Raw genomic sequence first — 167,965 nt, forward strand, 5'->3', positions numbered from 1 at the left:
ACCCGGGGATCGACATAGAAGCTCGGGTTGAACATGTTCGCGATGGCCACGCTCAGCGCCTGGACATTCTCACCGGTCACCAGCGACGGCCACAGGAACGCACCCCATGCCGACAGGAAGAGCAGGATCGTCGCCGTGATCATCCCGTTCCGCACCAGCGGCACCACGATGAAGAAGAAGATGCGGAAGTGGCCCGCCCCGTCTACCTGCGCCGACTCGATGAAGGACCGTGGAAGATCCTCCATGAACTGCATCAGGATGAACACCGAGAGCGGTGAGACCATCAGCGGCAGCGCGACGCCCAGATACGAGTCCGCCAGTCCAAGTTCGAAGACGAACCGATAGAGGGGCACGACGTAGAGCACCAGGGGCAGCATCATCGAGCCCATCAGGACGCTGAACAGCAGACCCTTCCCTGGAAACTGGAAGAAGCTGAACTCGTAGGCCGCGAGCGTGCAGCAGAACAGCATCCCCACCACGGCAAGCAGGGTGAACCAGAAGGTGTCCAGCAGTGCACTGCCGATGTCGATCGTCGTGACCGCGTAGACCACCTTCGACCAGCCGTTCGCGAAATCGTTCGGGAGGAAGGCACTGGTCATGTCGGTCGAGTCCGACGAGAAGGTCGCGCTGAAGATCAACCAGACCGGCACCAGGCTCGCGACCAGCCAGATCAGGCCCAGCGTGACCATCACGACGAGCCCGACTCGGCTGGCCGGCTTCGATGTCTCGTGCTTCACTGTTCACACCCTCTTTCGGCGAAGTCGGAACAGAACGAAGGTGACCGTCATGATGATCACCATCAGGATCGTTCCCTCGGCAGCTGCTCGTGCCAGGCCCGCCTCGGAACCGGTCTTGACGTTCCTCACCATCTCCATGACCGGGAAGAGCATGACCTGATCTGGCCCACCCACCTCGTTGGGCTGAGAACCAGAGGTCAGGATCTGCGGAATGTCGTAGACCTGCAGAGCACTGATGAACGAGTACGTGATGACGAAGAAGATGATCGGTTCGATCATCGGGATCGTGATGCGCGTCATCTTCTGGAAGACGTTCGCGCCGTCGATGTCAGCCGCGTCGTACAGATCCTGCGAGATGTCCTGCATGCCGGTGCTGAAGATGATGAAGTTGAAGCCGACGGAGTGCCAGATGTCGATGATGACAACCATGGCTATCGCATAGCCGGCGGTGTACACCCAGTTGATACCGGTGCCGATGCCGAACTTCGCCAAGAACGCCGCTACCAGACCGGTGTCGGGGTTCATCAGCCACAGCCAAACCCCGACAGCCAGGAAGAGCGGCATCACGGTGGGCACGAAGTACCCGGCTCGCAACACGCGATACAGCCGCGCGGGCAGGTTGTTGAGGATCAGCGCGAGCGCCAGCGAGATCGCCAGCCCGACCACAACGGTGATGGGGACGTAGATCGCCAGGTTCACCAGCGACTTCAGGAAACGAGTGGACGTCCGGCCCTCTCCGCTGAGGATGTAGGCGTAGTTCTCCAGGCCGACGAACCGGATGCGGCCACGGCTGGAGATCGACCAGTCTGTGAAGCTCATGGCAATGCCGTAGACCATCGGAACAACGACGAAGACGATCAACAGACCGAAGAAGGGCAGCAGCCCGAGGTAGACGGGAAGGTAGGACTTCCAGCGACGGGCGGGCTTCGCTCGCGCCCCGCCCTGGTTCTTGCGTTGCGAGTGCATAGCGGACCTCCTTGGGGCTGCGGCCGCCGAAGCGGCCGCAGCCCGACCGTCTATTCGCCAGCCTCGGCGTAGAGATCGTTGATGGCGTCAACGAACTGCTGGGAAGCCTGCTCGGGGCTGGTCGCACCCTTGCCGAGACGCGAGGCGGGATCCACGATGGCACTGGGCCAGAAGACGCTGGAATGCATGAACTCCATCTGGCGCATGCCCATCGTGAGGCCCTTGGACGAGAGCTCGAGCATGCCGCCAGCGGCAAGCACGTCAGGATCGTTCATCACGTCCTGGCGCAGGGTCGAGCGCCCGACGTTGATGCTCCAGGCCTTTTCCGACTCGAAGGAGCCGAGCTTCTTCAGGTACGCCGCGATCAGTTCGTTGCGGGCAGAGTCATCGCTCTTGACCCCGTAGAAGAAGTCCCAACCCTGCAGACCACCGGTCCAGCCGTCCTTCTCGTACGGCGGGACGAGGACGAAGTCATAGTCCACCCCACTCTGCTGGATACCCGGCTCCTGCCACGGTCCAGCCAGCAGGTAGGCGAGCTTGTTGGTCTTGAAGGCCTCCATGGTCGCGTCGGCATCGTAGACCAGGGACGAGTTGGCCTGCGCCTCCAGAGCGGAGAGCGTGCTGAAGGTCCGCTGCAACTGCTCGGGCTTGATCGTCGTCTTGCCGTCGCTGACCCCCACCGTGATGTTCTGGGCGTCCGATCCCATCACGGCACCGGGGGCGAAGTACCCACCTTCGGTCCAGGAGTGGGTGGCATCGAACCCGGCCTTCTTGACCTGAGCCATCTGCTCAAGGAACCGATCGTAGGTCGGAATACCCTCGGCCGGGTCGATGCCGGCCTCCTTCAGCACCGTGAGGTTGCGGAAGATCACCGGGATGTAGCTGATGAACGGAATCGCCCATACCCCATCGTCGACGGTCACGGCGTCGAGCGCCTCCGGGTAGAAGCCTCCGGAGAACTCCTGGTCAGCGAACACCTCGGAGAGATCCAGGAGGTCGATCACCCGCTTGTAGTTCTTGGCATCGCGGGCGCTTGCGCTGAAGACGTCGGGCAGCCCAACTCCTGCCATCAGGCTGGAGAGCAGCTCGGCGTCGTTCTTGGGGACCAGCGTGATCGATTTCACTTCTGGATGCTCGGTCTTGAACTCGTCCACCCATTGGTCCATGAGCTTGCCCTGCTCGTTCTGGACCATGTCCGAGTACACCCACACCGTGAGGTCGTATCCGTCAGCCTTCGGCTCCTGGCTGGTGCCGGAACCACAGCCGGTCAGCAAGGTGCTAGCCAGCCCGAGTGCAGCGATCGCTGCTACGTATTTCTTCATCAGGAATCTCCTTCGCTCAACTGCCTTGTTGTCAGCGGACTGCGGGATTGCTTGACCGACGCGGCGGCGCTGGGAACGTCGCCACGTCCGACCTGTCGTGTTTGCGCTACGCCGAGGCCCGCCCGTCCGGGTCACTGAGTTCAGCCGCGGCGCCGCGGGTGAGGTACAGCCATGCATTCGAGAACCGCTGCATGAACGAGGCGGGCATCATCACCGAGACGGGTTCCTCGGTCACCCGGTGCACCAGATGAGCCTTGGCGGGGCTGGTCACCAACGCCAGCACAGTCGCCGGACGCAGCAGCGCCGGCATCGTCAAGGTGAGGCCGTACCGTGGGGTCTCCTCCGCCGAGGCGAACAACCCCGCCCGGGCAATCTGCACCCGGGTCTCATCAGCCAGCGGCACCACCTGGACGAGATCGGGCGTGGTGAAGTCCGCAGGCGGATCGTTGAAGGCCAGGTGGCCGGTGTCGCCAATGCCGACCAAGCACACCTGGGGGTCGTGCTGCTCGAGCAGTTGGCTGTACCTGGTCAGCTCGTCCTCCACCGGCAGACGATCGCCCTCAAGCGGGTAGAACGCCTTCGGGTGCACGTCGTCGAGCAGTTGCCGGCGGAGCCGCGAGGCGCCGCTGTGCGGTACGTCGGACGACACGCCCAGATAGGTGTCGACATGGAACACCGTGATACGGGACCAGTCGATGTCGGAGCGCTCCTTCAGTGCCGCGAAGAACGGCAGTTGAGAAGCGCCCAGTGCCAGGATGACCGCCATCTCCGGCTTCGTGCCGAGTTCGGCGTTCACCGCGGCAGCGAAGTGCTCCGCCGCGGCCGTGCCCAACTCCTGATCGTCTTCGACAATGATCGTGTTGAGCTTTCCGTAGGTTCTCTTCTCCATCATCTTCCTCTCATCGTTGATGTCGCGTGGTCGTACTGATCGGGTCACTGGCTGACCGGTTGTGCCCGGTTCAGGCGCGCTTGTTCGAGGGCGAGCATCAGCGCGCCGTTGAGGGGTGCCTTGTTGATGTGGAGCGCTGGTCGGAGTTCCACCGACCGGCGGTCGACCATCGGACCCACGAAGGCGTCATGCAACGCGTCCCAGAACACGGGGCCGGAGTTGGCCACTCCCCCACCGACGACGATGGCCTGGGGATCAAGCGCCGCGACCAGTTCGGCCAGCACGTATCCCACCGCGGCGCCGGCGGTTGTCATGACCTTCAGTGCCAGAGCGTCGCCCGCCCTGGCGTGTTCGGCAACGAGGCGTGCGGTGATCGGCTCTGTGGCGGCCGCCAGTGTGCTCGGCTCGCCGGCACGAAGGTGGCCGACGACGGACGCCGCGATGGCCGGCCCGGCCGCGATCGCTTCGATGCAGCCGGTGTACCCACATCGGCACGGGGTTGGATCGCCCGCCACCCGCATGTGACCGAACTCCCCGGCCTGCCCGCTGCCACCGCCGCACGGACGTCCGTCCATGACGATCCCGCCGCCGATGCCGGTGCTCACGGTCAGGTAGACGAAGTCGGTCAGCCCGGCGGCAGCACCGAAGCGGCCTTCGCCGAGCGCTCCCGCCAGCCCGTCGTTGACCACCTTGACCGGTGCGCCGAAGCGCTGGGAGAACTCCTGCGCCAAGGGCAGGTCGTCCCAGCCTGCCACCAGGGATGAGCGAAGCACCCGCCCCGAGTGGCTGTCGACATTGCCGCCGAAGCTGACGCCGATTCCGGCGATCTGAGCATCGGTCCGGGCTATCAGCCGATCGGTGAGCCGCTCCACCGACCGCAGGCTCTCCCGGGCGTTCTCCAGCGTCGGAACCTTGCCGGTCGCGAGCCAACCCGAGGAGTCAGCGTCAGCCACACCGACTGCGATCTTCGTGCCGCCGAAGTCAAAGGCGAGCACCGCCTGGTCTGCCACCACACCTCCAGGTGTCCGTCGTCATCATTAGTTAAATAATCTGCCTTACTAAGTCTGGTGTCAATGCCCCGACCTCGATCAGTTCGGGTCTTCACCAAGCAGCAACCGGGTGACTGCGCCGCCGGCTCCCACCAGCCGCCGCTGGCGGGTGGTTCCCAGGGCCTCGGATCAGAGCTGGACGACGCCTTGGTGGAGGTTGCGCTCGTAGCGTTGCCCCACGAGGCTGGCGATCGCGTGGTCGTGCGCGATCGCCGCCGCGCCCGTCACCGTCGCGGCCTCCCCCAGGGAACCGACCTGGACCGACAGCACGCCGAGGCCCTCGCGTTCCTCGGCCACTACGTCCTGGACGCTGTGCACGATGAGGGCACGCCGACCGATATCGCCATCGAGCACGATGAGGGCGGGATCGACCACAGCTGCGATCGCCAGTGCGGCGCGTGCGATGCCCTCAGCTTCGTTGACGAGGCCGGCAAGAGCGCCACGATGGCCGTCTTCGGCCCGGGAGAACAGCTCATCGATGGAGGCTGGCGGCGTCCCGTCCGCCATCGTCCACGTTCTGGTGACCCTGGCCAGGACCTCAACACTGCCCAGATACCGCTCCAGGTCGTGGTGTGGCGGTTTCTCCGCCGACAGCACGCTCACCGGCAGGAACGAGATCTCGCCGGCACCTCCGTTCGCCCCGCGCAACACCCTTCGTCCGGTGACGATGCCGGCGCCGATCTTGGCGCCGACATGCAGGTACACGAAGTCATCGACATCTGCCGCACCCAACTCCAACTCGGCAATGGCCGCACAGTTGGTCGCGTTCTCCACCAGAACCGGGATCTCCGGCGGCAGTCCGAGGGAGTCGATCAACTCGAAGCGATTGATGAACCCGGGACGGGTGGAACTGAGTTGGGTGAGAAAGCGCGGAATGACGCGCTCCAAGGCGACCCCGACCGCGCAAAGGTTGCCTGCGGTCGCGCCGATCCTGTTCTGGACCTCGCTGACTTCCGCCCGGATGGCGTGCTTGACGACTGCGGGATCCGACCCGTCGATCACCTGATGGGCCTGCAGCAGAAGGTCGCCCCGAAGGGACACTGCGGCCAGCCAGATGGCTTCCGCCTCAACGCTGACACCCAGAACCCAACCTGCCGTCGCCGAGATCGCGTAGACGGCTGCCGCGCGTCCGAGTGACCCCTGGTGAGAACGCACCACGCTCACCAGGTTCGCGTTCTCCAGTGCCGCTATCGAGGTACCTACTGTCGGCTTGGAGACACCGACCAGGCGGCCGATCTCGGCCCGGGTGCTCTCGCGCGCATGATTCACCGCCCAGAGCACTGCCCGATCGGTCTCGGTCAACTCAGTTCGGATCAGTTCTGTCGCCATCGCTCAAACAAACTCGTCGCACAGGCAGACCGGCTGGGAGCTCGCACAGGGGTCTGCCGGACACCGGTGGCCCGCGTGTCGGGGACAGCGTAGCGGCGGCATGCAGCGCATGCACGCCTGCAGCCCCGGACGATCGCGGCAGCTCTCGCCAGCCGCCAGGCGTTCCGGCCGTGGCCGGCGCGAGGCTGCCCATCGGATCCCGCGAACCCACCGGTTCAGGGTTCTCTCAGGGGATTCCTCGTTGTGCTGACGCGATCGGTGCCTAGGCTTGATGTATGGGTTTCATCGCATGGATCATCATGGGCCTGATCGCAGGTGCCATCGCGAAGTCGATCATGAAGCAGGACGGCAACTGGGTCTCGTCACTGGTCTTCGGCCTCCTCGGCGGTGTCGTGGGCGGCTGGATCGGTGATCTGCTGCCCTTCGGCAGCGGCGGCAGGCTGGAGTTCTTCAGCCTCGGATCCTGGATTCTCGCCATCGTGGGTGCCACCGTGGTGTTGTGGGTCTACCGCCTCATCACCGGCAAGAGCGCGAAGGCCTGACCACCTCACCTGTCTCCCCTCAAGCCAGCAGGCCCGGTCCCCCCGCCGGGCTTGCTGCCTGTCCGGGTTCGTTCCTGCCGTGACGAGACGACCCTCGGCCCCGGCCAGCGCGCCTGCCGGCAGGTCAGGGTTCGGCCTGCTCCAGCGCGGCCAGCACTGCCTCCACCCGCCCGTCGTCCCAGATCACCGAAGGATCGGGCTCCAGGAAGCCGACGGCGAGCATTGCGCAGTCGAGCGCAGCCAGTGACCAGGACGCATTGCCGGTCCCGAAGGGGTCGGCGTCCACCCGGTCTTCGGCAATCCCGGGGTTCGCCAGCGCCATCAGGATCAGCCCTCGCATCGTGCCCTGCAGCAGTGCCGCGAGGCTGGTGAAGCCGGGCAGCCCCGGTCGCAGCCGATAGCCCAGGACAGCCGCCAGCCCCTGCCAGGAGTTCGCGAGTCGGTCGATGAAGCCCTGCTGGGTCGCTGTCAGCGCCGCCTGCACCTCGCCGCGCAGTCCGTCGTCCTCCAGGCCGAGGAAGGTTGCCGTCAGGGCGAGGTAGGTACGCCACTGCGTCGAGGTGTACATCGTGGTGAAGTCATGGGTGGCCGCCCGCCGCACGACGTCCACCACGGTTGCCCAGCGCTGCGCCGGATCGGCCAGTTGCGGGAGTACCGGGCGGACCAGTTCGCGGATCAGGACGGTAGCGGAGGCCATCCCGACGGCTGCCGGTTCGGCCGCCCTGGCGAGTTCGCGGATCAGGTCGTGCAGGAACGACTCCTTGGTCGGCCAGCGGCGATAGGCGGCCGTTCGCGAGACCTTAGCCGAGGCGATGACCGCCTCGAAACTCAGGTGTTCGAGACTGACTGTCAGGCCGGTCGCGTTGACCACACCGATCGCCGCAGCGAGCACCCGGCGCTCGGTTTCCGCCTGGCTCAACCGCGGCCTCCGGATCTTCTCGGGGCCCATCCCACTCCCACCTTGGGACACAATGTCCCAACTCTTTGGTACTTTATGTTCCAAACCTAGTGCAGGATGCCGCGAGCGCAGAACCCGGTCGCGCAACGCCCTCGGGCCCAGCACCGGTGTCGGCCGCCGCCACGTGGCCCGGACCGGGCGAGGTCCGGCACTCCAACCCGAAGGGAAGTCCCATGTCCGTCCTGATCGTGGTCGAGTCCGAGTTCGGTAACACCCGCAGCGTCGCGCAGGCCATCGCGGACGGTGTCGCAGCCCAGCGCGGCGCAGATTCCGTGCACCTGCTGTCCGCCGGCGAGGCGCCGCTGCGCATCCCCGCCGAGGTGTCACTCGTCGTGGCAGGAGCACCGACCCACAATCTCGGCCTGCCCACCCAGGCCAGCCGCGCGAAGGCGGCCGCGGCGGGCGCCACCGGCGGCGACTCCACCGGCCTGGCCGAATGGATCGCCGGCTTCGCCGGTCATCCGGGCCTGACGGTGACAACCTTCGACACCAGGGTGGCCTCGGGCTTCGCAGGATCCGCGGCCAAAGCGGCCTACCGAGCGCTCCGCCGCCGGATCGGCCAGGCCGCCGAGCGCGGCCCCAGCTTCATCGTGAAGGGGACGGAAGGCCCGCTGGCCGACGGCGAACTCGAGCACGCGGCTGCCTGGGGTGCTGAACTCGCCCGGCGGCTTCCGCCCGCAGCCTGAGCCGATTCAGACCAGCTTGCGATCGGTCGCCCAACGGGTGAGCTGATGGCGGTTGGACAGCTGCAGCTTGCGCAGCACCGAGGAGACGTGGGTTTCGACGGTCTTGATTGAGATGAACAGCTCGCGAGCGATCTCCTTGTAGGCGTAGCCCCGGGCGATCAGCCGCAGCACTTCGCGTTCGCGCTGGGACAGCCGGTCCAGATCCTCATCGATGCTGGCCACGTCGATCGAGCCGGAGAAGGCGTCCAGGACAAAACCGGCCAGCCGCGGCGAGAACACCGCGTCGCCGGTGGCCACCCGTCCGATCGCCTCGATCAACTCGTCGGCGGAGATCGACTTGGTCACGTAACCGCGGGCGCCAGCCCGGATCACCCCGATCACGTCCTCGGCCGCGTCCGAGACCGACAGCGCCAGGAAGCGCACCTCGGGTTCGGTCGCCAACACCTGTTTGAGCACCTCGACTCCCCCGCCACCAGGCAGGTGCACGTCGAGCAGCACCACATCCGGCCGGGTGGCCAGGATCGCCGCGACCGCCGTCGGGACGTCCTCGCCCTCGCCGACGATCTGTACCCGGTTGCCGATGTCGTGCCGCACGCCGCTGCGGAACATCGCGTGGTCGTCGACCACCACCACTCGCCAGGCGGCCGGGGTGGGGTTCTCGGGGGTTTCGGTCATCGCGGCATCACTCGCTTCGCTCGTCGGAACCCTCAATCGGCTCGGGGAAGCGAGCTTGCTCGCTCCCTGCTCGCCTCACGCGGGTTTCCAGTCTCACTTCGGTTCCCTCGCCGGGACTTGATCGAATTATGGCCCGTCCCCCCGCCCGTCTGACCCGCTCGACGATCGATCCCCGCACGCCCATCCGGTCGGGATCGATCGCTGTCGGGTCGAAACCGGCGCCGCGGTCGCGCACGAACACGCTCACCAGGTCGTCGTCCGCCTCGGCGTAGACGTCCACCCGTTCGACGCCCGAGTGCCGGGCCGCATTGACCATCGCCTCCCGGGCGGCCTGGACGACGGAGGTGACCTCGGGGGTCAGGTCGCAGTCGCCAACGGTGACCAGGTCGACGTCCACGCCGTGGTCGGTCTCGACGTCCGCGGCGATCGCCTGCAGGGTCTGGCCGAGGGTGGATGCCGGCGCGGTCTCGCCGTAGAGCCACTGTCGCAACTCTCGTTCCTGCCGCCGGGCGAGCGCCACCACCGCGCGCGGATCCTTCGCTTGCCGCTGGATCAGCGCCAGGGTCTGCAGGACGGAGTCGTGCAGGTGGGCGGCCATGTCGGCCCGGGCATCGGCGACCAGTTTGTCGTCGCGGGCCTGCGCCAGGGTCGCCCGCATCCGCAGCACCCAGGGCAGCAGTGCCAGACCGAGCGCGCCGATCGAGAGCCCGAGCAGGGCGAACGTCCCGCCGACCTGGCCCAGCCTGCCCAGCGAGCCGACCAGCAGGAAGATCGCCACCCCGATCGCCACCAGTCCGAACAGAATGGTGACGATCGTGCTCCAGTGTGCGAGCAGCGGGGCCACCCAACGGCGCAGGCCGGGGCCGCTGCGGTCCCGGGTGGAGGCGTGGTCGGCCTGCCACCAGATCGCACCCAGGCCGACCGCGCCGAGCAGCCCGACGGCCAGCATCACCGGGTCCATCGCCCACGGGCTGAGCTGCACCAGCCAGACCAGCCCCAGACCGAGCAGGCCCAGCGCGCCCGCAACGCCGTAGTCCACCGGACGCAGGTCCAGGCCGGACACCTGGCGCATCCCGGTACGGGTGGCCGCCTCGATGCCGGGGGCGGCGTGCTGGACGCTGGAGCGGGGCATCACCAGCCACAACACCAGATAGAGCACCACCCCGGCCAGGCGGGTGGCGGTCAGGACAACGAAGAGCACCCGCACCACCAGCACCGACCAGCCCAGGTGATCGGCCAGACCGGCGCACACCCCACCCACCCAGGCGGCGTTCAGCGGCCGGGTCGAGCGGGGCGAGATCTCGGACATGGATACCAGTGTCGCCGTTCCTGGGCTCAACCGCGACCAGTCCTGGCTGGGGCGCGACGGGAGCGAGAGGCTACAGGTAGCGGCGGCCAGTGCTGGCGGGCCCTAAGCCGACCCGCGGACGATCAGCTCGCTGGTCAGCAGTACCGGGCTCTCGATGTCGGCTCCGGAGAACAGCCCGAGCAACATCCCGCCGGCAATCCGGGCCAGTTCGATGGCCGGGTTCGTCATCGTGGTGAGCAGCGGGTGGGTCTGCAGTGCGGCCGGCGAGTTGTCGAACCCGATCACCCTGACATCGTCGGGAACCCGGACTCGGGCCCGCCGCAGCGCCTGCATCGCTCCCAGCGCCATCAGATCGGAGGCGACGAACAGTCCGTCCATCCCGGTTCGCTGGTCCAACAGAGCAGCCATGGCCCGCTCGCCACCCCGTGCCGTGAAGTCTCCGGCCAGTTGGCCGACGGGCTCCAGGCCCGCCTCGGCCAGCGCGGCCGTGAACCCGCGCAACCGCTCGGTGGCGGCATTCATGTCCAGCGGTCCGGTGATGGTTGCGATCCTGGTCGCCCCCGCCTCCACCAGGTGCCGGGTCGCCGCCACCGCGGCGTTGAACTGGTCGAGTTCGACGTAGGGCAACCCGGCCACCCCTGGATCCCCGACGAAAACCGCCGGGCAGCCGCCGTCCAGCAGTGCCCTGGCCAGGTCGGGGCCGTGGTGGGAGACCACGATCGCGCCGTCCACGTGCCCACTCTCGAGGTAGCGCGCCATCCGCAGGCTGCTCTCGCCCGGCTGGGCCATCGCGAGCAGCACCTGGAAATCGACACCCGCGAAGGCGTTCAGCGCGCCGTGGTAGGCCTGGGTCAGGAAGGGGTCGGTGAACACCCGCTCGTCGGTCTCCGGGACGACCACCGCCACCGCACCGGCCCGCCGGGTGGCCAGGGCGCGCGCCACCCGGTTCGGGTGGTAGCCGAGTTCGCTGATCGCCCGTCCGACCGCCTCGGAGGTTGCCGAGGAGACCAGGTGGCCGCCGTTGACCACCCGTGACACGGTGGCCCGGGACACCCCCGCAACCCGCGCAACATCGTCAAGGGTGGGCGCCGCACGCCCGGTTCCGTTGTTCACCGTGCCGTTGTTCACCGCGCACCTCCCTGCGACATCGACGGCTCCTGGCAGCCGGCCTGCGAACCTGTCGCCACGGCTGCACTACAGGATAGTATGGAAGCGCTTCCATTCCCCGGCGGTCCGGGTATTCGCGAACGGAAAGGCAGTTGCCAACAATGCAGTTCGGCTTCTTTGACGACGCGGCTCGCGAGTACGTCATCACCACTCCCGACACCCCTATGCCGTGGCTCAACTACCTGGGCAATTCCGCGTTCTTCTCGCTGCTCTCCCACCGCGCCGGCGGTTACTGCTTCCACACCGACGCCAGGCTGCGCCGGCTCACCAGGTTCCGCTACAACGACATCCCGGCCGACTCCAATGGCAGGTACCTGTTCGTCAACGACGGCGGGGACGTCTGGAGCCCGTCCTTCGCGCCGGTCGGTGCCACCCTCGACTCCTACGAGTGCCGGCACGGGCTGGGCTACACCAGAATCACCGGCACCCGCGGCGGCGTGGAGGTCGCCACGCTGTTCCTCGTCCCGCTCGACGACCCGGCGGAACTCCACCAGGTCACCGTGACCAACCACAGCGACGCCGTCAAGGAGTTGACCCTCTTCTCCTACCTGGAGTTCTGCCTGTGGGACGCGCTCGACGACCAGACCAACTACCAGCGCAACCTCTCGCTGGCTGAGGTCGAGGTCGAGGGCTCGACGATCTACCACACCACCGAGTACCGGGAGCGTCGCAACCACCTCGCGTTCTACTCGGTGAACTGCCCGATCGCCGGCTTCGACACCGACCGGGACACCTTCGTGGGCCGCTGGCGGCCGCTGGCACAGGCCGAGGTGCCGCACTCCGGGGCGCCGCGAAATTCGCTCGTCTCGGGCTGGTACCCGATCGGCTCGCATGCGATCACCCTGCGGCTGGAACCCGGTGAGTCCCGTGACCTGGTGTTCATCCTCGGTTACGCCGAGAACCCGCCCGAGGCCAAGTTCGTGGCTCCCGGGGTGGTCCGCAAGGATCCGGCCCGGGCGCTGCTCGCCCGCTATCAGACCGTGGCGCAGGTGGACGCCGCCATGGCGGCCCTGCGCGGCTACTGGGACAGTCTGCTCGACGGCTTCCAGCTGCGGTCGGCGGACCCGCTGCTCGACCGCAGCGTCAACACCTGGAACCCCTACCAGTGCATGACCACGTTCAACCTGTCGCGCTCGGCCTCCGGTTTCGAGACCGGGATCGGCCGCGGCATGGGTTTCCGCGACTCCAACCAGGATCTGCTCGGGATCGTCTGGATGCTGCCCGAGCGTTCCCGGCAGCGGATCCTCGACCTGGCCGCCACCCAGTTCCCGGACGGCTCGGCCTACCACCAGTACCAACCGCTCACCAAGCGGGGGAACCACGCGCTCGGTTCCGGCTTCAATGACGATCCCCTGTGGCTGATCGTCGGGGTGTGCCACTACCTGAAGGAGACCGGTGACTGGTCGATCCTGGACGAGCAGGTGCCGTTCGACAACGATCCGGCCCTGGCCAAGCCCCTGCTCGATCACCTGATCGCCAGCTACCAGTACGTGGTGACCAATCTCGGCCCGCACGGACTGCCGCTGATCGGCCGGGCAGACTGGAACGACTGCCTCAACCTCAACTGTTTCTCCGACCTCCCCGGCGAGTCCTTCCAGACCACCGCCAACCGAGGGGACGGACGGGTGGCGGAGTCGGTCTTCATCGCCGGCCTGTTCTGCTATGCCCTGCCCGACCTGATCGCAGTGCTGCGCAACCGTCCGGCAGGCGCCGGGACGGACGAGCTCGCACTCGCCGCCGAACTGGAACAGGCGCTGGCGGCCATGACCGCCGCCGTTGACGTGGCCGGCTGGGACGGCGGCTGGTTCCGCCGCGCCTGGGACGCCTTCGGCGAGCCGGTCGGCTCGGCCGCCAACGCCGAGGGCCAGCTCTACATCGAGCCCCAGGGCATGTGTGTAATGGCTGGCCTGGGGGTGTCGGACGGACGCGCCCGCCGGGCACTCGACGCGGTCGAGGCCCGGCTGGCCAGCGAGCACGGCATCGCCCTGCTCGCCCCTGCCTACACCAGCTACCACCTCGAACTCGGGGAGATCTCCAGCTACCCGCCGGGGTACAAGGAGAACGGCGGGATCTTCTGCCACAACAACCCGTGGGTGATCATCGCCGAGACGATCGCGGGCAGCCCTGAACGTGCTTTCGACTACTACCGGCGGATCACCCCCGCCTACCGTGAGGCGATCAGCGAGGTGCACGGCCAGGAGCCCTATGTGTACTCCCAGATGATCGCCGGCCCCGAGGCTCCCCGGCACGGCCAGGCCAAGAACTCCTGGCTCACCGGGACCGCCGCCTGGGCCTACCACGCCGTCACCAGCTGGTTGCTCGGGGTTCGTCCGGGTCTGGACGGTCTGGTGATCTGCCCACGGATGCCCTCCTCGGCCGGCGACTACGAGGTCACTCGCCGCTACCGTGGCGCCACCTACCACATCCGGGTGATCGGCTCGGGCACCTCTGCCGCTGGCCGGCTCACCGTGGACGGCCAGCCGGTGGACGGCGAGGTAGTCCCGGTCGCCGCCCCGGGCGAGGTCATCGAGGTGGTCTGGTCCGCGCTGCGCTCGCCGAAGTCCTCGGTCTCGCAGGAGTAGCCAGACTTCCGCCTCGGTGGAGTCTGATCCACGCTGCACGCGTTGTGCCAGGCGACCTGAGCGCCGACTCGGCTCTGGTTCGCCGGGGCGGGAGCCACGGGAATCGGCTGTCGAACCCGTCCCGGAATCAGGCCGGCCACCAGTCCTCCCCGCCATGGCCCGGCTACCCGTCAGACGACTGCCCGGCGATCAGAGCCTGATACCAGCGGGCGGAATCCTTCGGGGTGCGGACGAGCGTGTCGTAGTCCACGTGGACGATGCCGAACCGCTTGGCGCACCCTTCGGCCCACTCGAAGTTGTCCAGCAGCGACCAGGCGAAATAGCCCGTGACCGGTGCCCCCGCCTCGATGGCGGCACGCACCGCCGCGATGTGGCTGTCGTAGTACGCCACCCGCGCCGCATCATGGAAGACACCGTCGGCGCCGGCAACATCGTCGAAGGCGGCACCGTTCTCGGTCACCATCAAGGGGATCGCGGGAGCCCGCCGCGCCGTTCCCAGCAGGAGATCGGTCAGCCCCTGCGGGTCGATGTTCCAGTCCATCGCCGTGCGCGGACCCGGATCGGTGACATGCCGGGCGTCCTCCGCACCGGGCCAGGGGTTCGGCGAACCGTCGGCGACACCGGCGCCCACCTTGTGGGTCGCGTAGTAGTTGATCCCGAGCATGCTGAGCGGCTGGTGGATCGTCGTGAGGTCGCCGTCTCGCACGAAGCTCCAGTCCGTCAACTCCGCGGTCGCCGAAACCGTCAGGTCGGTGTAGCGGCCTTCCAGCACGGGGGTCAGGAAGATGTCGTTGCCGACCGCGTTGACCCGTCCGAACGCATCCAGATCGGCCGGCTCATCGCTGAGCGGGTAGAGCTGGTGGAGGTTCAGCACCTCCCCCACCGGGGTCGCATCCCCCAGCACACCACGGATCGCCTGCGTGCCGAGTCCGTGGGCCAGGTTGAGATGGTGGGCGGCAGCCAGCGAGGCGGCCGGCTCGGTGCGGCCCGGTGCGTGGATGCCCGCGGCGTAGCCCAGGAAGGCTGCGCACCACGGTTCGTTGATCGTGGTCCACAATCGGATCCGGTCGCCCAACGCCGCGGCCATGATCTGCGCATACTCGGCGAAGCGGTAGGCGGTGTCGCGGTTGGGCCAGCCGCCGGCGTCCTCCAGCGCCTGCGGCAGATCCCAGTGATACAAGGTGACAACCGGGGCGATACCGGCGTCGAGCAGTTCATCGACCAGCCGGGAGTAGAAGTCCAGCCCGGCAGCCCGCGGGGCACCGGTGCCGTCCGGCTGAATCCGCGGCCAGGCGACGGAGAACCGGTAGCCGCTCAGCCCGAGGTCGCGCATCAGGGCGACGTCCTCGCGGTAGCGGTGGTAGTGGTCGGCGGCGATCCGTCCGTCCGAGCCGTCGATGATCGCTCCGGGACGTTCACAGAAGCTGTCCCAGACCGAGCGCCCGCGCCCGTCGGTGTCGACTGCGCCCTCGATCTGGTAGGCCGAGGTGGCAGCACCCCACAGAAAGCCCTGGGGAAATCCCGGAACGGTGGTCATCCCTTGACAGCTCCTTGCATGATGCCGGAGACCAGGTGTCGTCCGGCGACGGCAAACAGGATCAGCAGCGGGATCGTGGCCAGCGAGACTCCCGCCATGATCAGCGACATGTCCTTGAAGTAGGAGGCCTGCAGCAGTTGCAGGGCCACCGGCAGGGTGGGGTTGGTCGAGCCCAGCACGACGAACGGCCAGAAGAAGTTCGTCCAACTGGCCACGAAGGTGAACAGCGCCAGCATCGCCGCTGCCGGACGCGCGGCCGGCAGGGCGACGTGCCAGAAGGTGCGGATCATCGAGCAGCCATCCACCCGCGCGGCCTCGATCAACTCATAGGGCAGCGCCTCGGCGAGGTACTGGGTCATCCAGAACACGCCGAAGGCGGTCACCATGCCGGGGACGATCACCGCCTGCAGTTTGCCGATCCAGTCGAGGTTCCGCATCACGATGAACAGCGGGACGATGCCGAGTTGGGTGGGGACGGCCATCGTCCCGATCACGAAGGCCAGCAGGCCGTTGCGTCCCGGGTAGCGGAGCTTGGCGAAGGAGAAACCGGCCAGGGTGGAGAACAGGACCACCGAGAGCGCCGTGATCACCGAGACGATCAGCGAGTTGAGCACCGCCTGCCAGAACTTGATGTCCGAGGCGAGCACGCGACCCGCATTCTGGAGGAAGTGGCCCTGCGGGATCAGGGACGGGATCGGGTTCTGGGCGATGTCGGCTGCCGTGGAGGAGGCCAGCAGGAAGGCGTAGTAGAGCGGGTAGGCCGAGATCAGCAGGACCAGCGCCAACACGGTGTAGGTGACCCAGCCGGGGCGCCGCATGCCCTGGTCGTACCGGCCGCGGTGACGGCGGGCCGCTCTGGCGGCGCCCTTGCCGGCGACCTGCTCGATCATGCCGAGCGACATCTGGGGGGTACTCATCGGGCCACCGCCTTCCGGGAGCGAGCGGTTCGGTGCGCATCGCCCGAGGTCGAGATCCGGCTGGTGAGCCAGTAGTTCGCCAGCGCGAAGACGACGATCACGATGAACAACACCCAGGCGACCGCCGACGCGCGGCCGAAGTCGCGCTGGTTGCCCCAGCCCAGTTCGTAGAGGTACATGGTGACGGTCATCCACTGCCGGTCGGCGCCGCCCAGGCCGATCTGGTCGAACATCCGCGGCTCGTCGAAGATCTGCAACCCGCCGATGGTGGACGTGATCACCACGAAGATGATCGTCGGGCGGAGCATCGGCACAGTCACCGAGAAGAAGGCCCGCAACCGGCTGGCGCCGTCGACCACCGCGGCTTCCAGGATGTCCCGGGGGATGGCCTGCATCGCGGCCAGGAAGATCAGGGTGTTGTAGCCGGTCCACCGGAAGTTCACCATGACCGAGATGGCGATGTGGGCGAACAGCGGCTCCTTGTGCCAGCCGATCGGGTCGAGCCCGATCAGTTGCAGGGCGGCGTTCGCCAGCCCGGACTGGTCGGCGAAGACCTGGTTGAAGATCAGGCCCACCGCCACCGGCGCCACCACATAAGGCACCAGAACACCCATCCGCCAGAAGGTCTTCGCCCGCAGGTTGGCGTCCAGGACGGCGGCAATCGCGATCGCGGCGATCACCTGGGGCACAGAGGACAGCAGGAAGATGCTGAAGGTGTTGCCCAGCGCCTTCCAGAACCGCTCGGCGGTCAGGACATAGCCGTAGTTCTCCAGCCCCACGAAGCCGTTGTTGCCCAGCAGCAGGTCATAGTCGTGCAGCGAGACGAAAGCCGTGTAGATCAGCGGGAACAGCCCCACCAGCGCGAACAGCAGGAAGAAGGGCGCGATGTAGAGGTAGGGAGCGCTCTTGACGTCCCATCGGCTGAGCCTGGTTCGCCATGCCGGGGGTGGGGACGGCACCTGGGTCGCGGTCGCTGTCACGGGCTCGCTCCTTCACGTTCGGATGGGCGGCCGGTGGCCGGGAACTGTCGTGATCCCGGCCACCGGCTGCGACGGCGGGTCAGCCGAGAGCGGCGACCTCGGAAACCGCCTTGGCCCAGGAGGCCTCGCGGTCGTCGGTCTTGTCCACATCCACCCGGTTGATGGCGTCGGAGATAGCCTGCCGGATCGCGAAGTAGTGCGGGCCCTTGAACGGGTTCACCGTCACGGCGTTCGCACGGTCAGCGAGGATCTGGCCGGTGGGGGCGTCGTTGAAGAACGGGTTCGTCACGCTCAGCAGATCCGGGCTCTTCAGCGCCTCGACCTGGCTCGGGAAGGTGCCCTTGAGCTTGAAGGCCTCGATCTGCTGCTCGGGAGCGGTCAGCCAGGCAGCCAGTTCCTTGGCAGCCTCGACGTTCGGTCCCTGTGCGGGGACGACCAGGAACGATCCGCCCCAGTTGCCACCGCCGCCGGGGAACGCGTTGGCGATGTCCCAGCCCTCCAGGCCGGCAGCGTTGCCCTCGATGACGCCGAGCATCCAGCCCGGGCAGAGCATGGTCGCAAAGGTCGGCTTCTTGGCGGCGTCCGCGGCCTGCACCTGGAAGGCAGCCGTCCAGTCGGTGCTCCACTGAGCCAGGTGCGCGGACAGATCGTCATCCTGCGCCGCCTTGATGACCGTGTCGTACATCTGCCTCATGGCGGTGTTCTGGTCGAGCGGGATGATCGTCTCCTCCGGCGCGGTCGACGAGAAGGCGTTGTCGACCTGGTTCACCATGCCCTGGAAGATGGCGTCGGTGGAGTCGAACCAGGCGGCGTCCGACTTGGCCACGAACTTCTTGCCCAGTTCGAAGTAGTCGTCCCAGGTGCCCAGCAGTTTGGCCACCTCGTCACGATCGGTCGGCAGGCCGGCCGCGGCGAACAGATCGGAGCGGTAGCAGACTCCCTCCGGACCGATGTCGGTGCCGTAGCCGATCAGCTTGCCATCGGCGGTGGTGGCCTGCGCGGCCTTCCAGTCCAGCCAGCGTCCCTGGACGTCGGGCGAACTCAGGTCGGCCAGCTTGTCGGAGGCCTGCATGATCTCGGTCAGCCAGTCGACCTCGACGGCCTCAATGTCGGACAGCCCCGAGCCGGCACCGATCTTGGTCATGAAGTTCTCGCGGGCCTCGTTCGAGGTCGCCGCCTTCTTCTCCTTCACCGTCACATTCGGGTGGGTGTCGGTGTACTTGGCCAGCAGGTTGTCGTACCCGAACTCGTTGAAGGTGGCGACTGTCAGGGTGATCTGCTCGGCTGGAGCCTGCGAAGCCGAACCGTCGGCGGTGGGTTGACTCGCCGACGGCGAGGGGCTACCGGAGGAACAGCCGGCGGCGAGCATCGCTACGCAGGCGGCCGCCGCCGTCGCTCGTAGCAGGGTGTGAGAGTGCATCTGGACTCCTTCGTCTGGTGACTGCAACCGCTCCGGTGCCCGCTGTGGAGGGCACTCTGAGAGCGCTTCCATTCCACAATGGAAGCGCTCTCAGAGTCAAGCAGCTTGCACTGCCGGTTGATTGCAGTTCGATAACGGACACCGCGTCAGCGGACTGTGGCGGCCGGTAGGACGCGGCCTGCCCAGCTGTGCGGCACCGTGACGACGGCACGGGACTCAGTGATCCGGGCGGGGGTGTTCAGGGTTGTCCCCCATGGTGAGGGCGCAGCCGGCCATCAAGAATGGACGCATGGAGAATCTCCCGGTGCGCAGGGCAGGTGGCGACGCTGTGGTTGCCGGTGTCTGCGCCGGGTTGGCCCGACGCTGGAATGTCGACCCCAACCTGCTGCGGATCGCCGTGGTGGTGCTGTCTTTCGTCTCCGGACTGGGCGCCATCGCCTACGGCGCCTGCATCGCGCTGCTCCCCCGTGAGGGTGAGGCCGAGGCGCCCGTGCGGCGGCTGCTCCCCTTCACCCGTAGCTGGTCGACACCCGCCCTCGTGGTTGCCGTGATCGGTGCCGGAGTTGGAGCCTTCGCCCTGCTCGGCGGCTTCTCCGGCGGCGCAGTCTTCCCGATGCTGGTGGTTCTCGGCCTCTGGCTGCTGATCGCCCGCAAGCGCGGTCAGACCGCCCAGACCCGTACCGCCGAGCCCACCCCGTTCGAGCGGGCCGCCGAGGCCTGGCAGCACCGCCTGATCGAGCACCAGCAGCAGATCGGCGCACTGCCCGTCCCTGCCACCCCGGTGGCTCCCACGACCATGCACCTAGCCGCGGAAGGCCGGCCGGTCGCCGCCGGCGGCGAACTCGTCCCGGCGGCCCGGCGACGCGGGCCGGCACGGCTGTGGTGGCTGGCCCTCGGCCTGGCCGCCGTCGGCACCGGGTCGGTGGCCATGCTGGGGTTGAGCCCGGCCTTCCATTCGCCGGCGCTGCCCTATCTGGCTGCCGTCCTGCTCAGCCTCGGTATCACGCTGCTGGTCGCCACCTGGCGGGGCCGGCCCCGGCTGATGGGGACGGTGACCGTGGTGGTGATGCTGTCCACGCTGCTCACCATGGCCGGCCCGGCGCTCACCCGGTTCGGCCCGCCCGGGGACCGGGCGCTGACGATCAGCTCCGCCGCCGACCTGCCCGCGCAGGTCTCGAGCATCGCAGGCGACGTCACCCTCGACCTCACCGACCTCACCCTCACCGAGGACACCACCCTGCAGGTGAGCCTGGGCGCGGGCGATATCGACGTCAAGCTTCCGGTCGGCACGCGTTCCCAGGTTGACTGGACGGTCAACGCCGGCCAGGCCACCGTCGTCGGCACGGAGTACGACGGCCTGGCCCAGTCGGGCTCCCGGGAGATCGCGACCGGCAAGGCGGACGGCCCCACTCTCCGGCTCGAGATCAACGTGGGGGCAGGAAACCTGACGGTGCGCTCATGAAACCCGACATCACCGCCTTCGGGCTCGGCAGCCTGGCCTGCATCCTCGGGGCCATCGCCCTGTGGGCCTGTTTCGGCGGCATCAGCTGGGCCTGGATCGGCCGGGCCGCGCCGGTCACCCTCGTCGTGCTGGGGATCGTGATGCTGATCCTCTCACTCAAGAAGAACACCAGAACCTAAGAAAGGAAACAGACAATGAACACACCTCTGGTCCGTTCCGCATCGGACAAATTCATCGGCGGCGTCTGCGGCGGCCTGGCCCGCTCGCTGGGCGTCGACTCCGGAATCGTGCGCGTCGTCACTGTGCTGCTCGCGATCTTCACCCAGGTCGGCTGGGTCGCCTACCTCGTGCTGTGGGCGATACTCCCGCTCGAGCAGGGCGGCCCGACTGGGGTCGACGAGGCCAAGAAGCTGTTCAACAACGGCTCCGGCGGCTCATCCGGCGCCCCGCACAACGGCGACGACCTGCGCTGACCGCGCTGACCGCGCCGTCCCGGCGCTGACCAGCCGCACACGGTCTCCGCCCAGGGTCTCCGAGATGACCGTCCCTGCTCTGCAGAATCCGGGCAATCCGGCCGACTCGCGTGGATAATCCACTCAGGTCGCCAGGATCGCCCGGATTCTGCGTACCACCCGGGCGAGATCGTCGCTGGATAGACTCGCGGAGTGCCTGACACCGTCGATCGCATCGCGATCCTGATTGACGCCGACAACACCTCGCCGAAGCATGTCGCCGACATCCTCGACGAACTTGCCCAGTTCGGACGGGCAACCGTCAAGCGCGCCTACGGCGACTGGACGACCCCGCAGCTGGCCGGCTGGAAGCCGGAACTCAACCGGCACGCGATCGCTCCGGTGCAGCAGTTCGCGTACACGACCGGCAAGAATTCGACAGACTTCGCCCTGGTCATCGACGCCATGGACCTGCTCTACTCCGGCGAGGTGGACGCCTTCGCGCTGGTCTCCAGTGACTCCGACTTCACCCGTCTGGCCACCCGGCTGCGCGAATCCGGGAAGACCGTGTACGGCCTCGGCCTGCGCAAGACCCCGGAATCCCTGGTCGCCGCCGTCGACCGGTTCATCTACCTCGAACTGCTGGGCGCGAACCAGGCCGCCGAACCGGCCGAGCCGGAGCCCGCGGCGATCGAGGCCGGGCCGCCCCTCCCCAACCTGCAGAGCATCCTCACGAAGGCGGTCAACCGCGCTGCCGGTGACGACGGCTGGGCCCACCTCTCGACGGTCGGCAGCCAGTTGCGCGCGGCTGACGCCTCCTTCGACCCGCGGCTGTACGGCTTCGACCGGCTGGTCACGCTGGTCAACGCCCAGCCCTACCTCACCGTCGACACCAATGGTTCGGTGACCCGGGTGGGCGTCAAGGGAACCGTGCCGGTGCGGAAACCAGGTCAGAAGAAGGCCGCTGCCGCCGCCCAGCCGACCCCGGCAAAGAAGACCGCAGCCCCCAGACGGGCCGCGGCGAGCGAGCCGACAACTGCGGACTGAGGTACGCCAGGGCGGGATCGGGGACTCCGCACGGCGGGCGCAGGGCACGGGAGCGGCGACTCAGCGCGCCGGGTACCGGGCACGGGATCGGGGTTCCGGCCAGCGCCGGGATGGCAGGAAGGCAGACCGGTATGCCAGCCAGCAAGTCGGGACGAGAAGGGCCAGCCGCTTCCTCACGCGATCGTGGCGGGTGTGCCGGTGTCATTCCCACGCGATCGTGGCAGGTGTCTGATTTCGTGGTGGTGGCCCGCATCGACGGCTGTCGCTCCCACGCGATCGTGCTGGGCGTCGGGAACTCATCGGTGGCGGCGGTGGCTTTCTGATCACTCCCACGCGATCGTGGCGGGTGTGCTGGCGCTCACTCCCACTCGATGGTGGCTGGGGGCTTGCTCGTCACGTCCAGCACCACCCGGTTCACCTCGAGCACCTCGTTGGTGATCCGGGTACTCATCCGCTCCAGCACCTCGTACGGCAGGCGTCCCCAGTCGGCAGTCATCGCGTCCTCGCTGGTCACCGGCCGGAGCACCACCGGATGGCCGTAGCTGCGACCGTCGCCCTGCACCCCGACCGACCGGACGTCGGCCAGCAGCACCACCGGGAACTGCCAGATCGAGGAGTCCAGTCCGGCGGCGGTGGTCTCCTCGCGGACGATGGCGTCGGCCGCGCGCAGGATCCGCAACCGCTCGGCGTCCACCGCGCCGATGATCCGGATCGCCAGTCCCGGACCGGGGAAGGGATGTCGTCCGACGATCTTCTCCGGCAGGCCGAGTTGGCGGCCGACCTCGCGAACCTCGTCCTTGAACAGGGTGCGCAGCGGCTCGACCAGCTCGAACTGCAGGTCGTCCGGCAGGCCGCCGACGTTGTGGTGGCTCTTGATGTTGGCCGCCCCGTCGCCGCCACCGGACTCCACCACGTCGGGGTAGAGCGTGCCCTGCACCAGGAACCGGACCGGCGCGCCTTCAGGAGCCGCCGCGATCACCTCGCGCTCGGCGGCCTCGAAGACCCGGATGAACTCCCGTCCGATGATCTTCCGCTTGGTCTCCGGATCGGTGACGTCGGCCAGGAAACCGAGGAACTGGTCGGCGGCATCCACGGTGCGCAATGCGGCACCGGTGACCTCGACGAAGTCGTGCTCGACCTGCTCGCGTTCGCCGGCCCGCAACAGGCCGTGGTCGACGAAGACGCAGGTCAACTGTTCGCCCACCGCGCGCTGGACGAGAGCCGCCGCGACGGCGGAGTCCACCCCGCCGGAGAGCGCGCAGATCACCCGGTCACCGCCGACCTGGGCACGGATTCGTGCCACCTGCTCGTCGACGATGTTCGCGCTCGTCCAGGTCGGCCGGCAGCCAGCGATGTCGTAGAGGAAGTGCTCCAGCACCTGCTGGCCGTGCTCGGAGTGCAGCACCTCGGGATGCCACTGGACGCCGGCCAGCGGACGGTCGGTGCTCTCCATCGCCGCGACCGTGGCGCGGGGCGAGCGGGCGGTCACCCGGAAGCCCGCCGGGGCGCCGGTGACCTCGTCGCCGTGCGACATCCAGGAGGTGAGGGTGGCCGGCAGGCCGGCCAGCAGTCGTCCGGGTTCGAGCACCTCGACGGTGGTGCGGCCGTACTCCCGTTGCCCGGTGCGGGCGACCGTGCCGCCGAGCGCCTGGGCCATCGCCATGAAGCCGTAGCAGATCCCGAACACCGGCAGGTCGTGGGCGAGCAGGTCGCCGTCGAGCTGGGGAGCGCCGGGGTCGTAGACCGAACTGGGCCCGCCCGACAGGATGACCGCCCGGGGCCGCCTGGCAAGGATGTCGGCGACGCTCGTGGTGTGCGGCACGATCTCGGAGTAGACCTTGGCCTCGCGCACCCGGCGAGCGATGAGTTGGGCGTACTGGGCGCCGTAGTCGACGACCAGCACCAGGTCATGCTCAGGGGTCATGGGCGCAGTCTATTGGCCGGGTACCACCGGCCCGTCACCCGCCCAGCTGACCGGGACACCGTAACCGTCCCTCTGTCCCGGCACACCGGAACCGTCCCTTCCCGCCCGCCGGGACCGTGCCCACCCGAGCAATCCGAACGGCAACCAAGGACGTCCACTCCTCGATCCTCATTGACCACGCTTTGGACGGGTGGGTAGCATCGCAGGCATGTCGACCATGCGCACCACCTCCATGTGTTGTCGCTGCATGCCGTCGATGGTCTGCTGTCGCGTGCGCTGATTCCTGCCGCCCGGCCAACTCTCACCATCCGACGCCCGTCATCACAGGGCGCCCTTTTGCCTACCCATCCCCGCTTTCCTGCCGTACAAAACCAAGCAGTACAAGGAGATCCATCCATGTCGCTCAACCCCGACACCCTCGCCGTCCATGCCGGCCAGGAGGAGGCCGACCCGGCCACCAACTCCCGCGCCGTCCCGATCTACCAGACCACCTCCTATGTCTTCGACGACACCCAGCACGCCGCCGATCTGTTCGCGCTGCGGGTGCCGGGCAACATCTACACCCGGATCATGAACCCCACCCAGAACGTCTTCGAGACCCGGGTGAACGCTCTGGAGGGTGGCGTGGGCGCGCTGGCCACCGCGTCCGGCTCTGCCGCGATCAACTACGCTGTCCTCACCCTGGCCGGAGCCGGCGACAACATCGTCGCCCTCTCGACGCTCTACGGCGGCACCTACGCGCTGTTCGCCCACACCCTGCCCCAGTTCGGGATCGAGACCCGGTTCATCGATCCCGAGCACCCCGAGGACCTCGCCGCACACGTCGACGACCGCACCAGGCTGATCTTCGGCGAGACCGTCGGTAACCCGGCGATCAACGTCATCGACCTTGACGCCTGGGGTGAGGCCGCCCACGCCCTCGGCCTGCCCTTCATCGTCGACAACACCGTGCCGACCCCGATCCTGGCGAAGGTGTTCGACCACGGCGTAGACATTTCCGTCCATTCCGCGACCAAGTACATCGGCGGTCACGGCACCTCGATCGGCGGCATCATCGTCGATTCCGGCAAGTTCGACTGGGCCGCGCACGCCGACCGCTTCCCCAGCTTGACCGGGCCGGACGGTGCCTACCACGGCGTGATCTGGACAGAGGCCGCCGGCCCGGCCGCCTACATCATCCGGGCCCGCACCGTCCTGCTGCGCAACACCGGCGCCGCGATCTCTCCGTTCAATGCCTGGCAATTCCTGCAGGGACTGGAGACCCTGCACCTGAGGCTGGAGCGGCACTCGTCCAATGCCCTGGCTGTGGCTCGCTATCTGGAGCAGCACCCAGCTGTGGCCTGGGTGAACTACCCCGGCCTGGAGTCCTCGCCGTCCAAGGCGATCGCCGACCGGGTCTTCACCGGACGCGGCTATGGGGGCATTCTGTCCTTTGGGCTCAGGGCTGGGCGCGAGGGCGGTAGCCGGTTCGTCGAAGCCCTGCAGCTGTTCAGTCACCTGGCCAATATCGGCGACGCGAAGTCGCTGGCCATCCACAACGCAACCACCACCCACTCCCAGCTCACCGAGGACGAACTGGTCGCCGCGGGGGTCGCCCCCGAGATGGTGCGGCTCTCGCTGGGCATCGAGCACCCCGACGACCTGATCGCTGACCTCGAGCAGGCCCTCGCGAAGGCCGACCCGGCCTCCGCCACCACCCACTGAGTACCTCCGACAACCCACAAGGAAGAAGAAATGGCGTACTACGAAGACGCGACCCAGCTCATCGGTCGCACCCCACTGGTCAAGATCAACCGCCTCTACGGCGACGCCCCCGCCACTGTGCTGGCGAAGCTGGAGTACTACAACCCGGCCAACTCGGTGAAGGACCGGATCGGTGTCGCGATCATCGACGCCGCCGAGGCCGACGGCTCCCTGCAGCCCGGCGGAACCATCGTCGAGGCAACCTCCGGCAACACCGGCATCGCCCTGGCCTGGGTGGGCGCCGCCCGTGGCTACAGGGTGATCATCACGCTGCCTGAGACCTTCTCCAAGGAGCGGCGGGCAGTGCTGCGGGCGCTCGGCGCCGAGCTGGTCCTCACCCCCGGCCCCGACGGCATCGGCGGGGCGAAGGCCAAGGCCGAGGAGATCGCCGCCGCCACTCCCGGCGCGATCCTTGCCCGCCAGTTCGACAACCAGGCCAATGTGGAGATCCACCGCAAGACCACCGCGGAGGAGATCTGGGCCGACACCGACGGCGCGGTTGACATCGTCATCTCCGGTGTCGGGACGGGCGGCACTATCACCGGCATCGGCCAGGTGCTGAAGGAGCGCAAGCCGTCGGTGAAGCTCTACGCCGTCGAGTCCGCCGAGTCGGCGGTACTGTCGGGAGAGCCGAAGGGCCCGCACAAGATCCAGGGCATCTCCCCGGGATTCATCCCGTCCATCCTGGACTTCGGTGTCGTCGACGGCATCATCAAGGTCACCTCCGACGACGCCCTCGACTGGGCCCGCCGGGTCGCCAAGGAGGAGGGGCTGCTGCTGGGCATCTCCTCGGGTGCCGCGCTACGGGCTGCCAAGGAGCTTGCGGAAGACCCGGCCAACGCGGGCAAGACCATCGTGGTGATCGCTCCCGACTGGGGCGAACGCTACCTGAGCACCCCGCTGTACTCCGACCTGCTCGACTGACGCGGTTCCCGGCCAGGAAAGGCCGTCCATGACCTTCGGCCCGCCCCTTGGATCTCCGGGGCGGGCCGAAGCCATTCCCGCGGCTGGTGGCCACCGGCGTCCGCCACCAGCCGGACGTCTTCGTCCCGATGCGCGACAATGGGCCCACGATGATGGACGGAGCCGCATGCACCCACTGTTGAAGGCCGCCCGGAACCGGATCCGGGAGGATCTGGACGCCGCCATGCGCGAAGATCCTGCGGCAACCTCGAAGCTGCTGGTCGCGCTCAGCTACCCCGGGGTGCACGCCGTCTGGGTCTACCGGCTGGCACACCGACTGTGGCTGCGCGGGCCGGTGTTCAAGCCGCTGGCCCGGGTCCTCTCCCAGTTCGCCCGGTTCTTCACCGGCGTGGAGATCCACCCGGGGGCGACCATCGGACGCCGGTTCTTCATCGACCACGGGATGGGCGTGGTGATCGGTGAGACCGCCGAGGTGGGCGATGACGTCCTGATGTACCACCAGGTCACCCTCGGCGGCCGCTCCCGCGGACGGTTCAAGCGCCATCCCACGATCGGCAACAACGTCCTGCTGGGCGCCGGCGCGAAGATCATCGGCCCGATCACCGTCGGGGACGGGACGAAGGTGGGCGCCAACGCTCTGGTGGTGAAGGACGTCCCCGCGAACTCGGTGGTCACCGGTATCCCCGCCAACACCGCGCCCGGCGATATCGTCGCCTGACTCCCCCGTTGCCACGGTGCCGGCGACTCCCTCGTGCGGGAGCGACGGCACCCTGCGTCGGCGGCCTGGATCGTCCTGGTGCCGGGCCGGCGCATCCTGCGTGGGACGATTCCAGCGCTGGACTTGTCGCGCCCTGGCCGGGAGCGGGAAGGGCCTCGGCTAGGCTGGACGCGTGCAGAGCGACCCCGATCTCGAGCGGCTGCGTGGCTCGATAGACAATCTCGACACCGCGATCATCTGCCTGCTCGCGGAGCGCTTCAAGATCACCCAGCAAGTCGGCTACCTGAAGCGGGAACGGGGGCTCGCGGCTGCCGATCCGGAACGCGAGGTGCAGCAGATCGCACGGCTGCGGCAGTTGGCGCTGGAGAGCAATCTCGACCCCGAGTTCGCCGAGAAACTGCTGGGCTTCATCGTGGCCGAGGTGGTCCGCCATCACGAGGCCATCGCCGCTGACGCGCAGTGACGTCCGGCTGACCGGCGCGGGGCCGCTTCGCCGGCGGTGAGCCAGCCCCGGTGACAGCAGATGGGGCAGGACTCACCTGGGGACTGTTCCACCCTGGGTCATACCCCGATCGGTCAGGACAGCAGGGTGCGGTCGCTGACCGCCTTGATCTTCTCGAACTGGCGGAGCAGATCCTCCACCGTCGCCTGCTGCTTGGCAGCACCCGCGAGCTCGTGGATGATCCTGCCCTCGTGCATCATGATCAGCCGGTTGCCCATTGACAACGCCTGCTGCATGTTGTGGGTGACCATCAGGGTTGTCAGGCCGTGCCGCTCCACCAGTTCCCGGGTGAGCCGGATCACCAACGCGGCCCGGGCGGGGTCGAGGGCGGCGGTGTGCTCGTCCAGTAACAACAGGCGCGGCCCGGTGAACGCGGCCATCAGCAACGAGAGCGCCTGGCGCTGTCCGCCGGAGAGCAGCCCGGCGTCGGTGCGCATCCGGTCTTCCAGCCCGAGTTCGAGTCGGGCCAGTTCCGCGCGGAAGATCTCCCGCTTGGCCCGGGTGACCGCCCGCCGCAGGCCGCGCCGGCGGCCTCTGGCCCAGGCCATCGCCAGGTTCTGCTCGATGGTGCCGTGCGGCATGGTGCCGGCGGTCGGATCCTGAAACACCCGTCCGACATAGCGGGCCACCTTGTGTACCGGCAGCCGGGTGACGTTGCGGTCGTCGATCGACACCGTCCCCGACACCGGACGCTGCTCACCGGCGACCACGTTGAGCAGGGTCGACTTGCCCGCGCCGTTGGAGCCGATGACGGTGACGAAGTCGCCCTCGGTCAGGGTGAGGGAGAGCTTGTCGAGCGCCACCTTCTCGTTGGCGGTGTGCCGGAAGAAGATCTGGGTGACCTCATGGAGCTCAAGCACGGGCTTCCTCCTCCCGCGCGACCTTGGCGAGCAGGCGTTCGCGCCGCCGCGTCCGCCATCCCCGGAAGACGCCCAGCCGCGGCAGCAGCAGGGCGGCGATCACCAGGACGGCGGAGATCAACTTCATGTCGTTGGGGTCGAAGCCCCGCTCCAGCGCCAGCTGGATGATCAGCCGGTACACCACCGAACCGACCACCACGGCCAGAGTGGCGAAGACGAACCGGCGGCTGACCACCAGTGCCTGCCCGATGATCACCGACGCCAGCCCGGCAACGATCAGGCCGATACCCATGCCGATGTCGGCGAAGCCCTGGTACTGCGCGATCAGCGCTCCGGCCAGGCCGACCAGGGCGTTGGAGATGACCAGGCCGAGGATCTTGGTGAAGTCGGTCGAGACCCCCTGGGCGCGGATCATCCGCTCGTTGTCGCCGGTGGCCTGCAGCGCGATGCCGATCTCGGTGTTGAGGAACCAGTCCACCAGGATCAGGAAGGCCAGCGCCACGACCGCCAGGATCAGCACCGACACCCAGCTGCCCAGCAGTTGGGCATCCCGCAGCCCGGAGAACAGGGTGGTCTCCCGCAGCATCGGCAGGTTGGCCTTGCCCATGATCCGCAGGTTGATCGAGTACAGCGCGATCTGGGTGAGGATGCCGGCCAGCAGTGGGTTGATCCCGCCCTTGGTGTGCAGCAGGCCGGTCACCAGACCAGCCACCCCGCCCGCCGCCGCCCCGACCGCGGTGGCCAGCAGGGGTGCCTGGCCGGCAATGATGAGGGACGCCGCAACTGCCGCGCCCGTGGTGAAGCTGCCGTCGACCGTGAGGTCCGGGAAGTCCAGCACCCGGAAGGTGAGGTACACCCCGAGGGCCATCAGGCCGAAGATCAGCCCCAGGTCGAGCGCGCCCAGCATCGTCTCAGCCGACGACCTGGGCCTGGGCCAGCAGATCGGCGGGGAGCTCGACGCCCATCCGGGCTGCCGCGTCCTGGTTGACCACCAGGCTGACGTCCTTCAGGGTCTCCACCGGCATGGTGGCCGGGTCGGCGCCCTCGGTGAGGATGCGGATCGCCATCTGGCCGGTCTGGTAGCCCAGCTTGGTGTAGTCGATGCCGTAGGTGATCAACGCACCCTTGGCGACCGAGTCGCCCTCACCGGCGATCAGCGGGATCTTGCGGCTCTCGGCCACCTGGATCACTGCCTCCAGGCCCGCCACCACGTTGTTGTCGGTGGGGACGTAGATCGCATCGACGTCGAGAGAGGACGCCGCCTGCTGCACCTCACCGGTGGCGGTGATGGTCTTCTCGACCAGCTCCAGACCCTCGGCGGCCGCCGCCTCGCGGGCGAGCTTCACCTGCACCTCGGAGTTCACCTCGCCGGAGCTGTAGAGCACGCCGACCATCTTCGCGTTCGGCGCCACCTTCTTGACCAGCGCGATCTGCTCGGCGACCGGGTTCAGGTCCGAGGTGCCGGTGACGTTGCCGCCCGGGGCCTCGGCGCTGGCCACGAGCTGCGCCGCGACCGGATCGGTCACCGCGGTGAACAGCACCGGCGTCGTGGTGATCACCTGGGCACTCGCCTGGGCAGTGGGTGTGGCGATGGCCAGTACCAGGTCGAGCCCGGCGGAATTGAACTTGTTGGCGATGTTGGTGGCGGTCGCCTGGTCTCCCTGCGCGTTCTGCTCGTCGAAGGTCACCTCCAGGCCGGCATCGGCGAAGGCCTGTTTGAAGCCTTCGCGCGCTGCGTCCAAAGATGCGTGGGAGACGATCTGGGTGATCCCGATCTTGTACTCCTTCACCGGCGCCGATGAAGCCGGCGAGGACGATTCCGACGGCTGGCTGGAGGTCTGCCCGCTCGGCGCCGCGCCCGAGGCGCAGCCGGCGAACAGCAGGGACAGTGCGGTGACGGTGCCAGCGAGGACGACCGGGGAGCGCTTCATACCAGATCTTTCTCGGGTTCAAGGGGTAGGCATGCAGGATAGGGCGTTCGGAGTTCGAGACACCAATCTCACATGTGGAAATGCTAGCGGTCTCCGCAGCCGCTCAGTGCCGGAATGCGAACGATGGTCAGCAGCCCTCATCGCAGCAGCGGCCGGGGGTCTGGCTTGCGCACCGAGAGTGCGCGACGCAAGAACTTGCGTACACTTGCAGGCATGGCAGGTCGGCTTTCCATGGTGGCGGACAAGGTTGGCGTCAGCGAGGCGACGGTCTCCCGCGTGTTGAACGGACGTCCGGGGGTCTCCCAGGCCACCCGGGATGCGGTGCTGACCGCCCTGGATGTGCTGGGCTATGAGCGCCCGACCAAGCTGCGCGGCGACCGCAACCGTTTGGTCGGCCTGGCTCTGCCTGAGCTGGGCAACCCGATCTTCCCGGCCTTTGCCGAGGTGATCGGCGGAGCGCTGGCGCAGCAGCGGTTCACGCCGGTGCTCTGCACCCGTTCGGCAGGGGGTATCACCGAGGCCGAGTACGTCGACCTGCTGCTCGACCAGCACGTCTCGGGGGTGATCTTCGTCAGCGGGCTGTTCTCCGAGCGGGCGGCCGACCACAGCCACTATCGCCGACTGCACTCCCTCGGCCTGCCGGTGGTGCTGATCAACGCCGCGGTCGAGGCGATGCCCTTCGCCCGGGTCTCCTGCGATGACGGGCTGGCGATGGAGCAGGCCCTCGGGCACCTGCTCTCGCTCGGACACGAGCGGGTGGGGCTGCTGCTGGGCCCCGAGGACCACGTCCCCTCCGAGCTCAAGCTGGCCGGAGCCGAACGGCTCGCCCGCCGCCACGGCCGCAGCCTCGACCCCAGCCTGGTGGTGCACAGCCAGTACTCGCTGGAGGCCGGCCAGGCCTCCTGTGCCCAGTTGCTCGACGCCGGGGCCACCGGCATCGCGTGCGCTTCCGACATGCTCGCGCTGGGCGCGATCCGGGCGGTCCGGCGAGCCGGCCTGCAGGTGCCGCAGGACGTGTCGGTGGTCGGCTATGACGACTCCGCCCTGATGAACTCCACCGAGCCCGCGCTGACCACCGTCCGGCAGCCGATCGAACCGATGGGGCGGGCGGGGGTCGACCTGCTTGCCCGGATGATCGGCGGTGACCAGCCGCCCACCCAGGAGTTGCTGTTCGAGCCCGAACTGGTGGTCCGCGCCTCCACCGCCGCCCGGCGCTGACCGGGCCTGCCGGCAGAGCCGGTCAACACCCGTAGCCCCACGATCCGATCCCCGGAGCCCACCCGCACCTGGGGCCTTGCGGGCGGGTTGCAGAGTGCGCCCGTCCGCTGGCCTCGCGCAGCTGCTCTCCCCGCGAAGCGGAACAGCGCAACCATTCGTCGAGCCAGGCTCGGCTCCGATCAGATGGTCGCATTTTGATAACAAGTCAGTCGAGTTCTTGCGTTCTTTTAGTCGATCTCTTACGTTAGTGCCGTCACACACCAACCCGGTGTCGGTGTTTCGAGTCGGACGAGGGGGTCCCGTGGTCGCGTCGGCTGCGCAGGACTGGTGGCGGGATGCCGTCATCTACCAGATCTATCCCCGCAGTTTCGCGGACGGCAACGGCGACGGCACCGGTGACCTGGCGGGCGTCCGCTCCCGGCTCCCCTACCTCCGCGACCTCGGGGTGGACGCGGTCTGGTTCACCCCCTGGTACCTCTCCCCACTCGCCGACGGCGGCTACGACGTCGCCGACTACCGTCGGATCGACCCCGCCTTCGGCACCCTCGAGGAGGCCGAGGCGCTGATCCGCGAGGCCGCCGAGCTCGGCATCCGCACCATCATCGACATCGTCCCCAACCACATCTCCGACGTCCACCCGTGGTTCCAGGCAGCGCTCACCGCCGGGCCTGGTTCCCCCGAGCGCGCCCGATTCTGGTTCCACCCCGGCGCAGGCGAGGACGGCTCGCAGATCCCCACCCACTGGGTGTCCAGCTTCCAGGGCGCCACCTGGACCCGCACCACCAACCCCGACGGCACCCCCGGCGAGTGGTACCTGCACCTGTTCACCCCCGAACAGCCGGACGTGAACTGGACCCACCCCGAGGTGCGCGCCGAGCACGAGGCGGTACTGCGGTTCTGGTTCGATCGAGGGGTGGCCGGCATCCGGATCGATTCCGCCGCGGTGATCATCAAGGACCCGTCCTTCCCCGAGGCGCCGGCCGACGAGGCGTCCATCCCACCCGGCCAGCACCCGTTCATCGACCGTGATGAGATCCACGACGTCTACCGTTCCTGGCGTCGGATCGCCGACTCCTATCACCCGCCCCGGGTGCTGGTCGGCGAGATCTGGCTGCCTGACGTGCAGCGGTTCGCCGCCTACCTGCGTCCCGACGAGATGCACACCGCGTTCAACTTCGACTTCATGTCCCGGCCCTGGCAGGCCGCCGAACTGCGCGCCTCGATCGAGGCCACCCTGGCCGCCCACCGCGAGGTCGGAGCGCCGGCCACCTGGGTGCTCTCCAACCACGACGTCACCCGCCCGGTCACCCGCTACGGGCGGCAGGAAACCTCCTTCGCCTTCGCCGCCAAGCGATTCGGCACGCCCACCGACCTGGAACGGGGACGAGTCCGCGCCCGGGCAGCCTGCCTGCTCACCGCCGCGCTGCCGGGCTGCCTGTACCTCTACCAGGGTGACGAACTCGGCCTGCCCGAGGACGAGGAGCTCCCGCTGGACGTCATCCAGGATCCGATGCACTACCGCTCCGGCGGCACCGACCCGGGCCGGGACGGCTGTCGCGTCCCGTTGCCCTGGACCGCCGACCCAGCTGCCAATCACGGCTTCTCCACCCCCGTTCCCGGCCTACCCGCCGCCGCGGGGCGGGTGCTCGCCCCCACCCGGCCCTGGCTACCCCAGCCCACCTGGTGGGGCGAGTACGCCGTGGATGCCGAGGACGCCGACCCCGAGTCGATGCTGTGGCTCTACCGCCGCGCGCTGCGACTGCGCCGGCAAACCGCCGACCTGCGCACCGGCCGGTTCGCCTGGTGGGAACTCGGCCCCGATGTGCTCGCCTTCACCCGTGGCCGGTTCGGCTGCGTGGTGAACCTCGGCAGCGCCCCCGTCCGGCTGCCGGTCGACGCCGGGATACTCCTGGCCAGCCGGCCGCTGTCCGACCACCGCCTCGACACCGACAGCGCGGCCTGGCTGCGACTCCCCGATCCCGATCCCCAACCAGTTGACCACCGCGAGCCCACCAGGTAGCTACCGGGCGGGACCACGCCGAGAAAGGAAACCGACGAAGATGTCCGCAACAATCCGCAGGGCCATCGCAGGCCTTGGGGTGGTCGCCCTGGCGGCCTCCGCCGTCGCCTGCAGTGCCACCACACCGTCCCCGTCAGCGCCGGCACCGGGAACTTCTTCCGAACCGCCGGCCAACTCCGCCCCGGTCCACGTTGACCTCACCGTCGTCGGCCTGCTGCCCGGCGCCACCCCCGAGGCGCAGGAGAACCTCGCCAATCAGGTGAAGCTGTTCGAAGCAGCCAACCCGGACATCACGGTCACCACCAAGGAATATGAGTGGAAGGCGACCACCTTCGCCGCCGACCTCGCCGGTAGCACCCTGCCCGACGTCTTCGAGATCCCGTTCACCGACGCCAAGGCGCTGATCGCCAACGGCCAGATCTCCGACATGAACGACTACCTGACCGAATTCCCCTTCGGTGGCGCGTTCAATCCGAACGTGCTGCAGTACGGTCAGGGTGCGGACGGCCACGCCTACGCGATCCCGGCCAAGTCGGTCTACGGCATCGGCCTGCACTACAACCGCGAACTGTTCACCAAGGCCGGACTCGACCCGGACAAGCCCCCCACGACCTGGGACGAGGTGCGCAGCTACGCCAAGCAGATCGCCGACAAGACCGGTGCGGCGGGCTACTCCCAGATGGCCACCAACAACACCGGCGGCTGGCAACTGACCGTGGCCACCTACGCCCGCGGCGGCCGGATGGAGACGGTCGGGACGGACGGCAAGGCGACCGCCACCGTCGACAACGACGCCACCAAGGCAGCCCTGCAGTTCCTGAAGGACCTGCGCTGGGCCGACAACGCGATGGGCTCCAACTTCACCTACGACTGGGGCTCGATCAACCAGGCCTTCGCCGCCGGCCAGGTCGGCATGTACACCTCCGGGCAGGACGTCTACACCTCCCTGGTGCAGGCGAACGCGATCAACCCCGACATCTACGGGCTGACCATGATCCCGCTGGAAGGCACTGACGCCGGCATCCTCGGCGGCGGCACCATGGCAGCGGTCAAGGCCGGCGTCTCCGATGACGTGAAGCTGGCTGCCGCGAAGTGGATCTCGCACTGGTACCTCTCCCGCTACACCAGCGAAGAGGCCGCTCTGGCCTTCAACCAGCAGGCCTTCGACGACAAACAGCCGGTCGGCACCCCGGAGCTGCCGATCTTCTCCGACGAGAACCTCGCCCAGTACCGCGCCTGGATCAAGCCGCTGATCAACGTCCCACTCGACCAGATGACCGGTTTCACCGACAAGATCGGTTCGGCGACGATCCTCAACGAGCCCGCCGTGGCCACCCAGGACGTCTACGCCGCGCTCGACCCGGCGGTCCAGGCGGTGCTGACCGACAAGAACGCCGACATCAACGCCCTGCTGGCCGATGCCACCAAGACCGCGCAGCGCGCGATCAACAAGGCCCAGCGCTGAGGTGCCCGCAACGGTGGGCCGGATCAGCCAGAGTGGTCCGGCCCACCACGACTCCCACCAGGGTCACCACCGATCGAGGAGCAGGATGACAGTCGCACCGTCACCCACCCGTCGCCGGCCGAGCCTGACCGGCTGGGTTCGGCGTGGCGGCCTCACCACGCTCGGGTTCGCGCTGCCGATGATCCTCATCTTCGGGCTGTTCTCGCTGTGGCCGATCCTGCGGTCGATGGTGATGGCCTTCCAGGAGACCAACCTGACCGGTACCTCCACCTGGGTCGGCCTGGACAACTTCGTCTGGGTGCTGACCGACCCGGACCTGCCGATCGCGATCCGCAACACCGGCTACTTCGCTCTGCTGGCACTGCTGATCGGGTTCCCGCTGCCGCTGATCGGCGCCGTCCTGCTGAACGAGATGCGGCGGCTGAAGGGTTTCTACACCGCCCTGGCCTACCTGCCGGTCGTGGTGCCGCCGGTGGTCGCCGTGCTGCTGTGGCGATTCTTCTATGACGGCTCACCAACCGGAGTGTTCAACCAGCTGCTCGGGTGGGTGGGCCTGGGGCCGTTCCCCTGGCTGAACGACAGCGCCTGGGCGATGCCCTCGCTGGTTCTCGAAGCCACCTGGGCCGGAGCCGGTGGCACGTTGATCATCTATCTGGCCGCGCTGGTCGGCGTCCCGGGCGAACTGTACGAGGCCGCCGAACTGGACGGGGCCGGGGTCTGGCGCAAGATCTGGCACGTCACGCTGCCCCAGTTGCGCGGGGTGCTGTTCATCACGCTGATCCTGCAGCTGATCGCCACCGCGCAGGTCTTCCTGGAGCCCTACCTGTTCACCGGCGGCGGGCCGAACAAGGCCACCCTGACCGTCCTGCTGATGATCTACAACTACGCCTTCGGCGCCTCACTGGGCTCCGACTACGGTGCCGCCACCGCGCTCAGCATGATGCTGGCGGTCTTCCTGGCGATCTTCTCGCTGGTCTACTTCCGGCTCACCCGTTCCTGGAGTCAGTCATGAGTGCCGTCACCGATCCACAGCCGGCCGTGGCGGCGAGCGCCGCGTCATCGGGCGGGAGGCGCCGCCGGAGCCGGGCGGCGCTGGTCACCGGCGACCGCGGTGTGTTGTCGGAGTCCGACCGGCGCAGCCCCGCCGTAGCGGTGTCGCTGGGCGTGATCAACGTTGTGCTCTTCGTCCTGCTGGTGGTCGCCTGCCTGGGGCCCTTGCTGTTGCTGGTGAAGTTCGCGGTCACTCCCACCCAGGACATCCTGCGTACCCCGCTGGCGTTGTTCCCGAACGGCATCCGCTGGGAGAACCTCACCCGGGCGTGGAACGAGGTGCAGATCAACCGGTACTTCCTCAACACCGTGGTACTGGCGGCCGGGTCGTGGTTCTTCCAGCTGCTGGTGGCGACCACCGGCGGCTATGTCTTGTCGGTGCTGCGGCCGAAGTACGCCAAGCTGCTGAACGGCCTGGTGATCTCCACGCTGTTCGTCCCCGCAGTGGTGCTGCTGGTGCCGCTCTACCTCACGGTGCTGAACCCGCCGCTGATCGGGCACTCGCTGCTCAACACCTACTGGGCGGTCTGGCTGCCGTCCGCGGCCAGCGCCTTCAACGTGATGATCGTCGCCCGGTTCTTCGACTCACTGCCCCACGAGGTCTTCGAGGCCGCCCGGGTGGACGGCGCCGGGCCCTTCCGGCTGTTCACCGCGATCGTGCTGCCGATGTCGAAGCCGATCCTCGGCGTGGCCTCGGTGTTCGCGATCATCGCCAGCTGGAAGGACTTCCTGTGGCCGCTGCTGGTGCTCAAGCAGCCCGATCTGCAGCCGTTGTCGGTACGGCTGCCGAGCATCCAGGCGCAGACCGACCTGGGTGTCTTCCTGGCCGCGCTGGCGATCTCGACGGTGGTTCCGGTGATCATGTTCCTGGTCTTCCAGCGGGCATTCCTGCGCGGCGCCGGGATGAGCGGGGCGGTGAAGGGCTGAACCGCCCCGTCCCGGCTACGGAACCGCCCGCCGCAGCACCAAGAAGGCGGAGGACGCGAGCACCGCGGATAGCAGCAACATCCAGCCACCCAGCGAGAGCGGGGTCTGGACGACGAACCAACTGCCGAGGTGAGTCCACCAGTTCTGCCAGGCAACCAGTGCGAGCAGGCCGACCAGAACCAGCCCTAGGCCGACCAGCACCGTCGTCAGCACCGTGGCGCCCCAGCGCTTGTAGATCGTCGCCGCCCAGAGGCCGGCCTGGAAGAAGACCATCGTCAGGGCGAGGAAGAACACCCAGGCGTGATACCACGGGCCATCGGTGACCCAGACGACGTTGAACATGTCGGACTGGACTCCCCAGCCGTTGCTGGCCCGCTCGAGCGGCGCCAGGACGACGTAGAGCGTCGCCACGACCATCCCGGACGCGACCGCCACCAGCATCGTGCCCAGGAAGAAGGTCCGCCGGGTGACGCTCAGCGCCTGCGAGAAGGGAAAGGTGAGGGTGAGGCTCTGGACGCCGACGATGGCGAAGTACCACAGCGGCGCCTGGGCGGCACCGTTGAAACCGCTCGCGCCCGTCGGAAGCCGCAGGATCGCGAAGATCAGCCAGCTGATCACGAAGGCGCCGCCGATGATCATCAGCGGCACCCAGAGGAAGGTCTGCTTGTTGATCAGCTGCATCCGCGCAACCTTGAACACCCGGTTCACGCCGCCACCTCCTGCTTGGCGTTGCCATTGCTCCAGTCGTCACGCATGGTGAGCCGCACGACAAGTTGCTGCAGTGAGACCGGTGCGAGATCCAGCCCGGTCCCAGTGATCTGCTGACGTTCGGTCTCGGTCAGTTCGCCGAACACCGTGGCGCTGGTAACCCGACCCAGGCTCTCGCGATGGATCACCTCGCGACCGGCGACGAACCTCTCGACATCCTCAGCGTTGCCGACGATGGTCGCCGCGCGAGAGCGGATGGCGTCCGTCTCGTCGTCCAGCAGGATCCGGCCGCGTTCGACCACGATCACCCGTTCAAGCATGTCCGCGACCTCGTCGATCAGGTGTGAGGAGAGGATGATCGTCCGGGGGTGCTCGGAGTAGTCCTCCAGCAGTCGGTCGTAGAACAGTTGACGGGCGACCGCGTCCAGGCCCAGGTAGGGCTCGTCGAAGAAGGTGATCTCGGCCCGACATGCCAGTCCGATGATCACCCCCACTGCCGACTGCTGGCCGCGGGAGAGCTTCTTGATCGGCTTCTTCATGGGGAGCTGAAAGTCGTCAACCAGGCGCGCCGCCAACGCGGCATCCCAGTTCGCGAAGAACAGGCTGGCCATTTTCAGCGCGTGACGCGCAGTCGCGTCATCGGGGTACTTCTGGCTCTCTCGGACGAAACACATCCGGGGCAGCACCCGCTCGTTCTCGTACGGGTTCTCGCCGAACACCCGGGCGGTGCCCGAGGTGGCGAAGTTCTGCGCGGTCAGGATCGACATCGCGGTGGTCTTTCCAGCGCCATTGCGTCCCAGCAACCCGTAGATCGTGTTGGCTTCGATGGTGAAGCTGACGCCGTCCAGGGCGAGGGTGTCGCCGTACCGCTTGGTGAGGTGACTGGCCTGAATCACGGCAGTCATGAGAATGCTCCTTCGGTGGGGGTATCGGTTCGGATCAGGGCGGCGACCTCGTCGGGGCTCAGCCCGAGGCGGGCGGCCTCGGCGAGCAAGGGACGCAGGTAGCTCTCGGCAAAGGTGGCACGACGACGGGCGAGCAGCGCCTCCCGGGCGCCCGCTGCGACGAACATCCCCACCCCCCGACGTTTGGAGAGGACACCGGCTTCCACGAGCATGTTCACCCCCTTCGCCGCGGTGGCGGGGTTGATACGGTAGAAGGCGGCGAGCTCGTTGGTCGAGGGCGCCTGGGTCTCCTCCGGCAGACTGCCGTCCACGATCGAATCCTCGATCCGCTCGGCGATCTGCAGAAAGAGCGCCCGTCCTTCGTCCATCTCAAACCTCAGGTTCGATGGTTCATTACCCAACTAGGTAACCACCGAACCGGACGGACGTCAACCCTCGGCACTCACCGCCACCCCTACGCGCCGACCGCTCCCCTTCCAGAACCGAGCGCCTGCCTACGCGCCGACCGCCCCACCCTAAGGTCGAGCGCTCGGCGCGAACAGTGGCGCTCGATGAGGCGCCGGCCAGAGGGGCCCGGAGGAGGGAGCGGGCCTCAGCCGCTCCAGCCGTAGATCAGCAGGGAGTAGCCAGCAATGGTGAGTTCGGCGCTGGCGTCCAGCCCGTCATACTTCTCTCCCTCAGCGAGCAGATCGCCGCTGGGATGGTCGCCGAAGCTGTCGGAGTAGACCGCCGCGTCGCTGTTGAACAACAGCCGCCAGGTTCCAGCCGCGGGCAGGCCGATCCTGTAACCGGACCACGGCTCGCGGGACAGGTTTGCCACCACCACGACATCATCGCCCGGGCCGTGGTCGCGCCAGCGCTGAAAGGCCAGCACGTTGGCGTCGTCGTTGTTGTGGAAGATCGTCAGCCCCGACCCGGTCAGGCCGGCCGTCCGCCCGGCGGTGTTGCGCCGCAGCCGGATCAGGTCGCGATACAGCCGGACGATCCCGGAGAACTCCTGATCCTGGTCCCAGTCCAGCGGGACGTCGTCGCGGAACCAGCCGCCCTCCAGGAACTCCTGGCCCTGGAAGATCATCGGGATGCCGGGCGAGGTGAACACCAGCCCGGCGCCCAGGGTCGAGCGCTTGCGGGCGTACCAGCCGGTCGGATCGTCGGCGTCCACCTCCTGCGGCACCCGGGCCTGGCCGTTGGCCACCTCGTCATGGGACTCGGTGTAGATCACCCGGGCGAAGGCGTCGCCACCGTAGCGGTAGCCGATTGCCGTGGCCACCTCCGCGGTGGAGCGCCAGGCGTCGTCGGCGACGATGATCGCCTCCCGCACCGGATGGACGAACTGGGCGTCCCACTGGGCGTGGAAGCCGCCGCCGTCGTCATCGGTCGAGCTGACCGACGGATCGGAGTGCAGGTCCTCGGCGATCAGGATCTTGTCCGGGTACCGCTGCCGGATGTCGGTGTTGATCCAGCGGCACAGGCTCCAGCCCTCGGGGATGTCGGTGGTGGTGGCGTCCACGCTGCGCATGTAGGGGGTCATGTCGTAGCGCAGCCCGTCGGCGTGGAAGGCGGACAGCCACATCAGGGCGTTGTCGTGAATGAACTGCCGCACCTCGCCGCGTCCGTAGTCGGGACGGGTGTCGCCCCAGGGCGTGGCCGAGCGCCAGTCGTTGTAGAAGTAGATGCCACCCAAGCCGTCCTGGCTCCAGCCGTCGAACTGCCACAGGTTCAGGTCGGAGGGGCCGAAGTGGTTGTAGACCACGTCCTGGATCACCGCGATGCCGCGGCGGTGGGCCTGTTTCACCAGCGACTTCAGGGCTTCCGGGCCACCGTAGGCGCTCTCGACGGCGAAGATGTGGGCGGGGTTGTAGCCCCAGGAGTAGTCGCCGGCGAACTCGGCCACCGGCATGATCTGGATGGCGTTGGCGCCCAGCTTCACGATGTGGTCAAGCTTCTCGCCGACATCGTGCAGGTCGCCGACGCCGTCGGGGTTGTCGTCGGCGAAGGTGCCGACATGAAGCTCGTAGATCACCAGCTCGTTGTGGGGCGGGCAGCGGAAGTCGTCCCCCTCCCAGTCGAAGCTCGCGTGGTCGTAGATCACCCCGTTGCCCACCGAGTTGGTGACCTGCGCGGCGTAGGGGTCGATCTTGGAGAGCCGCTGCTCGCCGTTGACCAGCTCGAACCGGTACTCGTCGCCCACCTTCGCCCGGGCGTCGAAGCCGTACCAGTAGCCGTCGTCCTCGGCTTCCAGCGGCGTGGCGGCGGCGTCCCAGTCGTTGAAGGTGCCCACCGCCGCCACCGCTGTGGCGTGCGGCGCCCAGACCCGGAAGCCGATCCCGTCCGCGGCCACCAGTGCGCCCATCCCGGGCAGGCGATCAGTGCTCATGGCTCATGGTTGCGCACTCGATGGACGGATGAACAGACTCTCATCTCTGCTCATCGCTCTCCCACCCCCACCACCCCCGTTTGTGCGGAGTTCGGTCCAGAACTGGAGCACACTTTCCCGGCTGAACCCCGCACAAACGGGGGTGGGGCGAGGGGGCTGGATAGGCTGGTGGGGCCGGCCACCGAACCCCAAAGGAGCCATGGAACCGATCGCCAGTTCACTGCGGAATCCCTACGTCTGGCTCGGAGTGGCCGGCACCGGGCTGGTTGCCTGGGGCAGCGCGAACGGTGAGTACGCCTACGCTGCCACTGGTTGGCCCAACGCCGGGGTCGCCTTCTTCGGCGGCCTGGCACCGATGCCGCTGGACAAGATCTTCATCATCGTGGGGGTCGCGCTGCTCAGCTGGGCGTGGTGGCAGGTGCGTCCCCGCCGGGGCGTCCCGCCGATCCATGCCGGCACCGCGCTGGCGCTGTGGAGCCTCCCGCTGCTGTTCACCGCCCCGGTACTCAGCATGGATCCCGCGCTGTACGCCGACCTGGGCTGGATCCAGTTCCAGGGGCTCAACCCCTATGACGTCGGCCTCACCGGTGCCGGTGGACCGTTCGCCGGTCAGGTCGACTCGCTGTGGGCCGGACGGGGGGTCGCCTATCCCCCGCTCGCCCTGCTGGTGCACAAGGCGGTCGTCGCCCTGGCCGGCGCCCACCCCTGGTGGTCGATCATCGGCATGCGGCTGCCGGTGCTGCTGTCGGTCGCCGTGATGGGCTGGGCGATCCCCCGGATCGCCGACCTGCTCGGACGCGCCCGCCCGGAGCCCGCACCGGCCGGGAGCACGCAGCCGGTCGCGGCCCAGCCACCTCGCGTGGCCGTCCGTTCCTCGCGGCCGACCCCGCCCGTCAAGACCTCGCCCGTCGAAACCTCGCGCGTGAGCAGGACCCCCGCACCTCGCGTGGCCGTCTGGCTGGGCCTGCTGAACCCCCTACTGGTGATCCACTTCATCGGCGGCGCACACAACGATGCGCCGATGCTCGCCGTCACCCTGGTGGCACTCTGGCTCGTGCTGCGCTTCCCCCGCCCGGTGGTCAGCCTGGTCGCCGCACCGATCCTCGTCGGCGTCGCGATGGCGCTGAAGCAGCAGGGCGGGCTCGCGGTGGTGGCGGTGGCCGCGCTGCCGGTGGCCGCCCGCCTGGCTGCACTCCCGCTGCTTCCGCGGCTGAAATTGCTCGGCTGGCGGACGGCGATCGCCACCGCCGTCGCGCTGGTGACCTTCGCCGGGATCTGCGTCGTCTCCGGCCTCGGTTTCGGCTGGCTCGGCTGGCTCGACCTGATGGGAGCGGCACCAACCCCCGCCCCGCTGCCGACGGTGGTCAAGGGGATCGCCTGGGTGATCGAACTGGTCGGGCTCGACTCCACCGGCTTCCAGGTCGTCGCCGGGGCGGCCAGCACGCTGATCATGATCGCGGTGCTGGGCTGGGTGCTGGTGCGGTTCTCCGACCGTCCGCTCTCAGCCCTTGCCTGGGGCGCCCTGGTGGTCGTCGTCGGCGGCCAGGCCCTGCACCCCTGGTACCTGCCCTGGGCGCTGGCCCTGCTCGGCCTGGTACCGCTGACCCGCACCCAGCGCCGCTGGGTCTACGGGTTCGCCCTCGGCTTCGTGAACTGGAACGCGATCCAGACCGCCATCCTGCATCGCTGAGGCTCGACCGAACCTCGTCCGTCACGGCCGGCCACTTGCCGGGCATGGCAGGATCGGGGCATGCGGGTCGCTATCGCCGGGAGTTCGGGCATGCTCGGGACGGCGCTCGCCCGCGAGCTCACCGGTTCCGGCCACGAGGTGATCCGGCTGGTCCGGGGACGGCCGACCGCGGCCGCCCAGCGCCACTGGAACCCGGACGCCGGCCGGATCGATGCGCCGGGCCTGGCCGACGTGGACGCGGTGGTGAACCTCGCCGGCACCTCGATCGCCGGCGGTCGCTGGACGAAGGAGCGCAAGGCGGCGCTGCGGCGCTCCCGGATCGTCACCACGCTGACCATCGTCACCAGCCTGGAACCCGACGGCCGCTGTCAGCGGATGCTGAACGCCTCCGCTGTCGGCTACTACGGCAACACCGGGATCGAGATCGTCGACGAGCAGTTCCCGGGCGGCCGTGGCTTTCTGGCCGGGCTGTGCCACGACTGGGAGGCGGCCGCCGGACACTCGGCGGTGCCCACGGTGACGCTGCGCACCGGCCACGTCCTGGCCCCCGAGGGCGGCTTCCTGGCGATCCAGCGCCCGCTGTTCGCCCTCGGCCTGGGCGGCCGGATCGGCGACGGCCGGCAGTTCGTCAGCTGGATCAGCCTGCCCGACCACATCCGCGCGATGATCTTCCTGCTCGGCTCCGACCTCACCGGGCCGTTCAACCTGACCGCACCACATCCGGTCACCAACGCCGCCTTCACCCGCGCCTACGGACGCTTCCTCAACCGCCCGACCCTGGTACCCACCCCGCTGGTGGCGGTCAAAGCCCTGTTCGGCGGCGAGTTCGTCACCGACGCCCTGCTCTCCTCCACCCGGGCGATCCCCGCCAGACTGCTGGAGGCAGGGTTCAGTTTCCGGCACCCGCACATCTCACGTGCCTTCGCCGCGATGCCGGGCGGGAAGGCCACGGGCATAGAATGAGGGCCCGTCGCCGCCTATCGGATTGAGAGCGCTGTGCACGATCCCGCAGAACTGACCCCGTCCGGTGTTCCCGGCCCGTTCGCTGCCCTCGGTCTGACCTATGACGATGTGCTGCTGCTCCCCAACGAGTCGGACGTGATTCCGTCCGGCGTGAACACCACCACCCGGTTGAGCCGGCGGATCGAGGTGAAGCTGCCGCTGCTGAGCGCCGCGATGGACACCGTCACCGAGGCGCGGATGGCGATCGCGATGGCCCGCGAGGGCGGGATGGGCATCCTGCACCGCAACATGTCCGCCGACAAGCAGGCCCGCGAGGTCGACCGGGTGAAGCGCTCCGAGGCAGGCATGGTCGATGACCCGATCACCATCGGCCCGGACGCCACCATCGGCGAGGCCGACGACCTGTGCGCCCACTTCCGGATCTCCGGCATCCCGGTAGTCGATCCGGACGGCCACCTGCTCGGCATCGTGACCAACCGCGACATGCGGTTCGAGGACGACCCGACCCGGCTGGTCCGCGAGGTGATGACTCCGATGCCACTGGTCACCGGCGCCCCCGGGATCCCCGCCGACCAGGCGCTGAAGCTGCTCGCCCAGCACAAGATCGAGAAGTTGCCGCTGGTTGACGCCGACGGCCGGCTGACCGGCCTGATCACGCTGAAGGACTACGTGAAGTCCGACAAGTACCCGCTGGCCTCGAAGGATCCTCAGGGTCGGCTGCGGGTGGGCGCGGCGATCGGCTTCTTCGGTGACGCCTGGGAGCGGGCGATGGGCCTGATCGACGCCGGCGTGGACGCGATCGTGGTCGACACCGCCCACGGGCACTCCCGCGGGGTGATCGACATGATCGCCCGGCTGAAGGCCGAGCCGCGGGCCCGTGATATCGACATCATCGGCGGGAACATCGCCACCTACGCCGGAGCCAAGGCCCTGGTCGAGGCCGGTGTGGACGGCGTCAAGGTCGGCGTCGGGCCGGGGTCGATCTGCACCACCCGGGTGGTCGCCGGGGTCGGCGTGCCCCAGGTGACCGCGATCTACGACGCAGCCCGCGCCTGCCGCCCGGCGGGCGTCCCGGTGATCGGGGACGGCGGCCTGCAGTACTCCGGCGACATCGCCAAGGCCCTGGTCGCCGGTGCGGACGCGGTGATGCTGGGCTCGCTGCTGGCCGGCTGCGAGGAGAGCCCCGGCGAACTGGTGTTCATCAACGGCAAGCAGTACAAGTCGTACCGCGGGATGGGCTCGCTGGGCGCGATGGCCAAGCGCGGACGCAAGGCGTCCTACTCCCGCGACCGCTACTTCCAGGGCGACATCGACTCCGACGACAAGCTGATCCCCGAGGGCATCGAGGGCCAGGTGCCCTACCGCGGCCCGCTGGCGGCGGTCGCCTACCAGTTGGTCGGCGGGCTGCGGCAGTCGATGTTCTACACCGGCTCAGCCACCATCGACGAACTGCACGAGAAGGGCCGGTTCGTCCGGATCACCTCCGCCGGGCTGCGGGAATCGCACCCGCACGACATCCAGATGACCATCGAGGCACCCAACTACACCACCACCAGGCCCTGAGCAAGGAAGCTGAAGAGACCACCATGATCGATATCGGGCGTTCCAAGCGCGCCGTGCCCGTCTACGGGTTCGACGACATCGCCATCGTCCCCACTCGTCGCACTCGCGGGGTGGAGGAAGTCAACCTCTCCTGGCGGATCGACGCCCTGACCTTCGACTTCCCGATCGTCGCCGCCCCGATGGACTCGGTGATGTCGCCGGCGACCGCGATCGCCTTCGGCAGGCTGGGCGGGCTCGGGGTGCTCAACTTGGAGGGGCTGTGGACGCGCTACGCCGACCCGCAGCCGCTGCTGGACGAGCTGGCGGGCATCGAGGACAAGGTCGCCGCCACCAAGCGGATGCAGCAGCTCTACGCCGAGCCGATCAAGGCCGAGTTGATCACCGCCCGGATCGCGGAGATCCGCGAGGCCGGGGTGCCCTCGGCCGGTGCGCTGTCGCCGCAATCCTGCGTTGAATTCGCGCCGGTGGTGGAGAAGGCCGGAGTCGACTTCTTCGTGATCCGCGGCACCACGGTCTCCGCCGAGCACGTCGCCAAGGACGCCGAACCGCTGAACCTGAAGAAGTTCATCTACGAGCTGGACGTGCCGGTGATCGTGGGCGGCTGCGCGACCTACCAGTCGGCGCTGCACCTGATGCGTACCGGCGCGGCCGGCGTCCTGGTCGGTTTCGGCGGCGGTGCCACCAAGCGCACCCGCAATGTCCTGGGTGTCGAGGTGCCGATGGCCTCCGCGCTGGCGGACGTGGCCGAGGCCCGGCGCGACTACCTAGACGAGTCCGGCGGCCGCTACGTCCACGTGATCGCGGACGGCGCCCTGGGCAAGTCCGGCGACATCGCCAAAGCGATCGCCTGTGGTGCGGACGCCGTCATGGTCGGCTCGCCGCTGGCCCGTGCCACCGAGGCCCCCGGCAAGGGCTACCACTGGGGCCCGGAGGCCTGGCACCCCACCCTGCCGCGCGGCGAGCGGGTGAAGTTCGGCGCCATCGGAACACTGCAGGAGATCCTGAACGGCCCCTCGCACACCCCGGACGGCACGATGAACCTGGTGGGCGCGCTGCGCAAGGCGATGGCCACCACCGGCTACACCGAGGTCAAGGAGTTCCAGCGGGTGGAGATCGTCGTCCACTCCTGAGGTGGCAGAGGTTCGACGGTTCGGTCGCACCAGGATCGCCTTTCCACGCCGCGGTGGCCGCATGGCCGGCGCGCTGACACGGCGGGCGGTCGGCAGCCAGCGACCAACTATGCTGGCGCCGCTCCAGCAACCGGGTGAGAGGGACCGACATGATCGAATGGTGGCAGGCGATTCTTCTGGGGATCGTCGAGGGCGTCACCGAGTTCCTGCCGATCTCGAGCACGGGGCATCTCACCCTGGTGGAGAAATTGCTCGGCTTCAGCATCGCCGACCCGAGTGTGACCGCCTTCACCGCGATCATCCAGGTCGGTGCGATGGTGGCGTCGATCATCTACTTCTGGTCCGACATCGTCCGGTTCGCGACCGCCTGGTTCGCCGGGCTGTTCCACGCCGAGCGCCGCTCCGACCCGGACTACAAGATGGGCTGGGCGATCATCGCCGGCTTCGCGATCACCGCCGTGCTGGCCCTCGCGCTGAAGGACCTCGTCGAGGGGCCGTTGCGCAGCCTGTGGGCGGTGGTGTTCGGCCTGCTGGGCTGGAGCATCGTGATGTTCATCGCCGATCGGCTGGCCAAGAGCACCCGCGGCGAGGGATCGATCACGGTCAAGGACGGCGCGATCCTCGGTATCGTCCAGGCTGTCGCGCTGATCCCCGGTGTGTCCCGGTCGGGCGCAACCATCTCCGGCGGGCTGCTGCTGGGCATCGACCGGGTCAGCGCCACCCGGATGAGCTTCTTCCTCGGCATCCCCACGCTGATCGCCTCCGGCGTCTTCGAGGCCGCCAGCCAGTTCCACAACATCGCCGGTGGCGCCGGCTGGGTGGCGACCGGGCTCGGCACCCTGGTCTCCGGCGTGGTCGCCTACGTCTCCATCGCCTGGCTGCTGAAGTTCGTCGCCCACAACGACTTCACCGCGTTCATCGTCTACCGGGTGGTGCTGGCCGCGGTGATCGCCGTCCTGCTGCTCACCGGGACGATCGCCGCGGTGTAGCCGCGGCCCCTGCCACCCGCCGCCCCCGGACTACGACGCTCGTCCGGATCGGCCCACCGTCCTTGGGCCCCACATCGTGCATCAGGGGCGGACGGTAACCTCAGCTCGGCCACTCGGGGCTGGCCCGGTGCCCGGCCCCGCCCGGGGTGCGGCCCTACCCTGCCGGCACCCGCTAGGGTCGTTCCCATGCGGATCATCGTGACGCTGGCCGTCGACGTCGTGCTGACGATCGTCTTCGCGGCGATCGGGCGGATCTCCCACGGCGAGGACGCCTTCCTGCCCGGCCTGGTGCGGACGGCGTGGCCGTTCGTGGTGGCGGCCGTGGTCGGTTCGCTGCTCGCCTCCTGGCTCGGCGGCGGCTCGTGGTGGCTGTCGGGGCTGATCGTCTGGCTGGTCACCGCCGCCGGCGGGATCGGCCTGCGGCTGCTCGCCGGCGACACCGCGAAGGGCGCGTTCGCCCTGGTCACTGCGATCACGCTGGCGATCCTGCTGATCGGCTGGCGGGCACTGGCCCGGGGCTGGCTCGAGACCGGTCACTGAACCAGATGGAGTCCGTTCTGCTGGTTGTGCTGGCCGTCCTGGCGGTGGCCGGGCTGGCCGGCACCGTCGTCCTGGCGGTGGCGCTGCGCCGGTCCCGCAGCGAACTCCAGCAGTCGATCGCGGCCGAGGCGGCCATCGCCCAGGCCGAGCAGGAGCACCAGGTCGAGCAGGCCGTCAGCGCCGAACGCACCCGCATCCTGCGGGAGATGCACGACGTGATCGCGCACTCGCTGTCGATCATGATCGCCCAGGCCGACGGTGGCAGCTACGTCACCGCCGACCCGGACGCCACCGAACGGGCCTTGCTCACCATCGCCGACACCGGACGGGTGGCGCTGGCCGACACCCGCCGCATCCTCGGCATCCTGCGGGACGGCGGTGGCGGCCCCGAACTCTCCCCCGTCCCGGAGCAGTCCGAGGTGGCCGAACTCGTCGAGGACGCCCGCAACGCCGGCGTGGAGGCACGATTCGTCCGGCTGGGCGCGCCCCGCCGGCTGCCGTCGGCGGTCGGGCTGGCGCTCTACCGGATCTGCCAGGAGGCGCTCACCAATGTCATGAAACACGCGCCCGGCGCGCGGGTGATGGTCACCGAGAACTGGCTGGCGAACGAGGTGGTGCTGACCGTCACCGACTCCGGCGACCCCGGGCACCCCAGCACCTGTGACAACCGTGGGCTGGGGCTGATCGGGATGCGCGAGCGGGCCGAGGTGGTCGGCGGGTTCTGCGAAGCGGGACCGCAGGAGACCGGTGGCTTCCGGGTGCGGGCGGTGCTCCCGTCCCTGAACGACGACGCACTGGCACAGACAGAGGAAGAGCATGACTGAGCAGATCCGGGTGGGGCTGGTGGACGACCAGCAGCTGGTCCGGGCCGGGCTGGCGATGGTGATCGACGCCCAGGACGACATGCGGGTGGCCTGGCAGGCCGACACCGGCGCCGAGGCGGTCCGGCTGGCCCGCAGCCCCACCGATGTCATCCTGATGGACGTCCGGATGCCGGGGATGGACGGCATCGAGGCCACCAGCCAGATCCTGGCCGCACCGGTCGACGGCCCCCGCGTGGTGATGCTGACCACCTACGACCTGGACGAGTACCTGCTCAGCGCGATCCGGGCAGGGGCCTCCGGCTTCCTGCTGAAGAACGCCCCGCCGTCCGACCTGCTGGCGGCGATCCGCACCGTCCACACCGGGGACGCGGTGGTCGCCCCGTCCGCCACCCGCCGGCTGCTCTCCCACGTCGCCACCGGCACCACCGGCCTGCCGGCCGGGGAAGATCCGCGGATCGCCAGCCTGACCGAACGCGAGCGGGAGATCCTTGAGCTGATCGCCTGCGGACTGTCCAACGCCGAGCTCTCCGCCCGACTCTTCCTGTCCGAGACCACGATCAAGACCCACGTCCGGCACATCCTCACCAAGCTCGGCGTCCGCGACCGGGTGCAGGCGGTGGTGGTCGCCTACGAGACCGGGGTCGCCCAGGCCGGCGGTTAGGCCGGCCCGCGCGGCGACTGTCCGTCCACCTGGCCCGGGTCGCGGGCTCCGGCACAGGGCGGCTCGGTGCGAGCGTCGTGCGGAGCCTCGTCAGGCCACGCGCTGGCCCTTGGGAAGGGTGCCGTACGGGATCCGCAGCCGGTTCACCGCCACCCAGAAGAAGGCCGCCCCGATCAACAGGTTGACCCCCAGGCCCCACGGCCAGCTCGGTGCACCGGTCTCGACGGTGACCCGCTTCACCGGCGAGTTCACCGGGACGGGCGTGCCGTCCTCCGTGGTCACCCTCGGGCTGCCGTCGTCGTTCCAGTCGACGATGTAGCCGAGGCTGTAGTACATCTGGATGCAGTCGTCCCGCTCCCTTTCCGGCCCCAGCGCGAGGGTCCTGACCCCCAGCCGGATCGCTGCCAGCGGGTCACCGGTCTGCGCGACGTAGCTCGACAGGCCGGCGTGGGCGGCCTCCGGCAGCGGAGCGGCATCGGCGACCACCACGAACGGGTTGGGCACCATCATCCACCACACCCGCTCCGGGTGTGCCTGGTCGTAGCTCTGCTCGTTCCAGGTGCACTGGCTCAGCGGGGGCGCCGGGGGCGAGGCTCCGTCCCCGTCCGGATGGTCGTTCCAGTACCGCTCCAGGTCCGCGTTGTACTGGTCGTTGACCGCCTCCGGCAGCCCCCAGACCCGGACGGTGGTGTTCTCGACGGTGAACGGGATGGAGAGCGCCATCACCATCGGGCTGATGATCCCCAGGCCGACCACGCACAGGTAGGTCAGCACCGTGGATCCGGCGCTGCGCGAGATCAGCGCCGACCAGCCCAGCCCGATCGCACACACCACCGCCACCAGGGCGAAGACGACCGCGAAGCAGACCACCACCTGGAGGAAGGAGATCGAACCGAGCACCATCGACCAGATCACGAACGGCAGCGCCACCACCAGGAAGACCGCCGAGGTCAGCCAGGCAGCCACCAGCTTCCCGGCGGCGATCTCCAGGGCCGAGAGCCGGGTTGCCTGCAGGGTGGCCAGGACACCGGCGGCACGGTCGCCGTTGATCGAGGTGGCGGTGAAGGTCGGCGCGATCACCAGGCCCATGCCGAGCACGAACAGGGTGTTGATGCCGAAGGCGACCGGGCCCGGGTTGTAGCCGCTGTTGTCCCAGTGCAACTTGTCGAGCGACCAGATCACCAGCGTGGTGACCCCGCCGATCAGCAGGAACCAGGCGATCAGGGCGATCACCCAGCGGCGGGAGCGGATGCGCTGCCGCAGTTCCAACCCGGTGACAACCCGCAGGCCGTGCCAGGACAGCGTCCAGCCGTTCATACCCGCTCCTGGTCCAGCGAGAGATAGGCCTCCTCGAGCCGCCCCGACAACGGTGCGATGGTGTGCAGCGGGACGCCGGCCGCCACCGCGGCGCCGACCAGTTCGGCGGCCGAGTCGTAGCCGGTGAGCTGCACGATCACCTCACCACCGGCGCCAGCCTGCCAGGGGATGTCGGCGTCGTTGAGGAAGGTGCGCAGCGCAACCGGGTCGACGGCGTCGACCCGCCAGCCGCGCTTGGCCGCGGTGGGCTGGGCGGCCGCCGCCATGTCGACCGTGCGTCCCTGGGAGAGGAACACCGCGTGGTCGTAGACCTCCTCGAGCTCACTCAGCACGTGCGAGGAGACCAGCACCGTCCGGCCGTCGGCGGCCAATCCGCGCAGCACATCGCGTAGTTCAATCCGGGAGCGGGGGTCGAGCCCGGAAGCGGGCTCGTCCAGCAGCAGCACGGACGGGTCGTGGACCAGCGCGCGGGCGAGCCCCAGCCGCTGCTTCTGACCACGGCTGAGCACCCGGGCCGGACGGGGGGCGAACTCGGAGAGGTAGACCTTCTCCAGCAGTTCCATCGCCCGATGGTTGGCCTCGGGCTTGCTGAGGCCGTAGGCGCGGGCAAAGGTGGACAGGATCTCGGTGCAGGTGAGCGCGTCCCAGGTGCCGAAGACATCGGGCATCCAGCCGATCTGCGAGCGGGCCTGGAGGTTGTCGGTGACGACATCGTGGCCGCTGATGCTGGCACCGCCGGAATCCGGCCGCAGCAGCCCGGCGAGCAGCAGCAGCAGGGTGGTCTTCCCCGAACCGTTCGGGCCGATCAGGGCGGTCACCGCACCAGCGGGTGCGGTGAAGGTCACCCCGTCCACAGCCCGGACGTCCCCGAAGGCACGCTTGAGGCCGACCGCCTCGATACCGGGTGTGGCGGGCTGGGTGAGGTCCTCCGCATGGGGCGCGAAGTCGGGTGGCGAGACAGACGTGCTCATACCGGCAAACCTAGGTTCTGGCGCCCGCGGTCACGTCCTCCCAGGCGGCGGGACCGGTCCTCCGAAAGGATGATCCTGGCCGGGTGCCACGATGGGACGACCCCGGCAGCGTGCGCGGTCAAGCCTCCAGCGGGCCCAGCCAGTAGCTCGCCACCGTGTTGTGGGCGGACTCGTCGTCGGACGGGTGGAACAGCCCCGCCAGCACGTCCCGGTAGAGCCGGGACAGTTCGTTGGCGGTGTAGTAGGAGCTGCCGCCAGAGCACCGAATGGCCTCGTCCACGACATACTTTGCGGTCTCGGTGGCGCGCACCTTCGCCCCGGCCAGCAGCGAGAACCAGCGCGCGCCGTGGTCGGCGAGGGTGTCGACGTCCCTGGTCAGCTGGCTGAGCTGGGGCCAGATCGCATCCAGCGCGAGGGCGGCGCTGGCAATCCGCCAGCGGATATCCGGGTCCTGGGAGTAGGTCGTGCCCGACTTCTTCGACCGCCGCCGTCCGACGGTCTCGACCGCCAGCTCCAGAGCACGCTGGGCGATGCCGGCATAGACCGAGGCGAGCAGCAGTTCGAAGACCGAGAAGATGCCGAACACGATCGGATCCGGATTCGGGCCGGGGTCGACCCGCCGCAGCACCCGGTCGGCACCGACGTGCACTGAGTCCAGCACGGTGGTACGGCTCTGGGTGGCACGCATGCCGAGAGTGTCCCAGTCGTCCCTGGTCTGCACGGCGTCACCGGCGGCAGCCCGGTTGACCACCGCGTAGACCATCTTCGGGGCGTCCGCGCTGGTGGTGTCAAGCCCGTGCATGCCGAGTTCGGTCCAGGCCGGCGCCAGCGAGGTGAAGATCTTGGTACCGCTGAAGGTGTAGCCGCCCTCGCCGTCCGGGACGGCGGCGGTGTCCGAGCCGAACAGCACCAGGTCGTTGCCGGCCTCGCTGATCCCGAAGGCGTAGAGCTCGCCGGCAGCCGCTCCGTGCTGCACCTGAGCCAGGGCGTCCACGCCGCGGTCACGCATCACCTTCGCCACGCCCGTCCAGACCAGGTGCATGTTCACCGCCAGCGCCGTGGCAGGCGCAGCCGCCGCCAGCCGCGTCTGCAGTTGCGAGGCCTGCTCCAGGCCGAGCCCCAGGCCGCCGCGGTCGGTCGGCACCAGGATCTTCAGGTAGCCGGCCGATCGCAGATCGGCGAGATCCTCGTCGAAGAAGCGGTTCTCGGCGTCATAGGCCGCCGCGCGTTCCCGGAACCTGGCCAGTAGGTCGTCGGGCAGGATGGTTGCAGGATCGAATGCCGTGGTCACCCTTCGATTCTGGCAGCGTGTCGCGGCCAGGACCATCCCTGCGCCACTCGTTCGCTCAGCGCACAATCGACGCCGCGCGTAGCCCGGCTGGTGCGAGTCGGTTCCGACCTGGGGTCGTACCGGGACCCGCACCAGCCAGCCTGCTGCAGGCGGCTGGAAGACCTCAGGCCTGCTTGTCTGCCTCCCCAGCCGCCAGAGCGGCATCCCGGGCGGCGCCCGGCACCCAGTTGGTGTCCACCACCTTCTTCTGGAAGACCGATGCACCGATCACCAGGGCTGCTCCGAGCAGGACAGCGATGATCGTGCCCGCTACCGGACCACCGGCTGCGAAACCGCCGCCGAGAATGGTGCCGAACCAGCCGAAGTCGGCGTCGCCGAAGGTGCTGTTGGCGAACCCCAACTGACCGAAGACCAGCAGCAGCAAGGCCGGCAGGATCGTGATGAGCAGCCCGTTGACGAAGGCGCCCACGGCCGCGCCCAGCCGGCCGCCGGTGGCATTGCCGAACACCCCGGCACCGCCGCCGGTGAAGAAGTGCGGCACCATGCCGGGCAGGATCAGCGCCAGACCGAAGGCCGGGCCGAGCCAGACGGCCAGGATCACGAGCATGACCAGGCCACCGACGAAGGACGAGATGAAGCCGATCAGCACGGCATTCGGCGCGTAGGGGAACACCACCGGGACGTCCAGCGCCGGCTTGGCACCCGGGACGACCTTCTCCGCGATGCCCTGGAAGGCCGGGACGAGCTCACCCAGCACCGTACGGACACCGTAGAGGATGACGGCGACCCCGACGCCGAACTGCAGTGCCTGACCGAAGGCAGCCATGATGTAGGCGCCTTCGTCCGCCGAGCCGAAGAACGCCAGGGCGGTGTCCCGCGGCAGTGCGATCAGGCCCCAGACGGCGAACACGAGGTAGATCAGCACCATCGACAGACTGGTGGCGACCATCGAGTCGCGCAGGAACCGCAGCCCTTGGGGGAACTTGATCTCCTCGGCGGACCGACTGCGCTTGAAGGCTTCCCCCACAGCACCGCTGGCGATGTAGCCGGCGCTGCCGAAGTGTCCCATGGCCACCGAATCGTCGCCGGTGACCTTCTTCATCCAGGGGTGGGCGAAGGCCGGCATGACCACCATGATCACGCCGAGCAGCAGGGCGCCCAGGATGACGACCAGCCAGTCCATGCCAGCGCCAAGGCCGACCGAGAGCACCACGGTCAGCATGATCGACATGAACACCATGTGGTGACCGGTGAGGAAGATGTACCGCAGGGGCGTGAAGCGGGCCAGGACCAGCATCACCAGGAAACCGAGGACGAGGACGTACGCACTCACTGCCCCGTACTGTTCGGCAGCGATAGCGGTGATGACCTCGTTGGTGGGAATCACACCCTGCGCACCGGTCACCCCGAGGATCAACTCGCCGAGCGGAGCCAGCGAGTTGACCACCACCCCGGCACCCGCGCCGAGGATCAGGAAGCCGAGCGCAGCCTTCAGCCCGCCACCGATCACCTGGCCAACAGTCCTGCCCAGCGCCGCCAGACCGATGGCGGTGATGATACCGATCAGGTAGGCCGGAACATTGAGGATCTGCTGGCCGATGAAGTTGAGAATTGCGATGAACCAGTCCATCGCGGGTCCTTTCTACTGGGAGGTTCGAGCCCTCACTGCCCCAGGCCGAGCAGTTCGGTGAGCTTCTGGGTCACTTCGTCGACGCTGGTGAAGTTCTTGATCACCACCACCTTCGCCGGAACCTGGCCGATCTCCTCGACGAGGTCGGCCGAGGTAAAGACCACGTCGGCAGTACGGGCGGCGCCCCTGGCCGTACCGATATCGGCGGCTTCGACGTCGGCGTCGACGCCGAGCGTTCGCAGCGCCTTCTCTGTGTTCATCTTCAGCAGGACGGAGGTACCAATCCCCATCCCGCAGACGGTGACGATCTTCATGAGGGTCCTTTCAGTTGAGCTCGGACGGGTCACCCGACCGCAGCATGGATCGGAGCTGGTCGGGTGCGGTGGCGGTCAGTGCGGTTCTCATGAGCTCGGCGTCGGCGAGCACCTGGGCCAGTGCGGCCATCAGTTCGAGGTGTCCGTCGTGGTCGAGCGCCGCCAGCCCGAGCACCAGGAGGACCGGGTCGTTGGCCGCGTTCCCGAACTCCACGGGGTGGGCGAGCGAGACCCAGCTGATCCCTGCGCGCAGCACGTCAGACGAGGGGCGCGCGTGCGCAAGGGCGATACCCGGGGCGATCACGACATAGGGTCCGAGCCGGTCGATGGTGTCGATCATGTCCTCGGTATAGCCGGGAAGGGTGACTCCGGAGGCGACCAGCGCCTGCCCTGCGAACCGCACCGCGTCACGCCAGTCCTGTGCGCTCACGCGCAGGTTGATTGCGGTGTCGGGCAGTGCGGACGCCAAGTCCATCTGGTCACCTCAGTGTGGAACGGGGATCAATGCGGGTGAGCCTATAGCGACCGGTCCACTTTTGTCTGCAACTAGCCCAAAGTAGTTACGGATTGGTCACGAGCCTCTGCCCTTCACGAATCAGCCGATCCACCCGATCGACGTCAAACAGAGCGTCCTGGGCGACCAGCGAGGCCCCCCTGACCGCCGCCCGCTCCCCGAGCCGGTTCCGCTCAATCACCAGTCCCCGGCGAGCAAGGGGCAGGCCGTGGGAGAGGATCCCCGACCTGATCGCCCCCAGAAAGCGCTCCCCGGCCTCGACCAGACTGCCGCCGACGACGACCGCCTCCGGGTTGAGAATGCCCACCACCTCCGCCAGTGCGGCACCGATGGTCTCCCCGGCCTCGTCGAGAAGCTGGACGGTAGTGCGGTCCCCGGCCCTGGCAAGGTCGACGATCTCGGCCGACGTGGTCACCTGGACGCCTCCCCTGGCCAGCGCGGCCCGCACGACAGCCCCACTGGCCACCGTTTCCAGCTGCCGAAACGGCACCGCCAGCGGCATCCCGGGGGCACTGAGTTGGCCAGCTCCGCCACGACTGCCCCGGTAGACTCGCCCTTCCAGGACGAAGCCGACCCCGACCCCCATCCCGACCTTGACCACGACGAGGTTGTCGAACTCCGGCCAGCCCAGCCGCGACTCCCCCACGGCCAGCATGTTCACATCCCGGTCCACCGCCATCACGGCGTCGAACGTTGCGGAGCGCAGATAGGCCTGTGGATCGACGCCGGCCCAGCGATGATCGGACTGCACGGGCCCCAGCCGGCCGGTCCTGACATCGACCGGGCCGGGGACGCCGACCCCGATCGCGCGTACGTCTGCTGGTCTGCGGCCGATGCGGGCGAAGACGAAGTCGAGCACCTGCCTGGTCCAGGAGAACACCTCGTCGGGACCGCTGTACATCCCGATATCGGCCTCTTCGACCACGAGCACGTTCGAGACCAGGTCGGTCAGGCCCATCCGGGTGTGGGTACCGCCGATCTCCAGAGCGAGGATCAGGCCGGCATCCCGAGCAACCTCGAACTCCTCGCTGGGGCGGCCACCCCGACTCGGCCGCGCCCCCGCGACCACCACGAGACCGGCGTCGACCAACTCACCCAGGCGGCGCTCCAGCGTCACCCGTGACCAACCCAACCGGTTCAGCAGGTCACGCCGGGTCGTGGCGATCCCGAGCCGGATGAGGTCGAGCACCACACCCGGCCCCGTCGATGGGATTCGCATCGGCCACTACCCCCGCTCCGTTGACTTCCGTCTATCTTTGAGCGAAAGTCACTCCATGGTCAATGAAGGCCCCGTGCTCAATGAAGGCTCGTTGCTCAATGACGCCACAGGCGCCAAGGACAGCGCAGTGGTCAAGGACAGTGCAACGATCAGTGCCAGCACTGTAGTCCGTGCCGCAGACCCCCGGGACGCACGGGTCATCGCTTCCGCCATCGCCCTGCCGGCGGTACTCGTCCAGCGCAAGGGCCATGGGCATGCCGGCACCGCCATGGGGATGGCCGCGGTCGCCCACGCACTGTTCGGGAAGGTGATGCGCCACGACCCGGGCGACCCTCGGTGGCACGGCCGTGACCGGTTCGTGTTGTCCGCAGGACACGCCAGCCTGTTGCTCTACATCCAGCTGTACCTGACCGGCTACGGACTCCGCCTCACGGACCTGGCCGCCAGCAGAACCCTGGACGCCCGCACCCCCGGTCACCCTGAACTCGGCCACACCCCGGGTGTCGAGATGAGCACCGGTCCGCTCGGTCAGGGTGTCGCGAGCGCTGTCGGCCTGGCCCTCGCCTGCCGTCATGAGGAGGCACTGTTCGCCCACGGCACCGGCCTGTTCGATCCGACGATCTGGGTGCTCGCCGGGGACGGCTGCCTGGAGGAGGGCGTCTCGGGAGAGGCTTCCAGTCTCGCCGGGACCCTGGGGCTGGAGAACCTCGTGCTGGTCTGGGACGACAACCGCATCACCATCGATGGCCCCACCTCACAGGCATTCTCCGAGGATGTTCGCGCCCGCTATCGGGCCTACGGCTGGCGGGTTCTGGAGGTCACCAATCACCTCGACTACGACGAGATCGTGACGGTGCTACAGGCTGCACGGGAGCGGACTGGGCGTCCGACCCTGGTCGCCGTCCGCAGCGTGATCGGGGCACCCTCACCCGCGCACGCCGGGGACTCCTCCGCTCACGCCGGCGGATTCGGCCAGGCCGACGTTTCGGCGATCCTGGAACGGCTGGGGTTCGCTCCTGACGCCACCCTGGCCGACCTGGTTCCGGCAGAGGTGCTGGCCCACGCTCGCAGCGCCACCGTCCGGGGTGCGGAGGTACACCGGCGCTGGGACGACGCCTACCGGTCGTGGAGTTCGTCCCATCCCGAGTCGGCGGCGGCACGCGACCGACTCCGGCTGGGACGCGGGCTGTCCGGCCTGCTCGACCAGGTGGACACCACGGCAGCCCTGCCGACACGAGTCACGAACGGTGCCGTGCTCCGGGCGCTGCAGCCGTCCGGTGCGCTGTGGGGTGGATCGGCCGATCTGGCCGGCTCGACCAACGTCGCCCTTCCCGGACCGATCGTCACCGCAACCGACCCGGGCGGCGTCCAATTGCGATTCGGGATTCGCGAACACGCCATGGCGGCCATCCTGTCAGGCATCGCACTGCACGGCCTGTGGCGCCCCTACGGCTCCACCTACCTCGCCTTCAGCGACTACCAGCGACCCAGCATCCGGCTCGCCGCACTGATGTCTCTGCCCGCGCTCTATCTCTACACCCACGACTCGGTGGCAGTCGGCGAGGACGGCCCAACCCACCAACCCGTCGAGCAGCTCGCCTCCCTGCGGCTCGTCCCGGGGCTGGACGTGCTGCGCCCGGCGGACGCCGGTGAGACGGTCGCCGTCTGGAGGCGACTGCTGGAGTACCCGCAGCGTCCGGCAGCCCTGGTGTTGTCACGGCAGCAACTGCCTGTCCTCCCGACGGTTCCGGACGCCGAGGTCGCGCGCGGCGGTTACGTGCTGTGGCGTTCCTCGCCAGCGGCCGCCACCGACGACTTGCTGTTCGTCGCCACCGGAAGCGAGGTGCACCTGGCCTTGTCAGCCGCCCGGGAACTGGCTGCCGAGGGCCACGCCGTCCGGGTGGTCTCCATGCCCTGCGTCGAATGGTTCAACGCCGAACCAGAGTCGTACCGGGAGGCAGTCCTGCCGTCCGATCTCCGCCGCCGGGTGGTTGTTGAGGCTGGGCGAACGGACGCCTGGTGGCGCTACGCCGGCCTGGATGGTGCCGTGGTCGGCGTCGACCAGTTCGGCGAGTCGGGCAGCGGCAGCGCTGTCCTGGCCAGGCGTGGGGTCACCGTGGAACATGTACTCCAGGTCGCCCGAGGGATGCTGGCCCGTTGACCGGCGGGTGCGAGCGTCTCACACCGGCCAGGTCCTGGTGCATCGTGGAGCCGAAACGGGCGACGGGCTCCCGGCCGAAGCCGGAAGCCCGTCGTTCTGGAGTGCTCAGTGAGCGTGGTTGTGTGCCGGCTCTTCTTCCTCCTCCGGCTTGTCCACCACCGAGGTCTCGGTGGTGAGCAGCAGGGAGGCGATGGAAGCGGCGTTCGCCAACGCGGAGCGGGTGACCTTCACCGGGTCGATGACACCGGCAGCCACCAGATCGACGTACTCACCGGTGGCAGCGTTGTAGCCGTTGCCCGGCTCCAGCTCGGCCACCTTGGACACGATCAGGTAGCCCGGCTCGCCGCCGTTCTCCGCGATCCAGCGCAGCGGCTCGACGACGGCCTTGGCCACCGTCGCGACGCCGATCTTCTCGTCACCGGACTTGCCCAGGCCGTCGGCCAGCACCTTGGCGGCATGGACGAGGGCGGAGCCGCCACCGGCGACGATGCCCTCCTCGATGGCCGCGCGGGTCGCGGAGACCGCGTCCTCAATGCGGTGCTTGCGCTCCTTGAGCTCGACCTCGGTGGCAGCACCGACCTTGATCACGCACACACCGCCGGCGAGCTTGGCGACCCGCTCCTGCAGCTTCTCGCGATCCCAGTCGGAGTCGGTCCGCTCGATCTCGGCGCGCAGCGTGGCCACCCGTCCGGCAACCGCCTCGGCGGAACCGGCACCGTCCACGATCGTGGTGTTGTCCTTGGTGATCACGACACGGCGAGCGCGGCCCAGCACGTCCAGCCCGACCTGGTCGAGCTTGAGGCCGACCTCCGGGGCCACGACCTGGCCACCGGTGAGGGTCGCGATGTCCTCCAGCATGGCCTTGCGACGGTCACCGAAGGCCGGGGCCTTGACCGCCACGGACGTGAACACGCCACGGATCTTGTTGACGATGAGCGTCGAGAGCGCCTCGCCGTCCACATCCTCGGCGACGATGAACAGGGTGCCGCCAGCACCGATGACCTTCTCCAGCAACGGGAGCAGGTCGTTCATCGAGGAGATCTTGCCGGAGTTGATCAGGATGTACGGATCCTCCAGCACCGCCTCCATCCGCTCGGGATCGGTGACGAAGTACTGCGACAGGTAGCCCTTGTCGAACTGCATACCCTCGGTGAACTCAAGTTCGGTGCCGAAGGTCTGCGATTCGTCGACGGTGATGACACCATCCTTGCCGACCTTGTCGAAGGCATCGGCGATGAGCTTGCCGATCTCCTCGTCACGGGCGGAGATGGTGGCCACCGAGGCCATGTCCTCGCTGGTCTCGATGTCGCGGGCGAGCCTGCGCAGCTCCTCCTCGACGGCCTGGACCGCCGCGTCGATGCCACGCTTGAGCTCGATCGGGTTGGCCCCGGCCGCAACCGCGCGCAGCCCCTCGTGCACCAGCGCCTGGGCGAGCACGGTCGCCGTGGTGGTGCCGTCGCCGGCCACGTCGTTGGTCTTGGTGGCCACCTCCTTGGCGAGCTGGGCGCCGAGGTTCTCGAAGGGATCGGAGAGCTCGACCTCCTTGGCGACGGTCACGCCGTCGTTGGTGATGGTCGGGGCGCCCCACTTCTTGTCGAGAACGACATAGCGGCCCTTCGGGCCGAGGGTGACCTTCACGGTGTTGGCGAGGGTGTCGACACCGCGCTCGAGCGAGCGACGGGCCTCCTCGTCGAACTGAAGGATCTTTGGCATGGGTGTCGGGTCCTTACTTGGTGACGATGGCGAGGATGTCGCGGGCGTTCAGGAGCAGGTACTCCTCGCCGTTGTACTTGACCTCGGTACCGCCGTACTTGCTGAAGATGACGACATCGCCCTCGGCGACGTCCAGCGGGACGCGGTTGCCGTTGTCGTCGATCCGCCCGGGGCCGGTTGCCAGGACGCGACCCTCCTGCGGCTTCTCCTTGGCGGTGTCCGGGATGACCAGACCGGAGGCGGTGGTCTGCTCGGCCTCCAGCGGCTGGACGAGGATGCGATCCTCAAGCGGCTTGATCGTGACTGCCACGTCAAAACCCTTTCGTTCGTAGCGGGCCTGATGGCCCTGAAGTGGTCAAGGTCTTCGCGAGCCCCGGTGTCGTCGCGGTGCCACCGTGGCTTGGCACACTCATGGGGAGAGTGCTAAAGCGAATCTATACCGGCGCTAGCACTCGATCAAGCCGAGTGCCAATACGCTGCCCTCGGTCCGCCGTCGGCGAACTGCCTCCCGTCCCAGCTCCGGCCCGGCCGCCGCGGCTGGAGGGTATGGTGACGGAGCATGACGACCCCGGACCACTCCTCGTTGCGCTCGTCAGGCCCCGCCCCGGACGAGCCCGGCCAGGCCCGGCCCTCCGCCCGGGACTGGACCGCCACCACGATCTGGTGGCAGCTGTACCCGCTCGGATTCGTCGGCGCCGAACGGACCCCGGTGACCGAGGTGAACCATCGCCTGTCCCAGTTGCTGAACTGGCTGGACTACGTCATCGAGCTCGGCGCGAACGGACTGCTGCTGAACCCGATCTTCGCCTCGGCCTCCCACGGCTACGACACCCTGGACCACTTCCGGATCGACCCGCGGCTGGGAGACGACGCCGACTTCGACCGGCTGGTCGCCGAGGCTCGCCGGCGCGGCATCCGGATCTGCCTGGACGGCGTGTTCAACCATGTCGGACGCGACCACTACATCGTCCAACGGGCGATCGAGGCCGGCCCCGACACGCCGTTCGGCGACTGGATCCGCTGGTCGGACGACGGCCATCCGTGGTGTTTCGAGGGTCACGAGGCCCTGGTCGAACTCAACCTGGCCAACCCCGAGGTGGCCAACTACGTGGTGACAGTGATGGTGCACTGGCTCGACCGCGGCATCGACGCCTGGCGGCTGGACGCCGCCTACGCCCCCGGCGCAGAGGTCTGGCGCCCGATCGTCGACCGGGTGCACGAGGCCCATCCCGAGGCGTGGATCCTCGGCGAGGTCATCCACGGTCCCTACGACGAGTTCGTCACCGCCTCCGGCGTCGACTCGGTCACCCAGTACGAGTTGTGGCACCTGATGTTCACCGCCCTGAAGGACCGCAACCTGTGGGCGCTGAACTGGGCGCTGACCAGGCATCGCGAGCTGTGCCAGGTGTTCTTGCCGCTGACCTTCCTGAGCAACCACGATGTCACCCGGATCGCCTCCCAGTTCGACGACCCACGACATGCCGAACTGGCAGCCGTCCTGCTGATGCTGCTGCCCGGGGTGCCGTCCATCTATGCCGGCGACGAGCAGGGCTTCACCGGCGTCAAGGAGCAGCACGAGCATGGCGACGACCCGGTGCGGCCGCAGTTTCCCGACGACCCGTCCGGCCTGCTTGGCTTCGGTGCTGGTCTCCACGACCGCTACCGGGAGCTGATTGCGCTGCGCCGGCGCCATCCGTGGCTGGCCGACGCAGAGATCGAGACCTCGGACGTGGACAACCGGTGGATCACCATCACGCTCAGCCGGGATGAGCATCGCGTCGTGCTCGACCTGAACGTCGCCGACGACGAGGTGAACGGCGTGGCGCCCCACTCCTGGCGGCTGTCGGAGGGCTGAGCGCGAGCACGAGTCCGAGCGGGCAGGGCACATGGCCTGACAGGAGCTACACCGGGCGTGAAGACACGGGCTTCACACCCGGCGGGCTACCAGGGCGCGGGCACCGTGCGGGGTCGGGGTGAGGATCAGCGTGGCGGCGTTCCGGCCGGTCGGCTTGAGCCGCCGGCGTAGCGCGGCCGGGTCGATGTCGATGCCCCGGACCTTGATCTCGAGCGTCCCGACCCCGGCCTGGCGCACCCAGGCACGCAGGGCGCGTTCGTCATAGGGCAGTACCTGCGCGACCGCGAAAGCGGTGGCGAACGGCGTGACGACCAGGGCGTCCGAGGCGAGATAGGCCAGGTGCGGAGCGAGCCGCCAGCCCGAGACCAATGCCGCCACCTGGTCGACTCCCCCGGCCCGGATCACCGCCGGATCGGGTTCGTAGAGGTAGGCGCCGGGCGCGGCGACCGTCCTTCCGGGCGGGCCCGGCACATCCCCTCCGGTCGTGACCAATTCCTCTCCGGCCGGCAGCAGCACGGCCCGGCGCGAGCCCGCCGGCCAGTCGCCGACCCCGGACCACAGCGAGGCCTCGACCAGGTCACCGTGCTCGCTCACCCAGACCCTGGCCACCTGCGACGGCAGGTCGGCCGAGGAGATCCCCGGACCCGCCTTCAGGCAGCCCGGGCGGTCGCGCAACAGCCCGGTGGCGAACTCCCAGGGCGGGCTGACGTCCGCCACCCGCCAGGTGCGGCCCCGCGAGGTCCGCCGGGCAGGGTCGAGGAAGACCGCGTCGCCGGGCTGGAGGAGCCGTCGTGCCCACTCAACGGCGTCCCCGGTCACTACCTCACCACGACCGCGCAGGTTGGCAGCGGCGAAGACCGCCGTCACCGGGTCGGCCTCCACCGCCACCACCGCCAGGCCGGCGTCGGTCAGCGCCAGGGCGTCGGCGCCGAGCCCGCAGCCCAGGTCGACCACCCGGGTCGCGCCCAGCGCGATGAACCGGTCGGCTCGCCAGGTGGCGACCGGCGCCCGGGTGGCCTGCTCGAGGCCGTCGGCGGTGAAGAACAGGGAGCCCGCTCGCTCGCCGAACTTGGTCACAGCCCGCCTCCGCAGCACCTCCTGCCGGCTGGCGGCGGCTGCCTGCTCGGCGGTGAAGCTGCGGCGCAGCGCCTGCGCAGCAGCCAGCGAGCCGGGATCGGGCTGGGCGGCAGCAGCTGCGAGTGCCTCATGTCCCTCGGGACCGGTCAGCCAGCGCGCGAGTGCCTCGTCCACGAGTGCAGCCTAGTGACGCGATTTTGCGTCTCGATGATGCCGAGCCGCCGGATCAGCCCGGATGCGGGCATCGACCTGCAGAATCACGTCACCTCCGCCGAAGGGGGACGCCGCCACGGCCGAAGGCGGTGCGCGAGAACCGGGCGCCGGCAACGGATCGTGTCGGCGGCGCCGGCGGGTGGGGTTGCGTTTAGCATGTGCCCATGAAGATCGTGTCCAAGATCACGCTGTGGCTCGGCATCATCATCCTCGTCGTTGGCTTGGGGGTAGGAATCTGGGGCTCGGTCATCTCGCTCCAGCAGTACCTCGCGCTCGACGCCCTGAAGAGTGCCCCCACCGACAACCCGATCATCCAGCTGTCGCTGGCAGCGGTCGGGCTGGCTCTCGGCGGATTCCTGGCCGGGCTGGGGCTGGGCACCCGTCCCAAGGAAGCGGCCTCGAAGCCGACTGCCTGAGACTGGCTTCGGCGACCGGCCGGGTCGTGAAAGGCTCGACCTGGAACGACGGCCGGAGCCGGTGAAGTGCCCGGCGGAGTTTTTGCATGCCCGCGTCCCGAACACCGGCCGCGGTTCACAACGTGGTGTAGCTCCACGAGACAGGGTGACCGCCGGCGTAGGGCATCACGCCGTGGAAGACCGGTCCGTCGGAGAACACCAGCGGCAGGAAGTGACGGTCCCCCTCCCACATCGGCAGTTCGTCGAGGCGGCCGAGCTCGACCCACTCCAGCGGGCCGTCCTCGTTGCGCTCGGGCACCTCGCCGGTGAAGCCGTCGATCACGAAGATGAAGCCAAACCAGTCCAGCGAAGCCTGAGCGGTGAGCCGGGCTTGCTCGAGTTCGCCCGAAGGCAAGGCCGGACGTGACGAGGGAAGCGAGGAGTGACTTTCGCCACCGGCCCCGAAACCCGGCCAGGAGACGGTGCCGCGCAGCCGCAGCGCCGTGACCTCGATCCCCGCCTCCTCATGCAGTTCGCGCCTGATGCAGGTCACCACGTCCTCGTCGGCCTCCAGCTTGCCGCCCAGACCGTTGTACTTGCCCTGGTGGAGGTCGCCGTCCCGGCTGCGGCGCACCATCAGCACCCGGCTGCGGTCGGGCGAGAGCACATAGCCCAGCGTGGCAATGATCGGGGTGTACGGCATCAAATCCCTCCCCTCGCCAGGTTCTGGGACCGTGGTGCTGAGCCCAAGTGTTGAGAGGCCATCAGGCGACGACCCTGGCGACGTTCATCCCCGAATCCGCGCCAATCGTCAGCGCGGACGGGGCGATTCCAGCCTTCACCACCTCGGCTCCGAGCACGGCGATCATCGCACCATTGTCGGTGCACAACCCGGGACGAGGACGACGCAGCGTGATCCCGCGGGCGGCCGTCCGCTCCTCCAGCAGGGCGCGCAGCCGGGAGTTGGCCGCCACGCCGCCGCCGATCAGCAGGGTGTCGGCGCCCAGGTACTCACAGGCGTCGATCGCCTTGGCAGTCAGCACGTCGCAGACCGCCTCCTGGAAACTGGCCGCCACGTCAGCGACCGGCACCGGCTCGCCGTCCCGCTGCCGGGTCTCCACCCACCGCGACACGGCGGTCTTCAGCCCCGAGAAGGAGTAGTCGAAGCGGTGCCTGACCAGGTCTTTCGCTGCGGTCAGCCCACGCGGGAAGGAGATCGCGGCCGGATCGCCATTGGCGGCAACGCGGTCGATCACCGGCCCGCCGGGGTAGGCCAGCCCGAGCAGCCGGGCGACCTTGTCGTAGGCCTCGCCCGCCGCGTCGTCGATGGTGGCGCCGAGTTCGGTGATGTCGGACGTGATGTCGCCCACTTGCAGCAGCGACGTGTGGCCGCCGGAGACCAGCAGGGCCGCGCAGCGCTGGGGCAGCGGACCGTGGTCGAGCAGGTCGACGGCGACGTGCCCGACCAGATGGTTCAGCCCGTAGAGCGGCTTGTTCAGTGCCAGCGCCAGTGCCTTGGCTGCCGAGAGCCCGACCACCAGCGCACCCATCAGGCCGGGGCCTGCGGTGACGGCGATCGCGTCCACCTCGGCAAGGTCGACGTCCGCCTTCTCGCAGGCCCGCCGCAGGGTGGGGACCATCGCCTGCAGGTGCGCCCGGCTGGCGACCTCGGGCACCACCCCGCCGAACCGGACGTGCTCCTCGACCGAGCTGGCAACCTCGTTGGCCAGCAACTCGTGGCCACGGACGATGCCGACACCGGTCTCATCGCAGGAGGACTCGATCCCCAGGATCAGTGGTTCGCTCACAACATCACCGCCATCACCAGGGCGTCCGCCCCGGTGGGATAGTAGTTGCGCCGCGTACTGAGCGGCTTGAAGCCCAGCCGGGTGTAGACCTTGACCGCCGGGGCGTTGTCCGGACGGACCTCGAGCAGCATCCGCTCGGCCCCGACCGCCTTGGCCCACTCCATGCCGGCCCGTACCAGCGAACTGCCGTACCCGCGGGAGCGGACCGCGGGGTGGACGATCACCCGCAGCAGGTCGGAGGCGTCCGCGGCGAGGCTGAAACTGGCGACCGCAACGATCAGGCCGTGGGCGTCGTGGCGCACCAGCACCAGCCGCTCGGGGTGGTCGATCTCACTGGCCCAGGACTCCCGGCTCCACCGCTCGCCCGGTTCGAAGCCGGTGGCCTCCAGGGCGAGCACCTCGTCGAGGTCCTCGGCGCGGGCGGTCGAGATGATCATCGGGGCCTCCTCGCCAGCCGGGGTGGCAACAGGGTCGACTTGCGGGCGGTGGGCACCTCGGCGTCCGGGCGGCGCAGGTAGAGCGGCTCGAGCCCGGCATCCGGAAGGACGGCGGCGAGCGCCGCCAGCCGGCCGGCGTCCAGCTCGAGCGGGGTCGCGGTGACGGGGCCGACCTGCGGCAGGGCGGGAAGGCCGTCCGGGGCGGTGACGAAGGGTCCGGCGTCGCGACTGCCGTCGGCGTGGTAGGTGGCCCAGTACCACTCCTTGCGGCGGGCGTCGCTGGCGACCACGAAGTCGCCTGCCGATCCGGAGCCGCCCCGCTGAACCAGCCCGGCGGCGACCGCCTGGAGTGCCAGCACGTCCAGGCTGCAGACCCCTTTGATCGGCAGCTGCAGCACCTCGGCGAGGACGGTGGCCGCCACCACGCCGACCCGCAAGCCGGTGAACGGCCCGGGGCCGACGCCGACGGCGATCGATGCCAGATCCGGCAAGCCCGCGCCGGACTCGTCCAGCAGCCGCCGGATCAGCGGGGTGAGCTGTTCGGCGTGGGCGCGGGTGTCGGGCACCACCAGCGAGCCGACCACCTCACCGTCCGCTGCCAGCCCGGCGCACACCACAGACGACGTGTCGATCCCCAGGACCAGGCCACTCATCGCCGCACCTGCGCTGACTCGGTTGGGGGACGTGACGCAGACGGGGGACGGTTCCATCCTGAGTCACGGAGGGCTTCCAACTGCGGCCGGGCATCGGCCCAACGGTCGCCGATCGGGGTGAGGAACACCCAGCGGGTGTCGTCGGCCGGATCGAGCGACCGGCGGATGTCGATCTCCAGCCGGTCGTCGGACAAGCCCTCGGCAACGCCCTCGCCCCATTCCACCAGGGTGACGGAGTCGGCCAGCGACACGTCGAGATCGAGGTCCTCCACCTCGGCGAAGGAACCCAGCCGGTAGGCGTCCACGTGGACCAGGCCGGGACCGCCGTCGGGGTTGGGATGGATCCGAGCGAGCACGAAGGTGGGCGAGATGATCGCCCCGCTCACCCCCATGCCGGCGCCCAGTCCCTGGGTGAAGGTGGTCTTGCCCGCGCCCAGGTCGCCGGAGGCGAGGATCAGGTCGCCCGGTGCCACCACCGCGGCCAGGCCGCGGCCCAGCCGTTGCATGTCCTCGGCGGTCGGCACCTCGACGCACACCGGGAGGGCGCGGGCCAGGTGCAGCCGGGTGCCCTCGGCGTCCACCTGCTGGAAGCCGTGCCGGCGCCACCAGCGCACCACCGGAGGAAACTCCGCGCGGGCGATGAGGTCGGCGGTCGGCACGCCCAGCTCAGCCAACTGGTCCAGGGCCACCTCGACCATGGCGGAGGCGATCCCCTGTCGCTGGAAGGCCGGACGCACCGACACCCGGGTGATCCACGAGTGCTCGCCCTCCGGCACCACGATCAGCGCACCCGCGGGTTCGCCTTCGATCTCGGCCAGCACCCCCGAACCCGTGGCCAGCGCGGCCCGGACGGTCTCGACGGTCTCGCTGAGCGCGGGCGGTGGCGGGTCGATCGGCGGCCGGTGGCTGAAGGCGTCCTGGATCACGGTGAGCATGCGGGCGGCATCGGCGGGCGCGGGCTGCAGGAAGCACGCCAGCCGACCATCCTCAAGCCGCGCCTCGGCCAGTATCACGACGTCACGCTCCTGCCAGGGATGTGCCGCGAGTGCGGCGGAATCACGACCGCCGGACATTCTATCTCCCACCGCGACTGCCCCCTGCTGCCCGGACAGCTGTCGGCCCTGTCTGGGCGGTGAGCCGCGGACCTGTCCTGCACGGCGATCCGAACCGGTCTGTGGGACGGCCCCCGCATCGGCCCGGGCCGGGAGCTCAGCGGTTGACAGGGGCCAGCGCCCGCACCACCTCGGCAGCGGTCGTCGCCTGCTCCAGTCGTTCCACCGCGCGCTCGTCGAGGAACACCTCGGCGACCGCGCTGACCAGCCGGACATACTCGTCGCCGGCAGCGGCGATCGCGATCACGAACCGTACCGGATTGCCGCTCCAGCCCACCGCCTCTAGATAGCGGACGACGGCGACGGCCGGGCGGCGGATGAGCCCGGCAGCGTCGGAGCTGCCGTGCGGGATCGCGAGCTCACCGCCCATGAAAGTCGAACCCGCCCGCTCCCGGAGGTGCAGGGCGGCGAGGTACTCCTCGTCCACCGCACCGGTGGCCACCAACAGGCCGCCGGCTTCGTCGATGGCGGCGTCCCGGGTGATGGCCGTGCCGGCCAGCCGGACGGCCGAGGCCAGCAGGACGGGGCCGTCGGGCTCGTCTGGCACCAGCGGCCTCAGGTCCGCGCCCGGGAGCCTCACCAGGGCCGAGCCGGCCGGCGGTGCGCTGACGCCGGGCGTGGCCAGCTCGCTCCCCTGGAGCAGCTGCTCCGGCGCCGGGAGCGGGTCTGGTACCTCGGCGGGAGCAGGGGGCGCCGCCTGTTCGGTGCCCTGCGCCGGCCGATCGGGCCCGGCGGCAACGGCCGGACCTGTTCCCGCCGGGGAGTCCAGGGTCTCGACCGGCTCGACCAGCAGCCGCGGACGGGCATCCGTCCCGTCCCGGCGACCGGAGGTGATCAGCAGGGCGGTCGCGAAGCCGATCAGGGCGGCCACCACCGCACCCACAACCACCCCGAGGGTGACGACCACCGGCCGCTGGGGCAGGTCGATCGCCACGGTGAGGACGGTTCCGACGATCCCTCCGACGAGCACGGCGATCGCCAGTCCGGGAAGGAACACACGGGTCTTCGTCACGGGGGGCTCCTGACGCTGGCTGTCTCCGGCACTGTAGCCGAGCACCGCCGGCGATGACCTGCGGGCCTCAGCCCAGCGCGGCCTGGAGATCCAGTTCCTGCGGCGGCACACCGCCCTGGCGGGCTGCCGCCAGCGCCTGCGCACTCGCCGCCAGCACCGCCGCCAGCCGGACGGGCAGCCCGGCTGCCAGCAGGGCACCGCAGATCCCGGCGAGCAGGTCGCCCGAACCGGCCTGGGCAGTCCAGGCCGGGCCCGGGACGGCCAGCTCGACCGCTTCGTGTCCGGGGGTCGCGACCACCTGGCTGGCGCCCTTCAGCAACACGGTCGCGCCGGTCTGCGCCACCGCCTGACGGGCCGCGGCCACCGGGTCGGCCGTGATCTGCTCACGCGGGACGTCCAGCAGCCGCGCGAGTTCGCCGGCGTGTGGGGTGAGCAGGACATCGGCGTGCAGCACCTCAGGCAGCAGGGTCAGGGCGTCGGCGTCCAGCACCACGGGCAGCCCGCCGTCGATCGCGGCCGCGACGATCCGGGCACCGTCCGGCCGTCGTCCCCAGCCGCTGCCGAGCACCATGGACTGCACCCGGCCGGGGGCCGCGACCACGTTCGGCAGCCGCTCGACCACCGTGGCGGCGACCTCCGGGACGCCCACGAACCGCACCATGCCGGCACCGGCCCGCACCGCCCCGGTGGTGGCCAGGACGCCGGCACCGGGATAGCTGGCCGAACCGGCGTCGATACCGACCACCCCGCGGGAGTACTTGTCGTCGGACGGCCCCGGCACCGGCCAGTGCGCCAGCACGTCGGCCGATTCCCAGCAGACGACCTCGGGGGTCATCGTGCCCAGCCCGATGTCGACCAGGACGAGCCGGCCGCAGGCCGAGCGGGCCGGTTCGATGGCCTGGCAGAGCTTGCGGCCGCCGAAACTCACCGTGGTGGTTGCCGGAAAGTGAGCGGGAGCGGGCACGACGAACGGCGGATCAGCCGGAATCCCGGACGGCAGGTCGACCGCCACCACCGGCACCCGCCGCGTCGCGCAGGCGGCGGCGAACCCCGCCACCTCCGGACGCAGGCCGGCTCGGCCGCCGAGGCCTGTCACGGCGTCCACCACGACGGCGGCGCGGGACAATTCCGCCAGTGCCCCGGCGGCGTCGAGTTCGCGTCCGCCGGCGGCCAGGAAGGCCGCCCAGCCTGCGGCGTGCACAGCGGACCCGGTCCGCCAGGCGCTGACCCGCACTCCGCGCCGGGCCAGCGTGACCCCTGCCCACAGTCCGTCGCCGCCGTTGTTGCCGGAACCGACCACCAGCAGCACCCGGTTGCCGTACACCCGTCCGGCGCTGCGGCGCAGTTCTTCCAGCACCACCGTCGCCAGCCCACGGGCGGCCCGCCGCATCAGCACGTCCTCGCCCAGCCGGTCCAGCTCCAGTTGCTCGGCCCGGCGAACCTCCGCCACCGTGAACGCGGGATACATCAGCTCTCGCAGACCACGACCGCCGCGGCGATCCCGGCGTCGTGGGTGATCGACAGGTGGACGTGGGCGATGCCGCGCTCGGCGATCCGGGCGGCCACCGTCCCACGGAAGGCGAAGTAGGGCCGTCCGGCCTCGTCCTTGCCGACCTCGACGTCGTGCCAGGACAGTCCGTCCGACTCTCCCAGGGCTTTCACCAGGGCCTCCTTGGCGGCGAACCGGCCGGCCATCCGCTGCATCGAGGAGTCGATCTCAGCCTCGGTGAACAGCCGGGCCAGCAGTCCGCTGCGACCTGCCGCATCGGCGAACCGGGCGACCGGTGTCACGTCGATGCCCACTCCGACGATCATCGCTACTCGACCGTCACCGACTTGGCGAGGTTGCGCGGCTGGTCGACGTCGTAGCCCTTCAGGGTTGCCAGTTCGCAGGCGAAGTACTGCAGCGGGACGGTGGCCAGGAGCGGCTGCAGCAGGGTGGAGACCTTGGGCAGCGGGAAGAGGACGTCGGCGAACGGCTCCACCTCGAGGTCGCCCTCCTCGGCCAGCACGATGGTGAGCGCCCCGCGGGCCCGCACCTCCTGGATATTGGAGACCACCTTGTCGTGCAACTGGTCGCGGCCCTGCGGCGGCACCACGACGAACACCGGGACACCGGCCTCGACCAGGGCGATCGGCCCGTGCTTGAGCTCGCCGGCCGGGAAGCCCTCGGCGTGCAGGTAGGCGATCTCCTTCAGCTTCAGCGCACCCTCCAGGGCCACCGGGTAACCGACGTGCCGGCCCAGGAAGAGCACCGACTTGGTGTTGCCGAACTGCCTGGCCAGCCCCTTGATCGGGGTCATCCGTTCGAGTACCTCCTGGATCAGCGGCGGGACGGCGGCCAGCTCGTTCATGATCTGGGCGATCTCGTCGCCGAACATCGTCCCACGCACCTGTGCGAGGTAGAGGCCGAGCAGGTAGCAGGCCGCCACCTGGGTGAGGAAGCCCTTGGTGGAGGCCACGCCGAGCTCGGGGCCGGCGTGGGTGTAGAGCACGGCGTCCGACTCCCGCGGAATCGTGGAACCGTTGGTATTGCAGATCGCAATCACCTTGGCGTGCTGCTCGCGGGCGTGCCGGATCGCCATCAGGGTGTCGGCGGTCTCCCCCGACTGGCTGATCGTCACCACCAGCGTGGTGCGGGTGATGATCGGGTCGCGGTAGCGGAACTCGGAGGCGATCTCGACCTCGCAGGGCACCCGGATCCAGTGCTCGATCGCGTACTTGGCGACCAGCCCTGCGTAGTAGGCCGAACCGCAGGCCACGATGATGATCTTGTCGACGCTGCGCAACTCCTCCTCGGGGATGTGCAGTTCGTCCAGCTTGAGGGCGCCGTCGGTGGTGAACCGGCCCAGCAGGGTGTCGGCGACCGCCTGCGGCTGTTCGTGGATCTCCTTGCGCATGAACCAGTCGAACCCGGCCTTCTCCGCCGCCGACAGGTCCCAGGTCACCTCGAACGGACGAGACAAGGCCGGGTTTCCGTCGAAGTCGGTGACGGTGATGCCGTCCCGGGTGACGTCCACCACCTGGTCCTGGCCGAGTTCGACGGCGTTGCGGGTGAACTCGATGAACGCCGCGACATCGGAGGCGACGAAGTTCTCGCCCTGGCCGATGCCGACCACCAGCGGCGAGTTGCGCCGGGCAGCCACCAGCCGATCGGGCTGAGCACTGTCGATCGCCACCAGAGTGAACGCGCCGTCGAGCCGCCGGCAGACCGCCCGCAGCGCATCGGCCAGGTCGACGCCCTTCGCCACCTCGACGCCCAGCAGTTGGGCGGCCACCTCGGTGTCGGTCTGGGAGAGGAAACAGACCCCTTGGGTCTCCAGTTCCAGCCGCAGGGCGGCGAAGTTCTCGATGATGCCGTTGTGGATCAGTGCCACCCGGCCGTTGGTCGAGACGTGCGGGTGCGCGTTGGCGTCGGTGGGGCCACCGTGGGTGGCCCAGCGAGTGTGCCCGATTCCGATCTCGGTGTCGGGCAGTGGATCGGCGGCCAGAGCGCTGGTCAGGTTGCCGATCTTGCCGGCCTTCTTGCGCACCTGGAGACTGCCGTCGGCGATGACCGCGACGCCCGCGGAGTCGTAACCCCGGTACTCCATGCGCTGCAGCCCGGCGACCACCACTTCCCGAGCCACGCGCGGACCGACATAGCCGATGATCCCGCACATGGCCGTCACTGTACCGGGCGTTGCGGCAGACTATGGCCCGTGAGCAGCCCTGCCGCCGACGTCCCGGCCCCCGAAGACGATCCGTTCGGCCCCTACGTCACCCTCGACCGCGGTCACTGGTCCACCCTGGCTGAGGCCCGGCACGACTTCCTGGAGGCGGAGACCATCGCCCGGCTGCGCGGGGTCAACGAGCCGATGGACTTCGACGAGGTCAGCGAGGTCTACCTGCCGCTGACCGAGCTGATCCAGCTCTACATGGACCGCACCGGCGAGCTGTCTCGGGACTTCCACCGCTTCCTGGGGCTCAACAGTCATCGCACCCCGTTCCTGATCGGGGTGGCTGGTTCGGTGGCGGTCGGCAAGTCCACCACGTCCCGGTTGCTGAAGGAGCTGCTGAGCCGGGCGCCTGGCCATCCCCAGGTGGATCTGGTCACCACCGACGGCTTCCTGCTGCCCAATGCCACCCTGCAGAAGCTGGGGTTGCTCGACCGCAAGGGCTTCCCGGAGTCCTACGACCGGCGCCGCCTGCTGCGTTTCGTGATGGACGTGAAGTCGGGCAAGCCCGAGGTCACCGCGCCGGTGTACTCCCACCTGGCCTACGACATCGTGCCGGACGAGCAGATCGTCGTGCGCCAGCCCGACATCTTGATCATTGAGGGCCTGAACGTGTTGCAGCCCGCCCGGCGCCGCTCCAACGGCATGGCGGGCCTGGCGGTGAGCGACTTCTTCGACTTCTCGGTCTATGTCGACGCCGACGACGACGATGTCCGCACCTGGTACCTCAACCGGTTTCGGCTGCTGCGCCAGACCGCCTTCCGCGACCCGCGCTCCTACTTCGCGCAGTTCGCCGCGATGGACGAGGCCGACGCCATCGACCTGGCCGGGCAGATCTGGGACACGATCAACGGCCCGAACCTGCTGATGAACATCCTGCCGACCCGCGGCCGGGCCACGGCGATCCTGCGCAAGGCCGCTGACCACAAGGTCAGCTGGGTGCGGATCCGGCGGATCTGATGGCGCCGGAGCCACCGGACGCTGCCGGGGCGATCGTCGAGCTCACCGCTGCCGATGCCGACCAGGCGGTCGCGCTGTGGCAGCAGGCCGGCCTCACCCGGCCGTGGAACGATCCGACCAGCGACTTCGCCCGCGCGGTGGCGGGGCCGAGTTCGGCGGTGCTCGGCCTGAAGGATTCCGCCGGCGCGCTGATCGGCACCGCCCTGGTCGGCCACGACGGCCACCGCGGCTGGGTCTACTACCTGGCGGTGGCCGAAGCCTGGCGCGGCCACGGCCTGGGCCAGACGCTGATGGCCGCCTGCGAGCGGTGGCTGTCCGCCCGCGGGATCCCGAAGATCCAGTTCATGGTGCGCAGCGACAACGCCGGCGTAATCGCCTTCTATGACCACCTCGGCTACGTCCACCAGGACGTGGTGGTGCTGGGACGCCGACTGGACTGAGCTCGTCCCCACCGGGATGCACTGACGGCCGATTGGACGTTCCTGCTCGTTCTGGCCGGGGTCGCCTCGACTCTCAACGGAGTCTGGACATCCCTGCTGGTATTCGGCCCAGCCCGCCGGCCGATAACCAGCACCGATGTCCACGTTCTGCCGCATCGCCCGCACGCACACCGGCAAAACCGGCACAACCGTCCAACCGGACGACAACCAGTGCGGGCCAGAAGACTCGCGGTCAAGCTCTCACTTGAGGCTTGGACAAACCCCGAGGGATCGGGGAATCTGGACGGCGTGTACAAGCGCGAGGGCTTCGCAGGGCAGCGGATGCGGGTGGTGCCGGCGTCGGTCACCCAGACCGCGCTGACCAGCCCGGTCACCTCCTGGCTGACGGTGACCGACTGCGGCTACTTCCCGGCCGCCGGGTCGCACCGTCGCAAACGCAAGCAGGGCGCCACCCAGACCATCCTGATCGTCTGCACCGGCGGGCGGGGCTGGTGCCGGCTGCCAACCGGCAGGTTCACCGTCGAACCCGGCCAGGTGGTGGTCATCCCGGCCGGCACTCCGCACGAGTACGGCGCTGACGACGACGCCCCCTGGACGATCTGGTGGGCCCACGTCGCCGGGCGCGGTGTACCCGGGCTGCTCGCCGCCGCCGAGCTGACCCCCGAACGCCCGGTGGCCGAGGTGCGGAACCTGCTGCGGGTCACCGCCCTGATCGACGAGGCCCTGACCGCGCTCGAGCACGACGACTCACCGCTGACCCTCACCCTGGCTTGTGGCGCGCTCGGGCACGCCCTCGCCCTGGTGGCCGCGGACCGGCGCCGGATCGGTACCCACCGGCACGACCCGATCGCCGCCGCCGTCGAACACCTGCGCTCCCACGTCGGCACCCGGATCTCGGTGGCCGAACTGGCAGGCATCGTCGGACTGTCGCCCTCCCACCTGGCATCGCTGTTCCGCAAGGCGACCGGTATGGGGGTGCTGGAGTACCAGACCCGGCAGCGGATGGCCGTCGCCCGCGAACTGCTCGACAACACCGATCTGCCGGTCCAGGCCATCTGTACCGAGGTGGGCTATGCCGACGCCCTCTACTTCTCCCGGCACTTCCGCAAGCTGCACGGGATGAGCCCCTCCCGGTACCGGGAGCAGGCCAAGGGCTGATCGCCGAGTGCGGGCCCACGTCGCCAGGCGGCCTTCGGGCACCGCAACCCATCCCGCTGGGACCACGACGCGGAAGCCGTCATCATCGAACGGCGGGCTCAACAGCGGCCGGTCACCGAGTTCGCGGCAGCACGACCGACAACCTGGTCGACGAGGCCACCTCGTGAGGAATGGACGAACAGCGCCTTGCGCCCCACCTCAGCCACGAGAATCCGGTGGCGTTGGCGGATGATGTCACCTGCGTCACAACAGCTACCTTGCGCATCAACGATGCAAGACACTGGTCTCAGCCGCGGTGGGGATCGAGCGCCAGCCTCTCCCGGACGACATGGGCCAGCCGATCGGCGACCTGCTGGGCGCGTTGGAGGGTGTCCGCCTCCACCATCACCCGCACCAGCGGTTCGGTGCCCGAGGGCCGCAGCAGCACCCGGCCGTCATCGCCGAGTTCCTTGGCCGCCGCAGAGACGGCCGCGTTCACCTCGGGATCGAGGCCAGCCCTGACCTTGTTGACGCCTGGCACGTTGACCAGTACCTGCGGGAACCGGGTGACGATCGAGGCCAGGTCCGCCAACGGGCGCCCGGTGCCCACCATCCGGGCAGCCAGGTGCAGGGCCGTCAGCACGCCGTCCCCGGTGGTGGCGTACTCGCTCATGATCACGTGGCCGGACTGTTCCCCGCCGAGGGTGAAGCCGTTGGCGTTCATCGCCTCCAGGACGTACCGGTCGCCCACCTTGGTGGAATCGACGGTGATCCCGTGGGCCTTCATCGCCCGGAAGAACCCGAGGTTGCTCATCACGGTGGCGACCACCGTGTCGCTGTGCAGCGTGCGGGCCTCCTTCATCGCCAGCGCGAGCACCGCGATGATCTGGTCACCGTCCACCAGCCTGCCGGTGGTGTCGACCGCCAGGCAGCGGTCGGCGTCCCCGTCGAGGGCGATGCCGAGGTCGGCGCCGTGGGCAACCACCGCCTCCTGCAGCACCTCGGGATGGGTGGAGCCGGCGTGGTCGTTGATGTTCAGCCCGTCCGGCTCGGCGTGCACCAGCACCACCTCGGCGCCCTGGGCGGCGAAGGCGGCCGGGGCGGTCCGGAAGGCAGCGCCGTTGGCGGCGTCGATCACCACCTTCAACCCGGCCAGGCTGGCGTCCTGGCCGAGGCTGGCGACCAGGTGGGCGACGTAGGTCTCGTAGGCGCCGTGGTCGTCGGTGACCCGGCCGACCCCGGCGCCGGTGGGACGCTGCCAGCGCTCGCCCATCGATGCCTCGATGGCGTCCTCGAGGTCGTCGTCAAGCTTGACGCCGCCCCGGGCGAAGAACTTGATGCCGTTGTCCGGCGCCGGATTGTGGCTGGCCGACAGCATGACGCCGAGATCGGCGTCCAACTCCCCCACCAGGAAGGCGACACCGGGGGTGGGAACGATGTCCAGCCGCACCACGTCCACCCCGGACGAGGCCAGCCCGGCGACCACACAGGCCTCCAGGAACTCCCCCGAGGCGCGGGGATCACGGCCGACCAGGGCACGCGGACGGCGCCCGGAACCGAAAACCCCGGCCTCTGCGAGCACTCGAGCGGCGGCACTCGACACATTGAAGGCGATCTCGGGCGTGAGATCGGCGTTCGCCGTGCCGCGTACCCCGTCGGTACCGAAGAGCCGGGGCATCAGACGGTGGGGATCAGCGCTTGCTGTACTGCGGGGCCTTGCGGGCCTTCTTCAGACCGGCCTTCTTGCGCTCCTTGACCCGGGCGTCGCGGGTGAGCAGGCCGGCCTTCTTCAGCGCCGGGCGGCTGGCCTCGGCGTCCACGGCGTTCAGCGCCCGGGCGATGCCCAGCCGCAGCGCGCCGGCCTGGCCGGTCACGCCGCCGCCCTCGATGGTGGCGATGACGTCGTAGGAGCCAACCACGGCAGCGGTCACGAAGGGCTCGTTGACGGTCTGCTGGTGCAGCTTGTTCGGGAAGTAGTCCTCAAGGCTGCGACCGTTGATCTTCCACTGGCCGGAGCCGGGGAAGATCCGGACGCGGGCGATGGCCTCCTTGCGGCGGCCGGTCGCCGCGGCGGGAGCCACGACTGCCGGACGGCCCCCGGGCACCGCGGTGGACGGGACCGCCTCGGCGCGGTAGGCGATCTCGCGGTCGTCCTCGGTGAAGGGAACGATCTGTTCCTCGGCCACGGTCTCTTCGACGATGTCGGTCACTGTGCTTCCTTCGGGCTCACTGAGCGATCTGGACGATCTGGTAGGGCTGCGGCTTCTGCGCCTCGTGCGGATGCTCCGGGCCGGCGTACACCTTCAGCTTCTTGATCTGCTGGCGGCTCAGCTTGTTCTTCGGCAGCATGCCCCACACCGCCTTCTCCACGGCCTTGCGGGGATCAGCCTCGAGCAGGTCGCCGATGGCGACCGACTTCAGGCCGCCCGGCCGCCCGGAGTGGCGGTAGACCAGCTTGTCGGTGCGCTTGTTTCCGGTCAGGGCGATCTTGGACGCGTTGACCACGATGACGAAGTCGCCGGTGTCGACATGGGGCGCGTACTGGGCCTTGTGCTTGCCGCGCAGCAGGGTTGCCGCCGTGACCGCGAGCCGACCGAGGACGACGTCCTCGGCATCGATGACGTGCCAGTTCCGGGTGATCTCCCCGGGCTTGGGACTGTACGTAGACACGGGTCGTAGACCTGCTTCCATGAGTTAACTTCAACAACGGCTGGTGCGGGAGTGCCCAAGGCAGACCACAGCGCAACGACGTCCAAGATTACCGTGCCGGACAGGGACGGTCAAAACCATGGGACCACCGAGGATGGTTCCTGTTGGACCCACTATCGTCCTCCTGCGGATTAGTCGCTACCAGGGCGAATACAAGCGTGGGGGCCGGACGGTTGTCCGGCCCCCACGGCGTTGTTGGATGACTACGTGACCTTGACCGTATAGGTCTTGGACTTGCCACCAGCCTTCACCGTGATCTTCACCGTGCCCTTGGCCCTGGCCTGGATCCGACCCACCTTGTCCACTGTGGCAATCTTCGTCTTCGACGAGAAATAGGTCACCTTGACCCCGGTGGCCTTGACCGAGGAGTACTTCCCCGTCAGATAGGCGGTACTGCCCACCTTCATCGACCTCGGCACGCTCGCAGAAACCGTGGATACCTTGGCCTTCGGCTTGGACTTCACCACCGTGACCTTGATCTTCGCCGACACCTTCCTCCCGGCCGCATTGGCCTTGGTCGAAGTGACCGTGATCGTTACGGCACCCGGCTTCTTAGCCTTCACCTTGCCATCCCTGGTGACCGTCGCCACCTTGGTGTCGGACGACGTCCACGACGCCGCCCCCGCGTACGCCGCAGTCCCATCGGTGAAGTAGACACCCTCCTCCAGCGTCAGGGACTTACCCTTCACCAACCGTAACTGCGACTGATTCAGCTTGACCTTCGACACTGTCGGAGCCGCCGGCGCCAAGCCAGCCAACGCCGAACCGAGTTCCTCGGTTGCCTGGCTGATCTGAGCCTGCGTCGCGGACTTGTTGTCCAGCACTCTCTTCGCCACGACCAATCGGGACTGCAAGGCCGACCACGACTTCGCGGTGTATTTGCCGTCAGCGTTCGACAACGTCTTCGCAGAGTTGTACAGCTGCCGCAGCGCCGCCTTGTCCGGCGCGACCTCAAGCCCAGCCAGCGCGACACCGAGCTTCGTCATCGCTGCGTCGACCTCCGCTTGGGTCGCTGATCGGTCAGCGAGCACGGCCTCGGCGGCCGCCAGGCCCGCCTGCAGTGCCGACCACGAGGACGGGGTGTAGGTGTCGTTGTCGTTGGACAGGATCTCTGCCTGGCTATAAACCGCTTGCAGGACGGACGTGTCCACCGTCGGCGCCGCCATCACAAGCCCGCTCATGGCCGCCTGCACTGCCGAGGCGGCGGTGTCGAGCTGAGCTTGGGTCCGGTCGGCCCGATCTTGGTACACCTGCCGGGCCGACGCTACCGCTTCGGTCAGCGCCGCCACTGACTCGTCGGTGAAGCCGGCCAGCTTGCCCGACAGAGCATCCGCCGCCGCAATCAGTGCCTCCAACACTGCTGGGTCTCCTCGTCGCACCAGCTCGGAGATCGCCTCGGTCAGGGCGGTAGTTGCCTCATCGACCCTGGTCTGCGGCGCCTCGCCTTCGCCGAGCACCTCCTCGGCACCAGCCAGCGCCGAGGCCAGACCCGACCAGGAACTCGCGGTGTAGTCATCCTCGTCCAGCGTCTTTGCAGCACTCACTACCTGCAGCAGCGCGGAGCCGTCCACAGCCACGACCTCATAGGTCAGGGTTGCTGATGCGGTGTTGCCCGCGTTGTCGACCACCCGCTGGGTGATGGTGTGCTGTCCCAGCTCCGTCGAGTAGCCGGTCTGGTCGCAGGAGGCGATACCCGAGGTGGCATCGGACCCCTGGCACGCGGGCTCGAGCGGCACCTCATACTGGCGGATCGTTCCCGAAGGCCACTCCCCGAAGGCCGGTACCGGCTTGGTGGTATCGATCTTCACGGCCAGGCTCTGCTCGGCGGACCTGTTGCCCGCCGCGTCAGTGGCCCAGTACCTCAGCACATGCGTGCCGTCGGTGGTCATCGGAACGGGGTCCGTGTAGGCCGCTGGCGGCTCGTCGTCCAGCGCCACGGCCACGGTCGGGTCGGGGTCGACGGCGTCGACCGTCGTCACGACCACCGATGTCGGCTGGGTGATCCAGCCGTTCTCACCGTAGACCGTCGTATCCGCCGGTGCCGCGGACACCGTCGGCCCACCCTCGTCGGCCACCGTCACCGGAGCGGTCACCCAAATATCGGTAAGTGAGCCGTCGTAGTCCCCCCCGTCCGGGCCGGGGTAACGGAACTTGACTGTCACCTTGCCGTCCTGGTCGGCGTCGAGGGCGGCCGGGTCATCGACCAGCACCTGGTAGTTCATCAGCGTGTTGCCGACAACGCCCTCGTTGGGAATCAAGTACCTCATGTGGCGCACCTGCACCTCATCGACCAGGATCTGGTAGCCCTTGTACCGGGTCGCCATCGAAGCGATGTTCGCCGCGCTACTGGTGTCGGCGGTCTCGCGAAGCGTGAGCACGAACGGCTTGCCGGTGTCGATGCTGAGATCCACGCTGAACCAACGGCCGGTCCTGGACCACATGAAGCGCCTGGTAAGGCCGCCCTCGGTGTTCGTTCCGCCCACCGAGGTCGCCGGGTCGAGATCCCACTGTAGGTTGTGAGCGAGCTCGGTCGGACCAGGTTTCACGTTCGCCGCAGTGTTGCCTTTGGTGCCAGTGCCGCCGTCCCCGAAGTCAACCCAGTCGGTCGCGCCTGGGACGGCTCCCTGGCCGGTCGTGTTCCAGCCCTGTCCATGGGGGCCGTACCACTTGATGCGTTCGGCGCTCGTCCGGCTCGCCAGGACGTCCCCGCGATCGACGAAGTCCACCGTGACGGCCTGCATGATCGGCATCCCGTACTGGCCACCCCCGAAGACCGTCACCGGAACCTGCACCGAATCACCGGCCGGGATCGTCACCACTTCGGAGGGCGCACCGGCCTGCAGCACGCCGGCCACTGTTCGAGCGGTCAGCTGTCCCACCACCGGGGCGGCCCCGCTGTTGGTAACCGTGGCGGTCACCGTCCATTCGCCGGTCTGCGGATAGCTGCCTACCCGCGGGCCGATGGCAACGGTGTCGATCGCGATCGGCGAGGCGATGGCCAGGAAACCCGGGGTCGTTGTCGTGAAGGTTCTCTGCTCGTCCCCACTGGTCGCCAGGACACTCGCATCCGCGTTCCAGGTTTCGCCCGCCCGTGTGCCAGACGGCACCCGGAACGCGAATCCGAGCTCAGCTGCCCGACCCGCCTCCACCGGACCGCCGGTGATGGTGATCGGATCGGTGAGCCCCGAGATCGTCACGGCGGCCACCACGGAATCGACGGCGGAGTCGCCCTGGTTCTCAACCACCAGCACCCCGGTTACCTTCTCGCCCGGCGTTGCGGAGGCCTCGAGCCTGGGCAGGCTGACCGACACCGCCGGCGCGGCAGCCCGGAATGAGTAGTCCCCGGAGCCGACCGTTACCACGACCTCGCCCGCGTCACCGTCCACAGCCAGCGCCTTCACGCCAGCGGTGTCCTGCGACAGCGGCGCGCCGGACTCGGTCACGTCGGCCACCGCCACAGCGGGCAGATGTACTTCGGCGGTGGTGTTCACCGGAACCGTCACGTCCAACTCCAGGACCGTGCCGCGCTGTTTCCAACCAGATGACAGCACCCCGTAGGGAGTCGCAGTGGAGTCAGAGGCCGAGGTGATGCCACCGCCCGGACGTGGCGCGATCACCGACGACCGGTAGCCCGCGGTCGTCGGGGAGATACCACCGACCGTCTGGTGCACCCAGTCGGCCACGGCGCCGTAGGCGTAGTGGTTGAACGAGTTCATGCCATCAGGATTGAACTGGCCGGTCGGCAGGATCGAGTTCCAGCGCTCCCACATGGTCGTCGCTCCCATCGAGACCGAGTAGCCCCAGCTGGGGTAGTCCTCGTTCAACAGCAGCGTGTAGGCGAGGTCGAGCCGACCAGCCCTGGTGAGCGCCGGCAGGAGGTAGGGCAGGGTGAGGAAGCCAGTGGTGAGGTGATTGCCCTTTTCGGCCAGCCGGGAGGCGAACTTGCCGCCTGCCTTGGTGGCGAGGTCCGCGCTGGTGATCATGTCGGCACCGAGCGCCAGGGCGTAAGAGCCCTGCGAGTCGCCGGTCACCGTGCCATCGGCCGCGACATAGGCGGCGGTGAAGGCCTGCCGCATCGCCTGGTGGCGCTCGGCGTAGGCCTCCGCCTGGGCGTCCTCGCCGATCGCCTCGGCCATGATCGCCATCCGCTTGAAGGCTTCGGCGGTGTAAACCGTCGAGAGCAGGTCCTTCGGCGGCTTGGAGTCGCTGCCAGTTCCGTCCGCCTCGAGGTTCAGCCAGTCCATCGAGTAGCGGGCAGCACCGCGGGCCGGGTCCAGATTGCCGTTGGCGGCGACCCGCGCCGTCAGGTACTCCATGAAGCGGGTCATCGCCGTCCAGTTGTCCTTGACGACGTCGAGGTGACCGTAGGCCATGAACAGCGCCCACGGGATGCCGATCGCGGCGTCCTCCCAACCGACAGCATTCGGGTGCGTCCCACTGGGACGGGGCGCAATGCTCTGGAAGGCGCCGGCGGGGCAGTCGTCCCGGGCTGGAATGCCGTAGCCGCACTGCTCAGAGGTGAGGTCGGACATCCACTTCGCCAGGAAAGCGCGGGTGTCGAACCAGTAGGAGCCCGTCGCCGCGTAGACGTTGATGTCACCCAGCCAGCCCATCCGCTCATCCCGGGCGGGGGTGTCGGTGGGGATGGAGACGAAGTTGCCCCGGCCACCCCAGTAGGAGTTGGAGAGGATCTGGTTGACCAGTGCGTTCGAGGTGGTCAGTCGTCCCGAGCCGGGCAGGTCCGAGCTGCGCACGATCCCCTTCACCTGGTCGGCGCCCGGCGGGGTGGCTAGCCCGCTGATCTCCAGGTAGCGGAACCCGTGTTGGGTGAACCGCGGCGTCCAGGTCACGGTGCAGGGCGTGTCACAGGAAGCGGGGAAGGTGTAAGTGTCCACCGCCATCGAGTCGGGACCGCCGGATGCCTGGCCCCGGAGATTATCGACGTAGAGCTGGCCCTGCTGCGAGGGGTAGTAGCTGGTGTACACCTCTTCGGCGTGACGCAGCTTCGCCACCTCACCGGCGGTTCCGGTCAGGGTCACGCGGGCGACGCCCACCAAGTTCTGGCCGAGGTCGTAGACCGTCGTCGTGGGGCTGTCGCTGACCGGGTGGGTCACCGTCGCCACCTCGCGGATGTCGACATCGCGGACCGGCTCATCCGGCTGGGGGACGAGGGCGCCGAAGCCGTTGTTGGGGTACTCGTTGACGGTCGCCCATCCGGTGGCGGCGAAGCCCGGCTCGTCCCAGCCCTGCTGTTCGGCGTTGGCGTCCCAGCTCTCCCCCAGCTGCAGGTCAGCCTTGGTCAGCGGGCCGGCGTCCCACGTCCAGGAGGAGTCGGTGCGCACCCACTGGTCGGCTCCGGAGGCATAGACGATATGCAACTGGCCGATCAGTGCCAGATAGTCGACGCCGAAGCGGTTCTTGCCCCAGGCGTTCAGATAGCCGTTGAACCACCCGTCGCCCAGCATTCCGCCGATGGCATTGGCACCCGGCCGGAGCAGGTCGGTGACGTCGTAGGTCTGGGTCTGGAACCGCTGGACGTAGTTGGTGAAGCCGGGGGCGTAGAACTGGTCGCCGACCTTGGCTCCGTTGAGAGAGAGTTCGTAGAGGCCCTTGGCGGAGGCGTAGAGCCGCGCGGAGACCACCTCGCGCCCAGGGTCGACCTCGAACTCCGAGCGCAGGATCGGGAGCCCCGCTCGTCCTTCGGCGGGCAGCAGATCGATGAACTCAGCCGTGGCCGCCCCGGTGCCGGACGGGTAGGTCAGGATGCCACCGTCCACGCTCCCGCTGGAGAACGGATTGGAACTGAAGCTCGGGTTGCCCAGCACGGTCTCGTCCGAGCCGACCACCTGCAGCCGGCGAACCTGGAGCTGCTCCTGGTTCTGCATCCGCAGACCGACCCGGCCGGTGCCGGTATCGGCCACTGTCAGCGCGGTCGGACCGCCCAGGGCGACGCCGTCCAGCGCGATGCTTGCCGTGTTGCCGGCGACCGTCAGCGTCGCGGTGTGCCAGCCGTCGCTCTCGGGGCCACCCGCCAGCATGTACTCCCTGGTGAAGCGTGGGTCGAAGGAATCCAGCCAGGGTGTCGTCGCCAGCCTGGCCCACTTGGAGTTGTCCCGGGTGTGCGGCCGGAGCTGGGGCCGCTGCTGGCCGCCTGATGCAACCCAGCCGAGCTGCCACATGTAGCCCTTGGATTTGTCGTCGCTCATGCGGAAGAGCAGGCCGAGCGAGCGCTGATCGTCCGGCATCTTGAACTCGACGGTGACCGTGTAGTCCTCCCACGTCGCCCCGGCCGAGCTCTTGCCGATCCATGCGGCCTGGGACCATTCCGAGTCATCCAGCAGGCCGGTCTCGAACCAGCCGGGCTGCGACCAGCTGCTCCATACGTTGCCGGCGTCGCGCACCTTCACCCGCCAGAAGTAGCGGGTGGCGCTGGCCAGCGAGGGGCCGCCGTAGGCGACGTCCACCTGATCGCCCGAGACTGTCGCACCGGAATCCCAGACCAGGTCGCTGAAGCTGTCGCCGGACGCGACCTGAACCTGGTATGCGGTCTGGGTCACACCGCGATCCGTCGAGGTGGACTGCCATCCGAAGGCCGGCTGATCACCCGGGATCCCCAGGGGGTTCGTTCTGCCGTTCACCGTCAGCGCGGTCACCTGAGCGATCTCCGATGCGGCGTATGCAGGCTGGGCGGTCAACAGCTGGCCCGCCACCGCCACCGAGAAGCCGAGGATGGCGGCTGTGATCCTTGCCAGCCTCAATCGAAGGGAGCGGGACGACGCCCCGTGACCCGCCCCTGCGGCTCGTCCCCCATGCGTCAACCCAGTATTCATGAACACACCTCGTCGTCGTTCGCCAATCGGCCCCCACCATGGAGTTCGGGTGGGTCAGGATCCGGACTGTAACGTTTCAATCCCGCCGAAAGCCGAAAGGTTAGCCGAGCTGGTGCGGGAAAGTCCAGCACCTCCCGGGCTACCGGAGCTGCCGACCTCCCGGCGGCCTTCCGAAGCGCTTCGGGACGCTGCCATCGTCGGGCAACGACGCCGAGCAACGACCGTCCTACTGCAACCAGTCCGCCGCCGGGCCCAATGCCAAAGACCCGGACAGCCTGCCAACTGCGGACCGCCGCCGTAGGGTTCGGTCATGGCAGACCTTCTTCAGATCAGGCATCCGAGCAGCGGCACCGAGGCGGAACTGGCGATCACCGATGGCACCATCCGGGCCGTCGACCTGCGGGAGGTCGTGGTCGACGGTGAGCCGCTGGCCACCTACGACCCGGGCTATGTGAACACCGCCTCCTGTCGGTCGGCCATCACCTACATCGACGGCAATGCCGGGGTTCTGGAATACCGCGGCTACCCGATCGAGCAGCTGGCCGAGCAGTCGACGTTCCTGGAGGTCGCCTGGCTGTTGCTCAACGGCGAACTGCCGACGGCTGGCGAGCTGGCCGAGTGGGAGCGGCTGATCACCGAGCACCGGATGCTGCCCGACAAGCTGAAGACGGTGCTGGCGGGCTTCCCCTACGACGCCCATCCGATGACCATCCTGATGGCCTCGACGGCCGCCTTCTACTCGTTCTACCCGGACGCCCGCAACTTCGACGATCCCGAAGCCCGGTCGCTCAATATCGCCCGGCTGATCGCCAAGATGCCGACCCTGGCTGCCTTCGCCTACCGCAAGGGCAAGGCCAAGCCCTACATCAACCCCGACGACGCCTACGGCTACTGCCACAACTTCCTGGCGATGCTGTTCAAGCAGGCCGAACGGCGCTATGTCGCCGACGAACGGCTGATCCGGGCGGTCGAGGTGCTGTTCATCCTGCACGCCGACCACGAGCAGAACTGCTCCACCTCTGCCGTCCGCTCGGTGGCCAGCTCCGGCAACGACCTCTACACCTGCGTCTCGGCCGGTGTCGGCGCGCTGCACGGCCCGCTGCACGGCGGGGCGAACGAGGCTGTGCTGACGATGCTGCGCGAGATCGGGACGGTGGACCGCGTCCCGGAGTTCATCGAGGGGGTGAAGGCCGGACGGGTGCGCATGATGGGCTTCGGTCACCGGGTCTACAAGAACTACGATCCGCGGGCGAAGATCATCAAGCGGGCGGTCGAGGACGTCTTCGAGATCACCGGGGTGAACCCGTTGCTGCAGGTGGCCCAGGAACTGGAGAAGTACGGCCTGACCGACGAGTACTTCGTCAGCCGCCGGCTCTACCCCAACGTCGACTTCTACTCCGGGCTGATCTACGAGGCGCTCGGCTTCCCGCCGGAGATGTTCACCGTCCTGTTCGCCATCCCGCGCACGGCCGGCTGGGCCGCCCACTACCAGGAGTTCATCACCGACCCGGACAACAAGATCGCCCGGCCGAAGCAGATTTACACCGGCTATCCGACTCGCAGCTACGTCCCCATCGAGGACCGGGGCTGAGTCCCGGGCCGGTCGTCCGGCCGGGCTCCACGGGCTCGGCCAGTCGTCGGGCACCGGCAGGGCGAGGGACGGCGACGATTCGGGCGGCCAATCCGGCAAATCCGGTTGCAGGGTGCCTACCACCCGTGCAAGGTAGTCACCATGAGTTCAAAGCTGAGCGCTGCCTCCCTGCAGGTCACCAGTCCCGACCAAGTCCGCAACGTTGTCCTGATCGGAAACGCAGGCTCGGGAAAGACGTCCCTGTTCGAGCAGCTGCTCAAGGCGCGGGTCGCCGGCTATCGCGGCGAGAAGGAGGACGCCGAGCGCGCCGCCCAGCTCTACCTGGCCTCGGTGGAGAACCGTGGCACGATCACCAATCTGCTCGACGCCCCCGGCCACCCCGACTTCGTCGGCGAACTGCGGGCCGGGATCCGCGCGGCTGACGCCGCCATCTTCGTGATCTCCGCCGCCGACGGCATCGACGGCGCCACCGTCGCGCTGTGGGAGGAATGCACCGCCGCGAAGCTGCCGCGGATCATCGCCCTCACCAAGCTGGACGCCGGCCATGCCGACTTCGACGGCTCGGTGTCGGCCGCCCAGGCGGCCTTCGGCGAGGGCGTCCTGCCCACCCACGTCCCCACCCTGTCGGCGCCCGGCGTGATCTCGGGCAATATCGGCCTGCTCAGCCTGGAGGAGCACGACTACTCCGGTGCCGAGGTGGTCAACCGGCAGCTGAACGCCGACGACGACCAGGTCGAGGCCTACCGCGGCCCGCTGATCGAGGCGATCATCCAGGAGGCCGAGGACGACTCCCTGATGGACCGCTACCTCTCCGGCGAGGAGCTCGACACCGACTATCTGCTCGACGACCTGATGAAGGCAGTGGCCACCGCCAACCTCTTCCCGGTGCTCCCGGTCGCGTCCAACACCGGCGTCGGCGTGGAGGAGTTGCTGCGGCTGATCGCCCACGGCTTCCCCACCCCGTCCATGCACCCGAACCCGCCGATCACCACGCCGGAGGGCGCCGAGCTGCCGGACGTCGAGACCGACCCGGCCGCACCGCTGGTCGCCCAGGTGATCCGCACCACCACCGACCCCTTCGCCGGCCGGTTGTCGATGGTGCGGGTGTTCTCCGGCACGCTGAAGGCCGACGACGTCGTCCATGTCAGCGGACACGGTTCGCGCTCGGCCGACCACGACTCCGAGGAACGGATCGGCCAGATCCAGGCCGCGGTCGGCAGTGAGTTGCAGCCGCGCAGTTCGGCGATCGCCGGCGAGATCGTCATGGTGCCGAAGCTCACCACCGCCGAGACCGGCGACACGCTGTCGTCCAGGGAACGCCCGGCAGTCGTCGGGCGCTGGGCGCTGCCGGAGCCCCTGCTGCCACTGGCGGTGCGTGCCGCCACCCGCAACGACGAGGACAAGCTGGGTGCCGCGCTCGCCCGGCTGGCGGTCGAGGACAGCACCGTCAGGCTGGACCGCGGCGGCAGCGACCAGTTGGTGCTGTGGACCACCGGCCAGGCCCATGCCGACCTGCTGCTGGCCCGGTTGGTGGACCGCTACGGCGTCAAGGTCGAGCAGGAGGAGCTGAAGATCCCGCTGCGGGAGACCTTCACCGGCAAGGCAACCGCGCTGGGACGGCACGTCAAGCAGTCCGGTGGTCACGGCCAGTACGCGGTCTGCAATATCGAGGTGGAGCCGCTGGAACGCGGCGCCGGCTTCGAGTTCGTCGACAAGGTGGTGGGTGGCGCGGTGCCGCGGCAGTTCATCCCGTCGGTGGAGAAGGGCATCCGCACCCAGTTGGAGAAGGGCGTCTTCGCCGGCTACCCGATGACCGACCTGAGGGTGACCCTGTACGACGGCAAGGCACACTCGGTGGACTCCTCCGACATGGCCTTCCAGCTGGCCGGCTCGCTGGCGATCAAGGAGGCGGCCAAGCCGAACGTGGTGGCGCTGCTGGAGCCGATCGACCTGGTGACCGTCACCGTGGGCGAGGAGTACCTCGGCCCGGTGATGACCGACCTGTCCGGACGCCGCGGCCAACTGCTCGGCTCGGACTCCGAGGGCCACAAGGCGATCATCCGTGCCCTGGTGCCGCAGTCGGAGCTCTCCCGCTACGCCATCGACCTGCGCGGCCTCGGCCATGGCTCGGGCACCTTCACCCGCGAGTTCCACGGCTACGAGCTGCTCCCGTCCAATCTGGTGGACAAGTTCGCCAAGGCCAACGCCTGAACTCCGGAAGGACTTCGTCTCCGGCCTGAGCCGGGGGCGAAGTCCTCGGTAGGCTGCCGGGGTGAGCAACTCCGGGCCGGACCGTGAGCCGGCATGACCGAGGTCAGGCTGCTGCTGACGGCGGTGATGTTCTACACCCGGATCCCGGTTCCGGGCTGGGTGGGGTACTCCGAGGACGCGCTCAATCGTTCGACCCGCTACTTCCCCGCCATCGGCTGGATCGTGGGGACGGCGGTCGCCGTGGTGATCTGGCTGGCCGGGCTGGTGCTGCCGACGGCAGTCGCCGTGGTGCTCGGGTTGGCCGCGGGAGTGCTGCTCACCGGCGCCTTCCACGAGGACGGGTTCGCCGACGTCTGCGACGGCTTCGGTGGCGGGCACTCGGCGGAACGCACCCTGGCGATCATGAAGGACTCCCGGGTCGGGGCCTTCGCCGTGATCGGCCTGGTACTGCTCTTCGGGCTCAAGCTCACCCTGCTGACCGACCTGGTCGGCCGCGGTCTGTGGCAGGCACTGGTCGGGCTGGTGTTCGCCCACGTGCTGAGCCGCTGGTGCGTGGTGACGGTGATCCGCAGCGGCACCTACGCCCGGCTGGACGCCACCAGCAAGGTCCGGCCGATCGGCAAGGCGATCTCGGTCGGCGGCCTGGGGGTGGCGACGCTGTGGCTGCTGCCCTTCGTCGGCCTGCTCTGGCCGACCCCGTGGTGGGGGCTGGCAGTGATTCCGGCCTTCGCCACCCGGCTGCTCATGTACCGCTGGTTCCGTCGCCGGCTGGGCGGCTACACCGGCGACTGCCTGGGCGCCCTGCAGCAGGTGATCGAGGTGGTCACCCTGGCCACGATCCTCGCCCTCGCGCGGACGGTGGGGGGATGAGCATGGGGCGTCGAACCAGCCGCACTGCTACCTCGGGAGGGTCGCATGAACGTCACGACTGAGCGGGTGCTGGTGACCGGTGGCGTCCGGTCGGGCAAGTCACGGTACGCCGAGGGTCTCCTCGACCGCCACGGCCCGGCGTTGTACGTCACGCCCGGCTATCCGGCCGATCCGGCGACCGATCCGGAGTGGGCGGCCCGAGTCGCCGCCCACCAGGCCCGCCGCCCGTCCGGCTGGCGCACTGCCGAGACCCTGGACCTCGCTGACGCCCTGACGTCGGCCGATGCCCCCGTGCTGGTCGACTGCCTGGGAGTGTGGCTCACCCGCGTCCTCGACGGCTGGCAGGCCTGGGAGCAGCCTCGTCCGCAGTGGCAGGCCCGGTTCGACGCCGAGGTCGATCGACTGGTCGCGGCAGTTGCGTCCAGCCCGCAGCGGCTGGTCCTGGTCACCAACGAGGTCGGCTGGGGGGTGGTGCCCGCCTACCCGGCCGGACGGATCTTCGCCGACTGCCTGGGACACCTCAACCAACGGGTCGGGCGGGTGGTCGACCGGGTGGTGCTGCTGGTCGCCGGGCGGGCGCTGGAACTGCCCTGACCCATGCTCTGAGAGGTCCGGCCAGCGGCAACCGTCCACCGGATCACGGCCGGCTGAACCTGTCGATCACCGCCGGCCACATGCAGCCAGACCACCGACGATGCACCGCTGGTGAACCACGGCCTCCGATCCGGATCCGTCTACCCGCTCTGGGCGACGAACCCGAACACCCCGTCGGCGGCCATCTGGACGGCGATCGCCGCCAGCAGCAGGCCGGCGATTCGGGAGGCGAGCATCGTCCCGCCCTCACCGAGCAACTTCCGGATCCCGCCGGCGAACCACAGGAACAGCCACACCAGCAGCATCACCGTGACCAGCGCCAGCCCGACGGTGAGGTGTCCGGTCGGGAAGGGGGCGTCCTGCACGGCCAGCATGCTGGCCACGATCGCGCCCGGTCCTGCCAGCAGCGGCGTGCCGAGCGGGACGATCGCGATGTTGACTCCCTCGTGGGTGGTCGGGTCGTCACCCTTGCCCATCAGCAGTTCGAGCGCGATCAGCAACAGCAGCAGGCCGCCGGACACCTGCAGCGCCGGCACTGAGACGTGCAGGTAGTCGAGGATCTGCTGACCGAAGACGGCGAAGACCGCGATCACGCCGAGCGCCACCAGCGAGGCACGGGTGGCAGCGTTCTTCCGCTCCTGGCTGGGCATGGACTTCGTCAGGGCGAGGAACACCGGCAGCAGGCCGGGCGGGTCGACGATCACGAAGAGGGTGACGACAGTGGTGAGGAAGAGGTACCCATCCACGAACCCGGTCACCGCGTCAGCCTAGCGGCTCCACACGCCAACCCGTGCGGGTGGGGCAGTCTCTCGCCCGCGGCCCGGGATCAGCCGAGCAGGTCAGAGCGAGTGCAGCGGACGGGCGCCCGGCAGCAGCAGCCAACTGGGAAGTCCCTCGACCTCGCCCGGAGGCCGTCTGCCGCAGAAACCGGGCAATCCAGGCCACTCGCGTGGATTATCCACTCGGACCACCGGATTTGCCCGGTTTCTGCGGGACAGCCGGCCACGCTGCGGCCCCTACAATGCCGCCATGCCCAGCGCCGACCAACGGATCCACCGCGACGTGGTGTCGTACGTCCGGCGGAGCGCCCGGATGAACCCCTCGCAGACCCGCGCCTGGGAGACCCTGCACGATCGCTGGACGCTCACCCTGCCGGCCGGGCCACGGGTGACCTCGGTCGCCGGGCACGCCCGGATCGACCTGCCGCAGGTGTTCGGCCGCACGGCACCGCTCCTGGTCGAGATCGGCTCCGGCAACGGCGAGGCTGTGGTCACGCTGGCGCAGCGGTTCCCGGAAGCAAACCTGCTCGCCTTCGAGGTCTTCGAGCCGGCAGCGGCGAGCACCCTGAGCAGGATCGAACGGGCCGGGGTGACCAACGTCCGGCTGGTGGTGGCCGACGGCAGCCAGGCGGTCGCGACCGCCCTGGAGGACGCCTCGATCACCGAACTGTGGACCTTCTTCCCCGACCCCTGGCACAAGGCCCGGCACCACAAGCGCCGGTTGGTGAACCCCGACTTCGCCGCCGTGGTGGGCCGCAAACTCGTCCCCGGTGGCCGCTGGCGGATCGCCACCGACTGGGCCGACTACGCCGACCACGCCCAGCAGGTGCTGGATGCCGAACCGAGCCTGGCCAACTTCTGCGACGGCGCCGCGCCCCGCTGGGAGCCGCGTCCGGTCACCCGGTACGAGGCGCGAGGGATCGCCGCCGGACGTCCGATCATCGACCTGTGCTACGTCCGGGCATGACCGGCCACAACACCGGGCGCCCCCGCACCCACGCCCGGGTCCTGGAGGACAGGAGTCCGTGGTGAGGTACCGGCTCGACATCGCCTACGACGGTGCCGGCTTCCACGGCTGGGCCGCGCAGACCGGGCTGCGTACCGTCCAGGGCGAGCTCGAACTGTGGCTGCAGCGGGTGTTGCGGTTGCCCCAGCGGCCCGAGTTGGTGGTGGCCGGACGGACGGACGCCGGCGTCCATGCCCGCGGCCAGGTGGCCCACGTCGACCTGCCCGACGACCTCGCGGGCAGGCCGGCCGAAACGGCGGCAACCCCCCGGCGCGAACTCCAGGCAGCGGGGTCGGTTCCGCCTCCTGCCGAGGTGGCCGCAACTCTCCAGCGCCGACTCCGGCGGGCGCTACCGGAAGACCTCGTGGTGTCGCAGGTCCGGGTGGCCCCCGACGGCTTCGACGCCCGGTTCTCGGCGATCTGGCGGCGCTATGTGTACCGGCTCACCGACACCGTCGCCGATCCGCTGCACCGCGGCTGGGTGGTGAAGGTGCGCGGCAGCATCGACCTGCCGGCACTGAACCAGGCCGGCCACAGCCTGGTCGGGCTGCACGACTTCGCCGCCTTCTGCCGAGCCCGCGAGGGAGCCACCACGATCCGGCAATTGCAGAGTCTGCAGGCGGTGCGGGTCGGCGAGGTGGTCGAGCTCACCGTCCAGGCCGACGCCTTCTGCCACTCGATGGTTCGCTCGCTGGTCGGCGCGCTGGTCGAGGTCGGCACCGGACGGCGGGACGCCGGCTGGCTCGCCGGCCTGGTCGACACCCACCTCCGCTCCGGCGAGGTGCCGGTGATGCCGGCGGCCGGGCTCGTCCTCGAAGAGGTCGGCTACCCACCCGCCGACCAGCTGGCGGCCAGGGCGCAGCAGGCCCGCGCCCATCGATCCCTGCCGGGCCAGGAGTGCACATGAGCCACTACTTCACCACCCCGACCGGCGCGGAGAACCGCCGCACGATCCGGATGACCTTCTGGGAGACCGACTGGGAGTTCGCGACCGCGGACGGCGTGTTCTCCGGGGACCGGCTCGACCCCGGGACCGCCGTCCTGCTGCGCGAGTCCTCTCCACCCGAGGGGGCCACCCGGCTGCTCGACCTCGGCTGCGGCTACGGCGTCCTGGCGGTCGCTCTGGCACTGGGCTGCCCGGACACTGTGGTGGACGCCGTCGACGTCAACCAGCGGGCGCTGGCACTCACGGCGGCGAACGCCGCCCGGCACGGCGTCGCCCAGCGTGTCCGGCCGGTCACCCCCGAGGCCGCAGACCCCGGGGCGCGTTACGACGAGATCTGGTCCAACCCGCCGATCCGGGTCGGCAAACAGGCCCTGCACGACCTTCTGCTCACCTGGCTGCCCCGGCTCGCCCCCGGCGGCATGGCCCGGCTGGTGGTCGGACGGAACCTGGGCGCCGACTCGCTGCAGCGCTGGCTGCTCGACCAGGGCTGGGCCTGTGAGCGGACGGCCAGCGCCAAGGGGTTCCGGGTGTTCGCGGTGCGCCGGGCCGATTGAGGCGCCAGCCCGCCCTGTTGCGCGCGGGGCCGCCCACGTACGCTGGGGACACCAACCCGCCGGCAACCAAGGAGCACGATGAGCGGCCAGAACACCACCCCTGATGCGGGCAGTATCTTCGACAAGGTCAAGGGTTTCGCCGAGGACGCCTCTGCCAAGGTGAAGGACTTCGCCGAGGATGCCCTTGACAACGTGAAGGACTTCACCGAAGACGCAGTCGACAACATCAAGGACTTCGCCGAAGACGCAGCCGAGAACATCAAGGACTTCGCCGGTGACGCCTCCGAGAAGGTCTCCGAGTTCGCCGGCGACGCCTCGGCGAAGGCCAGGGACCTCGCCGAGGACGCCTCCGCCAAGGTGAAGGACTTCGCCGAGGACGCCCCGGCCAACGCCAAGAAGCTCGCTGACGATGCCTCCTCGGCAGTCAAGGGGTTCACCCAGGATGCCTCCGAGAAGGCCAAGGATCTGTTGGGCGACGACAAGCCCTGATCACCGGGAGGTTCGGGTGGGCTACTCTTGGGCCCACCTGAACCTCTGCAGGGGAAGCCGGTGCGAATCCGGCGCTGACCCGCAGCCGTGACGTCGGTCCTGCCGACCAAGCCGGAGTGCCTGCACCGAGTTCTGGCTCACACATCAGTCCGTCGTGGAGCGCGGGCGAGCCGGACCGACTGCCGGTCAGCCCGTGAGTTCCACGGAAAGGAACTCCCGGTGAACCACCACAGACTCCTCCTCGCCACGACCGCGGCGACCGCCACCCTGCTGATCTCCGCGCCGCTCGCGGTTGCCGCCCCGGACACCACCGGCGCGCAGGCCGCGGCGGGGTACCTCACCTCCCAGCTGGTCGACGGCAGCCACCTCACCTCCGAGTTCGGCGACCAGTCGATCACCGCCGATGCCGTCTTGGCCCTGGTTGCTGCCGGCCGGGCCGAGGACAAGCCCGCGATCGAGGCGATGACCGGCTATCTGGAGCAGACCGCCGCCACCTACACTGCCACCGGCCCCGAGGCCGCGGCGAAGCTGACCCTGGTGACACTCGCCACCGGCGCAGACCCCGCGGCCTTCGGCGGCCAGGATCTACCCGCCCAGATCAAGGACGGCGTAGCCGCCGACGGTTCCTTCGGCGCCTTCCCCGGGCCCTATGCCTCCGGGCTGGCCATGGTGGCCCTGACCAGAGCCGGTCAGGAGATTCCGCAACCGATGGTCGACTGGCTGCTCTCCGGGGCGGCCGAGGGCGGCGGCTGGGGATACGACCCCAGCCAGCCGGCCGACGCCGACAGCACCGGCATGGCCCTGCTCGGCCTCGCCGCCGTCCCCAGCCCCGGCGACCAGGTGACCGCGGCGATCGACGCCGGCACCGCCTGGGCGGTGGCCAACCGGTCTGCCGACGGCTCCTGGCCCGGCTTCGCTCCGGTGAACTCCACCGCAACCCTCGGCAGCGCGTTGGTCGCGCTGGGCACCGACCAGCCGGAGTCCGTCGCCTACCTGCTCAGCCAGCAGCAGCCGGACGGCGGGCTCGCCACCGGAGCCGACGGCGCCACCGGAGCCGACCTGCTCGCCACCGCCCAGGGCACCCTGCTGCTCGCCGGAGCGAGCTACCTCGACCTGGCTCCGGCTGCGACCGCCGCCCTCGCCCCCGGCATGGAAATTCCGCTGTGGTCGCTGGTCGGGCTGATCGGCCTGGCGATCGTCGCCGTGGTCGTGGTCGAGTACCGCCGCCTGTGAGACACGGACCGGCCATCCTGGCAGCCGCCCTGGTGCTTCTTGCCGCCGGGCCGGTCGCCCCTGCGTCCGCCGCTCCCGCCGAGACCTGTACCGGCGTCTGGGTGGTGGTGGACGCCAGCACCCTGGGTGGCCCGGTGTCGCTCAGTTGTGCCACCGACCACACCACCGGGACCGAAGCACTGGCCAGCGCCGGAGTGGAGATCGTCCGCTCCAGCAGCATGCTCTGCCAGCTGAACGGGCTGCCCGAGGAGTGCTCCATCTCGGCCACCGCCTACTGGTCGTACTGGCAGGCGGCCCCTTCCGGGGACTCCTACGGCGCCTGGACCTACGCCAGCCTGGGTCCGGACAGCTACCATCCCCGCGGCGGGGACGCCGAGGGCTGGGTGTTCGGGGACGGCAGAACACCGCCGTCCGCCCTGCCCACGACCCTCGCCCAGCCGGGCCCGGGAACCACCACCACCGCCACCGTGCCTGCGCAACCGGAGCCCACCCCGCAGCAGCTCCCGGCCCCGGGCAGCCCCCGGACGCTGATCATCGTGGTCGGGCTGGTCGTGCTGGTGGCCATCGCGCTCTGGATCGCCCGCCGCAGGAGACCCTGATGCATCCCTGGGCCTGGTGGGCGTGGGCGGTGGGGCTGGCGGTAGCGGCCAGCGGTACCACCAACCCACTGCTGCTGGTGCTGATCGCTGCCGCGGTGGTGGCTGTCGTCCTGCTTCGCCGCGGCAACGCGCCCTGGGCCAGGTCGCTGGCCGCCTATGCCGGCCTGGCGGTGTTCATCATCGCGATGCGGCTGACCTTCCAGGTGTTGCTCGGAGCGGGTCTCGGCTCGACAGTCCTGTTCACCCTGCCCGAGATCCCGCTGCCCGACTGGGCCGCGGGCATCCGGCTCGGCGGCGCGGTCACCGCCGAATCCCTGCTCTACGGCTTCTACGACGCCCTGCGGATCGCCGTGATGCTGCTCTGCGTCGGAGCAGCCAATGCCCTGGCGAATCCGCGTCAGGCGTTGCGGTCGGTGCCGGCCGCGCTCTACGAGGCCTCGGTGGCGGTGGTGATCGCGCTGTCGGTCGCGCCCCAGTTGATCGAGAGTGCCCAGCGGGTGCGCAAGGCCCGCCGGCTGCGCGGCCGCTCCACCCGGGGCCTGCGCGGACTGGCGACCATCGTCATCCCGGTGCTGGGCGACGCCATCGACCGGTCGATAGCACTGGCCGCCGGCATGGAGGCCCGTGGTTTCGCCCGTACCCGCCGTGACCAGAGCCGCGGCACCCTGCCGGTGATGCTGTTGTCGAGCAGCGTTGCCCTCGTCGGGGTGTTCCTCCTGCTGTCCACCAGCTGGGCGGTACCGGCCCTGCTCACGCTCGCCGCCGGGGTGGCCGGCACCGCCTGGGGCCTGCGCCGGGCCGGACGACGGCTGCAGATCACCCACTACCGCCCCCAGCCGTGGGGCCTACGAGATACCGGGGTGGCACTGTGCGGCGCCCTCGTGGCCGTGACCGCCTTCGCCCTGGTCGCCCTGTCCCCGGGCGCGCTCACCCCGTCCACCGATCCGCTGGCCTGGCCAGAACTCACCTGGGGCATGCTGGTGATGGCGGCGCTCGGTTTTGCTCCGATCGCCTGGACCGTCCCGCGCCGGGTGGTGCAGTCGGAGCCGGGGCGGCGTGACAGCCGCGTCCGCAGCCTCCGGCCGCGGGCCGAGCCCGAACTGGTGGACGCATGATCGACTTCACCGGCGTCACCATCACCTACCCCGGTGCCGAGCGCCCCACCCTGCAGGAGGTGAACCTGCGCATCCCGGACGGGGATCTCTGCCTGGTGGTCGGCCCCACCGGCTCGGGTAAGTCCACCCTGCTGGGGGCGATCAACGGCCTGGTGCCGCACTTCACCGGCGGCCAACTGCGTGGCCGGGTGAGCGTCGACGGACGCAGCACCGCCGACGCCCGTCCGCGTGATCTGGCCGACCTGGTGGGCTACGTCGGGCAGGATCCGTTGCGCGGCTTCGTCACCGACACCGTGTCCGACGAGATCGCCTACGGGATGGAGCAGCTCGGGATTCCTCCGATGGCGATGCGCAAGCGGGTCGAGGAGACTCTCGACCTGATGGGCATCGCCGATCTGCGCCGGCGTCCCCTGACCGAGCTGTCCGGCGGCCAGCAGCAGCGGGTGGCGATCGCCGCGGTGCTTGCCGCCCAGCCACGCGTGCTGGTGCTGGACGAGCCCACCTCGGCGCTCGACCCCACCGCCGCCCAGGACGTGCTGTCAGCGATCACCACCCTGGTGCACGACGTCGGTCTGACAGTCGTCCTGGCCGAGCACCGGCTGGAGCGGGTGATGCAGGCGGCCGACTCCGTGCTGTGGCTGCCCGGTGACGGCAGTGCGCACTACGGACCGGCGGCGCGGGTGCTCGCCGGGGCGAACGTCACACCGCCGCTGGTGGCGCTGGCCCGGACCGTCGGTTGGTCCGAGGTGCCACTGTCGGTACGCGAGGCGCGACGCCGGGTGCAGGCCGCCGGACTCGTCCCGGCCGCCCCGGCACAGTACCTTCCCGACACCGGCGAGGTGGTGCTGCGCGCGCAGCGGCTGGGGGTGCGCTACGGCGAGTTGATGGCGGTCGCCGATGTCGATCTCGAGCTGCGACGCGGCAGTGTCACCGCGTTGATGGGACGCAACGGCGCTGGCAAGTCGTCGCTGCTGTGGGCTTTGCAGGGTGCCCTGACCTCGTCCGGCGAGCTGATGGTGGACGGCACGGACCCGCGGACGCTGCCTGCCGAGCACGCCCGCCGGGTGGTCACCCTGGTGCCTCAGACCGCGGCCGACCTGCTCTACCTGCCGACCGTGGCCGACGAGTGCCGCCAGTCCGACACCGAGAGCGAGGCCGAGCCCGGCACCACTGCCCGACTGCTCGCCACCCTCGGGGTGGAGGTCGAGTCGGGCCGCGACCCACGAGATCTCTCCGAGGGCCAGCGGCTCGCCCTGGTGCTGGCTGTCCAGCTGGCCTCCCGGCCGGCAGTTGTCCTGCTGGACGAGCCCACCCGCGGGCTGGACTACGCCACCAAGGCGGAGCTCCACGGCATCATCGCCCGGCTCGCTCATGCCGGAACCGCCGTGCTGGTCAGCACCCACGACGTCGAATTCGCTGCCGCGGTGAGTACCCGGATGCTGCTGATGGCTGACGGCGAGGTGATCGCGGACGGTCCGACGGCCCAGATCTGTACCTCGTCGGTGGCCTACGCACCGCAACTGGCCAAGGTCTTCGCCCCGGTTCCGGTGCTCACCCCGGACGATGTCGCGCGGGGGCTGGCGTGACCTCCCGGGCGCTGGGCGGCCGGGCTACCGGCTCGCTGGTGGTGGCCCTGGTCGGCGGCCTGGCGGCCTTTCTCTGGCCGCTGTTCCTCTCCCCCGACGCCGCCGTCCTGCCTGCCCAGGCGCCGATCCTGTTCGCGCTGGTGCTGCCGCTGGTGCTCGCGATCGTACTCTCCGAGCTCGCCGGGGGCCGGCTGGACGTGAAGGCGCTGGCGATGCTCGGCGTGCTGGCCGCGGTCGGGATGATCCTGCGTCCGCTCAGCGCGGGCACGGCGGGACTGGAACTGATCTTCTTCCTGATGATTCTGGGCGGGCGGGTGTTCGGCCCGGGTTTCGGCTTCGCGCTCGGCGCGATCACGATGTTCGGTTCGGCCCTGATCACCGGCGGGGTGGGCCCGTGGCTGCCCCACCAGATGCTCGCCGCCGGCTTTGTCGGGCTGTTCGCGGGGTGGCTGCCCGCGGCCCGCGGCAGGGCGGAGATCGCTGTGCTGACCGGCTACGGGATGGTGGCGGCCTTCGGCTACGGCTGGTTGATGGACTTCGCCTTCTGGCCGTTCAGCCTGGGCGGCGGCACTGACATCTCGTTCCACCCGGGAGCCCCGGCACTGGAGAACCTGCACCGGTTCGTGCTCTACAACCTGGCCACCTCGATGGGCTGGAATCTCGGACGGGCGCTCACCAACGCCGTCCTGCTGACCGTGCTCGGGACGCCACTGCTGCGACTGCTGCGGCGCGCGGCGCGAACCGCGTCCTTCGACATCCCTGACGATGAGCAGCCCGGAATACTGGCCACCGGCGCCCAGTTGGGCTAGGAAGGAAGCAATCACAGCCACACACGAGGAGAAGTCCATGGCCTACACGCTGCCGGATCTCGATTACGACTACGGAGCCCTCGCCCCGCACATCGCGCCCGAAATCATGGAGCTCCACCACAGCAAGCACCACGCCGCCTATGTCGCCGGCGCGAACGCCGCCCTTGAGCAACTGGCGGAAGCACGCGCGTCCGGGAACTTCGGTGCCATCAACAAGCTGGAGAAGGATCTGGCCTTCCACCTGGGCGGCCACATCAACCACTCGGTGTTCTGGAAGAACATGTCCCCCGACGGCGGTGGTGAGCCCACCGGCGAGGTGGCCTCGGCGATCGATGAGTTCTTCGGTTCCTTCGACGGCTTCAAGAAGCAGTTCGCCGCGACGGCCAACGGCATCCAGGGCTCCGGCTGGGCACTGCTGGTCTGGGATACCCTCGGCCAGCGGCTGAACATCAACCAGCTCTACGACCAACAGGCCAACGTGCCGGTCGGGCAACTGCCGGTGCTGCAGCTGGACATGTGGGAGCACGCCTTCTACCTGCAGTACAAGAATGTCAAGGCCGACTACGTCACCGCCTGGTGGAACGTGGTCAACTGGGCCGACGTCACCGACCGGCTGGCCAAGGCCAGGGCTGCCGCCATCTTCTGATCGCGCCGTCCGCCAGACCTGTTTCGCCAGAGCTGTCCGGAGCCCCGTCCGAGCACCGTCCCGGCCGGGGCTCCGGCATGTCTGGGGAGGCCGAGCTCCGGTCCCACCGGGAGAGGACTTTCCTGAGAAAGTTTGCACTGTCTCTCAGAATGAGGCAGTCTGTTCTCAGAAAGCATGTCATCCAGCTGGGGGAATTCGGTCTTGCCCAAGAAGTCAACTGTTCTGGCAGTGGGAGCGCTCACCATGGCGCTGCTCGGCGGCGGCACCGCTGCGGCCAGCGCACTGCACAAGGACGTCACCCTGAAGGTGGATGGCAAGACCGTACCTGCCGGCGCCTTCGCACTGACCGTGTCCGATGTGCTCGCGTCCCAGGGCATCACCGTCGGCGACCGCGACCTGGTCTACCCCGCGCTCGATGACACCGTCTCGGACGGAGAGACCATCACCGTCGCGTACAGCCGTCCGGTGACACTCACCGTGGACGGCTCCCCTGTCACCATCCACACCACCGCCACCACCCTCGATGCGGCGCTGGGCGAGTTCCAGCTCCGCGAACTCGGCCAGTCGAAGCTGTCGATCTCACGGTCCGCGGCGTTGCCCCGCGAAGGCCTCAGTGTCGACGTCACCACACCGAAGCAGGTCACTCTCAAGGTCGGTGGCAAGAAGCAGGACCTGACCACCACCAGCGACACCGTCGCCGACCTGCTGGCCGAGCAGGGAGTCATCCTGGATGCCGACGACGTCCTGAAGCCGGTCGCCACCACCGACGTCACCGCGGAGCTGACCGTCACGGTGGATCGGGTCGAGGTCACCACCAAGACCAAGACCGAGAAGATCCCGTTCCAGACCACCACCAGGAAGAACTCCTCGCTCTGGCTCGGGGAGTCCAAGCTGCTGCAGTCCGGCAGGGACGGCGAGGCCAAGCGCACCTACGAGATCACGAAGGTGAACGGCAAGGTCAAGCAGACCAAACGGATCGCGGAGAAGATCGTCGCCGAGCCACAGGATGCTGTGAAGGCGGTCGGCACCAAGAAGGCCGGCAGCTCCGGAAAGGGGCTGAACCTGGCGCGTGCCGCCATGTGGGACCGGATCGCCAAGTGCGAGTCGGGCAAGCGCTGGCACATCAACACCGGCAACGGCTACTACGGCGGTCTGCAGTTCTCCAAGGCCTCCTGGAATGCCAACGGTGGCCGTGACTTCGCCGCCTATCCGCACCAGGCCAGCCGCGCCGAACAGATCACCGTCGCCAACCGTTACTACGCCAAGGCCGGCCTGAAGCCCTGGGGCTGTCGGCACGCCGCCTGACGCGACACCCGAGATCCGGCAATGACGATCGGAGCCTGTTGATCCCCCACCTGATCCACCCACTCCCACCAAACTGAGGCCCGGGCCGCCCCCTCCCCCACCACCACAGACCCGGCTACCTCACCAGTGGCGCCGCCCCTCCCCCCGGGCGGCGCCACTGGCTGTTCCGGCTATCCTGAGGTGGAAGTGGAACCACGTCCCCGCCGACAGTGGGCCAAGCCCCGATAGCTGAAACCGGCCTGGAAGGAGCCGACGTGCCGCGCGACCATCTCTACAATCTGGAACTGACGTGGACCGGCAACACCGGTTTCGGCACTACTGGCTACCGTGACTACAGCCGGGACCACGAGATCGTCGCCGATGGACCGGGCAGCCTGCCAGGCACCGCCGACCCGCCCTTTCGCGGAGTGCCCGACCGCTGGAACCCCGAACAGCTGTTCCTCGCCTCGATCGCCCAGTGTCACCTGCTCACCTACCTGTGGCTGTGCGTGGGCGCCGGCGTGGTGGTGACCGGCTATGCCGACTCCCCGTCCGGGGTGATGACCGAGGAGGCTGACGGCAGCGGACGGTTCACTTCGGTGACACTACGGCCCCGAGTCACCATCACCGCCGACAGCGATCCCGTCCTGGCCCGTGAACTGCACCACAAGGTCGGCGAGTACTGCTTCATCGCCCGCTCCGTGAGCGTCCCCATCCAGCACGACCCCACCGTTGAGTTCGAAGCCGCCGACTGACCATCACCAGACCACGACCACCGCTCCCCAGCCGGTTCCCCCTCGCGCTCACCCAAGACTGTCAACCAGCGCGACCATCTTGTCCAACTCCTTGCGATTGGCATCGACGAAGGCCTGCTCCAGCTCTCGCTGGACCTGCATGAACCGGCTCAGGTAGTCGGTTTTCTCCCGGCAGTCGAAGTCACGTAGCGCAATCTGGCGTTCGGGGTCGGAGCCGACCAGGCGGGTCTGGTCATCCGGCACCGAGGTGTCGCCCTCACCGGCCTCCGCGACGTCACCGGACGGACTGGTCATCTGGGCCCTGACGTAGGCCTGAATCGGACCGTCCCAGGGTCTGCCCTCGGGTAGGTCATCGATCGCGAAACCCGCTTTGGCCATGCACTGGCGCCATTCGCGGTTGAGGCTGATGATCTCTTGTTGCTCGAAGACGCGACCGTGGCGGGTCTGCATCGTTACGCGAGTGACGAGGTCCCCAAATCGCACAAGCACGTCTCGATCCGCATGCGCTCCAGCCGGATCGGGGTACGTGCGTTCAGCATCGCCGAGGCAACCGCCGAGCTCCTCCGGCTGGTTGTACGGATCATGGTCTTGTGCGGTCGTGTCAACTCCATACATCGCGATCAGGTAAGCGCTCAGCTCTGACTTGGTGAGCGAGTCGATATACGCCTGGTTCTCGTCGGTCTGCTCAGGCCGGTCTGCGGGCCGAGGTTCAACGCCGTAGCCGGATGCCTGAACCTCGGCGCGACTCGCCGGTAGCCGAGGAACGGCGAGGTAGTCCCGATCCTCGACATCCGGTGCACTGCTACCGGTTGTCCAGGGCCGTGGGTAATAGAGGAACCCTCGATCCTTCATACAGCCAGCAACAGCAGCCTCTCGCGACTCCCAGTTAATCCGGACGTCCTCTGACACCGTGTTGCTTACCCACTGTTTACCTCGGCGAATGGCGCCCCAGTACGGCACCAAAGGAAAGTCTTCTGGTACATCGGTGTGAATCGAGGCAGAGGCTTGCCCCGCGGTGGCCGGAGAACCCGGGTCTGGCGGAGCTGCGGTTTCAGGTGCGCTCAACACAACCGGTGGTGTGTCGCTCGCCGTTGCCGGGGGCGGCTCGCTCAGGTCGCGATCTTGCTGGCAGCCACCGATGGCCAGCGGCAGCACAGCAGCCGCTAGGACGATCGAACGGAATCGCATGGATCCTCCGATGTGGTGTTGTAGCGAAGGGAGGGCGCGTCGTTGCGCCACACCCCACACCTTGAGACTACGGGAGCGATCAGTCACCGGCCAGACTGAACTGGTCGCCATCGCCAACTCTTGGAACAGTTCGTTCGCTACGAGGACGGAGGCGACACAGGACCGGTTTCGAAGACCGGCCGATGGTCGGTGGACTCCAGCCATCGGTGGGAAAGCAGGACCACGTTGCCTGGTTCGTTGAAGTCGCGCGGGCGGTCGCCGCTACCGTCGAGCCAGACGGCGCCCCCTCGGGCGATCTGATCTGCCTCTCGGCGCGGAGGCGGAGTCTGCCGGAGCAGGTCGGCGTTGCGATCTGACTGCGAGCCTGCACTGGCGCCACGGGGGCCGTCGCAGCCAGTCCGGGCACGCCGAAAGCCGGTTCAGGACGCTGAACCGGTACAACGGATCGGGCCGAACCAGCCTCGACGTTCCCTGACTGGGCAGAGTGACACTGTGACCTTCATCGCGTCGGGTGCGGTCAGGGCGCAGCCCATCAGCGCCGGAGCGGGACCAGGCTGCGGCGTCGGGTCGCGAGTGAGGCTGAGCCCGGACGACGCACGGCGGTCCGCCTGCCCCGAACTCCGCTCCCGCGCCGGCGACCAGGCCTGGAAACTGACGGCGTTCTCCGGTCGCCATGGGGCAGATCCGGCAACAGCGGTGGCGCCCCGGGCGCGGCCGGCCCAGGACGTCCGCGGTTGCCGGCCCCCGTGCGTAGGTGAGCCCGTTGGCGGCCACGAGATAGTGCCGGCCGAGCGGACTGGTCCAGCAGAAGGTGCCGGCTCCGTCCTGACTGACCTGCCAGCCGGCGTGGGTCTTGGCACGATGCGCCTTGCGCGACAGCGGGCCGAGGTTACTCACGGAGGTCTGGCCGGGCGTACCGTCCCATCGGTAGGGACGGGTGTGGTCCAGGTCGAGCTTGGCGCTGGACCGGCCACCGTAGGGCCAGACCTCCCAGGGATGGCGGGCCAGGACGGCCCGGCGAATCGCGGCGGGGATCTCGTAGGAGTCGACTGCAGTGATGCCGTCGGTGTCGAGGACGGGCTGCACCGTGATCCGCTTGTTGTGCAGCAACACCTGCAACTGTTCCAGCGTGACCGCTCCGACCCCGGTGGCGCGGGCCAGGCCACGCCCGGCGTCCAGGGTGTGTTCGGACAGGTGCACGACCAGCGTGGCTTTGGGCAGCAGGCGGTCGGGATCGACGGTGATCGTGCCGCAGGTGTGACCGGCGCAATGCTGCGGCGACCGCGGCCCGAACTCGTCTGCGACGGTCTCGACATCGCGTGCGACCCTGGCCGAATCCTCCTCGATCGCCCCGACCAGTACGGGCTGAGTTGCTGCCTGCAACATGGCCAGTGCGCGGGCGGGGGTGGCCAGGATGCCCAGCGCGGTCGCTCGGCGGATCTCGACCGGAGCGGTGTCGCCGCAGGCCGCGAGGATGTCGGCGAAGCGTGCCAGGGCAGCGTCGAGGTAAATGCCGTCGGCAGCGTCGACCAGCCCGTACAGGGGCGACACCCCAGCACTCGACTCCCCGATGGTCACCCGGCGGGAACGGCGGGCGAGTTCGAACCGTTCGTTCGCCGCCTGCGGGTCGGCCTGGGCGACCAGCGCGTCAACAAACCGGGCCAGCCTGCCGAACGACAGCCGCCCGATGAACGGCGCCATGCTCACGTCGACCCACAGGGCGAGTTCGAGCGGCAACTCCCAGGCCTGGCGCGCGATCTTGCGAGCCTGCCACAACGGGAACTCCCCGGCCAGCGCCTGTGCCCACAGCCGCGGGTGACGGGCCTGGAGGGTGACCAGTTCAGCGACCTCGACCCTGACCCCGACCGGTTCCCGATGAAGGGCCGCAGCCAACTCCAGACAGGCGAAGTCATCCACCTGCGGCGTCCCGTCGGCACCGATCTCAACCTTGTCGGCCGGAACCTCGCCCCGGTAGGTGCGTACCACCCGGAGCATCGCCAGCGCGCGCTGGACGGCGACCAGCCTGCCAGCGCGCTCAGCAGCTTCGACCACATCGAGCGCCGCTGCCGCGTCCATCCGCGAGACATCCACCAGTTCGAACATGTGTACTATTATTGCAGCCCGGTCCGACAAGTTCTTCGTGTTATGTCTCAAGACTTCGGTGACAGTTCTGCATCACCACATGGGTGGCACTTCGGGGTTCTTGGCGGTAGCACCAGCTGTGAAGGAGCTGCGCTGCGTCCTCGCGTGCCGCAGGTACATCGCTCGGAGCGCGTTCCCCACCCACGGCGGGCGCAGCCGCGATCACTGACTCCTGCCGGTGGGGCTGACCAGATCACCAGCCGATCAGCGCGCACGACACGATGAAAGCGACAGCGCCGCCCACCCAACGGTGAACGGCGCTGTCGCGATTGCCGCAGGATCAGGCTTTGGCTTCCTCGGCCGGCTCGGCACTCTCGGCAGGAGCCTCGACGGCCTCGGCCTCCTCGGCCGCGGGAGCCTCCGCTGACTCCTCGACCGACTCTTCGGCAGCCTCCGGAGCCTGCTCGACGACCTCTTCGACCTTCTTGGCGGCGGCCTTCTTCGCCGGTGCCTTCTTGGCGGGCTCGGCCTTGGCGGCAGCCGCGCCCTTGCCCTTCGCCTTGGCCTTACGGGACTCCTCGACCGACTCGGTCACGATCTCGATGACCGCCATCGGGGCGTTGTCGCCCTTGCGGGGGCCGATCTTGGTGATCCGGGTGTAGCCGCCCTCACGCTCGGCGAGCTTCGGGGCGATCTCGGTGAACAGGGTGTGCACCACGCCCTTGTCGGTCACCGTGGCCAGCACCAAGCGCCGGTTGTGCAGGTCGCCGCGCTTGGCCTTGCTGATCAGACGGTCAGCCAGCGGCTGCAGGCGCTTGGCCTTGGCCTCGGTGGTGGTGATCTTCCCGTGCTCGAACAGCTGGGTGGCCAGGTTGGCCAGGATGATCCGCTGGTGTGCCGGGCTACCGCCGAAACGGGGACCCTTGGTGGGCTTTGGCATTGTCGTGTTTCTCCTGTGAGGCGGGGATCAGCTCAGTACTGATCGTCGTAGTCGTCGGCCGCGTCGTAGTGGCCCAGGGCCGCCAGCGGATCGAAGCCGGGGGCGCTGTCCTTCAGCGACAGGCCCATCTCGTGCAGCCGCAGCTTGACCTCCTCGATCGACTTGGAGCCGAAGTTGCGGATGTCCAGCAGGTCCTGCTCGGAGCGGGAGACCAACTCGCTGACGGTGTGGATGCCCTCGCGCTTGAGACAGTTGTAGCTGCGCATCGTGAGCTTGAGTTCTTCCACCGGCAGCGCCAGGTCGGCAGCCATCTGCTCGTCCACCGGGGACGGGCCGATCTCGATGCCCTCGGCGTCCACGTTCAACTCGCGGGCCAGCCCGAACAGTTCGACCAGCGTCTTGCCAGCCGAGGCGACGGCGTCGCGCGGCAGGATCGACGTCTTGGTCTCGACGTCGATGATCAGTTTGTCGAAGTCGGTGCGCTGCTCGACGCGGGTGGCCTCGACCTTGTAGGTGACCTTGAGCACCGGCGAATAGATCGAGTCGACCGGGATCCGGCCGATCTCGGCGTCGGGGTTCTTGTTCTGGACGGCTGACACGTAGCCACGTCCACGCTCGACGACCAACTCCATGTCGATCTTGCCGGAGTCGTTCAACGTGGCGATGTGCAGGTCGGGGTTGTGGATCTCCACCCCAGCCGGCGGGGCGATGTCGGCGGCGGTCACCGCACCGGCACCGGCCTTGCGCAGGTACATCACCACCGGTTCGTCCTCCTCCGAGGACAGCACCAGCTGCTTGAGGTTGAGCACGATCTCGGTGACATCCTCGACGACGCCCTCCAGAGTGGAGAACTCGTGCTGGTTGCCCTCGATCTTGATACTGGTCACCGCCGCGCCCGGGATGGACGACAGCAGAGTGCGACGCAGTGAGTTGCCCAGGGTGTAGCCGAAGCCGGGCTCCAGCGGCTCGATGACGAACCGGGAACGGAAGTCGTCCACTACCTCTTCGGTAAGGATCGGACGCTGTGCGATGAGCATCTGTGGTTTCCTCTCTTGGAAGCCTCGATCGGCTCGGGCAACAGGCCAACCTGCTTGCCGCTCGCCTCTGTCGGTTTCCCACCGCCCGCTATATGACGGTGACTTGTGCCGATCCCGGCAGTCCGGCGGACCCGGACCACCGGGTTGCCGGCACCACGACGCTGATCGGAGTGCCGGCGCTCCAGGGATTACTTGGAGTAGAGCTCGACGATCAACTGCTCGTTGACGTCGATGGTGATCTGGTCGCGGACCGGCAGCTGGTGCACCAGGATTCGGCCCTTGTTCGGACGGACGGTGAGCCAGGCAGGCACCACGCGCTCGTGGTGGGTCTCCTTGGCGACCACGATCGGGTAGGCGTTCTGCGAGGTCGGCTTGACGTCGATGACGTCGTAGGCGCTGACCCGGTAGCTCGGGACGTTGACCTTACGACCATTGACCAGGAAGTGGCCGTGGACGACCAACTGGCGGGCCTGGCGGCGGGTGGACGCGAAGCCCGCCCGGTAGATCACGTTGTCGAGCCGGGACTCGAGGATGATCAGCAGGTTGTCACCGGTCTTGCCCTGCAGCCGGTTGGCCTCTTCGTAGTAGCGGCGGAACTGCTTCTCCAGCACGCCATAGGCGAAGCGGGCCTTCTGCTTCTCGCGGAGCTGCAGCAGGTACTCGCTCTCCTTGGTGCGGCCCCGGCCGTGCATGCCCGGCGGGTAGGCGCGGCGCTCGAAAGCCTTGTCATTGCCCACCAGGTCGGTGCCGAGCCGGCGGGACTTCTTGGTGATGGGTCCGGTGTAACGGGCCATGGGTTGAACTCCTTCTCAGCTCGGGACTAGACGCGACGACGCTTCGGCGGACGGCAGCCGTTGTGCGGGACGGGGGTCACATCGGAGATCGGGCCGATCTCCAGACCCACCGCGCCGAGCGAACGGATGGCGGTCTCCCGGCCGGAGCCGGGGCCCTTGACGAAGACGTCCACGCGCTTCATCCCGTGCTCCATGGCACGCCGGCCGGCGGCCTCGGCGGCCATGCCGGCCGCGAACGGGGTGGACTTGCGGGAGCCCTTGAAGCCGACGGTGCCGGCGGAGGCCCATGCGACCACCGCGCCCGTCGGGTCGGTGATCGAGATGATCGTGTTGTTGAACGTGCTCTTGATGTGCGCCTGTCCGGCGACGACGTTCTTCTTCTCCTTGCGGCGGAGCTTGGTCTTGGCGGTTTTGGAACTCGCCGAGCGGCCTGCAGTAGCCATCTGTGTTCTCAGTCTCTTTCGTGTCTACAACTACGTTGGGTGCCTCGATTGGCTCGGAAGTCCGAACAAGTTCGTTCTTCGCTCGCCTCAGTCGGCAGACCGGCCGCTGTCAGCGAGCCTTCTTCTTCCCTGCGACGGCCTTCTTCTTGCCCTTGCGGGTGCGAGCGTTCGTCTTGGTGCGCTGACCACGGACGGGGAGGCCCATACGGTGACGACGGCCCTGGTAGGAGCCGATCTCGATCTTGCGACGAATATCCGCGGCGACGCTGCGGCGCAGGTCACCTTCGGTCTCGTAATTCGCTTCGATGTGGTCACGCAGGGCGACCAGCTGCTCGTCGGTGAGTTGGTGGACACGGATGTCACCACTGATCCCAGTGGCCTTGAGGGTTTCCGCGGCCCGGGTGCGACCGATGCCGTAGATGTAGGTGAGGGCGATCTCCAGGCGCTTCTCGCGCGGCAGATCGACCCCGATGAGGCGTGCCATCAGGCGGTTACCTTTCAGTCTTCGAGCCCTGCGGCTCGCGAAGGTGTCTGGCGTGATGCGTCCCCTCGCCGCCTGGCGTGGGCCCCGGCCTTCGTCCGGGGGTGGAAGCGGAGCCTTACGGCTCCACCGTTGCGATCACGTTCGGTGTTTGATTGCGGCTGACGCTGCGAGTCGCGCCAGAGGCGTTCCGTGCAGTATCAGTTGCGATCGAGCCCCTTCGGGCTCTGGTGGGCGGTACCCACCCTGTTCAGTTGTTCTTCGGTTGTGTGGACGGCGTCGGTCGTCCGGGTGCTCCGCGTCCCGCGGGAGCGGGGCAAGGACTGGTACTCAGCCCTGGCGCTGCTTGTGGCGCGGGTTGTCGCAGATCACCATCACGCGACCGTGCCGGCGGATCACCTTGCACTTGTCGCACATCTTCTTGACGCTCGGCTGGACCTTCATCGAGCAACTTTCTGACTCATCGCCGAGCGCAGGGGTAGCCCCGTGACCGGACTGGTGGTGGTTATCTGTGGCCTACCGGTGCCGGAAGACGATGCGTCCGCGGCTCAGGTCGTAGGGGGACAACTCGACGACGACCCGGTCGGCCGGAATGATGCGGATGTAGTGCTGCCGCATCTTGCCGCTGATCGTCGCCAGAACCTTGTGCCCGTTGGCCAGTTCCACCCGGAACATGGCATTGGGCAGGGCTTCGACGACGGTTCCCTCGAGTTCGAGGGCGCCTTCCTTCTTCGCCATTACTCCCTAACGTATGAGATGTGGACGCACGCGACTGCCAGCGCAGGTCATGCAAGGGTCGAGTCTACGCCACCCGCAGGGATCCCCTCAAATCACGGGGTGCCACCGTCGGTGCGGCTCAGCGCGGGACCAGCATGACGGTCGAGGTCTTCGTGACAGTACGGTAGCCCTTGCGCGACCCCGTTACCGTCACGCTGAGCTCGTGTCCGGCGTCTTTGGTGCTCACCCGGTAGCTGCTCCTGGTCGCGCCCTTGATCGCCTTGCCGTCCCGACGCCACTGGTACCGCATCGTCACCTTGCCCGGACCCCAGCTGCCGGCTTTCGCTGTGACCTTTTTACCGACAGCGACCGTCCCGGCGATCGCCGGGGTCTGGGAGCGGACCGGACCGGCAGTCACCTTGGCGGTCTTCTTGCTGAACATCTGCTCGGTCCGGATCCCCGGAGCCTTGTAGGTCACCCGCACCGAAACCCGCCTGCCCTTGTCCGCCGCCGTCAGGGTGTAGCTGGGCCTGGTTGCCTTGGCGATCTTCTTCGCGTCCCGGTACCACTGGTAGCTGACCGTGGTGGCTGCCGGCTCCCGCCGGGGAACCGTCACCGTCAGCTTCTGGCCGGTTTTCGCCGAACCGGTGATGGTCGGACGCGGCGCCGCCCGGAAACTGGCCGACCTGACCTTCTGGGTGTAGCCCGACCACGCCGTTGCGGGGTGGTAGCCGTCACGGGACGCCCGCGCCCGCACTCGCAACCGGTGCCCGACATCCTTGGTGGTCGCGACATAGTTCTGCCCGGTGGCGCCGGGGATCGAGTTCACATCGCGGTACCACTGGTAGCTCACCTTCGTCGGGGCAGGCTTCCATCCGGTGGTGTAGCGGGCGCCGATGGTGGCGCCGACCACCGGTGCGTTCTGGACCCGCAGCTTCGGCTTGTTGAACCACTGGTCGGGCCCGACCCGCTGCCGGATCTCACCGCTGAAGGCCGTCTCAGGGTTGCCGCGGGAGGCGAACGAGATGTGGTGCGGGCCGGCAATCGTGTAGCGCAGCTTTCCGCCGCTGTAACTGGCGCCCTCCGTGAAGGTTGTCGTCGCCGGGAGCTTGCCGTCGAGCCCGGCTATTCTGACCGGCCAGGGTGCGCCGAAGACGGCCTCCTCCAGTTCCGCCCGCTGCCGGGCTGCCCGGAGTTCCCCGGAATGCCCAGCCAACGGGCTCAGGTCGAGAATCCGGTTGAAGGACAATCCCAGGTAAGCGGACTTCGGCAGGGCCGCGAGCGGGCGTACATCGTCCACCCAGTTGGACTCCAGGTCGAGCGTCTCCAGCTTCGTCAGCCGCTTGAGACTGCTCACGTCCTGAATCCAATTGCGGCTGAGATCGAGCGTGGTGAGCGCGGTCAGGTTCTTCAGCGGACGGACGTCGGTGATGGCTCCGCCCGCGACGGCGAGTTGGGTGAGCTTGGTGAGCCCGGCCAGCGGCGACAGGTCGGTGATCCAGTTTCCTTCCAGCCAAAGGCTGGTCAGTTCATGCAGCCCGGCCAGCGGCGACAGGTCGACGATCTCATTCGCTTCCAGACGAAGCGATGTGAGCTTGGTGAGACCGGACAGGGGCGAGAGATCGGTAATTCCGTGTCCAACCGCCTCAAGCCTGGTGAGGCTCTTCAGCCCCGCCACCGGCCGCAGATCGGGCAGCGAATGGTTGGACGAGACCAGCGTCGTCAGTCCTGTCAGGCCAGACAGCCCGGAGAAGTCGGTCACGGCCGGAGTGGCCAACTCCAGTTCCTTCAAGGTGCTCCAGCCGGTCAGGCCATCGAGGTCCCGGAGCTTGTCGCCGTAGATATCCAGCTTCCGCGCCGCCGGAGCTTGACCGAGGTTGGGCAGACTCGTCGCCTCGTGGTCAATGAAGAAGACCTCGTCGACCGACACACCTGCCAGCCCTGTGAGGTCAGCGTCATCGTTGTACCCCAACGACAGGTACTCCAGGGAGGTCAGCGGAACGAGCCCGGCAAGGTCAGGGAAAGTAGCGCCGACCAGATCGATCCGCGCCACTGTGGTCAGGGAGCTCAGGAGGGAGAGGCTGGGCACATGCGACCCTCGAAGGCTGATGTAGGTCAGCCGGGGAAGGTGCAGTGGTGCGAACTCACCGGTCAGCTGTGAGCGGTAGAGCGAGAAACTGCTGATCGCAAGGCCGTCCAGCGGAGCGAGGTCCGCCAGGGCCTGGTGCTTCAGCGTCAGGAAGTCCAGCGACGTCAGTTGTCCGATGCCGGTCAGGCTGCCGACAGGTTCGGCCTCGGCGCCGTCGCAACTGAGGCTTGTGATGCCGGCGAGCTGCCGGGTGCTGAACTCCGCGGCGGGCTTCACCCCCAGCGCCCGGGCGATGCAGGCACGCAGGCCCGGATCGGGGATTCCGTCGGGTTCGGCCGCCACGGCGGGGGCCGGCAGCCCCAGCAGTCCGAACACCAGGGTGGCTGCCAGCAAGCGCGTCTTTACGCTCATATCGCACCGTATTCCCGAGATGGTGCCTCCAACGATAGGGGAAATACCCCGATCAGTGAATGGCATGCGGAGAACCCTGCAGGCCTCGGTCACACTGCCGGCACGCGGCCCTGGGTGGAGCATCCACTCGATCGGGAACCAGCCGATCGCCGGACACGGCCAGCGCCCGGCCGGGGCAGAGATAGGCACCTCGATACCCCGGTTTTCCGCTACACCGCCAGCGCCCGGCCGAGCGGGGGTACCCCAGCGGATGCGGCACTCCCCGGCCTACAGCGAGGCATGTCGTCATTGTGCTGGTCGATGCTGGAGATCCGCCGATGGCGGCTGTCCACAGGCATCGACGTCCGGAAAGGCGTCATCCACAGCTTGGAAAATTGTTTGGCACGGATGGGTACAACCTGCCGAAAGTGAACCAGCATGAGGCTGGAAGACCTGCTCGCCGCCACCGGCGGCGTCATCGTGCTCAGGGAGCACCCGTCAAGGGCCCGAACCGTGCAGCGTGCAGCCGCTGTCGGCAGGCTCGCAAGCCCGTTGCCCGGAGTGTTCGTCCCGAGCGCCGTCTCGGCCCGTCCGTGGACCCGGCTGCTCGCCGTGATGCGCTGGGCGGACGATGCGGTGGTGGTCGGGGCTACCGCCTGGGCACTGCACCAGGGGCGTGAGCCAACGCCGCCGTTCCTGGTGGCGGTCCGGCGGCGACCGAGGTCGTGTCCTTCCTGGCTGAAGGTAACCGCGCGGCAGGTCCCGGCCCACCACATCGTGCTCTACCGGGGAATCCGGGTGGCCGATGCAGCCTATGTCTGCGCCGAACTGGCTGCGACAGATCAGGGCGAGGCTGCCTTTGAAGCGCTCCGCCAACGCCTGGTGGCTGCCCCCAGTCTCATCGAGGCGACCAGCTGTTTTCGGGGCGGTCGCGGCCAGCGGGAGCGTCAGCGCGTCATCCGCGAGGCAGCCTCCAACCCCTGGTCGTTCGCCGAGGCGAGACTGCACGCCCTTCTCCGGGCTGCGGGAATCGATGGCTGGGTCGCCAATCGACCCGTGAAGTTCCGCGGCCAGACCTTCTACCCGGACCTCCGCTTCCTGCACAAGCCACTGATCATCGAGATCGACGGCGAGGCATACCATTCCGGCCACGTCGAGTTCGAGCGCGACCGGGAGCGTCAGAACCAGTTCATGCTCGCGGGCTACCGGGTGTTGCGCTTCACCTGGGAGGTGATCAACGAAAGACCGGCGGAGGTGATAGCGATGATCCGGGCGATGCTCGTCCTGCTCTGACGCGATCCTGCGGGTCGATGCTGAAGGGAGCGCTGATCGCGCCTCCGTGAGGCATCGAGACGCGATATCGCGTCACCACCATCCGCTGCTCCCGGGCAGGCAAGTCGGCGAGCCACGTCACCGCGCCCGCCGCCTGTCCCGGCGCGCGGGCAGCAACGTAGTCAGCGACGGGGCAAGTGCTTCGGACGCAGTGCCTGTCCCGGCGCACAGGGAGCAGCGGCGCGTGGACCAAGGCCAACGGGATGCCGAGTGTCCCCGGGGCGCGGGGAGCAGCGGTTGACTTGATGGCGCTCCTGCTCTCCACCGACGAGTGTCCCCTGGGCGCGGGGAGCAGGGGGCTGAGGCCGGTCGTCAGAGAGGCTGCGGGCTGTCGCGATACTGCGGGCCGATGGTCACGCCACCCCGCGAACGCGGGCCTGAACACCATCGAGACGCAGGATCACGTCAAACGGCTGATCGCGATGGCCCAGGGGACTGCCGGAAGGAGCGAGAAGGTCGAGAACAGCGCCGGAAGCGAAGTAAACTGGACGGTCGCTATCTCTCTCCGAAGGACGACCGTGGATTCTGACGAGGCACCCTCCTCGATCCTGGAACGCGAACTCGCCGCCGAGCAGGCGCATGTCGATCTCGTGTACCGCCATCTCGACCTCGCCACGAAATCGGCGCGTGAGGTCGCCCGCGAAGGCCAACGTCGCTACACCTCTGACCGCGAGACCTGGGTGCGCGAGGAGGATGGCACAGCCCTGTTCGAACGCGATGCCTTCGCCTTCCAGGCCGCGCGGCGGCTGGCCGTGCTGGACGCCGAGCACGAGGGGCTGGTCTTCGGACGGCTGGACAGCACCGCGGGCGAGACCAGCTACATCGGACGGATCGGTGTCCGCGACGACGACTACGAACCGCTGGTGATCGACTGGCGGGCACGCGCCGCCGAACCGTTCTACCGGGCGACCGCGACCGACCCGATGGACGTGGTCCGCCGCCGGGTGCTGCGCTGCCGCAACGACAAGGTGATCGGCATCGAGGACGACCTGCTCGACGCCACCGCCCAGCACCAGCTGGTGATTGTCGGCGAGGGCGCCCTGATGGCCTCGCTGAAGCGGGCCCGCGGCAACCGGATGCGGTCCATCGTCGACACCATCCAGGCCGAGCAGGACGAGGCGATCCGCGCCGACCACAACGGGGTCACGGTGATCGCCGGCGGACCGGGCACCGGCAAGACGGTGGTCGCCCTGCACCGGGCCGCCTACCTGCTGTACTCCAACCGCCGCCGCTACGAGCGCGGCGGCATCCTGGTCGTCGGTCCCAGCGCGCTGTTCATGAACTACATCGAACGGGTGCTGCCCTCGCTGGGCGAGGACTCGGTCACCCTGCGCGCCATCGGCCAGGTGGCCTCGGACACTCTCGGCTTCGGTTCCGACCTGCTGGACGACGCGACCGCCGCCACGATCAAGGGCTCGCTGCGGATGCTGCCGGTGTTGAAGCGGCTGGTGAACCTGCCGCTGCTGCAGGGCGGTGCGGGTGATCCGCTGCTGCGGGTCACCGTCAAGGGTGAGGTGCTCACGCTGACCACCGCCGAGTTGGCGGCAATCCGGCGCGAGGTGCTGGCCCGCTTCCGGGTCAATGCCGGCCGGGCGGCGGCCGAGGAGTCCGTCCTCGACGCACTCTACGCCAGGCTGCCCGGCGAACTCGGGATGGATCGCGACACCATGGCCGATCTGGTGACCTCCTCGGCCTCCTACCGGATGTTCCTGCAGGCCTGGTGGCCCGATCTCGACGCACTCGCCGTGCTGCGCCGGCTGGCCGATCCGCAGGTGGTGGCGCGGGTCGCCGGAGGCATCCTGAACGAGCCGGAGCAGGCAGCCCTGGCACACAGCTTCGACCGCGCCGGCTGGACGGTGGCCGACACCGCCCTGCTGGACGAGCTGGTCGCCCTGCTCGGACCGGTCGAGCCCGACGACACCGACGAGCCGCTGATCTTCCTGCCGGACGGGACCGAGGTCACCGAGGTGGTCACCACCGCCGACCGGCTGGCGACACCGCGGGAGCGGGATCCGCAGGACGATCCGTACACCACCTTCGCGCACCTGCTGGTGGACGAGGCCCAGGACATCACCCCCATGCAGTGGCGGATGCTGCGCCGCCGCGGCGCCCACGCCAGCTGGACGATCGTGGGCGACCCCGCGCAGTCGAGCTGGCCGGACCAGGCCGAGACCCGGCAGGTGATGGACGCCCTGATCGACGGCGCCCCGCACCGCTCGTTCCGGCTCTCCACCAACTACCGCAGCCCGGCAGAGGTGTTCGACCTCGCCGCCCAGGTGGTCAAGCGTGCCTACCCGGACGCCGACCTGCCCGACGCCATCCGCCGGACGGGCGTCGAACCGCTGCTGCTCACCACCACCGAGGACGGCCTGGCCGACCGGCTGGACGCGCTGATCGCCGACCTTGCCGAGCAGGTGCAGGGAACCATCGGGGTGATCGTGCCACCGTCCCGGCTGGCGGCGCTCGCCACTGCCAGCACCGGCAGGCCTGGCACGCTGGCTGCTTCCGAGCGACTGAGCTTCGTCAGCCCGCTGGGCGCCAAGGGCCTGGAGTACGACGCGGTCATCGTGGTCTCCCCCGATCAGATCGTCGCAGAGTCACCCGGTGGGGAACGCGTCCTCTACGTGGCGCTGACCCGGCCCACCCAGCGGCTGGTCACCCTCGATGTGGGGGGATCTCCCGCAGCCTGGCGAGAATCTCTGCTGTCGCCGTCGATCGGTTGAGGGTGAAGAACTGCAGGCCGGGAGCGCCGCCGGCCAGCAACCGGTCGCACAGCTCGGTGGCGATCTCGACGCCGAGCTCCCGGACCGCCGCCGGATCCTCGGCCACGGCATGGAGCGCGGCCACCATCGGCGCGGGCAGGTCTGCCCCCGACAGCGTGGCGAACCGTTCGAGTTGACGGACGTTGGTCACCGGCTGGATGCCGGCGATGATCGGCAACCCGCAGCCCAGCGCACGCACCCGGTCCACCAGCCGGAAGTAGCTGTCGGCGTCGAAGAAGAGCTGGGTGATCGCGAACTCCGCACCCGCCTGCTCCTTCTCGGCCAGGATGCGGGCGTCGAGATCGACGTCGTGGTGCTCGGGGTGACCGTCCGGGAAGGCCGCGACGCCGACGCAGAAGTCACCGGCTGCCTTCACCAGCCTCACCAACTGCGTGGCGTTGTCCAACCCGTCCGGATGCGTGACCCAGGGCTGACTCGGGCCACCCGGAGGATCCCCGCGGACGGCCAGGACGTGCCGGATCCCGCCCTCGGCATAGGCTGCGACGGCTGCCTCCAGTTCGGCCACCGACTGGCTGGTGCAGGTCAGGTGCCCCATGGTGCGCAAGGACGTCCGGGTGCTGAGGTACCGGGTCGCGGCGATCGTCCGTTCCCGAGTGGAGCCGGAGGCACCGTAGGTCACCGAGACGAAATCGGGCCGCAGCGGTTCCAGGTCGGTGATCGCCGAGGCCAGCTGGGCCTGGGCGGCGTCGTCCTTCGGCGGGAAGAACTCGAACGACATGGTGGGGTGATCGCCCGACGCCAGTACCGCTGCGATCGTCGGGGACGGCCGCACGGCCGTGTCCTGCTCCACCATGGCGGCAACCCTAAGGGGCTGCCCACAAAACCGCCGCTGCGTGTCGCTTCCTGGATCGGGCGGCTGATGGTGTTGTCGGCTGATCGCGGTGTGAGTTGACTGCGGTGTCGACGTCGGCTGGTCGCGAAGTGGACTGATTGCTGCCAGTGTCCGCTGATCGCGGTGCCGACTGACTACGGTGCCGGTGTCCGCTGATCGCGGTGTCGGCCGTGTCCAGGTGCCGCTGCCATCCGGCCGAACCTCCGCCTTGTCATCCGGCCCAACCGGAAACCGCTGCCTGCACTTCTCCGCCGCACCCTGGTCGTCGACCAGCTCCGCCACCACGGCCACGCCAGCGTCGGTTAGGCTCCCCCCGTGGCCAGCTTCAACCCTTCCGACCCCGTCTCCGACGCGTTCCGCACCGCCGTCTCCACCGAACTCGACGAGTTCCTGGCCGCCCGCCGCACGCAGGTGCTGGAGATCTCGCCCGGACTGGCCCCGGTGGCCGAACTGGCGGAGGGCTTCACCGCCGGCGGGAAGCGGCTGCGTCCCGCCTTCTGCGTCTGGGGTTACCTGGCGGTGACCGCCGTCCCGGCCGATCCGCGTCCGCTGCTGCGGGCTGCGGCCAGCCTCGACCTGCTGCACGTCAGCGCCCTGGTGCACGACGACGTCATGGACGCCTCCGACACCCGGCGCGGCCAGCCCGCCGCCCATCGGCAGTTCGCCGCCCTGCACACTGAGCAGGGACTGCAGGGCGACGCCGCCGACTTCGGACAGGCCGGCGCGATCCTGCTGGGCGACCTGCTGCTGGTCTGGTCCCAGCAGCTCTTCACCCGCTGCGGCCTGCCGGACGAGGTAGTCAGCCGCGGGGAACGCGTTCTCGAGCAGATGCGGACGGAGGTCACCGCCGGCCAGTTCCTGGACATCCTCGCCCAGGCCCGGCCCAGCCTGGACGCCCGTCTGCGGCCGGACGAGGTGATGGCGCAGGTGCGCCGGGTGGTGGAGTTCAAGACCGCCCGCTACACGGTGGTACGACCGCTCCAGGTCGGTGCCGCGCTGGCCGGTGCCGCGCCGTCCGTCCTGGAGCCGCTGGCGCGCTACGGGTCAGCGGTGGGCCGCGCCTTCCAGTTCCGCGACGACATCCTGGGCGTCTTCGGCGACGCGGCAGTCACCGGCAAGCCCGCCGGGGACGACCTGCGCGAGGGCAAGCTCACCGCGTTGCTCGCCCACGCGCTCCGCCTCGCCGGCGAGGCCGAGGCACGCGAACTGGCCGGCATGGTCAGCCGCAGCGACCTCGGCGAGGCGGAGGTCGACCGGGCACGCACGATCATCGTTGGCTCCGGGGCACTCCAGGCGGTCGAGGACGAGATCGCCGCTGCCACCGCCGAGGCGGTCAGCGGGCTCGCCGCCGCGCCGTTGCGTCCGGAGGCGAAGGTCGCGCTGGAGAACCTGGCGCGCGCCGCCGCCGAGCGCACCAGCTGAGGCCGGCCCCGCCTGGCCCGGCCGCAGCACATTCACCGATCAGGCCTGCGGCGCCCGGCCCTGGCCAAGACCCGGCGAATCGGGTGGCTGGCGCAGCGCAGTGCCGCCGTCCGGCCCGGCCTGGTCGATCAGTGGACGGCTGGACCGCGGCGCCACCGGGCGTGCCCCACCGGGGGACGCAGGCGCCGTCCCCGGGTTGGTGCCGAACGCGCTGAAGACGACCCGCTCCATGCCAGGGTCGTCCTTCCACGCCTGTGCCAGGCGCGCCGTGAGCGCCTGGGCGGACGCCCGGGGATCCTCGGCGGCGGTGATCGCGCTTGAGACGGCGATCCGCCGGGCGCCGGCGGCGAGCACCTCATCCAGGTTTTCGGTGGTGATGCCGCCGACCGCGAACCACGGCTTGCTGTCCGGCCCGGACGGAGGCGCTGCCGCCGCGGCGTGGCGGACCAGATCGAGGCCGCTCCCGGGCAACGGCAGCCCCCCGACGACCGGGCCCACCATCAGGTAGTCGACCTGCGAGTCGGCCAGGGCCGCGTCCACCTCACGGCGGGAGTGGCAGGATCTGCCCACCAGCGCGTACTCGTGGAGCCGGCGGCGCGCGCTGCTGGCGTCCATCCCACGCTCGGAGAGCTGCAGCAGATCGGACTTCACCGCTTCCGCCACCGGGAGGCTGTCGTAGACCCCGAGCAGCGCCCGGTGCCGCAACACCACCTGCCGGACGTTGGTGAAACCATCAGTCAGGGCGGATTGGTCAGCCGCCGGATCCCGCAACTGCAGGACGTCCACGCCGCCGGACAGGGCGGCCTCCACGAACCCCGGGAGGTCGGCCTGGGCTTCGCGCAGGTCGGTGATGAGCAACAGCCGGGCGAGCCGGATCCGGGTGGCGACCCCAAGCAGAACAGTCACGGCATCAGCCTAGGGCGTGCCTCCCAATCCCCGACGGCCGCGCAGTGGTCGGTGGAGGGCTTCGCAAGGCAAGGGACCCGAGGCGATAGCGGTGCAGCGCCGAGCGACTCCCATGTGGCGAGGCGCCCGCCGGGCAACGCACAACAGGCCCTTGCGGGAGGGGTGGTCGCGAGCGGCGTTCGACAAAGCACCACGCCCAGCGGAGGGACGGAACGTCACCCGGTGTCCAGCAGGTTCGCCCGCACTGTCACCGATCGTCGGCGGGTCTGGTCGTGGAAGTTACCCCCGTGCTCCTACAATCGAGCCTGCAGGTCTGGACGGCCTCCTTCCCCGACTGGTCCGGAGCCGAAGTGACGATCATGAGCAGTAGCGATGCCCTCGTCGGCCGCGTCCTGGACGGCCGCTACGAGATCCTCCGCAAGCTCGCGCGCGGTGGCATGGCCACCGTCTATCTGGCCTCCGACCGCCGCCTGACCCGAACTGTCGCCGTCAAGGTGATGCACGAGAGCCTCGGCGGGGACGCCGAGTTCGTCACCCGCTTCGACCGCGAGGCACGCGCCGCCGCCCGGCTCTCCCACCCCAACGTCGTCTCGGTCTTCGACCAGGGCATCGATGACGGCCGGCCCTACATCGTCATGGAGTACGTCGAGGGCCAGACCCTGCGGCACGTCATCACCCGCGAGGCGCCGATGCGTCCCGAGCGCGCGCTCGAGCTGCTGCTGCCGGTGATCACCGCCGTCGCCGCCGCCCACGAGGCCGGGATCATCCACCGCGACCTCAAGCCCGAGAACGTCCTGATCTCCGACCGCGGACAGACCAAGGTCGCCGACTTCGGGCTCGCTCGGGCGGTCACCGCTGCCACCGCCACCCAGACCGGGACGCTGATCGGGACGGTGTCCTACATCGCGCCCGAGTTGGTCACCACCGGCAAGGGCAACACCCGCTGCGACGTGTACGCCCTGGGGGTGGTGCTGTTCGAGATGCTCACCGGACGCAAGCCGCACACCGGCGAGACCCCGATCCAGGTCGCCTACAGCCACGTCCACAACGAGATCCCGAGCCCGTCCTCGCAGCTGTCGGGTGCGGCGCGAGCCGCCGTCCCCGCCTACCTGGACGCGCTGGTGACCAGCGCCGCGGCCCGCGAACAGCGCAACCGGCCGGCCGACGCCACCGTCCTGCTCGACCACGCCCGCGAGGCGCTGGGCGCGCTGACCCGCGGCATCACCGACGACCCCGCGCTGACCGCCCGGATGCGGGTGACCAGCCTCGACCCGGCCACCCAGGTCACCGAACCCGTGCCGGTGGTGCCCCTGACCGGCCCGGACGCCCCGGCGATGAACCGGACCGCCACCCTGCGGTTCACCCCGAGCACGCCGGTCAGCCCGGGGCAGCCGCCGGTCAGCGACGGTATGCCCTACTACGACGTCGCGGTGGCCGACTCGCCCTCGCCCACCGCACGGCAATTGCGCCAGCGGCAGGAACGACGGCGGCGGCGCGGTATCGTCCTGCTCAGTATCGTGCTGCTGCTCACCGCGGCACTGGGCACCGGGGCGTGGTGGATGTTCTCCGGCCGGTTCATCGAGACCCCGGACTTCGCCAGCCTGACCCAGCCGAAGGCCGAGCAACTGGCGAAGGACCAGGGCCTGCAGATCAGCTTCGAGAACGACTACGACGAGGCGGTCAAGGTCGGGCAGGTGATTCGCACCAACCCGGTCACCGGGACACCGATCGTCCGCGGGTCCACCGTCACCGCGTACCTGTCGAAGGGCCCGGAGCGCTACCCCGTCCCGAAGCTGATCGGACTGACCGAGTCGGGCGCCCGGCAGGCGCTGGAAGAAAACCACCTCGCCCTCGGCAAGGTCACCGCGGTCTACCACGACACCGCCGAGGAGGGGACGATCGTCAAGGCCTCGATCGACGAGGGCGAACAGGTCAAGCGCAACACCGTCGTGGACGTCAAGATCTCCAAGGGCCCTGCTCCGGTCGAGATCGTGAGCTTCGTCAACAAGCCGTTCGACCAGGCCAAGAAGTACTACGAGGACGCCGGGCTGAAGGTGCTGGTGGCCGACGAGGTGTTCAGTGACAAGGTTGACAAGGACGCGGTGATCTCGTCCGACCCGGCCAAGGGCACTCTGCTGCGCGGCCAGACGATCAGCTTCACGGTCTCCAAGGGGCCGGAGCTGGTGAAGGTGCCGTATGTCGGGTGGAAGAGCCTCGACGATGCCAAGGCGATCCTGAAGAAGGCAGGCTTCAAGGTGAAGGTCGAGTACCGCGAGCCGAACCTGTTCAACCTGGTCGCCTGGTCGAAGCCGAAGAACGGCGAGTCGGTGCCCAAGGGCTCCACCATCACGCTCACCGTCGGCTGAGCGCAGCTTTGTCGGGCTACGCCCCCGGCGCCCAAGGGGGCCGGCTACATCCGGTCAGCCACCAGCACGCTGGCCACGCCCCGTGCGCAGGGTCCGGCTACCTCAAGCCAGCCACCACCTACGCCCCCGGCGCCCAGGGGGTCCGGTCGCGCAGGTCGACCAGGGTCGCCGGCCCCATCTCACCCAGCCTGCCGAAGGCCAGCGCCCAGCCTCGCGGTCCGAGCAACTGCTCGTGAATCAGGAAGCCGTGCGGGGCGTTGACCTGGCGGACGAAGTCGATCGTCTCCTTCATCGCCGCCCACGGGCCGTAGGCGGGGATGGCCAGCACGTCCACCCCGAGCGGGATCGTCGCCAGGCTGTCGCCGGGATGGAAGAAGGTCGGCTCCCCCGGCGCGCTCATCACCAGGCCGACATTGCCGATCTGCGGGATGTCGCGATGGATCACCGCGTGCAGCCCGCCGACGGCGGCGACGTTCACCCCGCCGAGGTCCACCTCGGTGTCGGCCGCCAGCGGACGGGCGGTGGGCAGGTCGTACTGCCCCAGCACCTGCGGCTCGACGTAGACCGCCGCGGACGGGTTGGCAGCAATCAGCGCCGGGACGTGCTCGGGATCGATGTGGTCGGGATGTAGGTGGGTGACCAGGATGGCGTCGAGATCGGTCAACCCGTGCCAGGCCTCGGAGAAGTTGCCCGGGTCGATCAGCACCCGGCGATCGGCGACCTCGACCAGCACGGCGGAGTGCCCAAGGTGAGTGAGCTGCATGAGGCGAGCGTAGCCGCTGCAGGCGCCGGCGCCCCCACAACCCTCACCTCAGACCGCAATCTGCAGCACAGCAGCGCAAACCCGGGCGGTTCGCGCTCCCCGTCCGCTCTCCCTGACCTCCCCACCCCGGCCTCACTCCGCCCCGCTTTCTCGTACCTCGCCCCTCCCACTCGACTCTGCGCCTGCCACAGCGCCCGCAGAGTCGAGTTGCGACCGCAGAGTGGTCCTGGGAGGCAGGTGGGGAGAGGGTTAGGTGGGTGGGGTGAGCTGGGCGATCACGTGGTCCATGGCGAGCCGGTAGCCGTCGGTGCCGAAGCCGAACAGGACGCCGGCGGCGAGGTCGGAGAGGTAGGAGTGGTGCCGGAACTCCTCGCGGGCGTGGATGTTCGAGATGTGCACCTCGATGAACGGGATGCGCACCGCCGCCAGGGCGTCGCGCAGCGCCACCGAGGTGTGGGTGTAGGCACCGGCGTTGATGATGATGAACCGGGTGCCGTCGGTGCGGGCGGCGTGCAACCGGTCGATGAGCGCGCCCTCGTGGTTGCTCTGGAAGGTGTCGACGCTCAGTCCGGCCAGCGAACCCTGGGCGATCAGGTCCGCCTCGATCTCGGGCAGGGTGACGCTGCCGTACACCTCGGGTTCGCGGGTGCCGAGGGTGTTCAGGTTCGGGCCGTTGACCACCAGGACGTCCATGGCGCCTACTCTGGCGCCTCGGGTGGCTCCGGGTCCAGCGGGAGCGCCGCGGGATCGTCCAGCCATGTGGTGATCGACTCCACCAGGTCGACCTCCGACCGGCCCGCCACCGGCAGCCGGACGGAGGCGATCTCGCGGTACAGCCCGGCCCGGGCGGCGAAGATCTCCGCCAGGTCGGGGCGGTGCAGCATCGGACGGCCGGGGTCGCCGCCGATCCGGCGCAGCGTGTCGGCCAGGGAGATGTCGAGCAGCACCACCTGGTGCCCGGTCAGCGCGCGACGCACGGTCTCGGTGGTGATCGCGCCACCGCCGAGGGCCAGCACCGCGTCCGGGCCGGCCAGCCGATCGGTCACCACCCTGGCCTCGAGTTCCCGGAAGCCCGGCTCCCCATAGCCTTCGAAGATCTCGGCGATGGTCAGCCCGGCGGCCTGCTCGATGATCTGGTCGGTGTCGACGAAGGGCAGGCCGAGGCGGTCGGCGAGCGCCCGTCCGACGGTGGTCTTCCCCGCGCCCATGAAGCCGATCAGGACGATCATCGGTCACCTCTATCGGCCCCGGCTGCGGAGGACGGACGCAGCCGCGCCTCCCCGGCCGCTCGCATCGCCGCCAGCGGCGCAGCCACCCCGGTGAACAGCTCGAACTGCCGGGCGGCCTGGTGCAACAGCAGCTCGAAACCACCCACCACCGTCATTCCGGCGGCTTCGGCCGCCCGAGCCAGCGGGGTCGGCCAGCCGGCGTAGACCGCGTCGAAGAGCAGGCCCTCGCGATCATCCAGCAGGGCGAACCGGTCGGCCGCCCCGCCAGGCAGCGTGGACAGCACGACCGGCTCGCTGCCCAGCCGCCAGCGTTCGAGCGGTTCGGCGGACACGGCGAGCTCGGGGCTGGCCGCCGCAGCCCAGGCGGCCAGGCCGTCGGCCGCCGTCCGGTTGCGGGCGTAACAGGTGAGTTCCTCCGCCCCCAGCATGGCCGCTGCCAGCACCGCCGAGTGGGCGGTGGCACCGGAGCCGAGAATCGCCGCCCGGCCCCATTCCGGTCGCCAGTGGGGGGCGAGGGCGTCCACCAGGCCACCGATGTCGGTGTTGTCGGCCAGCCACTCGCCGTTGGACAGCCGCACCAGGGTGTTCCCGGCACCGGCAGCGGTCGCCACCGCGGTCGCCTCGCCGGCGACCCGGAGGCAGGCCTGTTTCAGCGGCATGGTGAGGCTGAGCCCACGCCAGTCGGCGTCCAGCCCGGCGACGAAGCCCGGCAGCTCGTCGGCCTCGACCCGGTGGCGTTCGTAGTGCCAGCCGACCAGCCCCGCCGCGGCGTAGCCGGCGTTGTGCAGGTCCGGCGACAGCGAGTGCTCAATCGGCGAGCCCAGGACGGCAGCTCTCACGATCGTCCCAGCAGTTCGCCGACCGCCCGCCCGGCGGCCAGGCACTGATCGCCGGTGACGTCGAGGTGGGTGACTGCCCGGACGGTGCGCGCCCCGACCGCGGACAGCAGGACGCCAGCCTGCCTGGCGCTGGCGACCAGCTCGGCAGCGGTCAGCCGGCCGGTGTCGAGCACGACGATGTTGGTCTGGACGCCGGACGGCGCGAGCGTCTCCGGGGCCACGGCTGCTACCTGCTCGGCGAAGACGCGAGCGGCGGCGTGGTCGTCCGCCAGCCGGTCCAGGTTGTGGTCGAGCGCCCAGTCGGCAGCGGCGGCCAGAATGCCCGCCTGCCGCATGCCGCCGCCGAGGCGCTTGCGCTGCACCCGGGCACGAGCGACCACCTCGGCGCTGGCGACCAGCATCGAGCCGACCGGAGCGCCCAGCCCCTTGGAGAAGCAGACGCTGACCGTGTCGAACAGCCGGCCGTACTCGGCCAGCGGCACCCCTGTAGCAATGTGGGCGTTCCACAGCCGGGCACCGTCCAGGTGCAGACCGACCCCTGCCGCACGACAGAGATCGGAGACCTCACGCAGGGTGTCGAGCGGCTGCACGGTGCCGCCGCCGAAGTTGTGAGTGTTCTCCAGCGCCACCGCCGCGGTCGACACCAGGTGCGGGCCGGCGTCCGGGGTGATCAGGCGTTCGACGGTGGCCGCGTCGGTGACGCCGTCGGCGGAATCCCAGGTGCGCATGGTGACACCGTGCAGGGCGGCGTGAGCGCCCATCTCGGCGCGGGCAATGTGGGCGCGGACGTCGCACACCACCTCATCGCCGGGCTTCACCAGTGCCCAGACGCCCAGCAGGTTGCCCATCGACCCCGACGGCGTGAACAACCCGGCCTCGTGGCCAAGCAGCGCCGCCACCCGGGCCTCCAGGGCGTTCAGGGTCGGGTCCTCGGCGTAGACGTCGTCGCCCACCTCGGCCGCCGCCATCGCGGCACGCATGCCAGAGCTCGGACGGGTGAGGGTGTCGGATCGCAGGTCGATCAGTTCAGCTGCCACGGAGCCATCCTTGCGCGCGCCGATACCGGCATGCACCGGGGGGCGGCAAAACGAGACGCGCCGGATGGTCCTCGGTAGCTGCGGTCTCGAGTCGTGCAGAAACCGGGCAGGAGAGACCACTCGCGTGGATAGTGTCCGCGACCGGCCTGGATCACCCGGTTTGTGCGGACGCCACCCGGCCGGCTCAGCGGAACAGTCCCCTGTGCGTCGGCCGGTTCGACCAGACGGTTCGGTCGGACCGGGCGCACACCAGTACCTAGAAGTCCTCGACGTGGAACTCCTGGACCGGGTTGTGCCGCAGCGCGCGGCCCCGGCTGAGCTGCTCGGCGATGGTGAACGCCAACTCCAGCGACTGGTTGCGGTTCAGCCGCGGGTCGCAGGCGGTCTCGTAGCGGTTCGCGAGGTCGGCCTCGGCCAGTTCGTCCACCCCGCCGACACACTCGGTGACATCGTCGCCGGTGAGCTCGATGTGCACCCCGCCCGGCCAGGTGCCCAGCTCGCGATGCACCTCGAAGAAGCCGTTGAGTTCGTCGACCACCTGGCTGAACGCGCGGGTCTTGTAGCCCAGCGAACTCTCGAAGGTGTTGCCGTGCATCGGGTCGCAGACCCAGGCGACCCGCCGTCCGGTGTCCTCCACCGCCGCCACGACGCCGGGCAGGACGGTGCGGATCCGTGCCGCACCCATCCGGGTGATGATCGTCAGCCGACCCGGCTCGTGGTCGGGATCGAGCGCGTCAGCCAGCGCCAGCACCTCGGCGGGTGTGGCGTCCGGTCCGATCTTCAGCCCGATCGGGTTACGGATGTGCTTCACGAACTCGACGTGTGCCCCGTCCTGCTGGCGGGTGCGCTCCCCCACCCACACCATGTGGGCGCTGGTGTCGTAGGGCGTGCCGGTGCGCGAGTCGATCCGGGTCAGGGCGTGCTCGTAGTCGAGCAGCAACGCCTCGTGGCTGGAGTAGAAGTCGACGGTGCGCAGCGACGCGTCGTCCACCCCGCAGGCGACCATGAAGGCCAGCGCCCGCTCGATCTCGTCCGCCATCGCCTCGTAGCGTCCCTCCACATTGGAGTTGCGGACGAAGTCGGAGTTCCAGGTGTGGACGGCGCGCAGGTCGGCGAAACCGCCCTTCACGAACGCGCGGATCAGGTTCAGCGTCGCCGCCGAGTGGTTGTATACCCCCAGCAGCCGGTTCGGGTCGGGCGTGCGGCTGGCGGCGTCGAAGGCCAACCCGTTGACCGCGTCCCCGCGGTAGGCAGGCAAGGTGACGCCACCCCGGGTCTCGGTGTCCTTGGAGCGCGGCTTGGCGTACTGCCCGGCGAGCCGGCCCACCTTCAGGACGGGGACCTGGGCGGCGTAAGTGAGGATGACCGCCATCGAGAGCAGCACCCTCAGCTTGCCGCGGATGTCGGCGGCCCGCACCGACTCGAAGGTCTCCGCGCAGTCGCCGCCCTGCAGCATGAAGGAACGACCCGCTGCCACCTCGGCGATCCGGGCCTTGAGGTCGTCGCACTCGCCGGCGAACACCAGCGGCGGCCGCTTCCGCAGCTCCGCCAACACCGGTTCGACGGCCTGTGGGTCGGGATACTGCGGCTGCTGTGCCATCGGGCGCGAACGGAGTTCCTCGAGCGACGGAATCAGGTCAACCACGCGCGCCAGCATACGTTGTGGCAGCCAGCACCGGCGCTGCTGTTCGCCACCGTGGGCAACCTGCCGGAACCCGGCTGGGCTCGTCCACCTCCAGCACCCCGGCGGTGGGGCACCGGGACGCTTCACCCCGGCCCCGTGACACGACCCGGCCGCTGTCAGCTGATGGCTGGCGGCACCTGGGGCGGCGTCGAGCCCTCGCCCGGACGGGGCAGCGCCTTCGCCGCGATGTCCGACTCCGACAGCGTGCCGTACTTCACCGCACTCGCGTACAGGTCGACATACTCCTGGCCGGATACCTGCTGAATGGCCGCCATCACCTCGTCGGTGACCCAGCGCACCACCGCATGGTCCTCGGCAAGCGGGACGTAGGCGGAGAAGTCCAGCGGCTCGCCGATCACGACCCGGGGCTTGTGGATCCACGGGATGCCGGCGAAGCCGCGCACCTCCAACGTGTCGAACATGGCCACCGGGACGACCGGAACGCCGGCGGCCAGCGCGATCCGCGCCACGCCGGTCTTGCCGCGGTAGAGCCGTCCGTCCGGCGAGCGGGTGCCCTCGGGGTAGATGCCGACGGTGCCGCCGGCCTTCAGTACCTCCAGGACGGGACCCAGCCCGGCCATCGACACCTTGCCGCCGGAGCGGTCCAGCGGCACCTGCCCGACCGCCTTGAGGAACCAGGCGACGATCCGGGAACCCAGCCCGCGATTTCCGCGGAAGAGTTCCGCCTTGGCCGGGAAGGTGACCTGCCGGTCGATCATCGAGGGCAGGATGAAGGTGTCTCCTGCGGAGAGGTGATTGCTGGCCAGAATCACCCCGCCGGTGGCAGGGATGTTCTCCACGCCCACCACGGTCGCACCGAACAGGTATTTCACCACCGGCCGGAACAGGATGGTCTTGAACACCGCGTAGAACATGGGAACCTTTCGAACTGGTCTGCCGCCACACCCTAATGCGACGGCACGCTCACTACCATGTGGGCATGCAGGTGCCCGACTACGCACAGCCCTTCCACGCCGGTGATGGACCGACCGCCGTCCTGTTCTGCCACGGCTTCACCGCCTCGCCCTGGACGATGCTGGAGTGGGCGAAGGCCACCGCCGCGGCCGGCCACCGCGTGGCGGTACCCCGGCTGCCCGGGCACGGCACCAGCTGGCAGGGGCTGAACGCCACCGACTGGCGGGACTGGTACGCCTGCGTCGAGCGCGAGTTCCGCGCCCTGGTGGCCGAGGCCGACCAGGTGTTCATCGCCGGCCTCTCGATGGGCGGCGCGCTGGCGCTGCGCCTGGCCGCGCACTACCGCGACCAGGTGGCCGGGATCGCGCTGGTGAACCCCGCGGTGCTGGCCTACCCGAAGGACCGGATGGCGGTGCCGCTCTCGGCTGTGATCAGGTCGGTCAAGGGGATCGGCTCCGACATCGCCAAGCCGGATGTCGACGAGCGGGCATATGACCGTACCCCGGTGCGTGCCGCTGCCTCGATGATGCGGATGTGGACCGATGTCCGGGCCACCCTCGACCTGGTGATCTGCCCGACCCTGATCTTCAGGTCCGCGGTCGACCATGTGGTGCCGGCCGCGTCCACCCAGTTCATCCTCAACCACATCTCCAGTGAGGAGATCACCGAGCAGGTGCTGACCCGCAGCTATCACGTGGCGACGATGGACTACGACGCCGAGCAGATTGTCACCGGGACGCTGAACTTCATCGCCGCGCACTCAGGCTAGTGGTGCCAGCAGACCACCACGTGCAGCGTCTACTTCCCGTCGCGCTCTGACCCGGCGAGCCGGGTCAGGTCGGCCCGGTACCAGCCCGTGACCCTGGCGACCTCATCCGCCGTGGCCGTACCGGCAATGGCCCGGCCAAAGAAGGCCATTGCCCAATCGGTGCCACCATGCTCGACCACGGCCGCCACCGCAGAGCGGGAGAGCGCATAGGCAGGCAGTAGCTGGCCGCCGGCAAAGGCTGCGTCCGGCGGCAGGGTCTGCGGTACCCCGTCCGCGGCGAGGGTCTGCTTCGCCCAGGCCAGGTCGGTCTGCTCGGCGGGGGGGCTGTGCTCGGTGGCCACCCATTCGGCCAGCCCCTCCTCCACCCACAGCGGTGCCCCGGCGGCGCAGGGTGAGGCCAGGGCGGCATGCACGGCCTCGTGCAGCAGCAACCCGTCCAGGTAGTCCGGCTGCAGGATCAGCACCTGCGGGTTCACCGCGATCCGCCCACGTCCGGCCAGGCAGCGGGTGACGGCGGCGGCGTCCGCGCTGTCCGGGCCGGCGAGCGCGGAGAACTCTGCCGCCGCAGCGGTCAGTTCCACGTCCAGACGGCCGTCCCAGTCGTCGGTCAGGCCGCCCAGGTCGGTCGCCTCCAGAGACTCGGCCGCCCAGTCCAGACGGGTCGACCACGCATCCCGGTCGGCGCTGCCGATCTGTGGCGTGACGAACAGGGTGCCGTGGCGGGTCTGGATGCCGAGCAGCGTGGGAGTGGCCGGGGACGGTGCCGAGGCCGGGGACGGCGGGAGTGCCGCGGCCGGCGCGCAGCCGGCCAGAACACATACCAGCCCGATCAGGAACCCCGCCGGCCGACCACGCATGTCGTCGAGGTTACCGAGCCGGTGCTGGCCGACGCTGTGGATAGCCGATCTGAGAGCACGTCCGGTGCCCGCAGATCACTGCCCGTAGCGGGGAGGAACAGGGGTGAGCCGTCCTCAGCCGAGGATCCGGCGGGCGCCGGACCAGGGCGCCGGGTAGGAGCTGAGCTTCTGGACGACCAGATCGGCGCGCGGGTTGCGGGCGTGCACGATCTTGCCGTTGCCGATGTACATGCCGACGTGATGCACCGGGCTGTACCAGAAGATCAGGTCGCCGGGCTTGAGCTCGGAGCGCTTGACCGGCTTGCCGATCCGCGACATCGCCCGCGAGGAATGCGGCAGCTTCACGCCGATCTGCCGGTAGGCGGCCAGCATCAGACCGGAGCAGTCGAAGTTCTTCGGGCCGGCGCCGCCGGTGACGTACTGGCCGCTCGGCACCTTGCTGACCGCATAGGCGATGACCTTCTTGATCCGGTCCTTGGTGTTTCCGGAGCGCGAGTCGGGGTCGTCGTCGATCTCGCCGAGGTCGAAGCTGTCGCCGGCCTCTTCCCTCGCGAGCCGCTGGCGCTCCTCCTCGGTGAGCCGGGACACCAGTGCCTGGGACTCCGCGATCTTGGCCTTCAGAGTCTTGTCGAGATCAGCCAGGCGGGCGCGTTCGGCGTCGAGGGCCTCAACCTCGGCCTCGGCTGCACGCTTCAGATCGAGCAGGTTGGCCTGCTGGGCCTGAAGCTCCTGGAGTGTGGAGTTCAGGTTGGCGTCAACGCTACTGGTGGTCGCGAGTCGGCCGAGGAAGGCCTCGGGGTCGCTCTCGGTGAACAGCTGGACGGTGGTGTCAATGCCGCGGCCCTGGAACTGGATCAGCGCCACTGCGCGGGCCTGAGAACCGAGCTGGTCGACCTTCTCCTGCTGCTTGGCGATGTCGGCCTGAAGACCCTTCAGCCGCTGCTCGCCCTCCCCAAGCTGGATCTTGGCCTCTTCGTAGTCCTCCTCGACCGCGCTGGCCTCCGTCTCCAGCTTCTGTACCTGGGCCTTGGCGTCAGCGATCGTGGTGGGCGTGGGGCTTGGCTTCGGGGTGGGCGCCGCGTCGGCGGTCGGGATACAGAGACCTGCGGTGAGCGCTCCGGCCGCCACTGCGACGAGGAACCCCCTGAGTTGAGAACGCACTCCCGTGAGCCCCTCCCGACGGGCCAGCACTGATTGCTGGCTGAACCAATACTGAGAAATCCTAAGGGAGTGCTCGGGATCTGGCAAACCCCCGCTCGACATCGCTTGTCATCGCCACCCCACGCACCAACCTCAGCGGCGGCACCAGCCCCGATTCGGCCATGGCACTCAGGGCTCCCAGCTCGTCGGCATCGAGTTCGACCTCGCTGGCCACCGGGCCGAGCAGCACCGAGATCACACAGTCGGAGCAGGCCGGCCCCCGGGCCCGGCAACTCCCGCAATCGACATGCAGTACGTCCATGGCTGCATCCTTGCGGCTGCCACTGACATTTCCGTCCGCCGCCGGCCCAGCCCACCAGCCGAGCCCCACGGCCGGCTCTCTCGCCGCTCTGGTCCAGCCCCGCCGACCCCGCTGGCCGAGACCCCACGCCGGGCCCTGGCGCGGCCGCCCTTCCCGCCCACCGAGCCGGCATTGTGCGTGATAGCTCACATTGCGACATCACATTGCGCCCGTCAGAACACGCGCAACGTGACCCAAGGCGCGCAACGTGGGGTTGGAGCGGAGACCGGCCCAAAGGGGCAGCGGGGATGGCGGTAGATCCACAGCGGGCAGCCTCCCGTCGGGGACGGCCGTCGGCACCTCGACACGTGCCAGGGCCGGACGAGGGGGGATCCGTCCGGCCCTGGGGAATGCCGCCCGCGCGGCGTGGCCTACAACACGACGTCGGTGATCTCGCCGGTCTCCGGATCGTTCAGGATCAGCTTCGAGCGTCCGTCCGGGAGCAACTCGCGCTTCACCACCGTCCTGCCCTGGTGGTATTCGGGCACCCGCTTGATGGACGCCGCCGTCCCGCCGCGCCACGCGACCTCGACCGGCTCCCACTGCCGGGTCTGCGCCGACTTCAGCGCGGCGTCCATGATCGTGTTCACCACGTAGCCGTCGTAGAGGGTCTCCCGCGGGGCCCGGCCGGCATCGATCGCGTCGAACATGTCGGAGAACATGTCCACGTAGCCGAGTTCACTCACCTCATCGCCCACCGGGAACAGCCAGCCGGCGTCGGTCTCGGCCTTCTCGGCGACGTAGCCGCCGGAGCCGCCGGTGGTGAACAGTTCCAGGCCGGTGCGCAGGAAGTGGTCGATCCGGATCGTGCCCTCGGTGCCGGACACCTCGTCGCGCAGGTCCATGCCGCCGCGGAAGGTCCACGAGACCTCGATCTGGCCGATCGCGCCGGACTCGAACCTCACCAGGAAGATCGCGTTGTCCTCCGCCGCGATCGGGTGCACCAGGGTGTCTGCCCAGGCCATCACCTCGATCGGACGGTTGTCCTTGCCGACGAAGTTGCGGGCGATCTCGATGCAGTGGCAGCCGAGGTCGATCACCGCGCCGCCGCCGGCACGCTTGGAATCCCAGAACCAGGCCGAGTGCGGTCCGGGGTGGGCCTCACGGGCCCGCACCCAGGTGACGTCCCCGATCGCGCCGGCCTTCACCGACGCCAGCGAGACAGTGGTCTTCGGGGTGTAGACCAGGTCCTCCAGGTAGCCGCCGAAGATCCCGGCCGACTCGACGATGTCGAGGATCTCCTTCGCCTCCGCCCCGGTCCGGCCCAGCGGTTTGGTCACCAGCAGGTTCTTGCCCGCGGCCGCCACCTTGCCGATGGTCTCCAGGTGCAGGTCGTTGGGCAGACCGACGACAACAGTGTCGACCTCGGGGTCGTTGATCGCGTCGTCGACGCAGGTGGTGTGGCGCGGGATCCCCCAGCGCTCGGAGAAGGCCCTGCCGCGCTCCTCGGAGCGGGAGTAGGCGACCACGACGCGGTCCCGGCCGCGTTGGGAGTGCAGGGTCATGGTGTAGAAGTCGCCGATCAGGCCCGTCCCGAGCATCGCGACCTTGTGAGACGTCAGCGTCGACATGCCAGCCTTCCTTGGATGTTGTCTAGAGAGCTTGCACCCTATACGTTATACAACTATCACCCAGTGCGCCGGTTTTTTCCACCGCCACCCGAGCGTGGTGGACACCGTGGGCGCGCCAACACACAGGAGGCTGAACGATGGTGGGGCACGACGTCGCCACCCTGGGAAGCGCCGACGTCCTGGTGGTCGGCTCCGGAGCGGCCGGATCCGCCGCCGCGATCGCCGCCGCCCGAACCGGCGCCAGCGTGATCCTGGTCGAGAAGCTCCCCTTCCTGGGCGGCAACTCGACAGCGGTGCTCGACACCTTCTACGGCTTCTTCACCCCCGGCGAGCATGCCCACAAGGTGGTCGGCGGGATCGGCGACGAGGTGGTGGCAGGGCTGGAGCGCCGCGGCAGGGTGGTCCGGCGTCCCAATACCTACGGCGCGGGCACCGGCATCACCTACAACCCGCAGCAGCTCAAGCTGGTCTGGGAGGAGCTGGTCACCGCCGCCGGTGTGCGGGTGCTGCTGCACTGCTTCGTTCAGGATGTCTTCGTCACCGACGGCCGGGTCACCGGGGTGCTGGTGGCCACCAAGTCCGGGCTGCGCCGAATCGAGGCCGCGGTCGTGGTGGACGCCTCCGGAGACGCCGATGTCTGCCACTACGCCGGCTTCGGCTACGAGCGGGCTGGCGAGCTGGAGCCGTCCCAGACCCTCACCACCACCTTCCAGATGGTCGGAGTGGACTGGACGCAACGGAAGACGATCGACAAACAGCGGTTGCACGAGCTGATGGGCCAGGCCTACGAGCGCGGCTATGCATTACCCCGGCGGGAGGGCTCCGACCACGTCACTCCGCTGGACGGCGTCTCCGCCACCGTGATGACCAGGCTGGATGCGGTGGTCGAACGGGACGGCCACCTGGTGGGGATCGAGGATCCCGACTTCCTCACCCGCGCCGAGATCGAGGGACGCCGGCAGGCCGCCGAATACGCCCGGTTCCTGCGCGACTTCGTCCCGGGCTACGCCGACGCGGAACTGTACGGCTTCTCGGCCCAGATCGGGATCCGGGAGACCCGGCGGGTCTACGGCGACTACCGGCTGACCCGCTCCGACGTGCTGTCGGCCCGGCAGTTCGACGACCAGGTCGGCCAGTGCGGGGCACCGATCGAGGACCACCATGCCGGTACCGGCACCCACTGGGCCTACCTGCCGGAGGGCGCGACGGTGGGTATCCCCGCCCGCACCCTGATCGTCCGGGACGCGGTGAACACCCTGGTCGCCGGGCGGTGCTTCTCCGCCAGCCACGACGCGCACGCCTCCGTCCGCTCGATGGGGCAGGTGATGGCGATGGGCCAGGCCGCCGGGACGCTGGCCGGCCAGGCGGTGGCCGATGGCGGCGACGTGCGCGCCGTCTCGTACTCCCGGCTCGAAAAGGCCCTGCGCGACGGTGGCGCCGTCCTCGACTCCCCCGCAGCCTGATGCCCACCCGGTCGTCCCGGCAAAGGGGACGAGTTGGAACGAAAGGAATGAGATGGCAGTGATCCGGACGGTGCTGGGCGACATCGAGGCCGATCAGGCCGGGCTGGTCTACGCCCACGAGCACCTGATCCTCGACTCGGTGCTGATCGCGAAGGCCTTCCCGCACATCCTGCTGGACTCGGTCGAGGTGGCGGCAGCGGAGGTCGTCCACTGCCGCGACGCCGGCGCCCGCACCATGGTGGACGCGATGCCGTGTGCCAGCGGACGCGGGGTGCTCGCACTGGCCGAGGTCTCTCGCAGGACCGGGGTCAACCTGCTCACCGTGACCGGCCTGCACCACGAGCGCTACTACGGCCACGACCACTGGACGGCGCGGATCCCGGTCGACACCCTCGCCGAGCTGTTCGCGCTCGATGTCGAACAGGGGGTGGACACCTACGACTACACCGGTCCGGTGATCGAGCGGACCCCGTACCGCGCCGGCCTGATCAAGGTGGCCTCCTCCGGCGGCCCGCTGGACGCCCGCGAACAGCGGCTCTTCGACGCCGCGGCGGCCGCCTCGCTGCGCACCGGGGCGCCGATCATCACCCACTGCGAGGACGGCCGCGGCGGCGATGTCCAGGTCGCCGAACTCGCCGCCCGCGGCGTGGACCCCGACCGGGTGCTGCTGTCACACACCGACAAACACCCGGACGCCGGCTACCACCGCGAACTGGCCGCCTCGGGCGCCTACCTGGTGTACGACCAGGCCCTGCGCACCACCGACGCCGATCCGGCGCCCACCACCGCGCTGGTCGCCACACAGGTCGCGGCCGGCCACGGCGACCACATCCTGCTCGGCACCGACGGTGCCCGCCGCAGCCTGTGGACCGAGCACGGCGGTACCCCGGGGCTGGCCTGGCTGGCCGCCGTCCTGCCCTCCCGGCTGCGCGCCGCCGGCCTCACCCAGCAGCAGGTGGATGCCCTCTACGTCGCCAATCCCGCCAAGGCGCTCGCCTTGCGCTGAGGAAGAGATGGACGCCCGGCAGGCAGGGTAGCGGGAGGACCCCGCAAGCCGGGTCACGACGACTCGCGGACCGTCTTGCGGGGATCCTCCACGCGAATCAGCACTTGTCGCTGTACACCAGCGCTTGGGTTTCGGCGGTATCGGCCTGGTCAGCAGAGATAGCGACCATTTCAATACTCTGTTTGACGGTCACGTCTTTGCCGTCGAGAGCGTTCACAAGATTGTCCAGTGCTGTGGCACCCATCTGCCGGACCTGCTGGGTGATCAGCGTCTGCACATCCCCGGATTTCAGGTGCTCGATCTGTGCAGCGTCGGAGTCAAAGGCCACGATCTTCACATCGCCGGGGTTCTTCCCGGCAACCTTCAGCGCCGGGATGGCGGCTTCGCTCTGCTGATTGCTGGTTGCGACGATTCCCGCGAGATCCGGATGCGCTGCAAGCGTCGCCTTGACCACCGACGCGGTCTTCGTGGCATCGTTGCCGGTGAACTGCACGGGCAGGACATTCAGATTTGGATGGTTAGGGGCCTCGTCGGTGAACCCCTTCGCGCGCTGGTTGGTCGAGGTCGATCCCGGACCGATGTCGAGCACGAGGATGGGACCGGAAGCATCACCGAGCAATTCGGACATACTGGCGGCGGCAAGCTTTCCGCCGCTGGCGTTGTCCGAGGTCACACTGGAGACCACAAATGAGGTGTCGTCGATGGTGGTGTCCACTTCAGCCACCTTGATCCCAGCGGCCGCCATCTGCTTCATAGGAGCGGCCAGCGCGGTGGCGTCGGTCGGTTCGATGACCACGCCGTCCGGCTTCTGTGCGGTGACCGCGTGCACGATCGGAATCTGCACCGTTGGGTCGAAGGCGGAAGGCCCGTTGACGGTCAGGTTGACCCCGAGTTTCTCGGCCTCGGTCTGCATGCCGCAGCCGAGGGTAATGGCGAACGCGTTCGCAGCATTGCCATTGATGAATGTGATGTTGTACCTGCTCGCCGCCGGGCTGCTGGTCGTTTCCGGCGACGATTGCGGCGGCTGGTTCGACGAACAGGCCGATACGGTCAACAGAGCAGTGGCAGCCACGGCAAGCAGTTGTCCGTGACGGCGAGTGAGAGTAGTGGACATTGATGTAACTCCTCTTGCGTTCAAGCGCTCCGGCGGGCCCGGCGACGCATCTGGTCGATGTAGACGGCGAGAATGAGGACGCATCCGACGAGGACCGTCTCCCAGAAGGGGGTTACCCCGGCAATGATCAGGCCATTGCGCAGGGAGGTGGGAATGAGGATTCCGATAAGCGAGCCGACGATCGTTCCGCGACCGCCGAACAAACTCGTGCCGCCCAGAATCACCCCAGAGATCACGGCGAGACTGAGTGAGCCGTAACCCCCGATAGTCGTGGTGGAGAACTGTGCGAGCGACATGACCGATGCCACTCCTGCCAAGAGCCCCTGGAGTGCGTAGATCATCACCTGGTGTCTGGTGACGTTGATACCGACCCTCTTGGCAGCGACCTCATTCGATCCGATGGCGTAGGCGTAGCGGCCGAACTGGGTCTGGTGCAGGACGAACGCGCCGATCACGGTCACAACAGCCGCTATCAGAACCATGGACGGAATGCCCAAGACCTTGCTGTAGCCGATGGCTTCGGCAAGCTTCGTGGGAACCGTCGGGATGTCAATTCCTGACGTGATGATCTGCGCGAGCCCGAGCGCGACGCCCGTAGTCCCGAGTGTGACGATCAGCGCTGGAATGTTGGTCACGGCCACCAACCAGCCGTTGACAACACCCCACAGCGTTCCGACCACGACCGCGACGACAATACCGACGACAATGGCACCCCAGCCGCCTGAAGTGCCGCCCATTGCGGTCATGACTTCGGCGGAGACCACGCTGGAGAACACCAAGACGGAGGCGATGGACAGATCGATACCGGCTGACACGATGACGAACGTCTGCCCGACCGCGAGCACCAACACGATGGCAGCGTCTGTGCCTATGGACTGGAAGTTGTAGGCGGTCAGGAAACTCTCGGGTCTCAAGACCGAGAAGACGGCCAGGATGACCAGCAACACTCCGATGAGCAGGAGCCGGTCAGACTGCACGACCGACTTAAGCCAAGAGGTGGCAGATCCCGCGCTCTCGGACGGAGTCTGGTGCGGTGTCTTCGTTGTCATTCCGCTACTTCCTCATCGTGAATCAGGCCACCGGTGAGCGCCGCGACGACCTCTTCGACAGTGGCGTCTTTCGTGGCGAATCTGGCGACGCGACGGCCCAACCGAAGCACTTCGATGCGGTCAGAGACCGCGAGCACGTCCTGGAGGTTGTGACTGATCAGCACGACTGCAGTTCCGTTGTCACGGACTCGGCGGATCAGGTTGAGCACGGCTTCGGTCTGCACATGACCAAGTGCCGCCGTCGGCTCATCGAGAAAGATCAACTTCGTCGCCCAGGCTGCCGCGCGGGCAACCGCGACGCTTTGTCGCTGCCCCCCGGACAGCGACTCCACGGGCGCAGACAGTGTTCCAGGCCGAATTCCCAGCCGGTCGAAGATGGCGGCGGTCTCGGCTGCCATCTTCGCCTTGTCCAGGGCACCGAGTCTCCCGAGAAGACCCTGCCTGCGAATCTCCCTGCCGAGGAACAGGTTGCTGGGGGTGTCCAGGTCCATCGCAAGGGCAAGGTCCTGGTAGACGGTCTCGATATTCAGCCCGCGGGCAACCATCGGGCTGGCGAGGTCAACGGGTTCACCTTCGAACAGGATGGACCCGCTTGTCGGCTGGTCACTTCCCGACAGGATCTTGACCAGGGTGCTCTTGCCCGCACCGTTGTCGCCGACCAAAGCAACAACTTCTCCCCTGTTGACGTCGAAGTTCGCGCCCCGTAACGCCTCGACGGATCCGAAGCGCTTGACGATACTGCGCGCCATGAGCAGTGGCGTGGTCATGACGCCCGCCTGGCAATGCGGGCCTGATGCAGGAGCACCGCTCCGTCCACCACGTGGATGCTGACGCGTCTGCCCGGCGGCGCGCACATTCGAGTGCTCAATGCCACTGCGTCGATGTAGATCGCGGCGATGTCGTGGTCCACGATGACCTCCAAGGTGTATTCCCGTCCTGTTGTCAGGCGTAACGGGCGGTCCAGTCCAGTTCCGGTGAACTCCTGCCAGCGCGGATTCGGCCGGCGACCGAAACCGAGCCGCCCTTCCACCGGTGAGAGCCTGAACTCGTACCCTCCACCGGCGTCGTCCTCCCCCACCCGGATGCCGATCTGCAGCGTCGGGTCGGTGATGGTGATGGTTGCGGTAAGCACAAAGGACTCAGATGGCGCAGTTCCCAGCTGCCGCTCGACGAGGTCGCCCGTGCTGCGCAGGACGATCGGTCCCGGAAGGTACTCGGTGACCATGCCGTATGCCCGCCGGATGGTGTCGGGGAGGGCTGTGCCCAGGCTGCCGTCGGCACGCTGGACAACTTCGTGAACGAGCAGCGTCCCACCCCACTGCCAGTTGCCCACGTCCGAATCGCCTTCGCGGGTCGGAACCCATCCGAACAGGTAGCGTCGTTCACCGTCGGACGCGGTACGCGCAGCGTAATAGGCACGCCCGTCGAAGCAGTCGTCTGCCGGCGTGCGCCACGGGCCGGTTGGCGAGTCTCCGATGCGGTAGATCGTGCGGATCCGGTCGGAGTACTCGTGCGCCAGCAGGTACCAGGTGTCGCCGATCGCGAAGAGATCCGGCATCTGGTGCATGGTGTACAGGCCCGGACCCCACAGATCTCCGCGAAAAGTCCAGGCTTGCAGGTCCGGCGAGGTGAAGTACACGGTGGCGCCAGTCAGCTGCCGGCTCTCTGCGCGGTGGCGAGCGCCGAGGATCATCATGTACTCGCCGCTGGCCGGGTCGCGAAGCACGAACGGGTCCCGCCAGTCGTCTGGGTCGTAGCCGGGCTCGGGCGGGGCGAGCCTTTCCCCGGTCTTGGTCCAGGTGACCAGGTCCGGGCTGGTGGCGGTCATCAGGACCTCCGTCGGGAGCCCGCGCGAGGCGTAGGAGCTGTTGTGCCCGGTGTAGTACGCGTAGAACGTCTCGTCCGCGCGGAAGACGCTGCCCGCGTAGATGAATCGATCCTGTTCGTCGTCGCCGCCTCGCGGGATGACATCGCCATGATCGGCGTACGAGACGAAATCCGAGGTCGTGACCAGCGACCAGCCGAACGGTTCTCCCAGCGGCCCGAGACGCCGGGTGTCGCGTTGGTGAAACAGGTAAAACGTACCGTCATGGTGCACCGGCATGCAGTCGCCGAACCATCGGCGGTGTGGTTGGTACAACACGTCGTACATCGGCGTCACTCCTGGTTCCGGGGTGCGACCTGAGACACGACGGCATCACGGATCTCCACGGCGCCGTCGACGACATCGACAGCCAGCGCGGCACCTCCGTCGGTGTACATGCGAGCGCTGAGTGCGACGTTGTCCACATAGAGCGTGGCGATGGTGCCGTCGCAGATCAACTGGAGGCGGTGGTCCGTGTCGGGTTCCAGATGCACGAAACGTTGCAGCCCTTTGTCGTTGTATCCGCTCCAGCGGAACGTGCCGTGCCGGTCGAAGCGCACCTGATGACAGGACGGATGCAGGGAGAACTGGTATCCCTCCCCGGTCTCCGGATTCTCCCGCAACCGCAAGCTGATCTTCCGAGTCCCGGCGCTGAAGCGGATTGTCGCAGTGACGCTCACCTCGGGTTCGAGTTGCGGGGACAGGACCGTCTCGGCCAAGCCGTCGGCGCGTGACAGCTGGATCGGACCTTCCTGAAGAGGCGTGGAGTTGATCAGTGCCGCCCTCACCGTCCCTGGGAGTGCCACACCCAGAGTGCCGTCGGCCCGCTGCACGAGCTCGTGCACGAGGAGCGTTCCACCCCACTGCCACGCGCCGGTGTCATCGTCGTTCTCCTTGGTCGGCACCCAACCGAAGAGGTAGCGGTGCTCGCCATCGGCAGCCGACCTCGCCGCGTAGTAGGCGCGGCCATCGAACGCGTCATCGGGTGGGGCGGCCCACGGTCCTTCCAGAGACCTACTCATCCGGTACACGGTCTTGCAGGCGTCGTTGTAGTCGGTGGTTAGCAGGTACCAGTAGTCGCCCAGTTGGAACAGGTCGGGCATTTCATGCATCGTGTACAGGTCAGGAGCCCAGAAATCTCCCCGGAACTCCCATTCCTGCAAGTCTGATGAGGTGAAATACACCGTTCGTCCGGTGAGCACCTTCTGACCCTGGATCTTTCGTGCACCCAGGATGAGAACGTAGCGCTGGCGCCCACGGTCGAAGAACAGGAACGGGTCTCGCCAGTGGTTCGGGTCGTAGCCGGGCTCGGGCAGGACTACAGCCCGGTCGGTCTTGGTCCAGTGGAGCAGGTCGGTGCTGGTTGCGATCATCAGAGCCTGAGCGGGTCTGCCCTGATCAGCGAAGGTTCGGTTGTAGCCGGTGTAGAACGCGTAGTAAGCGTCGGCCCCGCGAAACACGGTTCCTGCATAGATGAACTGGTCCTGCGCGTCGTCTCCACCACCGGGAATGACCTCGCCCAGGTCCTCGTAGTCAATGAAGTTGCTGGTTCGGGCCAGCGACCACCCGAAGGGTTCGCCGAACACGCCGGGATTGCGGGTGTCGCGCTGGTGGAACAGGTGGAACTGGCCGTTCTCATAGAACGGCATGCAGTCGCCGAACCACGTACCTGACGGTTGGTAGAAGAGCCTGAACACGTGCGGTCTTTCTCCTTGGTGACCCGCTGCGGGGATCGGTGGTGACGAAGGAGCCGGACTTTCCGGTCGCCGGCGGCTGTGAATCAGACCGGTGACAAGGGGGACGCCCACGTCGTTGGAAACGTTTCCATGGAATATAGACGATGCCTCGTTGCCTGTCTAGATCCAGATCAAAAATGCTGGTAATATCCTTGGTAGGTTGATCGAGCTCGGACGGATGTCATGGTTGAAACGTTTCCAGAGGAGCTGCCTCCCCAGCGTCGTGCCGCGACGATGCGGGATGTGGCGTCGCTGGCGGGCGTCGGCATCGCGACCGTCTCACGGGTGGTGAACGACAAGCCCGGAGTCGCCGCTGCAGTGGCGGAACGAGTGAAGTCGGCGGCCGCGCAGCTCGGCTACCACCACGACCTGACTGCCAGCAGCCTGAGACGTGCGGATCGGCGGACCGATTCCATCGGCGTCATTGTCGGCGATGTTGCCAATCCCTTCTCGGCAGCGATCCTCCGTGCGGTCGAAGATGTCGCCACCCGGCACGATTCGCTCGTCCTCATCGGCTCCGCCGAACAGGACGCCATTCGGGAGAAACGACTGATCCGCAGCCTGACCGCGCGCCGGGTCGACGGCCTGATCGTCGTGAGTGATCACATCAGCGAGGAACTCGTCGACGCCCGGCAGCGAGGGGTCGCCGTCGTGAGCGTCGACCGGCACATCGAAGGGCTCACCGGCGTCGACAGCGTGACCACCGACAACCGCCGGGGCATGCGCGAAGCTGTCCATCACTTGTACGACGGCGGGCATCGGCGGATCGCGTATCTCGGTGACCTGCCCGAGATCTGGACGGCACAGGAACGATTTGCAGGATTCGTCGAGGGTTTCGCTGCCATCGGCTGCCAACTCGACCCGCGCCTCGTCAGGCACAATCTGCACAGCGAGGAAGCCACCCACGCTGCCGTGCGGGAGCTGATGGCGGCCGACAGCCCTCCGACCGCGATCATCTCGGCCCAGAACCTGATCACGATCAGCATCCGCCGCGAGCTACGTGCGCTCGGCCGCGACAGCATCATCGCCCACATCGGCTTCGACGACTTCCCGCTCGCGGATCTGCTGGGAGTCTCGGTGATCGCGCCGAATCCCTCCGACATCGGCCGGACCGCCGCAGACCGGCTGTTCGCCCGGATCGACAACTCCACCGAACCCGAGCGCCATGTTGTTCTCCCGACGCGCTACATCCCCCGAGGATCCGGTGAGATCAGGCGGCGGCCGTGATGAGGAACACTCCGATCCAGGCAGGGCACGACGCCTACGAGTTACTGATCGTCCGCTACGCGACCAAGACCGTCGATTCAACGATGGCGAACTACTACTGTGCCGACATCTACGCCGCGGCAGACTCAGTCTCGCAGATGGACTACTACTTCTGGGTGGCCCGCAACTCCACCCGCACGGTGTTGATCGACTGCGGATTCGACGGCGATCGCGCCAGCCACCGGGGTGAGCATCACGACCACGATCCGCTCGACACCCTGACTCGCCTGGGAATCAAGCCCGACGATGTCGACGCGATCATCCTGTCGCACATGCACTACGACCATGCCGGCAACATCGACAAGTTTCCGCAGGCGACAGTGTTGGTCTCCCAACGCGAATTCGACTTCTGGACCGGCCCGCTCGCCGGGCGCCCGGTGTTTGCCTGGACGGTGGAGACGACGGAGATCGACGCCGTTCGGCAGGCCGGGCAGCAGGGCCGGCTCCGCCTGATCGGCGAGACTGAAGAGGTGTTCCCTGGTATCACCGTGTCCCCGATCGGCGGTCACACACCCGGAATGGCTCTCACGACCGTCGCGACAGCGGCGGGCTTGGTGGTCTTGGCCTCCGACGCGATCCACTTTTACGACGAGATGGATCTCGATCGCCCGTTCTTCCTGTTCTCGGATCTCCCCGAAATGTACGAGGGCTACGGCTTGCTGCGGAGTCTGGGAGAGCGCGAGGACACCGTGGTGATAGCCGGCCACGACCCAGCAGCGTTCTCCCGCTTCACGCCGCTCTGCGGAGAGTTGGGCGACTACGTCGGGCGCTTGGGGAGCAGCCTCGCCCAGCCTGCGTCCTCCGTCAGCCGATCAGCGGACGCAGGGTGTTGCGAGCCAGCACCAGACCGCGCTTGACCAACTCCTCGGTGCCCTCGAAGTCGCGGTCCTCGTGCTCCACGCAGACCACCGAGTCGTAGCCGGTGCGGTAGAGGGCGGAGATGAAGGTGCGCCAGTTGACCTCGCCCAGGCCGGGCAGCCGAGGGATCTGCCACCCCATCCCGGCCGACAGAATGCCGTTGCGGTACAGGCCCTCCCGGTCGATCTGCAGGTCCTTGGCGTGGACGTGATAGATCCGCGAGCCGAAGTCGCGCACCACCCGCTCGATGTCGATCATCTGCCAGACCAGATGGGACGGGTCGAGGTTCAGTCCAAGGGTGGGGTCGCCGTCCACCGCGTCGAACATCCGTTCCCAGGTCTGCGGCGCGTAGGCGAGGTTGTCGCCCGACGGCCACTCGTCGCCGGAGAAGAGCATCGGGCAGTTCTCGATGCCGATCCGGACGCCGTGATCCTTCGCGTAGCCGATCAGCTCGGGAAACACCCGGCGGTACTCCTCGAAGTTCTCGTCCAGGGTCTTGCTGTGATCGGCGCCGACGAAGGTGGTGATCAGCCCGACCCCCATCAGCGACGAGGCGTCGATCAACTTTCTCAGGTGGGCGTGCACCGCGGCGCGGTGCTCCGGGTCGGGGTGCAACGGGTTCGGGTAGTAGCCCAGCGAGGAGATCGTGATACCGGTCTCGGCCAGCTCGCCGACGATCTCGTCCGCCCTGGTCTTCTCCAGCCCGTCCACGTCGATGTGGCAGACACCGGCATAGCGCCGCTTCGCCCCGCCGGCGGACGGCCAACAGGCCACCTCCAGTTGCTCGAACCCCTCGGCGGCCGCCCACTTCGCGACCTCGATCAGCGGCTGGTCGCCCAACGCGACCGACAACAGCCCGAGTTTCATGCTCACTCCACTTTCGTCCAGGTTCCACGGCGCGCGGCAGACAGGATTGCTTCCTCCAGGACGAGCCCGCGCAGCCCGTCGGCGAAGGTCGCGTACCGGGGGCGCTCACTGGGAGTGCCCCCGGCCACGTCGATGTAGACCGCCCGGAACAGGGCGGTGAAGGCGTCCGGCAGCCCTTCGGGATGGCCGCCCGGCAGCCAGCCGGTGGCGCCCGGCGCCATCAGGGCCGGATCGCGTCCCAGCAGCTGGTTGGGCGCACCCCGATGGCCGATCCACAGCTCCTCGGGGTACTCCGACTCCCAGGCCACCGAACCTCCAGAGCCGGCGATCTCGTAGCGCAGCTGGTTCGCATGCCCCTGCGAGACCTGCGACACCGTGAACTGCCCGCGGGCGCCCGAAGCGAACCGAAGCAGCACCAGTGCCGCGTCCTCGGTGGCGATCGCCACCTCCCGGGTCTCCCCGCTGGCCGTGCTGAAGGTCTGCACCGGCCCGACCGGCTGCTGACGCACCGGGACGAAGGTGGAGAACTCGGCGAACACCTCGACGATCCGGTCGCCGGTGAGGTATTCCACCAGATCGAGCCAGTGCGAGCCGATGTCGCCGACCGCCCGGGTTTCACCGCCGAGCTCGGGCTCCAGGCGCCAGTTCCAGTCGGTTTCCAGCGCCAGCCAGTCCTGCAGGTAGTGGCCCAGCACCAGCCGGGGCGTGCCCAACTCGCCATCCGCGACCATCGACCGGGCCTGGGCCGACATCGGGTACCAGCGATTGTGGAAGCAGACCGCCGCCACCAGCCCGGACTCGGCGGCCACCGCGGTCATCTCGCGGGCCTGCTCGACGGTCATCGCCAACGGCTTCTCACAGACGACGTGCTTACCCGCCCGCAGCAGCGCCAGCGCCTGCTCGGCGTGGGCGTGGTTCGGGCTGGTGATGTGGACGACATCCACCTCGTCGTCGGCGACGAGTTCTGTCAGGTCGGCGTAGACCTGCGGGATGCCGGCGGCGGCCGCCGCCGCGGCCGTCCGCTCGGGTGACGAGCCCAGCGCCCCGACGATCTGGACTCCCAGCCGGTGCAGCGCATCCAGATGCACCCCGCCGATGAAACCCAGCCCGATCAGCGCAGCCTTCAACTCGCGCACCTGTGTCCCCATGCCGCCTCCGTCGCTGGATCGACCGTCCCGGCGGGCCGGTAGCCCTCTTGCCGCCTGTCACCGAGTGTAACTAAGTTGTATAGAGGTTTGCGACAATAGGATGGACAGCGCGACACTCACGAACGGCGGTGGAGAACATGGCTGGGGACAGGCCCGTCGGCGCCCGCTACCTGGAGATCGAGTGGTGGCTGCGGGAACGCACCCGCACTGGCACACCGGGCGCCCTGCTGCCCTCGGAGTCGGAACTGGCGGCCCAGTTCCACGTCTCCCGGATGACCGCCCGCCAGGCAGTGCAGAACCTCGCCCAGGAGGGGCTGGTCGAGCGCCGCCGGGGGTCGGGCACCTACATCGCCGAACGCCCCTTCCACCGCCACGAGGGGGTCTTCCTGTCGTTCACCGAGGACATGCGGCGGCGGGGCATGAAGGCCAGTTCGGAGTTGGTCGAGGCGGCGATGCGGCAGGCGAGCGCCGCCGACATCGAGGCCCTGCGGCTGGGAGACGACCCGCGGGTGGTGTCCATCCACCGGATCCGGATCGCGGACGGGACGCCGCTGTCGATCGAGCGGGCGGTGCTGCCGGCCAGTTGCGCTGCCGTGCTGTCCTGTGACCTCGAGTCCGGTTCGCTGCACGAGGCGCTGACCGCGATCGGACGGATCCCCACCCTCGCCCAGTCCTGGATCTCCGCCCGGATGCCCACCGCCGAGGAGCGCAAGCGGCTCAATGTCACCAGCCAGCGCGAGCCGCTGCTGGTCGACCGCCGGGTCGTGCTCGACCAGGACGGCGCCCCGATCGAGCACACCGAGAGCGCCTACCTGGCCTCCCGCTATGTGGTGGACGTCACCTTCCGCAGCCCCGACCCCGAGCACACGGCCCGGCAGCCGTAGGGCTGGCAAGGCCAGCTGACCTTGAGCGCCGTGCCGGCTCTCAGCTGCGCAGAAACCGGGCAGGAGAGGGCACCGACGTGGATAGTGTCGACAGCTGGCCGGATTCACCCGGTTTGTGCGCAGACTGGTGCTTCGACGCAGCCGTCGAACCTCCCTGGTATCAGCCCAACTCCCCTCAGTCGGCCGTGCTCCGGGCCTGTGACCACAGGGCCGCGCCGATCGCCCCCGCGGCTGGGCCGAGTTCGGCGAACCTGATCTCGATGGCCTCGGGCGCGTCCAGCGTCATCCGGCGGCGGACGGCGGCCAGCAGCGGCTGCCGCAGCGCCTCGCCGGCCAGGGCGATCCCGCCGCCGATCACGAAGGCGTCCGGGCACAGCAGCAGGTAGGCGTTGGCCATCCCGATGGCCAGGTACTCCACCTCTACCCGTAGTGCCTCCACCGCCCGGGCCTCGCCGGCGGCAGCCGCCTGGAAGACTGCCCGGACGTCCGGCTGCCCGGCCCGTCGGCACAGCGCCGCGGCCTGGGTCAGCGTCTCCAGGCAGCCCAGGTTGCCGCAGCCGCAGCGCAGCGCCCGGGGCGACAGATCGACGGTCTGGTGGCCGATCTCCCCGGCCATCCCGGTATGACCGCCGTGCAGCCGGCCGCCGACCACCACACCGCCACCGACGCCGGTGCCGAGGGTGAGGCAGACCACGGTCGTCAGGCCGCGGGCCGCGCCGACGGTGGCCTCGGCGAGGGCGAAGGCACGGGCGTCGTTGATCAGCCAGACCCCGAGACCGACGGCGTCGGCCACCGGGCCGGCCATGGCAAAACCGTCCCAGTCGCCGGCGATGTTCGGGATCACCCCGGTAGTGCCGGCGCCGGTGTTGACGGTGCCGGGCATGGTGAGCCCGACGCCGTCGAACGGCCCGGTCTCCTGGCGGTGGCGCCGGATCAGCCCGATCACCTGGTCGCGGACGCCGCCAGGTCCGGTGTCGGCCGCGGTCGGGACGGAGCCGAGATCGACGACCCGGGGCTCGGCGCCGTCCGGGGACGTCAGCGCCACGCACTTGGTGTTGGTGCCGCCGACGTCGATCCCGAGGTAGCGCCCAGGGGTCATTGCGCCCGGGCCCGGAAGTCGTCCAGGATCGCCGCGGTGGCGGTGGCGCCGCAGCGGCTGACGCCGGCGTCGATCACGTCGGCCAGGGCGTCCAGGGTCCGCACCCCACCGGCAGCCTTGACCTTCATCCGGTCAGAGACCGAGGCCTTCATCAGGCGCAGGTCCGCCAGCGTCGCCCCGGACGGCGCGAAGCCGGTGGAGGTCTTGACGTAGTCGGCGCCGGCGGCCTCGACGGCGTGGCAGGCGGCCACCTTCTGCTCGTCGGTCAGGTAGGCGTTCTCCAGGATCACCTTCACGATCGCGCCGTCGGCGGCCGCCACCACGGCGGCGATGTCTTCCTGCACCCGGTCGAGCAGCCCGCTGCGCAGCCAGCTGATGTTGAGCACCAGGTCGAGTTCGACGGCACCGTTGGCCCGGGCGTCGGTGGCCTCGAACACCTTGGTGGCGGTGGTGTGGCTGCCGTGCGGGAAGCCGATCACGGTACCCACCGCTACCGTGCTGCCGGCCAGCAGCTCAACGCACAGGGCGACATCGGCGGGACGGGCGCACACCGAGGCGACCTCGTACTCCGCGGCGATCCGGCAGCCCTCGCGGACCTCGTCCTGGGTCAACTCCGGACGCAACAGCGAGTGGTCGATCGTGCCGGCGTACCGCTGGTAGTCGTAGCCGCGGTAGGTGGTCATCAGTGTTCTCCTGACTGGTTGGGGATCTCGTGGGGGGACAGTTCCTGGCCCTCCGACACCGTCCAGCCGCCGTCGAGGGCGATCACCTGTCCGGTGAGTTGGGCGGCATCCAGGGCGAAGCAGCAGGCCGCAGCAACGTCCTCGGCGGCCAGCAGGTCGCCGGTGATCGGCTGCTTGCGGGCGGCGAAGGCGAGGATCTCGGCGTCCTCGGCGGCGCGCCGTGCCATCGGGGTGCGCACCAGGCCGGGGGCCACCGCGTTCACCCGGATGCCATCGGGGGCGTAGGCGGCAGCCAGCGTCCTGGTCATCCCGCACAGCGCGGCCTTGGTGGCGGCGTAGGCGTGGGTGGCGAAGTAGCGCGGCGACGGCGACCAGCCCAGCACCGAGGTGGTCAGCACGATCGAGCCGGGGACCCGGCCGGCGAGGAAGTGCCGCAGTGCCTCCCGGGTGGCCAGGAAGGCAGTGGTCAGGTTGAGCGCGAGGGTGGCGTCCCAGCCGGCCAGCGGGATTTCGTGCAGCGGACCGTCGCCGGCCCGGCGTCCCGAACCACCGGCCACCGCTACCAGGCCGTCCATCCCGCCCAGGGCTGTGTCGGCAGCGGCGAAGGCCTGCTCGGCCTCCGCCTCCACCCGCAGGTCGGCAGTGCAGGCCCCGGCGGCCGCCTCGCCCAGGTCGGCGGCCAGCGCCTGGGCGTTGCCGTCGGTAGCCGAGATCACGAACACCCGGCGTCCGCTGGCGGCCAGCTGCCGGGCGGTGGCCGCGGCGATCCCGGTGGCGCCGGTCACCACCACCCGTCCTGGAACGGCCATGGTCAGGCCCCGGCCGGCGGCGTCAGAACCCGTGCCAGCCGCCGGGAGTACTCGTCGTAGGCGGTGTTGAACAGCTCGTCGGAGCGTGCCGAGCCCACCACGGCGCCCGAGGTGAGGACGATCGGCGGCTGGCCGGCGGCAACCAGCAGCTCGGCCGTCCGGACCTTGATCTCGTTGACGATCTGGACGCCGGTGAGGGTGGAACCGGGCCCGACCGGGGTGTCCAGGCCGTCGAGTTTCACCATCGCGTCGCCGACGGTGGTGCCGAGGTCGATGACCAGGTCGGCGTGATCCAGCAGCTTCGTCCCCGACGAGTGCCCGGACGGGCTGGCGGTGGAGTGGGCGACGCCGGTCAGCGCGATCACCTTCAGGCCGCGGGCCTTCGCGCCGAGCGCCACCTCGATCGGGACGGCGGTGGTGCCGGAATTCGACACGATCATGAACGTGTCGGACGGGCCGAAGTTGAAGTTGCGCAGGATCACCTCGGCCAGACCCTCCTGGCGTTCGATGAACATCGCCTGACGCTGGCCGTTCGCCCCGACCACCTGGGTGTGGAAGGTCATCGACAGCTCGACGATCGGGTGAAAGCCGGGAAACGAGCCGTACCGCGGGAACATCTCCTCCACGGTCATCCGCGAGTGCCCGGTCCCGAACAGATGGACCAGCCCGCCGCTGGCGATCGAGTCCGCGCACCAGTTGGCAGCGGTTTCCAGGTGCTCCGCCTCACGCTCGAGCAGTGCTTCGAGCATCCTGAGGGCGCTGCTCGTCCAGCGGCCGATCGCCGTCATGTTAGTCCTCCATACAGCTTGACAAGTTGTCTAGATAACCATAGCCCCACGGTGGGACGGCGTCGAGAGCCGGACGGCGGGCGGACACCGCTCAGCGGCCGGCGGGGACCGCAGCCACGGCGATCCGGTGGGAGAGCGGGTGACCGGCCGGCACCGAGGGCAGCGCGCGGGCGCCCGCCAGCCCGTCGCCCTGAGCGGGGAAGGGGACGAACGCCGGCCAGCGCCGCCGCAGGGCCGCAACGCAGGCGGCCCGCACCCGGGCACCGGCCGACACCCCACCGATCAGGCAGATCAGGGGATTGGTCCGGTCCGCCTCGCCGATCCGGTCGACGGCGGTGGCTGCCGAGAAGGCCAACTCCTCCCCCGCCCGGTCACAGATCGAGCCGGCCACCGGGTCGGTGTCGGCCAGCCGGTCGGTGTCCCGGGCGAAACTGGCCACCACTCGCACGTAGTCGGGGTCGGCCTGGAGTTGGGTGGGGACCCGGTCGAGGTCGGGGAAGCGGTGCCGCACCACGTCGGTGAGCAGCGTCGCCGGACCACGTCCGTCGTGGGCGCGCAGCACTGCCTCGAGCGCCTCGCGCCCGATCCAGTGGCCGCCGCCGGTGTCACCGATCACATTCCCCCAGCCGTCCACCCGCGCCACCTCGCGCTCACCGACACCGAGGATGATCACCCCCGTCCCGGCAGCGACCGTCACACCCCGGCGGTCGCCGAGCGCTCCGAGGAAGGAGGTCACCGAGTCATGGGCCAGCAGCACCCGGGTGACACCGTACGGCTCACACAGCCGCAACAGCCGCTCCGGATCGTTGTCGGGGCGGGTGAGGCCACAGGTTCCGACGGCCACCTGGAGCGGGCCGGTGACCTGGGACGCGGCCTGCCCCACGGCGTCGGCCAACTGCGGCAGCAGACTGGCATTGGCCCGCAACCCGGGCAGCGCGAGCGGCGGACCGTCTCCGACGGAGATCTTGATCGCGGTCTGCCCGGAATCGATGGCCACCAGGAGCGGCTCGCCCGTCCCAACCACCAGGCGTCCCTCCTTCGTCGGGTCACTGCGTTGTGAGGCGGGAGGGTGGGTGCGCCGGTAGACGGGGCGCACCCACCGCTTGATCCCGCAGACTACTGCGGTCAGCCCTTCAGAGCCTCCTTGACCACCGGACCGAGGTTCGGGTCGTCAACGTAGACCTCGGCCACGTTGTCCTTGGTCACCAGGATCGGAGTGATCAGGTAACTGGGAACGACCTTGACGCCGTTGTTGTAGGTCTCAGTATCGTTCGGCTCCATCGGCTTGCCCTGCTGGGCGTCGCCGATCAACTCGATGGTCTTGGCGACCACCGCGCGAGTGTCCTTGTAGATCGTGGAGTACTGCTTGCCCTGCGCGACCCACTTCACACTCTCCACCTCGGAGTCCAGACCGGTCGCCACCGGCCAGTGGTCGCCGGTCTTGCCGGCCGACTGGGCCGCCGTCAGCGCCGCCCGGGCGAGGTTGTCGTTCGGCGACAGGATGCCGTCGAGATCCTCGTTCTGGTAGTTCGCGGCCAGGATGGCATCCATCCGGTTCTGGGCATTCTTGGCGGTCCAGCCCGGGGTCACCACCTGCTTGTACTCGGTCTGGCCGGAGAGCACCTTCAAGGTGCCGTCATCGATCTTCGGCTGCAGCACGCTCATCGCGCCGTCGAAGAAGAAGGCGGCGTTCGAGTCGTCCGGCGAGCCGGCGAGCAGCTCGACGTTGTACGGCGCGTCACCCTTGAGCTTCGCCAGGCCCTCGAGCAGCGCCTGGCCCTGCAGTTGACCGATCTTGTAGTTGTCGAAGGTGACGTAGAAGTCGACGTCGGGGCTGCCGGTGAGCAGTCGCTCGTAGGCGATCACGATGACGCCCTGGTCCTTGGCCTCCTTGAGCTGGGTGCTCAACTGGGAGCCGTCGATGGCGCCCACCGCGATCACCTTGGCGCCCTTGGTGATCATGGCCGAGATCTGGTTCTGCTGCTCGGTGACACCGCCGTTGGCGAACTGGACGATGCCGTTGTAGCCGGCCTGCTTGAGGCCGTCGGTGAACAGCCCCTCGGCAAGCACCCAGTTCTCCGAGGTCTTCTGCGGCAGCGAGACGCCGATCACGGCATCCTGGGGGAAACCGGCCGCGGGCGCCTCGGAGGCGGCGGCGGACGTACTGTCGCTTGGTGCCGGGGCGGCGTCGGTCGCCGACGGCTCGGTACGGCCGGAGCCGCAGGCGGTCAACGCCAGGGCACCGGTGACTGCGAGCACGATCGCAGCCTTGCTGAACTTCTGCATTGCTCCCTACTTTCTGTTGTGCATCCTCGCGATGCCCGAGGGACGGTGGTCATGCGTCGACCGCCTCCCATGAGTCGCCCGCGGCGAGTGTCACAGCCTGAGCCCGACCTGCCGTCCGGCTTCGTCCGATGACCTCCAAACCCGCCTCGCGCGCCCGGGCCAGTGCGCCTGTGCCGTGACCCGAACATCGCAGATGCTACAAGCGATCGGTCACACTTGTGCAAACTTCGTCGATATTGTGACCAAATCTGAATATTTCCCGGAGATGTTCTCGACCACCTGACCAAACTTGGTCCTACTTGCAGTAGTATGCAGGTACGTCATGAGGCATCAGGAGGAGCCATGCTGGCACGGGAGCGACAGGACTACATCCTGGCGAAGCTGCAGCTTCAGCCGGCGATCTCCGCGGTGCAACTGGCCGACGAGTTGGGGTGTTCCCGCTCGACCATCCAGCGCGACCTGCGCGAGCTCGATCTGCGGGGCGAGGTGCAGCGGCAGTTCGGCGGCGCGATGCGCCCGCACTCCGACACCATCATGAGCAGCCTGAACGAGAGCGCCCTGGACACCAAACTCGACCGGAACGCCACCGCCAAGCAGTTGATCGCCGTCCGTGCCCTGGAGGAGATCAACGACGGCGACCTGGTGTTCGTCGACTCGGGCAGCACTCCCCTCTACCTGTTGCCGGGGCTGACCGAGAAGCGCGTGATCGTGGTGACCAACAGCGTCGCGCTGATGACCAGGCTCACCGGCACGCCAGCCGAGGTCTACCTGCTCGGCGGCCGCTACGAGCCCCGTTACCAGATCACCTCCGGCGCGATCACCGTCCGCGAACTCCAGGACTTCCGGTTCGACATCGCCGTGATGGGCGCCAATGGCGTCGACCTCGAGTTGGGCGAGGCATTCGTCAGCGAGTACCAGGTGGGCGAGATCAAGCGGAACGCGCTGGCCCGGAGCAAGAAGGCCATTCTGCTGGTCGACGACAGCAAGTTCGAGTACACCGGCGTCTGCCGCTACGCCATGCTCGACGACTTCGACAAGGTCTTCGTCGACCGCATCCCCGAAGACCAACCCGTGCCCGACAACCTCGTCGTGTGCGCGTGACCCGGAAGGAACTCCCGTGAATGTGACCGACCCCCGCAAGCGGGCCGTCCTGGACTCGATGGCGGGTCTGATCGTCTCCTGCCAGGTGCAACCGGACGACCCGACCTACACCGACGACCTCGTGGTGAAGCTGGCTCAGGCGGCGCAGTGGGGCGGGGCCGCCGGTATCCGGGCCAACACGCCGGCCCAGATCCGGCAGATCAAAGCGGCGGTCGATCTGCCGCTGATCGGGCTGTACAAGATCTGGTCGCCCACCACCGATGTCTTCATCACCCCCACCCTCGAGGCCGCCAGACAGGTGTGGGAAGCCGGAGCGGAGGTCATCGCGCTCGACACCACCTCCCAGCTCAACGACGACGGGCGTCCGGCCTGGGAACTGTTGCCGCAGGTGAAGGCTGCCATCCCCGAGGCGATCCTGTTCGCCGACGTGTCGGACTACGACGAAGCCCGGCGCGCCGTGGAACTGGGCGCGGACATCGTCGGCCCGACACTGCGCGGCTACACGAAGGCCACCGCGCACATCGAGGAGCCCGACTACCGGGAGTTCGCCCGGATGTGCCGCGACTTCGGTTCGGACGCCTACCTGATGATGGAGGGGCACATCTACACCCCCGAGGATGCGATGAAGGCGCTCTACGTCGGCGCCCACGCGGTGGTCGTGGGAAGCGCGATCACCCGTCCACACCTGACCACCCGACGCTTCACCGACCTGATCGGGCGCTACCAGACGAACTGGCGGGACGCCGAACGGAGCAGCCACCCCAATGCCGACAGCAACCAGCCTGCATAAGCCCAGCGCCGCCGGCGCCCAGAATGTCGAGGTCAGCCGGAAGCTGCCCGCGGAGAAGACCGTCGCCGAGCAACTGGCGCTGATGGCCGAGTACACCCGGGTGCACCGGGAGTCGCTCGACCTGCCGAAGGAGCAGCGCGAGCTGAACTGCCTGCGCGTCCTCTACCCGGCCCTGTTCCGCAATCTGGAGCCCGGCGACTGGTTCGCCGGACGGCTCGACTTCCTGCCGATCGGCTTCGGCTCGGTGACCTCGGTCGGCGGGGTCGGCCACTACTGCGTCTTCGACAAGCTGGACGACTTCCGCGAGTCCCTCGATGCGGCCGGCGACCGCGCCCTGGTCGACGAGCTGTACGACTACTGGACCGCGCACGACACCAAGGCGCTGTACTGCGCGGACGTGCTGACCGAGACCACCATCGGACGATTCATCGACCCGGACTACCCATTGATGGCCACCGCCCGGCTCAGCGGGGTGATGCTCGACTACGCCACCATGCTCGACCTCGGCCCGGACGGCATGCGGCAGCGGATCACCACCCGGCTCGGCACCGACCCCGGCAACGACTTCCTCACCGCCAGCCTGGGGGCGCTCGACCTCTACGCCGCAGTCGTCGACGCCTACCTCGACAAGGTCGCGACCGCCCTGGCCGGGCCATTGCCCGACGACCGGCGCCACCGGTTGGAGACTGTTGCCGACTCGCTGCGCCACGTCCGCGACGGCCGGGCCGAGACCCTGCACCAGGCGATCCAGCAGGCCTGGCTGTTCGCGCTGCTGGCCGGCTGCATCAACTACGGCCGGCTCGACGACTACCTCGGCCCCTACCTGGTGCGCGACCTCGCCGCCGGGCGGATCACGGGTCAGGAGGCGCACGACTACCTGGTCTCGCTGTGGACCCTGATCGAGAACCGCCGGACCACGGTCAACGGCCGGATCATCGTCGGCGGCGAGGGCCGGCGCGACCCCGAGGCCGCCGACGCCTTCGCCCGGCTGGCCATCGAGGTGACCCGGGAGTGCCACTTCGTCGAACCCCAGTTCACCCTGCGGTTCACCAAACACACCCCCGCCGACATCATGGATGCCGCGCTCGACAGCATCGGCGCCGGCGCCACCTACCCCACTCTCTACAACGACGACGTCAACATCCCCGCGATGATGTACGGCATGCGGGTCGACCGCCGGGCGGCCGAGCAGTACGTCCCGTTCGGCTGCGGAGAGTTCGTCATCCAGGGCCAGAGCGTGGGCACCCCCAACGTCCTGATCAACCTGCTCAAGCTGCTCACCATCGAACTCGGCGAGGGTGTCGACCCGATGGACGGACGCTTCAAGGCCGGGCCGGTCACGCTGCGCCCGCTGGCCCGGCTGCGCACCTTCGAGGAGTTCTACGACCAGTACAAGGTGCTGCTCGACTACTACCTCGACCTCGGTGCCGACGCCCAGGCGTACAGCTATCAGGTGATGAACCGGGAAGTCTCCTTCCTGTTCGCCAGCCTGTGGATGGACGACTGCATCGCCCGCGGCCGGAGCATGCTGGACGGCGGCATCCGCTACCTCGGCGGCACCAACGAGACCTACGGCAACATCAACACCAGCGACGCGCTGTTCGCGATCAAGACCCTGGTCTACGACCAGCACCGCTACACCCTGCAGCAGGTGGCCGAGGCCGTCCGCGCCGATTTCGCCGGGTACGAAGACCTGCGCCGCGAGCTGCTGGCCTGCCCGAAGTACGGCAACGACCTCGACGAGGTCGACGAGCTGGCCAACGACCTGTACGAGTACGTCGCCCGGGGCAACCGGCAGCGCGGGCTGGCCCGGGGCATGGACTACTACCTGATCGTGATCAGCAACAACCAGACCAACACCGAGTGGGGACGCCGGACCGCCGCCTCACCCGACGGCCGGGTCGCCGGGCAGTTCATGAGCCCGGCCAACAACCCCCAGGGCGGCGCCGCCCGCAGTGGGCCGACCGCGGTGCTCAACTCGCTGACCCGGTTCGATGCCCGCTACCACGGCGGGTCGGTGCAGAACATCAAGTTCACCCCGACGATGTTCAACCGGCAGCGACCGAAGGTGAAGAGCCTGATCGAGACCTACTTCGACTCCGGCGGCTGCCAGCTGATGGTGACAGTGGTCGACCCCGGGGTGCTGGAGGACGCCAAGCTCCACCCCGAGAGGTATCCCGACCTGATCGTGCGGGTGAGCGGCTTCAGCGCGGTCTTCGTCGATCTCGACCCGGACGTCCAGGACGAGATCATCAGCCGGGAACTGCACGGCCGATGAGTCATTCCTGCAGCAGTGCCGACTGTCCCCACGAGTCCCGCGGGATGGTCTTCGACATCCAGCGGTTCAGCCTGCACGACGGGCCCGGGATCCGCACCTGCGTCTTCCTCAAGGGCTGCCCGCTGCGCTGCAGTTGGTGCTCCAACCCGGAGTCGCAAAGCCGTCAGCCGGAGCTGATGTGGAGCCGGCGCGAGCAGCGGACGATCACCGTCGGCGAGTGCCTGTCGGTGGCCGACGTGATGGCGGTCGTGCTGCGGGACCGGAAGTACTACCAGCGTTCCGGTGGCGGCCTGACCCTGACCGGCGGGGAGTTCATGCTGCAGCCGGAGTTCTCCGAGCAGCTGATCCGGGCCGCCCACGACGAGGGGCTCACGGTGGTCGGCGAGACCTCCGGCGCGGTGCAGCCGTCCACCTTCACCCGGCTGGTCGACCAGCTCGACCTGGTGATGATGGACCTCAAGCACCACGATCCGATACGCCACGTGGCCGCCACCCGGGCACAGTTGCGACTGGTGCTGGACAATGCCGCCTACCTGGCCAACAGCGCCGTCCCGCATATCTTCCGGATCCCGGTGGTGCCGGGGGTGAACGACAGCCCCGCCGACGCCGACGCGTTCGCCCGGTTGCTGGGTTCCTACGGCATCGACACCGTCGAACTGGTCGCTTTCCACCAGCTTGGCAAGGGAAAATACGCCGACCTCGACCGCGCCTACCGGTTCGCCGACGCTCGCTCGCTCACCACCGCCGACCTGGACGGGTTCCGCGCCCGCCTGGCCGAGCACGGCGTGGCGTCGACGGTGGAGGCCTGACGCGCCGGCCCGCCAGCGCCGGCGGGGCCTGTCGAAGCCTGCCGCAGCCGGGCGCGACCCGCCGTCCGTCCTCAGTCGTTGTGCCGCTCGTGGGTGGCCAGGACGCGGGCCTGCAGCGGGCCGCAGGCGGCCAGCGCGGCGATCGCCAGTCCGATCCCGGCCAGCAGGACGATGCCCATCACCGGCAGGCCGGTCCACAGTTCCAGGCCCTGACGGCTCGCGGCCTGGGCCAGCGGGAAGGACAGCACCAGTCCCAGCCCGGCGCCCAGCACGATCGCCAGTACCAGCGGTGCCAGGGTCTCCCACCAGGTCACCCGGGTCAGGAAGCGGGCGGACGCGCCCATATTCGCCAACGCCAGGGTCTGCTCGGAACGCTCCAGGATCGCCGATGCCTGCGCGATGAAGATCGACATCGCGGTCAGGGCGAAGCCGACGCCCAGGGTGATGATGGCGCCCTTGGTGAAGTCCCACTGGGCAGCGCTCGCGAAGCTCTGCTGGGTCGGGTCGTCACCGGCGTTGAGGCTGAGCGGCATCACGGCGATGTACGACCCGATCAGCGAGAGCAGCCCCAGCCCGGAAACCCGCCGCCAGGTGGTGCGGGCATCGGCCTGCACCCGCCGGGCAGCCCACATCCCGGTGGCGGACGGCAGGTGCGCCAGCGAACGTGCGATCAGCTGCAGCAGCCAGGCGGCGAACAGGTTGAACCCCTGGATCACCACGACCATGATCGCGGCGAAGACCAGCAACGGCACCACCCCGCTCCCGAAGTGAAGCACCTGGGACGCCACCGCGAACACGATCAACAGCGCGACGAAGGCGACCACCCGCCAGGCCCGCAACGCCGGCCCCACCGAACGCCGGGAGACGCCCAGTGGCGAGATCCGCACCTGGCGCAGACCCCACCAGGCCGCGACCATCCCGGTGGCGAAGGTGGCCGCGCCCACCGACAGCGCCAGCCACCACGGCAGCAGCATCTCGCCCGGCGCGACCGGCATGGCCTGCATGGTGAGGAAGCCCCAGGCCGGCAAGGTGACCAGGTAGACGACCAGCCCGACGGCGATCCCGACCACCGCCTGGATGGCGGTGTCGATCAGCGACATCCGGGTGACGTCGGCCGACGACAGCCCGACCAGTCGTAGCACCGCCAGCCGGCGGTCCCGGCCACGCGCGCCCAGGACGGCTGCCCCGGAAGCCAGCCCGACCATGCTGGAGACCAGCAGGGCACAGGCGATCATCGCGAGCATGAAGTACATCGACAACATGGTCTCGAAGCTGGGATCGGCGGCGAGCAGCTCGGCATGGAGACCGGTCGGGTTGCGCCAGCGGTTGTAGAACATCCAGGTGCCGCCCGCCACGGTGAGCGCCAGCGCGGAACTGAGCGCGAAAGCGGCCACCGAGGAGAGGTAGAGCACCCCCTCACCCTGCCGGGTGGCCAGCCGGGCGCGGGTGAGGCGCGATGCCAGCGATCCGAGCCCGGTGGCGCGGGTGGAGGTCGGCAGCGACGCGGTCACGGCGCTCACCGGACGGCCTCCGCCGCGCCAGCCAGCGGTTCCAGCCGGCGGTCGGCGTGCACCAGGCCGTCCCGGATCTCGATCAGCCGGCTGCACCAGCGCGCGACGTTCAGGTCGTGGGTGACCAGCACGAGGCTGGCGCCGGACATCGCAACCGTGGTGGTGAGCAGCTGCATCATCTCGTGGCCGGTGGCCTGGTCGAGGGCACCGCTGGGTTCGTCGGCGAACACCACGTCCGGTTCGGTGGCCAGGGCGCGAGCGATCGCGGTGCGCTGCGCCTGACCGCCGGACATGTCGCCCGGACGGCGGTTGCGCAGGTCGACCAGCCCGAGCCGCTCCAGGACGCCGTCCGCGGTGCCCAACGCCCGGCTACGGGAGGTGCCGGTGAGCATCAGTGGCAACGCCACGTTCTCCCGCGCGGACAGTTCGGGGATCAGCTGGCCGTCCTGGAAGACGAAGCCGAACCGGGTCAGCCGCAGGTGCGAGCGCTCCCGGTCCCGCAACGCCGACACCACCTGGCCGTCGAAGGTGACCGCCCCCTGATCGGGCACCAGCACGCCGGAGAGGCAGTGCAGCAGGGTGGATTTGCCCGAGCCGGACGGCCCCATGATGGCCAGGGTCTCGCCCCGGGCGATGCTCACCGAGACCCCGGCCAGTGCCTGGACCTGGCCGAAGCTCTTGGTGATGCCCTGGGTGTACAGCAGGGGCGTTGCGGCGTGTGGTTCGATCATGGCTCCATTCCAGCCTGAGGACAGCGACCCTTCCATGGTGCCCGGGCTGCTCTTGGGGTAGTGCCAGCACTACTTTCCGCTCTCGTCGGCCGGCGGCGCTCGGCGAATGCGGGCGCGCCTGTCGACCCGTGTCGTGATTCTGCGTCTCGAATGCGCAACCAGCGGCCCGCCGGGCGCCAGCGACCATCGACCTGCAGAATTGCGACACTGCCGTGCCGCGGTGGGCCTCGGCCCGGCCGGCGAGTCCGCTAGGTTCGACCAGTGAGATTTGGACGGTCCCGCAGCCCCGAGGCGGAAGCGGTGCGCGCGGTCGAGCAGCTGACCGCGTCCCGCCGGGTGATCGTGGATGCCTACGAGATCGAACGCCGGCGGATCGAACGGGACCTGCACGACGGCACCCAGCAGTACCTGGTGGCCGCGGCGATGCTGCTCGGGGAGGCACGGACCTCGCCCAGCGTGGCCGCGGACGCCGACCTGGGCGGCCTGCTCGAGCAGGCCCAGGAGGCGCTGGCCAAGGGACTGGACGCACTGCGGGCCACCGTCCGGGGGATTCATCCGCAGGTGCTGGTCGAGCAGGGGTTGGCAGCGGCCCTGACCGATGTCGCCCAGGCATCGGCGGCCCCGGTCCGGATCGTGTGCCCGCATCCGCTGCCCCGCCTGCCCGAAGGGGTGCTGGCCGCGAGCTACTTCTTCGCCTGCGAGGCGATCGCCAACGCCGCCAAACACGCTCCCGGCGCACCGGTGACAGTGCTGCTCACCACCGACTCGCACCTGCGCGTCTCGGTGATGGACACCGGACCAGGTGGTGCCCGGCTGCGGCCGGGGCACGGTCTGGCCGGCATGCGGGAAAGGTTGGCGGCCTTCGGCGGCGAGCTGAGCATCTCCAGCCCGCCGGGCGGGCCAACCCAAGTGGTCGCGGCCGTCCCGTTGCTGTTGCACCGCGGCGAACCGGGGGTGGCACTGTGAACGACCCGATCCGGCTGGTGCTGGCCGACGACGCCGCCCTGCTCCGCGAAGGCCTGGCCGGGCTGCTGCAGCGGCAGGGTTTCGCGGTGGTCGCCCAGGAAAGCCGGGCCGATGCGCTGCGGTTGACCGTCGATCGGTTGGCCGCAGCCGGTGAACTGCCGGACGTGGTGGTGACCGACGTCCGGATGCCGCCCACCATGACCACCGACGGTCTGCAGGCGGCTCTGGATCTCAAGGCCGCCCATCCCGCACTCGGGGTGCTGGTGCTGAGCCAGTACGTGGCGGCGGTGTACGCCCAGCAACTGTTCTCCCTGCCCGCGACCGGCGGAGGCACCGGCTACCTGCTGAAGGACCGGGTGGCTGAGGTGGCCGACTTCATCGGCTCGCTGCGGGTGGTGGCCGCCGGTGGCGTGGTGATCGACCCCGAGGTCGCCCGCGCGATGATGCGGACGAACCGCTCCGGGCTCGGCGACCTCACCCAGCGGGAGTTCGAGGTGCTGGAACTGATGGCCCGCGGCCTGTCGAACGCGCAGATCGCCGACGAACTGGTGCTCTCCGGGGCGGCGGTGGCCAAGCACGTGTCGAACATCTTCGCCAAGCTGCGGCTGGATCCCAGCGAGGAGAACCGCCGGGTGCGGGCAATTCTGGCCTTCCTGGCCGACACCGGCACGCCCGGGCTGGTGTAGACCCGCGACGCCTGCGCGAGCTCGGGCATGCGCGGGCATGAGGTTTTCGTCGTACCACCAAGCGGCGACGCCTGCGCGAGCTCGGGCATGCACTGCCCCGAGCCGGGCGCGGTGGCCCCGACCTGCCGGATTGACCGGAGAGAAGCCCGGGCATCGGGCAGACTGCCCTCATCATCCCGGCACGGCCCGGGACATGCGCACAGGAGGCGACCGTGAGGTTCGGGATCATTGGCACCGGGTTCATCAGCGACTGGTTCGTGGACGCCTGCCGGGTGGCCGGCGGCACCCCGGTGGCGATCTGCTCCCGGGACGCCGACCGCGGACGGGAGTTCGCCACCCGGCATGGCCTCGGCCAGGTGGTGACCACCCCGGAGGCACTCGCCGGGCTGGACGAGGTCGAGGCGATCTACCTCGCCAGCCCGATCGCTTCCCACCACGACCAGGCGGTGATCGCGCTGAGTGCCGGCAAGCACGTCCTGGGCGAGAAGACCCTCACCACCTCGCCGGACCGGGCCCGCGCACTGTTCGACCTCGCGGCACGGCAGCAGCGGGTGCTGCTGGAGGCCATCCGTCCCACCCACGACCCGGCCTACCGCCCGATCCGCGAGGCGGTCGGACGGCTCGGCACGCTGCGGCACGCCCACTTCGAGAAGTGCCAGTACTCCTCGCGCTACCCGGGCTTCCTGCGCGGTGAGCGTCCTAACGCCCTCGACCCGGCCAGCGGCAACTCGGCGCTGCGCGACCTCGGGGTCTACTGCCTGCATCCCGCGCTGGAGCTGTTCGGGTCGCCATCACGGTTCACCGGTACCACCTACCGGCTGGAGAACGGCTTCGAAGCGGGCGGGACCACCGTCCTTGACTACGGCACCTTCAGCGTGACCTGCGCCTACTCGAAGGTCGCCCGCTCGGTGGCGCCGAGCGTGATCGAGGGCGAGGCCGGCTCGCTCACCATCGACTCGCTGGCCGAACCGGCCGACGTCCGCCTGATCGGGCTGGACGGCAGCGTCGAGCCGGTGCTCTCCGGCCCGCCGAGGCAGCCCGCCGAGAGCCTCCGCTACGAGATCGAGGAGTTCCTCCGGCTGTGCGCCGCCGGAGAGGTCGACCACCCCTACCGCACCAACTCCCTGATCGCCGAGCAGATCATCACCGGCGTCAGCCTCTCCGCCACCCCGACCTGGCAGGCCCTCCGCTGACTCGGCCTGCGCAGAAACCGGGCAGTAGAGGCCACTCGCGTGGATAGTGCACGCGAGTGGCCTGATTCACCCGGTTTGTGCGGACGCCACCCGGCTGGCTCAGGTCGAAACCCAATCTGAGCCAGGACGAAGGGGCGGCGGCACCCAACCGGAACCGGTGCCGCGGGGTAGATTCAAGTGTGGAGCAGTCGGGGGATCGTGCCGGGGCGCCCTCCCGGGAAGCCCACCCGGCCGGCCAGTCTGAACCGGACCTGCGGTCACCGGAGGGGTTCACCGCCTGGCTGGCGCCGCACTGGACAGCGATGGCATCGTTGGCTGCCCGCTCCCCGAACGACGCCGACGACATCCTGCAGGACGCTCTGGCGGCGGCCTGGCGCAAGCGCGATCAGTTCGATCCTGCCCGGGGGACGGCCCGCAACTGGCTGCTTGCCATCACCGCCGACCAGCGCTGGAAGGCCGGACGAGCTGCCGCCCGGTTGTTCTCCCACCGGACGACGGCCCCACCGGACTGGGTCACCGCCGAACCGGTCGATCCCCGGGGCGTCCGGCTGGACGTCGAGCGGGCGATCCGCCGGCTCCCGTCCCGGCAGCGGCTGGCGGTCGACCTGTACTACTTCCTGGGGCTGGGCGTGGCCGACGTGGCGGACGTGATGCGCTGCTCGCCGGGCACCGTGAAGTCGACCCTGGCCGATGCCCGCACCCGTCTGCGCGGCTTGCTCGGAGAGGACTACCAGTGAACGATATCGACGAGTTGCTGCAACAGACCGGCGACACCTGGCGCACCCGCGGCGTCCCGGCGCTCGACCTGGACGCCGCGTTGGCCCGGGGACGCCGCCGGCTCCGTGCGACCACCACCGTATTTGCCGCCGTGGCGGTGCTGGTGGGTGCCGGCGTCGTCTGGCAGGTGTGGCCGAGCGGCGGCCTGCCCGCCGTCCCCTCCCCCACCACAGCGACGCTGGCCCCGTTGCAGAGCCCCACCCCGGCACCAACCCGGACGCCGTCTGCTTCGGACGAACTCGTCCAGCTCACCCGGATCGCCCGGGACAACGCCACGTCACTGGGGCGCGGCCAGCAACCGGTGACCGCCGAAGCCGTGCTGACCACGCGCGGCCGGGCCGAGGCTGCGCTGGACAGTCAGAGTCAGCCGTCCGAAGCTGGTCAGGCGGTCTGGTTGCTGCAGTTGCGGGGGTTGTTCGTCTGCGACAGCTGCTCCCGTCCGGCGGGTGCTGAGGCGCCGGTCGGGTCGGCCGTCCAGCTGGTGCTGGACGCCACCAGCTTCGAGGGCAGTACGTTCGGGCTGACCCGCGAGGCGGTGGACCTGGTGTCCCTGGGCACAGTGGTGGCCCTCGACCTGGGCGACCTGCTCCTGGAGCCGCTGCCCACTCCCGATCCGGAGACCACCGCGCTCGCCGACACCGTCCGGCAGCTGCTGCAGCAGGTGACACACGACGACGACGCGCTGCTGTCCGGGAGCGCCGTGCCGACCACGCTCGGGGCCGCCCAGCGCGCCCTGTTCGGGCACACGCCGTATCCGGCTTCGGACACCGCCGTCTGGTTCGTCGAGTTGCAGGGGACGTTCTCCTGCCGCGACTGCACCCTGCGCGAGGATGTCAGCAAGGCCACCGGGAACGTGCTGACCCTGGTGATCGACCAGGTGACCGGCGAGCCACTGCTGCGGACGATCTCCAACCAGAGGGTCGATCTCCTCGACCTCGACGGCGCCGAAGCCCGGCAGCTCACCCCGCAGGACCTGAGCACCGGCCCGGACTGGCAACCCGCCTTCGCCCGCTACCCACGCAGCACTCCGCTGGGCGAGGGTGACGCCGCCGCGCTGGACGGGAGGCTGCTGCGCCTGGGCCGCTGCCTGGTGGTCGAGGCTGACGACGGTTCGGTGGTGGTGCCTGTCATGCCCCACCCGGACGCCAGCTGGTCATCGCTGGACCACACCCTCACCATCGGCACGACCGTGCTGCGTCCGGGCGACCGGGTGAGCTGGGGTGGCGCCGTCCTCGACACCCTACCGGCGGACGCCACCGTCCCCGACCAGTGCCATGGGCTGGGAGGTGAGTACTTCCTGGTGCACATGGTCTGAAGCACCCTGCCGCAAGGGCCGGTCGACCTCCCACACCGGCCGGACGCAGCACGGCGTGGGCAGCCTCCCCCAGGGAACTGCCGGCCAGCCAGTTCGCCGCAGCCGTTGACTGGGCCGGGACCAGCGAGGACGCTGGCTGCACTGCATCCCGGGAGGTCACCATGCCCCAAGCCCCTGCCGATCCGACCCCACCGACGCTGGCGGAATGCTCGCTGGTGATGAAGGGCGGGATCACCTCCGGAGTGGTCTACCCACAGGCCGTCACCGAACTGGCCGTCCGCTACCGGTTCCGGCGGATCGGCGGCTCCTCGGCCGGTGCCATCGCCGCCGTCCTCGCCGCGGCGGCCGAGTACCATCGCGGCCAGACCGGGACGATGCCCGACCCGAGCCTCCCAGGCACAGACCCAGCCACGGGCCAACCGTCGGCGAAGCTCACCGCACCAGCCCCTGCACCGCCGGTGGCATCCCCCGCCGCACCGCCGCCAGCGGCCTCGTCACCGTCAGCCCCGCGCAGGCAGGGGCCCCCATTGCCGGCAGACGCCTGGGATCCGGACGCGGTCGGCTTCGAACGGCTGCGCCGGTTGCCCTCCCTGCTGCAGACCCAGCTGCCGCTGCTGTTCGCCCCACCGCCATCGACGACCGGCGTCTTCGACTTCCTCACCACCTGGATCGAGCCGGACTGGTCTCCGGCCAGGCGAATCCTGGTCTCCCTGGGACGCCTGGTGCGCTGGGGCTGGCTGCCGTTCACCGTGGTCACTCTCGGGCTGCTCGTCCCAGCGTTCCTGTCCGCCACCGCGCTCGTCCAGGGACTGCGCCCGCAGACCTGGTGGCCGGTCGCCGGCGCTACCGCGCTGTGGCTGCCGCTGGCGGTGGCCGGCGGGCTGCTGGCCGCCGCCCTGGTGCTGGGACGGGGCGCCTGGCGCGCGATCAACCACAACGGGCTGGGCATGGTCAACGGCCACCTGGACGACAACTCGGACGCACTCACCGACTGGCTGGCCCGGGAGATCAACCTGACCGCCGGCCGGAAACCGTCCGATCCACCGCTCACCTTCGGCGACCTGTGGGGGCCGAGGGCCACTGCCGAGTTCCGCCAGACGTTCACCCGCGGCACTGGCGGTCAGGCGCGGTTCGAGCACCGGGTCCCGTCCATCGCGTGGACCGGGCTCGACCCCGACCTCGACCTGCGCGTGATGACCACCTGCCTGACCCACCGGCTGCCCTACAGCTTCCCGTTCTCCGCCGACACCTACCTGTTCTGCCCGCGCTGCCTGGCCGGCTACTTCCCGTCCGGGGTCAGCCGGGCGCTGGTCGAGCACTCCCGGGATGCGGTTGACGCCGGGGACGACTGGACGCCGCCGCGCTGTCCCAGCCACGACGCCGAACTGCGCCGGTTGCCGTTCGCGCCCGACATTCCGGTCGTGGTGGCAGCGCGGCTCAGCCTGAGTTTCCCGGTGCTGATCAGCGCCGTACCGCTGTACTACCTCGACTTCTTCCAGCGTCGCGAGGACGAACGGACGGTGCCGGTGGTGACTGCCTGGTTCTCCGACGGCGGGATCACCAGCAACTTCCCGATGCAGTTCTTCGACGCCTGGCTGCCGAACCGCCCCACCTTCGGGATCAACCTGGACAGCTTCGAGGCCGGCTACGACGACCAGGCCGTCACCCTGCCTGCCGCCACCAAGCGGGCCCGGCTCACCGAGACCCCGATCCACAGCGCCTGGGGTCTGCTGCGCTCAATGGTCACCACCATGCAGGACTGGCCCGATCGGGTGCAGATGGACTCCCCCGGCTTCAAGGACCGGATCGCTACCGTCCGCACCGCCGCCGATGAGGGCGGGCTCCACCTGGCCATGACACCGGAGGTGATCGCGCGGCTGAGCGCCAAGGGCGCCCTGGCCGGTGCGAAACTCCGTGACGACTTCGACTTCGAGCTGCACCGCTGGCTGCGCTTCCGGATCGCCATGAACGGGCTCAGCGTGGCGCTCGCCCGGTTCTCCGACAACCTGCCCGACTTCGAGGCGAACCTGCCCGAACCGTGGGTCCGTCCGACCTATCAGTTCCGGGCCAGCCGGGAGGCCCGGGTGCGCCAGGACGCGCGCGACCTGGCAGCCCTGGCCGACGCCTGGGAGGCGGACGGCTGGCCTGCCAACCGCGACCAACCGCCCCGTCCCGAGCCGATGCTGAAGTTCGGCCCCGCCGACCGCTGACCCCCACCCCGGGCCAGGGGACGGTTCTGTGGCCCACAGCTACCTCACGGCAGACCATCAGCCTCCCGACGGCGCACAGCAGGGTTGGGCACAGCCTGCACGCCGAGGGTGGAGCCATCGCTCAGCAAGGAGTTTCCGATGGCCTTCCCATTCGCCCGTACCGCGGCCGCGCTGCTGGCCGCACCCGTGCTCGCCCTCTCCTTCGCCCTCCCGGCCAGTGCCAGCGCCATCGCGGTGCGCTCCCGTCCGCCGGTCGGCGACTGGCACCTCTCCCCCTCGACCGGCCAGACCACCGACCAGGCCGCGACGCTGGCCTCAACCGCCCAGTCCACCGGGGTCGTCCTGATCGACACCACTATCGACTACGGCATCGGCGCTGCCGCTGGCACCGGCCTGGTGCTCAGTTCGGACGGCATCGTGGTCACCAACCACCACGTCGTCGAGGGCAGCACCCAGGTCGAGGTGACCGACCCGGCCACCGACACCAACTACACCGCCGACGTGGTGGGCTACGACCCCCTGACCGACGTCGCCGTCCTGAAACTCGAGGACGCCAGCAACCTGGCGACCGTCACCACTGACACCTCCGCCATCGCCGAGGGCGACGACGTCACCGCCGTCGGCAACTCCAACGGCGGCGGCGTGCTGACCGCCTCCGCCGGTGAGGTCACCGACACCAGCAGTGACATCACTGTCTCGGCCGACGACGGCAGCACCGAGCACCTGACCGACCTGATCGAGGTCGACGCCACCGTCGTCCCCGGCGACTCCGGCGGCGCCCTGCTGGACTCCGACGGCGAGGTGGTCGGCATGAACGTGGCAGCCGATTCCAGCGGAACCACCGGCTACGCCATCGGTATCCAGACCGTCCTGACCCTGGCCGACCAGATCCTGGACGGCGACGCCTCCGGGACGGTCACCCTGGGCTACGGTCCCGCGCTGGGGCTGCAGTTGAGCGCCCACGGATCGGAGCTGCTGGTGGTCGGCGTGGTGGACGGCAGCGCCGCCGACCAGGCCGGGGTCACCCCCGGTTCGGTGCTGACCCAGTTCAACGGCAAGCAGCTGTCGAGCTACTCGGCCCTGACCACGGCGATGTCGAAGCTCTCCCCCGGCGACACCGCAACGATCGGCTGGACCGACCAGACCGGCGCCACCCAGACCGCCACCGTGACCCTCGGTCGCGCCCCCCTGGCCTGAGGTGGCCGCCCTGACGACACCGCCGGGAGCCCCGACCGGCATCGGACGAGCCCCACTCTCTTCTCGCCCGGCAGACCTCTCCCGACTACGAGGATCCACCCGGCCCGGCTTGGGGTGCCTCAGAACTCGGGCCAGTGCCGCTCCAGCCCGGTGAGGATGAACTCGACCTTGGTGTCCATCACCGTCCGGCCCGTCCAGGACTCCTCCGGGCGGTAGAACGCAGTGGGGTCCCCGACCGCGTCGCGGAGGGTGTCGAATCCGCTCCGGCCGGTCTCGTCCACCGCGCGCATGGACTCCACCCCGAG

The 167,965-nt window shown here is 68.9% G+C and carries 152 protein-coding genes and 1 riboswitch; of the genes, 67 read left to right on the plus strand and 85 right to left on the minus strand.

Annotated elements, in window-relative coordinates; genetic code table 11:
* From VB080_RS02000 to VB080_RS02025, 6 genes are all read right to left on the minus strand, one after another.
* A partial coding sequence (locus VB080_RS02000; protein ID WP_323416746.1) for a carbohydrate ABC transporter permease occupies positions 1–737 on the minus strand: 737 nt, incomplete at its 3' end.
* A 3-nt stretch (positions 738–740) separates the two neighbouring features.
* Complete coding sequence (locus tag VB080_RS02005; RefSeq protein ID WP_323416747.1) at positions 741–1,703, minus strand: sugar ABC transporter permease; 963 nt, start codon at positions 1,701–1,703, stop codon at positions 741–743.
* Positions 1,704–1,753: 50 nt separating this feature from the next.
* Positions 1,754–3,025, minus strand: coding sequence for an ABC transporter substrate-binding protein (locus VB080_RS02010; RefSeq protein WP_323416748.1), 1,272 nt, complete (start codon positions 3,023–3,025; stop codon positions 1,754–1,756).
* 106 nt (positions 3,026–3,131) lie between these two features.
* Positions 3,132–3,914 carry a 6-phosphogluconolactonase gene (locus VB080_RS02015; protein ID WP_323416749.1) on the minus strand — a complete coding sequence of 261 codons (783 nt, stop codon included), beginning with the start codon at positions 3,912–3,914 and terminating at the stop codon, positions 3,132–3,134.
* A 44-nt stretch (positions 3,915–3,958) separates the two neighbouring features.
* A complete protein-coding gene (locus VB080_RS02020; protein WP_323416750.1) occupies positions 3,959–4,924 on the minus strand; it encodes an ROK family protein in 966 nt (321 codons plus the stop codon).
* Positions 4,925–5,092: 168 nt separating this feature from the next.
* On the minus strand, positions 5,093–6,127 hold the full coding sequence (locus VB080_RS02025; protein WP_323416751.1) for an ROK family protein: 1,035 nt from the start codon (positions 6,125–6,127) through the stop codon (positions 5,093–5,095).
* A 440-nt stretch (positions 6,128–6,567) separates the two neighbouring features.
* Here VB080_RS02025 and VB080_RS02030 point away from each other — a divergent pair, with 440 nt between their 5' ends.
* Entirely contained in the window at positions 6,568–6,834 is a 267-nt protein-coding gene (locus tag VB080_RS02030) for a GlsB/YeaQ/YmgE family stress response membrane protein (protein WP_323416752.1), read from the plus strand.
* A 124-nt stretch (positions 6,835–6,958) separates the two neighbouring features.
* On the opposite strand, the gene VB080_RS02035 is transcribed toward VB080_RS02030, so the two are convergent.
* Positions 6,959–7,783: a hypothetical protein gene (locus VB080_RS02035; protein WP_323416753.1), complete on the minus strand. Its 825-nt coding sequence runs from the start codon at positions 7,781–7,783 to the stop codon at positions 6,959–6,961.
* A 182-nt stretch (positions 7,784–7,965) separates the two neighbouring features.
* Between VB080_RS02035 and VB080_RS02040 the strand changes: the two genes are divergently transcribed.
* Complete coding sequence (locus VB080_RS02040; protein ID WP_323416754.1) at positions 7,966–8,478, plus strand: flavodoxin/nitric oxide synthase; 513 nt, start codon at positions 7,966–7,968, stop codon at positions 8,476–8,478.
* A gap of 6 nt (positions 8,479–8,484) precedes the next feature.
* Here VB080_RS02040 and VB080_RS02045 read toward each other — a convergent pair whose 3' ends face one another.
* The 3 genes from VB080_RS02045 to VB080_RS02055 form a co-directional block, all read right to left on the minus strand.
* The gene (locus tag VB080_RS02045) at positions 8,485–9,153 is read right to left on the minus strand and encodes a response regulator transcription factor (RefSeq protein WP_323416755.1); all 669 of its coding nucleotides are present in this window, start codon (positions 9,151–9,153) and stop codon (positions 8,485–8,487) included.
* Between the two features lie 7 nt (positions 9,154–9,160).
* Positions 9,161–10,462, minus strand: a complete 1,302-nt coding sequence (locus tag VB080_RS02050; RefSeq protein ID WP_323416756.1) for a PspC domain-containing protein — start codon at positions 10,460–10,462, stop codon at positions 9,161–9,163.
* Between the two features lie 102 nt (positions 10,463–10,564).
* Positions 10,565–11,590: a LacI family DNA-binding transcriptional regulator gene (locus VB080_RS02055; protein ID WP_323416757.1), complete on the minus strand. Its 1,026-nt coding sequence runs from the start codon at positions 11,588–11,590 to the stop codon at positions 10,565–10,567.
* Between the two features lie 140 nt (positions 11,591–11,730).
* Between VB080_RS02055 and VB080_RS02060 the strand changes: the two genes are divergently transcribed.
* Entirely contained in the window at positions 11,731–14,211 is a 2,481-nt protein-coding gene (locus VB080_RS02060; protein WP_323416890.1) for a GH36-type glycosyl hydrolase domain-containing protein, read from the plus strand.
* Between the two features lie 163 nt (positions 14,212–14,374).
* On the opposite strand, the gene VB080_RS02065 is transcribed toward VB080_RS02060, so the two are convergent.
* The 4 genes from VB080_RS02065 to VB080_RS02080 form a co-directional block, all read right to left on the minus strand.
* Positions 14,375–15,748, minus strand: coding sequence for a GH1 family beta-glucosidase (locus tag VB080_RS02065; protein WP_323416758.1), 1,374 nt, complete (start codon positions 15,746–15,748; stop codon positions 14,375–14,377).
* Positions 15,745–16,665, minus strand: a complete 921-nt coding sequence (locus VB080_RS02070) for a carbohydrate ABC transporter permease (protein WP_323416759.1) — start codon at positions 16,663–16,665, stop codon at positions 15,745–15,747. Before VB080_RS02070 ends, VB080_RS02065 begins: the two co-directional genes overlap by 4 nt.
* Positions 16,662–17,645 carry a sugar ABC transporter permease gene (locus tag VB080_RS02075; RefSeq protein WP_323416760.1) on the minus strand — a complete coding sequence of 328 codons (984 nt, stop codon included), beginning with the start codon at positions 17,643–17,645 and terminating at the stop codon, positions 16,662–16,664. The genes VB080_RS02070 and VB080_RS02075 overlap by 4 nt, the downstream gene beginning before the upstream one ends.
* Positions 17,646–17,724: 79 nt before the next feature.
* A complete protein-coding gene (locus VB080_RS02080; RefSeq protein WP_323416761.1) occupies positions 17,725–19,065 on the minus strand; it encodes an ABC transporter substrate-binding protein in 1,341 nt (446 codons plus the stop codon).
* Positions 19,066–19,354: 289 nt separating this feature from the next.
* Between VB080_RS02080 and VB080_RS02085 the strand changes: the two genes are divergently transcribed.
* From VB080_RS02085 to VB080_RS02100, 4 genes are all read left to right on the plus strand, one after another.
* Positions 19,355–20,527: a PspC domain-containing protein gene (locus VB080_RS02085; protein ID WP_323416762.1), complete on the plus strand. Its 1,173-nt coding sequence runs from the start codon at positions 19,355–19,357 to the stop codon at positions 20,525–20,527.
* Complete coding sequence (locus VB080_RS02090; protein ID WP_323416763.1) at positions 20,524–20,706, plus strand: hypothetical protein; 183 nt, start codon at positions 20,524–20,526, stop codon at positions 20,704–20,706. Before VB080_RS02085 ends, VB080_RS02090 begins: the two co-directional genes overlap by 4 nt.
* Before the next feature lie 15 nt (positions 20,707–20,721).
* On the plus strand, positions 20,722–21,000 hold the full coding sequence (locus tag VB080_RS02095) for a PspC domain-containing protein (RefSeq protein WP_323416764.1): 279 nt from the start codon (positions 20,722–20,724) through the stop codon (positions 20,998–21,000).
* A gap of 192 nt (positions 21,001–21,192) precedes the next feature.
* Positions 21,193–22,026 carry an NYN domain-containing protein gene (locus VB080_RS02100; RefSeq protein ID WP_323416765.1) on the plus strand — a complete coding sequence of 278 codons (834 nt, stop codon included), beginning with the start codon at positions 21,193–21,195 and terminating at the stop codon, positions 22,024–22,026.
* Between the two features lie 358 nt (positions 22,027–22,384).
* On the opposite strand, the gene guaA is transcribed toward VB080_RS02100, so the two are convergent.
* On the minus strand, positions 22,385–23,950 hold the full coding sequence (gene guaA, locus VB080_RS02105) for a glutamine-hydrolyzing GMP synthase (RefSeq protein ID WP_323416766.1): 1,566 nt from the start codon (positions 23,948–23,950) through the stop codon (positions 22,385–22,387).
* Between the two features lie 396 nt (positions 23,951–24,346).
* On the opposite strand from guaA, the gene VB080_RS02110 reads away from it, so the two are divergent.
* The 4 genes from VB080_RS02110 to VB080_RS02125 all read left to right on the plus strand — a co-directional run bounded on the left by VB080_RS02110 (position 24,347) and on the right by VB080_RS02125 (position 27,798).
* The gene (locus VB080_RS02110) at positions 24,347–25,654 is read left to right on the plus strand and encodes an O-acetylhomoserine aminocarboxypropyltransferase/cysteine synthase family protein (RefSeq protein WP_323416767.1); all 1,308 of its coding nucleotides are present in this window, start codon (positions 24,347–24,349) and stop codon (positions 25,652–25,654) included.
* A 30-nt stretch (positions 25,655–25,684) separates the two neighbouring features.
* Complete coding sequence (gene cysK, locus VB080_RS02115) at positions 25,685–26,617, plus strand: cysteine synthase A (protein ID WP_323416768.1); 933 nt, start codon at positions 25,685–25,687, stop codon at positions 26,615–26,617.
* A 166-nt stretch (positions 26,618–26,783) separates the two neighbouring features.
* Positions 26,784–27,335 (plus strand): serine O-acetyltransferase, encoded by a 552-nt coding sequence (gene cysE, locus VB080_RS02120; protein WP_323416769.1) that lies wholly within the window; start codon positions 26,784–26,786, stop codon positions 27,333–27,335.
* A 172-nt stretch (positions 27,336–27,507) separates the two neighbouring features.
* Positions 27,508–27,798: a chorismate mutase gene (locus VB080_RS02125; protein ID WP_323416770.1), complete on the plus strand. Its 291-nt coding sequence runs from the start codon at positions 27,508–27,510 to the stop codon at positions 27,796–27,798.
* A gap of 113 nt (positions 27,799–27,911) precedes the next feature.
* Here VB080_RS02125 and VB080_RS02130 read toward each other — a convergent pair whose 3' ends face one another.
* Genes VB080_RS02130 through VB080_RS02140 form a run of 3 tightly spaced genes read right to left on the minus strand, consistent with a single transcriptional unit; the run spans position 27,912 to position 30,628 of the window.
* Entirely contained in the window at positions 27,912–28,697 is a 786-nt protein-coding gene (locus VB080_RS02130; protein ID WP_323416771.1) for an ABC transporter ATP-binding protein, read from the minus strand.
* A complete protein-coding gene (locus tag VB080_RS02135) occupies positions 28,690–29,604 on the minus strand; it encodes an ABC transporter permease (protein WP_323416772.1) in 915 nt (304 codons plus the stop codon). Before VB080_RS02135 ends, VB080_RS02130 begins: the two co-directional genes overlap by 8 nt.
* A gap of 4 nt (positions 29,605–29,608) precedes the next feature.
* Positions 29,609–30,628, minus strand: a complete 1,020-nt coding sequence (locus VB080_RS02140; RefSeq protein WP_323416773.1) for an ABC transporter substrate-binding protein — start codon at positions 30,626–30,628, stop codon at positions 29,609–29,611.
* A 213-nt stretch (positions 30,629–30,841) separates the two neighbouring features.
* Between VB080_RS02140 and VB080_RS02145 the strand changes: the two genes are divergently transcribed.
* The 5 genes from VB080_RS02145 to VB080_RS02165 all read left to right on the plus strand — a co-directional run bounded on the left by VB080_RS02145 (position 30,842) and on the right by VB080_RS02165 (position 37,308).
* Positions 30,842–31,846: a LacI family DNA-binding transcriptional regulator gene (locus VB080_RS02145; protein WP_323416774.1), complete on the plus strand. Its 1,005-nt coding sequence runs from the start codon at positions 30,842–30,844 to the stop codon at positions 31,844–31,846.
* Between the two features lie 301 nt (positions 31,847–32,147).
* Positions 32,148–33,866, plus strand: a complete 1,719-nt coding sequence (locus tag VB080_RS02150) for a glycoside hydrolase family 13 protein (protein WP_323416775.1) — start codon at positions 32,148–32,150, stop codon at positions 33,864–33,866.
* Between the two features lie 40 nt (positions 33,867–33,906).
* The gene (locus VB080_RS02155; RefSeq protein WP_323416776.1) at positions 33,907–35,331 is read left to right on the plus strand and encodes an ABC transporter substrate-binding protein; all 1,425 of its coding nucleotides are present in this window, start codon (positions 33,907–33,909) and stop codon (positions 35,329–35,331) included.
* Positions 35,332–35,416: 85 nt separating this feature from the next.
* The gene (locus tag VB080_RS02160; protein WP_323416777.1) at positions 35,417–36,343 is read left to right on the plus strand and encodes a sugar ABC transporter permease; all 927 of its coding nucleotides are present in this window, start codon (positions 35,417–35,419) and stop codon (positions 36,341–36,343) included.
* The gene (locus tag VB080_RS02165; RefSeq protein WP_323416778.1) at positions 36,340–37,308 is read left to right on the plus strand and encodes a carbohydrate ABC transporter permease; all 969 of its coding nucleotides are present in this window, start codon (positions 36,340–36,342) and stop codon (positions 37,306–37,308) included. The genes VB080_RS02160 and VB080_RS02165 overlap by 4 nt, the downstream gene beginning before the upstream one ends.
* A gap of 15 nt (positions 37,309–37,323) precedes the next feature.
* Here the strand turns inward: VB080_RS02165 and VB080_RS02170 are convergent, their stop codons facing one another.
* The 4 genes from VB080_RS02170 to VB080_RS02185 all read right to left on the minus strand — a co-directional run bounded on the left by VB080_RS02170 (position 37,324) and on the right by VB080_RS02185 (position 41,298).
* A complete protein-coding gene (locus tag VB080_RS02170; protein WP_323416779.1) occupies positions 37,324–38,016 on the minus strand; it encodes a hypothetical protein in 693 nt (230 codons plus the stop codon).
* On the minus strand, positions 38,013–38,921 hold the full coding sequence (locus tag VB080_RS02175) for an ABC transporter ATP-binding protein (protein ID WP_323416780.1): 909 nt from the start codon (positions 38,919–38,921) through the stop codon (positions 38,013–38,015). The genes VB080_RS02170 and VB080_RS02175 overlap by 4 nt, the downstream gene beginning before the upstream one ends.
* Positions 38,918–39,289 carry a GntR family transcriptional regulator gene (locus VB080_RS02180; RefSeq protein ID WP_323416781.1) on the minus strand — a complete coding sequence of 124 codons (372 nt, stop codon included), beginning with the start codon at positions 39,287–39,289 and terminating at the stop codon, positions 38,918–38,920. The genes VB080_RS02175 and VB080_RS02180 overlap by 4 nt, the downstream gene beginning before the upstream one ends.
* Positions 39,290–39,513: 224 nt before the next feature.
* The gene (locus VB080_RS02185) at positions 39,514–41,298 is read right to left on the minus strand and encodes an alpha-amylase family glycosyl hydrolase (protein WP_323416782.1); all 1,785 of its coding nucleotides are present in this window, start codon (positions 41,296–41,298) and stop codon (positions 39,514–39,516) included.
* Between the two features lie 199 nt (positions 41,299–41,497).
* Here VB080_RS02185 and VB080_RS02190 point away from each other — a divergent pair, with 199 nt between their 5' ends.
* From VB080_RS02190 to VB080_RS02225, 8 genes are all read left to right on the plus strand, one after another.
* A complete protein-coding gene (locus tag VB080_RS02190; protein ID WP_323416783.1) occupies positions 41,498–42,988 on the plus strand; it encodes a hypothetical protein in 1,491 nt (496 codons plus the stop codon).
* Between the two features lie 60 nt (positions 42,989–43,048).
* Entirely contained in the window at positions 43,049–43,951 is a 903-nt protein-coding gene (locus tag VB080_RS02195) for a TIGR01777 family oxidoreductase (protein ID WP_323416784.1), read from the plus strand.
* 51 nt (positions 43,952–44,002) lie between these two features.
* Positions 44,003–45,514, plus strand: a complete 1,512-nt coding sequence (gene guaB / locus VB080_RS02200) for an IMP dehydrogenase (RefSeq protein ID WP_323416891.1) — start codon at positions 44,003–44,005, stop codon at positions 45,512–45,514.
* Positions 45,515–45,537: 23 nt separating this feature from the next.
* Positions 45,538–46,644 (plus strand): GuaB3 family IMP dehydrogenase-related protein, encoded by a 1,107-nt coding sequence (locus tag VB080_RS02205; RefSeq protein WP_323416785.1) that lies wholly within the window; start codon positions 45,538–45,540, stop codon positions 46,642–46,644.
* 152 nt (positions 46,645–46,796) lie between these two features.
* Positions 46,797–47,633, plus strand: coding sequence for an undecaprenyl-diphosphate phosphatase (locus tag VB080_RS02210; RefSeq protein WP_323416892.1), 837 nt, complete (start codon positions 46,797–46,799; stop codon positions 47,631–47,633).
* A gap of 186 nt (positions 47,634–47,819) precedes the next feature.
* On the plus strand, positions 47,820–48,173 hold the full coding sequence (locus tag VB080_RS02215) for a DUF3054 domain-containing protein (RefSeq protein WP_323416786.1): 354 nt from the start codon (positions 47,820–47,822) through the stop codon (positions 48,171–48,173).
* A 5-nt stretch (positions 48,174–48,178) separates the two neighbouring features.
* On the plus strand, positions 48,179–48,997 hold the full coding sequence (locus VB080_RS02220; protein ID WP_323416787.1) for a sensor histidine kinase: 819 nt from the start codon (positions 48,179–48,181) through the stop codon (positions 48,995–48,997).
* Complete coding sequence (locus tag VB080_RS02225) at positions 48,990–49,658, plus strand: response regulator transcription factor (protein ID WP_323416788.1); 669 nt, start codon at positions 48,990–48,992, stop codon at positions 49,656–49,658. The genes VB080_RS02220 and VB080_RS02225 overlap by 8 nt, the downstream gene beginning before the upstream one ends.
* Positions 49,659–49,748: 90 nt before the next feature.
* Here the strand turns inward: VB080_RS02225 and VB080_RS02230 are convergent, their stop codons facing one another.
* From VB080_RS02230 to VB080_RS02260, 7 genes are all read right to left on the minus strand, one after another.
* Entirely contained in the window at positions 49,749–50,975 is a 1,227-nt protein-coding gene (locus tag VB080_RS02230; protein WP_323416789.1) for an ABC transporter permease, read from the minus strand.
* A complete protein-coding gene (locus VB080_RS02235; RefSeq protein ID WP_323416790.1) occupies positions 50,972–51,946 on the minus strand; it encodes an ABC transporter ATP-binding protein in 975 nt (324 codons plus the stop codon). The genes VB080_RS02230 and VB080_RS02235 overlap by 4 nt, the downstream gene beginning before the upstream one ends.
* A gap of 118 nt (positions 51,947–52,064) precedes the next feature.
* Positions 52,065–53,237 carry an acyl-CoA dehydrogenase family protein gene (locus tag VB080_RS02240; RefSeq protein WP_323416791.1) on the minus strand — a complete coding sequence of 391 codons (1,173 nt, stop codon included), beginning with the start codon at positions 53,235–53,237 and terminating at the stop codon, positions 52,065–52,067.
* 163 nt (positions 53,238–53,400) lie between these two features.
* Complete coding sequence (locus VB080_RS02245; RefSeq protein ID WP_416339584.1) at positions 53,401–54,867, minus strand: PTS ascorbate transporter subunit IIC; 1,467 nt, start codon at positions 54,865–54,867, stop codon at positions 53,401–53,403.
* 32 nt (positions 54,868–54,899) lie between these two features.
* Complete coding sequence (locus VB080_RS02250; protein ID WP_323416792.1) at positions 54,900–55,181, minus strand: PTS sugar transporter subunit IIB; 282 nt, start codon at positions 55,179–55,181, stop codon at positions 54,900–54,902.
* Positions 55,182–55,191: 10 nt separating this feature from the next.
* Complete coding sequence (locus VB080_RS02255; protein ID WP_323416793.1) at positions 55,192–55,656, minus strand: PTS sugar transporter subunit IIA; 465 nt, start codon at positions 55,654–55,656, stop codon at positions 55,192–55,194.
* Positions 55,657–55,741: 85 nt separating this feature from the next.
* Entirely contained in the window at positions 55,742–56,914 is a 1,173-nt protein-coding gene (locus tag VB080_RS02260; RefSeq protein WP_323416794.1) for an ROK family protein, read from the minus strand.
* A 55-nt stretch (positions 56,915–56,969) separates the two neighbouring features.
* Between VB080_RS02260 and VB080_RS02265 the strand changes: the two genes are divergently transcribed.
* The gene (locus VB080_RS02265; protein ID WP_323416795.1) at positions 56,970–59,075 is read left to right on the plus strand and encodes a transketolase; all 2,106 of its coding nucleotides are present in this window, start codon (positions 56,970–56,972) and stop codon (positions 59,073–59,075) included.
* Between the two features lie 105 nt (positions 59,076–59,180).
* Here VB080_RS02265 and groL read toward each other — a convergent pair whose 3' ends face one another.
* Positions 59,181–60,788, minus strand: a complete 1,608-nt coding sequence (gene groL, locus VB080_RS02270) for a chaperonin GroEL (RefSeq protein WP_323416796.1) — start codon at positions 60,786–60,788, stop codon at positions 59,181–59,183.
* 13 nt (positions 60,789–60,801) lie between these two features.
* Positions 60,802–61,098: a co-chaperone GroES gene (gene groES, locus VB080_RS02275; RefSeq protein ID WP_323416797.1), complete on the minus strand. Its 297-nt coding sequence runs from the start codon at positions 61,096–61,098 to the stop codon at positions 60,802–60,804.
* Positions 61,099–61,347: 249 nt separating this feature from the next.
* Here groES and VB080_RS02280 point away from each other — a divergent pair, with 249 nt between their 5' ends.
* Entirely contained in the window at positions 61,348–62,643 is a 1,296-nt protein-coding gene (locus tag VB080_RS02280; RefSeq protein WP_323416798.1) for an alpha-amylase family glycosyl hydrolase, read from the plus strand.
* Between the two features lie 72 nt (positions 62,644–62,715).
* On the opposite strand, the gene VB080_RS02285 is transcribed toward VB080_RS02280, so the two are convergent.
* A complete protein-coding gene (locus VB080_RS02285) occupies positions 62,716–63,894 on the minus strand; it encodes a class I SAM-dependent methyltransferase (RefSeq protein ID WP_323416799.1) in 1,179 nt (392 codons plus the stop codon).
* A gap of 203 nt (positions 63,895–64,097) precedes the next feature.
* On the opposite strand from VB080_RS02285, the gene VB080_RS02290 reads away from it, so the two are divergent.
* Entirely contained in the window at positions 64,098–64,349 is a 252-nt protein-coding gene (locus VB080_RS02290; protein ID WP_323416800.1) for a hypothetical protein, read from the plus strand.
* 115 nt (positions 64,350–64,464) lie between these two features.
* Here the strand turns inward: VB080_RS02290 and VB080_RS02295 are convergent, their stop codons facing one another.
* The 9 genes from VB080_RS02295 to glmS all read right to left on the minus strand — a co-directional run bounded on the left by VB080_RS02295 (position 64,465) and on the right by glmS (position 73,012).
* Entirely contained in the window at positions 64,465–65,031 is a 567-nt protein-coding gene (locus VB080_RS02295) for an 8-oxo-dGTP diphosphatase (protein WP_323416801.1), read from the minus strand.
* 61 nt (positions 65,032–65,092) lie between these two features.
* Positions 65,093–66,136 carry a tRNA (adenosine(37)-N6)-threonylcarbamoyltransferase complex transferase subunit TsaD gene (tsaD, locus tag VB080_RS02300; RefSeq protein WP_323416802.1) on the minus strand — a complete coding sequence of 348 codons (1,044 nt, stop codon included), beginning with the start codon at positions 66,134–66,136 and terminating at the stop codon, positions 65,093–65,095.
* Positions 66,133–66,573, minus strand: coding sequence for a GNAT family N-acetyltransferase (locus VB080_RS02305; RefSeq protein WP_323416803.1), 441 nt, complete (start codon positions 66,571–66,573; stop codon positions 66,133–66,135). Before VB080_RS02305 ends, tsaD begins: the two co-directional genes overlap by 4 nt.
* On the minus strand, positions 66,570–67,226 hold the full coding sequence (gene tsaB, locus VB080_RS02310; RefSeq protein WP_323416804.1) for a tRNA (adenosine(37)-N6)-threonylcarbamoyltransferase complex dimerization subunit type 1 TsaB: 657 nt from the start codon (positions 67,224–67,226) through the stop codon (positions 66,570–66,572). The genes VB080_RS02305 and tsaB overlap by 4 nt, the downstream gene beginning before the upstream one ends.
* On the minus strand, positions 67,223–68,299 hold the full coding sequence (gene tsaE, locus VB080_RS02315) for a tRNA (adenosine(37)-N6)-threonylcarbamoyltransferase complex ATPase subunit type 1 TsaE (protein ID WP_323416805.1): 1,077 nt from the start codon (positions 68,297–68,299) through the stop codon (positions 67,223–67,225). Before tsaE ends, tsaB begins: the two co-directional genes overlap by 4 nt.
* Before the next feature lie 136 nt (positions 68,300–68,435).
* Positions 68,436–69,350 (minus strand): PTS sugar transporter subunit IIA, encoded by a 915-nt coding sequence (locus VB080_RS02320; protein WP_323416806.1) that lies wholly within the window; start codon positions 69,348–69,350, stop codon positions 68,436–68,438.
* A 67-nt stretch (positions 69,351–69,417) separates the two neighbouring features.
* Positions 69,418–70,818 carry a bifunctional ADP-dependent NAD(P)H-hydrate dehydratase/NAD(P)H-hydrate epimerase gene (locus VB080_RS02325; protein ID WP_323416807.1) on the minus strand — a complete coding sequence of 467 codons (1,401 nt, stop codon included), beginning with the start codon at positions 70,816–70,818 and terminating at the stop codon, positions 69,418–69,420.
* Positions 70,818–71,165, minus strand: a complete 348-nt coding sequence (locus VB080_RS02330; RefSeq protein ID WP_323416808.1) for a holo-ACP synthase — start codon at positions 71,163–71,165, stop codon at positions 70,818–70,820. Before VB080_RS02330 ends, VB080_RS02325 begins: the two co-directional genes overlap by 1 nt.
* 2 nt (positions 71,166–71,167) lie before the next feature.
* Positions 71,168–73,012: a glutamine--fructose-6-phosphate transaminase (isomerizing) gene (gene glmS, locus VB080_RS02335; RefSeq protein WP_323416809.1), complete on the minus strand. Its 1,845-nt coding sequence runs from the start codon at positions 73,010–73,012 to the stop codon at positions 71,168–71,170.
* A 39-nt stretch (positions 73,013–73,051) separates the two neighbouring features.
* Here glmS and coaA point away from each other — a divergent pair, with 39 nt between their 5' ends.
* From coaA to VB080_RS02350, 3 genes are all read left to right on the plus strand, one after another.
* Positions 73,052–74,026, plus strand: coding sequence for a type I pantothenate kinase (gene coaA / locus VB080_RS02340; protein WP_323416810.1), 975 nt, complete (start codon positions 73,052–73,054; stop codon positions 74,024–74,026).
* A complete protein-coding gene (locus VB080_RS02345; RefSeq protein WP_323416811.1) occupies positions 74,026–74,466 on the plus strand; it encodes a GNAT family acetyltransferase in 441 nt (146 codons plus the stop codon). The genes coaA and VB080_RS02345 overlap by 1 nt, the downstream gene beginning before the upstream one ends.
* 288 nt (positions 74,467–74,754) lie before the next feature.
* A complete protein-coding gene (locus VB080_RS02350; protein WP_323416812.1) occupies positions 74,755–75,624 on the plus strand; it encodes an AraC family transcriptional regulator in 870 nt (289 codons plus the stop codon).
* Between the two features lie 286 nt (positions 75,625–75,910).
* On the opposite strand, the gene glmM is transcribed toward VB080_RS02350, so the two are convergent.
* From glmM to VB080_RS02370, 4 genes are all read right to left on the minus strand, one after another.
* Positions 75,911–77,281, minus strand: a complete 1,371-nt coding sequence (gene glmM / locus VB080_RS02355) for a phosphoglucosamine mutase (RefSeq protein WP_323416813.1) — start codon at positions 77,279–77,281, stop codon at positions 75,911–75,913.
* A 13-nt stretch (positions 77,282–77,294) separates the two neighbouring features.
* The gene (gene rpsI / locus VB080_RS02360) at positions 77,295–77,813 is read right to left on the minus strand and encodes a 30S ribosomal protein S9 (RefSeq protein WP_323416814.1); all 519 of its coding nucleotides are present in this window, start codon (positions 77,811–77,813) and stop codon (positions 77,295–77,297) included.
* Positions 77,814–77,829: 16 nt separating this feature from the next.
* Positions 77,830–78,273 (minus strand): 50S ribosomal protein L13, encoded by a 444-nt coding sequence (gene rplM / locus VB080_RS02365; RefSeq protein WP_323416815.1) that lies wholly within the window; start codon positions 78,271–78,273, stop codon positions 77,830–77,832.
* 242 nt (positions 78,274–78,515) lie between these two features.
* Complete coding sequence (locus VB080_RS02370) at positions 78,516–84,869, minus strand: family 78 glycoside hydrolase catalytic domain (protein ID WP_323416816.1); 6,354 nt, start codon at positions 84,867–84,869, stop codon at positions 78,516–78,518.
* A 583-nt stretch (positions 84,870–85,452) separates the two neighbouring features.
* Between VB080_RS02370 and VB080_RS02375 the strand changes: the two genes are divergently transcribed.
* The 4 genes from VB080_RS02375 to cobU all read left to right on the plus strand — a co-directional run bounded on the left by VB080_RS02375 (position 85,453) and on the right by cobU (position 90,408).
* Positions 85,453–86,733 (plus strand): citrate synthase, encoded by a 1,281-nt coding sequence (locus tag VB080_RS02375; protein ID WP_323416817.1) that lies wholly within the window; start codon positions 85,453–85,455, stop codon positions 86,731–86,733.
* Positions 86,734–86,874: 141 nt separating this feature from the next.
* On the plus strand, positions 86,875–88,944 hold the full coding sequence (locus tag VB080_RS02380) for an elongation factor G-like protein EF-G2 (RefSeq protein ID WP_323416818.1): 2,070 nt from the start codon (positions 86,875–86,877) through the stop codon (positions 88,942–88,944).
* Positions 88,945–89,037: 93 nt separating this feature from the next.
* Positions 89,038–89,814 carry an adenosylcobinamide-GDP ribazoletransferase gene (gene cobS, locus VB080_RS02385; protein WP_323416819.1) on the plus strand — a complete coding sequence of 259 codons (777 nt, stop codon included), beginning with the start codon at positions 89,038–89,040 and terminating at the stop codon, positions 89,812–89,814.
* Between the two features lie 45 nt (positions 89,815–89,859).
* Positions 89,860–90,408, plus strand: coding sequence for a bifunctional adenosylcobinamide kinase/adenosylcobinamide-phosphate guanylyltransferase (gene cobU, locus VB080_RS02390; protein ID WP_323416820.1), 549 nt, complete (start codon positions 89,860–89,862; stop codon positions 90,406–90,408).
* A gap of 140 nt (positions 90,409–90,548) precedes the next feature.
* On the opposite strand, the gene VB080_RS02395 is transcribed toward cobU, so the two are convergent.
* Positions 90,549–91,166 (minus strand): MarC family protein, encoded by a 618-nt coding sequence (locus VB080_RS02395; protein ID WP_323416821.1) that lies wholly within the window; start codon positions 91,164–91,166, stop codon positions 90,549–90,551.
* Positions 91,167–91,437: 271 nt separating this feature from the next.
* Here VB080_RS02395 and trmB point away from each other — a divergent pair, with 271 nt between their 5' ends.
* From trmB to VB080_RS02455, 12 genes are all read left to right on the plus strand, one after another.
* Entirely contained in the window at positions 91,438–92,154 is a 717-nt protein-coding gene (gene trmB / locus VB080_RS02400) for a tRNA (guanosine(46)-N7)-methyltransferase TrmB (RefSeq protein ID WP_323416822.1), read from the plus strand.
* 58 nt (positions 92,155–92,212) lie between these two features.
* On the plus strand, positions 92,213–93,100 hold the full coding sequence (gene truA, locus VB080_RS02405) for a tRNA pseudouridine(38-40) synthase TruA (RefSeq protein WP_323416823.1): 888 nt from the start codon (positions 92,213–92,215) through the stop codon (positions 93,098–93,100).
* Positions 93,097–93,693 carry a class I SAM-dependent methyltransferase gene (locus VB080_RS02410; protein WP_323416824.1) on the plus strand — a complete coding sequence of 199 codons (597 nt, stop codon included), beginning with the start codon at positions 93,097–93,099 and terminating at the stop codon, positions 93,691–93,693. Before truA ends, VB080_RS02410 begins: the two co-directional genes overlap by 4 nt.
* Positions 93,694–93,771: 78 nt before the next feature.
* Positions 93,772–94,182, plus strand: coding sequence for a hypothetical protein (locus VB080_RS02415; RefSeq protein WP_323416825.1), 411 nt, complete (start codon positions 93,772–93,774; stop codon positions 94,180–94,182).
* Positions 94,180–94,326: riboswitch (cobalamin riboswitch) on the plus strand. Its footprint overlaps the gene before it by 3 nt.
* A gap of 75 nt (positions 94,327–94,401) precedes the next feature.
* Complete coding sequence (locus VB080_RS02420; RefSeq protein WP_323416826.1) at positions 94,402–95,415, plus strand: prenyltransferase/squalene oxidase repeat-containing protein; 1,014 nt, start codon at positions 94,402–94,404, stop codon at positions 95,413–95,415.
* A complete protein-coding gene (locus VB080_RS02425) occupies positions 95,412–96,014 on the plus strand; it encodes a hypothetical protein (RefSeq protein ID WP_323416827.1) in 603 nt (200 codons plus the stop codon). Before VB080_RS02420 ends, VB080_RS02425 begins: the two co-directional genes overlap by 4 nt.
* On the plus strand, positions 96,014–97,129 hold the full coding sequence (locus VB080_RS02430; RefSeq protein ID WP_323416828.1) for an energy-coupling factor transporter transmembrane component T: 1,116 nt from the start codon (positions 96,014–96,016) through the stop codon (positions 97,127–97,129). The genes VB080_RS02425 and VB080_RS02430 overlap by 1 nt, the downstream gene beginning before the upstream one ends.
* On the plus strand, positions 97,126–98,715 hold the full coding sequence (locus VB080_RS02435; protein WP_323416829.1) for an ABC transporter ATP-binding protein: 1,590 nt from the start codon (positions 97,126–97,128) through the stop codon (positions 98,713–98,715). The genes VB080_RS02430 and VB080_RS02435 overlap by 4 nt, the downstream gene beginning before the upstream one ends.
* Positions 98,712–99,524: an ECF transporter S component gene (locus VB080_RS02440; protein WP_323416830.1), complete on the plus strand. Its 813-nt coding sequence runs from the start codon at positions 98,712–98,714 to the stop codon at positions 99,522–99,524. The genes VB080_RS02435 and VB080_RS02440 overlap by 4 nt, the downstream gene beginning before the upstream one ends.
* Positions 99,525–99,561: 37 nt before the next feature.
* Positions 99,562–100,170 (plus strand): superoxide dismutase, encoded by a 609-nt coding sequence (locus VB080_RS02445; protein ID WP_323416831.1) that lies wholly within the window; start codon positions 99,562–99,564, stop codon positions 100,168–100,170.
* Between the two features lie 201 nt (positions 100,171–100,371).
* A complete protein-coding gene (locus VB080_RS02450; protein WP_323416832.1) occupies positions 100,372–101,475 on the plus strand; it encodes a transglycosylase family protein in 1,104 nt (367 codons plus the stop codon).
* Positions 101,476–101,729: 254 nt separating this feature from the next.
* Complete coding sequence (locus tag VB080_RS02455) at positions 101,730–102,209, plus strand: OsmC family protein (RefSeq protein WP_323416833.1); 480 nt, start codon at positions 101,730–101,732, stop codon at positions 102,207–102,209.
* Between the two features lie 48 nt (positions 102,210–102,257).
* Here VB080_RS02455 and VB080_RS02460 read toward each other — a convergent pair whose 3' ends face one another.
* The 10 genes from VB080_RS02460 to VB080_RS02505 form a co-directional block, all read right to left on the minus strand.
* Positions 102,258–103,448, minus strand: a complete 1,191-nt coding sequence (locus tag VB080_RS02460; protein ID WP_323416834.1) for a hypothetical protein — start codon at positions 103,446–103,448, stop codon at positions 102,258–102,260.
* A gap of 210 nt (positions 103,449–103,658) precedes the next feature.
* Positions 103,659–105,500 (minus strand): DUF222 domain-containing protein, encoded by a 1,842-nt coding sequence (locus VB080_RS02465; protein WP_323416835.1) that lies wholly within the window; start codon positions 105,498–105,500, stop codon positions 103,659–103,661.
* Between the two features lie 319 nt (positions 105,501–105,819).
* A complete protein-coding gene (gene rplQ, locus VB080_RS02470; RefSeq protein ID WP_323416836.1) occupies positions 105,820–106,419 on the minus strand; it encodes a 50S ribosomal protein L17 in 600 nt (199 codons plus the stop codon).
* A 32-nt stretch (positions 106,420–106,451) separates the two neighbouring features.
* A complete protein-coding gene (locus VB080_RS02475; RefSeq protein ID WP_323416837.1) occupies positions 106,452–107,456 on the minus strand; it encodes a DNA-directed RNA polymerase subunit alpha in 1,005 nt (334 codons plus the stop codon).
* A gap of 188 nt (positions 107,457–107,644) precedes the next feature.
* A complete protein-coding gene (gene rpsD / locus VB080_RS02480; RefSeq protein WP_323416838.1) occupies positions 107,645–108,250 on the minus strand; it encodes a 30S ribosomal protein S4 in 606 nt (201 codons plus the stop codon).
* 26 nt (positions 108,251–108,276) lie between these two features.
* Positions 108,277–108,693: a 30S ribosomal protein S11 gene (rpsK, locus tag VB080_RS02485; RefSeq protein WP_323416839.1), complete on the minus strand. Its 417-nt coding sequence runs from the start codon at positions 108,691–108,693 to the stop codon at positions 108,277–108,279.
* Positions 108,694–108,802: 109 nt separating this feature from the next.
* A complete protein-coding gene (gene rpsM / locus VB080_RS02490; RefSeq protein WP_323416840.1) occupies positions 108,803–109,177 on the minus strand; it encodes a 30S ribosomal protein S13 in 375 nt (124 codons plus the stop codon).
* Positions 109,178–109,504: 327 nt separating this feature from the next.
* Positions 109,505–109,618, minus strand: coding sequence for a 50S ribosomal protein L36 (gene rpmJ, locus VB080_RS02495; RefSeq protein WP_094450807.1), 114 nt, complete (start codon positions 109,616–109,618; stop codon positions 109,505–109,507).
* A 72-nt stretch (positions 109,619–109,690) separates the two neighbouring features.
* Positions 109,691–109,912 carry a translation initiation factor IF-1 gene (gene infA / locus VB080_RS02500; RefSeq protein ID WP_083851572.1) on the minus strand — a complete coding sequence of 74 codons (222 nt, stop codon included), beginning with the start codon at positions 109,910–109,912 and terminating at the stop codon, positions 109,691–109,693.
* Between the two features lie 118 nt (positions 109,913–110,030).
* Positions 110,031–112,391 carry a leucine-rich repeat domain-containing protein gene (locus VB080_RS02505; protein WP_323416841.1) on the minus strand — a complete coding sequence of 787 codons (2,361 nt, stop codon included), beginning with the start codon at positions 112,389–112,391 and terminating at the stop codon, positions 110,031–110,033.
* A gap of 417 nt (positions 112,392–112,808) precedes the next feature.
* On the opposite strand from VB080_RS02505, the gene VB080_RS02510 reads away from it, so the two are divergent.
* Positions 112,809–113,663 carry an endonuclease domain-containing protein gene (locus tag VB080_RS02510; RefSeq protein WP_323416842.1) on the plus strand — a complete coding sequence of 285 codons (855 nt, stop codon included), beginning with the start codon at positions 112,809–112,811 and terminating at the stop codon, positions 113,661–113,663.
* Positions 113,664–114,250: 587 nt separating this feature from the next.
* Entirely contained in the window at positions 114,251–116,425 is a 2,175-nt protein-coding gene (locus tag VB080_RS02515) for a HelD family protein (protein ID WP_323416893.1), read from the plus strand.
* On the opposite strand, the gene metF is transcribed toward VB080_RS02515, so the two are convergent.
* The gene (gene metF, locus VB080_RS02520) at positions 116,358–117,278 is read right to left on the minus strand and encodes a methylenetetrahydrofolate reductase [NAD(P)H] (protein ID WP_323416843.1); all 921 of its coding nucleotides are present in this window, start codon (positions 117,276–117,278) and stop codon (positions 116,358–116,360) included. The two genes, VB080_RS02515 and metF, sit on opposite strands and share 68 nt — an antisense overlap.
* 354 nt (positions 117,279–117,632) lie before the next feature.
* Between metF and VB080_RS02525 the strand changes: the two genes are divergently transcribed.
* Positions 117,633–118,739 carry a polyprenyl synthetase family protein gene (locus tag VB080_RS02525; RefSeq protein ID WP_323416844.1) on the plus strand — a complete coding sequence of 369 codons (1,107 nt, stop codon included), beginning with the start codon at positions 117,633–117,635 and terminating at the stop codon, positions 118,737–118,739.
* A gap of 39 nt (positions 118,740–118,778) precedes the next feature.
* Here VB080_RS02525 and VB080_RS02530 read toward each other — a convergent pair whose 3' ends face one another.
* Positions 118,779–119,645: a thiamine phosphate synthase gene (locus tag VB080_RS02530; protein ID WP_323416845.1), complete on the minus strand. Its 867-nt coding sequence runs from the start codon at positions 119,643–119,645 to the stop codon at positions 118,779–118,781.
* 359 nt (positions 119,646–120,004) lie between these two features.
* Here VB080_RS02530 and pknB point away from each other — a divergent pair, with 359 nt between their 5' ends.
* Positions 120,005–122,011, plus strand: a complete 2,007-nt coding sequence (gene pknB / locus VB080_RS02535) for a Stk1 family PASTA domain-containing Ser/Thr kinase (protein WP_323416846.1) — start codon at positions 120,005–120,007, stop codon at positions 122,009–122,011.
* Positions 122,012–122,129: 118 nt separating this feature from the next.
* On the opposite strand, the gene VB080_RS02540 is transcribed toward pknB, so the two are convergent.
* The 7 genes from VB080_RS02540 to VB080_RS02570 all read right to left on the minus strand — a co-directional run bounded on the left by VB080_RS02540 (position 122,130) and on the right by VB080_RS02570 (position 128,438).
* A complete protein-coding gene (locus VB080_RS02540; protein WP_323416847.1) occupies positions 122,130–122,774 on the minus strand; it encodes an MBL fold metallo-hydrolase in 645 nt (214 codons plus the stop codon).
* Between the two features lie 249 nt (positions 122,775–123,023).
* Positions 123,024–123,467 carry a type II 3-dehydroquinate dehydratase gene (gene aroQ, locus VB080_RS02545; protein ID WP_323416848.1) on the minus strand — a complete coding sequence of 148 codons (444 nt, stop codon included), beginning with the start codon at positions 123,465–123,467 and terminating at the stop codon, positions 123,024–123,026.
* A 5-nt stretch (positions 123,468–123,472) separates the two neighbouring features.
* Entirely contained in the window at positions 123,473–124,003 is a 531-nt protein-coding gene (locus VB080_RS02550; RefSeq protein ID WP_323416849.1) for a shikimate kinase, read from the minus strand.
* Positions 124,000–124,842: a shikimate dehydrogenase gene (locus VB080_RS02555; RefSeq protein WP_323416850.1), complete on the minus strand. Its 843-nt coding sequence runs from the start codon at positions 124,840–124,842 to the stop codon at positions 124,000–124,002. Before VB080_RS02555 ends, VB080_RS02550 begins: the two co-directional genes overlap by 4 nt.
* Positions 124,839–125,879 (minus strand): GntG family PLP-dependent aldolase, encoded by a 1,041-nt coding sequence (locus VB080_RS02560; RefSeq protein ID WP_323416851.1) that lies wholly within the window; start codon positions 125,877–125,879, stop codon positions 124,839–124,841. Before VB080_RS02560 ends, VB080_RS02555 begins: the two co-directional genes overlap by 4 nt.
* Before the next feature lie 256 nt (positions 125,880–126,135).
* Positions 126,136–127,524: a class II 3-deoxy-7-phosphoheptulonate synthase gene (locus VB080_RS02565; RefSeq protein WP_416339586.1), complete on the minus strand. Its 1,389-nt coding sequence runs from the start codon at positions 127,522–127,524 to the stop codon at positions 126,136–126,138.
* Positions 127,525–127,679: 155 nt separating this feature from the next.
* Entirely contained in the window at positions 127,680–128,438 is a 759-nt protein-coding gene (locus VB080_RS02570) for a lysophospholipid acyltransferase family protein (RefSeq protein ID WP_323416853.1), read from the minus strand.
* 65 nt (positions 128,439–128,503) lie between these two features.
* Here VB080_RS02570 and VB080_RS02575 point away from each other — a divergent pair, with 65 nt between their 5' ends.
* Positions 128,504–129,247: an alpha/beta hydrolase gene (locus VB080_RS02575; RefSeq protein WP_323416854.1), complete on the plus strand. Its 744-nt coding sequence runs from the start codon at positions 128,504–128,506 to the stop codon at positions 129,245–129,247.
* A gap of 29 nt (positions 129,248–129,276) precedes the next feature.
* On the opposite strand, the gene VB080_RS02580 is transcribed toward VB080_RS02575, so the two are convergent.
* From VB080_RS02580 to VB080_RS02595, 4 genes are all read right to left on the minus strand, one after another.
* On the minus strand, positions 129,277–130,104 hold the full coding sequence (locus VB080_RS02580; protein ID WP_323416855.1) for a hypothetical protein: 828 nt from the start codon (positions 130,102–130,104) through the stop codon (positions 129,277–129,279).
* Positions 130,105–130,218: 114 nt separating this feature from the next.
* Entirely contained in the window at positions 130,219–131,265 is a 1,047-nt protein-coding gene (locus tag VB080_RS02585) for a C40 family peptidase (protein ID WP_323416856.1), read from the minus strand.
* A 61-nt stretch (positions 131,266–131,326) separates the two neighbouring features.
* Positions 131,327–131,566, minus strand: coding sequence for a hypothetical protein (locus tag VB080_RS02590; protein ID WP_323416857.1), 240 nt, complete (start codon positions 131,564–131,566; stop codon positions 131,327–131,329).
* A gap of 410 nt (positions 131,567–131,976) precedes the next feature.
* Positions 131,977–133,176, minus strand: coding sequence for a Gfo/Idh/MocA family oxidoreductase (locus VB080_RS02595; protein ID WP_323416858.1), 1,200 nt, complete (start codon positions 133,174–133,176; stop codon positions 131,977–131,979).
* A 137-nt stretch (positions 133,177–133,313) separates the two neighbouring features.
* On the opposite strand from VB080_RS02595, the gene VB080_RS02600 reads away from it, so the two are divergent.
* Positions 133,314–134,639, plus strand: coding sequence for an FAD-dependent oxidoreductase (locus VB080_RS02600; RefSeq protein ID WP_323416859.1), 1,326 nt, complete (start codon positions 133,314–133,316; stop codon positions 134,637–134,639).
* A gap of 52 nt (positions 134,640–134,691) precedes the next feature.
* Entirely contained in the window at positions 134,692–135,645 is a 954-nt protein-coding gene (locus VB080_RS02605; RefSeq protein WP_323416860.1) for a hypothetical protein, read from the plus strand.
* A 97-nt stretch (positions 135,646–135,742) separates the two neighbouring features.
* Here VB080_RS02605 and VB080_RS02610 read toward each other — a convergent pair whose 3' ends face one another.
* From VB080_RS02610 to VB080_RS02630, 5 genes are read right to left on the minus strand one after another with little or no spacing between them, the layout of a single operon-like run.
* Positions 135,743–136,759, minus strand: a complete 1,017-nt coding sequence (locus VB080_RS02610; protein WP_323416861.1) for an ABC transporter substrate-binding protein — start codon at positions 136,757–136,759, stop codon at positions 135,743–135,745.
* A 20-nt stretch (positions 136,760–136,779) separates the two neighbouring features.
* Entirely contained in the window at positions 136,780–137,808 is a 1,029-nt protein-coding gene (locus tag VB080_RS02615) for an ABC transporter permease (protein ID WP_323416862.1), read from the minus strand.
* A complete protein-coding gene (locus VB080_RS02620; protein WP_323416863.1) occupies positions 137,805–138,575 on the minus strand; it encodes an ATP-binding cassette domain-containing protein in 771 nt (256 codons plus the stop codon). Before VB080_RS02620 ends, VB080_RS02615 begins: the two co-directional genes overlap by 4 nt.
* Positions 138,572–139,960 carry a glycosyl hydrolase family 32 gene (locus tag VB080_RS02625; RefSeq protein ID WP_323416864.1) on the minus strand — a complete coding sequence of 463 codons (1,389 nt, stop codon included), beginning with the start codon at positions 139,958–139,960 and terminating at the stop codon, positions 138,572–138,574. Before VB080_RS02625 ends, VB080_RS02620 begins: the two co-directional genes overlap by 4 nt.
* Positions 139,961–139,965: 5 nt before the next feature.
* The gene (locus VB080_RS02630; RefSeq protein ID WP_323416865.1) at positions 139,966–141,369 is read right to left on the minus strand and encodes a GH32 C-terminal domain-containing protein; all 1,404 of its coding nucleotides are present in this window, start codon (positions 141,367–141,369) and stop codon (positions 139,966–139,968) included.
* Between the two features lie 273 nt (positions 141,370–141,642).
* Between VB080_RS02630 and VB080_RS02635 the strand changes: the two genes are divergently transcribed.
* Together VB080_RS02635 and VB080_RS02640 are read left to right on the plus strand one after the other, a co-directional pair.
* Positions 141,643–142,635 carry a LacI family DNA-binding transcriptional regulator gene (locus VB080_RS02635; protein WP_323416866.1) on the plus strand — a complete coding sequence of 331 codons (993 nt, stop codon included), beginning with the start codon at positions 141,643–141,645 and terminating at the stop codon, positions 142,633–142,635.
* Positions 142,635–143,531 carry an N-acyl homoserine lactonase family protein gene (locus tag VB080_RS02640; RefSeq protein ID WP_323416867.1) on the plus strand — a complete coding sequence of 299 codons (897 nt, stop codon included), beginning with the start codon at positions 142,635–142,637 and terminating at the stop codon, positions 143,529–143,531. The genes VB080_RS02635 and VB080_RS02640 overlap by 1 nt, the downstream gene beginning before the upstream one ends.
* Here the strand turns inward: VB080_RS02640 and VB080_RS02645 are convergent.
* Positions 143,479–144,399: a sugar phosphate isomerase/epimerase gene (locus VB080_RS02645; RefSeq protein ID WP_323416868.1), complete on the minus strand. Its 921-nt coding sequence runs from the start codon at positions 144,397–144,399 to the stop codon at positions 143,479–143,481. The two genes, VB080_RS02640 and VB080_RS02645, sit on opposite strands and share 53 nt — an antisense overlap.
* A gap of 2 nt (positions 144,400–144,401) precedes the next feature.
* The gene (locus VB080_RS02650; RefSeq protein ID WP_323416869.1) at positions 144,402–145,547 is read right to left on the minus strand and encodes a Gfo/Idh/MocA family oxidoreductase; all 1,146 of its coding nucleotides are present in this window, start codon (positions 145,545–145,547) and stop codon (positions 144,402–144,404) included.
* Positions 145,548–145,684: 137 nt separating this feature from the next.
* Between VB080_RS02650 and VB080_RS02655 the strand changes: the two genes are divergently transcribed.
* On the plus strand, positions 145,685–146,431 hold the full coding sequence (locus VB080_RS02655; protein ID WP_323416870.1) for a GntR family transcriptional regulator: 747 nt from the start codon (positions 145,685–145,687) through the stop codon (positions 146,429–146,431).
* A 175-nt stretch (positions 146,432–146,606) separates the two neighbouring features.
* Here the strand turns inward: VB080_RS02655 and VB080_RS02660 are convergent, their stop codons facing one another.
* From VB080_RS02660 to VB080_RS02685, 6 genes are all read right to left on the minus strand, one after another.
* Positions 146,607–147,530: an ROK family protein gene (locus tag VB080_RS02660; protein ID WP_323416871.1), complete on the minus strand. Its 924-nt coding sequence runs from the start codon at positions 147,528–147,530 to the stop codon at positions 146,607–146,609.
* Positions 147,527–148,213: a deoxyribose-phosphate aldolase gene (deoC, locus tag VB080_RS02665; RefSeq protein ID WP_323416872.1), complete on the minus strand. Its 687-nt coding sequence runs from the start codon at positions 148,211–148,213 to the stop codon at positions 147,527–147,529. The genes VB080_RS02660 and deoC overlap by 4 nt, the downstream gene beginning before the upstream one ends.
* Positions 148,213–149,022 (minus strand): SDR family NAD(P)-dependent oxidoreductase, encoded by an 810-nt coding sequence (locus tag VB080_RS02670; RefSeq protein WP_323416873.1) that lies wholly within the window; start codon positions 149,020–149,022, stop codon positions 148,213–148,215. Before VB080_RS02670 ends, deoC begins: the two co-directional genes overlap by 1 nt.
* Positions 149,023–149,024: 2 nt before the next feature.
* Complete coding sequence (locus tag VB080_RS02675; protein WP_323416874.1) at positions 149,025–149,810, minus strand: SIS domain-containing protein; 786 nt, start codon at positions 149,808–149,810, stop codon at positions 149,025–149,027.
* A 91-nt stretch (positions 149,811–149,901) separates the two neighbouring features.
* Positions 149,902–150,834 (minus strand): N-acetylglucosamine kinase, encoded by a 933-nt coding sequence (locus tag VB080_RS02680; RefSeq protein ID WP_323416875.1) that lies wholly within the window; start codon positions 150,832–150,834, stop codon positions 149,902–149,904.
* A gap of 101 nt (positions 150,835–150,935) precedes the next feature.
* Complete coding sequence (locus VB080_RS02685; protein ID WP_323416876.1) at positions 150,936–152,096, minus strand: sugar-binding protein; 1,161 nt, start codon at positions 152,094–152,096, stop codon at positions 150,936–150,938.
* A 342-nt stretch (positions 152,097–152,438) separates the two neighbouring features.
* Here VB080_RS02685 and VB080_RS02690 point away from each other — a divergent pair, with 342 nt between their 5' ends.
* From VB080_RS02690 to VB080_RS02705, 4 genes are read left to right on the plus strand one after another with little or no spacing between them, the layout of a single operon-like run.
* A complete protein-coding gene (locus VB080_RS02690; RefSeq protein WP_323416877.1) occupies positions 152,439–153,197 on the plus strand; it encodes a DeoR/GlpR family DNA-binding transcription regulator in 759 nt (252 codons plus the stop codon).
* Between the two features lie 16 nt (positions 153,198–153,213).
* Positions 153,214–153,987, plus strand: coding sequence for a putative N-acetylmannosamine-6-phosphate 2-epimerase (locus VB080_RS02695; RefSeq protein WP_323416878.1), 774 nt, complete (start codon positions 153,214–153,216; stop codon positions 153,985–153,987).
* On the plus strand, positions 153,962–156,265 hold the full coding sequence (locus VB080_RS02700; RefSeq protein ID WP_323416879.1) for a pyruvate formate lyase family protein: 2,304 nt from the start codon (positions 153,962–153,964) through the stop codon (positions 156,263–156,265). The genes VB080_RS02695 and VB080_RS02700 overlap by 26 nt, the downstream gene beginning before the upstream one ends.
* Positions 156,262–157,074, plus strand: a complete 813-nt coding sequence (locus VB080_RS02705) for a radical SAM protein (RefSeq protein WP_323416880.1) — start codon at positions 156,262–156,264, stop codon at positions 157,072–157,074. The genes VB080_RS02700 and VB080_RS02705 overlap by 4 nt, the downstream gene beginning before the upstream one ends.
* 71 nt (positions 157,075–157,145) lie before the next feature.
* Here VB080_RS02705 and VB080_RS02710 read toward each other — a convergent pair whose 3' ends face one another.
* Complete coding sequence (locus VB080_RS02710; protein WP_323416881.1) at positions 157,146–158,594, minus strand: FtsX-like permease family protein; 1,449 nt, start codon at positions 158,592–158,594, stop codon at positions 157,146–157,148.
* Entirely contained in the window at positions 158,591–159,316 is a 726-nt protein-coding gene (locus VB080_RS02715) for an ABC transporter ATP-binding protein (protein WP_323416882.1), read from the minus strand. The genes VB080_RS02710 and VB080_RS02715 overlap by 4 nt, the downstream gene beginning before the upstream one ends.
* 261 nt (positions 159,317–159,577) lie before the next feature.
* Between VB080_RS02715 and VB080_RS02720 the strand changes: the two genes are divergently transcribed.
* The 7 genes from VB080_RS02720 (at position 159,578) to VB080_RS02750 (ending at position 167,660) form a co-directional block, all read left to right on the plus strand.
* Complete coding sequence (locus VB080_RS02720) at positions 159,578–160,282, plus strand: sensor histidine kinase (protein ID WP_323416883.1); 705 nt, start codon at positions 159,578–159,580, stop codon at positions 160,280–160,282.
* Positions 160,279–160,968 carry a response regulator transcription factor gene (locus VB080_RS02725; RefSeq protein WP_416339587.1) on the plus strand — a complete coding sequence of 230 codons (690 nt, stop codon included), beginning with the start codon at positions 160,279–160,281 and terminating at the stop codon, positions 160,966–160,968. The genes VB080_RS02720 and VB080_RS02725 overlap by 4 nt, the downstream gene beginning before the upstream one ends.
* 212 nt (positions 160,969–161,180) lie before the next feature.
* The gene (locus tag VB080_RS02730) at positions 161,181–162,161 is read left to right on the plus strand and encodes a Gfo/Idh/MocA family oxidoreductase (protein ID WP_323416884.1); all 981 of its coding nucleotides are present in this window, start codon (positions 161,181–161,183) and stop codon (positions 162,159–162,161) included.
* A 302-nt stretch (positions 162,162–162,463) separates the two neighbouring features.
* Positions 162,464–162,898, plus strand: coding sequence for an RNA polymerase sigma factor (locus tag VB080_RS02735; RefSeq protein WP_323416885.1), 435 nt, complete (start codon positions 162,464–162,466; stop codon positions 162,896–162,898).
* Entirely contained in the window at positions 162,895–164,253 is a 1,359-nt protein-coding gene (locus VB080_RS02740; protein ID WP_323416886.1) for a hypothetical protein, read from the plus strand. The genes VB080_RS02735 and VB080_RS02740 overlap by 4 nt, the downstream gene beginning before the upstream one ends.
* 161 nt (positions 164,254–164,414) lie before the next feature.
* Positions 164,415–166,463, plus strand: a complete 2,049-nt coding sequence (locus VB080_RS02745; protein ID WP_323416887.1) for a patatin-like phospholipase family protein — start codon at positions 164,415–164,417, stop codon at positions 166,461–166,463.
* 138 nt (positions 166,464–166,601) lie between these two features.
* Positions 166,602–167,660, plus strand: coding sequence for a S1C family serine protease (locus VB080_RS02750; protein ID WP_323416888.1), 1,059 nt, complete (start codon positions 166,602–166,604; stop codon positions 167,658–167,660).
* A 119-nt stretch (positions 167,661–167,779) separates the two neighbouring features.
* Here the strand turns inward: VB080_RS02750 and VB080_RS02755 are convergent.
* Positions 167,780–167,965 (minus strand): hypothetical protein (locus VB080_RS02755; protein ID WP_323416889.1); only part of this gene is annotated, 186 nt, incomplete at its 5' end.

Origin of the sequence: Propionicimonas sp., assembly GCF_034927565.1 — a bacterium.
Classification (GTDB): Bacteria; Actinomycetota; Actinomycetes; order Propionibacteriales; family Propionibacteriaceae; genus Propionicimonas.

Coding starts and splice junctions, on each gene's coding strand:
- aroQ (WP_323416848.1), bottom strand. CDS start 123,467: ATGGACGTCCTGGTGGTCAACGGCCCGAACCTGAACACCCTCGGCACC.
- VB080_RS02005 (WP_323416747.1), bottom strand. CDS start 1,703: ATGCACTCGCAACGCAAGAACCAGGGCGGGGCGCGAGCGAAGCCCGCC.
- VB080_RS02180 (WP_323416781.1), bottom strand. CDS start 39,289: ATGGACGAAGGACGGGCGCTCTTTCTGCAGATCGCCGAGCGGATCGAG.
- VB080_RS02570 (WP_323416853.1), bottom strand. CDS start 128,438: ATGTTCTACGCGGTGTTCAAGACCATCCTGTTCCGGCCGGTGGTGAAA.
- VB080_RS02505 (WP_323416841.1), bottom strand. CDS start 112,391: ATGAGCGTAAAGACGCGCTTGCTGGCAGCCACCCTGGTGTTCGGACTG.
- VB080_RS02195 (WP_323416784.1), top strand. CDS start 43,049: ATGCGGGTCGCTATCGCCGGGAGTTCGGGCATGCTCGGGACGGCGCTC.
- VB080_RS02675 (WP_323416874.1), bottom strand. CDS start 149,810: ATGACGGCGATCGGCCGCTGGACGAGCAGCGCCCTCAGGATGCTCGAA.
- VB080_RS02220 (WP_323416787.1), top strand. CDS start 48,179: ATGGAGTCCGTTCTGCTGGTTGTGCTGGCCGTCCTGGCGGTGGCCGGG.
- VB080_RS02305 (WP_323416803.1), bottom strand. CDS start 66,573: ATGATCATCTCGACCGCCCGCGCCGAGGACCTCGACGAGGTGCTCGCC.
- VB080_RS02595 (WP_323416858.1), bottom strand. CDS start 133,176: ATGTCGACGCTGACGTCTCACAAGGTCGCGATGCTCGGGACGGGCCTG.
- glmS (WP_323416809.1), bottom strand. CDS start 73,012: ATGTGCGGGATCATCGGCTATGTCGGTCCGCGCGTGGCTCGGGAAGTG.
- VB080_RS02245 (WP_416339584.1), bottom strand. CDS start 54,867: ATGGACTGGTTCATCGCAATTCTCAACTTCATCGGCCAGCAGATCCTC.
- VB080_RS02510 (WP_323416842.1), top strand. CDS start 112,809: ATGAGGCTGGAAGACCTGCTCGCCGCCACCGGCGGCGTCATCGTGCTC.
- VB080_RS02140 (WP_323416773.1), bottom strand. CDS start 30,628: ATGAAGCGCTCCCCGGTCGTCCTCGCTGGCACCGTCACCGCACTGTCC.
- guaA (WP_323416766.1), bottom strand. CDS start 23,950: ATGACCCCTGAGCATGACCTGGTGCTGGTCGTCGACTACGGCGCCCAG.
- cobU (WP_323416820.1), top strand. CDS start 89,860: ATGAACGTCACGACTGAGCGGGTGCTGGTGACCGGTGGCGTCCGGTCG.
- VB080_RS02110 (WP_323416767.1), top strand. CDS start 24,347: ATGTCGCTCAACCCCGACACCCTCGCCGTCCATGCCGGCCAGGAGGAG.
- VB080_RS02085 (WP_323416762.1), top strand. CDS start 19,355: ATGGAGAATCTCCCGGTGCGCAGGGCAGGTGGCGACGCTGTGGTTGCC.
- VB080_RS02580 (WP_323416855.1), bottom strand. CDS start 130,104: ATGCGTGGTCGGCCGGCGGGGTTCCTGATCGGGCTGGTATGTGTTCTG.
- VB080_RS02325 (WP_323416807.1), bottom strand. CDS start 70,818: ATGTATCCCGCGTTCACGGTGGCGGAGGTTCGCCGGGCCGAGCAACTG.
- VB080_RS02280 (WP_323416798.1), top strand. CDS start 61,348: ATGACGACCCCGGACCACTCCTCGTTGCGCTCGTCAGGCCCCGCCCCG.
- VB080_RS02615 (WP_323416862.1), bottom strand. CDS start 137,808: ATGACAACGAAGACACCGCACCAGACTCCGTCCGAGAGCGCGGGATCT.
- VB080_RS02190 (WP_323416783.1), top strand. CDS start 41,498: ATGGAACCGATCGCCAGTTCACTGCGGAATCCCTACGTCTGGCTCGGA.
- VB080_RS02735 (WP_323416885.1), top strand. CDS start 162,464: ATGGCATCGTTGGCTGCCCGCTCCCCGAACGACGCCGACGACATCCTG.
- VB080_RS02380 (WP_323416818.1), top strand. CDS start 86,875: ATGAGTTCAAAGCTGAGCGCTGCCTCCCTGCAGGTCACCAGTCCCGAC.
- pknB (WP_323416846.1), top strand. CDS start 120,005: ATGAGCAGTAGCGATGCCCTCGTCGGCCGCGTCCTGGACGGCCGCTAC.
- VB080_RS02670 (WP_323416873.1), bottom strand. CDS start 149,022: ATGGCCGTTCCAGGACGGGTGGTGGTGACCGGCGCCACCGGGATCGCC.
- VB080_RS02135 (WP_323416772.1), bottom strand. CDS start 29,604: ATGCTGGGCGCGCTCGACCTGGGGCTGATCTTCGGCCTGATGGCCCTC.
- VB080_RS02745 (WP_323416887.1), top strand. CDS start 164,415: ATGCCCCAAGCCCCTGCCGATCCGACCCCACCGACGCTGGCGGAATGC.
- VB080_RS02175 (WP_323416780.1), bottom strand. CDS start 38,921: ATGACTGCCGTGATTCAGGCCAGTCACCTCACCAAGCGGTACGGCGAC.
- VB080_RS02600 (WP_323416859.1), top strand. CDS start 133,314: ATGGTGGGGCACGACGTCGCCACCCTGGGAAGCGCCGACGTCCTGGTG.
- VB080_RS02215 (WP_323416786.1), top strand. CDS start 47,820: ATGCGGATCATCGTGACGCTGGCCGTCGACGTCGTGCTGACGATCGTC.
- VB080_RS02065 (WP_323416758.1), bottom strand. CDS start 15,748: ATGACCACCGTTCCGGGATTTCCCCAGGGCTTTCTGTGGGGTGCTGCC.
- VB080_RS02650 (WP_323416869.1), bottom strand. CDS start 145,547: ATGGGGACACAGGTGCGCGAGTTGAAGGCTGCGCTGATCGGGCTGGGT.
- metF (WP_323416843.1), bottom strand. CDS start 117,278: ATGGTGGAGCAGGACACGGCCGTGCGGCCGTCCCCGACGATCGCAGCG.
- VB080_RS02660 (WP_323416871.1), bottom strand. CDS start 147,530: ATGACCCCTGGGCGCTACCTCGGGATCGACGTCGGCGGCACCAACACC.
- VB080_RS02645 (WP_323416868.1), bottom strand. CDS start 144,399: ATGAAACTCGGGCTGTTGTCGGTCGCGTTGGGCGACCAGCCGCTGATC.
- VB080_RS02255 (WP_323416793.1), bottom strand. CDS start 55,656: ATGGACTTGGCGTCCGCACTGCCCGACACCGCAATCAACCTGCGCGTG.
- VB080_RS02295 (WP_323416801.1), bottom strand. CDS start 65,031: ATGCCGTACACCCCGATCATTGCCACGCTGGGCTATGTGCTCTCGCCC.
- VB080_RS02620 (WP_323416863.1), bottom strand. CDS start 138,575: ATGACCACGCCACTGCTCATGGCGCGCAGTATCGTCAAGCGCTTCGGA.
- VB080_RS02605 (WP_323416860.1), top strand. CDS start 134,692: ATGGCAGTGATCCGGACGGTGCTGGGCGACATCGAGGCCGATCAGGCC.
- VB080_RS02290 (WP_323416800.1), top strand. CDS start 64,098: ATGAAGATCGTGTCCAAGATCACGCTGTGGCTCGGCATCATCATCCTC.
- VB080_RS02375 (WP_323416817.1), top strand. CDS start 85,453: ATGGCAGACCTTCTTCAGATCAGGCATCCGAGCAGCGGCACCGAGGCG.
- VB080_RS02250 (WP_323416792.1), bottom strand. CDS start 55,181: ATGAAGATCGTCACCGTCTGCGGGATGGGGATTGGTACCTCCGTCCTG.
- rpsM (WP_323416840.1), bottom strand. CDS start 109,177: ATGGCACGCCTCATCGGGGTCGATCTGCCGCGCGAGAAGCGCCTGGAG.
- VB080_RS02475 (WP_323416837.1), bottom strand. CDS start 107,456: ATGCTCATCGCACAGCGTCCGATCCTTACCGAAGAGGTAGTGGACGAC.
- VB080_RS02185 (WP_323416782.1), bottom strand. CDS start 41,298: ATGAGCACTGATCGCCTGCCCGGGATGGGCGCACTGGTGGCCGCGGAC.
- VB080_RS02415 (WP_323416825.1), top strand. CDS start 93,772: ATGAGCGGCCAGAACACCACCCCTGATGCGGGCAGTATCTTCGACAAG.
- VB080_RS02060 (WP_323416890.1), top strand. CDS start 11,731: ATGCAGTTCGGCTTCTTTGACGACGCGGCTCGCGAGTACGTCATCACC.
- VB080_RS02230 (WP_323416789.1), bottom strand. CDS start 50,975: ATGAACGGCTGGACGCTGTCCTGGCACGGCCTGCGGGTTGTCACCGGG.
- VB080_RS02080 (WP_323416761.1), bottom strand. CDS start 19,065: ATGCACTCTCACACCCTGCTACGAGCGACGGCGGCGGCCGCCTGCGTA.
- VB080_RS02685 (WP_323416876.1), bottom strand. CDS start 152,096: ATGCAGAAGTTCAGCAAGGCTGCGATCGTGCTCGCAGTCACCGGTGCC.
- VB080_RS02575 (WP_323416854.1), top strand. CDS start 128,504: ATGCAGGTGCCCGACTACGCACAGCCCTTCCACGCCGGTGATGGACCG.
- VB080_RS02430 (WP_323416828.1), top strand. CDS start 96,014: ATGCATCCCTGGGCCTGGTGGGCGTGGGCGGTGGGGCTGGCGGTAGCG.
- VB080_RS02040 (WP_323416754.1), top strand. CDS start 7,966: ATGTCCGTCCTGATCGTGGTCGAGTCCGAGTTCGGTAACACCCGCAGC.
- VB080_RS02265 (WP_323416795.1), top strand. CDS start 56,970: ATGGTCAATGAAGGCCCCGTGCTCAATGAAGGCTCGTTGCTCAATGAC.
- VB080_RS02625 (WP_323416864.1), bottom strand. CDS start 139,960: ATGTACGACGTGTTGTACCAACCACACCGCCGATGGTTCGGCGACTGC.
- VB080_RS02050 (WP_323416756.1), bottom strand. CDS start 10,462: ATGTCCGAGATCTCGCCCCGCTCGACCCGGCCGCTGAACGCCGCCTGG.
- VB080_RS02410 (WP_323416824.1), top strand. CDS start 93,097: ATGAGCCACTACTTCACCACCCCGACCGGCGCGGAGAACCGCCGCACG.
- VB080_RS02705 (WP_323416880.1), top strand. CDS start 156,262: ATGAGTCATTCCTGCAGCAGTGCCGACTGTCCCCACGAGTCCCGCGGG.
- VB080_RS02330 (WP_323416808.1), bottom strand. CDS start 71,165: ATGATCGTCGGAGTGGGCATCGACGTGACACCGGTCGCCCGGTTCGCC.
- VB080_RS02070 (WP_323416759.1), bottom strand. CDS start 16,665: ATGAGTACCCCCCAGATGTCGCTCGGCATGATCGAGCAGGTCGCCGGC.
- VB080_RS02225 (WP_323416788.1), top strand. CDS start 48,990: ATGACTGAGCAGATCCGGGTGGGGCTGGTGGACGACCAGCAGCTGGTC.
- rpmJ (WP_094450807.1), bottom strand. CDS start 109,618: ATGAAGGTCCAGCCGAGCGTCAAGAAGATGTGCGACAAGTGCAAGGTG.
- VB080_RS02590 (WP_323416857.1), bottom strand. CDS start 131,566: ATGGACGTACTGCATGTCGATTGCGGGAGTTGCCGGGCCCGGGGGCCG.
- VB080_RS02235 (WP_323416790.1), bottom strand. CDS start 51,946: ATGAGCACGTCTGTCTCGCCACCCGACTTCGCGCCCCATGCGGAGGAC.
- VB080_RS02015 (WP_323416749.1), bottom strand. CDS start 3,914: ATGGAGAAGAGAACCTACGGAAAGCTCAACACGATCATTGTCGAAGAC.
- VB080_RS02035 (WP_323416753.1), bottom strand. CDS start 7,783: ATGGGCCCCGAGAAGATCCGGAGGCCGCGGTTGAGCCAGGCGGAAACC.
- VB080_RS02160 (WP_323416777.1), top strand. CDS start 35,417: ATGACAGTCGCACCGTCACCCACCCGTCGCCGGCCGAGCCTGACCGGC.
- infA (WP_083851572.1), bottom strand. CDS start 109,912: ATGGCGAAGAAGGAAGGCGCCCTCGAACTCGAGGGAACCGTCGTCGAA.
- VB080_RS02030 (WP_323416752.1), top strand. CDS start 6,568: ATGGGTTTCATCGCATGGATCATCATGGGCCTGATCGCAGGTGCCATC.
- glmM (WP_323416813.1), bottom strand. CDS start 77,281: ATGCCCCGGCTCTTCGGTACCGACGGGGTACGCGGCACGGCGAACGCC.
- VB080_RS02540 (WP_323416847.1), bottom strand. CDS start 122,774: ATGCAGCTCACTCACCTTGGGCACTCCGCCGTGCTGGTCGAGGTCGCC.
- tsaB (WP_323416804.1), bottom strand. CDS start 67,226: ATGAGTGGCCTGGTCCTGGGGATCGACACGTCGTCTGTGGTGTGCGCC.
- VB080_RS02205 (WP_323416785.1), top strand. CDS start 45,538: ATGATCGATATCGGGCGTTCCAAGCGCGCCGTGCCCGTCTACGGGTTC.
- VB080_RS02635 (WP_323416866.1), top strand. CDS start 141,643: ATGCGGGATGTGGCGTCGCTGGCGGGCGTCGGCATCGCGACCGTCTCA.
- deoC (WP_323416872.1), bottom strand. CDS start 148,213: ATGACCACCTACCGCGGCTACGACTACCAGCGGTACGCCGGCACGATC.
- VB080_RS02260 (WP_323416794.1), bottom strand. CDS start 56,914: ATGCGAATCCCATCGACGGGGCCGGGTGTGGTGCTCGACCTCATCCGG.
- VB080_RS02750 (WP_323416888.1), top strand. CDS start 166,602: ATGGCCTTCCCATTCGCCCGTACCGCGGCCGCGCTGCTGGCCGCACCC.
- VB080_RS02435 (WP_323416829.1), top strand. CDS start 97,126: ATGATCGACTTCACCGGCGTCACCATCACCTACCCCGGTGCCGAGCGC.
- VB080_RS02465 (WP_323416835.1), bottom strand. CDS start 105,500: ATGTTCGAACTGGTGGATGTCTCGCGGATGGACGCGGCAGCGGCGCTC.
- cysE (WP_323416769.1), top strand. CDS start 26,784: ATGCACCCACTGTTGAAGGCCGCCCGGAACCGGATCCGGGAGGATCTG.
- VB080_RS02690 (WP_323416877.1), top strand. CDS start 152,439: ATGCTGGCACGGGAGCGACAGGACTACATCCTGGCGAAGCTGCAGCTT.
- groL (WP_323416796.1), bottom strand. CDS start 60,788: ATGCCAAAGATCCTTCAGTTCGACGAGGAGGCCCGTCGCTCGCTCGAG.
- rpsK (WP_323416839.1), bottom strand. CDS start 108,693: ATGGCTACTGCAGGCCGCTCGGCGAGTTCCAAAACCGCCAAGACCAAG.
- cysK (WP_323416768.1), top strand. CDS start 25,685: ATGGCGTACTACGAAGACGCGACCCAGCTCATCGGTCGCACCCCACTG.
- VB080_RS02155 (WP_323416776.1), top strand. CDS start 33,907: ATGTCCGCAACAATCCGCAGGGCCATCGCAGGCCTTGGGGTGGTCGCC.
- VB080_RS02095 (WP_323416764.1), top strand. CDS start 20,722: ATGAACACACCTCTGGTCCGTTCCGCATCGGACAAATTCATCGGCGGC.
- VB080_RS02610 (WP_323416861.1), bottom strand. CDS start 136,759: ATGTCCACTACTCTCACTCGCCGTCACGGACAACTGCTTGCCGTGGCT.
- VB080_RS02655 (WP_323416870.1), top strand. CDS start 145,685: ATGGCTGGGGACAGGCCCGTCGGCGCCCGCTACCTGGAGATCGAGTGG.
- cobS (WP_323416819.1), top strand. CDS start 89,038: ATGACCGAGGTCAGGCTGCTGCTGACGGCGGTGATGTTCTACACCCGG.
- VB080_RS02010 (WP_323416748.1), bottom strand. CDS start 3,025: ATGAAGAAATACGTAGCAGCGATCGCTGCACTCGGGCTGGCTAGCACC.
- VB080_RS02640 (WP_323416867.1), top strand. CDS start 142,635: ATGAGGAACACTCCGATCCAGGCAGGGCACGACGCCTACGAGTTACTG.
- VB080_RS02550 (WP_323416849.1), bottom strand. CDS start 124,003: ATGATCGTCCTGATCGGCTTCATGGGCGCGGGGAAGACCACCGTCGGA.
- VB080_RS02145 (WP_323416774.1), top strand. CDS start 30,842: ATGGCAGGTCGGCTTTCCATGGTGGCGGACAAGGTTGGCGTCAGCGAG.
- tsaE (WP_323416805.1), bottom strand. CDS start 68,299: ATGTCCGGCGGTCGTGATTCCGCCGCACTCGCGGCACATCCCTGGCAG.
- VB080_RS02090 (WP_323416763.1), top strand. CDS start 20,524: ATGAAACCCGACATCACCGCCTTCGGGCTCGGCAGCCTGGCCTGCATC.
- VB080_RS02165 (WP_323416778.1), top strand. CDS start 36,340: ATGAGTGCCGTCACCGATCCACAGCCGGCCGTGGCGGCGAGCGCCGCG.
- trmB (WP_323416822.1), top strand. CDS start 91,438: ATGCCCAGCGCCGACCAACGGATCCACCGCGACGTGGTGTCGTACGTC.
- VB080_RS02045 (WP_323416755.1), bottom strand. CDS start 9,153: ATGACCGAAACCCCCGAGAACCCCACCCCGGCCGCCTGGCGAGTGGTG.
- rpsD (WP_323416838.1), bottom strand. CDS start 108,250: ATGGCCCGTTACACCGGACCCATCACCAAGAAGTCCCGCCGGCTCGGC.
- VB080_RS02345 (WP_323416811.1), top strand. CDS start 74,026: ATGGCGCCGGAGCCACCGGACGCTGCCGGGGCGATCGTCGAGCTCACC.
- VB080_RS02445 (WP_323416831.1), top strand. CDS start 99,562: ATGGCCTACACGCTGCCGGATCTCGATTACGACTACGGAGCCCTCGCC.
- VB080_RS02715 (WP_323416882.1), bottom strand. CDS start 159,316: ATGATCGAACCACACGCCGCAACGCCCCTGCTGTACACCCAGGGCATC.
- VB080_RS02700 (WP_323416879.1), top strand. CDS start 153,962: ATGCCGACAGCAACCAGCCTGCATAAGCCCAGCGCCGCCGGCGCCCAG.
- rplQ (WP_323416836.1), bottom strand. CDS start 106,419: ATGCCAAAGCCCACCAAGGGTCCCCGTTTCGGCGGTAGCCCGGCACAC.